This window comes from Serinibacter salmoneus, from assembly GCF_002563925.1.
GTDB classification, from domain to species: Bacteria; Actinomycetota; Actinomycetes; order Actinomycetales; family Beutenbergiaceae; genus Serinibacter; species Serinibacter salmoneus.
In genome coordinates this window covers 2,922,629-3,150,454 of sequence record NZ_PDJD01000001.1, presented here as the reverse complement: position 1 = coordinate 3,150,454, position 227,826 = coordinate 2,922,629, and the positions used below count along the sequence as shown (strand labels likewise).

Annotated in this window: 211 protein-coding genes and 3 tRNA genes (1 of these 214 running past the window's edge); 109 read left to right on the top strand and 105 right to left on the bottom strand. The window is 71.1% G+C overall.

Annotated elements, in window-relative coordinates:
• Positions 1 to 30: 30 nt before the first annotated feature.
• A complete protein-coding gene (locus tag ATL40_RS14085; protein WP_098470097.1) occupies positions 31 to 933 on the top strand; it encodes a LysR family transcriptional regulator in 903 nt (300 codons plus the stop codon).
• 16 nt (positions 934 to 949) lie between these two features.
• Here the strand turns inward: ATL40_RS14085 and ATL40_RS14080 are convergent, their stop codons facing one another.
• Positions 950 to 2,074, bottom strand: a complete 1,125-nt coding sequence (locus ATL40_RS14080; RefSeq protein ID WP_245867249.1) for an AI-2E family transporter — start codon at positions 2,072 to 2,074, stop codon at positions 950 to 952.
• 171 nt (positions 2,075 to 2,245) lie between these two features.
• On the opposite strand from ATL40_RS14080, the gene ATL40_RS14075 reads away from it, so the two are divergent.
• Together ATL40_RS14075 and ATL40_RS14070 are read left to right on the top strand one after the other, a co-directional pair.
• Positions 2,246 to 3,061, top strand: a complete 816-nt coding sequence (locus ATL40_RS14075) for an oxidoreductase (RefSeq protein ID WP_098470095.1) — start codon at positions 2,246 to 2,248, stop codon at positions 3,059 to 3,061.
• A 75-nt stretch (positions 3,062 to 3,136) separates the two neighbouring features.
• Positions 3,137 to 3,604 (top strand): VOC family protein, encoded by a 468-nt coding sequence (locus ATL40_RS14070; RefSeq protein WP_098470094.1) that lies wholly within the window; start codon positions 3,137 to 3,139, stop codon positions 3,602 to 3,604.
• A gap of 3 nt (positions 3,605 to 3,607) precedes the next feature.
• Here ATL40_RS14070 and ATL40_RS15605 read toward each other — a convergent pair whose 3' ends face one another.
• A complete protein-coding gene (locus ATL40_RS15605) occupies positions 3,608 to 4,279 on the bottom strand; it encodes a PadR family transcriptional regulator (RefSeq protein ID WP_098470093.1) in 672 nt (223 codons plus the stop codon).
• 155 nt (positions 4,280 to 4,434) lie between these two features.
• Here ATL40_RS15605 and ATL40_RS14060 point away from each other — a divergent pair, with 155 nt between their 5' ends.
• Entirely contained in the window at positions 4,435 to 5,421 is a 987-nt protein-coding gene (locus tag ATL40_RS14060) for an SDR family NAD(P)-dependent oxidoreductase (RefSeq protein WP_098470092.1), read from the top strand.
• Between the two features lie 32 nt (positions 5,422 to 5,453).
• On the opposite strand, the gene ATL40_RS14055 is transcribed toward ATL40_RS14060, so the two are convergent.
• The 3 genes from ATL40_RS14055 to ATL40_RS14045 all read right to left on the bottom strand — a co-directional run bounded on the left by ATL40_RS14055 (position 5,454) and on the right by ATL40_RS14045 (position 9,146).
• Positions 5,454 to 6,824, bottom strand: coding sequence for a PAS domain-containing protein (locus ATL40_RS14055; RefSeq protein ID WP_098470091.1), 1,371 nt, complete (start codon positions 6,822 to 6,824; stop codon positions 5,454 to 5,456).
• 140 nt (positions 6,825 to 6,964) lie between these two features.
• On the bottom strand, positions 6,965 to 7,657 hold the full coding sequence (locus ATL40_RS14050) for an acetate uptake transporter family protein (protein WP_098470090.1): 693 nt from the start codon (positions 7,655 to 7,657) through the stop codon (positions 6,965 to 6,967).
• 70 nt (positions 7,658 to 7,727) lie between these two features.
• Positions 7,728 to 9,146 carry a PAS domain-containing protein gene (locus ATL40_RS14045; protein ID WP_098470089.1) on the bottom strand — a complete coding sequence of 473 codons (1,419 nt, stop codon included), beginning with the start codon at positions 9,144 to 9,146 and terminating at the stop codon, positions 7,728 to 7,730.
• Positions 9,147 to 9,287: 141 nt separating this feature from the next.
• Here ATL40_RS14045 and ATL40_RS14040 point away from each other — a divergent pair, with 141 nt between their 5' ends.
• Positions 9,288 to 9,680 carry a DoxX family protein gene (locus ATL40_RS14040; protein ID WP_098470088.1) on the top strand — a complete coding sequence of 131 codons (393 nt, stop codon included), beginning with the start codon at positions 9,288 to 9,290 and terminating at the stop codon, positions 9,678 to 9,680.
• 18 nt (positions 9,681 to 9,698) lie between these two features.
• Here ATL40_RS14040 and ATL40_RS14035 read toward each other — a convergent pair whose 3' ends face one another.
• The 6 genes from ATL40_RS14035 to ATL40_RS14010 all read right to left on the bottom strand — a co-directional run bounded on the left by ATL40_RS14035 (position 9,699) and on the right by ATL40_RS14010 (position 16,850).
• Positions 9,699 to 10,943, bottom strand: coding sequence for an amidohydrolase (locus ATL40_RS14035; RefSeq protein ID WP_098470087.1), 1,245 nt, complete (start codon positions 10,941 to 10,943; stop codon positions 9,699 to 9,701).
• Between the two features lie 163 nt (positions 10,944 to 11,106).
• Positions 11,107 to 13,449 (bottom strand): FdhF/YdeP family oxidoreductase, encoded by a 2,343-nt coding sequence (locus ATL40_RS14030; protein WP_211283188.1) that lies wholly within the window; start codon positions 13,447 to 13,449, stop codon positions 11,107 to 11,109.
• A gap of 356 nt (positions 13,450 to 13,805) precedes the next feature.
• Positions 13,806 to 14,441, bottom strand: coding sequence for a hypothetical protein (locus ATL40_RS14025; RefSeq protein ID WP_098470085.1), 636 nt, complete (start codon positions 14,439 to 14,441; stop codon positions 13,806 to 13,808).
• 61 nt (positions 14,442 to 14,502) lie between these two features.
• Positions 14,503 to 14,838 (bottom strand): ArsR/SmtB family transcription factor, encoded by a 336-nt coding sequence (locus tag ATL40_RS14020; RefSeq protein WP_098470084.1) that lies wholly within the window; start codon positions 14,836 to 14,838, stop codon positions 14,503 to 14,505.
• A 61-nt stretch (positions 14,839 to 14,899) separates the two neighbouring features.
• Complete coding sequence (locus tag ATL40_RS14015; RefSeq protein ID WP_098470083.1) at positions 14,900 to 15,385, bottom strand: hypothetical protein; 486 nt, start codon at positions 15,383 to 15,385, stop codon at positions 14,900 to 14,902.
• 142 nt (positions 15,386 to 15,527) lie between these two features.
• Positions 15,528 to 16,850 carry a M18 family aminopeptidase gene (locus ATL40_RS14010; protein WP_098470082.1) on the bottom strand — a complete coding sequence of 441 codons (1,323 nt, stop codon included), beginning with the start codon at positions 16,848 to 16,850 and terminating at the stop codon, positions 15,528 to 15,530.
• 99 nt (positions 16,851 to 16,949) lie between these two features.
• Here ATL40_RS14010 and ATL40_RS14005 point away from each other — a divergent pair, with 99 nt between their 5' ends.
• From ATL40_RS14005 to ATL40_RS13990, 4 genes are all read left to right on the top strand, one after another.
• A complete protein-coding gene (locus ATL40_RS14005) occupies positions 16,950 to 17,480 on the top strand; it encodes a TIGR03086 family metal-binding protein (RefSeq protein ID WP_098470081.1) in 531 nt (176 codons plus the stop codon).
• A 59-nt stretch (positions 17,481 to 17,539) separates the two neighbouring features.
• Positions 17,540 to 17,731, top strand: coding sequence for a hypothetical protein (locus ATL40_RS14000; RefSeq protein ID WP_098470080.1), 192 nt, complete (start codon positions 17,540 to 17,542; stop codon positions 17,729 to 17,731).
• Between the two features lie 272 nt (positions 17,732 to 18,003).
• Positions 18,004 to 19,041 (top strand): lactonase family protein, encoded by a 1,038-nt coding sequence (locus tag ATL40_RS13995; protein WP_098470079.1) that lies wholly within the window; start codon positions 18,004 to 18,006, stop codon positions 19,039 to 19,041.
• Between the two features lie 57 nt (positions 19,042 to 19,098).
• Positions 19,099 to 19,521: a hypothetical protein gene (locus ATL40_RS13990; RefSeq protein WP_245867147.1), complete on the top strand. Its 423-nt coding sequence runs from the start codon at positions 19,099 to 19,101 to the stop codon at positions 19,519 to 19,521.
• 16 nt (positions 19,522 to 19,537) lie between these two features.
• Here ATL40_RS13990 and ATL40_RS13985 read toward each other — a convergent pair whose 3' ends face one another.
• Entirely contained in the window at positions 19,538 to 21,166 is a 1,629-nt protein-coding gene (locus tag ATL40_RS13985) for a molybdopterin-dependent oxidoreductase (protein ID WP_098470078.1), read from the bottom strand.
• A gap of 188 nt (positions 21,167 to 21,354) precedes the next feature.
• On the opposite strand from ATL40_RS13985, the gene gdhA reads away from it, so the two are divergent.
• The 4 genes from gdhA to nhaA all read left to right on the top strand — a co-directional run bounded on the left by gdhA (position 21,355) and on the right by nhaA (position 25,678).
• Entirely contained in the window at positions 21,355 to 22,692 is a 1,338-nt protein-coding gene (gdhA, locus tag ATL40_RS13980) for an NADP-specific glutamate dehydrogenase (protein WP_098470077.1), read from the top strand.
• 83 nt (positions 22,693 to 22,775) lie between these two features.
• Entirely contained in the window at positions 22,776 to 23,012 is a 237-nt protein-coding gene (locus ATL40_RS13975; protein WP_098470076.1) for a toxin-antitoxin system YwqK family antitoxin, read from the top strand.
• Positions 23,013 to 23,069: 57 nt separating this feature from the next.
• The gene (locus ATL40_RS13970; RefSeq protein ID WP_143557001.1) at positions 23,070 to 23,687 is read left to right on the top strand and encodes a hypothetical protein; all 618 of its coding nucleotides are present in this window, start codon (positions 23,070 to 23,072) and stop codon (positions 23,685 to 23,687) included.
• A gap of 137 nt (positions 23,688 to 23,824) precedes the next feature.
• A complete protein-coding gene (gene nhaA / locus ATL40_RS13965; protein WP_098470074.1) occupies positions 23,825 to 25,678 on the top strand; it encodes a Na+/H+ antiporter NhaA in 1,854 nt (617 codons plus the stop codon).
• A gap of 47 nt (positions 25,679 to 25,725) precedes the next feature.
• Here nhaA and ATL40_RS13960 read toward each other — a convergent pair whose 3' ends face one another.
• The 5 genes from ATL40_RS13960 to ATL40_RS13940 form a co-directional block, all read right to left on the bottom strand.
• On the bottom strand, positions 25,726 to 26,130 hold the full coding sequence (locus ATL40_RS13960; RefSeq protein ID WP_245867145.1) for a type II toxin-antitoxin system VapC family toxin: 405 nt from the start codon (positions 26,128 to 26,130) through the stop codon (positions 25,726 to 25,728).
• Between the two features lie 92 nt (positions 26,131 to 26,222).
• Complete coding sequence (locus tag ATL40_RS13955; protein ID WP_098470073.1) at positions 26,223 to 26,984, bottom strand: ABC transporter permease; 762 nt, start codon at positions 26,982 to 26,984, stop codon at positions 26,223 to 26,225.
• On the bottom strand, positions 26,981 to 27,835 hold the full coding sequence (locus ATL40_RS13950; protein ID WP_098470072.1) for an ABC transporter ATP-binding protein: 855 nt from the start codon (positions 27,833 to 27,835) through the stop codon (positions 26,981 to 26,983). The genes ATL40_RS13955 and ATL40_RS13950 overlap by 4 nt, the downstream gene beginning before the upstream one ends.
• Positions 27,832 to 28,182: a DUF1048 domain-containing protein gene (locus tag ATL40_RS13945; protein WP_098470071.1), complete on the bottom strand. Its 351-nt coding sequence runs from the start codon at positions 28,180 to 28,182 to the stop codon at positions 27,832 to 27,834. Before ATL40_RS13945 ends, ATL40_RS13950 begins: the two co-directional genes overlap by 4 nt.
• A gap of 3 nt (positions 28,183 to 28,185) precedes the next feature.
• Entirely contained in the window at positions 28,186 to 28,515 is a 330-nt protein-coding gene (locus ATL40_RS13940; RefSeq protein ID WP_098470070.1) for a PadR family transcriptional regulator, read from the bottom strand.
• Positions 28,516 to 28,663: 148 nt separating this feature from the next.
• Between ATL40_RS13940 and ATL40_RS13935 the strand changes: the two genes are divergently transcribed.
• From ATL40_RS13935 to ATL40_RS13910, 6 genes are all read left to right on the top strand, one after another.
• Complete coding sequence (locus ATL40_RS13935; RefSeq protein ID WP_098470069.1) at positions 28,664 to 28,891, top strand: ribbon-helix-helix domain-containing protein; 228 nt, start codon at positions 28,664 to 28,666, stop codon at positions 28,889 to 28,891.
• Positions 28,878 to 29,225 (top strand): type II toxin-antitoxin system PemK/MazF family toxin, encoded by a 348-nt coding sequence (locus ATL40_RS13930; RefSeq protein ID WP_098470068.1) that lies wholly within the window; start codon positions 28,878 to 28,880, stop codon positions 29,223 to 29,225. Before ATL40_RS13935 ends, ATL40_RS13930 begins: the two co-directional genes overlap by 14 nt.
• A 167-nt stretch (positions 29,226 to 29,392) precedes the next feature.
• Positions 29,393 to 30,196, top strand: a complete 804-nt coding sequence (locus ATL40_RS13925; protein WP_245867143.1) for an aminoglycoside phosphotransferase/kinase family protein — start codon at positions 29,393 to 29,395, stop codon at positions 30,194 to 30,196.
• Positions 30,197 to 30,260: 64 nt separating this feature from the next.
• Positions 30,261 to 30,524, top strand: a complete 264-nt coding sequence (locus tag ATL40_RS13920) for a type II toxin-antitoxin system VapB family antitoxin (RefSeq protein ID WP_098470067.1) — start codon at positions 30,261 to 30,263, stop codon at positions 30,522 to 30,524.
• Complete coding sequence (gene vapC, locus ATL40_RS13915) at positions 30,521 to 30,916, top strand: type II toxin-antitoxin system VapC family toxin (RefSeq protein ID WP_169925992.1); 396 nt, start codon at positions 30,521 to 30,523, stop codon at positions 30,914 to 30,916. The genes ATL40_RS13920 and vapC overlap by 4 nt, the downstream gene beginning before the upstream one ends.
• Before the next feature lie 33 nt (positions 30,917 to 30,949).
• Positions 30,950 to 31,450: an OsmC family protein gene (locus ATL40_RS13910; protein ID WP_098470518.1), complete on the top strand. Its 501-nt coding sequence runs from the start codon at positions 30,950 to 30,952 to the stop codon at positions 31,448 to 31,450.
• A 262-nt stretch (positions 31,451 to 31,712) separates the two neighbouring features.
• On the opposite strand, the gene ATL40_RS13905 is transcribed toward ATL40_RS13910, so the two are convergent.
• Both ATL40_RS13905 and ATL40_RS13900 read right to left on the bottom strand, forming a co-directional pair.
• Positions 31,713 to 32,195: a glutathione peroxidase gene (locus tag ATL40_RS13905; protein WP_098470065.1), complete on the bottom strand. Its 483-nt coding sequence runs from the start codon at positions 32,193 to 32,195 to the stop codon at positions 31,713 to 31,715.
• Between the two features lie 80 nt (positions 32,196 to 32,275).
• Positions 32,276 to 32,650 carry a DoxX family protein gene (locus ATL40_RS13900; RefSeq protein ID WP_098470064.1) on the bottom strand — a complete coding sequence of 125 codons (375 nt, stop codon included), beginning with the start codon at positions 32,648 to 32,650 and terminating at the stop codon, positions 32,276 to 32,278.
• 53 nt (positions 32,651 to 32,703) lie between these two features.
• Here ATL40_RS13900 and ATL40_RS13895 point away from each other — a divergent pair, with 53 nt between their 5' ends.
• The gene (locus tag ATL40_RS13895; protein WP_245867141.1) at positions 32,704 to 33,267 is read left to right on the top strand and encodes a MarR family winged helix-turn-helix transcriptional regulator; all 564 of its coding nucleotides are present in this window, start codon (positions 32,704 to 32,706) and stop codon (positions 33,265 to 33,267) included.
• Positions 33,268 to 33,474: 207 nt separating this feature from the next.
• Here the strand turns inward: ATL40_RS13895 and ATL40_RS13890 are convergent, their stop codons facing one another.
• Complete coding sequence (locus ATL40_RS13890; protein WP_245867138.1) at positions 33,475 to 34,167, bottom strand: TetR/AcrR family transcriptional regulator; 693 nt, start codon at positions 34,165 to 34,167, stop codon at positions 33,475 to 33,477.
• Positions 34,168 to 34,340: 173 nt separating this feature from the next.
• Between ATL40_RS13890 and ATL40_RS13885 the strand changes: the two genes are divergently transcribed.
• The 5 genes from ATL40_RS13885 (at position 34,341) to ATL40_RS13865 (ending at position 37,248) form a co-directional block, all read left to right on the top strand.
• Positions 34,341 to 35,402: an NAD(P)-dependent alcohol dehydrogenase gene (locus ATL40_RS13885; protein ID WP_211283133.1), complete on the top strand. Its 1,062-nt coding sequence runs from the start codon at positions 34,341 to 34,343 to the stop codon at positions 35,400 to 35,402.
• Between the two features lie 64 nt (positions 35,403 to 35,466).
• Positions 35,467 to 35,961: a hypothetical protein gene (locus ATL40_RS13880; protein ID WP_098470061.1), complete on the top strand. Its 495-nt coding sequence runs from the start codon at positions 35,467 to 35,469 to the stop codon at positions 35,959 to 35,961.
• A gap of 46 nt (positions 35,962 to 36,007) precedes the next feature.
• A complete protein-coding gene (locus ATL40_RS13875) occupies positions 36,008 to 36,256 on the top strand; it encodes a type II toxin-antitoxin system Phd/YefM family antitoxin (protein WP_098470060.1) in 249 nt (82 codons plus the stop codon).
• Positions 36,253 to 36,651, top strand: a complete 399-nt coding sequence (locus ATL40_RS13870) for a PIN domain-containing protein (protein ID WP_098470059.1) — start codon at positions 36,253 to 36,255, stop codon at positions 36,649 to 36,651. The genes ATL40_RS13875 and ATL40_RS13870 overlap by 4 nt, the downstream gene beginning before the upstream one ends.
• A gap of 102 nt (positions 36,652 to 36,753) precedes the next feature.
• The gene (locus ATL40_RS13865; protein WP_098470058.1) at positions 36,754 to 37,248 is read left to right on the top strand and encodes a hypothetical protein; all 495 of its coding nucleotides are present in this window, start codon (positions 36,754 to 36,756) and stop codon (positions 37,246 to 37,248) included.
• A gap of 415 nt (positions 37,249 to 37,663) precedes the next feature.
• Here ATL40_RS13865 and ATL40_RS13860 read toward each other — a convergent pair whose 3' ends face one another.
• Positions 37,664 to 38,494, bottom strand: coding sequence for a phosphotransferase (locus ATL40_RS13860; RefSeq protein ID WP_098470057.1), 831 nt, complete (start codon positions 38,492 to 38,494; stop codon positions 37,664 to 37,666).
• A gap of 45 nt (positions 38,495 to 38,539) precedes the next feature.
• Positions 38,540 to 39,880, bottom strand: a complete 1,341-nt coding sequence (dnaB, locus tag ATL40_RS13855) for a replicative DNA helicase (RefSeq protein WP_098470056.1) — start codon at positions 39,878 to 39,880, stop codon at positions 38,540 to 38,542.
• A gap of 608 nt (positions 39,881 to 40,488) precedes the next feature.
• On the opposite strand from dnaB, the gene ATL40_RS13850 reads away from it, so the two are divergent.
• From ATL40_RS13850 to ATL40_RS13840, 3 genes are all read left to right on the top strand, one after another.
• The gene (locus tag ATL40_RS13850) at positions 40,489 to 41,838 is read left to right on the top strand and encodes an MATE family efflux transporter (protein WP_098470055.1); all 1,350 of its coding nucleotides are present in this window, start codon (positions 40,489 to 40,491) and stop codon (positions 41,836 to 41,838) included.
• A 126-nt stretch (positions 41,839 to 41,964) separates the two neighbouring features.
• Positions 41,965 to 42,819 carry an ABC transporter ATP-binding protein gene (locus ATL40_RS13845; protein ID WP_098470054.1) on the top strand — a complete coding sequence of 285 codons (855 nt, stop codon included), beginning with the start codon at positions 41,965 to 41,967 and terminating at the stop codon, positions 42,817 to 42,819.
• Entirely contained in the window at positions 42,819 to 45,356 is a 2,538-nt protein-coding gene (locus tag ATL40_RS13840; RefSeq protein ID WP_098470053.1) for an ABC transporter permease, read from the top strand. The genes ATL40_RS13845 and ATL40_RS13840 overlap by 1 nt, the downstream gene beginning before the upstream one ends.
• Positions 45,357 to 45,374: 18 nt before the next feature.
• On the opposite strand, the gene ATL40_RS13835 is transcribed toward ATL40_RS13840, so the two are convergent.
• From ATL40_RS13835 to ATL40_RS13795, 9 genes are all read right to left on the bottom strand, one after another.
• The gene (locus ATL40_RS13835) at positions 45,375 to 46,532 is read right to left on the bottom strand and encodes a hypothetical protein (RefSeq protein ID WP_143556999.1); all 1,158 of its coding nucleotides are present in this window, start codon (positions 46,530 to 46,532) and stop codon (positions 45,375 to 45,377) included.
• A gap of 32 nt (positions 46,533 to 46,564) precedes the next feature.
• A complete protein-coding gene (locus ATL40_RS13830) occupies positions 46,565 to 47,758 on the bottom strand; it encodes a glycosyltransferase family 2 protein (protein WP_098470051.1) in 1,194 nt (397 codons plus the stop codon).
• 87 nt (positions 47,759 to 47,845) lie between these two features.
• Positions 47,846 to 48,829: an ATP-grasp domain-containing protein gene (locus tag ATL40_RS13825; protein WP_245867136.1), complete on the bottom strand. Its 984-nt coding sequence runs from the start codon at positions 48,827 to 48,829 to the stop codon at positions 47,846 to 47,848.
• The gene (locus tag ATL40_RS13820) at positions 48,826 to 49,677 is read right to left on the bottom strand and encodes a PIG-L deacetylase family protein (protein WP_169925991.1); all 852 of its coding nucleotides are present in this window, start codon (positions 49,675 to 49,677) and stop codon (positions 48,826 to 48,828) included. The genes ATL40_RS13825 and ATL40_RS13820 overlap by 4 nt, the downstream gene beginning before the upstream one ends.
• Positions 49,678 to 50,050: 373 nt before the next feature.
• Positions 50,051 to 50,500, bottom strand: a complete 450-nt coding sequence (gene rplI / locus ATL40_RS13815) for a 50S ribosomal protein L9 (protein ID WP_098470049.1) — start codon at positions 50,498 to 50,500, stop codon at positions 50,051 to 50,053.
• Between the two features lie 16 nt (positions 50,501 to 50,516).
• The gene (rpsR, locus tag ATL40_RS13810) at positions 50,517 to 50,756 is read right to left on the bottom strand and encodes a 30S ribosomal protein S18 (protein WP_098470048.1); all 240 of its coding nucleotides are present in this window, start codon (positions 50,754 to 50,756) and stop codon (positions 50,517 to 50,519) included.
• 33 nt (positions 50,757 to 50,789) lie between these two features.
• A complete protein-coding gene (locus ATL40_RS13805) occupies positions 50,790 to 51,332 on the bottom strand; it encodes a single-stranded DNA-binding protein (protein WP_098470047.1) in 543 nt (180 codons plus the stop codon).
• Between the two features lie 33 nt (positions 51,333 to 51,365).
• Positions 51,366 to 51,656, bottom strand: coding sequence for a 30S ribosomal protein S6 (gene rpsF, locus ATL40_RS13800; protein ID WP_211283132.1), 291 nt, complete (start codon positions 51,654 to 51,656; stop codon positions 51,366 to 51,368).
• A 157-nt stretch (positions 51,657 to 51,813) separates the two neighbouring features.
• Positions 51,814 to 54,216: a transglycosylase domain-containing protein gene (locus tag ATL40_RS13795; RefSeq protein ID WP_245867134.1), complete on the bottom strand. Its 2,403-nt coding sequence runs from the start codon at positions 54,214 to 54,216 to the stop codon at positions 51,814 to 51,816.
• A 288-nt stretch (positions 54,217 to 54,504) separates the two neighbouring features.
• On the opposite strand from ATL40_RS13795, the gene ATL40_RS13790 reads away from it, so the two are divergent.
• From ATL40_RS13790 to fdhA, 4 genes are all read left to right on the top strand, one after another.
• Positions 54,505 to 55,104: a PadR family transcriptional regulator gene (locus tag ATL40_RS13790; protein ID WP_098470046.1), complete on the top strand. Its 600-nt coding sequence runs from the start codon at positions 54,505 to 54,507 to the stop codon at positions 55,102 to 55,104.
• Positions 55,101 to 56,195: an inositol-3-phosphate synthase gene (locus ATL40_RS13785; protein ID WP_098470045.1), complete on the top strand. Its 1,095-nt coding sequence runs from the start codon at positions 55,101 to 55,103 to the stop codon at positions 56,193 to 56,195. The genes ATL40_RS13790 and ATL40_RS13785 overlap by 4 nt, the downstream gene beginning before the upstream one ends.
• Positions 56,196 to 56,386: 191 nt before the next feature.
• Positions 56,387 to 58,153 (top strand): oleate hydratase, encoded by a 1,767-nt coding sequence (locus ATL40_RS13780; protein WP_098470513.1) that lies wholly within the window; start codon positions 56,387 to 56,389, stop codon positions 58,151 to 58,153.
• A gap of 374 nt (positions 58,154 to 58,527) precedes the next feature.
• On the top strand, positions 58,528 to 59,739 hold the full coding sequence (gene fdhA / locus ATL40_RS13775; protein ID WP_098470044.1) for a formaldehyde dehydrogenase, glutathione-independent: 1,212 nt from the start codon (positions 58,528 to 58,530) through the stop codon (positions 59,737 to 59,739).
• 220 nt (positions 59,740 to 59,959) lie between these two features.
• Here fdhA and ATL40_RS13770 read toward each other — a convergent pair whose 3' ends face one another.
• Positions 59,960 to 61,414, bottom strand: a complete 1,455-nt coding sequence (locus tag ATL40_RS13770; protein ID WP_098470043.1) for a CCA tRNA nucleotidyltransferase — start codon at positions 61,412 to 61,414, stop codon at positions 59,960 to 59,962.
• Positions 61,415 to 61,455: 41 nt separating this feature from the next.
• Here ATL40_RS13770 and ATL40_RS13765 point away from each other — a divergent pair, with 41 nt between their 5' ends.
• From ATL40_RS13765 to ATL40_RS13735, 7 genes are all read left to right on the top strand, one after another.
• Positions 61,456 to 61,980 carry an NUDIX hydrolase gene (locus tag ATL40_RS13765; protein ID WP_098470512.1) on the top strand — a complete coding sequence of 175 codons (525 nt, stop codon included), beginning with the start codon at positions 61,456 to 61,458 and terminating at the stop codon, positions 61,978 to 61,980.
• The gene (locus ATL40_RS13760; protein WP_281254906.1) at positions 61,977 to 64,592 is read left to right on the top strand and encodes a DUF6049 family protein; all 2,616 of its coding nucleotides are present in this window, start codon (positions 61,977 to 61,979) and stop codon (positions 64,590 to 64,592) included. Before ATL40_RS13765 ends, ATL40_RS13760 begins: the two co-directional genes overlap by 4 nt.
• Positions 64,592 to 68,269, top strand: coding sequence for a lipid II flippase MurJ (locus ATL40_RS13755; RefSeq protein WP_098470041.1), 3,678 nt, complete (start codon positions 64,592 to 64,594; stop codon positions 68,267 to 68,269). Before ATL40_RS13760 ends, ATL40_RS13755 begins: the two co-directional genes overlap by 1 nt.
• Before the next feature lie 124 nt (positions 68,270 to 68,393).
• A complete protein-coding gene (gene trxB / locus ATL40_RS13750) occupies positions 68,394 to 69,404 on the top strand; it encodes a thioredoxin-disulfide reductase (RefSeq protein ID WP_098470040.1) in 1,011 nt (336 codons plus the stop codon).
• 49 nt (positions 69,405 to 69,453) lie between these two features.
• Positions 69,454 to 69,780: a thioredoxin gene (gene trxA, locus ATL40_RS13745; protein ID WP_098470039.1), complete on the top strand. Its 327-nt coding sequence runs from the start codon at positions 69,454 to 69,456 to the stop codon at positions 69,778 to 69,780.
• Positions 69,777 to 71,078 carry an aminotransferase-like domain-containing protein gene (locus ATL40_RS13740; protein ID WP_425443387.1) on the top strand — a complete coding sequence of 434 codons (1,302 nt, stop codon included), beginning with the start codon at positions 69,777 to 69,779 and terminating at the stop codon, positions 71,076 to 71,078. Before trxA ends, ATL40_RS13740 begins: the two co-directional genes overlap by 4 nt.
• Positions 71,078 to 72,025 carry a D-alanine--D-alanine ligase family protein gene (locus ATL40_RS13735; RefSeq protein ID WP_098470038.1) on the top strand — a complete coding sequence of 316 codons (948 nt, stop codon included), beginning with the start codon at positions 71,078 to 71,080 and terminating at the stop codon, positions 72,023 to 72,025. Before ATL40_RS13740 ends, ATL40_RS13735 begins: the two co-directional genes overlap by 1 nt.
• Before the next feature lie 66 nt (positions 72,026 to 72,091).
• Here the strand turns inward: ATL40_RS13735 and ATL40_RS13730 are convergent, their stop codons facing one another.
• The 4 genes from ATL40_RS13730 to ATL40_RS13715 form a co-directional block, all read right to left on the bottom strand.
• A complete protein-coding gene (locus tag ATL40_RS13730; protein ID WP_098470037.1) occupies positions 72,092 to 73,342 on the bottom strand; it encodes a ParB/RepB/Spo0J family partition protein in 1,251 nt (416 codons plus the stop codon).
• A complete protein-coding gene (locus tag ATL40_RS13725; RefSeq protein WP_281254905.1) occupies positions 73,339 to 74,148 on the bottom strand; it encodes a ParA family protein in 810 nt (269 codons plus the stop codon). The genes ATL40_RS13730 and ATL40_RS13725 overlap by 4 nt, the downstream gene beginning before the upstream one ends.
• A 2,231-nt stretch (positions 74,149 to 76,379) precedes the next feature.
• Positions 76,380 to 77,816: a sensor histidine kinase gene (locus ATL40_RS13720; RefSeq protein WP_342747626.1), complete on the bottom strand. Its 1,437-nt coding sequence runs from the start codon at positions 77,814 to 77,816 to the stop codon at positions 76,380 to 76,382.
• 77 nt (positions 77,817 to 77,893) lie between these two features.
• Entirely contained in the window at positions 77,894 to 78,622 is a 729-nt protein-coding gene (locus tag ATL40_RS13715) for a response regulator transcription factor (protein WP_098470035.1), read from the bottom strand.
• A 280-nt stretch (positions 78,623 to 78,902) separates the two neighbouring features.
• Here ATL40_RS13715 and ATL40_RS13710 point away from each other — a divergent pair, with 280 nt between their 5' ends.
• Together ATL40_RS13710 and ATL40_RS13705 are read left to right on the top strand one after the other, a co-directional pair.
• On the top strand, positions 78,903 to 80,396 hold the full coding sequence (locus tag ATL40_RS13710; RefSeq protein WP_098470034.1) for an ABC transporter permease: 1,494 nt from the start codon (positions 78,903 to 78,905) through the stop codon (positions 80,394 to 80,396).
• A gap of 38 nt (positions 80,397 to 80,434) precedes the next feature.
• Positions 80,435 to 81,160 (top strand): ABC transporter ATP-binding protein, encoded by a 726-nt coding sequence (locus ATL40_RS13705; RefSeq protein ID WP_098470033.1) that lies wholly within the window; start codon positions 80,435 to 80,437, stop codon positions 81,158 to 81,160.
• A gap of 43 nt (positions 81,161 to 81,203) precedes the next feature.
• On the opposite strand, the gene rsmG is transcribed toward ATL40_RS13705, so the two are convergent.
• From rsmG to rpmH, 6 genes are all read right to left on the bottom strand, one after another.
• On the bottom strand, positions 81,204 to 81,866 hold the full coding sequence (rsmG, locus tag ATL40_RS13700) for a 16S rRNA (guanine(527)-N(7))-methyltransferase RsmG (RefSeq protein ID WP_098470032.1): 663 nt from the start codon (positions 81,864 to 81,866) through the stop codon (positions 81,204 to 81,206).
• Complete coding sequence (locus ATL40_RS13695; protein WP_098470031.1) at positions 81,863 to 82,378, bottom strand: Jag family protein; 516 nt, start codon at positions 82,376 to 82,378, stop codon at positions 81,863 to 81,865. Before ATL40_RS13695 ends, rsmG begins: the two co-directional genes overlap by 4 nt.
• A gap of 48 nt (positions 82,379 to 82,426) precedes the next feature.
• Positions 82,427 to 83,533 (bottom strand): membrane protein insertase YidC, encoded by a 1,107-nt coding sequence (yidC, locus tag ATL40_RS13690; RefSeq protein ID WP_098470030.1) that lies wholly within the window; start codon positions 83,531 to 83,533, stop codon positions 82,427 to 82,429.
• 121 nt (positions 83,534 to 83,654) lie between these two features.
• A complete protein-coding gene (gene yidD / locus ATL40_RS13685; RefSeq protein WP_098470029.1) occupies positions 83,655 to 83,999 on the bottom strand; it encodes a membrane protein insertion efficiency factor YidD in 345 nt (114 codons plus the stop codon).
• Positions 83,996 to 84,370, bottom strand: coding sequence for a ribonuclease P protein component (rnpA, locus tag ATL40_RS13680; RefSeq protein ID WP_098470028.1), 375 nt, complete (start codon positions 84,368 to 84,370; stop codon positions 83,996 to 83,998). The genes yidD and rnpA overlap by 4 nt, the downstream gene beginning before the upstream one ends.
• Positions 84,371 to 84,373: 3 nt before the next feature.
• Positions 84,374 to 84,511 (bottom strand): 50S ribosomal protein L34, encoded by a 138-nt coding sequence (gene rpmH / locus ATL40_RS13675; RefSeq protein WP_098470027.1) that lies wholly within the window; start codon positions 84,509 to 84,511, stop codon positions 84,374 to 84,376.
• A gap of 479 nt (positions 84,512 to 84,990) precedes the next feature.
• On the opposite strand from rpmH, the gene dnaA reads away from it, so the two are divergent.
• The 10 genes from dnaA (at position 84,991) to ATL40_RS13630 (ending at position 96,085) form a co-directional block, all read left to right on the top strand.
• Positions 84,991 to 86,499: a chromosomal replication initiator protein DnaA gene (gene dnaA, locus ATL40_RS13670; RefSeq protein WP_098470026.1), complete on the top strand. Its 1,509-nt coding sequence runs from the start codon at positions 84,991 to 84,993 to the stop codon at positions 86,497 to 86,499.
• Positions 86,500 to 86,951: 452 nt separating this feature from the next.
• Entirely contained in the window at positions 86,952 to 88,082 is a 1,131-nt protein-coding gene (gene dnaN / locus ATL40_RS13665) for a DNA polymerase III subunit beta (protein WP_098470025.1), read from the top strand.
• 49 nt (positions 88,083 to 88,131) lie between these two features.
• Complete coding sequence (recF, locus tag ATL40_RS13660) at positions 88,132 to 89,397, top strand: DNA replication/repair protein RecF (protein ID WP_098470024.1); 1,266 nt, start codon at positions 88,132 to 88,134, stop codon at positions 89,395 to 89,397.
• Positions 89,387 to 89,941 carry a DciA family protein gene (locus ATL40_RS13655; RefSeq protein WP_245867132.1) on the top strand — a complete coding sequence of 185 codons (555 nt, stop codon included), beginning with the start codon at positions 89,387 to 89,389 and terminating at the stop codon, positions 89,939 to 89,941. The genes recF and ATL40_RS13655 overlap by 11 nt, the downstream gene beginning before the upstream one ends.
• 272 nt (positions 89,942 to 90,213) lie before the next feature.
• On the top strand, positions 90,214 to 92,313 hold the full coding sequence (gene gyrB, locus ATL40_RS13650; RefSeq protein WP_098470023.1) for a DNA topoisomerase (ATP-hydrolyzing) subunit B: 2,100 nt from the start codon (positions 90,214 to 90,216) through the stop codon (positions 92,311 to 92,313).
• A 65-nt stretch (positions 92,314 to 92,378) separates the two neighbouring features.
• Positions 92,379 to 95,009 (top strand): DNA gyrase subunit A, encoded by a 2,631-nt coding sequence (gene gyrA / locus ATL40_RS13645; protein WP_342747625.1) that lies wholly within the window; start codon positions 92,379 to 92,381, stop codon positions 95,007 to 95,009.
• A complete protein-coding gene (locus tag ATL40_RS15270) occupies positions 95,006 to 95,668 on the top strand; it encodes a DUF3566 domain-containing protein (protein WP_245867130.1) in 663 nt (220 codons plus the stop codon). Before gyrA ends, ATL40_RS15270 begins: the two co-directional genes overlap by 4 nt.
• 95 nt (positions 95,669 to 95,763) lie before the next feature.
• Positions 95,764 to 95,837 (top strand) — tRNA-Ile (locus ATL40_RS13635).
• A 19-nt stretch (positions 95,838 to 95,856) separates the two neighbouring features.
• Complete coding sequence (locus ATL40_RS15265; protein WP_211283131.1) at positions 95,857 to 95,979, top strand: DLW-39 family protein; 123 nt, start codon at positions 95,857 to 95,859, stop codon at positions 95,977 to 95,979.
• A gap of 33 nt (positions 95,980 to 96,012) precedes the next feature.
• Positions 96,013 to 96,085: transfer RNA gene (locus tag ATL40_RS13630), tRNA-Ala, on the top strand.
• 63 nt (positions 96,086 to 96,148) lie between these two features.
• Here ATL40_RS13630 and ATL40_RS13625 read toward each other — a convergent pair.
• Positions 96,149 to 97,270: an epoxide hydrolase family protein gene (locus ATL40_RS13625; protein WP_098470022.1), complete on the bottom strand. Its 1,122-nt coding sequence runs from the start codon at positions 97,268 to 97,270 to the stop codon at positions 96,149 to 96,151.
• A gap of 61 nt (positions 97,271 to 97,331) precedes the next feature.
• On the opposite strand from ATL40_RS13625, the gene ATL40_RS13620 reads away from it, so the two are divergent.
• Positions 97,332 to 98,291, top strand: coding sequence for a helix-turn-helix transcriptional regulator (locus ATL40_RS13620; RefSeq protein WP_098470021.1), 960 nt, complete (start codon positions 97,332 to 97,334; stop codon positions 98,289 to 98,291).
• 73 nt (positions 98,292 to 98,364) lie between these two features.
• On the opposite strand, the gene ATL40_RS13615 is transcribed toward ATL40_RS13620, so the two are convergent.
• From ATL40_RS13615 to ATL40_RS13600, 4 genes are all read right to left on the bottom strand, one after another.
• Positions 98,365 to 100,515: a right-handed parallel beta-helix repeat-containing protein gene (locus ATL40_RS13615; protein ID WP_098470020.1), complete on the bottom strand. Its 2,151-nt coding sequence runs from the start codon at positions 100,513 to 100,515 to the stop codon at positions 98,365 to 98,367.
• A gap of 185 nt (positions 100,516 to 100,700) precedes the next feature.
• A complete protein-coding gene (locus ATL40_RS13610; protein WP_098470019.1) occupies positions 100,701 to 100,976 on the bottom strand; it encodes a hypothetical protein in 276 nt (91 codons plus the stop codon).
• A 435-nt stretch (positions 100,977 to 101,411) separates the two neighbouring features.
• On the bottom strand, positions 101,412 to 101,834 hold the full coding sequence (locus tag ATL40_RS13605; RefSeq protein ID WP_098470018.1) for a PIN domain-containing protein: 423 nt from the start codon (positions 101,832 to 101,834) through the stop codon (positions 101,412 to 101,414).
• A 3-nt stretch (positions 101,835 to 101,837) separates the two neighbouring features.
• Positions 101,838 to 102,383, bottom strand: a complete 546-nt coding sequence (locus ATL40_RS13600; RefSeq protein ID WP_245867128.1) for an EamA family transporter — start codon at positions 102,381 to 102,383, stop codon at positions 101,838 to 101,840.
• Positions 102,384 to 102,872: 489 nt separating this feature from the next.
• Here ATL40_RS13600 and ATL40_RS13595 point away from each other — a divergent pair, with 489 nt between their 5' ends.
• Positions 102,873 to 103,925, top strand: a complete 1,053-nt coding sequence (locus ATL40_RS13595; protein WP_245867126.1) for a hypothetical protein — start codon at positions 102,873 to 102,875, stop codon at positions 103,923 to 103,925.
• 25 nt (positions 103,926 to 103,950) lie between these two features.
• Here the strand turns inward: ATL40_RS13595 and ATL40_RS13590 are convergent, their stop codons facing one another.
• Together ATL40_RS13590 and ATL40_RS13585 are read right to left on the bottom strand one after the other, a co-directional pair.
• Positions 103,951 to 104,385, bottom strand: coding sequence for a hypothetical protein (locus tag ATL40_RS13590; RefSeq protein WP_098470016.1), 435 nt, complete (start codon positions 104,383 to 104,385; stop codon positions 103,951 to 103,953).
• A gap of 11 nt (positions 104,386 to 104,396) precedes the next feature.
• Positions 104,397 to 104,579: an Lsr2 dimerization domain-containing protein gene (locus ATL40_RS13585; protein ID WP_098470015.1), complete on the bottom strand. Its 183-nt coding sequence runs from the start codon at positions 104,577 to 104,579 to the stop codon at positions 104,397 to 104,399.
• A 197-nt stretch (positions 104,580 to 104,776) separates the two neighbouring features.
• On the opposite strand from ATL40_RS13585, the gene ATL40_RS13580 reads away from it, so the two are divergent.
• The 3 genes from ATL40_RS13580 (at position 104,777) to ATL40_RS13570 (ending at position 107,510) form a co-directional block, all read left to right on the top strand.
• Positions 104,777 to 105,145 carry a VOC family protein gene (locus ATL40_RS13580; RefSeq protein ID WP_098470014.1) on the top strand — a complete coding sequence of 123 codons (369 nt, stop codon included), beginning with the start codon at positions 104,777 to 104,779 and terminating at the stop codon, positions 105,143 to 105,145.
• Positions 105,146 to 105,682: 537 nt separating this feature from the next.
• On the top strand, positions 105,683 to 106,441 hold the full coding sequence (locus ATL40_RS13575) for a hypothetical protein (protein WP_098470013.1): 759 nt from the start codon (positions 105,683 to 105,685) through the stop codon (positions 106,439 to 106,441).
• Positions 106,442 to 106,535: 94 nt separating this feature from the next.
• Positions 106,536 to 107,510 carry an IS481 family transposase gene (locus ATL40_RS13570; protein ID WP_098468780.1) on the top strand — a complete coding sequence of 325 codons (975 nt, stop codon included), beginning with the start codon at positions 106,536 to 106,538 and terminating at the stop codon, positions 107,508 to 107,510.
• A 1-nt stretch (position 107,511) separates the two neighbouring features.
• On the opposite strand, the gene dcm is transcribed toward ATL40_RS13570, so the two are convergent.
• The 3 genes from dcm to ATL40_RS13555 all read right to left on the bottom strand — a co-directional run bounded on the left by dcm (position 107,512) and on the right by ATL40_RS13555 (position 110,400).
• The gene (gene dcm / locus ATL40_RS13565; RefSeq protein WP_098470012.1) at positions 107,512 to 108,942 is read right to left on the bottom strand and encodes a DNA (cytosine-5-)-methyltransferase; all 1,431 of its coding nucleotides are present in this window, start codon (positions 108,940 to 108,942) and stop codon (positions 107,512 to 107,514) included.
• An 85-nt stretch (positions 108,943 to 109,027) separates the two neighbouring features.
• Positions 109,028 to 109,963, bottom strand: coding sequence for a hypothetical protein (locus ATL40_RS13560; RefSeq protein ID WP_098470011.1), 936 nt, complete (start codon positions 109,961 to 109,963; stop codon positions 109,028 to 109,030).
• Between the two features lie 350 nt (positions 109,964 to 110,313).
• Positions 110,314 to 110,400 (bottom strand) — tRNA-Leu (locus tag ATL40_RS13555).
• Positions 110,401 to 110,595: 195 nt separating this feature from the next.
• On the opposite strand from ATL40_RS13555, the gene ATL40_RS13550 reads away from it, so the two are divergent.
• From ATL40_RS13550 to pknB, 7 genes are read left to right on the top strand one after another with little or no spacing between them, the layout of a single operon-like run.
• On the top strand, positions 110,596 to 111,330 hold the full coding sequence (locus ATL40_RS13550) for an FHA domain-containing protein (protein ID WP_098470010.1): 735 nt from the start codon (positions 110,596 to 110,598) through the stop codon (positions 111,328 to 111,330).
• Entirely contained in the window at positions 111,327 to 111,818 is a 492-nt protein-coding gene (locus ATL40_RS13545; RefSeq protein ID WP_098470009.1) for an FHA domain-containing protein FhaB/FipA, read from the top strand. The genes ATL40_RS13550 and ATL40_RS13545 overlap by 4 nt, the downstream gene beginning before the upstream one ends.
• Positions 111,818 to 113,074, top strand: a complete 1,257-nt coding sequence (locus tag ATL40_RS13540; RefSeq protein ID WP_098470008.1) for a PP2C family protein-serine/threonine phosphatase — start codon at positions 111,818 to 111,820, stop codon at positions 113,072 to 113,074. Before ATL40_RS13545 ends, ATL40_RS13540 begins: the two co-directional genes overlap by 1 nt.
• Entirely contained in the window at positions 113,074 to 114,525 is a 1,452-nt protein-coding gene (locus tag ATL40_RS13535; RefSeq protein ID WP_098470007.1) for an FtsW/RodA/SpoVE family cell cycle protein, read from the top strand. The genes ATL40_RS13540 and ATL40_RS13535 overlap by 1 nt, the downstream gene beginning before the upstream one ends.
• Positions 114,522 to 115,991 carry a peptidoglycan D,D-transpeptidase FtsI family protein gene (locus ATL40_RS13530; RefSeq protein WP_098470006.1) on the top strand — a complete coding sequence of 490 codons (1,470 nt, stop codon included), beginning with the start codon at positions 114,522 to 114,524 and terminating at the stop codon, positions 115,989 to 115,991. The genes ATL40_RS13535 and ATL40_RS13530 overlap by 4 nt, the downstream gene beginning before the upstream one ends.
• Entirely contained in the window at positions 115,988 to 117,157 is a 1,170-nt protein-coding gene (locus tag ATL40_RS13525; RefSeq protein ID WP_098470005.1) for a serine/threonine-protein kinase, read from the top strand. Before ATL40_RS13530 ends, ATL40_RS13525 begins: the two co-directional genes overlap by 4 nt.
• Positions 117,157 to 119,193 (top strand): Stk1 family PASTA domain-containing Ser/Thr kinase, encoded by a 2,037-nt coding sequence (pknB, locus tag ATL40_RS13520; protein WP_098470004.1) that lies wholly within the window; start codon positions 117,157 to 117,159, stop codon positions 119,191 to 119,193. Before ATL40_RS13525 ends, pknB begins: the two co-directional genes overlap by 1 nt.
• A gap of 110 nt (positions 119,194 to 119,303) precedes the next feature.
• On the opposite strand, the gene ATL40_RS13515 is transcribed toward pknB, so the two are convergent.
• From ATL40_RS13515 to ATL40_RS13475, 10 genes are all read right to left on the bottom strand, one after another.
• On the bottom strand, positions 119,304 to 119,789 hold the full coding sequence (locus tag ATL40_RS13515; protein ID WP_098470003.1) for a CoA-binding protein: 486 nt from the start codon (positions 119,787 to 119,789) through the stop codon (positions 119,304 to 119,306).
• Complete coding sequence (locus tag ATL40_RS13510; protein WP_098470002.1) at positions 119,786 to 121,222, bottom strand: O-acetylhomoserine aminocarboxypropyltransferase/cysteine synthase family protein; 1,437 nt, start codon at positions 121,220 to 121,222, stop codon at positions 119,786 to 119,788. The genes ATL40_RS13515 and ATL40_RS13510 overlap by 4 nt, the downstream gene beginning before the upstream one ends.
• Positions 121,219 to 123,207 (bottom strand): acetate--CoA ligase, encoded by a 1,989-nt coding sequence (gene acs, locus ATL40_RS13505; RefSeq protein WP_098470504.1) that lies wholly within the window; start codon positions 123,205 to 123,207, stop codon positions 121,219 to 121,221. The genes ATL40_RS13510 and acs overlap by 4 nt, the downstream gene beginning before the upstream one ends.
• Entirely contained in the window at positions 123,207 to 124,004 is a 798-nt protein-coding gene (locus ATL40_RS13500; RefSeq protein ID WP_098470505.1) for an ABC transporter permease, read from the bottom strand. The genes acs and ATL40_RS13500 overlap by 1 nt, the downstream gene beginning before the upstream one ends.
• A gap of 65 nt (positions 124,005 to 124,069) precedes the next feature.
• Positions 124,070 to 125,143, bottom strand: a complete 1,074-nt coding sequence (locus tag ATL40_RS13495) for an aliphatic sulfonate ABC transporter substrate-binding protein (RefSeq protein ID WP_098470001.1) — start codon at positions 125,141 to 125,143, stop codon at positions 124,070 to 124,072.
• A 113-nt stretch (positions 125,144 to 125,256) separates the two neighbouring features.
• Complete coding sequence (locus tag ATL40_RS13490; protein ID WP_098470503.1) at positions 125,257 to 126,090, bottom strand: ABC transporter ATP-binding protein; 834 nt, start codon at positions 126,088 to 126,090, stop codon at positions 125,257 to 125,259.
• A gap of 501 nt (positions 126,091 to 126,591) precedes the next feature.
• Positions 126,592 to 127,233 carry an anthranilate synthase component II gene (locus ATL40_RS13485; RefSeq protein WP_098470000.1) on the bottom strand — a complete coding sequence of 214 codons (642 nt, stop codon included), beginning with the start codon at positions 127,231 to 127,233 and terminating at the stop codon, positions 126,592 to 126,594.
• Positions 127,230 to 127,400, bottom strand: coding sequence for a hypothetical protein (locus ATL40_RS15120; protein ID WP_169925990.1), 171 nt, complete (start codon positions 127,398 to 127,400; stop codon positions 127,230 to 127,232). Before ATL40_RS15120 ends, ATL40_RS13485 begins: the two co-directional genes overlap by 4 nt.
• The gene (locus ATL40_RS13480) at positions 127,400 to 128,164 is read right to left on the bottom strand and encodes a class E sortase (protein WP_098469999.1); all 765 of its coding nucleotides are present in this window, start codon (positions 128,162 to 128,164) and stop codon (positions 127,400 to 127,402) included. The genes ATL40_RS15120 and ATL40_RS13480 overlap by 1 nt, the downstream gene beginning before the upstream one ends.
• The gene (locus tag ATL40_RS13475) at positions 128,161 to 128,901 is read right to left on the bottom strand and encodes a DUF881 domain-containing protein (RefSeq protein ID WP_211283129.1); all 741 of its coding nucleotides are present in this window, start codon (positions 128,899 to 128,901) and stop codon (positions 128,161 to 128,163) included. The genes ATL40_RS13480 and ATL40_RS13475 overlap by 4 nt, the downstream gene beginning before the upstream one ends.
• 111 nt (positions 128,902 to 129,012) lie before the next feature.
• On the opposite strand from ATL40_RS13475, the gene ATL40_RS13470 reads away from it, so the two are divergent.
• A complete protein-coding gene (locus ATL40_RS13470; RefSeq protein WP_425443386.1) occupies positions 129,013 to 129,261 on the top strand; it encodes a cell division protein CrgA in 249 nt (82 codons plus the stop codon).
• 107 nt (positions 129,262 to 129,368) lie between these two features.
• Here the strand turns inward: ATL40_RS13470 and ATL40_RS13465 are convergent, their stop codons facing one another.
• Both ATL40_RS13465 and ATL40_RS13460 read right to left on the bottom strand, forming a co-directional pair.
• Positions 129,369 to 130,073 (bottom strand): rhomboid family intramembrane serine protease, encoded by a 705-nt coding sequence (locus tag ATL40_RS13465; RefSeq protein ID WP_245867119.1) that lies wholly within the window; start codon positions 130,071 to 130,073, stop codon positions 129,369 to 129,371.
• Positions 130,074 to 130,359: 286 nt separating this feature from the next.
• Positions 130,360 to 130,890, bottom strand: a complete 531-nt coding sequence (locus tag ATL40_RS13460) for a peptidylprolyl isomerase (RefSeq protein WP_098469996.1) — start codon at positions 130,888 to 130,890, stop codon at positions 130,360 to 130,362.
• Positions 130,891 to 131,011: 121 nt separating this feature from the next.
• Here ATL40_RS13460 and ATL40_RS13455 point away from each other — a divergent pair, with 121 nt between their 5' ends.
• The 10 genes from ATL40_RS13455 (at position 131,012) to ATL40_RS13415 (ending at position 140,531) form a co-directional block, all read left to right on the top strand.
• The gene (locus ATL40_RS13455; protein WP_098469995.1) at positions 131,012 to 131,806 is read left to right on the top strand and encodes a hypothetical protein; all 795 of its coding nucleotides are present in this window, start codon (positions 131,012 to 131,014) and stop codon (positions 131,804 to 131,806) included.
• Positions 131,803 to 132,759, top strand: a complete 957-nt coding sequence (locus tag ATL40_RS13450; RefSeq protein WP_098469994.1) for a TlpA family protein disulfide reductase — start codon at positions 131,803 to 131,805, stop codon at positions 132,757 to 132,759. Before ATL40_RS13455 ends, ATL40_RS13450 begins: the two co-directional genes overlap by 4 nt.
• A gap of 106 nt (positions 132,760 to 132,865) precedes the next feature.
• The gene (locus ATL40_RS13445; RefSeq protein WP_098469993.1) at positions 132,866 to 133,528 is read left to right on the top strand and encodes a histidine phosphatase family protein; all 663 of its coding nucleotides are present in this window, start codon (positions 132,866 to 132,868) and stop codon (positions 133,526 to 133,528) included.
• Between the two features lie 38 nt (positions 133,529 to 133,566).
• Complete coding sequence (locus ATL40_RS13440) at positions 133,567 to 134,004, top strand: hypothetical protein (RefSeq protein WP_098469992.1); 438 nt, start codon at positions 133,567 to 133,569, stop codon at positions 134,002 to 134,004.
• Positions 134,004 to 134,165: a hypothetical protein gene (locus ATL40_RS15115; protein ID WP_169925989.1), complete on the top strand. Its 162-nt coding sequence runs from the start codon at positions 134,004 to 134,006 to the stop codon at positions 134,163 to 134,165. The genes ATL40_RS13440 and ATL40_RS15115 overlap by 1 nt, the downstream gene beginning before the upstream one ends.
• Positions 134,166 to 134,517: 352 nt before the next feature.
• A complete protein-coding gene (locus ATL40_RS13435; protein WP_169925988.1) occupies positions 134,518 to 135,609 on the top strand; it encodes a polyprenyl synthetase family protein in 1,092 nt (363 codons plus the stop codon).
• Positions 135,606 to 136,583 carry a phytoene/squalene synthase family protein gene (locus tag ATL40_RS13430; RefSeq protein ID WP_098469990.1) on the top strand — a complete coding sequence of 326 codons (978 nt, stop codon included), beginning with the start codon at positions 135,606 to 135,608 and terminating at the stop codon, positions 136,581 to 136,583. Before ATL40_RS13435 ends, ATL40_RS13430 begins: the two co-directional genes overlap by 4 nt.
• A complete protein-coding gene (gene crtI, locus ATL40_RS13425) occupies positions 136,580 to 138,169 on the top strand; it encodes a phytoene desaturase family protein (protein WP_098469989.1) in 1,590 nt (529 codons plus the stop codon). The genes ATL40_RS13430 and crtI overlap by 4 nt, the downstream gene beginning before the upstream one ends.
• Positions 138,166 to 139,053, top strand: coding sequence for a carotenoid biosynthesis protein (locus tag ATL40_RS13420; protein WP_211283128.1), 888 nt, complete (start codon positions 138,166 to 138,168; stop codon positions 139,051 to 139,053). Before crtI ends, ATL40_RS13420 begins: the two co-directional genes overlap by 4 nt.
• Complete coding sequence (locus ATL40_RS13415) at positions 139,050 to 140,531, top strand: phytoene desaturase family protein (protein ID WP_098469988.1); 1,482 nt, start codon at positions 139,050 to 139,052, stop codon at positions 140,529 to 140,531. Before ATL40_RS13420 ends, ATL40_RS13415 begins: the two co-directional genes overlap by 4 nt.
• Positions 140,532 to 140,558: 27 nt before the next feature.
• Here the strand turns inward: ATL40_RS13415 and ATL40_RS13410 are convergent, their stop codons facing one another.
• Positions 140,559 to 141,494, bottom strand: a complete 936-nt coding sequence (locus ATL40_RS13410; RefSeq protein ID WP_098469987.1) for a hypothetical protein — start codon at positions 141,492 to 141,494, stop codon at positions 140,559 to 140,561.
• Positions 141,495 to 141,615: 121 nt separating this feature from the next.
• On the opposite strand from ATL40_RS13410, the gene ATL40_RS13405 reads away from it, so the two are divergent.
• Positions 141,616 to 143,031: a GH1 family beta-glucosidase gene (locus tag ATL40_RS13405; RefSeq protein ID WP_098469986.1), complete on the top strand. Its 1,416-nt coding sequence runs from the start codon at positions 141,616 to 141,618 to the stop codon at positions 143,029 to 143,031.
• A 159-nt stretch (positions 143,032 to 143,190) separates the two neighbouring features.
• Here the strand turns inward: ATL40_RS13405 and manD are convergent, their stop codons facing one another.
• The 4 genes from manD to ATL40_RS13385 all read right to left on the bottom strand — a co-directional run bounded on the left by manD (position 143,191) and on the right by ATL40_RS13385 (position 147,200).
• Positions 143,191 to 144,417 (bottom strand): D-mannonate dehydratase ManD, encoded by a 1,227-nt coding sequence (gene manD / locus ATL40_RS13400; RefSeq protein WP_098469985.1) that lies wholly within the window; start codon positions 144,415 to 144,417, stop codon positions 143,191 to 143,193.
• 67 nt (positions 144,418 to 144,484) lie between these two features.
• Complete coding sequence (locus ATL40_RS13395; RefSeq protein ID WP_098469984.1) at positions 144,485 to 145,624, bottom strand: Gfo/Idh/MocA family protein; 1,140 nt, start codon at positions 145,622 to 145,624, stop codon at positions 144,485 to 144,487.
• Positions 145,625 to 145,965: 341 nt separating this feature from the next.
• The gene (locus ATL40_RS13390; RefSeq protein ID WP_098469983.1) at positions 145,966 to 146,235 is read right to left on the bottom strand and encodes a hypothetical protein; all 270 of its coding nucleotides are present in this window, start codon (positions 146,233 to 146,235) and stop codon (positions 145,966 to 145,968) included.
• A 101-nt stretch (positions 146,236 to 146,336) separates the two neighbouring features.
• A complete protein-coding gene (locus tag ATL40_RS13385) occupies positions 146,337 to 147,200 on the bottom strand; it encodes an HAD family hydrolase (RefSeq protein ID WP_098469982.1) in 864 nt (287 codons plus the stop codon).
• A gap of 151 nt (positions 147,201 to 147,351) precedes the next feature.
• Between ATL40_RS13385 and ATL40_RS13380 the strand changes: the two genes are divergently transcribed.
• On the top strand, positions 147,352 to 148,782 hold the full coding sequence (locus tag ATL40_RS13380) for a pyridoxal phosphate-dependent decarboxylase family protein (protein WP_245867117.1): 1,431 nt from the start codon (positions 147,352 to 147,354) through the stop codon (positions 148,780 to 148,782).
• A gap of 203 nt (positions 148,783 to 148,985) precedes the next feature.
• The gene (locus tag ATL40_RS13375) at positions 148,986 to 149,723 is read left to right on the top strand and encodes a YggS family pyridoxal phosphate-dependent enzyme (protein WP_098469981.1); all 738 of its coding nucleotides are present in this window, start codon (positions 148,986 to 148,988) and stop codon (positions 149,721 to 149,723) included.
• A gap of 135 nt (positions 149,724 to 149,858) precedes the next feature.
• On the opposite strand, the gene ATL40_RS13370 is transcribed toward ATL40_RS13375, so the two are convergent.
• Positions 149,859 to 150,428 (bottom strand): alpha/beta hydrolase family protein, encoded by a 570-nt coding sequence (locus tag ATL40_RS13370; protein ID WP_098469980.1) that lies wholly within the window; start codon positions 150,426 to 150,428, stop codon positions 149,859 to 149,861.
• Positions 150,429 to 150,579: 151 nt separating this feature from the next.
• Between ATL40_RS13370 and ATL40_RS13365 the strand changes: the two genes are divergently transcribed.
• Positions 150,580 to 151,854 (top strand): Ig-like domain-containing protein, encoded by a 1,275-nt coding sequence (locus ATL40_RS13365; protein ID WP_143556997.1) that lies wholly within the window; start codon positions 150,580 to 150,582, stop codon positions 151,852 to 151,854.
• A 52-nt stretch (positions 151,855 to 151,906) separates the two neighbouring features.
• Here the strand turns inward: ATL40_RS13365 and ATL40_RS13360 are convergent, their stop codons facing one another.
• The 5 genes from ATL40_RS13360 to ATL40_RS13340 are packed head-to-tail and all read right to left on the bottom strand — an operon-like array spanning position 151,907 to position 158,524.
• Positions 151,907 to 152,941 carry an aldo/keto reductase gene (locus ATL40_RS13360; RefSeq protein ID WP_425443385.1) on the bottom strand — a complete coding sequence of 345 codons (1,035 nt, stop codon included), beginning with the start codon at positions 152,939 to 152,941 and terminating at the stop codon, positions 151,907 to 151,909.
• A complete protein-coding gene (locus ATL40_RS13355) occupies positions 152,890 to 153,327 on the bottom strand; it encodes an ATP-binding protein (protein WP_098469977.1) in 438 nt (145 codons plus the stop codon). Before ATL40_RS13355 ends, ATL40_RS13360 begins: the two co-directional genes overlap by 52 nt.
• Positions 153,328 to 153,383: 56 nt before the next feature.
• Entirely contained in the window at positions 153,384 to 154,553 is a 1,170-nt protein-coding gene (locus ATL40_RS13350; protein ID WP_098469976.1) for a protein phosphatase 2C domain-containing protein, read from the bottom strand.
• Positions 154,554 to 154,583: 30 nt separating this feature from the next.
• The gene (locus ATL40_RS13345) at positions 154,584 to 157,640 is read right to left on the bottom strand and encodes a lysylphosphatidylglycerol synthase domain-containing protein (RefSeq protein ID WP_098469975.1); all 3,057 of its coding nucleotides are present in this window, start codon (positions 157,638 to 157,640) and stop codon (positions 154,584 to 154,586) included.
• A gap of 41 nt (positions 157,641 to 157,681) precedes the next feature.
• On the bottom strand, positions 157,682 to 158,524 hold the full coding sequence (locus tag ATL40_RS13340; protein WP_245867114.1) for a CPBP family intramembrane glutamic endopeptidase: 843 nt from the start codon (positions 158,522 to 158,524) through the stop codon (positions 157,682 to 157,684).
• Between the two features lie 103 nt (positions 158,525 to 158,627).
• On the opposite strand from ATL40_RS13340, the gene ATL40_RS13335 reads away from it, so the two are divergent.
• The 4 genes from ATL40_RS13335 to ATL40_RS13320 are packed head-to-tail and all read left to right on the top strand — an operon-like array spanning position 158,628 to position 161,324.
• Positions 158,628 to 159,281 (top strand): hypothetical protein, encoded by a 654-nt coding sequence (locus ATL40_RS13335; protein ID WP_098469973.1) that lies wholly within the window; start codon positions 158,628 to 158,630, stop codon positions 159,279 to 159,281.
• Complete coding sequence (locus ATL40_RS13330) at positions 159,278 to 159,580, top strand: transcriptional regulator (protein WP_098469972.1); 303 nt, start codon at positions 159,278 to 159,280, stop codon at positions 159,578 to 159,580. Before ATL40_RS13335 ends, ATL40_RS13330 begins: the two co-directional genes overlap by 4 nt.
• Positions 159,577 to 160,515: an ABC transporter ATP-binding protein gene (locus ATL40_RS13325; RefSeq protein WP_098469971.1), complete on the top strand. Its 939-nt coding sequence runs from the start codon at positions 159,577 to 159,579 to the stop codon at positions 160,513 to 160,515. Before ATL40_RS13330 ends, ATL40_RS13325 begins: the two co-directional genes overlap by 4 nt.
• Positions 160,512 to 161,324, top strand: coding sequence for an ABC transporter permease (locus tag ATL40_RS13320; RefSeq protein ID WP_098469970.1), 813 nt, complete (start codon positions 160,512 to 160,514; stop codon positions 161,322 to 161,324). The genes ATL40_RS13325 and ATL40_RS13320 overlap by 4 nt, the downstream gene beginning before the upstream one ends.
• Before the next feature lie 10 nt (positions 161,325 to 161,334).
• On the opposite strand, the gene ATL40_RS13315 is transcribed toward ATL40_RS13320, so the two are convergent.
• On the bottom strand, positions 161,335 to 162,516 hold the full coding sequence (locus tag ATL40_RS13315; protein WP_169925987.1) for an ATP-binding protein: 1,182 nt from the start codon (positions 162,514 to 162,516) through the stop codon (positions 161,335 to 161,337).
• Positions 162,517 to 162,630: 114 nt separating this feature from the next.
• Entirely contained in the window at positions 162,631 to 164,985 is a 2,355-nt protein-coding gene (locus ATL40_RS13310; protein WP_098469968.1) for a heavy metal translocating P-type ATPase, read from the bottom strand.
• Between the two features lie 112 nt (positions 164,986 to 165,097).
• Between ATL40_RS13310 and ATL40_RS13305 the strand changes: the two genes are divergently transcribed.
• The gene (locus ATL40_RS13305) at positions 165,098 to 166,186 is read left to right on the top strand and encodes a DUF2330 domain-containing protein (RefSeq protein ID WP_169925986.1); all 1,089 of its coding nucleotides are present in this window, start codon (positions 165,098 to 165,100) and stop codon (positions 166,184 to 166,186) included.
• Positions 166,187 to 166,196: 10 nt separating this feature from the next.
• Positions 166,197 to 167,273, top strand: a complete 1,077-nt coding sequence (locus ATL40_RS13300) for a methyltransferase (RefSeq protein WP_098469966.1) — start codon at positions 166,197 to 166,199, stop codon at positions 167,271 to 167,273.
• Positions 167,274 to 167,317: 44 nt separating this feature from the next.
• On the opposite strand, the gene ATL40_RS13295 is transcribed toward ATL40_RS13300, so the two are convergent.
• From ATL40_RS13295 to ATL40_RS13280, 4 genes are all read right to left on the bottom strand, one after another.
• On the bottom strand, positions 167,318 to 167,953 hold the full coding sequence (locus ATL40_RS13295) for a DUF305 domain-containing protein (RefSeq protein WP_245867111.1): 636 nt from the start codon (positions 167,951 to 167,953) through the stop codon (positions 167,318 to 167,320).
• Entirely contained in the window at positions 167,950 to 168,885 is a 936-nt protein-coding gene (locus ATL40_RS13290; protein ID WP_098469965.1) for a YHYH protein, read from the bottom strand. The genes ATL40_RS13295 and ATL40_RS13290 overlap by 4 nt, the downstream gene beginning before the upstream one ends.
• A 149-nt stretch (positions 168,886 to 169,034) precedes the next feature.
• Complete coding sequence (gene purB, locus ATL40_RS13285; protein WP_098469964.1) at positions 169,035 to 170,468, bottom strand: adenylosuccinate lyase; 1,434 nt, start codon at positions 170,466 to 170,468, stop codon at positions 169,035 to 169,037.
• Positions 170,469 to 170,516: 48 nt separating this feature from the next.
• Positions 170,517 to 170,903: a phage holin family protein gene (locus ATL40_RS13280; RefSeq protein WP_245867108.1), complete on the bottom strand. Its 387-nt coding sequence runs from the start codon at positions 170,901 to 170,903 to the stop codon at positions 170,517 to 170,519.
• A gap of 80 nt (positions 170,904 to 170,983) precedes the next feature.
• Here ATL40_RS13280 and hisC point away from each other — a divergent pair, with 80 nt between their 5' ends.
• The 4 genes from hisC (at position 170,984) to ATL40_RS13260 (ending at position 176,178) form a co-directional block, all read left to right on the top strand.
• Entirely contained in the window at positions 170,984 to 172,066 is a 1,083-nt protein-coding gene (hisC, locus tag ATL40_RS13275) for a histidinol-phosphate transaminase (RefSeq protein WP_098469962.1), read from the top strand.
• A 330-nt stretch (positions 172,067 to 172,396) separates the two neighbouring features.
• Positions 172,397 to 173,548 (top strand): pyruvate dehydrogenase (acetyl-transferring) E1 component subunit alpha, encoded by a 1,152-nt coding sequence (gene pdhA / locus ATL40_RS13270; protein ID WP_425443396.1) that lies wholly within the window; start codon positions 172,397 to 172,399, stop codon positions 173,546 to 173,548.
• Positions 173,549 to 173,553: 5 nt separating this feature from the next.
• Positions 173,554 to 174,594: an alpha-ketoacid dehydrogenase subunit beta gene (locus ATL40_RS13265; protein ID WP_098470497.1), complete on the top strand. Its 1,041-nt coding sequence runs from the start codon at positions 173,554 to 173,556 to the stop codon at positions 174,592 to 174,594.
• 75 nt (positions 174,595 to 174,669) lie between these two features.
• Positions 174,670 to 176,178, top strand: coding sequence for a dihydrolipoamide acetyltransferase family protein (locus ATL40_RS13260; RefSeq protein WP_098469961.1), 1,509 nt, complete (start codon positions 174,670 to 174,672; stop codon positions 176,176 to 176,178).
• Positions 176,179 to 176,281: 103 nt separating this feature from the next.
• Here the strand turns inward: ATL40_RS13260 and ATL40_RS13255 are convergent, their stop codons facing one another.
• The 6 genes from ATL40_RS13255 to ATL40_RS13230 are packed head-to-tail and all read right to left on the bottom strand — an operon-like array spanning position 176,282 to position 181,645.
• On the bottom strand, positions 176,282 to 177,157 hold the full coding sequence (locus ATL40_RS13255) for a hypothetical protein (RefSeq protein ID WP_098469960.1): 876 nt from the start codon (positions 177,155 to 177,157) through the stop codon (positions 176,282 to 176,284).
• The gene (locus ATL40_RS13250) at positions 177,154 to 178,248 is read right to left on the bottom strand and encodes a vWA domain-containing protein (RefSeq protein WP_098469959.1); all 1,095 of its coding nucleotides are present in this window, start codon (positions 178,246 to 178,248) and stop codon (positions 177,154 to 177,156) included. Before ATL40_RS13250 ends, ATL40_RS13255 begins: the two co-directional genes overlap by 4 nt.
• A complete protein-coding gene (locus ATL40_RS13245; RefSeq protein ID WP_098469958.1) occupies positions 178,245 to 179,279 on the bottom strand; it encodes a vWA domain-containing protein in 1,035 nt (344 codons plus the stop codon). Before ATL40_RS13245 ends, ATL40_RS13250 begins: the two co-directional genes overlap by 4 nt.
• Positions 179,273 to 179,725 carry a hypothetical protein gene (locus ATL40_RS13240; protein ID WP_098469957.1) on the bottom strand — a complete coding sequence of 151 codons (453 nt, stop codon included), beginning with the start codon at positions 179,723 to 179,725 and terminating at the stop codon, positions 179,273 to 179,275. The genes ATL40_RS13245 and ATL40_RS13240 overlap by 7 nt, the downstream gene beginning before the upstream one ends.
• Entirely contained in the window at positions 179,712 to 180,623 is a 912-nt protein-coding gene (locus ATL40_RS13235; protein WP_098469956.1) for a DUF58 domain-containing protein, read from the bottom strand. Before ATL40_RS13235 ends, ATL40_RS13240 begins: the two co-directional genes overlap by 14 nt.
• A complete protein-coding gene (locus ATL40_RS13230) occupies positions 180,620 to 181,645 on the bottom strand; it encodes an AAA family ATPase (RefSeq protein WP_098469955.1) in 1,026 nt (341 codons plus the stop codon). Before ATL40_RS13230 ends, ATL40_RS13235 begins: the two co-directional genes overlap by 4 nt.
• 372 nt (positions 181,646 to 182,017) lie before the next feature.
• On the opposite strand from ATL40_RS13230, the gene ATL40_RS13225 reads away from it, so the two are divergent.
• Both ATL40_RS13225 and ATL40_RS13220 read left to right on the top strand, forming a co-directional pair.
• Positions 182,018 to 184,114, top strand: a complete 2,097-nt coding sequence (locus tag ATL40_RS13225; protein WP_143556996.1) for a bifunctional copper resistance protein CopD/cytochrome c oxidase assembly protein — start codon at positions 182,018 to 182,020, stop codon at positions 184,112 to 184,114.
• A complete protein-coding gene (locus ATL40_RS13220) occupies positions 184,111 to 184,644 on the top strand; it encodes an adenine phosphoribosyltransferase (protein ID WP_098469953.1) in 534 nt (177 codons plus the stop codon). The genes ATL40_RS13225 and ATL40_RS13220 overlap by 4 nt, the downstream gene beginning before the upstream one ends.
• A 43-nt stretch (positions 184,645 to 184,687) precedes the next feature.
• On the opposite strand, the gene ATL40_RS15110 is transcribed toward ATL40_RS13220, so the two are convergent.
• Positions 184,688 to 185,431: an LmeA family phospholipid-binding protein gene (locus ATL40_RS15110; RefSeq protein ID WP_169925985.1), complete on the bottom strand. Its 744-nt coding sequence runs from the start codon at positions 185,429 to 185,431 to the stop codon at positions 184,688 to 184,690.
• Between the two features lie 118 nt (positions 185,432 to 185,549).
• Between ATL40_RS15110 and ATL40_RS13210 the strand changes: the two genes are divergently transcribed.
• Genes ATL40_RS13210 through ATL40_RS13200 form a run of 3 tightly spaced genes read left to right on the top strand, consistent with a single transcriptional unit; the run spans position 185,550 to position 188,896 of the window.
• Positions 185,550 to 186,866, top strand: a complete 1,317-nt coding sequence (locus tag ATL40_RS13210) for a hypothetical protein (RefSeq protein WP_169925984.1) — start codon at positions 185,550 to 185,552, stop codon at positions 186,864 to 186,866.
• A gap of 10 nt (positions 186,867 to 186,876) precedes the next feature.
• Positions 186,877 to 188,211: a TrkH family potassium uptake protein gene (locus ATL40_RS13205; RefSeq protein ID WP_098469950.1), complete on the top strand. Its 1,335-nt coding sequence runs from the start codon at positions 186,877 to 186,879 to the stop codon at positions 188,209 to 188,211.
• Positions 188,204 to 188,896 (top strand): potassium channel family protein, encoded by a 693-nt coding sequence (locus ATL40_RS13200; RefSeq protein WP_211283127.1) that lies wholly within the window; start codon positions 188,204 to 188,206, stop codon positions 188,894 to 188,896. Before ATL40_RS13205 ends, ATL40_RS13200 begins: the two co-directional genes overlap by 8 nt.
• A 24-nt stretch (positions 188,897 to 188,920) precedes the next feature.
• Here ATL40_RS13200 and ATL40_RS13195 read toward each other — a convergent pair whose 3' ends face one another.
• Positions 188,921 to 189,064: a methionine/alanine import family NSS transporter small subunit gene (locus tag ATL40_RS13195; protein WP_098469949.1), complete on the bottom strand. Its 144-nt coding sequence runs from the start codon at positions 189,062 to 189,064 to the stop codon at positions 188,921 to 188,923.
• Complete coding sequence (locus ATL40_RS13190) at positions 189,061 to 190,608, bottom strand: sodium-dependent transporter (RefSeq protein ID WP_098469948.1); 1,548 nt, start codon at positions 190,606 to 190,608, stop codon at positions 189,061 to 189,063. The genes ATL40_RS13195 and ATL40_RS13190 overlap by 4 nt, the downstream gene beginning before the upstream one ends.
• A 186-nt stretch (positions 190,609 to 190,794) precedes the next feature.
• Between ATL40_RS13190 and ATL40_RS13185 the strand changes: the two genes are divergently transcribed.
• From ATL40_RS13185 to ATL40_RS13170, 4 genes are all read left to right on the top strand, one after another.
• Positions 190,795 to 191,979 carry a GTPase family protein gene (locus ATL40_RS13185; RefSeq protein WP_211283126.1) on the top strand — a complete coding sequence of 395 codons (1,185 nt, stop codon included), beginning with the start codon at positions 190,795 to 190,797 and terminating at the stop codon, positions 191,977 to 191,979.
• A gap of 96 nt (positions 191,980 to 192,075) precedes the next feature.
• Positions 192,076 to 192,843: a deoxyribose-phosphate aldolase gene (gene deoC, locus ATL40_RS13180; RefSeq protein WP_098469947.1), complete on the top strand. Its 768-nt coding sequence runs from the start codon at positions 192,076 to 192,078 to the stop codon at positions 192,841 to 192,843.
• A 303-nt stretch (positions 192,844 to 193,146) separates the two neighbouring features.
• Entirely contained in the window at positions 193,147 to 195,138 is a 1,992-nt protein-coding gene (locus ATL40_RS13175; protein ID WP_098469946.1) for an MDR family MFS transporter, read from the top strand.
• Positions 195,135 to 195,599, top strand: a complete 465-nt coding sequence (locus ATL40_RS13170) for a MarR family winged helix-turn-helix transcriptional regulator (RefSeq protein WP_098469945.1) — start codon at positions 195,135 to 195,137, stop codon at positions 195,597 to 195,599. The genes ATL40_RS13175 and ATL40_RS13170 overlap by 4 nt, the downstream gene beginning before the upstream one ends.
• A gap of 4 nt (positions 195,600 to 195,603) precedes the next feature.
• Here ATL40_RS13170 and ATL40_RS13165 read toward each other — a convergent pair whose 3' ends face one another.
• From ATL40_RS13165 to ATL40_RS13155, 3 genes are all read right to left on the bottom strand, one after another.
• Positions 195,604 to 195,855, bottom strand: a complete 252-nt coding sequence (locus ATL40_RS13165) for a hypothetical protein (RefSeq protein ID WP_143556994.1) — start codon at positions 195,853 to 195,855, stop codon at positions 195,604 to 195,606.
• A gap of 137 nt (positions 195,856 to 195,992) precedes the next feature.
• Positions 195,993 to 196,790: a MerR family transcriptional regulator gene (locus ATL40_RS13160; RefSeq protein WP_098469943.1), complete on the bottom strand. Its 798-nt coding sequence runs from the start codon at positions 196,788 to 196,790 to the stop codon at positions 195,993 to 195,995.
• Positions 196,791 to 197,073: 283 nt separating this feature from the next.
• Entirely contained in the window at positions 197,074 to 198,606 is a 1,533-nt protein-coding gene (locus tag ATL40_RS13155) for an HNH endonuclease (RefSeq protein ID WP_169925983.1), read from the bottom strand.
• Between the two features lie 343 nt (positions 198,607 to 198,949).
• On the opposite strand from ATL40_RS13155, the gene ATL40_RS13150 reads away from it, so the two are divergent.
• The 5 genes from ATL40_RS13150 to ATL40_RS13130 all read left to right on the top strand — a co-directional run bounded on the left by ATL40_RS13150 (position 198,950) and on the right by ATL40_RS13130 (position 207,489).
• Positions 198,950 to 200,758, top strand: coding sequence for an alpha-glucosidase (locus ATL40_RS13150; RefSeq protein ID WP_098469941.1), 1,809 nt, complete (start codon positions 198,950 to 198,952; stop codon positions 200,756 to 200,758).
• 397 nt (positions 200,759 to 201,155) lie between these two features.
• On the top strand, positions 201,156 to 204,572 hold the full coding sequence (locus ATL40_RS13145; protein WP_098469940.1) for a DUF7927 domain-containing protein: 3,417 nt from the start codon (positions 201,156 to 201,158) through the stop codon (positions 204,570 to 204,572).
• 87 nt (positions 204,573 to 204,659) lie between these two features.
• Positions 204,660 to 206,198 carry a SpaH/EbpB family LPXTG-anchored major pilin gene (locus ATL40_RS13140; protein WP_098469939.1) on the top strand — a complete coding sequence of 513 codons (1,539 nt, stop codon included), beginning with the start codon at positions 204,660 to 204,662 and terminating at the stop codon, positions 206,196 to 206,198.
• Positions 206,199 to 206,268: 70 nt separating this feature from the next.
• Positions 206,269 to 207,228, top strand: coding sequence for a class C sortase (locus tag ATL40_RS14845; RefSeq protein ID WP_143556993.1), 960 nt, complete (start codon positions 206,269 to 206,271; stop codon positions 207,226 to 207,228).
• An 81-nt stretch (positions 207,229 to 207,309) separates the two neighbouring features.
• A complete protein-coding gene (locus tag ATL40_RS13130; protein WP_098469938.1) occupies positions 207,310 to 207,489 on the top strand; it encodes an Rv0909 family putative TA system antitoxin in 180 nt (59 codons plus the stop codon).
• A 25-nt stretch (positions 207,490 to 207,514) separates the two neighbouring features.
• On the opposite strand, the gene ATL40_RS13125 is transcribed toward ATL40_RS13130, so the two are convergent.
• From ATL40_RS13125 to ATL40_RS13105, 5 genes are all read right to left on the bottom strand, one after another.
• On the bottom strand, positions 207,515 to 208,810 hold the full coding sequence (locus tag ATL40_RS13125) for an FAD-dependent oxidoreductase (RefSeq protein WP_143556992.1): 1,296 nt from the start codon (positions 208,808 to 208,810) through the stop codon (positions 207,515 to 207,517).
• A gap of 3 nt (positions 208,811 to 208,813) precedes the next feature.
• Positions 208,814 to 209,125 carry an FAD-dependent oxidoreductase gene (locus ATL40_RS15720; protein WP_098469936.1) on the bottom strand — a complete coding sequence of 104 codons (312 nt, stop codon included), beginning with the start codon at positions 209,123 to 209,125 and terminating at the stop codon, positions 208,814 to 208,816.
• A gap of 162 nt (positions 209,126 to 209,287) precedes the next feature.
• A complete protein-coding gene (gene hrpA / locus ATL40_RS13115) occupies positions 209,288 to 213,604 on the bottom strand; it encodes an ATP-dependent RNA helicase HrpA (RefSeq protein WP_098470494.1) in 4,317 nt (1,438 codons plus the stop codon).
• A 52-nt stretch (positions 213,605 to 213,656) separates the two neighbouring features.
• Positions 213,657 to 214,451, bottom strand: a complete 795-nt coding sequence (locus ATL40_RS13110) for a hypothetical protein (RefSeq protein ID WP_098469935.1) — start codon at positions 214,449 to 214,451, stop codon at positions 213,657 to 213,659.
• 113 nt (positions 214,452 to 214,564) lie between these two features.
• Complete coding sequence (locus ATL40_RS13105; protein ID WP_098469934.1) at positions 214,565 to 215,410, bottom strand: hypothetical protein; 846 nt, start codon at positions 215,408 to 215,410, stop codon at positions 214,565 to 214,567.
• A gap of 106 nt (positions 215,411 to 215,516) precedes the next feature.
• On the opposite strand from ATL40_RS13105, the gene ATL40_RS13100 reads away from it, so the two are divergent.
• Both ATL40_RS13100 and gnd read left to right on the top strand, forming a co-directional pair.
• Positions 215,517 to 216,350 (top strand): aldo/keto reductase, encoded by an 834-nt coding sequence (locus ATL40_RS13100; RefSeq protein WP_098469933.1) that lies wholly within the window; start codon positions 215,517 to 215,519, stop codon positions 216,348 to 216,350.
• Positions 216,351 to 216,728: 378 nt separating this feature from the next.
• Positions 216,729 to 217,742, top strand: a complete 1,014-nt coding sequence (gnd, locus tag ATL40_RS13095; RefSeq protein WP_098469932.1) for a phosphogluconate dehydrogenase (NAD(+)-dependent, decarboxylating) — start codon at positions 216,729 to 216,731, stop codon at positions 217,740 to 217,742.
• Between the two features lie 84 nt (positions 217,743 to 217,826).
• Here gnd and ATL40_RS13090 read toward each other — a convergent pair whose 3' ends face one another.
• Positions 217,827 to 220,166 carry a glycoside hydrolase family 3 N-terminal domain-containing protein gene (locus ATL40_RS13090; RefSeq protein ID WP_245867100.1) on the bottom strand — a complete coding sequence of 780 codons (2,340 nt, stop codon included), beginning with the start codon at positions 220,164 to 220,166 and terminating at the stop codon, positions 217,827 to 217,829.
• Between the two features lie 284 nt (positions 220,167 to 220,450).
• Here ATL40_RS13090 and ATL40_RS13085 point away from each other — a divergent pair, with 284 nt between their 5' ends.
• Positions 220,451 to 220,822 carry a DUF5684 domain-containing protein gene (locus tag ATL40_RS13085; RefSeq protein WP_098469931.1) on the top strand — a complete coding sequence of 124 codons (372 nt, stop codon included), beginning with the start codon at positions 220,451 to 220,453 and terminating at the stop codon, positions 220,820 to 220,822.
• A 189-nt stretch (positions 220,823 to 221,011) separates the two neighbouring features.
• On the opposite strand, the gene ATL40_RS13080 is transcribed toward ATL40_RS13085, so the two are convergent.
• Positions 221,012 to 222,091 carry a tellurite resistance/C4-dicarboxylate transporter family protein gene (locus ATL40_RS13080; RefSeq protein ID WP_098469930.1) on the bottom strand — a complete coding sequence of 360 codons (1,080 nt, stop codon included), beginning with the start codon at positions 222,089 to 222,091 and terminating at the stop codon, positions 221,012 to 221,014.
• A gap of 248 nt (positions 222,092 to 222,339) precedes the next feature.
• Between ATL40_RS13080 and ATL40_RS13075 the strand changes: the two genes are divergently transcribed.
• Genes ATL40_RS13075 through moaA form a run of 4 tightly spaced genes read left to right on the top strand, consistent with a single transcriptional unit; the run spans position 222,340 to position 225,334 of the window.
• Entirely contained in the window at positions 222,340 to 223,275 is a 936-nt protein-coding gene (locus ATL40_RS13075) for an SMP-30/gluconolactonase/LRE family protein (RefSeq protein WP_098469929.1), read from the top strand.
• Positions 223,276 to 223,284: 9 nt separating this feature from the next.
• Positions 223,285 to 223,761 carry a MogA/MoaB family molybdenum cofactor biosynthesis protein gene (locus ATL40_RS13070; RefSeq protein WP_098469928.1) on the top strand — a complete coding sequence of 159 codons (477 nt, stop codon included), beginning with the start codon at positions 223,285 to 223,287 and terminating at the stop codon, positions 223,759 to 223,761.
• Positions 223,761 to 224,216: a molybdenum cofactor biosynthesis protein MoaE gene (locus ATL40_RS13065; protein ID WP_098469927.1), complete on the top strand. Its 456-nt coding sequence runs from the start codon at positions 223,761 to 223,763 to the stop codon at positions 224,214 to 224,216. The genes ATL40_RS13070 and ATL40_RS13065 overlap by 1 nt, the downstream gene beginning before the upstream one ends.
• Positions 224,217 to 224,224: 8 nt before the next feature.
• Entirely contained in the window at positions 224,225 to 225,334 is a 1,110-nt protein-coding gene (moaA, locus tag ATL40_RS13060) for a GTP 3',8-cyclase MoaA (RefSeq protein ID WP_425443383.1), read from the top strand.
• 65 nt (positions 225,335 to 225,399) lie between these two features.
• On the opposite strand, the gene ATL40_RS13055 is transcribed toward moaA, so the two are convergent.
• The 5 genes in view from ATL40_RS13055 to ATL40_RS13035 are tightly spaced (at most 8 nt apart) and all read right to left on the bottom strand, a layout consistent with a single transcriptional unit that may run on beyond the window.
• Entirely contained in the window at positions 225,400 to 225,648 is a 249-nt protein-coding gene (locus ATL40_RS13055) for a MoaD/ThiS family protein (RefSeq protein ID WP_098469925.1), read from the bottom strand.
• A complete protein-coding gene (locus ATL40_RS13050) occupies positions 225,645 to 225,953 on the bottom strand; it encodes a DUF6457 domain-containing protein (protein WP_098469924.1) in 309 nt (102 codons plus the stop codon). Before ATL40_RS13050 ends, ATL40_RS13055 begins: the two co-directional genes overlap by 4 nt.
• On the bottom strand, positions 225,950 to 226,645 hold the full coding sequence (mobA, locus tag ATL40_RS13045; RefSeq protein ID WP_098470492.1) for a molybdenum cofactor guanylyltransferase: 696 nt from the start codon (positions 226,643 to 226,645) through the stop codon (positions 225,950 to 225,952). Before mobA ends, ATL40_RS13050 begins: the two co-directional genes overlap by 4 nt.
• An 8-nt stretch (positions 226,646 to 226,653) precedes the next feature.
• Positions 226,654 to 227,127, bottom strand: coding sequence for a cyclic pyranopterin monophosphate synthase MoaC (gene moaC / locus ATL40_RS13040; RefSeq protein ID WP_098469923.1), 474 nt, complete (start codon positions 227,125 to 227,127; stop codon positions 226,654 to 226,656).
• Positions 227,124 to 227,826: the 3' portion of a molybdopterin molybdotransferase MoeA gene (locus ATL40_RS13035; protein WP_245867097.1), read on the bottom strand. It continues 602 nt past the right edge of the window; 703 of the gene's 1,305 nt are visible here — the last part of the coding sequence; the start codon falls outside the window, past its right edge — the gene reads right to left on this strand; it ends in the stop codon at positions 227,124 to 227,126. The genes moaC and ATL40_RS13035 overlap by 4 nt, the downstream gene beginning before the upstream one ends.

The window sequence follows — 227,826 nt, the reverse complement described above, 5'->3', positions numbered from 1 at the left end:
CACAACCTCATGTTGTGTCAGGGTGAGAGCATGCGCCCCGCGGAGGTCGACCTCACCACGTTGCGGATCCTCACCGCGCTCGAGCGCACCGGGAGCATCACCGCGGCGGCCGACGAGGTGGGCCTCACCCAGCAGGCCGCCTCGCGGCGCCTGGCCGCGGCGGAGCGGACCTGGGGCGTGGCGCTCCTTCGCCGCGGCCCGCGCGGGTCGGCGCTCACCGAGCAGGGGCGCCAGGCGGCCGACCTCGCGGAGGACGTGGTGCGGGCGGCGGATCGCCTGACCCGCGCCGTGGACGCCCTCGCCCGGCCGCACGCCACGCTGCGGGTGGCGGCGAGCCTGACGATCGCCGAGCACCTTCTGCCCGCCTGGGTCCTGCGGCTGCGGGCCGCCGAGGCGGCCGACGGCCGGCCCCCCAGCGCGGTCGAGATCACCGCCGTCAACTCCGCCACCGCGATCGCCCGGGTGCGCGAGGGCGCGTGTGACCTCGCCCTCGTGGAGACCTCCGATCTCCCGGAGGACCTCGCGGTGCGCACGCTCTGGCAGGACGAGCTCGTGCTCGTGGTCGGCGCGGCTCACCCGTGGGCGAGCACCACCCGTCCCGTGCGGCTCGAGGACCTGGCCGCCACGCCCCTGGTGGTCCGCGAGGCGGGTTCGGGCACGCGCCGCAGCCTGCAGGACGCCCTGGCTCGCGCCGGGCACGAGCCCGTGGCACCTGCCGCCGAACTCGCCACCACCGCCGCGGTGCGCGCGGCGGTCCAGGCGGGCCTCGCGCCGGCGGTGCTCAGTCATCTCGCCGTCGACGACGACCTCCGGTTGGGCCGCCTGGTGCGGGTGCCGCTCGCGCGGCGGCTGACCCGCCCGCTCAGTGCGGTCCACGCGGGGAACCCCTCGGCCGGGGCGCGTCACCTCCTGAACGTGGCGGGCGCGGGGTGACCGACCCGCCCCGGCGCTAGGAGTCCACGGCGGGCGGTGTCTTGGGTCGGGCGAACCGGGCCGGTGTCGTGGGCCCGTCCCACACCGTGATCGCGCCCCAGATCGCGGCGGCGATCGGCACCGCCAGCACGGCGCCGGTGATCCCCGCCAGCACGGTCCCCACGGTCAGGGCGACCAGGATGACCAGCGGGTGCAACTTCAGCGAGCGCGCCATGATGACGGGCTGCAGCAGGTTGCCCTCGAGCTGATTCACCCCGACCACGATCGCCACCACGATGAGTGCCTCGACGAACCCGTTGGTCACCAGCGCCACGAGCGCGGCGAGCACCCCGGCCAGCGTGGCACCGACCAGGGGGATGAACGCCAGCAGGAACACCAGGACTCCCAGCGGGAGCGCGAGCGGCACCCCGAGGATCCACAGGCCCAGGCCGATGCCGATCGCGTCGACGGCGGCCACGGCGGCGGTGCCGCGGACGTACCCGCCCAGGGTGGACACCGTCTTGGCCCCCACGCGGCGGCCGCGCTCGTAGGACTCGCCGTGGAAGGGCCGCAGCAGGAACTCCCAGATCCCGGGGCCGTCCTTGAGGAAGAAGAACAGCACCACGACCATCAGCACGGCGCCCGTGACGAAGTTGGCGGTCTGGGAGACCCCGGAGACCACCCCCGAGGAGAACCCGGAGGAGGTCAACAGGCCCATCGCGCTGTCCTGCCACTGGCTGATCTGGTCCTCGGTGATCTCGAACGGCAGGCCCGAGATGAGGTCCTGGAGCTCGCCCACGCCGTCGATCGCGGAGTCGCGCAGGGTGTCCCACTGGTTCATCACCGTGGCGACCACGCCCCAGATCACCCCGCCGAGCACCACCACGATCCCGATCAGGGCGATCCAGGTCGCCAGCATCGAGGGGACACCGCGGCGGCGCATCCAGCCGATGAGCGGTGAGATGGCCGAGGCGATCACCAGCGCGAGCAGCACCGGGATCACCACCAGGGTCAGCCGGGTGAGGGAGAAGATCGCCACGGCCGTGACGGCGAGCACCGCCAGGATCTGCGCCGCACGCGTGCCGAGCCGGCCGGCGCCGTCGGACCACATCCGGGCCGCCCGGCCGCGATCGGCATCGCCTCCGGCACCGGCGCCGCGCATCGGAATCACTCGCGTCGGGCGGCGACGCTCCCCCATCTGGCTCATGCCCCCATTGTGGGGGGCGGGCGCCACGCTTCGGAGCCAACCGCGCAAACGTGGGTTGTGCAGCACGCACGAGCCGCGCCGCCGCGGGTGCAGAGTAGGGACCATCCCACTCACAAGGAGCACGTCATGAGCAAGGTCGCCCTCGTCACCGGAGCCTCCTCCGGCATCGGCGCTGCCACCGCACGCCGCCTCACCCGCGCCGGGTACACCGTCTACGGCGCCGCCCGGCGCACCGATCGCCTCGCCGAACTCGCGAGCGACGGCGTGCGGGCCCTCGAGCTCGACCTCACCGAGGAGTCCTCCATCGAGGCCGCGGCGCAGGCGCTGCTCGCCGAGGCGGGGCGGATCGACGTGCTGGTGAACAACGCCGGCTACGGCTCCTACGGCGCGCTGGAGGACGTGCCCCTGAGCGAGGCCCGGCGGCAGTTCGAGGTCAATGTGTTCGGCCTCGCCCGCCTCACCCAGCTCCTGCTGCCCACGATGCGCGCCCAGGGCTCGGGGAGGATCGTCAACGTCACCTCGATGGGGGGCCGCCTGACGATGCCGCTCGGCGGCTGGTACCACGCGACCAAGTACGCGGTGGAGGCCTATAGCGACGCGCTGCGCCTGGAGGTCCGCCCCTTCGGGATCGACGTGATCATCGTGGAGCCCGGGTCCATCGCGACCGAGTGGGGCGGCATCGCCGCCGAGAACGCCGCCACCTTCTCGGGCCAGGGCCCGTATGCGAGCCGGGCGCAGGCCCTCCAGCGCGCGATGAGCAGCCCCCGGATGGCGAACGTGGGCTCCTCCCCCGAGCTCATCGCCGACGTCATCGCCAAGGGCGTCGCGGCCAAGCGCCCCAGGGTGCGCTACGTCGCCGGCGCTCTGGCCCGCCCGTTGCTCACCCTCAAGGCGGTGCTGCCGGACCGCGCCTTCGACGCGCTCCTGGCCCGCGTGCTCTGATTGGCACATCCGCTGAGAGCCCGCATCCCCTGAGGGCGCCCGTCCACTGAGAGACGACGCGCTACCCTCGCCGCCATGGGAGTGCGCAGCGCGGAACACATCGGCCTGGTGGTCGCGGACCTGGACCGGGCGGTCGCCTTCTTCGAGGCCGTCGGGTTCGACGTGGGCGAGCGGATGCGGGTGGGCGGCGCATGGGCCGATCGCGTCAACGGGCTGGAGGGCACCGACGTCGAGATGGCGTTCGCCACCGCGCCGGACGGGTCCGGCGCCATCGAGATCACCCGGTTCGTCCACCCCGCCTCCCCGCCTGTGGCGGGCGGGGAGGCCGCGAACCACCCCGGGCTGCGCCACCTCGCCTACCGGGTGGACGACCTCGACGGCACGCTGGCCCGCGCCCGCGAGGCCGGGTACGACCTCGTCGGAGCAGTGGAGGCCTTCGATCCGTGGCGCCTGTGCTACCTGCGAGGACCCGAGGGCCTCATCCTCGAGTTGGCCGAGCGCGCCGAGGACCCGCACGCCGGGGCCGAGCACACCGAGGAGTAGGCCTCACTCCGCGAGCATGCGGTACAGCTCGCGGCGCAGGTCCTCCATCTTCGCGGCGGCCTGGGTGCGCTGCTCGGGGGTGCCGTTCTCGGCGACCTCCCGCAGGGCGGCGAGCAGTTTGCGCCCGGCCGTCATCATCTCGCCGACCTCGCCCCACTCCCGCGTGGCGGGGCCCCAGACGCCCTCCAGCTCCGCCCGGTGCTCGGTGGCGTAGGTGCCGCCGGCCTCGGTCAGGGCATAGGTGGTGCCGCCGCTCTCGCCGCCCTCGGCGGGGGCGATGAGGCCCTCGTCCACGAGCTGGGCGAGGGTGGGGTACACCGAGCCGGGGCTGGTGCGCCAGAAGCCGCCCGTGCGCTCCTCGATCTGCTTCATGATCCCGTAGCCGTTGGCCGGCCCGTCGCCCAGCACCGCCAGGATGGCGTGCCGCACGTCGCCGCGGCGCGCACGGCGCCCGCGGCCACCGCCGCGCCCGCCTGGACCCCCAGCGCCGAAGGGCCCGAACGGGCCCCCGGGCCCGAACGGCCCGAAACCCTCGCCACCGGGGCCTCGCCGGCCGCGGCCCTTGCCCGGGTGCTCGTGGTGGCCGCCACGTCCGTGCCCTCGCCCACCCCGCCCCTCGGATGCGCCGTCGTCGTATCCACGAGCGCCTCGCTCGTCGTCATCGATGAACCACATGGGTTCCCTCCTCTCCGATCCGGTCAGGGTGACCGGTCTGCGATATATCGTTCCTCATTCTCGACGTGCTGTCAACGACATATCGCTGAAGACGATCGGCCGACGACGCAGCGCATCCTGGTAGGAAAGGCTCACCCCCTGGAGATCGGAACCCGATGAGCCGCCGGAACCCGCCCGCGCCCGTCCACTACGACGAGGTGGTCTCCGCCCTCCCTGCGCTGACCGGTCTCACCGTCGCCGTCACCGGCGCCACCAGCGGCACCGGGTACGTGCTCGCCGAGACCGTGGGGCGGTTGGGCGCCCGAGTCGTGATGGTCAACCGACCCTCAGCGCGCGCCGATGCCGCGCTGGGCGCCCTGCGGGTCCAGGAGATCGATGCCCACCTGGTGCCCTGCGACCTGCAGAGCTTCGCGAGCGTGCGTGCGGCGGCTCCGCTCCTGGCACATGCCGCACCGAACGGGCTGGACGTGCTGGCGAACAACGCCGGTGTGATGGCCCTGCCGGATCGACCTTCCGGGGACGGCTGTGACGTCCAGATGCAGGTCAACCACCTCTCCCACGCACTTCTGACCTCGTTGGCGTGGCCGCTCCTGCGGGCCGCGGCCCGCGCCCGCGGTGAGTCGCGGGTGGTGTTCCACTCCAGTGGCGCACGCCGCGGCGCCCCGATCCGGGCGGAATCCCTGGGCCGCACCGGGGGCAGCCTCGGCGGCGACGGTTTCCTGGGGACGGGCAAGTGGCGCCGCTACCAGCAGTCCAAGCTCGCCAACCTGCTGTTCAGCTATGCGTTGGCTGAGCGCGTCCCCGCCGATTCGCCCGCCGTGAAGTCGCTGTGCGCCCACCCCGGCCCCACAGCAACGGACCTGCTGGGCAAGGCTGCGGACGCCGGCGCGGCCGGGCTCCTGGATCGCGCGATCCTCGGGCGGACCCGCCGGGCCGCACACGCGGCACCGGACGGCGCGCTCGGCCTCATCATGGCCAGCCTCCTGCCGGGGGCGGATTCCGGGGAGTTCTACGGACCACCCGGGATGGGGAAGGCGGGCCTGGCCGCGCTGCTGCCCCCGGAGCGTGACCGTGCCGCGGAGGAACTCGTCTGGAGCCAGACCCTCACCACGATCGGCGTTCGCGACTTCTTCGGCCGCTGACACCCGCCGCGGGGCGCCGCGAGGCGCCGCGGTCACGCGACGTCGATCACGCCGTCCCCGATGCGCTCGACCAGCCCCCGCACCGCCCCGAGCCCCACCTGGGTGCCGAGCTCGTGCAGGGCCTCGACGCCCTCGGCCAGGGGCAGGAGTCCGTCCGCCGCCGAGGCGAGGTCCGCCTCGGCCGCCATCGCCAGTGCACCGACCTCCGCGGCCGCGCCACCGAGCGCCTCGCCGGTGGCCGGCAACGCGAGTTCCGCGGCCCAGGCCTCACCCTGGTGAGCGAGCCGCTGCGCGCCGGACCGGGTCACCGCCAGGAGTTCCGGCACCACGCCGAGCAGCTCGGTCACGCGCGCGGACCCGGCATCGGCGTCCTCCACCTGACGTGCGAGCGCCGACTGCAGCAGTCGAAGTTCCGTGCCACGCGAGGTGGCACCCGTGCCGGCGGCCGTGACCTCCACCGAGAACCTGGCCACCATCTGCGCCAGGAGGCGAACGATCGCCACCCGCAGCGCGAGATCCGCGAGCGCCTCGCGCAGCCGCTCCGCGGGCAGACCCTCGATCCCCTCGATCACGTCATCGCACAGCGCCGCGAGGTCGCCGGTGCGCTCGCGCAGATGCCGGGCCCCGGCATCCGACGCCAGGTCCGCCACCCTCGCCAGTTCCTGGCGCACACCGTCCAGGTCCCCCACCAGCGGCGTCAGATTGTCCTGCTCGAGGGCCACGCGCTGGGTGGCTGCCTCCAACTGCTCCACCCGAGCGGCGATCCCGGAGGCCTCGGCGACCACCCTCCGGGCGGCGTCCACCACCGGACGCAGGGGCCCCTCCACGCGCGCGGGCGCCTGGGGCAGATCCGCAACGAGGGCGTCGACCTCACGGGGCAGGACCGTGCGCGTGAACGCGGACAGGGATCCGTAGCCCAGGCGCGCCAGGGAACGGGACAGGAGCGCCGCACCACGTTCGGCGGCGCTGCGGCGCCCGGCCCCCTCCTGCCGCAGCGCAGCCTCCCGGGAGGCCACGTCGTCGTACACCCCGAGGATCTCGGCCTCGAGGTCACGCAGTCCCGGGCGCAGCCGGACCGAGAGGAAGCCGCCCTCCACCGGCACGATCGTGGCCAGCACGTCGTAGCGCACCCCGTCCTTGGCGAGGTTGGGCAGGTAGGCGCTGACCGGGCGGCCCGCCTCGAGTTCGTCCCAGATGAGGCGGAACGCGCCGCCGGGGACCTCGGGGTGGCGGATCAGGTTGTGGGGGAAGCCGATCGCGTCGACCTCCCGCAGCGCGGCCAGGCGCAGGAAGGTGCCGTTCGCGTGCCGGATGATGCCGCGGCGGTCGGTGGTGGAGAAGAAGACGTCGACCGCCTCGAAGGTGCGGCGGGCCGCGAGCGCGGCGGGGTCGGTCAGGGACATGGCTACTCCTCGCGCGGGCTCCTCGGCGGGGCGGTGCCGCCCGTCACGATCATGTCATCGCATGCCCTCGCGCGCGCGGGCCGGAGGGCCCAGACGAGGTCCCGGCCTGCGTGGTCTACCCGGCCGGCGTGGAGGGCACCTCACAACTGCTGTCGGACCCCGGCCTCGCGTGCGATGCCCTCCACCTGCGTGGCGATGTCATTCTGCAGCGGCTTGCGCCCCTCTCCGCGGCGCAGCAACGGGAGCTTGACCGGGTGGTTGGCCTCTTCGAGGGCGAAGCCCAGGGCCGCGTACAGGGCGAGGACCGCGAGGGCGAAGCCGAGGATCCCGGCCGTGGTGTCCCACGCCTGGATCTCAGTGAGGTCCGCCAGGCCGGTGGTCGCGAAACGCAGCGAGGAGCCCACCATGATGAACGCGGCGAGGAGCTTCCCGCGCGCGGCCAGCGCCGGCGCGATCATGGCGATGGCGGCGGTGAGCAGCAGGATCCCGACGGCCGGGCTCGAGCTGCCCGGGGGTGAGGCGAGGGTGGTGGCGGCGAGCATCGCCCACACCCCGGCCACGATCGCCATCCCGTTGCCCGCGATCGGATCGCGGGCCCCGAAACCCACGACGGAGGCGTAGAACTGCAGCGGCACCGTCAGCACCAGGGTGGCCAGGGCCACCGTGCTCTCCTCGGCTGTACCGACGATGCCGAGCTGGATGGCGCTGAAGCCGACCGTGCCCATCGCCAGGGCCGTGAAGCCGAGCGGCAAGGGGTTCCCGCTCGGGCGCAGCACGATGCGCGTCATGGCCAAGGGGTCGGGGTCACGCCGCGCGTCGGGGTTCTGATCCATACCTCACCCCACCCCAGCGGGTGGGGCGCTGCCAAGTGGCCGGAGAAGATCCGCCGCGCACGCCTGGTGACTAGCGGGTCGCGGAACTGTGGCGCCCGGCGACTCCCTCGCGGATGCGCTGCACGGCCCGCTTCAACGCCTCCACGTCCACCTCGGTGATGGCCTGCGAGAGTCCGGCGGCGTGCTGCGCGAGGGCGTCCCAGGACTCCGCCGCCTCCTGCAACGCGGACTGCGCGGACTGTGCGGTGTGCGTGAACATGCCCGCCTCCCCGGCAGCGAGCTCGGCACCGGCCGCCTCGCGGGCGGGATCAGGGGTCTGCGGGATCAGCCCGTCGGCCCGTCCCCGCACGCTCTGGATACCGCGGCCGCAGACCGCGAGGAGTTCGGGGACGACCTGCAGGAGTTCCGCGGCCCGGACCGAGGCCGATTCGGCGTGGTCCAGTTGTTGCATGAGCGCACTGGAGAGCAGACGCAGTTCGCTGCTGCGCACCGAGCCACGGGACCCACGGGCAAGGAGTTCCTGGCTGAACCGGACGATCATCTGCGCGAGCACCTGCGTGATCGCCAACCGCAGCGCCAGGTCCCCGACCGCCTCTTCCAGCCGTCGCAGCGGGACGGCCTCGACGTCCGCGATCACTGCCCCGCACTCCTCGGACACCTCCCGTGCCCGCTCCCCGATCGCCGGCGCCTCGCCGCCCGCGTCCCCCGGCAGGGCGGCCAGTTCCTCCAGGTCCGCCTGCGCCCGACGCAGAGCGGTCAGGCTCTCCGGCAGACGCCCACGCGACGCCCCCATGCCGGCCACGAGCGTGGACAGGTGCTCAGTGTGCGCGGCCACCTCACGCGCTCCGAGCACGACCTCCCGAGCAGCGGTGACCACCGGCCCCGCGGTGTCCTCGCCGGGCAGTTCCCCCATCACGTGCGCCCCGGACTGCGAATCCGCAGCCCACGCCTCCACCTCCAGCGGCAGCACCGTGCGCGTGAAGGCAGCCATCGAGGGGTATCCGAGCTCGGCCAGGCCCTCGGCCAGCGCCGCGGCACCGCGCTCCGCACTGGCGCGGCGACCCACGCCGGACTCCCGCAGGGCATGCTCCAGGCCCGCCACGCCGTCGTAGGCCTGCAGGATCACCTCGGCGAGATCGCCCCGGCTCGGGCGCACCCGCACCGAGAGGAACTCCCCCTCGATCGGGATGATCGTGGCAAGGACGTCATAACGCGCTCCGTCCAGGGCACGGTTGACGACGTACGCGGCCACCGGGCGGCCCGCCTCCAGTTCGTCCCACACCAGTCGGAACGCGCCGCCGGGCATGTCCGGGTGACGGATCGTGTTGTGCGGCGAACCCACCGCATCGCCCTCATCCATCGCCGCGAGGCGCAGGAAGGTCTCATTCGCGTAGGTGATGACACCCTTGCGATCGGTGGTGGAGAAGAAGACGTCCTGCGCCTCGACGGTGCGCCGATCGGGCAGGTCGTCAAGCGTGCTCAATGCCATGTGTGATCCCCAAAAGTCCCCACGCGGCGCCGCGCCGGTCGCGAGCCGTCCTCGGCATCCTGGCAGTGCGCCCGGGGGCCCACCGGGACCAAAGTCCCGGGTACTGCCCTCACGGGGTGCGCCGTCGGGCACGATGGGGCGATGACACACGGCGCCCCGGCTTCTCACCTTCCCTGGTCCGTCGTGGCGCCGTTCGCCGTCTCCGGCGTGATCCACCTCGTGCGGCCGGGCCTGTTCGAACCGATCATCCCGGCGCCGCTGCGGCCCTGGGCCCGCGAGCTCGTCGTGGCCTCCGGAGCGGCGGAGCTCGCCTGCGCCGCCGGTCTGGTGCACCCGCGCACCCGGAGGCTCGCGGGGCGCGCCAGCGCCGCACTCCTGGTGGCGGTGTGGCCGGCGAACGCCCAGATGAGCCTCGACCTGGCGCGGCTGGCGCGCGCTCGCCGCGACCAGGCGTCCGTGCTGGCGCTGGTCGCGTCGCTGGCGCGGCTGCCGCTGCAGATCCCGTTGATCCGGGCGGCGCTGCGGGCGCATTGAGGCGCCCGCATCCAGGGCTCAGCGGGCGAAACGCTCCCCGCGCTCGACCACCCGGGTGCCGGACTCCGCGGGGGTCAGCACCTCGCGGCCCTGGATGTAGGCCCGCAGCACCCGGGAGCCGGTCGCCAGCGGGTCACCGCTCCACAGCACCACGTCGCCGTCACGACCCGGCTCGAGCGCGCCGACCCGTTCCTCCAGGCGCAGCATCGCCGCCGGGTTCGCGGTCAGGGCCGCGAGCGCCGTCTCGGCCGGCAGTCCCTCGTCCACGGCGAGGATGGCCTGCAGTCGCAGGTGTTCGATCGGCACCACGGGGTGGTCGGTGGTGATCGCGACCCGCACCCCCGCCCCGGCGATCACGGCGAGGGAGCCGATCGCGCGGTCGCGCAGTTCCACCTTGGAGCGGGAGGTCAGCATCGGGCCGAAGATCACCGGGATGTCCTTCTCCGCGAGGACGTCGGCGATCTTGTGCCCCTCGGTGCCGTGGTTGACCACCAGGTGGTAGCCGAACTCCTCGGCCAGGCGGATCGCGGTGGCGATGTCGTCGTGTCGGTGGCAGTGCTGGTCCCACAGGAGCTCGCCGTCGAGCACGGCGGCGAGGGTCTCCTTGCCCAGGTCCCGGGTGAAGGGCTTGCCCTCGGCGGCCGCGTGCTCGCGCGCGGCGCGGTAGTCCTGCGCGGCGGTGAACGCCTGCCGCAGGCTCGCGGCCACGCCGAGCCGGGTGGCGGGTGCCTGCTTCCTGTCGCCGTAGACCCGCTTGGGGTTCTCCCCGAGCGCGGACTTCACCGAGACGTCCGCGGCGAGCACCTGCTCGTCCACGGTGCGCCCGCCCCAGGTCTTGATCGCCACGGTGCGGCCGCCGATCGGGTTCGCCGAACCGGGCTTGACCACCACGGTGGTCACGCCGCCGCGCAGCGCGTCCCGGAAGGCGATGTCCTCGATGTCGATCGCATCCAGGGCCCGCAGGTGGGACCCGTCGGGGCCGGTGGCCTCGTTGGTGTCGTTCCCGGACCACCCCTCGCCGTCCTCGTGCACGCCGAGGTGACCGTGCGCCTCCACGAACCCGGGCAGCACCCAGGTGCCGGTCGCGTCCACGGTGGCGGCGCCGTCGGGCACCGGCGTGTCCGGGCCGCCCACCGCGGCGATGACGCCGTCGGTGACGATCACGGTGCCGTTCTCGAGGGTGTGGCCGGTGCCGGTGACGACCCTGCCGCCCACGACGGCGAGGGTTCCGGCGGCGGACAGGGGCGAGGCTGGGTGCGTCATACCTCCATCGTGCACCCGGATCGGGTGCCACGGGCGCGAGCGGGGCGGGCGGGCGGGCGGCTCAGCCGGGCGGAAGCGGGGCGGACGCCCAACCGCAGGCGCCTCGCCCAGGGCCCGGACCCCGCCGCGATGGCCACGGTCCACGGTGATCAGGCGGCGCTGATCAGACGGCGGACTCCTCGTGGACGTGCGCCTCCAGGCTGATCTCGATCGACTTCGAGGTGGGCGTGCGGGAGGTCTCGGCGTAGGAGTCCAGCGGCACCAGGACGTTCGTCTCCGGGAAGTACGCCGCCGCGCAGCCGCGGGCGGTGTCGTAGGCGACCACCCGGAACCCGCTCGCGCGCCGCGGCACGCCGTCGCGCCAGTGGGAGAGGAGGTCCACCGTGTCGCCGTCCGCGAAGCCCAGCGCGTCGAGGTCGTCCGGGTGCACGAACACCACGCGCCGTCCCCGGCGGATGCCGCGGTAGCGATCGTCCAGCCCGTAGATGGTGGTGTTGAACTGGTCGTGGGAGCGGATGGTCTGCAGCAGCAGGTGCCCGGGCGCCACCCGCGGGTAGACCAGCGGGTTCACGGTGATCTCCGCCTTGCCCGACGGCGTGGCGAAGGATCGCGTATCGCGCGGCGGGTGGGGCAGTACGAACCCGCCGGGCAGGTCCAGGCGCTGCTCGTAGTCGGCGAACCCGGGGACCACCCGCCCGATCGAGGCGCGGATCCGGGCGTAGTCCTCCCGCCACGCCGCCCAGTCCACCCGCGGCGCACCGGGGCGGCCCTCCAGCACCCGCTCCGCGAGGGAGGTCACCACCCACACCTCGCTGCGCAGGTGCTCACTCGCCGGCTCCAGGCGGCCGCGGGAGGCGTGGACGGCGCTCATGGAGTCCTCCACGCTGACGCGCTGCGGACCACCGGCCTGCACGTCTTGCTCGGTGCGTCCCAGCACCGGCAGGATCAGGGCGCGCCGCCCGGTGACCATGTGGGACTGGTTCGGCTTGGTGGAGATCTGCACCGTGAGGCTCATGCGCTCCAGGGCCTTCTCGGTGACCTCGCTGTCCGGTGTGGCCCGCACGAAGTTCCCGCCGAGCCCGATGAAGACGCGGGCGGCGCCGTCGCGCATCGCCTCGATCGCCCCGACGGTGTCGTGGCCGGGGGCGCGGGGGGAGGAGAAGGCGAACTCCGCATCCAGCGCGTCGTGGAACGCGGCGGGCATCTTCTCGAAGATGCCCATGGTGCGGTCACCCTGCACATTGGAGTGGCCGCGCACCGGGCACACCCCAGCGCCGGGGCGGCCGATGTTGCCCTGCAGCAGCAGCACGGAGACGGCATCGCGCAGGGTGGCGACGGCGTGCGGGTGCTGCGTGAGGCCCATCGCCCAGCAGAAGACGGTGCGGCGGGAGCCCGCGAGCGCCGCGGCGGTCTCCCGGATCTGCTGCTCCCGCAGTCCGGTGGCCTCCTCGATCTCGCGCCATTCCAGGGCGCGGACGTGCTCGAGGTAGGGCTCCAGTCCCCGCGTGGAGGAGGCGAGGAACTCGTGGTCGAACACCGTGCCCGGGGCCTCACGTTCGGCCTCGTCCAGCACCTTGCCCCACGCCTGGAAGAGGGCCTGGTCGCCACCGAGGCGGATCTGCAGGTGATCGGTGGCCAGGCGCGTGCCGCCGCGGATCAGGGATCCGGGCTCCTGTGGGTTCGCGAAGGCCTCCAGGCCCACCTCCCGTAGGGGGTTCACCGCGATGATCCGCGCGCCGCGCTTGGCGGCCTTCTCCAGGGTGGAGAGCATCCGGGGGTGGTTGGTGCCGGGGTTCTGCCCGGCCACGACGATGACGTCCGCCCCGGCCACGTCGCCCAGGCTGACGCTGCCCTTGCCGATGCCGATGGTCTCGGTGAGCGCGGAGCCCGAGGACTCGTGGCACATGTTGGAGCAGTCGGGCAGGTTGTTCGTGCCGAACCCGCGCACGAGGAGTTGGTAGGCGAAGGCGGCCTCGTTCGAGGTGCGCCCGGAGGTGTAGAAGATCGCCTCGTTGGGGTCCGCGAGGGCGCGCAGCTCCTCGGCGATGACGTCCAGGGCCTCCCCCCAGGTGACGGGCCGGTAGTGGGAGGCTGCGTCGTCGAGCATCATCGGGTGGGTGAGGCGGCCCTGCCGGCCGAGGCTGTGGTCGTCCCAGGTGCGCAGCTCCGCCACGGAGTGGGCGGCGAAGAACGCGGGATCGGCGACGGCGCGGGTCGCCTCCTCCGCCACCGCCTTGGCGCCGTTCTCGCAGAACTCCGCGGGGCTGCGGTGATCCGGGTCCGGCCACGCGCAGCCGGGGCAGTCGAAGCCGTGCTTCTGGTTCAGCCGCCCCAGGGTGCGGGCGGTGCGCACGGGCCCGAGTTCGCCGAGGGCGTGCTCCATGGCGTGCAGCACGCCGGGCACCCCGGCCGCCTTCTGCGGTGGCTCGCTGACCTGCAGCCGCGTCTCGTCGGTCTGCGGCACGCGGCGGCTGCCATCGAGGGTGGGTGGCGGCGTGGGTCGCATCGGGGTGTCCATGGGCTTCCTCGCTCCGGGGTCTTGACTCGAGCCTACGCCGGGGCGGCGGTGGCGGCAGGTTCAGGGCGCCCGGACGTTCGGAACGGCGGCACGGGGATCTCGGCACGGGGGACTCGGCCGGGGGACTCGGGTGACGCCGGCGGACTCGACCCGCACCGCCGGCCTCGCTGTGGGCGGTGCACCCCTCGCCACGGGCGGGACATCGGGGTTCGAGGTCAAGCCCCACCGCCGGGTGTACACACTTGACCTGCGACGATGCGTGGTAGCGATGCCAAAGCCCTCCATCGCACCGCCCCCAGCGAGGGGCTGCCCGCCCGTCGCGAGGCGCCGACGCGCGGTGCGCCTCAGTCGGACCGGAAGAGGTAGCCGAACGCGGGCCGGGTGTAGGCAATGCCGCGGCCGGTGGCGCGGATGTGCTCCGCGTTGGCGTGCTCGGGGCGCTTGGGCACCAGGTAGCGCTCGAGCCCCTCGCGCACCAGGCGGTAGCGCCCGTCGCGGTGCTCGACGGCGGCGACGAGGGTGAGTGCCGGATCGAGGGCGGCGAGGCTCGCCTCCCCGTGGCTGGCGTTCGCGAGCAGGTACCCGCCGGGGCGCAGGTAACGGCGGCAGGCCTCCCAGGCGGGCACGGTGAACAGGGAGATCAGCAGGTCCATGCTCGCCTGGGGCGCGTCCACACCCTGGGTGAAGTCGGCGGCGAGGAACCGGACGCGAGGCGCGGGGACGGGGGGCGCGGCGGGCGCGGGGGAGCCACCCCGGACGAGTTCCGCCCGCACGAGGTCCTCGTCGGCGAAGAACCGCGCCGCGCGCCGGTCGAGGTCCACGTAGGTGACGTCCTCGATGGCCGTCGACGGCGCGAGGTCCACGTAGCTGCCGAGGTAGAGCGCCCGGTGGATCTCGAAGGCCTCGGCGAGGGCGGCGAACAAGGGCGTGCGGTCACCGATCGTGGCGCGGTACTGGGTCCACGTGACCGGGCTCGGCATGGTCGGCAACGTAGCAGGTGCGCCCGCCCCGCACGGTCGAGCGGGGCGCGGCGATGGCGGTTCAGGCGCGTGCGCGGCGATGATGCGGCGGCTGCGCGTACAGCGCGTGTTCCGCCAGAGCGATCGCGTCGGCGACCAGGCCCGCGAGGTGCGGCTCGCGCTGGGTGTAGTAGATCGTGGTCCCCTCGCGCCGCGTGCTCACCAGACCCGCCGCGCGCAGTTTGGCCAGGTGCTGGGAGACCGCGGCCGGCGGCCGGTCCACCGCCTCGGCGATGGCGCCGACCGAGAGTTCCTGGTCTCCGATCAGCGCGAGTATCGCCAGCCTGGTGCGGTCGGCCAGCAGCCGCAGCGCCCGCACGGCGTGGTCGAGTTCGGCCTCCCCCGGAACCGTGGTCATCGACGAACCCCCCTGACATCGTCGCGTCCCCCGAGCCTACCGAGGCACGGCCACCCCGCCGCTAGCCCATCGAAGAAATCTCCGGTCGCAGGTGGGCGCACATGGCGTCATAACTGAGGGCCTCGCTCCCGGTGACGCTCGCCGGCACCACGTTGACCATGCGCAGCACCACGGTGTCCGCCGCGGGATGCTCCATGAGGATCCGCCACGTCCAGTCCCCCTCGTAGGAGTACTCCAGGGCGATCGCGCCATCCCCGATGGTTCCGCGCACCACGCGCGCCTCGGGCTGGTGCCAGGTGTCACGCCATAGCGCGATCAGGGCCGTGCCGTCTTCCTCGTGGCCATCGCCCTCATGAGCGGGACCGACGGCCAGGCCGCCGTGCTGTGGTCCATCACTCGGGTGCTCCCAGACATAGCGGACCTGCAGCAGGGCGCCCGCGTCGGCGACGACCAGGGTGAGCGGCGCCGTCGCCGGGTCGTCGCTGGGCATCAGGCGGAAGGTGTTCGTGCCCCGCCAGGTTCCGGCGGGCAGAGTCGGCGCGTCCATTCCGGCACCCTAGCCGCGGCGACCCCCGGCCGGGGATACTCGCGGACGAGCGACACACCACGAACGGCGAGCCCGCCGCTCGCACGATCGGCGCCGGCTCTCCTCGCCGGCTCTCCGCGCGCCCGAGGTCGAGATGACCCCCTCACGCCTCCCAGAACGCCGCCGCCACGCGCGTCAGGTCGTGCAGGTCACTGGTCCCGGCCAGCTCGCGAGCGGAGTGCATCGACAGGATCGGGATGCCGACGTCCACGGTGCGGATCCCCAGCCGGGTGGCGGTGATCGGCCCGATGGTGGAGCCGCACGGCACGGCGTTGTTCGAGACGAACTCCTGGGTGCGCACGCCCGCCGCCTCGGACCACCCGCGCCAGGCCGCCTCACCGGCGGCGTCGGTGGTGTAGCGCTGGTTGGCGTTGATCTTCAGGATCGGGCCGGAGCCCAGCAGCGGCTGCACCACGGGGTCGTGGCGGCCGGGGTAGTTCGGGTGCACCGAGTGCCCCACATCGCTGGAGACGCACCAGGAGTCCGCCAGCGCCCGCAGGTGCTCCTCGCCGCCGGCGCCGAGCGCCCCGGTGATCCGGGCCAGGACGTCGGCCAGGAACGGCCCGGCGGCGCCGGTGCGGGTGGCCGAGCCGACCTCCTCGTGGTCGAACACCGCGAGCATCGGGGTGTGGGTCAGGTGGGCGGGAGCATCGGTGGGCAGGCCCTCCAGCGCGGTCAGGCCGGCGTGCACCGAGGCGAGGTCGTCAAGGCGCCCGACGGCGAGGAACGCCTCGTCCTTCCCGAAGACCTGGCCTCGGGCCGAGTCCGCGACCACGAGGTCGTACCCGCGCACCTCCTCGCGGGTCAGGCCCGCATGCGCGGCGACCTCGGCGATCAGGTCCGCCGAGTCCGACGCGCCCACACCCCACACCGGCTGGGTGTGTGCCTGTTTGTCCAGGGCGAGCCCGTCGTTGACGGCTCGGTCCAGGTGGATGGCGAGCTGCGGCAGCCGCAGCAGGGGCGGCGTGGAGACCAGGTGCGCTGCGCCGTCGGCCGTGACCAGGCGGCCGGCGAGCACGAGTTCGCGGTCGAGCCAGGAGTTCAGCAGCGGACCGCCGTACACCTCCACGCCCGCCTGCAACCAGCCCCGGCTGCCGGTGGACCCCTGCGGCTTGAGGCGGAAGCCCGGGGAGTCGCTGTGGGCGCCGAGGATGTGGAACCCGGTGGTCGCCCCCGCCGACTCCGGCAGCACCCAGGCCAGCACCGCGCCGTCACGCAGCACCAGGTAGCGCCCGCCGGGCTCCAGCGTCCATGCCTCGCCCTCGACCAGGCGGGTGTAGCCGATCGCCTCCAGCCGGCGGGCGACCTCGGCGGCCGCGTGCAGACTCGAGGGCGAGGCGGCGACGAAGTCGATGAGGTCCTCGGCATGCGCCTGCACCTCGTTCGGCTCGGCGGACGGGTGCGGCGAGGGGATCTCGGGGCTCATGTCCCGATCGTAGGCACACCGATGATTTCCGCAGGCCCGGTCGGTCCACCTCTCTGCCAACCCGCTCGGCAGCACGCCGTCCACCCGGAGGAGTTAGCGATGTTCGACCTGACGCCCGTGACCGACGAGCTCGCCCGCGTAGTGCGCCAGGTGCGCGAGGAGGATCTCGGCGCGCCCACGCCGTGCCAGGAGTGGAGCGTGGCCGACCTGCTGACGCACATCCACCAGTTCGCCGCGGTGTTCACCGCCAACGCTCGCAAGGAGCCGGGGCACCCGCCCGCCGATCTCGCGGCGCACTGGCGCGAGGAGATCCCGGCGCAGCTGGCCGCGATGGCGTCCGCGTGGCGCGAGCCTGCGGCGTGGGAGGGGCGCGTGGAGGCGGGTGGCATCGAGATGCCCGCCGCGGACAATGCGCTCGTCGCCCTGGAGGAGACGACGGTGCACGGCTGGGACCTCGCGCGGGCCACCGGTCAGTCCTTCGCCGTGGCACCCGAGGCGCTCGACCGGCTCCCGGGGTTCTTCGCGTTCTTCGGCGACGCGCCGTTCGGTCCCGCCGTGCCGGTGCCGGCGGATGCGCCGCCGTTCGACCGGGTGTTGGGGCAGACCGGACGCGATCCGGCGTGGGCCTGAGGCGCCGGGGACAGGGCTCACCCGCGGGTTCGTCGTGCGCTCTGGTCTACCGTGAACCCATGCAGGACAAGGTGGTCTCACGCACCGCGATGGCGGTCACGCTCGTGGTCGTGCTCGGCGCGAACCTCCTCATCGACTCCACCACCGAGGTGAGCATGTGGGTGCGATGGCTGATCGCGATCGCCCTCGGGATCGGTGCCTCGATCGCGACCACCGCGATCATGCAGCGCGTGCGGGGGCCGCGGGAGTAGCCCCGCAGGGTTCCAGCGAGCGACCGCGGGACCGCCGGCCTCGCGCACAGCGGACAGGCCTCGCGCACGGCGGACAGGCCTCGCGCACGGCGGACCTGTGCGCCCTCTCTCGACGGCTCTGGGCGTCGGCCCAGGTCAGGGACCCGCGGCCGCCTGGCACGCCCGGCCTATCCGCCGTGCGCGAAGCCGATCCGCCGTGCGCGAAGCGCGCCGCGGGCAGCCGAGGCCGGTCCACCCGGGCGAGCGGGCGCCGTCGTGCCTACGATCGGGGCATGACCGATTCCCCGCTCGTGCTCGTTGCCAACGCCAAGGACGGCAGCATCGCCACCTTCCGCCTCGAGGGCGGTGAGTTGACGCGCCTGGCCGTCACCGAGGGCATCACCGGGTGCTCCACGTTCGCGATCGACGCCGACCGGGACCTCGTCTACGCCGCGGTCAAGGGCGCCGCCGAGGGCGAGAACCCCGGGATCCTCACCCTCGCACTGGACCGCGAGACCGGCGTTCTGGCACCGCGCACGCGCCTGGACATCCCGGACGGGAGCCTGAACTACATCGCCCTGACGCACGGCGGCACGGGCCTGCTGGCCGCCTCCTACGGCGGCGGGTACGGGTTCAGCGCCCGGATCACCGACGGCGTGGTCTCCGCCCCCGTCAGCGAACTGCGCCACGCGAACCTGCACTCGGTGCTCCCCAGCGCCGACGGCGCCCACGCCTACTTCGTCTCCCTCGGGGAGGACCTCGTGGCGCAGTTCGCGATCGGCGAGGACATGACGCTCACCCCGCTCGCGCAGCCGACCGTCGCCGCACCCGAGGGCGTGGGCCCCCGGCACCTGCAGTTCAACGCCGCCGGGGACACCGTGTACGTGCTCACCGAGTTCACCGCCGAGGTGCTGCGGTTCGCGCGCGCCGCCACCGGTGAACTCACGCTCCTGGATGCCACCCCCGCGGCGGACCCCAGCCGCGGCCTGCGCCGCAGCGCCTTCGGTCTGGACCCGCGGGAGAACCACGCGATCTGGGGCGCCGACCTGCACTGGGGCGCGGACGAGCGCGTGCTGTGGGCCAGCGAACGGTGCGAGTCCACGCTCGGCGGGCTCGCGGTCGCCCCTGACGGGTCACTGAGCGCCCCGGCGCACTTCACCGACACCGAGCCGCAGCCGCGCGGGTTCGCGCTCTCCCCGGACGGCGCCCACCTGGTGGCCGCGGGTGAGCGCTCCACCACGGTCTCGCTGTACGCCGTCAACGGCGATGTCCTCACCCTGCTGCAGCAGGCGGAGACCGGGAACGGCGCGAACTGGGTGCGCTTCGTCTGAGCGGATGGTGACCGATCGACCCACCGGGTCGGTTCGTGACCGCGCTACGTTGAGGTCGTGGACACACAGACGACGGCGGCCGCCCTCGCGCTGGTGTGGTTCGGGATGGTGGTGGCGATCTCGTTCATCGAGGCGCCCCTGAAGTTCCGCGCACCGGGCATCACCACCGAACTCGGTCTGGGCATCGGGCGGCTGGTGTTCGCCGCCCTCAACGGCGTGGAGGGTCTCCTCGCGCTCCTCATCTTCGCGGTGTTGGTCTCCGACGGCGTCGGGGGCGGCGGATGGTGGCTGCTCGGGGCGGTGGTGGTGCTGATCGTGCAGCTGGCCGCCGTGCGCCCGGCGCTGCGGCAACGCACCCGCGCGGTACTGGGTGGCGGCGGCACCGGTGCGCGCTCGCGAGCGCACTGGTGGTACGTGGGCCTCGAGGTCGTGAAGGCGGCGTGCCTGATCATCGGGGGTGTGCAGCTGCTGGCCGCGTGAGTGCACCTGACCTGCGTCAGGAGACGTTCACGCGGACGGCGTGCCAGCCCTCGGCCCCATCGGGGACGACCTGCACGTTCTGCCCGCTCTGCACCTCACCTGTGGCGTCGATGGCGCGGACCTCGATCTGGTGCGTGCCCGGCTCTGCCTGCCACTGATGCACCCACTGCACCCAGGTGTCCTCGGAGATCGCGGGCGCGAGGGTCGCGGCCTGCCACTCGCCCTCGTCGATGCGCACCTCCACCCCGGAGATGCCGGTGTGCTGCGCCCAGGCGACCCCGGCCACCGGCACGGTGCCGGCGGCGAGCCTGCTACCGCTGGTCGGCACGTCGATCCGGGAGCCGATCTTGATCGGACCCATCGCCGACCAGCCGCGGTCGGTCCAGTAGGCGGTGTCCTCCTCGAAGGTCGTCACCCGCAGTTCGGTCACCCACTTCGTGGCGGAGACGTACCCGTACAGTCCGGGCACCACCATCCGCACCGGGAACCCGTGCTCAGGCGGCAGGAGCTCGCCGTTCATCCCGACGGCGAGAAGGCAGTCGCGGTCCGGATCCTCGAGGATCTCCAGGGGCGTGGAGGCGGTGAAGCCGTCCACGCTGCGGGACAGGACCATGTCCGCGCCCGCCAGCGGGCGGGCCCGGGCGAGCAGTTCCCGGATCGGGTAGCCGAGCCAGACGGCGTTCCCGATGAGGTCGCCGCCCACCGGGTTCGAGACGCACATCAGGGTGATCGTGGTCTCGGTCAGGGGGAGGTCCAGGAGTTCGGCGAAGGAGATCTCCACCTCCTCCTCGACCATCCCGACGATGCGCAGGCGCCAGGTCTCGGGGTCGACGGCGGGCACCTGCAGGGCGGTGTCGATCCGGTAGAACTCCTCGTTCGGCGTGACGAGGTCCGAGACCCCCTCGACCTCGAGTGCGGCGCCGGCGGGGACGGGCGGCGCGGCGGTCGCCGGCTGGGGCAGTCGGAAGATCTCCCGCACGCGCTCCACGGCAGCGGTGGCGGCGTTCGCGGCATTGTTGGCCAGGCGGGCGCCGGCCCCGACCACTACCGCACCTGCCGCGGTCCCCGCCAGCAGGGTGAGGAAACCCCGGCGCGACGGCGCGGCCCGCTGGGTCAGGACGCTCTCCTGGGCGGGAGTCATGCGGGCCTCGGGGGTGGCGCCGGCCGGCGCGGTGGGCGCAGAGGGCTCGGGCGCGGTGGCCGCGACCACCCAGGTGCGCAGCCTGGCCGTGAGCATCCGCAGCAGCACGATCGCCGCAAGCAACCCGAGCACGGTCGGCAGCAGCCACAGCACCACGAACTGCTCGCGGGTGGCGACCGCGTACACGGCGAGCGCGCCGAACACGATCAGCAGCGCACTGCCCCACGGGGGCCGGGTCAACTCCAGGCGCCCGGCCAGTGCCGCGATCGCGGCGAAGATCAGCCCCAGCACCACGAAGAGGAAGATCTTGTCGTTGGTTCCGAACAGCGCGATCGCGGCGTCCTTGGCCCACGACGGCGTGATGTCGACGGCGAAGGATCCCACCGCGTACACGGTGCTGCTGGAGGGCGCGAGCATCAGCGAGAGCAGCTCGGCGAGAGCGAAGCCTCCTGCCACGCTGACGAGTCCGACCAGCGCCGCCCACCCCTGCGTCCGTCTTGGCATGGCGTCGAGAGTACGCGGTGACCCTGAATGTCCCCTGGTAGTCCACAGCCCAGCTCCCCACGTCCCCGCTTGAGGGCCGGCGGGGGGCTGCACGGTGACCACTGTGAGGACGCCCGGCGCGCGCGGGGACGCCCGCGTCGTAGCGTGGGGCTTCCTTCTCCCCCCGAGTCTTGGAGGTACCGACCGCGATGGACCCTCAGCTGCACGCCGGCTTCGATCAGGTGCTGCGACGCAATCCCGGGGAGGCGGAGTTCCATCAGGCGGTGCGGGAGGTGTTCACCTCCCTCGGTCCCGTCCTGGCGAAGCATCCCCAGTACGTCGACTCCGGGGTCCTGGAGCGGATGTGCGAGCCGGAGCGCCAGATCATCTTCCGGGTGCCGTGGGTCGATGATGCCAGCCGGGTACAGATCAACCGCGGTTTCCGGGTGGAGTTCAACTCCGCGCTCGGCCCGTTCAAGGGCGGCCTGCGCTTCCACCCCTCCGTGTACCTGGGCATCGTGAAGTTCCTCGGCTTCGAGCAGGTCTTCAAGAACTCCCTCACCGGCATGCCGCTCGGCGGCGGGAAGGGCGGGTCGGACTTCGATCCGCGCGGGAGGTCCGAGGGCGAGGTCATGAGGTTCTGCCAGTCCTTCATGACGGAGCTGTACCGCCACATCGGGGAGTACACCGATGTCCCCGCGGGTGACACCGGCGTGGGTGGCCGGGAGATCGGCTACCTCTTCGGCCAGTACAAGCGCATCACCAATCGCTACGAATCCGGCGTGTTGACGGGCAAGGGCATCAGCTGGGGCGGTTCCCTCGTGCGCACCGAGGCCACCGGGTACGGCACCGTGCTGTTCGCCGAGCGGATGCTGGCGCGGATCGGTCGAGGCTTCGAGGACCAACGCGTGTCGGTGTCCGGATCGGGCAACGTCGCCCTCCATGCGATCGAGAAGGCCCAACAGCTCGGTGCCCGGGTGCTGACCTTCTCCGACTCCTCCGGCTATGTGGTCGACGAGGCCGGGGTGGATCTGGCGCTCCTGCGCGAGGTGAAGGAGGTGCGGCGCGAGCGCGTCGCCGCCTACGTGGAGCGGCGCCCGGGTGCGCGGCTGATCACCGAGGGAAGCGTCTGGGACGTGCCGGTCGACGTCGCCCTCCCGTGCGCCACCCAGAACGAACTGACCGCACGGGATGCCCAGCGCCTGGTCACCTCCGGCGTGACGGCTGTCGCCGAGGGCGCGAACATGCCGACCACGCCCGAGGCCGTGGCCCTGCTGCGTGAGGCCGGGGTGCTCTTCGCCCCGGGGAAGGCCGCGAACGCCGGGGGCGTGGCGACCTCGGCGCTGGAGATGCAGCAGAACGCGTCCCGCGACTCCTGGTCCTTCGAGTACACCGAGGAGCGGCTGGCGAGCGTGATGGCGGACATCCACGACAGGTGCGTGGACGTGGCCGAGGAGTACGGGGCGCCCGGGGACTACGTCGCCGGCGCGAACATCGCCGGGTTCATCCGGGTGGCCGATGCCATGCTCGCGCTCGGGGTCGTCTGAGACGCCGCCCGGGATCCTGGCGTGGGCTCGCGGGGGCTCGGCGGCGGCGACCGCCGGGCCCCTGCGGACGTTAGATTGCGCGCATGACCGAGAAGCGCCAGGAGATGATCGACGGCTACCTCGTGAAGTACCACGCCAACGGCACCACCCGGTGGTCCAAGGGCGAGGTCGCCGATGGCAGGCCGCACGGGTACTGGGAGTGGTACCGGATCGACGGCACCCTGAAACGCTCCGGGCACTTCCACGAGGGCGAGCCGGTAGGTGAGTGGATCACCTACGACGCGGCGGGCGAACCGTACCGGACAACCAACCGCGGCTGACCAGGCCGGACGCCGAGTCAGCCGGAGGATGTCAGAGGGTGGCGCCAGGCTCATGCCATGGTCACCACCCCTTCTCCGAACACTATGACGAAGATCCGCCTGACCTGGCTCGACGACGGCGCTCCAGGGCTGGTCCCAGGGCAGGGCACGGCGCACCCTCCCGGTCAGGGAGAGACCCTGTGGGCTGAGGGCATCCCCGATCGGCTGGGTCACTACGCACTGCGGAACAACGCCTTCGGCGCCTCGCTGCGGCTGCACGACGTCGTCCGCACCGAACTCAACGGCCTCGGCTACCACCAGGTGGTCGACGTCGTGGACCTCCACCCCGGGCCGGTCACCCTGGTGCAACTCCCCGAGGGGGCCGACGACGAGCAGGTGCAGCGCGTCGCCGATTCCTGGCGCCGGCTGGGTGCCGAGTACACCGAGGGCGCGGGCGGAGGACTCATCACCGCCTGGGTGGCGGGCGCCACCCCGCAGAGCGTGTGCGAGGTGCTCGCCGCGACGGCGCCGCGGTGGCGGATCCTCGACGTCGCCACCGCACCGGTCCGCCGAATGCGGGTGGCACGAGAACTCGACTTCCGGCTGGATCGGCGCACCCCTGCCGATCTCACGGCCGAGCACACCGCGATGGGCGACGGCGAGACCCGGCCGGACTGCCTGGAGGAGGGCGCCTGAGAAGGACTGTCCCGCCTCCCCACGATCCCGGCCGCGCCTAGACTCCCTCCAGGCGGCCCGCCGGCGCGGACCCCGGACCAGGGCTGCGGGCACGCCGGGCACCGGACTCGCACGAGCGAAGGCACGAGGGGTACGCCATGGGCACCACGAAGCAGCACGCGGACCTCCTGCGTCGCGTCATCGACACGCTGCGCACCGAGTCCGGCAGCGCCCTGCTGCTGGTCGGGGTCTCGCTCGTGACACTGACGCTGGCCAACTCACCCGCCTCGGAGGCCTACCAGGAGTTCTGGGAGACGCCCGCATCGATAGAGATCGGCTCGCTGTCCATCGATCTGAGCCTGCACCACTGGGTGAACGACGGCCTCATGGTGGCCTTCTTCTTCCTCATCGGGTTGGAGGTGCGCCAGGAACTGGCCGTCGGCTCGCTGCGGGATCGACGCCGCGCCCTGGTCCCCCTGGTCGCGGGCCTGTGCGGTGTGGCGTTGCCCGCCCTGATCTACCTGGCGATCGCCGGCGGCGAGGCGGCGAACGGCTGGGGCGCCGTCATCGGTACCGACACCGCCTTCCTGCTCGGGGCCCTGGCCCTGGTGGGCCCGCAGATGTCCAACCAGCTGCGCATCTTCCTGCTCACCCTCACGGTGGTGGACGACTTCCTGGCCGTGACCGTGATCGGCGTCTTCTACACCGAGGACCTCCGGTGGATGCCGCTGGTGATCGCCCTGATCTGCCTCGCCCTGTTGTACCTCCTGGGCCGCAGCAACGAGTGGCGCAGCGCCCCGTACGTGCTGGTCATCGTGGTGCTGTGGGCGGCGACCCTGCTCTCCGGTGTCCACCCCTCGATCGCGGGCATGGCGGCGGGTCTCCTGGTGCCCGCGGCGGATCCGGAACGGGCGGACGTGGTGCGCGCCAAGAGCCTGTTCCGCGACTTCTGGCAGTCGCCCCGCGCGGCAGCGGCCCGCAACGTGCGGCTCGGGCTGGCGAAGTCCATCTCCGTGAACGAGCGACTGCACGAGGTCCTGCTCACCCCCGTGAACCTCGTGATCGTCCCGATCTTCGCCCTGGCCAACGCGGGGGTGGACCTGCGCGGCGGCATGCTGCAGCAGGCCCTGACCTCGCCGGTCACCTGGGGTGTGGTCGCCGGGCTCGTGCTGGGGAAGTTCCTCGGCATCGGCCTGGGCGCCTGGGGTGCGCTGCGCGCCGGCCTCGGTGTGCTCCCTCAGGGCGTGGGGATGGGCAGCGTGTTCGGGGGCGCGGCCCTGAGCGGGATCGGTTTCACGATGGCTCTGCTGATCATCTCGCTCTCGCTGGAGGGCGACCTGGCCAGTCAGGCCGTCGTGGGCGTCCTGGTCGCCATGGTGCTCTCCTGGACCCTGGGCTGGCTGGTGTTCCGGATCGCCCGGGACAAGATGGGCGAGACGAGCGCGGACCTGCCCACCGTGCTCTCCCGGCCGGTGGACCCCGAACGCGACCACATCCTCGGGGACCCGGAGTCGACGTCGCTGACGATCGTGGAGTACCTCGACTTCGAGTGCCCGTTCTGCGCGCGCGCCACCGGGATGTGGGCGGACCTGCGCGCGCAGTACGGCGAGGAGGGTGGCCGGTACGTGGTGCGCCACCTCCCGCTGGAGGACTACCACCCCCACGCCTGGGCCGCGGCGATCGCCTCCGAGGCCGCCGCCAACCAGGGGAAGTTCTGGGAGATGCACAACCTCCTCTTCGACAACCAGGAGCGGTTGGAGGCCGAGCACCTGCGCGGCTACGCCGTCGACCTCGGGTTGGACATGGACCGCTTCGACCGGGATGTGCTCAGCGAGGAGATCGCCGAACGCATCCGCGAGGACGTGCGCAGTGCGTACGAGAGCGGCGCCCAGGGCACCCCGACCTTCTTCCTCGGAGAGCATCGTCACGCCGGTGCGCACGATGCGCGCACCCTCATCGCCGCGATCGAGGAACAGCGGCGCGAGGAAGCGGCGCTGCGCCTCCGCGGCTGACGCCGGGACTCGGGGCAACGACGGCGCAGCCCACCTCCCCCGGCAGGTCACCAGGTCAGGGTGCGCACTCCCGGGAAGGCGAGCACGGCGCTGTCCACCGTCACCAGGGTGAGGTTCTCCCGCAGGGCCTGGGCCGCGAGCAGCCGGTCGAACGGGTCCCGATGCTCCCAGGTCATGGCGCCGGCGGCGATCGCCGCGGCGCCGTCGATCGGCAGGTCCTCGACGCCGAGTTCAGCCAGGCGGGCCTCCCACCCGGCCACGAGCGCCTCGCCCCCCGGGAGCCGGCCGAGCCGGGTCTTGGTGGCCACCTCCATGGCGGAGGCGGCTGAGACGAACAGGTGGGTACGACGCTCCCTCAGCTCCGCCAGCGGTTCGGCAGGAATGCGCGACGGCGCGGCCAGCATCCACAGCAGCACGTGGGTGTCCAGGAGGTAGCGCGGTCTCACTCCCACGCGCGCACCTCGTCCTCGGGGAGCGGGCGGTCGAAGTCGTCCGGCACCTCCAGCGCGAGCGTGCCCACGGGCTGGACAGGCGGGCTCGCGCCCTACCGCCTCCGCCGCCGGTAGAGCACGCTCGCCCCGCCCCAGGCGGCCGCGAGGATCCCGACGCACCACGCCAGCGCCACCCAGATCTCCGAGCCGACGCTCTGCTGCTCCAGGAGCGCCCGGAGGGTGTCGACGATCGCGGTGACGGGCTGGTGCTCAGCGAACCACTGCACGGGCGCGGGCATGGAGTCGGTCGGCACGAAGGCGGAGGAGACGAACGGCAGCAGGATCAGGGGGTAGGAGAACGCGCTCGCGCCGTCCACGCTGGTGGCGGCGAGGCCCGCGATCACGGCGATCCAGATCAGCGCGAGGGCCAGCAGCGTCAGGATCCCGATGACCGCGAGCCACGCCCCGACCGACGCTCCGCTACGGAACCCCATGAGCAGCGCGACGCCGATCACCAGCACGAGCGAGGCACCGATCGCGGCGAGGGAGGCGGTCACGTGGGACCACAGGAAGCTGCCCGACCAGATCGGCAACGACCGGAAGCGTTCGGCGATGCCGCCCTGCACGTCCAGGAAGAGGCGGTAGGAGGTGTAGGCGACGCCGGAGGCGATGGTCACCACGAGGATCCCCGGCAGGAGGTAGGTCACGTAGGAATCGCCCGGGGCCTGGATGGCGCCGCCGAAGACGTAGACGAACAGCAGCATGAAGGCGATCGGCATCAGCGCGGTGGAGATGATCGAGTCCGGGCTGCGGGTGATGTGCTTCAGGGTGCGCCCCGACATCGAGGCGACCTCCGTCAGGGCGTGCGTGCTCATGCTGCCTCCTTCGGCGGGTCGGTCTTGGTGGGGTCGGTCTTGGTGGGGTCGTTCCCGGTCAGCGCGAGGAAGATCTCCTCCAGCGTCGGCTGCTTCTCCACGTACTCCACGTGCGCGGGTGGGATCAGCGCCTTGAGTTCGGCCAGGGTCCCGTGGGTGAGGATCCGGCCCCCGTGCAGGATCGCGATGCGGTGCGCGAGGCGCTCCGCCTCCTCCAGGTACTGGGTGGTGAGCAACACGGTGGTGCCTCCGGCGGCGAGCTGTTCGACCGCCTCCCACACCTCGCGCCGCGCCTGCGGGTCCAGACCCGTGGTGGGCTCGTCCAGCACCACCACGGCGGGTGACCCCACGAGGCTCATCGCCAGGTCGAGTCGACGGCGCATGCCACCCGAGTAGGTCCCGGCCCGCCGGTCGGCGGCCTCGGTGAGCGAGAAGCGATCCAGGAGGGAGTCGGCCTCGGCCGCCGGGTCGGCGATGCGCCGAAGACGAGCCACGAGCACCAGGTTCTCCCGTCCGCTGAGCACCTCGTCCACCGCGGCGAACTGGCCGGTCAGGCCGAGGGCGCGGCGCACCGCGGCGCTCTCGCCCACCACGTCGTGACCCGCCACCTGCGCGCTGCCACCATCGGCCCGCAGCAGGGTGGCGAGGATCCGCACGAGCGTGGTCTTCCCGGCGCCGTTGCTGCCCAGCAGCGCCAGGATGGAGCCACGGGCCACCTCTAGGTCCACGCCCCGCAGCACGGCGAGATCGCCGTAGGACTTCGTCAGGCCGCGCACCCGGATCGCCGTCGTCCCCGGTCCAGGCGAGGTGCCCCCTCCCGGGGAGGTCGACGCCGCATCCCGCCCGGTCATGGCCGTTCCGCCTCGGCGATCGCATCGGCCAGCCGCTCGCGCTCCCGCCGGATCCAGCTGCCACCCTCGTAGCCGGCGATGAAGGTGTCGGCGAACTCCGCCGGGTCCTCCCCCACCACCTGACGCAACGGTGTCCCATCGGCGGCCGCCTGCTCCAGCAGATCGGCCAGGTCGCCCAACATCGCCACCAGCACGGCGCCGTCGTTCGCCGGCCCCAGGTACATCAGGTAGCGCTCCAGGGCCTTCCCCGCCGCGCGATACGGCTGGGGCAGGGCGGCGATGCGTGCCTTGAACTCGCGGTACTGCTTCTTCTGGCCGAGGTCACCGGTCAGCTTCTCGATCCACATGGGTCAGGACCCTTCCGTCCGTAGTGTGTCGAGCCGGGCCGCCAGGGCGGTCCACGTGCTCCAGAACTCCTCCAGCGCGGCCTCGCCGGCGGCGTTGAGGGTGAAGACCTTGCGGGGCGGCCCCACCGGCGAGGGCACCTTGGTCACGTCCGCCAGGCCGCGCTTCTCCAGGCGCAGCAGCACGGCGTACACGGTGCCCTCGGCGAGGTCGGCGAACCCGCGTGCCCGCAGCGAGGCGGTGACCTCGGGGCCATGACTTGCGCCGTGCGCGAGCACGGCGAGCACGAGGCCCTCGAGCACGCCCTTGAGCATCTCGGTGTCCTGCTTGCCCATCACAGGCCCCTTTCTCAGTGATGCTGAGTACCGGTGCACAGTAACACTGAGTACCGGTACTCAGCAACACCGAGAACTCGGCGCGAGCGTCATCCCGGCGTTAGCGAGGCGGTAGCAATGGGTTCCTACTGCGAGTAGCATCTCCCGCATGAAGATCAGCGTGAGCCTGACGCCACAGGACCTCGCCGCCGTCGACCGCGCCGTGGTGGACCTCCAGCTCCCCAGTCGCTCCGCCGCCATCCAGCTCGCCATCCGCACCTTGGCCGAGGCAGAACTCGAGGAGGAGTACGCGGCCGCCTGGACCGAGTGGGAGGAGAGCGGGGCTGCGGCCGCATGGGAGGACACCACACCGGACGGCCTGCATGCGTCGCGGTGAGATCCGTCTGGTCGACCTCGAACCCGTGCGCGGGAGTGAGGCCGACAAGCGCCGCCCTGCGATCCTCGTGAGCAACGATCGAGCCAACGCCACCGCGGCGCGCCTCGGGCGCGGGGTCGTCACCGTGGTGCCGGTCACGAGCGCGACCGATCGCGTGCTCTCCTTCCAGGTGCTCCTCCCGGCGAAGAGTTGCGGACTTCCACGAGAGAGCAAGGCCCAGGCGGAGCAGGTGCGCAGCGTGGCCGTGGAGCGCATCGGGCCGGCACTCGGAGCCCTTCCCCGTCCACTGCTTGATCAGCTTGACGCCGCGCTGCGCCTGCACCTCGCGCTGTGAGGGGCGCCCATCGGGGCAGTGAGTGGGCCTCGGGAACTGCACACCGGGGCGGATCCGCCAGGCCTCACCGACGGTGATCGCGGCGACGTCCCGCGCGGCGGGGTTCGTTGATGAGCATGCGGAGGCTCGCGGCTGTTGGCGCTGCGCCTCCTCAGTAGGCTCAGGGCATGCCCGGCGCACCTGACGAACTCGTGCTGGACCGGTTCGCCGTCACCCACGTCGAGCGCACCCTGCCGGGCGGCCGGGGTCGCTCGGTGCTCGCCGGCGACCTGGTGCTCAGCCCCGACCGCGAACCCGGAACCCAGCGGTGGCTCAGCCCCATTCAGGCGCGCCTCGCCTCCGAGCTCGACAACGAAGCGGGCCGCCGGCCGCTGCGCCTGGCTCTGCCCGTGCCCGCACGTGACGGAGAGTGGGTGGTGCAGGGTTGGGGGGCCACCCGCTTCGAGCCGCGCGCACGCCCCTGCCACGACCTGGCACTGATGCGCGCGGCCGGGCACCTGCTGCACGCGCGGCTCGCGGTGGCGGTGCCCGCGCGGCCTGAGGCCCTGAGTGCCGCGCCGCGCAACCGGTGGGACCGGGCCGAAGCCCTCGCCTTCGGCGATCCGGCCGCCCTGCCGGAGCCGGCGGGGTGGCTCCGCGGGCACGTCGCCCACGCGGCCACGGTGCCCGGCGGTCTCGGCCCGGATCAACTGGTGCACCGGGACCTGGCCGGGAACGTGCTGCTCGACGGCGCAGGCTCGGCCCTGGTCATCGACCTCTCCCCCGCCTGGCGCCCCGTGCTGTGGGCCGAGGCGATCTGCGTGCTCGATGCCGTGCTGTGGCACGGCGCCGACCGGGACGTGCTGGCGGATTGGCGTGGCGGGAGGGAGCGGCTCGCCATGCTGCGCGCCGTGGCCTTCCGGGTGCTGAGCGATGAGCCCGTGGCGATCGAGGCCTATCGCGCGGTGGTGGCGGAGCTCGGCGCCGCCTGACCCACGTCTCGCCCTTCTCTGCGCAACCCGCACACCCCGCACACCCAAGGTGTATCGTTGGTGTATGGGACGCACCAACATTGAGTTGGACGATGACCTCGTGGCCGAGGTCATGCGGCGCCACGGCGTGCGCACCAAGCGCGAAGCGGTCGATCTCGCCCTGCGCCGCCTGGTCGGACCGGTCATGTCGCGCGGCGACATGCTCGCGCTCGAGGGCACCGGATGGGACGGCGACCTGACCTCGCTGCGCAGCGACGCCGTCGAGCCGCTCACCACGTCATCGACCGAGTCGGCATCAGGTTCAGATCCGGGAGAGCGCCCGGCGTGATCCTCGCTGACACCTCGCTGTGGATCGAGTTCCTGCGCGGCACGGACTCCCGCGCGTGCACGTTCGTCCGCGAGCACGTGGGCCTGGACCTCGCCGCGACCGAACCCGTGCTCATGGAGTTGCTCGCCGGCTCCCGGCCCGGTGCCCAGGCCGATCGCGTGGACCAGTTGCTGCGCGCCCAGTCCTGGTGCCACATCGACCCCGTGCTGGACTTCCGCGGCGCCGCTGACGTCTTCCACGCGGCGCGCTCCGCAGGCCGTCAGCCTCGTGCGCTCACGGACTGCCTCATCGCGGCGATCGCCCTGCGCCTCGGGATCACGCTGGCGCACCGGGACACCGACTACGCCGCCATCGCAGCGACCACGGGCCTGCGCACCATCGACCTGCGCTAGGCACTGCCCGAATCCTGCGCCATGCTGATCGGCATGACGACCCACGCCTACGCCACCACGCTCGCCTGGGAGGGCAACACCGCCGTCGGCTACCGCGCGTACTCCCGCGAGCACGTGGTCAGGTTCGGTGACGTCGGGTCCGACAGCGCCCGGTTCGACAGCGCCGTGAACGGCAGCGCCGGGAGGCTCGTCCTCAGCGCGGATGCCGCCTTCCTCGGGGACGCCGCGCTGCCCAACCCCGAGCAACTCCTGCTCGCCGCGGCCAGCTCCTGCCAGCTGCTGTCCTTCCTCGCCGTGGCCGCCCGCGCCGGGGTGGAGGTGACGTCCTATCGTGACTCCGCGAGCGCCGAGATGCCCGAGGACGGCCCCGCCACCCGGTTCACGCGGATCGACCTGAGCATCGCCGTCGTGGCCCGCGGCTGTTCGGAGGAACGGGTGCGCGAGCTCCTGGAGCAGGCCCACCAGCAGTGCTACATCGCCAACACGCTCAACGCCCCGGTTCACGTGACCGCCGAGGCCACCATCGCCGAGTAGCGGGGAGTCGTCGGAGGGCGAGACCGCCGCGCACGGGCAGCAGCGCGCACTCAGCAGTTCGGGCCCTCGCTGAGGGCGGTGAACCTCTCGCCCAGGGAGGAAGCACCGCTCTCACTTCGCGTGGCTCGGTGGTGTCGCCGCAGGTCACAGGGTTGCACGGGAGGAGCGGGCGGCGCGCCACGCCAAGTCCACCGCCCTCAGCGAGGGCCGCACCTCCCTCAGCGAGAGCCTCCCGGCACGCGAGGCCTTGTGGGGCCGGCCGCTAGTGGGAAAGCAGGGCCTCGATGCGGGACACGATCGCCGGGTCGTCCGGCACGGTCCGGGGCCGGAACCGCTCGATGGTGCCGTCCGGGGCTATGAGGAACTTCTCGAAGTTCCACTCCACGCGTCCGGCCTTGCCCGAGGCATCGGCGGTCTTGGTGAGCTCGGCGTACAGCGGGTGCTGCGAGCGCCCGTTGACCTTGACCTTCTCGAACATCGGGAACGTCACGCCGTAGGTGGTGGAGCAGAACGTGGCGATCGACTCCGCGCTGCCCATCTCCTGCATGAACTGGTTGCTCGGGAAGCCCAGCACCGTGAACCCCCGCACCGCGTAGGTGCGCTGCAACTCCTCCAGGGCGGAGTACTGCGGGGTGAGCCCGCACCGGGAGGCGACGTTGACGATGAGCTTCACCTGCCCGCGGTAGGCGCCCAGGGTGGTGGGCGTGCCGTCGATGAGGGTCAGGGGGATGTCCTCGAGGCTCATGTCACGTCAACGACGACGGGGAGTCGGGTGTTCCGGCGGCGCGCCTCATCGAGCGGCGCCGGAACCCTTCGCGCGGCGACTCAGCCGAAGGGGTAGGGACCGAAGCGACCCCACGCCACGAAGGCCGCGAGCAGCATCAGGACGATGTTCATCCCCACGGACTTGGACTCGCCGCGGCGCAGGTGCGTCACCATGGCGCCCGCCATCAGCAGGATCAGGCCGACGGCGGCGATCGGCGCGAGCACCGGAGCGATACCGGTCAGCGGCGGCAGGATCAGGCCGATCGCCGCGAGGATCTCGAGCGCACCGATCACCTTGGCGCCACTGCCGAGCGCGGCCACCGCGCCCATCCCGGACTCCTCCAACTGCTGGGGAGTGCGACGCACCTTGGGGATCCCCGCCATCAGGAACACCAAGGCCAGCAGCCCGGCAACCACCCACAACACCACGTTCATCGAGTCCATCCTTCACTTCATGCTTGTAGTAACGCCGTCATCATACTTCATGCGTGAAGTATGATGTGCAGGTGGAATGCCCCGAGCCGCGCTGGCTCACTGCCGAGGAGCAGCAGGACTGGCACGCCTTCTCCTTCGCCTCGGCCCTGCTACCCGCAGCCCTGGAAGCGCAGATGCAGCGCGACAGCGGGATGACACACTTCGACTACCGCGCCCTGTCCGGTCTCTCCATGGCCCCCGACCACCGTGCCCAGATGACCGACCTCGCGAGGTACACGGGCAGTTCCCTCTCCAGGCTCTCCAACGTGGTGAGCAGGTTCGAGAAGCGCGGTTGGGTGACGCGCCGCCCGGATACCCACGACCGGAGGGCGACCGTGGTCACCCTCACCGATGACGGCTTGGCCGTGGTCGAACAGGCCGCCCCCGCCCACGTCGCCGAGGTCCGGCGGCTCGTGGTCGACGCCCTCTCCCCCGCCCAGTTCCGGGCGCTCGGGGACATCTCGCGGACGTTGCTGCGCGCCATGGGGGCGCCCACGCCGCCCCGGGTGCCGGTCGACGGCGACAACGGCGAGGGCGACGATCACAACGACGGCGCCCGATCCCGGACGAGCTGCTGACGGCACTGCTCGCGGCCGCGCGGGACGCCCTGGACTCGCCGCCCTCCTAGCCGCGGCGCACCACGCGAGGCAAGACCCCGCGAGATGGTGCGAAGCGCGCGAGCGACGACGCCCAGCGCACCATCTCGTGCGTTTCGCACCATCTCGCGGCCAACCTCGCGCCCCGCGGCCAACCTGGCACCCCGCGGCCCCCGCCAACCGCGCCAGTTACGCGACCCGCCGCGCCTCGAGCGCGTCGAGGATGAGGTCCAGCCCGTAGCCGAACTCCTGCGCCGGGTCGTAGCCGGAGGCGAGCAGCTCGGTGGCCGAGGCGGCGAGGAACGGGAACTGCGCCGGCGGCAACTGCGGGAGGTAGACCTCCTCGGCGGCCTGGGAGAACTCCTCGACGGTGTCGAACGGCAGGCCGACCTCCTGCAGCACGTGACCGTAGAGGTAACTGTCGAGCATCCAGTTGGCGTGGGTCGCCATCACCACGGAGAACCCGGCGCCGCGCAGGCAGGCGATCACCGCCTCGCGGTGGCGCAGGTTCGCGGGGCCCGGGGTGGTGCGGGCCTCCATCTGGCTGATCGCCCACGGGTGGGCGGTCAGCACCCGCCGGGCGGAGAGAGCCCGGGACCGCATGGCCGTGCGCCAGTCCTGCTGGAGGTCCGGCAGGTCGATCTCGCTGAACACCACGTCGATCATGGCGTCGAGCAGGTCGTCCTTGTTCGCCACGTAGTGGTAGAGCGACATGGCACCCGCGCCGAGTTCACCGGCCAGGCGCCGCATGCTCAGTCCGTCCACCCCCTCACGGTCGGCGAGCCGCATCGCCTCGGCAACGACACGCTCCTTGCTGAGCGGCGCCGAGCCGGCCGACTCAGCGGCCACACCGGCGGCCTGACGGTTGTTCCTGGCGGACACGACTTCCTCCCTCGGACGGCTTGACAATCGTACGGTGTACGCGGATAGTACAGCGTACGACGTACAGCGTACGACGTACACCGTACGAGGCAGCCACCGTGACCGCGCCGGCGACACAACCGGCGTCACCGCAGCGGGTGAGACAGCGACGGTGTCACCAGAGAGGGCAGGCCATGACCAGCACACCGGAACCCGGCGCCTCGGCGACCCCACGCCCCGGCGGGCAGGGGACGACGGCGATGCGCGCCGTCGTGCAGCATCGCTACGGGCCGCCCGAGGTGCTCGAGCAGGCCGAACTCCCCATCCCCCGCCCCGGGCGGGGTGAGGTGCTGGTGCGGGTGGCCGCCGCCGGCGTGCACCCCGGGGACCACTTCCTCCTCACGGGGCTGCCGCTCATGGTGCGCGCGGTGTTCGGGCTGCGCCGGCCCCGGATCATGGTGCGGGGGCGTGACCTCGCGGGCACGGTCACCGCCGTCGGCGAGGGCGTGGCCGCCCTGTGGCCCGGGGATGCGGTCTTCGGGTGGAGCACCACGGGCACGCTCGCCGAGTACGCCTGCGTGCCGGCCGAGCAGCTCGCGCCGATCCCCGCGGGCGTCCCGATGGTCCAGGCCGCGGCCGTGGCGACCTCGGGGATCACGGCGCTGCAGGCCATGCGGGACATCGCCCGCGTGCAGCCGGGGCAGCGCGTCCTCATCACCGGCGCCTCCGGCGGGGTGGGGCACTACGCCGTCCAGATCGCCGTGGCCCTGGGCGCCGAGGTGACCGGCGTGTGCAGCGCGGGCAACCTCGAGATGGTGCGCTCCCTGGGCGCCGCGGCGATCGACTACACGGCCACCGACCCCGTCACCGAGGCGCTGCGGACCGGGGCGAGCTACGACGTCGTGCTCGACAATGCCGAGGCGCAACCGCTCGCGGTGATGCGCCGCGCCCTGACCCCCATCGGCACCCTGATCCCGAACAACGGGCACGGCGGCCGCTGGTTCGGCCCGCTCGGCCGGATCGCGCGGGATCGCCTGACCTCGCTCACCACGCGTCAGCGGCTGCGCCCCTTCACGTCGATCGAGAAGCGCGCCGACCTGCTCACCCTGTCCGAGATGCTCGCCGACGGGCGCATCGTTCCCGTGATCGAGCGCACCTACCCGCTCGCCGACGCCGCCGACGCGCTACGGCACGTGGGCCGGCGCCACGCCCGCGGGAAGGTCGTCATCACCATGCCGGCCGACCCCCGCACCTGACCGCCATCAGAACTATGGCCCTCGCCGCCGTGGCGAGGGCAGCACCCAACCGAAGGAGACCATCATGAGCACGAACGCCCCATCCACCCCACTGGAGGATCGCCCCGTCCCCGTGCGGCTGAGGCTCGCCGCCGCATGGGCGAGCCTGATGTTCCTGTACCTCTACGTGGACTACTACCACCTCTACAAGCCCGGCACCGTGGAGGACATCGGCCGCGGCGTCGTCTTCGAGTTCGCCATCTCGCCGGCGCTGCTGACCGGGTTCCTGGCGCTGGTCGCCGTCCCGGCGATGATGATCGCGGCCTCCGTGGCGCTCCCGGCCCGGGCCGCGCGCACCACCACGCTGGTGGTCGCGGCGCTGTACGTGCCGGTCACGGTGTTCAACGCCGTCGGGGAGTCCTGGGCGTGGGCCGGGTTCTACGGCCTCTCGATCGGACTCGAGCTGCTGCTCCTGGGCTACGCGCTGCGCGCGGCGTGGACCTGGCCGCGGGCCAGGGTCGAGAGCACCGAGGGGCCGACGGCGCAGGTCACCCCGCGGGAGCCGGTGGCACTGCCGTAGAACCGAATCGTAGACATCCGTAGACATCTCGCAGTACTCTGGAGCGATGAAGACGATCACCGTGGGTCAGTTGCGCCAGAATCCAACGGCGATGCTGGCGGAGGTCGAGGCCGGCGAGGTGTACCGGGTCACCCGACACGACCGGGAGATCGCGTGGATCGTCCCCCGGGAGCCGGCGATCCCCCTGCTGCCCCCGAAGCGCAGCGGCGGCACGCACCTCGCTGCGATCGAGCGCCATTCGCTCCGCTCGGCGGTGAGCATCGAGGAACTGCTGGCCGACGAGCGCGACCGGTGACCCTCTACTACCTCGACACCTCCGTGGCCCTGCGGGCGCTTCTGGGGCACTCGGCCAGTGCCGCCGCCTGGATCGACGCCGTCACGGCCAGTGAGCAGCATCAGCTCGTCTCCTCCCGACTGCTGCGCACTGAACTCACGCGGGTGCTTCGCAGGGAGGGGCTTGCCGTCTCACACCGAGACGAGCTCCTCGACGTGCTCGCGCTGGTGCCGATCACCGACGGGGTCCTGGCCGCCGCTGAGGCGATCGAGCCGCACGTCAAGACGCTCGATTCGATCCACCTCGGATCGGTGATCGCCGCGGGCCTGGATGCCACCGTCGTCACCCATGACGCGAACCTGAGGACCGCAGCCCTCGCACTCGGGTACCCGGTACTCGACCCGGTCACGGACTGAGGCCTGCGGCGAGCGCCGCCTCTGTGGCCTGCACCCTCAGTCCGCCTGCGGGAGAAGGCAGCCGAGGATCGGATGCCATGACCACCGCTGACCTGGCAACCCATGCGACTTGACCCTGTCCGTGACGGCGAACGTGTCACGAGCCGGGGCTATGCCTCTGCTCACGCAAGCGGGGTAGTCCTGACCCCCGCCGATGAGTACACCGGGCAACCCGAGGTCGACTGGCCATCGTCTCCACACCTTCTCGACCTGCCGGCGCGCGCAATCGGGACGTACGTGCGGGTGTACGGAGTCTGGCACGGGGCGGCCAAGGGCATCCGCGTGGATCACTGTGTCCCTGACGATCCGGACCTGAGGAAGCCTCCCGACCTCCGGACGAGCCCCACTCCCCAGCGCCGGGCAGAGCTGTGGAGGACATGGTCGGAGAGCAACCCTCCTACGATCGTTGAGTTGGGCCTCGATGTCCTCGACATCAACGTGACCGACGACGCCGTCGAGGTCACCTGCTTTGACCACTCTCAGGCGCGAACTGTGCTGGCGCCGCACTATGGAGACGTGCTCGTACTGCGCGACCCTCCGTTCGCGCTGTCCAGCTAGACCGCGCTGCGTCGGTTCTGCGACATCGCAGAGCAGGAGGGAGTGCTGCAAGCCGTCGGATGGAGCCTGCACCCCCCGGTGTGGATCCAACGGATCACACCGCAACTCGCTCGCGCGGCGTCGGAGGTGCCCGCCGGACTTCCTCTGTTGACGGTTCAGGTAGTCGCTGCCGACACGCCCTCGCAAGCGTCTCGAATGCAGCCGAACTGACCCGACGCCGAACCATTTGCGAGCACTGCGCTCTCGACCTGGTCTCCTGGCCTTCCACGCGATGCCGACGGTGGTCAGCCGACGCTCGGGACCGCCGTACCCAGTCGCGACCAGCGGCGCAGGTCGCCCCGCGCGAGCCGCTGCCGCTGCCGTCGGCGATACTCGCCCCACGCCGTTCCTGCGCTGCTTGCAGCTCGCGCCCACGTCAGGGACCGAGAACCGCCCGGTCGAGGAGCCCGCGGTGCTCGAGTATGTAGGCGATATCAGCCAGGTAGAGGTCGAGATGTCCAGCGGCGATGTGTCGAGCGAAGTTCCGGTCGCCCGCTCTTGCCGCGCCCTGTATGAAGGCCACAAGGGCCTGCAGGCGCGGGACGACCGTCTCTACCGCCGCGGCCCGCAGGTCCTGGGAGGCGCCGTAGGCGTCCAGGAACTGCCGCGCGCGGTCGGCCTGCGCTGCGATGTCACCGAACCCGTCTGTGTTTCCCGGCCGAGTGAGCGGCGCGAAGCGGTACAGCGCGTACGCGAGATCCCAGGCGCGGGGGCCCGGCCGGGCCAGGTCGAAGTCGATGATCGCCACCGCGATACCGTCGCGGAAGACGCAGTTGTACGGAGCGAAGTCGGAGTGGCAAATGACCTCGACGGGCTCGAGCGCCGGGAGCTGCCAACCTTCGGGTAGCTGAGCGACGCCGCAGGCGGAAGCGTCGTGGTACGCACGGAGAAGTCGACCCGCAGACAGGAGAGCGGCTTCGCTCCGCACTTCCTCGGTGAGCGGGTAGTTACCCACGGTTCCGGGTACGAAGTCGAGAACCTCGCGTCCCTTCTCGTCCACCCCGTGCACCGCGGGTGCGCCGTCGAAGCCTGCTCGGGGCAACTGGTTCAGCAGCGCGTGCACGGCGGGAGTCCACAGGTGAAGCGGGCGCCGCACCGTGTTGCCGACGCGGGTCACGAGGTTGACCCCGCCCCCGTTGAGAGGCTCCTCGGCAGGCTCCGGTGTCGTGCAGCCTGACTGACTTTCTGGCTTCTCGTTCAGGGACATATTCCGACTACCGGTCGACCAACTGCGCGGGTGCGGACCCGAGCCCTACCAGCTGCCGCCTGCCGAGCTCTCCGGCGCCATGTCGACGAAGCGCGCGTAGTGGCCCTGGAAGGCCACGGTGATGTTGTCGGTCGGGCCATTACGGTGCTTGGCCACGATGAAGTCCGCCTCGCCCTTGCGGACCTCCTTGTCGTAGGCCTCGTCGCGGTGCAGCAGGATCACCATGTCAGCATCCTGTTCGATCGAGCCGGATTCGCGAAGGTCGCTGATCTGCGGGCGCTTGTCGGTGCGCTGCTCGGCGCCACGGTTCAGCTGCGAGACGGCGATCACCGGCACCTCGAGCTCCTTCGCGAGGAGCTTGATCGCGCGGGAGAACTCCGAGACCTCCTGCTGGCGGGACTCCACACGCTTGCCGGAACTCATCAACTGCAGGTAGTCGATCACCACGAGCTTGAGGTCGTGGCGCTGCTTGAGGCGCCGGCACTTGGCGCGGATCTCCATGAGCGACATGTTCGGAGAGTCGTCGATGAACAGCGGCGCCTCGGAGATGGCGCTGACCGTGCCGGCGAGCTTGTTCCAGTCCCGATCCTCCATCGGCCCCTGCCGCAGGCGCTGCAGCGGCACCTGCGCCTCGGCGGCGAGCATACGCATGACGATCTCATTGGCGCTCATCTCCAGGGAGAAGACCGCCGAGGTCATGTTGTGGTGGATGGAGGCGGAGCGCACCACGTCCAGCGCCATCGTGGACTTCCCCATCGCGGGGCGCGCGGCCACCACGATCATCTGCCCGGGGTGCAGGCCGTTGGTGAGCCTGTCCATCTCGGAGAACCCGGTGGGCACGCCCACGAACTCGCCATCCCGGGAGACGGCGGCCTGGATCTCGTCCATCGCGCCGACGATGATGTCCTTCAGCGGCTTGTAGTCCTCACTGGTGCGCCGCTCAGTCACCGCGTAGATCTCCGACTGCGCGGAGTTCACCAGGTCGTCCACGTCACCGCCGTCGGTGGCGTAACCGAGCTGGGCGATGCGGGTTCCCGCTTCCACGAGCTTGCGCAGCACGGCGCGCTCGCGCACGATCCCCGCGTAGTAGCCGGCGTTCGCGGCCGTGGGCACCGAGGAGATCAACGTGTGCAGGTAGCCGTGCCCGCCCACCCGGCCGATCTCGCCGCGCTTGCCGAGCTCGTCGGCCACCGCGATTACGTCGGTCGGCTGACCGCGCCCATACAGGTCCACCACGGCGTCGAAGACCATCTCGTGCGCCGGGCGGTAGAAGTCGTTGCCGCGGATCACCTCGACCACATCGGCGATCGCGTCCTTGGACAGCATCATCCCGCCGAGCACGCTCTGCTCGGCCGCGACGTCATGCGGCGGGGTGCGCTCGGACATCCCGGACCGCTGGTCCTCGACCTCGCTCGTTGCCGTCACCGTGAGCCTCCCGACCCCTCGTCGTCTCCGCCGCCTGCATGCCGCCAGCACCGCCGCCTGCACCGCCTGGTGATACGTCATCACGGAGGTCCGACATCCTGCCCCCCGCTGATCAAGTCGGCATCGGGCACCGCCGGGCACACCGCGTGCGTGGCGCCCCGCGTGCGTGCAGCACCGCGTCACGGTAGCCGCCGCATGAGCGCCCGTGCACCGCGGTGCGTGCCGCCTGATCGGGTTGACATCCGGCCCCACGTCTGCGGGTGTGCACAGTCTGTGGACAACCTGGGGACAACTCCGGGTGATACATGTGGACGACACACAGGCCGAACTCACAGGGCTGTGGATCGCCTGTGGACAGCGGCCGAGGATCGTTGGAATTGCAACGATCATGGCTGTGGGGATAACCACAGGTGCCGACGCGCGCCAAATCCACCGCCGCGACACGCCGATCCACAGGGGACGCCCGGCTGTCAACACGTCCTGGACGCCCGCCCCGCCCCAGGAGTCCCCGCGGGCCTCGACCGCGTCGCCCGCGTGGCGGCGTCAGCCCCTCGTGTCACAGTGTCGGCATGACGAGTTCGCCGCCCACCCGCACCCTGGACCGGCAGATCGTCGCACTCGCCCTACCGGCCCTCGGCGCACTGATCGCCGAGCCGCTGTTCGTGCTGATCGACTCCGCCCTCGTGGGGCACCTCGGCACCGATCAGCTCGCGGGCCTCACCCTGGCCTCCACCCTGCTGACCACCGCGGTGGGCCTGTTCGTCTTCCTCGCCTACTCCACCACCGCCGCCGTGGGTCGCCTGCTCGGCGCGGGCGACGAGCAGCGCGCCCTGCGGGCCGGGATCGACGGCGTCTGGCTCGCCCTGCTCCTGGGCGTGGTGGTCGCGATGGTGGGCATCGCCGTCGCCCCCTGGGCCATCACCGCGATGGGCGGCCAGGGCGAGGTGGCCGCCCACGCCGTCACCTACCTGCGCACCTCCCTGCCCGGCATGCCCGGCATGCTCGTGGTGCTCGCCGCCACCGGCGTGCTGCGCGGCATGCTCGACACCCGCACACCCCTGTACGTGGCCTCGATCGGCGCGGTGGCGAACGCCGGCCTGAACGCCCTGTTCATCTACGGTTTCGGCTGGGGCATCGGCGGCTCGGGCGCCGGCACCGCGATCGTGCAGCTGGCGATGGGCGCCTATCTGGGCGCCCGCGTGGTGTCCGGTGCCCGACGGCGCGGCATCCCCGTCGCTCCCGACCTGCGCGGCCTGGGGGCCGGCATGCGCCTGGGCGCACCCCTGCTGATCCGCACCCTCACGCTGCGCATCGCCATCCTGCTCACCGTGGCCACCGCCACCTCCCTGGGGACCGTGCCGCTGGCCGCACACCAGGTGATCAACTCGATGTGGGGGTTCACCGCGTTCGCGCTGGATGCGCTGGCGATCGCCGCGCAGGCGCTGATCGGGCGGGCGCTCGGGGCGGCCGACGGCGAGAGCGCCCGCATCGTGCTGCGCCGCACCCTGGTCTGGGGTGCCCTGGCAGGGCTCCTGCTGGGCGGCGTGATCGCGCTACTCGCCTGGCCGCTGGCGAGCCTGTTCACCCCCGATCAGGCGGTGCGGGAGGCGGCGGTTGCCGGTCTGTACGTGATCGCGGTGGCGATGCCGCTGGCCGGGGTGGTGTTCGTGCTGGACGGCGTGCTCATCGGCGCGGGCGATGCCCGGTTCCTCGCGTGGGCGGGCGTGATCAGCCTGCTCGCCTACCTGCCGTTCCTGTGGATGGTGCGCGCCTGGGCCCCGACGGGCGCCGGCCACGAGGCCGAGGCCGTGGTGTGGCTGTGGCTCGCGTTCGCCGTCGCGTTCATGCTCGCGCGCGGGGGCGCCACCTACCTGCGCTCCCGAGGAGACGGCTGGGCGGTGCTGGGCGCCGACCGGTAGGCCCCACCTGCAGCCAGCGGTGAGACCGCCCTCGGGGTCGGCCTCCACCCACGGGATGACGCACCGCGGCCAAGAGCACCCGTGGGACGACGCGCCGACGAGGCCCCGCTTCCTACCGTCGACACCATGACCACACCACCGACCTCGAACCCGGTCGCCATCCAGGCCACGACACCGTCCCCCGCCGTCACCGCCAGCGACCTGCGCAAGACCTACGGACGCGGCGAGACCGCCGTCCACGCGCTGGACGGCGTCAGCCTCGCCCTGCACCGCGGCCACTTCACCGCGATCATGGGCGCCTCCGGCTCGGGCAAGTCCACCCTGCTGCACCTGCTCGCGGGCCTGGACTCCGCGACCTCCGGCACCGTGCACCTGGGCGGGACCGACCTCACCGCCCTGGACGACGACGCCCTCACCGTGCTGCGCCGCGAACGCGTCGGCTTCGTGTTCCAGGCGTTCAACCTGCTGCCGATGCTCACGGCCGAGCAGAACATCACGCTGCCCCTGGAGCTCGCCGGTGCCCGGATGAATGCGGAGCACCGTGCCTGGCTGGACCGCCTCGTGGCCACGCTCGGCCTGCGGGACCGCCTCACCCACCGACCGAGTGAGCTCTCCGGCGGTCAGCAGCAGCGCGTCGCGATCGCCCGCGCCCTGCTCACCCAGCCCGACGTCGTGTTCGCCGACGAACCCACCGGCAACCTGGACTCCCGCTCCGGCGCGGAGGTGCTGTCCTTCCTGCGCACCTGCGTGCGCGAGCTCGGTCAGACGGTGGTGATGGTCACCCACGACGCGCAGGCCGCCTCCTACGCCGACCGCGTGGTGCTCGTGGCCGACGGGCGTATCGCCGGTGACCTCAGCGACCCCACCCCCGAGCGGGTGCAGGTCGCGCTGGACGCCCTGCGCAGTGCCGACTCGCCGCGGAGCTCAGGCGGCCTGCGCGGCGCAGAAATCCTGCACGGCGCGAGCCTCGAGGCCCGCTGATGTGGCGCCTCACTCGTGCCCAGATGCGCCGCAACCTCGGCCGCCTGGTTGCCGTCGGGATCGCGATCGCCCTGGGTACCGGCTTCGTCACCGCCACCTACGTGGCGACCAACGCCATCGAGGACACGGCGTTGGCGGCCGCCGGCGCCTCCCTCGGCGACCCGGACGTCGTGATCACCGACCCCTCCTACGACCTGACCGGTGAGGACATCGCCGCGCTCGCTGACACACCGGGGGTGGCGGAGACCTACGCCTGGCAGAACGTGGTGCGCGAGGTCGCTGCCGGCGGTGGGCGCGAGGTCGTGCTGCTCAACGCCCCGGCCGCGAACCCGCGATTGTCCCCGGCTACCCTCGCCGAGGGAAAGCTCCCGACGGCGAGCGGCGAGATCGCCCTGCCCCGCGGCACCGCGGAGCGACTCGGGGTCGCCCTGGGCGACGAGGTCGCCTCGCGGAGCGCTGCGGAGGGCGCCCGACCGGGCGAGATCGTCCGTTTGGTGGGGCTGCTGGAGGACACGACTGGCCTCGGCGCAAGCCTCGGCGCCTCCCTCGCCACCCCGCAGGACCTGAACGCGTGGGCCTCCGAGGGCTTCGCCGATGAAACGCTTCCGGTCGGCACCGTCACCCTGGTCACCGACGGCACGGATCCCGCCCAGGTCGCGAGCGCCGTGCAGGAGGCGAGCCTGGACGACGGTGGCGAGGGTCTGATCGTCCAGACCGCGTCCGAGCGCGCGGCGGAGCGCGCCGCCCAGCTCACCGGCGGCATCAACGTCTTCCGCGGCCTCATCCTCGGCTTCGCCGCCGTGGCGATGGCCGTGGCCGGCATCGTCATCGCGAACACGTTCACGGTGCTGATCGCCCAACGCACCCAGAGCCTCGCACTGCTGCGGTGCGTCGGCGCCACCCGATCCCAGGTCAAGCGCTCGGTGCGACAGGAGGCCCTGGTGCTGGGCGCCGTCGCCTCCCTCGCCGGGATCGCCCTGGGCCTCGCACTCGGGCAGGCGGCGCTGCTCGCGATCCGCCGGTACGGCGCCGGCGTGCCCGCTCCAGCGGTGGTGCCGGTGGACGCGGCGACCTTCCTCGTGCCTCTGGCGGCCGGAATCCTGGTCACCGTGGTAGCGGCCGACGGCGCCGCTCGCCTGGCGACCTCCGTCTCACCCCTGGCCGCGATGCGGCCGGTCGACACCCTGATCAGCGCCCGTAGTCGCCGCGCTCGGCCGATCGCCGGGTGGGTGCTCGTGGCGATCGGGTTCGCGGTGATGGCCGGGGCGCTCGCCCTCGCGCAGTCGGGTGATGCCGCCGCGTCCTTCGGGCCGGCCCTCGCCCTCGGGGTGCTCGGTGGTGTCATCACGGTGGTGGGCGTGGTGATGGCCGCGATCCAGATCGTGCCCGCCATCGGTCGGCTGCTGGCCCGTGGCGTCACGCGGTTGGGAGGGGTCCCGGCGCGGCTGGCGGCCACGAACGCGGTCCGCAACCCACGCCGCATCACCTCCACCGCCACCGCTCTGCTGGTGGGCGTCACGCTGGTGACGATGATGGCCACCGGCGCCGGCATGGCCCGAGACCAACTGGACGCCGAGCTCGCCGAGCAGTACGCCATTGACCTCATGGTCAGCGGCACGGAGGTCTCACCCGCCACCCGGGAGGCCGTCGAGGCGCTGGACGGCGTGACCGCCTCCGCGCTGCTCGCGGGGCACCAGGTGACGCTCGAGACGGGCGACGGTGAGACGCAGGTGACCGCCCTCGCCGTCGACCCCGATGCCCTCGCCCCGGTGCTCGCCACCGCGCCGCAGAACTGGGGCCCTGGGATCGCGCTCGTCTCACCGGCCGATGCGGATGAGTCCGCAACGGTGACGGTGGACGGTATCGAGTTCGCGGCGCTACCGACCCCGGGGCTGCCGGCGTACTCGATCATCCTGGCGGCCGAGGACGCCGCGCGCCTGGACGTGCAGCCGATCGAGGAGACCCTGTGGCTCGCCGTCGCGAGCGACGCCGACGCCGTGGGCCTGGCGAATGCCGTGCGGGACGCGGTCAGCGACACCACCGTCAGCGACACCACGGCCGGGGGTGCCGCACTGAGCGTGGGGGGCGGCGCCGTCGACCGTGCCGCCGTGGCGCAGGTGATCGACACCATGCTCGCCGTGGTGCTCGGGCTGCTCGCTGTGGCGGTGGTGATCGCGCTGATCGGGGTGGCCAACACCCTGTCGTTGTCGGTCCTGGAGCGGCGGCGGGAGAACGCGCTGCTGCGCGCCCTGGGCCTGACCCGGGCCCAGCTGCGGGCAACGCTCGCCGTCGAGGGCGTGCTGCTCGCCGTCGTCGGCGCGCTGGTGGGCCTCGTGCTCGGCCTGGTCTACGGCTGGATCGGCGGCCTGCTGCTGCTCGGGCCCACCACCGGACTCACGCTCGGGGCACTGTCGGTGCCCTGGGGCGCGGTGGCCGCGGTGCTGGGCGTGGCGCTCGCGGCCGGGGTGGCGGCCTCGGTGCTGCCGGCCCGGGGTGCGGTGCGGGTGCCGCCGGTGGCCGCGCTCGCCGCCGACTGACACGCACCACCAGGGTCGCTACGGAGCCCAGAGCCCCCGCAGCGCCTCCCAGTGCCCGGGCGTCATCAGCGAGCGCGGGGTGACGGCCACCGCGGTCACCCCCGAGGTGGCGGAGGCCGCCACGGCGTCGGCGAACTGCGCCACCGGCAGCACACCATCGCCGCTCTGGCTCGAGGCCAGGTCGGCGTCCACGCCGGCGCCCTCCCCCTGCGCCGCCCAGAGCCCCACCGAGACCGTCACTCGATCGGGATCGACGCCGCCGGCCGCCAGTCCCGCCGTGAGGTCGGCGGACTCCGCCCCGGTGCGTCCCACCAGCCCCGGGTAGTTCCACAGGATGAAGCGGTCGACGGCGTCGCCCAGGATGGTCAGGTCGTGCCCGCTCTGGGCGCGCCCGCGCACGGGATCCTCCCAGTCCGCCCGCACGTCGACGGCGAGCGCCACCCCGTGCGGGGCCACCCGCTCCCGCATCCGCGTGAGCAGGTCAGCCAGCACCTGCGAGCGCCACGCGCCGATCTCCGCCGCCTCCTCGTCGATCGCGCCGCCGTCGTCGCGCGGCCAGTCCGACTCGCCCGTCATGCGCCGGTACAGGGCGAGGTCCTGCTCGGAGAAGGTGGCGTCGTCGAACATCAGCTCGGTCACGGTGATCGCCTCGGGCCGGTAGGTGCGTGCGAGGTGCTCGGCCATCGCCACGAGCCGGTCGCCCACCTCACCCTCGGCCAACGCTGCGGCGGAGGCGAACAGGTCGGAGGCCTCGCCGTTTGCGGTAACCCCGGCAAGGGTCGCATCCTGCGCGATCAGGCTGGGCACCAGGGCGTCGATCGTGAGGACCACCTCGCGCTCGGGTCCGCCGGGTGAGGCGTCCTGCGTCTCGAGGCCCCCGCCGGCGAGGTGCGTGATCGCCTCCCCGAGCAGGTCCCCGGACCCGCCCTCCTCGATCGCCTCGGAGACGGCCGCCGACCATGCCTCGGGGTGGTCCGGCCACGGGAAGGTGGTCCACTCCACCCGCCCGGCGGCCAGGTGCACGGCGGTGGCCTCGACCGCGGCGAGTTCGTCGGCGATCTGCGTCAGGTCGGGTCGGTCCTGCCCGGCCACGTCCTCGAAGCCGAGGCTCACGGCCCGGTGCGTGGCGTCGTCGGGCGGGGTGCAGGCGGTGGCCAGTGCGAGTCCGGTGGCCACGAGCACGGCCCAGCCCCCGCGCCGTCGCGCGCTCAGGATGCCTCGACGAGCACGCGGTCCTCGTCCCTGATGGAGACCACACCCGTGCGCTCGAGCTTGTTCCAGGCGCGTGGGGCGCCCTTGATCTCCAGCGCGAGGGCGTGCCAGGTGACGGCGGTGAGCACCACGGAGTACACCGGCCACAGCAGCAGGGTCGGCACGAATCGCAGGTCCCGCCAGGCTCCGTTCAGCGCGATCGCGAGCACCAGCATGACCAGCGCCACCGGCAGCCCGAGCCACAGCAGCACGTCCCAGGCGGAGCTGCCCAGCGCCGTCGTGTCCCCCGACGCCACCGCCCAGGCGACCAGGGCGAGGGTGATGACCTGCAGGACCGGCACCACCAGCCCGGTCAGGACCACCAGCACCAGGGAGGGGCCGAAGATCCCGAACCGGGGGTTGCCGACCATGTCGCGGTGCGTGGTGACGGTCTGCACCAGGCCGCGGGTCCACCTCACCCGCTGCCGCCACAGTCCCCGCACGGTGGAGGGGCTCTCGGCGTACACGAGCGCACGGGGGGCGAACGCCACCCGGTACCCGGCGCGGTAGACCCGCCACGTCAGTTCGAGGTCCTCCCCGAGGGTGTCCTCGTCCAGGGGCCCGGTCTGCTCCAACACGTCGCGCCGGAAGGCCCCGATGTTGCCGGAGACCACCGGGAGGCAGCGCAGCAGGTGCAGGCCCCGGCGCATGAGCCCGGTCCCGAGGTGACTGATGAGGGAGAGGAAGCGGGTCTGCACCCGGTCGAGGTTCACCGGTCGGTCATCGCCGCACACCGCCCCGATCGCGGGATCGGAGAAGCCCGCGATCAGGTGGTGGATCGTGCGGCGTCCGAACACGCCGTCGGAGTCGCTGAGCACGAGCACCTCGCCACGGGCGTGCGCGATCCCGAGGTTCAGGGCCGAACCCTTGCCGCCGTTGGGCTTGGTGAGGACCCGCACCCGCGGGTCGTGCTCCATCGAGCGCATCACGGCGAGGGTGTCGTCGCTGGAACCGTCGTCCACGAGGATCACCTCGAGATCGGGGTAACTGCTGGTCAGCAGAGAGGCGACGCAGGCGCGCAGCACGCGGCCCTCGTTGTACCCCGGCACCACCACGCTCACGCTCGGCGGCTCGGCGAAGATCGACCGGTGGCGCGCGCGCCGGCGGGCACGCGCGGCCAGCACCTCGAACCAGACCGCGAGCGGCCCCATGGCCACCTTCAGGAGCCCGAGCAGCAGGATGATGCTGCCCAGGACGATCAGGGTGGTCTCAGCCCAGGATGGCAGCGCCCGCTCCCCTCACGCGTGGACGCCGGTGGCGCCCGGACGGGCGACCGCGGACGTGAGGTCCCAGTCGCGCAGCACCGCATGCAGCAGTTCGGGAGCGAGGTGGGAGTTCGCGCCGAACCGCGCGTTCACCTCGAGCACCACCGGCACCCCCTGCTCGTCGCGGCGGATGTCGAGGTCCACCGGCCCCACCAGGTCCAGCGCGGTCACCGCGCACTCGGCGAGCCAGGCGACATCCACCGCCTCACCCTCGGGGAGCCTGCGGGCGTGGGCGGCGTTGCCGACGCGCCCCTGCTTGAGTTCGGTCTTCTCGACGACGACCACTCTCACCTCGCCCGTGTGCGGGGAGCGGTAGACCTGCGGGCAGTACTCCGTGCCGGGGGCGAAGGACTGCGCGATCCAGGAACCGGCGGTGTGGACCGGGTCGTCGCGGTGCTCCACGAGGTGCACACCGCGGCCGCCTCGCGAGACCCGGGGCTTGACCACCACGGGTCCCTCCGCCCACGCGATCAGGCCGGCGGCGTCATCCCCCACCGTGATGGCGCGGTAGCGCGGGATGGACACCCCGGCGGCGTCCAGGGCCCACATCGTCAGCAACTTGTCCGCACAGGCCGCGCTCGGACCGGCCCCCGAGAGGACGACGGCGCAGGAGGAGTCGGGTGCGAGCGACTGCCCGGTCTGGGCGAGGATGGGCAGCTCCTCGGCGACCGTGGGGATCAGGAGATCGGCCTCGACCCGCTCCAGGAGCCGGCGCAGGCTCGCCAGGTACTCGGCGTCGTGCACCGCGGGCAGCACCGCGGTGGAGTCCCAGGCCGGGTCGGCGCCGGGGAGCATGTCGGCTCCCACGGTCCGCAACGCCAGGCCCGCTGCGCGGAGCACCTCGAACTGCCGGGCCAGCGCCCGGCCGGCCGGACCCTTCGCGCCGGTGACGACGACGGTGGGGACCCGGGCCGGGTCCGCCAGGGTGTCGGGACGGGTGGGGGCGGTGATGGTCACAGCGACGCCTCCTGGAGGCTGGTGGTGTAGCGAACGGGTTCGAATCCCTCGGCGTGGACGCGTTTGGCCTGCGTCCCCCGGAATGCGGCGACACCCCGCACGCGGGCCGCCGTCATGTACGGCTTCCCGGCCTGGTCCACGTGACTGGCGACGGCGCGCACCTTGAGGTCCAGGAATCCGTCGATGTCGACGAAGACGGAGGGGTTGAAGGCGCGGGTGGCCGACGGCGACTCGAATCCGAGGATTGTCGGCGCCTGGCGGCACGCGCGCACCACCGCGCGATTGACGGCGTGATGGTCCTGGTGCTGATCGTGCTCGGAGTGGGTGAGCACGACCGTGGGGCGGAACGCGACGGCGACCGCCTCGATCGCCTCGATCAGCTCCCTCGAGTGGTCGGCCAGGCGGGTGTCGGCAAAGTCCAGCACGGTCACGTCGTGCACCCCGAGGACCGCGGCGCCGGCGACCGCCTCCCGGCGCCGGGCGGCCGGATCGCCGCCGACCGTGCCGGAGCTCATCACGAGCACCTTCACGTGGCTGCCCTGCGCCGCGAGGCGCGCCACCGTCCCGCCACAGGCCAGTTCGAGATCGTCGGGATGCGCGGAGACCACCAGCAGGCGGGACGCCTCCGGGCCCTGCGTCGCCCGCACCGGCGCGGTGTCGGCGGCAGCGCCCGGGCGCAGCCCGAACTCGACCAGTACCACCGGGATCGCGCTGATGAACACGAGCACCAGGAGCCCGAGGTATGCGGTGGGGCGGGTGGTCCAGGTACCGGAGGTGGCCGCGATGGCCAGGACCGCCAGACAGATGAGGCACGCGGCCGCGGCCCCGGCGATGACGACGCCCCACACGGCGTCGGCATGTGCAATTCGATTCTGAATCGCGCCACGAACGCGCCACGAAAATGCGTATGCGAGCAAGGCGCACGACAGCAACGCGCCAATTCCTGCGGCGATCACAAGCCCCCCCGGACCTCTGAGTATCTGCATGTATTCGCAGATAGCGCCATTCTTCCCCGAGTGACGCCACGCCCAGACTAGGGAAGGAATGAATTCCCCGCAAGGCCAGAATCCATGATATTCATCGCGCGTTCACCAGGGGAGCGGCCACGGTGCGCACCCTCGCACGGAGCGCAGCCTCACAGATTCGAGGGAACGACAGCGGGCCCGCCCTCCCGAAGGAGTGCGGGCCCGCTGCCTACCCGGTGTGGGCGTCGGCCGCGACTCAGGCGGCGACGACGTCCAGCGCCAGCTTGGCGGTGATGCCCTCGTGGAGGTGCACCACGACCATGTGAGCGCCGGTCGTCTTGATGTGCTGCTTGATCTCGATGGACCGGCGGTCGATCGAGGGGCCACCCTGCTCGGCCACCGCGGCAGCGATGTCCTTGCTGGTGACGGTGCCGAACAGGCGGCCACCGGCGCCGGAGTTGGCCGTCACGGTGAAGCGGGTCGCCTCGATCTTGTCGCGGACCGCGGCAGCGGCCTCGACCGAGTCGTGCGCCTTCTTCGCGCGGGCGGCCTGGATCGCCTCGACCTGCTTGGCGGCACCCTTGGTCCAGGTGGTGGCCATGCCACGCGGCACGAGGTAGTTGCGGGCGTACCCGTCCTTGACCTCCACCACGTCACCCGGGGCGCCGAGGCCGGAGACCTCGTGCGTGAGGATGAGCTTCGTCATCGTTCGTGCCTCCCGATCAGCGAGCGGAGCTCGAGTAGGGCAGCAGCGCCATCTCACGGGCGTTCTTCACGGCCCGAGCGATCTTGCGCTGATCCTGCACGGAGACACCGGTCACGCGGCGCGCGCGGATCTTGCCGCGGTCCGAGATGAACTTCCGCAGCATGACGGTGTCCTTGTAGTCGATCTCGCCCTCGATCTTGGCGGTCTTGACCGGACCGACCTTCTTCTTGGGCTTGCGAAGTGCGGGCTTCGCCATGATGTTCTCCTTCTGCGTTCTTCAGTCTGTGATCTAGAACGGCGGCTCGTCGGAGTAGGAGCCGGCCCCGGCAGCCCACGGGTCGTCGTTGCGGGGAGCAGAGCCCCCGCCGCGCTGACCCGAGTCGCCGTAGCCGCCGCCCCCACCGGAGCGAGCGCCGGAATCGCCGTAGCCGCCGCCACCGCTGAAACCACCGCCGCCGCCACCGCCGCGCTGGGCGCGGGTGACCTTGGCGGAGGCGTAGCGCAGCGACGGACCGATCTCGTCCACCTGGAGCTCGACCACGGTGCGCTTCTCACCCTCGCGGGTCTCGAAGGACCGCTGGACGAGACGCCCCTGAGCCACGACGCGCATCCCCTTGGTCAGGGACTCCGCGACGTTCTCGGCCGCCTCGCGCCAGATCGAGCAGCGCATGAACAGGGTCTCCCCGTCCTTCCACTCGTTCGACTGACGGTCGAACGTGCGCGGGGTCGAAGCGATCGTGAAGTTCGCAACGGCTGCGCCGGAGGGGGTGAACCGCAGCTCCGGGTCGGCCGTGAGGTTCCCGATCACGGTGATGACGGTCTCGCCTGCCATGGAGTGCTCCTGCTCGGTCGGTGGTGTGTGAGGTCAGTTGGCGTCGGCGCGCAGCAGCTTCGTGCGCAGCACGGCCTCATTGAGGCCCAGCTGGCGGTCGAGCTCCTGGGCGAGGGCCGGTGTCGCGGTCATGTTGACCACGGCGTACAGGCCCTCGGAGCGCTTGGCGATCTCGTATGCCAGGCGGCGCTTGCCCCAGATGTCGATCTTGTCGACGGAGCCGCCACCCTGGGTGATCACGGACAGAAGCTTCTCGAGCGACGGTGCAACCGTGCGCTCATCGACCTCGGGCTCGAGGATCAGCATCAATTCGTACTGACGCATGCGGATACCCACCTCCTTTGGACTGGGCGGTCACGGACTTTCCGTGACAGGAGGGTGATGCGTTCACGGGTACCTGCCCGAACGATCCAGGTCGGACTGTGCGGAACGGGCACCCAAACACGACATCCTACCGGAACCGCGAGAACGTCACGACCGCTCAGTTCTCCGGTGTGGACGGCGGCGACGGCTGCCCGCCGCCCTCCGTCGGCTGCGGACTCGGTGTGGCCGTTACCGAGGGCGAGGGCTGCGGTGTGGTCGGTTCCGGCGTGGTCGGTTCCGGCGTGGTCGGCTCCGGCGTGGTCGGCTCCGGCGTGGTCGGCTCCGGCGTCGTCGGCTCCTCGGTGGGCTCGGCCGGCCCCGTGGAGACCACGATCGTGATCAAGGACCCGGCCTCGGCCTCCCCGCCCGGTTCGGCGCGGATCACGATGCCCTCCTCGACCGTCTCGCTCGGCTCGCTGCCGGCGGCCACGGAGAACCCGGCCGCGATGATCGCCGCCCGCGCCGCCTCCTCGCTCATGCCCGCCACGTCCGGCACCGCAACCATTTCCGGCTCGGTTGTCTCGGGTGCGGCCGGGGTGGCGATCTCGCCCACGTTCGCCCGAGGCGGGAAGTCCTCGATCGGCATTCCCTCGGTCACCTGCGTCATGTAGTAGAGCCACAGATCGGTCGGAAGCGATCCCCCGGCGAGCACGGAGTAGCCACCGAACGGATCGATCGGCACCTCCTCGCCGTCGGGCCCGGTCTGATAGGCGGCCACCACGGTGGCCAGTTGCGGGATGTAGCCCCCGAACGAGGACCCCCGGTACTCGTTCGCCGAGCCGGTCTTGCCCGCCACCGGACGGCCGAGCGCGCTCGCGGTACGCCCGGTCCCGACCTCGACCACCTGGGTCATGGCGTAGGTCGCATCGGCCATCACATCGGCCTCGAACACCCGCTCACCCTCGGTGGGCCCGGTGTAGAGCTCGACCCCGCCGGAGTCGGTGACCCGTTCCACGATGTGGGTGTCGTGGCGCACACCCTGAGCGGCGTAGGTCGCGAACACGCGTGCCATGTCGATGGCGTGCGGGGAGGCGTTCCCGAGCACGTTGGACAGGTTCGCGTTCAGGCCGAGGGTGTCCTCCGGAAGACCCGCGGCGATGGCCGTCTCCATGGTGTTCTCCGGTCCGACCATCGCGTTCAGGGCCACGTAGGTCGAGTTGATGGAGTACTCCAGGCCCTCCACGAGATTCACATAGCCACGGTCGATGCTGTCGTAGTTGTTCACCACGTACCCGTCCACATCCATGCCGGTGTAGGACGGCAGCTGCTGCTCCAGGGAGATCCCCTCGGACAGCGCCGCGATCAGCGCGAACGGCTTGAACGTGGAGCCGCCCTGGTAGCGGGCCTGGGTGGCGCGGTTGAGCGATTCGGTCAGGTAGTCCTCACCGCCGTAGAGCGCCTTCACCCCACCGGTGGCCGGATCGATGGAGACCAGGGTCGCCTTGAAGCCCTCCGGGGCATCCTCGGGCACCTGGCCCTCGATGGTCTCCACGGCCTCGGCCTGCCACTGCGCATCGACGGTGGAGACGATCGTCAGGCCCAGGCGGTTCAGTTCGTCCTCGGTGAACGGCGCCTCCTCCCCGGAGGTGAGCTCGGCGATCACCATCTGCATGAGGTAGCCGTTCGTCCCGGCGAACCGGTCCGATCGGGCACTCTCGATCGTCTCCGGGTAGGTGGCGTCGTCGAACTCCTGCTGCGTGATCATGCCGTCCTCGAGCATGAAGGTCAGCGTGCGCTCCCAGCGGTACTCCGCCTGCTCGGGGCTGATGGCCGGATCCCAGGCGCTGGGGGCCGGGATGATCCCCGCCAGGAGGGCGGACTGGGACAGGGTGAGTTCACTGGCGGGGATGCCGAAGTAGGCCTGGGCTGCGGCGTCGATCCCGTAGGCCCCGCGGCCGAAGTAGATGACGTTGAGGTAGGCGTCGAGGATCTCGTCCTTGGTCATCTCCTGCTCGACCTTGATCGCGAGGATCGCCTCGCGTGCCTTGTCGGCATAGCTCTGGGTCTGACCGAGGTAGTAGTTGTCCACGTACTGCTGGGTCAGCGTGGAGGCGCCCTGCTGGCTACCGCCCGTCACGTTGTTCCAGAACGCCCGCGCGATACCGATCGGGTCGATACCGGAGTTGGAGTAGAAGCGGCGGTCCTCGGAGGCGACCACCGCATCCCCGACGTAGTCGGGCAACGCGGTGGTGTCCACGACGTTCCGGTTGATCTCCGCGAGCGTGCCCATCTCCGTCTCACCGTCGGCGAAGTAGATCGTGGAGGACTCCGCGAGCGCCATCTCGTCCACCTCGGGCAGATCGGTGGTGGCATACGCCCAGGCGAACAGGCCGGCGGCAGCAGCGAGCCCCGTGAGCAGGACGCCGAGCACCACCCGCCAACTCGGCAGCCACCGCCGAACGGGGCCGAGTCCGGCGCGCGGGTAGTTCCAGCCCTTCTTGCGCTGGGCCGTGCCGCGGGCCTTGCCTCGGGATTGCGAGGCGGCGGCGGAACGCCGGGAACGGTGGGACTTCTCTGCCACGGGTGGGGACTCCAGCTCGTCTCGGGTGCACGGGTCGTGTTGGCGGGCGGGCCGACCGGCCACGTGCCTGCGGGTGCCGCGGAGGACGGCGCGGCCGGGCGCGCGCGTACTCGGGTGCGCGCCCAGTATGACCGCCCTCCCACCCCCGCGGGGAGGCCGGGGGGCCCACTTCACCACATCGGCACACGATCTTCGCGCGGCTGCGGCAGTCGGGTTCCGCGCGGTGCACTTGACCCGACACACCGAACCGATGTATCAATGCGATACATCGAGGAAGGAGAGGTCACCATGTCCGCACGCAGTGCCATGCTCGACCTCGCGATCCTCGGGCGACTGGCCGACGGCCCGCTGCACGGCTACGAGTTGCGCAAGCGGTTGGTCGCGAGCCTGGGCGTGTTCCGCACACTCTCGTTCGGGTCCCTCTACCCGCGGCTGCGCGCGCTGGAGTCCGCGGGCTGGCTCGTGATGAGCGATTCCGGGGAGTTGCCGCACGCGCTGGCGGGTCGCCGCTCCCGGATCGTCTACGCGATCACCCCCGCCGGCAAGGAGCACCTGGCGGACACCCTCGCGGCCAGCGACCCGGCCGCCTGGGACGATGATGTGTTCGACGTCCGGTTCTCCATGTTCGCCGACACCGACCCACACATCCGGCTGCGGATCCTCGAGGGTCGGCACGCCCGCATGATCGAGCGGCGCGAGGCACTGCGCGCCAGCGCCGCGAAGAACCGCGAGCGTTGGGACGACTACACCTCCGAGTTGCAACGTCACGGCCTGGAGCTGCTGGACCGCGAGGTCGGCTGGCTCGAGGACCTCATTGCCACCGAGCGCGCCCATCAGGGCGAGCCGACTGACACGTACGAACCCCACCCCGAGAAGGAGATTCCATGAGTTCCATCCGCGTTGCGATTGCCGGTGTCGGTAACTGCGCCAGCTCGCTCGTGCAGGGGGTGGAGTTCTACAAGAACGCCGACCCCGCCGACTCCGTGCCCGGATTGATGCACGTCCAGTTCGGCGACTACCACGTGAGCGACCTGGAGTTCGTCGCCGCGTTCGACGTCGACGCCAAGAAGGTGGGCCAGGACCTGTCGGCCGCCATCGTGGCCAGCGAGAACAACACCATCAAGATCGCCGACGTGCCGCCCACCGGCGTGAACGTGCAGCGCGGCCCGACCCTGGACGGCCTGGGTAAGTACTACCTCGAGACCATCGAGGAGGCCACGGACGAGCCGGTCGACGTCGTCGCCGCCCTCAAGGCCGCCAAGGCCGACGTGCTGGTCTGCTACCTGCCGGTCGGCTCCGAGGACGCCGCGAAGTACTACGCCCAGGCCGCGATCGACGCCGGTGTGGCGTTCGTCAACGCTCTCCCGGTCTTCATCGCCGGCACCAAGGAGTGGGCCGACAAGTTCACCGCCGCCGGCGTGCCGATCGTGGGCGACGACATCAAGTCCCAGGTCGGCGCCACCATCACCCACCGCGTGCTGGCCCGCCTGTTCGAGGAACGCGGCGTGGTGCTGGACCGCACCTACCAGCTCAACGTGGGCGGCAACATGGACTTCAAGAACATGCTCGAGCGCGACCGACTGGAGTCCAAGAAGCTCTCCAAGACCCAGGCCGTGACCTCGAACATCGACAACGGTCCTCTCTCGGGCAAGAAGTCCGACCGCAACGTGCACATCGGCCCGAGCGACTACGTGGCCTGGCTGGACGACCGCAAGTGGGCGTACGTGCGCCTCGAGGGTCGCGCCTTCGGCGAGGTGCCGCTGAACCTGGAGTACAAGCTCGAGGTGTGGGACTCCCCGAACTCGGCCGGCATCATCATCGATGCCGTGCGCGCCGCGAAGATCGCGAAGGACCGCGGAATCGGCGGCCCGATCACCTCCGCCTCGGCGTACTTCATGAAGTCGCCGCCGGAGCAGATGCCCGACCCGCTCGCCCGCGAGAAGGTCGAGGGGTTCATCGCCGGCACCGCCGAGCGCTGAGCAAATCCCTCCATGTGAAGGCCCCGGGGTTCCCCCGGGGCCTTCGCTATTGACTCGCGGAATCACCCAGGCGCTCACCTCCTCCTCACCGTGCACTTTCAGATGGCGTCATTAGGCTCGATACCGGACGACCGGCTGCGGGTCGCCCGGCCTTCCCCCAATGCCGCAGCACCGTCGAGGAGATGACGATCGTGCACTACAGCGCTGGAAACTACGAAGCCTTCGCCCGCCCCCGCAAACCGAAGGGGGTGGAGGAGAAGTCCGCGTGGTTCGTCGGTGCAGGCCTGGCCTCCCTCGCCGGCGCCGCCTTCCTCATCCGCGACGGGCAGATGAGCGGCGAGAAGATCACGGTGCTGGAGCGGCTCGCCCTGCCCGGTGGCGCGCTGGACGGGATCAAGGAACCCAAGAAGGGCTTTGTGATCCGTGGCGGGCGGGAGATGGAGGAGCACTTCGAGTGCCTGTGGGACCTGTACCGCTCGATCCCCTCACTGGAGATCGACGGCGCCTCCGTGCTGGACGAGTTCTACTGGCTGAACAAGGACGACCCGAACGTCTCCCACCGCCGCGCCACCGTGAACCGCGGCCAGGACGCGCACACCGACGGCAAGTTCGCGCTCTCCCAGGGCGTCCAGAACGAGATCGCCCACGTGTTCCTCGCCACCCGTGAGGACATGGAGAACAAGCGCATCAACGAGGTCTTCACCCAGGAGTTCCTCGACAGCAACTTCTGGCTCTACTGGCGCACGATGTTCGCGTTCGAGGAGTGGCACTCCGCCCTGGAGTTCAAGCTCTACCTGCACCGCTTCATCCAGCACATCGGGGGCCTGCCTGACCTCTCCTCCCTCAAGTTCACCAAGTACAACCAGTACGAGTCGCTCGTGCTGCCGCTGTACCGCTGGCTGCTGGACCAGGGCGTCACCTTCCACTTCTCCACCGAGGTGACCGACGTCGGTGTGCAGGTCGACGGCGAGCGCAAGCAGGCCACCCGCATCGACTGGGTGCGCGAGGGCGAGGCCGGGGGGGTTGATCTCACGGCGAACGACCTGGTCTTCGTGACGATCGGCTCCCTGACGGAGAACTCCGACGAGGGCGACCACCACACGCCGGCGCGCCTGAACACCGGCCCCGCACCGGCGTGGGACCTGTGGCGCACCATCGCCGCGAAGGACCCCGCCTTCGGCCGACCCGACGTGTTCGGTGCGCACATTCCGGAGACCAAGTGGGAGTCGGCGACCGTCACCACCCTGGATGCCCGGATCCCGGAGTACATCCAGACGATCTGCGGCCGCGACCCCTTCAGCGGCAAGGTCGTGACCGGTGGCATCGTCACCGCGAAGGACTCCTCGTGGCTGATGTCCTGGACCGTGAACCGCCAGCCCCACTTCAAGCAGCAGCCGGCGGACCAGATCGTGGTCTGGGTGTACGCCCTGATGACCGATACGCCCGGTGACTACACCGGCAAGACGATCCAGGAGTCCACGGGTGAGGAGATCACCCAGGAGTGGCTCTACCACCTGGGTGTCCCGGAGGCGGATATCCCCGAGCTCGCGGCCACCGGCGCCAAGACCGTGCCGGTGATGATGCCGTACGTGACGGCGTTCTTCATGCCTCGGCAGAAGGGCGACCGACCCGATGTGGTGCCGCAGGGCTCCGTGAACCTCGCCTTCATCGGCCAGTTCGCCGAGTCGAAGGAACGTGACTGCATCTTCACCACCGAGTACTCGGTGCGCACCCCGATGGAGGCCGTCTACACGCTGCTGGACATCGAGCGCGGGGTGCCGGAGGTGTTCGGTTCCACCTACGACGTGCGTTACCTGCTCAACGCCATGCACCGGATGCGCGACAACGAGCCCCTGAAGGTTCCGGGCGGGCGCCTGGGCAAGCACATGCTGCACAAGAAGGTCGACAAGACCGAGATCGGGCAGCTGCTCGCGCAGTTCGGGATCCTCGAGGACTGAGCAACGGGTCCGGCGGCGTGGGTTGCCCCCGCGCCGCCGGTTCACCCCCTGTACCACCCCGCAGGCACCCCACCCCCGCCGAGCGGGTGCCTGCGCAGCCCCACGGCGCCGCGAGGCGGCGCAACCGCACACTCGGCGGATGCGGCGCGGCGCAACCGCGCACTCGGCGGATGGGGGCCACACGCAACTGCATGCGGCACGGTGCTTGTTGCGCGCGACCCGTGCCCCGTGCACGTTCGTGCAATCCGACCGTTCGGATCGTTCCCACCCTTGCTCGCCATGAACGCGCGCGCGTAGCGTGCGAAGGCACCGGCACAGCGAGGTGTCGGCGCGGGCAGCGAGGCCCGTACACGCACATGGGAGGGGAGTCCCGCATGAGCGGCAACAAGACAGTGGTGTACAAGGGACCGGGAGAGGTCGCGGTCGAGTCCTTTGCGTACCCGAAGCTCGAGATCCCGCAGGAAGTGGCGGACGCGTTCGGCATCAAACAGGCCGCCCCACACGCCGTGATCCTCAAGCTCGTCACCACGAACATCTGCGGCAGCGACCAGCACATGGTCCGCGGCCGCACCACGGCCCCGATCGGTCAGACGCTGGGTCACGAGATCACCGGGGAGGTGGTCGAGATCGGCGACGACGTCCTCTTCCACAAGCCCGGGGACATCTGTTCAGTGCCGTTCAACATCGCCTGCGGTCGCTGTCGGATGTGCAACGAGGGCAAGACGGGTATCTGCCTCAACGTGAACCCAGCGCGCGCCGGCGCTGCGTACGGCTACGTGGACATGGGCGGCTGGCTCGGTGGCCAGGCCGAGTACGTGATGATCCCCTACGCCGACTTCAACCTGTTGAAGTTCCCGGACCGGGACGCGGCCCTCGAGCACATCCTCGATCTGACGATGCTCTCGGACATCTTCCCGACCGGGTATCACGGCGCGGTCTCGGCCGGTGTGACCACCGGATCGACCGTCTACGTGGCCGGCGCGGGTCCGGTGGGCTTGGCCGCCGCGTTCTCGGCGCAGCTGCTGGGTGCCTCGCACGTGATCGTCGGCGACATGCTCGACGCCCGGCTGAAGCAGGCCGAGAGCTTCGGGTGCTCCACGGTGAACCTGGCCTCCGGTGACTCGCTGGCGGACATGGTGGCCGACATCGTGGGTGAGCCGGAGGTGGACGCCGCGGTGGACGCCGTCGGTTTCGAGGCCCGTGGTCACGGAGAGGGTGCGGCGGAGGCGCCGGCGACGGTGCTCAACGACGTCATGAGCATTGCGCGCGCCGGCGCGGCGCTGGGCATCCCGGGGCTGTACGTGACCGGGGACCCGGGCGCGGTGAACGAGGAGGCCAAGCACGGCCAGATCGGTGTGCGGCTCGGGCTCGGCTGGGCCAAGTCCCACAGCTTCGTGACGGGTCAGTGCCCCGTGAAGAAGTACAACCGCAAACTGATGAACCTCATCCTCGCGGGGCGCGCCCCGATCGGGAAGGCCGTGAACGCCACCACGATCAGCCTCGAGGACGCCCCCAGCGGGTACAAGCAGTTCGACGCCGGGGCTGCCCAGAAGTTCGTCATCGACCCTCACGGCATGGTCGCCTGACCGGCACGGCTGAGGTCCGGGTGCCCGTTCGACGCATCGCGTGTCGCACGGGCACCCGGATGCCGGTGTCCGACGGCGAACGTCCTCTTGCGCACGCCCCACCCCCGCCGAGCGGGTGCCTGCGCAGCCCCACGGCGCGAAACGTCGGCGCAACCGCACGCTCGGCGAGAGAGGGGCGGCGCAACCACACGCTCGGCGGATGCGGGCGCGCGGGTGACCGCTACGGGCGGTTCGCCTCCCACCAGGCCCGCAGCTCCGCCGTCGCGCGCTCCGGCCCGAGGGGACCCTCCTCCATGCGCAGCGCCAGCAGGTGCTTGTAGGCCAGGCCGACCTCCCGCGAGGGGCCGATCCCGAGGATCTCCATGATCTGGTTGCCGTCGAGGTCCGGGCGCACCGCATCCAGTTCCTCCTGCTCGCGCAGTTCGGCGATCCGCGCCTCGAGGTCGTCGTAGGCGTGCGAGAGCCGCTCGGCCTTCTTGCGGTTCCGGGTGGTGCAGTCCGCGCGCGTCAGCCGGTGCAGACGCTCCAACTGCGGGCCGGCGTCGGTCACGTACCGACGCACCGCCGAGTCGGTCCACGCCGCCTCGCCGTACCCGTGGAAGCGCAGGTGCAGCGCGATCAGGTCGGTCACCGCCGCCGTGGTGGCCTTGTCGAACGCGAGCGCCCGCATCCGCTTGCGCGCCATCTTCGCGCCGACGATCTCGTGGTGATGGAAGGACACCCGCCCGCCGGGCTCGTTGCGCCGGGTGGCGGGCTTGCCGATGTCGTGCAGCAGCGCCGCGATCCGCAGCACCAGGTCGGGGCCGGGGACCGCGCCGTCAGGGCCGGTCTCCAGGTCGATCGCCTGCTCCAGCACCGTGAGGGAGTGGGCGTAGACATCCTTGTGCCGGTGGTGCTCGTCGATCTCCAACTGCATCGCGGGCAGTTCCGGCAGCACCACATCGGCCAGTCCGGTCTCCACCAGCAGCTCGATCCCGCGCCGCGGTGCGGGCGCCATCAGGGTCTTGACGAGTTCGCCCTGCACCCGTTCGGCCGAGACGATGGCCAGCCGCGGCGCGAGTTCGCTCATCGCGGCCATCACCTCGGGCGCCACATCCAGCCCCAGGGTGGAAGCGAACCTCGCCGCGCGCATCATCCGCAGCGGGTCGTCCTCGAAGGACTGCTGTGGGGAGGAGGGCGTGCGCAGCACACCGTCGGCGAGATCGGAAAGTCCGGAGAACGGGTCCACGAACGTCAGGTCCGGCAGGCGCACCGCCATCGCGTTCACGCGGAAGTCGCGGCGGGAGAGGTCGCCCTCGAGGGTGTCACCGAAGGCGACGGTGGGCTTGCGTGAGGTCGGGTCGTACTCCTCGGTGCGGTAGGTGGTGACCTCCACGATCGCCTCGCCCCGGCGGGCCCCGATCGTGCCGAACTCCCGGCCCATGTCCCAGGTGGCCTCCCCCCAGGCGCGCAGGATCCGCTCGGTGACCTCCGGGGGCGCGGAGGTGGCGAAGTCGTGGTCGTCGCTGCGCCGCCCGAGGAAGGCGTCCCGCACTGGGCCGCCCACCAGCGCCAATTCATGCCCGTCAGCGGCAAACATGTCCCCCAGGGGGGCGAGATCCGCGGCCACCTGAGTGAGGACCGACAGGGCCGTCCGCATCAGTTCCGCGGGGTGAGTTGGGGGCATGGCGCTCATGCTCCCCAGGTTCCCACGTCCGCTGACCTATGGTGGTCACCATGTCCGTTCCGTCCCCGGCCCCGCGCGTGCCGGGTCGACCGGGGCCGCCGACACCGCGCCCGGTTCGATCCGCCAGCACGCTCCCGGTGGTCGACGAGACCTCCGCCGGGGGTCTGGTGGTGGACGTGGTGCAGGGTCGAGCCTTCTGCGCCATCATCGCGCGGCGCAACCGTGCCGGACGCCTGGAGTGGTGCCTGCCGAAGGGCCACCTGGAGGGCGCGGAGACGGCACCCGAGGCAGCCGTGCGTGAGGTCGCGGAGGAGACCGGCATCACCAGTCAGGTGGTGCGCCATCTCGCCACGATCGACTACTGGTTCTCCGGACACGATCGCCGCGTGCACAAGGTGGTGCACCATTACCTGCTCGCGGCACTGGGCGGCGAGTTGACGATCGAGAACGACCCGGACCACGAGGCGGAGGACGTCGCCTGGATCGCGTTGGAGGACCTGCCGGGCCGACTCGCCTACCCGAACGAGCGCCGCATCGTGGCCATGGCGCGCCAGATCCTCGTCGGTGACGCGTGAACCGATCCCTCGGCCGCTCTCGCGTTCGCGGGACGGGCAGGGATGCGACTCGCCCGCGCCGCCCAGTCAGACCGCTCGGGCGCACCGGCCTCGCCGCCTTGCTGGCAGCCGTGACGCTGCCCTGGGCGGCCGGGGCCACTGCGACACCGACCGCCACGCCGACCCCCTCGCCGAGCGTGTCACCGCCGGTCGAGGAGCCCGCGGCGGGCGCTGGTGAGGTTCCCGACGACGCAGCCGCGGACTCCCTGAGCCTCACCATCGCCGATCTCGCCCCGGCCGTCGCGAGGCCCGGTGACACCCTGCGGCTCGAGGTGACCCTCATCAACACCACGGCGCAGGACCTGACCACCTCGGAGGTGATCTTCCGGGTGCAGCAGGAGGTGCCGACCACGCGGACGGCGCTTCAGCAGTGGTTCGACCCGGATCTGCCGGCCTCCGCCCGCCCGGTGCACGCGGAGACCTTCGAGGTGGAGGTACCCGCGGGCAGCAGCGTGACCACCGCGATCGTGGTGGGCGTGGACGAACTCGGGTTCCCGATCCGATACGACAACTGGGGCGCGCGGGGCATCGAGGTGGCCGTGGTGTCCGGGGACCGGTACGCCTCAGCCCGCACCATGGGCACCTTCTACCCGGACGAGGACGTGCTGGAGCCCGATCTCGACCTCGTCACGCTGCTGCCGATCACCGCCAGCGCCGCAGAGTGGCGCACGTCCATCGAGGAGGGCACCGCGGTGGCGGAGATCGCCGCCGAGCGGCTCACCGCACTGGCCGAGGTACCCGGCGTCACGTGGGGTCTGGACCCGCTGCTGCTCAGCGCGCAGGAGATCGCGGACAGTCAGGTCACGGGCCCCGGCGGTGTCGGGAGCGCGGCCGAGAGCGAAGCCGACGGCGCAGCCCCCTCCCCGCAGCCCTCCACGACGCAGCCCTCCACCCCGCAGGGCACGGACTCGGGTCCCGGAGCGGGCGAGTCCACCGCGCCCGCGCTGGAGCCGTCCGCGACCGAGAGCAGCACCTCCCCGGCTGACCCCGGTTCCTCGACCCCTGGCACGCCGGCGCCCACGAGTTCGGGTGCGCCTGAACCGGCCGACGAGACCCCCTCGCCCACAGAGCAGGGGCCGGTACCCGACGTGCCCCCGCCCACGCCGGGTGAGTTGCTGACAGAGACGTTGATCCTCGGCGCCGGGACGCGCGAGGTCATCGCCCTGCCGTGGGCCGATGCGGACCTGACCGCCTTCGGGCTCTCCGGCGGCTCGGGCAGCACCGTGCTCTCGCAGGCGATCACCCGTGCCCGCGAGCAGATGGCGGACGTGGACCTGGAGGCCACCTCCGTGGTGTGGCCGGCGCCCGAGGGCGTCACCGCGGACCTGCTCGGGGATACCGCCGGCTCGACCGGCGCGGTCCTGACCGGGAGCATGGTGGAGGAACCGATGCTGGATCCGATCGTGGGCCCCGAAGCGGGGGCCGCGAGCGCCGATACGAGCGACACCCCACCGGCCTCGACACCCACGGCATTGGGGACCGTCGAGACCTCAGGCGGCCAGGTTCCCGTGCTGGTCGCCGACGCCTGGATCGGTGAGGTGATGGCCGGGGAGGTGCAGGACGCCGTCGCCGCGGGCACCACAGCAGAACTGGCCCAGCGGCAACTCCTGCTCGCGCAGACCGCCGTCATCACGCGGGAGGACCGCGAGCCTCAGGTCGTGCTCGCGGCGCTCGAGCGATCGACGGCCGGCGCGATGACCCCTGAGGACGCCCGATCGTTGGCGGATGCTGTGACCCACTTGTTCGAGGCGCCGTGGATCACCTCCTCCGGCGTCGCCGAGGCCCTACAGGACGGCGCCGCCGGTGCGACCGAGCCCACACCGGAGGCCTCGCAGGCGACCGGGGGTGAGCCGACGACCCCGGGATCCACCGACGCGCCGTCCGTCCGCACCGTCACGCTGCCCGAGACCACCACCGTGGACGTCACCGCGTTCCGCGCCCTGGCCTCCGGCATCGAGCACACTCGCAGCGATCTCTCCTCCCTCGCCTCCGCACTGGAACCCGCCGACGTGCTGACCCCGCCGGCCACCTGGGCCACAGCGGCGAGCGCGGCGGCATGGCGGGTGGCCGGGCAGAGCGGAACCGACGCGTTGGAGGCGGCGAACGGCGTGGTGGACACCCTCACCTCCCGGGTGAGCGTGAGCGTCCCGGAGAGCCAGGTGAACCTGCTCGCCGAAGAGAGCGCCGTGCCCGTGGTCGTCATCAACGACCTGGACGTCACGCTCACGGCGCGCATCGTCGTCGACCCCGAGGAGCAGTCGCTGCGCGCTCCGGAGGAGCCGCAGGTCACGCTCGCGCCGGGTGCGACCACCACGGTGCGCGTGCCGGTCGTCGCGATCGCGAACGGCACGACCCTGGTCGATGTCAGCCTCTACACCCCGGACGGTCTTCGCCTGGGTCAGGCGGAGACCTTTGAGATCCGCGTGCGGGCCGAGTGGGAGAGCCTCGGGATCGGCATCGTGGCTGCCGTGTTCGGGGTCCTGCTGGTGATCGGCATCCTGCGCGCCGCCCGTCGAGGACGCCGCCGCGCCGATGGACACGTCCCGCCGCGGCGGGCAGGAAGGAAGACCTGATGGCCGGCTCACGTGGGGGGATCGTCGGCGCGAGCGCCACCATGTTCTCCGGGACGGCGGTCAGCCGCGCCCTGGGTTTCGTGCGCACCGCGCTCCTGGCGGCCGCCCTGACCACCATCGGTGGTGCCGCGAACAGTTTCGCGGTGGCCAACACCCTGCCCAACGTGGTCTCCATGCTGCTGGCCACCGGCGTGCTGAACGCGGTCATCGTCCCGCAGCTGGTCCGCGCGGCGCGGCTGCCGGACGGCGGTCAGGACTACACCAACCGGCTGCTCACCGTGGCGGGGGTCGCCCTCGCCGTGGTCACGGTGATCCTCACCCTGGGTGCCGCCCTCCTCGTGGACCTCTACGCCCTGCGATTCGACCCCGCATGGCTCCCCGTCGCGTACGCGTTCGCGTACTGGTGTCTCCCGCAGGTGTTCTTCTACGGCCTGTACACGCTGCTTGGCCAGGTGCTCAACGCCCGGAAGGTGTTCGGGCCGTACATGTGGGCCCCGGCGCTGAACAACGTCGTCGCCATCGCCGGGCTCGCCGTCTACCTCGCCACGTTCGGACGCATGCCACCCGAGCTGATCGCCGCCGGTGAGTTCGGGGCGGACCGGATCCTCCTCCTGGGGGGAACGGCCACGCTGGGGGTCGCGCTCCAGGCCTTGATTCTCATCATCCCGTTGTACCGCTCCGGCTTCCGGTATCGCCCGGCGTGGGGCTTCGAGGGTCTGGGCACCGCCAGCCGGGTCGCCATGTGGTCCTTCGCGCAGCTCGTGGTGGGGCAGCTCGCCTTCCTCGTGGTCTCCAACGTGGTCAACGCCGCCGGCGCCTACACCGACCCGGACATCGACCGCTACGTCGCCGGCAAGGCCGTCTACGACCTCGCGTTCCTGGTGGTGATGCTCCCGCAATCGCTCATCGTGGTCTCACTCGTCACCGCGATGTTCACCAGGATGTCGGAGAAGGCGGCCGCGGCGGACGCCGCCGGTGTCCGTGGTGACCTCTCCCTCGCCCTGCGCACCGTTGCGGTCTTCACCGTGCCGGCCGCGGTCATCCTGATGGTCACCGGCACCGGAGTAGCTCGCGTGATGACCCTGGCCGTGCAGACCGTCGAGACCGACGCGCTGGCCGGAATCGTCGTCGCGACCCTGGCGATCGGACTGCCGTTCCTGGGCTTCTGGACCGTGGTGCAACGCGTGCACCTGTCCTACCAGGACGCACGCGCCGTCTTCATGCTGCAGATCCCGATGGCGGTGGTGCAGGTCGCCATCGTGGCCGTCGGCCCGTTCTTCCTCCCCCCGGAGGTCTGGGTGGCCTGGGCGGGTCTCGGCATCAGCGTGTCCTACGCGGTCGGTGCCGTCCTGGGCTACCGCCGCCTGCGTCGCCGACTGGGGCGGGTGGACGGCCGCCGGGTGCTGCGCACCCACCTACGCCTGCTCCTGGCGACCGTACCTGCATTCATGGTCGGCCTGCCCCTGATGATCTGGGTCATCGGGCCCTGGAGCCTCGTGGTCAGCATGACGCGGCTCGCCGTCGTCATGATCCTCATGCTGGCGCTCTACCTGTGGACGGCGCGGCTGCTGCGCATCGAGGAGACGCACGTGCTCATGGCGCGTCTGGCCTCCATTGGCCGCCCTCTACTGGCGCGGGTGCTTACCATGATCCCGGGAGCGCGTACCAGCGCGCGTGGCACCACACAGCAGGGAGGGGACCGGTTGGGTTCCACCGACTCGGTAGAGACCGGGATGCTCCTGGCCGATCGCTACCGCGTCGGTCAGGAGGTCGGCACCGGTGCCTCCGGTGTGCGCCGGTGGCGCGGTCGCGACACCATCCTGGAACGGCCCACCGATGTGCTGTCCGTCTCCGGCCCGCACACCGCGAACGTGTTGGACTCCGCGCGCCGCGCCGCACTGGTCTCGGACGCCCGCCTCCCACGCATCATGCGCGTCGGCGAGTTCGACGGCACGGGCTACATCGTCACCGACCCCACCCCCGGGACCACACTGGCGCAGATCCTCGAGCAGGGACCACTCAGCACCGCCGTCGCTCGCTCCATCGCCGGGGAGGTCGCCGGCGCGCTGGAGGCCGGGCGTCGCCGCGGTGTGCACCACCTGGCCCTGGACACGCACAAGGTGGCCCTCACCAGCGCCGGCGCGGTGCGGGTGGCGGGCCTCGGTGTGGACAGCGTGGCCGCCGGTCAGACCACTGCTCCCGGTGGGATCGACGCCTCGGCGTTCGATGCGGCTGCGGTCATCGCCCTGCTGCGCGAGATGCTCGGTGCGCAGCCCGACGACGAGGCGCAGGCGTTGCTCGCGACCCTCCCCGAGCATCCACGCACCTGCTCACAGATCGTGGTCGCCTTGGCCCCGTGGCACCCCGTGCCGGACCTCGCACACCTCCTGGGTACCGACGCCGAGCCGGGGAGGGAGAATCAGGATCCCGAGCCCTCCGACTCGGCCGCAGACTCATCCGGGTCGGCCGCACCGAGCGCGGAGGCAGCGGCGGAATCGGAAGCGGCCGGGGAGGACCGGACCGAGCAGCGACGCGATACGTGGCTGGAGGACGAGGAGGTCGCCGAGGCGGTCGAGCGTGACCTGATCGCCGACACCGGCGAGCTCAGCGCGATCGCGCCGACGTGGCGACCACCGCTGCAGGAGATCACCGAGCCGCCGGCGGCGTTCGACGACGTGATCGGCACCGCGACCCTCTCCGACGGTGCCGATGAGGCCGACGGGGCCGACGAGGCCGATGGGGCCGACGAGGCAGCCGCACGAGAGCCCGGGAGCACTGCGGACGGCGCAGGAACCGTGGCTCCGGAGACGTCGGGGTCCATACCCGCGACGGGCTTCTGGCGACGCCTCGACGCCGTGATCCCGGCGGCCGATCGTGAGCTGGGGTACGGGGGCACGCAGTCACCCGCCGCGGTGGACGACACGGAGCCCGATGCCGCACAGGACGCCACTCCCGGCTCCCAGCAGGAGACGCCCCACGCCCCGGACACCTCCCGGTGGACGGTGCCCGCACCCGCCTCGTTCGCGGCGGCACCCGGGTTCGCCGAGGCAGCGTTCGGCGACCACGAGGTGGAGGCCGCTCCTGCGCGACACACCTCCGGGGAGGGCATCTCGGCCGTCGCCGCGGTTGCCGGCGGCCTGATCGATGGCGCCCGCCGCTCCTCCTCATCGGGCGAGGAGGAGGGTGCCGCACCCTCCCCGGCGTCGGGCGCGCCCATGGCTCCCGCGCTGGACACGGCCGTTGCGCCGGGGATCGACTCGGCGCCGGGCGACGCCGCCGATCCCGCGGAACCGGACCACACCACACCCAGCGACCCGGCTCCGGCAGTCGCCGAGAACGTGACGCCACAGCCCGCGTCCTACCCACCGCCCGCGCGCGCCGAGGAGGTCGTGGAGGAACCTCGACTGCCGGAGCACCAGGACGCCGACGAGATGGACCGCCCCTGGGGCGCCGTGAACGCGACACCCTGGGTGCTGCTGATCGTGGCTGTCGGTGTGCTGTGGGTGCTGTGGGCCGCGATCGGCTCGCTGGTGGATGCGGCACGCACGGGGCAGGCCGACTCGGCGCCCGCCTCGAGCGTGCAGGTGGACCCCACCGAGCCACAGGCCGGGGAACAGGGCGACGCCCACGATGCGCTACCCGCCCCGGGTGACATCCCGCCATTCCTGTTCTCCTGATCACCTCCGGGCACCCCGTTCCACCCGGGTCGCATCCCGTGGGCGGCGTGAACCGGGAGGCGGGAACAAGACCGCCACATCCGGGGTTGTCCCCCGCGAGCACTGACTACCAAGGAGTGAGGCCATGACCACGCAGACCGAACAGATCCATGACCTGGTGATTGTGGGGTCGGGTCCGGCGGGGTATACCGCGGCGGTGTACGCGGCGCGGGCGCGGTTGGCGCCGATCGTGTTCGCCGGGAGCGTGACGGCTGGTGGCGCGTTGATGAACACCACCGAGGTGGAGAACTTCCCCGGGTTCCCCGAGGGCATTCAGGGCCCGGACCTGATGGAGAACATGGCCGCCCAGGCCGAGAAGTTCGGCGCCGACATCCGCTTCGAGGACGTGGAGTCCCTCGACCTCACCAGCGATATCAAGACCCTCACCACGAGTGAGTCCGGCACCATCAAGGCCCGCGCGGTCATCCTGACCACCGGATCGGCCTACCGCGAACTGGGCCTACCCGAGGAGAAGACCCTGTCGGGGCGTGGGGTCTCCTGGTGCGCCACCTGCGACGGGTTCTTCTTCCGCGACCAGGAGATCGCCGTGGTCGGCGGTGGCGACTCCGCCGTGGAGGAGGCCACCTTCCTGACCCGCTTCGCCTCCAAGGTCACCCTCATCCACCGCCGCGACGAACTGCGCGCCTCCCAGATCATGACCGAACGCGCCCTGGCCGACCCCAAGATCGAGATGGCCTGGAACAGCGAGATCATCGCCATCCACGGCACCGAGAAACTCACCGGCCTCACCCTGCGCGACACCACCACCGGCGCCACCCGCCACCTCGCGGTCACCGGCCTGTTCGAAGCCATCGGGCACCTACCGCGCACCGAACTCCTGCACGGCCAGGTCGACCTGGACGAGGAGGGCTACATCACCGTGGCCCACCCCACCACCCAGACCAACCTGCCCGGCGTCTTCGCCGCCGGCGACGTCGTGGACCACACCTACCGCCAAGCCATCACCGCCGCCGGCACCGGCTGCTCCGCCGCCCTGGACGCCGAACGCTACCTCGCCACCCACCACGCCACCCCCGTCGGGGACACTCCCGCGGCGACCAGTGGACGCGAGGAGTCGCTGACCGGCGTAGTCTGAGGGCTTGCGGTCCGGCCCGCACCGTTCCCATGCCCCTCTGAGGAGAGTTGTGAGTAGCGTTCTCCAGGTCACAGACGACACGTTCGACGAGTTGGTCCTGCAGGCACCCGGAGTGGTGCTCGTGGACCTGTGGGCGCCATGGTGTGGCCCGTGCCGCCAGATGGAGCCGGTGATCGAGGAGCTCTCGCGCGAGCTGACCGGCGTGACCGTGGCGAAACTGAACACGGATGACAACCCCGGCGCCACCGCGTCGCTGCAGATCACCTCGATCCCCACGCTGCTGATCTACTCCCGCGGGGAGTTGGTGAAGACTCTCGTCGGCGCCCGACCCAAGGCCGCCATCCGCGACGCGCTCCAAGAGTACGCGGCGGTGTGAGCGTGACCGAGTCCCCCCGCGGCACACGCCTGGACCCCTGGCACGGCTCCTATGCGGCCCGCACCCAGGGTATGCGAGCCTCCGAGATCCGCTCGCTGTTCGCCGTCGCGAACCGCCCCGAGGTGGTGTCGCTTGCCGGCGGGATGCCCAACCTGGCGGACCTGCCGATGGAGCGCTACGCCGACACGATCGCGCAGATGCTGCGCATGCACGGGAGCCGCGCGCTGCAGTACGGCTCGGGCCAGGGCGAGGTGGAACTGCGTGAGCGCATCACCGAGGTGATGTCCCTGGAGGCCGTCAACGCCCACCCGGACGACGTGGTGGTGACCACGGGGTCCCAGCAGGCACTCGACCTACTGGCGCGGATCTTCCTGGATCCGGGTGACGTGGTGGTCGCCGAGGCCCCGAGTTACGTGGGCGCACTCGGTGTGTTCCGTGCCTACGAGGCGGACGTGGTCCACACCCCGATGGACGACGAGGGGTTGGTGCCGGAGGCGTTCGAGGAGACCCTCTCGCGGCTGAAACGCGAGGGTCGCCGGGTGAAGGTGTTGTACACGATCCCGAACTTCCAGAATCCCGGGGGCGTCACGATGTCACTGGCGCGGCGTCATGCCGTGATCGAGGTCGCGCGGCGCCACGGGGTGCTGATCCTCGAGGACGACCCCTACGGCCTCCTCAGCTTCGACGGCGAACCGCTCCCGGCCATGGCTTCCATCGCCCCGGACGACGTGGTGTTCCTCGGGTCCTTCTCCAAGACCTTCGCCCCCGGGTACCGCGTGGGGTGGGCCCACGCCCCGCACGCCATCCGCGAGAGGTTGGTGCTGGCGAACGAGTCCGCCATCCTGTGCCCGTCCAACGCGTCGCAGTTGAGCGTGGCGGCCTACCTCGCCAACTTCGACTGGCGTGCCCAGATCAAGGACTTCCGGGTGATGTACGCGGAGCGGCGCGACGCGCTGGTCTCCGCGCTGGCGGAATACATCCCGAATGCGTCCTGGACCACCCCGGAGGGCGGCTTCTTCGTCTGGGTGAGACTCCCGGCCGGATTGGACGCCCGGGAAATGCTGCCACGCGCGGTCACCGCACGCGTGGCGTACGTGCCGGGGACTGCGTTCTTCGCCGACGGCGCTGGCTCCACGCACATGCGGCTCTCCTTCTGCTACCCGACTCCGGAGCGCATCGTGGAGGGGGTGCGCCGCCTGGCCGGTGTGGTCAACGCCGAGGCGGACCTGGTCGCGATGTTCGGTTCCACGCAGCAGCACCCCCACGGGCTGGACGCCCCGGCCACGGGGACGACCTGATGGGCGCGACGAACATGGACGTACTGATCCTCGCGGGTGGGCTCTCCCATGAGCGGGAGGTCTCGCTCCGGTCGGGACGGCGCGTAGCCGATGCCCTCATCGACGCCGGTGCCTCGGTACACGTCAGCGACGTGGACGGGGAGATCCTTGGACTCATCGATTCGCTTCGACCCGATGTGGTCTGGCCGTTGCTCCACGGAGCGACGGGTGAGGACGGCTCGCTGCGTGACCTGTTGGAACTGCTCGGCGTGCCCGCGGTGGGCAGCGACGCCGCGGCCTCGCGCCTGGCCTGGAGCAAGCCCGTCTCGAAGTCCCTGCTGGCCCGCGAGGGGATCAGCACGCCCGCCTCGGTGAGCCTGCCGCAGGCCGTGTTCCGGGAGGTGGGGGCACGCGCCGTGCTGGAACGGGTCGTGGAACGCCTCGGCCTTCCCCTCGTGGTGAAGCCGGCCAAGGGCGGATCGGCGCTGGGGGTCTCCGTGGTCCACGAGGCCGCCTCCCTCCCACAGGCCATGGTGACCTGCTTCTCCTACGGCGATGTCGCGCTCATCGAGCGGTACGTCACGGGTGTGGAGGTCGCGGTGTCCGTGGTCGATCTCGGCGACGGTCCGCAGGCACTGCCTGCCGTGGAGATCGTGGTGGACGACGGTCCCAACGACTACGACGCCCGGTACACCACGGGGCGTACGGAGTTCTTCGCACCCGCTCGTCTGAGCGCGGAGGCCGCTCGGGAGGCCGGGCGGGTCGCCGTCACCGCACATCGCTCGCTCGGACTGCGTGGCCTCTCGCGCACCGACCTGATCCTCGACGACGCGGGGACGGCCTGGTTCATCGACGTCAACAGTGCGCCTGGGATGACGGAGACGTCTCTGTTCCCGCTCGCCGCGGAGACCGCCGGCTATCGGCTCCCTGAGCTGTACTTGAGGATGGCTCGGGCCGCGCACCCCTGAGCAACAGCGGGAGACCGCCGGCCGTGCGGTGCCACCTCGTGGCAGCGCACGGCGGCGGTGCGTGTGTCAGGCGCCGGTGTCCTGGTTCAGGCGTTGGGTCTCCTCGGGTGCGAGCGCGTCCATGATCCTGGTCAGATCGTCGAGGTTCGCGAACTCGATCGAGATCTTGCCCTTGCGCTGCCCCAGATTGACCTGGACCTTGGTGTCCCAGCGGTCCGAGAGCCGCCGTCCAAGGCCGGCGAGCGCTTCGGTGTGTGCACCCACCCGAGGACGCCGCCGGAGTTCCGGACGCACGGGGTCATCGTCACCCAGCGCCACGATCTCCTCGGTGGCCCGCACGCTGAGGCCCTCGGCCACGATCCGGTGGGCCAGGTTCTCCATCGAGGTCGGGTCGGTCAGTCCGAGCAGCGCCCGAGCGTGACCCGAGGAGAGAACGCCCGCTGCAACGCGTCGCTGTACTGCCGGCGGCAGCCGCAGCAGACGTAGCGTGTTGGAGATCTGGGGCCGGGAGCGAGCGATGCGGCGCGCCAGTTCCTCATGGGTGCATCCGAAGTCCTCGAGGAGCTGCGCATAGGCGGCAGCCTCCTCCAACGGGTTCAACTGCGCCCGGTGAAGGTTCTCCAAGAGGGCATCGCGCAGGAGGTCGGTGTCGGTGGTCTCCCGGATGATGGCGGGGACGGTCGTCGCACCCGCAAGGCGACTGGCGCGCCATCGGCGCTCACCCATGATGAGTTCATAGCCCGTGGCGCCGGCGCGGACGACGACGGGTTGCAGCACTCCGACCTCGCGGATCGAGGCGGCGAGTTCGGCGAGGTCGTCCTCGTCGAAGACTGTGCGCGGCTGGTGCGGGTTCGGGACGATCGAGTCCAGCGGCAGTTCGGCGAAGGACGCTCCCGGGACCGGCGCCAACTCCACGGTCTGGTTCTCCCGCACATCGTCCGGCGAGCGCCTCGGGGCCGGATGCTCGATCGGGGCGTGGGAGAGGGCGATGCCCTCCGACTCGGTGTCCACTGCCGAGCGCAGGTCGGCGTTCGCCGCCTCGTAGTGCTCGGGTCCCACCCCATCGAGTCGTCGGGCGCGATCGGTCGTCAGGTCGGTCGCGGGATAGTGGCCCGCGACCGCCGCCTGGGCGCTCGAGTCCTGGGAAGTTGTCCCATCGGAGGATTCGACCACTTTGGTTGGGCCGTCCGTGGCGGTCTCCGAGGGCGCGGCAACGGTGCGAGGAAAGAACACGTCGACGGGCCGATTCGTCGCGGGACCGTTCGGAATGAGCGCCCCCAGGCCGCGGCCCAGGCCGGTGCGTCGCTTGTCACTCATCGGTGGCTCTCCGTAGTCGCGGCTGCGGCGCCGCGGTCGCTGAGTTCTCGGGCAGCCTGCAGGTAGGCGAGCGCCCCGGAGGAGGAGGGGTCGTACGTCATCACAGTCTGGCCGTAGCTCGGTGCTTCCGAGATCCGCACGGACCGAGGGATGACGGCGCTGAGCGTCTCGTTCGGGAAGTGGCCACGGACCTCTCCCGCGACCTCGCGGGCCAGGTTCGTGCGGGTGTCGCTCATGGTGAGGAGGATCGTCGACACCGTCAGTTCGGGGTTGAGGTGCCCCTTGATGAGCTCGATGTTGTTCAGCAACTGGCTCAGACCCTCCAGCGCGTAGTACTCGCACTGGATCGGGATGAGGACCTCCGCGGCAGCGGTGAACGCGTTGACGGTCAGCAACCCGAGGCTGGGCGGGCAGTCGATGAACACGTAGTCCAGGCGTGGGAGGCCCTGCTCGTCACGCCACCGCAGGTACTCGGCGAGAGCTGTACGGAGGCGATACTCGCGACCCTCCAAGGAGACGAGTTCGATCTCGGCACCGGAGAGATCGACTGTCGCCGGCACGCACCACAGGCTCTCGAGGGCTCCCGAGACCGTCACGGCGTCCTGCATCGGCACCTCGCCGAGCAGCACGTCGTACGTGGACACCGTACCGGAGGGGTGCTCCACGCCGAGCGCCGTCGAGGCATTCCCCTGCGGGTCGTTGTCGATCACGAGGACTTCGAGGCCTGAGCGCGCCAGTGCTGCGGCGATGTTCACGGTCGTCGTCGTCTTGCCGACGCCGCCTTTCTGGTTCGCCACAGTAAACACGCGTGTAGATCGTGGTTTCTCGAACGTTCGTTCACTCAATGTGACCCGCCGCTGAGTGTCCCTGATCAGCTGCGCAGCCAGGGGGCTGTCCTCGTCGGCGGTCGGGAGGGACGAGATGAGCGCCTGCCGGCGCTCGGCGTCACTCAGGGAATCCGGCTTGGCTGCCGCCTGCTGCTCGGTCTCATGTGGCACCCGACCAGGATACGTCGTCGGCAGCGTCGGCACCGGAGCTACACGCCACATCGCACCACATCACCCGCGCATAGAGAGCGCACGGGCGCGCAGGAGCCCTTGCACCAGAGCGGGCGTGTTTGCTCGCGGGCCTCATCGCGGCAATCGCCGGCTCTCGCCCACGTCGGCCCAGAGAGCGTGGACCTACCCGAGCCCGGGGTGATGTTCCACGTGAAACCGCGCAATGGTAGTGCGGCAAGCCCATCTTCCGTGCGGAGTGTCCACGCCCGGTAGACCACGTCGAACTTGGGCAGTTCGACCCTGCCGCCGGCGCGTGCCTGGCCACGCGCACAACAGGTTGACGTACACAGCAGGTTCAGTCCGTGCGTGGTTCCACGTGAAACAGTTCGGCGTGCTTCCGTGGGTTGGGCGCCCGAGGCGCACAGCACACCACGAAGTACGCTGAGGCCCCCAGATGCGCCGCAGCTCAGTAGGACGTCTCGCGTGCGCACGGTCGAGCCCACACCCTCGACCGCCGCGATCCTACGAGAAGCGGGGCGCGCGACGAACGCGTATAGCGCCAGGACGAGACCAGCACGGGCACCGTTCCACGTGAAACACAGCACGGGCACCGTTCCACGTGAAACACAGCACGGGCACCGTTCCACGTGAAACACAGCACGGGCACCGTTCCACGTGAAACACAGCACGGGCACCGTTCCACGTGAAACACAGCACGGGCACCGTTCCACGTGAAACACAGCAGTGAGACCGTCGCCTGATGCAGCCGCAGTGAGGCCCTCACTGGAGCCAGTGTCCTCACGACCACGGTCGACTAGACACCACATCGCCGTTCATTGCAGGACGGCGGTACCTCATAGACGTCACGATGTCGGGAAGCTGCTTCAGTTCATCATTGTGCTCTCGGGCAACGCTCAGTGAACCCTTCGCGACTGCGCGGCCTGCCTCATCTGCGAAGGCACGACCACGACGGCCTGTGCCGGATAGACCGCCTTCTACCTGAACAGAGAGGCCGTCCGCGCTCAACCGTGGCGTGCGCACCTGACACGTGAAGCTGCGATGAGACTTACCCAGTGCGCCGGCCGGTGTGGCGCCACCGGCAGCCCGTCCCGGCTGGTCTGTCCTAACACTGACTGAGATTTCACACAGACGATTCACTCGTGGCCCACGGGGCATCGATCCTTCGCATCTGGATCTGGCGACACGCCGCCCCACCACGATCGGTGCACTGTTCAAGGCGAACAGAATCGGCTCGTCTGCCGTCACGCATACGGCACTGTGGAACAGACTCACAGCCCATGCGTCGCGCCCCAGTTCTTCAGATGAGACAGATTCCGAAGAAGAACGACCTGTGCTTCCTCTCGCGTTGAGGCGGCCAGGCTCGCTGCCAGCCGTTGTTATCGGCGGACCGCACCCGAGCCCATGTCTCTCGGATACCGGTCGGCACGGAGGCCTACGCCGGCGAGAGAATGAGGGACACTCGCGCGACCTGACGTTTCACGTGAAACCGCAGGCCCGTGGGCGATGCGTCACGGGAAGGAACACCATGTCGACGTGCGTGGCACGGGTTCGACTTCAGCAGCAACGCTCGCTGTTGGCGGTCGGGCGCATGGCGAACGTACGCAGAGAGATGCCGCCTCGGGGCTACGGCTCCGCGCGAATGAATGGCGTTTCACGTGGATCGATGCAGGAGCCACACCGCACCTGGCGCCAGGCGGGAGTGCGGTCGGGTCAACAGAGTGGTCATGCAGCCCGAGATCGCTGGATCTCCCCACGTCCGAGTGCGGCTCCCATGCCAAGGAAGGTCGGGCGGGATGTTTCACGTGGAACAGCAACGATAGCGCTGGACGTCTTCGGTGAGGACGGGAGGCGGTGCCGCCGTCGTCGGGATGAAGATGCCGGGTGGTGGACAGCCGGACGGTTGACAGCGATGCGCGCGTCAGTGTGTGCGTTGGTCGGTCAGTCAAGCACTGCGCCCCGGGCGTCGACCCGCCGGCACACTCTGTGTACATTGAGAGCCCGCGTATGCAACGTATGTACTATTCAGTGCGATCCAGTGGTCCGTTCGGCAGCCACACAGTGAAGGTCGTGCACCCCGGCCGACTGTCCAGGCTGATCCTGCCCTGGTGTGCCTCCACTATTGCCGCAGCGATCGAGAGGCCGAGGCCGGTACCCCCAGTGCGACGTGTCCTGGAGGCATCAGCCCTTGCGAACCGCTCGAACACCCTGTCCACCATCTGAGGCTCCACACCCGGGCCATCGTCCTGTACACGGATCTCGACGCCGGTGCCGATGTCCGCCACTGTTACCACCACCGTCGTCCCGGGCGGTGTGTGGATTCGTGCGTTCGCCACCAGATTGGTCATAACTTGACTGATTCTTGACGCGTCCGCAAGAACCTCCAGAGCGTGCTCCGGCACCTCCAAACGCCAGTGATGCTCCGTCCCTACGGGCCTGGCATCCACGACGCACTCGACGGCCAGTCGTACAAGATCAACCCGCTCCAGGCTCAGTTCCCGCCCCTCGTCAAGGCGTGCCAGCAACAAGAGGTCCTCAACCAGCGCGGTCATGCGTTTGGACTGTGACTCGATCCGAGTCAGTGATTCCGCGGTCTGGTTCGTTGCCTCCGTTGGCCCCTGATCCCGGAGAGCTCTCAGTCCCAGCTCGGAGAATCCCCTGATCGATGCGAGGGGGGTCCGCAACTCATGGCTGGCGTCCGCCACGAATCGACGCATTCGTTCCTCGTTGTCGGCGCGGGCCGACAGCGAGGAGTCGACGTGATCCAGCAGGAGATTCAGGGCCATCCCCACCCGCCCCACCTCGGTGTCGGCGTCCAGACCACGTTCGGGAACGCGGTCCGTGATCGCCACCGTCCCGGTGGCAAGGGGTTGACGGGCCACCCGTTCGGCAGTCGTGACGACCGAGCGTAGCGGGGCGAGCGAGTGCCTGATCACCCCACCGACCACCAACGCAAGGGCCACCAGCCCGATTCCGGTAACCACGGCCGCGGCTGCGGCAATCGCGCGGACGGTGTCGGTGACCTCGGAATCGGGCAGACCCGCTACCACGATGTGACCGGCCGCTGGGCGAGCGGCCACCCGGTACGCACCGAGCCCCGGTATCTCAATGGTCCCGCCGGTCGGCCCGAGCTCAGACTCCACCACGCTGCCGACCTGCTGGTCCGACAGCGGGACAACCGTGCGCCCATCATCCGCGTACGCGCCGCTGACCTCACCATCGGGGCTCCACACCACCAGCAACGCGCCTGCCAGGAGGCCCCCCTCCTCCAGAGCGGCGGAAGCACTCGTGGCACCGGGTGCGCCGCCCTCCAGCCCCATCACCCGGGCAGACGCCTGGCCGGAAGCCTGCTGCACCCGTGCGGCAAGGTTCTCCTGAAGGATCCCACCGAGTACCGCGCCAGTGGCCAGCCCTGTCGCGATCAGTACTCCCGTCACCATGAGAACCGTCGTCGTCACCAAGCGTGCCTGGAGGGACCATCGCCGCGGCCGAACCAGCACCCGCCACCTCGCCGCTGAGGTCCCCGCTCGGCGGTTCACACGGGCGCCTTGATCACATATCCGAACCCGCGAACCGTGTGAATCAATGGAGCCCGGTTCGCGTCGATCTTCTTGCGCAGGTAGGAGATGTAGAGCTCCACCACGCTGGAACGCCCCCCGAAGTCGTAATTCCAGACCCGATCCAAGATCTGCGCCTTCGAGAGGACCCGTCGTTCGTTGCGCATGAGGAAGCGCAAGAGCTCGAACTCCGTGGCCGTCAGTGCGATCTCGACCCCAGCACGTTCCACCTCGTGGCTGTCCTCGTTGAGTGAGAGGTCAGCGACTCGAAGCACGGGCTCCGGCGCCGAGGCCACGGCGGACCGGGAACGCCGCAGGAGTCCACGCAGGCGTGCGACCACCTCCTCGAGGCTGAAGGGCTTGGTCACATAGTCATCACCACCCGCAGTCAGACCGGCTACGCGATCGGCCACCGAGTCCTTCGCCGTGAGGAACAGGACCGGGACCTCATTGCCTGACTGGCGCAGTCTCCGCAGGACACCCATACCGTCCAGGTCCGGCATCATCACGTCCAGCAGGATCGCGTCCGGATCGAACTCCTGCGCAAGGCGAATCCCCTCAGCGCCAGATCCAGCCGTGCGTACCTCCCACCCTTCGACGCGCAGCGCCATCGAGAAGAGATCGGTCAGCACTTGCTCGTCGTCCACGACGAGCACACGCACGGGACGGCCATCAAGCCGGATCATGGGGGATGCCGTCGGGCTCATACTCAATCATTCTCACGCATCACCTATGAACATCCTGTGAGAGCCACCCAGAAGGCGGGCGGATCGTCCTCACCCGCCGTCCTGGTACCTCACCTTCACCACGGCAAAGAAGCGCAAATCGCGTGAGTGGACTCGAGATCATCACACACGCTCACCGATTCCAGCGCACTGCGTTGCCTCTCTTCACAACGAACTCATAGGCGGCGCCTACCCGAACCAGAGCACGGGTTCCTAGCCTCGACGTCCGACGGCGGGCACTCGGCCCGTTGGGAGGAGACCCATGTACGCACGGTACCTACGGCGTGAACTGGCCGGCCGCAAGAAGCAGACGTTCATCGTCGCCGCCGGTATGGCCATCGCCATCGCCCTGGTCATGATTGTCAACGCTCTGGCCGCAGGTGTGAAGGATGCACAGGACCAAGCCCTGGACTCCGTCTACGGAGTCGGCACCGACCTCACGATCACCGGCGCCCAGACCGAGCCTGGGGAGGGAGGTCCCGGTCAGATGTTCGAGTTCGACGAGGACGCAGGATCCACCGACGACGAGGGAACGACGTCCCTCAGCCAGTCCATCCTCACGACTGGTATCGGACGGTCCACTCTCGAGGCGAACGTCATGGAGACGGTCCTGGCGGTCGACAATGTCAGTGGCGCCACGGGCGCTCTCAGCCTGACCAGTATGAGCTTCTCCGGCGAGCTACCCCAGATGCCTTCGCCGGAGGACGTGGCCGATGCGTCCACAGACCCGGGGCGTACGATGCCTGGCGAAGGTGAAGCCCCTGCTGCCGGCGGCGGATTCGGCGGCGGCTCGTTCGGCGTGAACTCCTTCAGCGTCCTCGGGGTCGACCTGGACGCCGACGCTCTCGGACCTCTGACAGGAGTCACGGTGAGCGAGGGACGGGCCCTGGAGGCCGACGACGCCGGCTCAACCGTCGCACTCCTCGACTCCACCTATGCCGCGACGGCGGATCTCACCGTGGGAGACTCCCTCGAGATCGTCGGGGAGGAGTTCGAGATCGTCGGACTGGTCAGCTCCACGTCCGATGAGGCGGACACCGCAGCGAATGTCTACCTCTCGCTCGATGTCGCGCAGGAGCTCTCCGGAGCGGGAGACGTGCTCTCCACCATCTACGTCCAGGCGACCTCGTCCGACTCGATCAGTGCGGTACAGGAGGAACTCGAGCAGGCTCTGCCTGGTGTCACCGTGAGCTCCCAGGCCGATCTCGCGTCGTCGGTCTCCGGCTCGCTGACCAGCGCATCCACCCTGATCAACAACCTCGGTACCTGGCTCTCCATCGTGGTGCTCGCCGTCGCACTCGCCCTTGCGGTGCTGTTCACGACCTCGGGCGTCAGCCGGCGGACCCGGGAGTTCGGCACCCTCAAGGCCATCGGATGGTCCAACTCCCGCGTGGTGCGTCAGGTAGCCGGGGAGTCGCTGGTCCAGAGCCTCATCGGCGGTGTCGTCGGCCTGGCTCTCGGACTCGGTGGCATTGCCCTGATCAACGCCATCGGTCCGACCATCAGCGCCGGTGGTTCGGGCGAGGCAACGGCCGAGGGAATGCGCGGAATAGGTCAGGGCATGGGCGCCGGCCCGTTCCGTTCCGGTACCGAGGTCACCGCGGCCACGGAGATCGTGCTCCAGGCACCCATCACCCTGTGGGTAATCGGCATCGCATTGGCACTAGCCGTCCTCGGTGGTCTCCTCGCCGGCGCCTTCGGCGGCTGGCGTGCCGCCCGGCTCAGCCCGGCGGAAGCACTGAGATCCGTCGCATGAACCGCTCCACCCACCCAGCCCCACCTCAGGAGGTCTCGATGACCGTCACCACGTCCGATACGACCCGGCCACAAGTCCCGGCACCGTCCTGGGTCTACCGCCTGGAGTCGGTCACGCGGACCTACCAACAGAAGGGACGCACCATCCAGGCCGTCGCAGGTGTGGACCTGCAGATCGACAGCGGTGATTTCGTCACCATCCAAGGCCCGACCGGTGGGGGGAAGTCCACCCTGCTTCAACTCCTCGGAGCGCTCGACCAGCCCACGAGCGGGCATGTCTACCTCGGCGACCTGGACATGGCGACCGCCTCCCATTCCCGATTGGAGAAGCTGCGCGCGCACGACATCGGGTTCGTGTTCCAGGGATTCAACCTCATCCCCACTCTCACCGCGGCAGAGAACGTCGATATGGCCTTGGAGCCGCTGCGACTCCCGCGGGTGGAACGGGCGACCCGGGTCGCCGAGGCCCTGGAGCACGTCGGCCTCGCCCAACGGGCCGATCACCGACCGGTGGAACTGTCGGGCGGCCAGCAGCAACGCGTCGCCATCGCGCGGGCGATCGTGAAGCGACCGAAGGTCCTCTTGGCGGACGAACCCACGGGAAACCTGGATGAGGCCATGCGCGATGAGATCCTGCTGCTGCTGGAACGCCTCAACACGCAGGGACTCACGTTGGTCGCCGTCACCCACGACTCCGCCGTGGCGCAACGAGCCCGACGGCGCCTCTACCTGAGCGCCGGTACCGTCGCCGACATCAAGGACTGACGAGGAACAATCGACCGGGCCGAGATCGTGACGGTTCCCCGCCTCAGGCGCGGCGCGGAACCGTCACGATCCGCGTCACATCGCCGTCTCCGAGCAGGTCCATCTCCTGGACGCGGACCTCCCCGGCTCGTGCCTTACGCAGCACACCGGCGGCGGCGTCGACCTCCTGATGCGCACGGGCACCCTTCATGGCCACGAGGCACCCCCCGGGCCGAACGAGAGGCCACGTGATCCGCACCAACTTGTCGAGCGCCGCAACGGCCCGGGCGGTCACCGCGTCGAAGTCCCATGCATCGTGGAACTCCTGGGCCTGACCGCGCAGGATCGAGACATTCGACAGGCCAAGGGTCTCGGCCACCGAGCCGAGCCATTGCACCCGGCGGTCCATGGGCTCGATCAGGTGCACCTCGAGGTCCGGCCGGCATGCGGCGATGACGATGCCGGGAAGCCCCGCACCCGAGCCTACGTCCGCCACGGTTCCCGACTCGGGCAAGGACGGCAGGACCGCCGCGGAGTTCAGCACGTGGCGGGTCCACAGGCGTTCGATCTCGCGCGGGCCGATGAGCCCCCGCTCCTCACCGTGCGTCAGCAGGAGACTCGCGAACGATCGGCACGCGTCGTAGCCGACCCCGAGGATCTCCGCGCTGCGTTCGGGGGACGTCTCCACGCCGTCCGGCAGCGGGAGGACACGCAACGCATCACTCATGAGGCGGGGTGGATCACCACGTGTCGATGCGGCTCAGCCCCGCTGGAGTCCGACACGAGACCGGCAGCGGCCACGGCATCGTGGACCACCTTCCGCTCAAAGGCGTTCATGGGTTCCAGAGAGACCGACGCCGAACTCGTCCGGACCCTGGAGATCGCCTCCTCCGCGAGCGCAGTCAACTCCTGACGCCGCCCAGCTCGGAACCCACCGACGTCCAGCATCAGTCGACTACGGTCACCCGTGCGCGCCTGAACTGCCAGCCGGGTCAGTTCCTGCAGTGCATCCAGCACCTCGCCGTCGCGGCCGACGAGTCGATCGAGGGAACCGTCGGATCCGTCCTCCGCAACGATGTCCACCACGGCGCGACCATGCTCGACGCCGATGTCGATGTCGCCGTCCAGATCGACGATGTCCAGGAGTTCCTCCAGGTAGTCAGCAGCCACCTCACCCTCCTCCTCGAGGCGCGAGGGGCCGGCCTCCTCCTGCGGCTTCACGACGTCTTCCTGTGCCACAGCACATCCTTCCTTCTGCCCGCCCGATCATCCGGGCGGTGCATGTCGCTACTTCTGACGCTTCTTCTTGCCCGGAGCGGGCGGGTCCTCGAGCACGGAGTCAGTGGCTTGCTCCGAGGCCACCTCCGGCGTGCCACCATCGGCTGCACCGTCCTGCGAATCCTCAGCCGCACCGGCCTGACCCTGCTGCTTCGGCAGACCCTGCCGCTTGGCTCGCTTGGCGCTCACTGGCTGCTGACGTTGGCCGCCTGCGGGCTTCGCGTCGGTGATCACGGCGACATCGCCGGAGTCCTCGAGGGTCTCGCCGCGCTTCTCGGCCCGCCGTGCGCGCCGCTCCAGCATCGCCTTCTCGGCCTCCGAACCCGGGGCCGGGTTGCGCCGGATCACGTAGAACTGCTGGCCCATCGTCCACAGGTTGGTCGTGGTCCAGTAGATCAGCACACCGATCGGGAAATTCACGCCGGTCACCGCGAAGATGATCGGGAAGATGTACATCAGCATCTTCTGCTGACGCGCCATCGGGTTGTCCAGCGCCGAGGCCGGCATGTTCTTCATCGTGAGCTGGCGCTGGGTGAAGAACATGGTGGCCGACATCGCCAGGATGAGCAGCACCGTCACGATCCGCACCTGAGCGGTGGCGTCGGCGGACATGAAGGTGGCAGAGAGCGGAGCACCGAACAGGGTGGAGTTCTCGGCCTCCGCCGCGAGCGTGGCGTCCAGCGGGCCGATCGATCCCCGGGCGCCGGAGGCGACGTCCGGCAACAGGTACAGCACCCGGAAGAGCGCGAAGAAGATCGGTGACTGCGCCAGGAGCGGCAGGCACGAGGCGAACGGTGAGGTGCCGGCCTCCCGGTAGATCGCCATCATCTCCTGCTGCATCGCCTGGCGAGAGGCGGGATCCGTCTTCCCCTTGTACTTCTTCTGCAGTTTCTGGATCTCGGGTTGGACCATCTGCATCCCGCGCTGCGCCTTGATCTGGCGCACGAAGAGGGGGATGAGGATGATTCGGATCACGATCACCAGCACCACGATGGAGAGGATCCAGGACCACCCACTGGCGGGCAGCCCGATCGCGACGAAGGCACGGTGCGCGAGCACCATGATCCAAGCGACCACCCACATGATGGGCGAGAGAATCGTGTCGAACCAGCTCATCGCGCTGTGCAACTCCTGTCAGATGGTGTGGCCTCGCGGTCCAGCCTTGAGGGTACGGCGTTCTGGTCCCGGGTGCGGAACCGCGCTGTGCCAGGGGCCGACGCCGTAGAGGTGGCGGAACTCATGAGTTGTGCTCCGCACCCGAAGGTGGCGAGGAGTCCGGGCCGGGCAGGTTCGATGGTGCAACCACGCCATCCCAGCTCGGCCACCGCTGACCGCGGTGGGGTGGCACGTCCACCCCACCGCGCGCCCACGGGTTACACCGCAGCACGCGGTACCCCGCGAGTACCGGCCCGATGAGAGCACCTCGCTCCCGGATGGCCTGCACGGCGTAGTTGGAGCAACTCGGGTAGAACCGGCATTGCTGAGGGAACCACGGCGAGATCACCTTCTGGTAGGCCACGATGGGCAGCGTGATCAGGCGGGCAACCCAGCCGACCGACCGGGGTTGCCGCGGCCCACTCATCGGCGTGCCGCCTGCCGAGGGTGTCCGCCCCGGGTGCGCGCGCGGGCGAGAGCGGAATCCAGATCGGCGCCGAGTCGGGCACTGTCGGCAGCGGCACTCGCAGGGAGAGCGCGCACGACGGCGAGGCTCCCGTTCGGGATCTCCCCGAGTCGCGCGGCGGTCAGGTGCCGCAGCCTGCGCTTCACCCGATTGCGCACCACGGCGTTCCCGACGGATTTGGACACGACGAAACCCACCCGCGCCGATGGCGCGGGTGGGTTCGCGTTCTGCATCAGGTGCACAACGAGCGTTGCGCTACCGGCTCGGGACCCGCGGGTGATCGCGGTGCGAAAGTCGCTCGACTCCCGCATCCGATGGACCGCGGGGAGCACGGCTCAGGCAGTCAGCGACTCACGGCCCTTGCGGCGACGAGCACTCACGATCGCTCGACCCGCACGGGTCCGCATGCGCAGACGGAAACCGTGCACCTTGGCACGTCGCCGGTTGTTCGGCTGAAAGGTCCGCTTGCTCACGGGAACTCCCACTCATAGATTGTTCGGTGGCGCGGCGGTGGTGTCGCGTCAGGGGTTGCGCCTACCCTGAACCCTACGTCCAACCTTTCCCACTGTGCGCAGGCAGAAGGTCGGCGCGCTCGACGCGACCATGAAACGGTACGCGCAGCAGCGCCTGCGGTCAAGTCGGGCACTCCTCAGGCCGACTCGAGATGCCACAGGCGCCGAGGTCGGCGCCTGGAAACACCCGGCTGGCTCCGCGGTCATGCACCGTGGGGGCGGCGCCGTCGGCGAACCGGCTGGATTCCCAGGGATACCCCCAGGCTGTGGATATCATCGTGCCGCACAGACCGCTCAGCCCTGGGACAGGTCAACGAAAGGCCTGGCACGTGCCACGGAAGGTCAACACGACCACCCCTACGCCCGTGCGGAGCGACAGAAACCCACATCGTTGTCCACAGGCTGTGGGCAACCGGACGGATCGAGGGGACAATAGCGCGATGACAGCGCACGGCGACGACACCACCGACGAGACCCTACAGACCAGGTGGGACACCGCCGTCGAGATCCTCACGGAGTCGCTGGGCGCATCCCAGCTCGCCTTCGTGCGCCAGACCCGGCCGCTCGGCGTCATCAACGGGACCTTGCTGGTGGCGGTCCCGAGTACCTTCACGCGCGATTTCCTGGAGACCCGGGCACGCGAACCGATCAACGCGGCGCTCGAATCGGCGTTCGGTGAGCAGCTCACCTTCGCCGTCTCGGTCGATCCCGCCCTCCTGGAGAACGACCCGGCGGCCGAGCCCGGACCCGCCGAGGCCCCGCCGGCTCCCTCACGCCCCGAACCCCCGCAGCGGCGAGGACCGGGACGGGAGGGATACAGCGAGTACGGCGCCACGCTGCAGGACATCCAGACCGAGTCGCGGCGCTCCCAGTTCACCGGACCCGTGGCCAACTCCGGCAACGACGGACCCGATGCCGCGCGACTCAACCAGGCCTACACGTTCGACACCTTCGTCACGGGAGCCAGCAACCGGTTCGCCAACGCGGCCGCCTTCGCCGTGGCCGAAGCACCTGCCAAGGCCTACAACCCCCTGTTCATCTACGGGGACTCCGGGCTCGGCAAGACCCACCTGCTCCACGCCATCGGGCACTACGCCCAACGCCTCTACCCAGGGGTACGGGTGCGCTACGTGAACTCCGAGGAGTTCACCAACGACTTCATCAACTCCATCCGCGACGACAAGGCGGAGTCCTTCCAGCGCCGGTACCGCAGCGTTGACGTGCTCCTGGTGGACGACATCCAGTTCCTGCAGGGCAAGAACGAGACGATGGAGGAGTTCTTCCACACCTTCAACGCGCTGCACAACGCCAACAAGCAGGTCGTCATCACCTCCGATGTCGCACCCAAGTACCTCGACGGGTTCGCCGACCGGATGCGCAGCCGCTTCGAGTGGGGGCTGATCACCGACATCCAACCGCCGGACCTGGAGACCCGCATCGCGATCCTGCGCAAGAAGGCCGGCCGCGAGCAGCTCTCGGCCCCGGACGACGTGCTCAGCTACATTGCCTCGCGCATCTCGACCAACATCCGTGAACTGGAGGGTGCGCTGATCCGCGTCACGGCGTTCGCGAACCTGAACGGTCAGACCGTGGACCTCTCCCTCGCCGAGATGGTGCTCAAGGACCTCATCACGCAGGACGGTGACCCGGAGATCACCCCGGCGATGATCATGGCCCAGACCTCGGAGTACTTCGGCGTCACCCTGGAGGCCCTGCGCAGCGCCGACCGCACCCGCGTGCTGGTGAACGCACGGCAGATCGCGATGTACCTGTGCCGCGAGCTCACCGACCTCTCCCTGCCCAAGATCGGCCAGATCTTCGGGGGTCGTGACCACACCACCGTGATGCACGCGGACCGCAAGATCCGTGAGCTGATGGCCAAGAACCGTGCCACCTTCACGCAGGTGACGGAGTTGACCAACCGGATCAAGCAGCAGAACAAGGCCTGACCCCGCCAACCCTCAACCCCCACTTGAGTGCACAGGTGTGGATAACCCTGGGGACAGCCGTGGACAACTGGGGGCGCCCCGTGGACGGCACCCGGGGGTGGCTGGGGAATCCACGCCATGTCATTCACCTGTATCCACGTACGCCGCCGGTTCGACCACAACTTCCACCGCTGTAGTTCCACATGCCGACACTCGATGCGACCTGCGCCGATGCCGGTCGTCCCCAGCATCCACACCCCCTACGACTACGACTAACTCATCTCCTGGACGAATGCCTGTGCATCACCACTGCCCGGTGATCGTGATCCTCCCTGCCGGCGGTGTCACCATCAGGTCGACCGTGGACGAACGCGCCACGGATCCCCGATCGGGCGGCTAGGGTGTGGGTGGCGCGTGCCGACTTCGGTGCGCTGCCGACGCAACCCCACAGGTCCCCAGGAAGGTGCACCACCGTGAAGTTCACCGTCGAGCGTGACGTGCTCGCCGAGGCCGTGACGTGGACGGCTCGGTCCCTGCCCAACCGCCCGAGCATCCCGGTCCTCGCCGGCATCCGTCTGGAGGCATCCGCCTCCGGTGTGCTCTCCCTGTCCGCTTTCGACTACGAGGTCTCCGCGGTGTGTGAGGTCGCCGCTGAGGTGACCGAGGTCGGCACCATGCTGGTCTCCGGGCGGCTGCTCGCGGAGATCTCCCGATCGCTGCCCGCCAAGCCGGTCGAGGTGAGCCTCGAGGGCACCCGGGTCGTGCTGACCTGCGGATCCAGTCGCTTCACGCTCCTGACGATGCCGATCGAGGACTACCCGAAGCTCCCGGCACTGCCGCCCGCCTCGGGGACCATCGATGCCGGGGTGTTCGCGCAGGCCGTGGCCCAGGTGACGATCGCCGCGAGCAAGGACGAGACCCTCCCGCTGTTGACCGGTGTGCGCCTGGAGATCGAGGACGACACCCTCACCCTCCTGGCCACCGACCGCTACCGGCTCGCGATGCGCGAGATCCCGTGGCACCCGGCGACCACCGGTGTGAGTGCCAGCGCGTTGGTGCGCGCCCGCACGCTGTCCGAGGTCGCGAAGTCACTCACCAGCTCCGGTTCGCTCAGCCTGTCCCTGCCCACCGGGGTCGGCACCGAGATCGTCGGCTTCGAGGCCGGCGGGCGCCGCACCACCTCCTTGCTCGTGGACGGCGAGTACCCACCCGTGCGTCGACTCTTCCCCGAGAGCACCACATCCCACGCCGTGGTCCCGACCGCTGCACTGATCGAGGCGGCCCGCCGCGTGGCCCTCGTGGCCGAGCGCAACACCCCGATCCGGTTGGAGTTCTCCGAGGGTCAGGCGATCCTCGAGGCCGGGCAGGGCGAGGACGCCCAGGCCTCCGAGGCCGTGGAGGCCCAGCTCGACGGCGAGGCGATCACCACGGCCTACAACCCGGGCTACCTGCTGGACGCCCTGGGTGCGGTCGGTACGGACTACACCCGGATCGCGTTCACCCACGGGACCAAGCCGTCGGTGATCACCGGCCTGGCCGAGGCCGACTCCGCGGTGGACGACTCCTTCCAGTACCTGATCCAGCCGATCCGCTTCGCCGGCTGAGTCCCGGCTGACACCTGCGGTCGCAGACCGCGGGCCGAGAAGGGATGGCATGTACCTCAGTGACCTCGCACTGACGGACTTCCGCTCCTATGAGTCCGTCGCCGTGCAGGTGCCGCCAGGGATCACGGCCCTGGTGGGTCCCAACGGCCAGGGCAAGACCAACCTGGTCGAGGCGATCGGGTACCTGGCCGCGTTCTCCTCCCATCGGGTCTCCTCCGATGCCCCACTGATCCGCCAGGGGTGTTCACGCGCAGTGATCCAGTCCCGGGTGCAGCGGGAGGGGCGCGGAACGGTCGTGGAGGTGGAACTGAACGCGGGTCGGGCGAACCGCGCCCGCCTGGACCGCGCACCGGTCTCCCGGGTGCGGGAGGTGGCCGGCGTGGTGCGCTCGGTCGTGTTCGCACCCGAGGACCTGGCGCTGGTCAAGGGGGATCCGGATGTGCGCCGTCGTTTCCTGGACGATCTCCTGGTGCAGCTCTCCCCCCGGATCGGTGCGGTCCGGGCTGATTACGAGCGGGTGCTGCGCCAGCGCACCAGCCTGCTGAAGTCGGCAGGTGCCGTGCGCAGGGCCCGGCGCGGTGGCGGCGGGAGCGAGTCCAGTGGTGACGGGGGCGGCGCGAGTTCCTCGGCGTTGCGCACCCTGGATGTGTGGGACGCGCAGCTCGCGGCCGCAGGCTCGCAGTTGATCGCCGCGCGGATGCGGCTGGTGCAGGCGCTGCGGCCCCACGTGGCCCGCGCCTACGAGCAGGTCAGTTCGGCGCAGGGCGCCGCCACCCTCGCCTACCGCAGCAGTCTGGTGGCCGCCCGTCCGCAGGACGCACCCGACGTCGTCGATGGCGGTGTGGCCACCGGGACGGGTGATGCGGCCGCGCTCGCCGCACAGGAGGAGGAACTGCTGCGCTCCGACCTCGTCCAGGCGCAGCTCCTGGAGGCGATGGCGCGGCTGCGGGCCAAGGAACTGGAGCGGGGGGTCTGCCTGGTGGGGCCGCACCGGGACGACCTCCTGCTCCACCTGGGCGGCCTGCCCGTGAAGGGCTACGCCTCCCACGGCGAGACCTGGTCCGTGGCGCTCGCACTGCGGTTGGGCGCCTTCGAACTGCTGCGCGACGACGACGGTTGGCAGGGTGGTGACCCCATTCTCATCCTGGACGACGTGTTCGCCGAGCTCGACGCCCGGCGGCGCACCGCCCTGGCGAGGCTGGTGGCACCCGCGGAGCAGGTGCTCATCACGGCCGCCGTGGCCGAGGATGTGCCGGCCGAGCTCGAGGGCGCACGATTCGACGTGATGGGTGGTGAGGTGACGCGTGTCCTGTGAGGAGCAGCCCGAGCCGACCGGAGACTCCACCCGCACCGGTCAGGTGCGCGGCCTCGATGATGCTGCGGCCGCCGCGCTGGCGCGGGCCCGCGCTGTGGCGCGAGACAAGGGTCTGCGACCGGGCGCGCCTGGGCGCCGGCGCGCCACACGCACCCCCGGGACCGGGCCCGGGTTCCCCGTGACCCGCTCCCGTGACCCGCAGGCAGTGGGTGAGGCCCTGAAGCGCCTGGTGGCCGCCCGCGAGTGGTCCAGCGAGCTCTCGGTCGGCGGTGTGACGGCGCGCTGGCCCCAGGTGGTGGGCCGAGAGGTCGCCGAGCACGCCACGCCGGAGACCTTCACCGACGGCCGGCTGGTGGTCCGAGCCTCCTCCACGGCGTGGGCAACGCAGTTGCGCCTGCTGCTTCCCCAGATCGAGCGGCGGATCGCCGAGGAGGTGGGCGACGGCGTCGTCCAGGAGATCACGATCATCGGCCCGGGTGCTCCCACCTGGCGCTACGGGAACCGGGTGGTCAAGGGCCGTGGACCCCGGGACACCTACGGCTGAGCACGCCTGACGCGAATGGGTGCATGGCGCTGGGTGCCGATCTGGCAGGCGCACAGCGCCTGCCCCTCGGTCCCTCCCGGATCCACACCTCCTTGCGCGCCTGGGGGGCGTTTCTGGCGCTCTGAGGGGTAGAATCAGCCAGTAGGAGTTCCCCTGACCGCTTCGGCGTGTCGTGGGTGTCCGCCAGGGCGCTCGCCGCGAGGGGGTCTGCACGCGTCCCGGGCACGGCTGTGCCCACCGTCGCGTGCCCGCCCAGCGATCGAAGGACTTACGTGACGGATCCGACGCCGGAGAACGCCGACGTGCCCGCAGCCGCCGAGGTGACCCCGCCCGCGGTGGCGCCCGGAGGGTACGACGCCCAGAACATCACGGTGCTGGAGGGCCTGGAGGCCGTCCGCAAGCGCCCCGGCATGTACATCGGGTCCACCGGTGAACGCGGTCTGCATCACCTCGTCTACGAGATCGTGGACAACTCCGTGGACGAGGCCCTGGCCGGCTACTGCGACCACATCGAGGTGACCCTGCTCGCCGATGGTGGCGTGCGGGTGGTGGACAACGGCCGCGGCATCCCCGTGGCGATCCACCCCACCGAGGGAAAGCCGACCCTCGAGGTCGTCATGACGATCCTGCACGCCGGCGGGAAGTTCGGCGGCGGCGGGTACGCGGTCTCGGGCGGCCTGCACGGCGTGGGCATGTCCGTGGTGAACGCGCTGTCCACCCGGATGGAGTCGGTGGTGCAGCGCGACGGCTACACCTGGTCCCTCTCCTTCGCCGACGGCGGCAAGCCGCAGGGCGAGATCGTGCGGGGTGAGCCCAGCAGCGTCACCGGCACCACCCAGACCTTCTGGGCGGACCCGGAGATCTTCGAGACCACCACCTACAGCTTCGAGACGCTGCGCACCCGGTTCCAGCAGATGGCGTTCCTCAACAAGGGGTTGCAGATCACGCTGACCGACGAGCGCACCGCGGACACCGACGACGAGGTGGCCGAGGACGACGCGCCCTCGGCCGGGTCGGCCTCCGCCGATGGGCAGGGCGCGAGTGAGTCGACCGCCCCCGAGCCCAAGCACCGCACCGTCACCTATCGCTACGACGGCGGACTGGTGGACTACGTCAAGCACCTGAACTCCGCGAAGAAGGCCGAGGTCGTCAACGCGGAGATCGTGGACTTCGAGGCGGAGAACCCCGAGGCGACCATCTCCCTGGAGGTGGCGATGCAGTGGACCACGGCCTACAACGAGTCGATCCACACCTACGCCAACACCATCAACACTTCCGAGGGTGGCACCCACGAGGAGGGTTTCCGCGCCGCGCTGACCACCCTGGTCAATCGCTACGGCCGGGAGAAGAACCTGCTGCGGGAGAAGGACGAGAACCTCACGGGCGACGACATCCGCGAGGGACTCACCGCCGTCATCTCCATCAAGCTGGGTGAACCCCAGTTCGAGGGGCAGACCAAGACGAAACTGGGGAACACGGAAGCGCGTTCCTTCACCCAGAAGGTGGTCTACGAGCACTTCGGTGACTGGCTGGACTCCCACCCGAACGAGGCCAAGGAGATCGTGCGCAAGGCGATCCAGGCCTCTCAGGCCCGGATGGCGGCGCGTAAGGCACGTGAGGCCACCCGCCGCAAGGGTCTGCTCGAGGGTGTGGGCATGCCGGGCAAGCTGAAGGACTGCTCCAGCCGGGACGCGAGCCGTTCGGAGGTCTTCATCGTGGAGGGCGACTCCGCCGGCGGCAGCGCCGTGCAGGGTCGCAATCCCGAGACGCAGGCGATCCTGCCGCTGCGCGGGAAGATCCTCAACGTGGAGAAGGCACGGCTGGACCGGGCGCTCGGCAACGCGGAGGTCCAGGCACTCATCACCGCGTTCGGCACGGGCATCGGTGAGGAGTTCGACGTCGAGAAGCTCCGGTACCACAAGATCGTGCTGATGGCGGATGCCGATGTGGACGGGCAGCACATCTGCACGCTCCTGCTCACGCTGCTGTTCCGTTACATGCGCCCGCTCGTGGAGCAGGGGTACGTCTACCTCGCCGCGCCGCCGCTGTACAAGATCAAGTGGACCAATGCCGCCCACGGGTACGCCTACTCCGACCGGGAGCGCGATGCGCTGCTGGCGATGGGTCGTGAGCAGGGTTACCGACTGCCCAAGGAGGGTGGCATCCAGCGGTACAAGGGTCTCGGTGAGATGAACTACTCCGAGCTGTGGGAGACCACGATGGACCCGGAGACCCGCGTGCTGAAGCAGGTGACGATCGGTGAGGCGGCCGCGGCCGACGAGATCTTCTCCGTGCTCATGGGCGAGGACGTGGACTCCCGCCGTTCCTTCATCCAGCGCAACGCCCGGGACGTGAGATTCCTCGACATCTAGCCGCCGGCTAGCCCTCGAGTTCCTCACCCCAGCGTCAACCGTTCCCGGGACAGAACAGGATCACCGTGACTCAGCCTCCAGACGACAACCAGCCCGTGGTGCCCGAGGGTGCCGCGTTCGGCGGCCGCGTCGAGCAGGTCGACCTGCAGTTGGAGATGCAGCGCTCCTACCTCGACTACGCGATGAGCGTGATCGTGGGGCGCGCGCTCCCGGAGGTGCGCGACGGCCTCAAGCCGGTGCACCGCCGCGTGCTGTACGCCATGTTCGACGGCGGCTACCGCCCCGACTCCTCCTTCTCCAAGTGCACCCGCGTGGTGGGCGAGGTGATGGGGAACTACCACCCGCACGGCGACAGCGCGATCTACGACACCCTCGTGCGGCTCGTGCAGCCCTGGGTGATGCGCTATCCACTGGTGACGGGGCAGGGCAACTTCGGCTCCGCCGGTGATGATCAGGCCGCCGCCCCCCGGTACACCGAGTGCAAGCTCGCCCCGCTGGCCATGGAGATGGTCCGCGACATCGACAAGAACACGGTGGACTTCGGGGACAACTACGACGGCCGCACCCGCGAGCCGCTGGTCCTGCCCGCCCGGTACCCCAATCTGCTGGTCAACGGCAGCGCCGGCATCGCCGTGGGTATGGCGACGAACATCCCGCCGCACAATCTGCGCGAGGTGGCTGCCGGTGCGCAGTGGTTCCTGGAGAACCCGGACGCGAGCAACTCCGAGCTGCTCGCCGCGCTGCTGCAGCGGATCAAGGGACCGGACTTCCCCACCGGTGCCCAGATACTCGGGGTGCGCGGTATCGAGGACGCCTACCGCACCGGCCGTGGCTCGATCACGATGCGCGCCGTGGTGGAGGTCGAGGAGATCCAGAACCGCCAGTGCCTCGTGGTCACCGAGTTGCCGTACCAGGTCAACCCCGATCGGCTCGCCGCGAAGATCGCCGAACTGGTCCGCGACGGCAAGATCGCCGGCATCGCCGACCTGCGTGATGAGACCTCCGGTCGCGCCGGTCAGCGCCTCGTCATCGTGCTCAAGCGCGACGCCGTGGCCAAGGTGGTACTGAACAACCTCTACAAGCACACCCAGCTGCAGGACACCTTCGGCGCGAACATGTTGGCGCTGGTGGACGGTGTGCCCCGCACGCTGAGCCTGGACGCGTTCATCCGGCACTGGGTGGACCACCAGATCGAGGTCATCGTCCGGCGCACCCAGTACCTGCTGGACGAGGCCGAGAAGCGCATCCACATCCTGCGCGGCCTGCTCAAGGCGCTGGATGCCCTGGACGAGGTGATCGCGCTGATCCGGCGTTCCCCCTCGGCCGAGGAGGCCCGCGGTGGCTTGATGGCGTTGCTGGGAATCGACGAGATCCAGGCGACCGCCATCCTGGACATGCAGCTGCGGCGCCTCGCGGCGTTGGAGCGGCAACGGATCATCGACGACCACGACAAGCTCGAGGCGCAGATCACGGACTACCAGTCCATCCTCGCCACCCCGGCGCGGCAGCGCACGATCGTCTCGGAGGAGCTCGCGGCGATCGTGGAGAAGTTCGGGGACGAACGCCGCTCCACGATCCTGCCCTTCGACGGCGAGATGAACGTCGAGGACCTCATCCCTGTCGAGGACATCGTGGTGACGATGACCCGCGGTGGATACGTCAAGCGCACCCGTACCGACAACTACCGCGCGCAGAGGCGGGGCGGTAAGGGTGTGCGCGGCGCAAGTCTGCGCGGGGACGACGTGGTCAGCACCTTCATGGTGACCACCACGCACAACTGGCTGCTGGTGTTCACCAACCTGGGGCGGGTGTACCGGCTCAAGGGGTACGAGCTGCCCGAGGGTGGCCGCGACTCCAAGGGGCAGCACATCGCCAACCTGCTGGCCTTCCAGCCGGGTGAGGAGGTTGCGAGCGTGCTCGCGCTGCGGGACTACACGCAGGCCGAGTACCTGGTGCTGGCGACCAAGCGCGGTCTGGTGAAGAAGACCCGCCTGGCGGAGTACGACTCCTCCCGCACCGCGGGCGTGATCGCCATCAACCTGCGCACCGATGAGTCGGGCGAGATCGACGAGGTGGTGGCCGCCCGGCTCGTGAACGCGGATCAGGATCTGCTGTTGGTATCCCGGTTCGGGCAGTCCATCCGGTTCACCGCCACGGACGAGGCCCTGCGGCCCATGTCCCGCAGCACCTCCGGGGTGACGGGGATGAAGTTCCGCGAGGACGATGAGCTGCTCTCGATGGACGTGGTGCACGACGACGCCACCCTGTTCACGGTGACCGACGGCGGCTTCGCCAAGCGCACCCTGGTGAGCGAGTACCGCATCCAGGGCCGAGGCGGCTACGGCATCAAGGTCGCCAAGGTCACCGAGGACCGCGGCGCCCTGGTCGGGGCCCTGGTCGCCGACCCGGACGACGAGGTGCTCGTGATCATGGAGCGCGGCAAGGTGGTGCGCTCCGCCGTCGGGGAGGTCGGTATCACCGGCCGCAACACCCAGGGCGTCACCTTCGCCAAGCCCGACAACGGTGACCGGATCATCGCGGTCGCCCTCGGTGAGCGTGGCACCGGTGAGGATTCCGTGGAGGAGGCAGCGCAGGCCGCAGCCCAGGTCGAGGCGGCGGACGGCGATACCGTAGCGTCGGAGGCTACGGCCACTCCCGATGAGGGTGGGTCACCGAACGAGGAAGAGACGTCATGAGCGAGCCGACAGGCGGGGACGACCAGAACACGGTGCGTCCTGTGATGCGCACCTCCGTCAAGATCCCGGCCGGCAGTGGTACGGCACCGAGCCGCGAGGTGCCCAGCGACGAGGAGTCCGGCGAGGCGCCCAGCGCACCCAGCGGCAAGGCGAACGAGGAGACCTGGGCGGCCACGGCGTCGCCGGCCCAGGAGGATCCGCCCTCGATCCCGCCTCAGGGTTCGCGCGTCGAGTCCTCCGGTGGCTCCGCTGCACCCGCACAGACGCAACCGAGCCCGCCGCCGCGGAGCACCGGCGCCGCGCGCCGGGTGCGACTGTCCGTCTCCCGTGTGGACCCGTGGTCGGTGATGAAGCTCGGCTTCCTGCTGAGTGTGGCCGCCGGGATCGTCATGGTGGTGGCGACCGTGGTGGCGTGGCAGGTTCTCAACGCGATGGGCGTGTTCACGGACCTGGAGTCCCTGGTGACCGACCTCGACGCGATGGCGCAGTTCGGCACCGTGCTGGAGTACCTGCGGATGCGCAACATCATGTCGCTCGCCACGATCTTCGCGATCATCAACGTGGCCCTGTTGACGGCGCTGTCCGCCCTCGGGGCGTTCCTGTACAACATCGTGGCGGCGCTCGTCGGCGGGGTGCACCTCACCCTCACCGACGACTGAGCCGCCCGGGTGGTGCGCGTTTTGGCAACCGGGCCGGTTGTGAGGTAATCTCGACCGGCGCCTGCGAGCCAGTCTCACGCGGGTGTCACCCATGAGGGCCTATAGCTCAGTCGGTTAGAGCGCTTCCCTGATAAGGAAGAGGTCCCGCGTTCGAGTCGCGGTAGGCCCACTCTCTCGGAGGTAGACGGATGAAGAAGTTTCTCCTGATCGCCCTGGTCGCCGGCATCGCCGTGATCGTGGCTCGCGAGGCTGCCTCCGAGCGCGAGGAGCGCAAGCTCTGGCGCGAGATCACCGATCCGCTCGAGGGCTAGACTCTCCCCATCCGCCGCGAGCCATCGCGGCAAGGGGCCATGGCGCAATTGGTAGCGCACCTGCTTTGCAAGCAGGGGGTTGCGGGTTCGAGTCCCGCTGGCTCCACCCACTCGATCGTATGCCGATGGGGCCGCTCCACACCGGAGCGGCCCCATCGGCGTTGTCGGCTCAGCGCAGGAAGTCGCGCAGGTCCCGGGCGAGCAGCTCCGGGGTCTCCATCGCGGGGAAGTGCCCGCCCTCGGTGGAGTCGCTCCAGTGGTCGACGGCGCCGGCGGGGTCCATCACGCGTCGCACCAGCGGGTGGGAGTCGAAGACGGCCCATCCCGTGCGCACCGGAGCGCCCATGCTCGGGGGGCGGCCCGAGTGGACCGACTCGTAGTAGAACTGTGCGCTCGACTCCCCGCTGCGGGTGAACCAGTACAGGCTCACCAGGGTGAGGAGCTGGTCCCGGTTCACCGTCTCATCCGGCGTGGCGGCCGTACGGGCCCGGAACTTCTCGGCGATCCACGCGAGCTGCGCGACCGGGGAGTCGGTGAGTGCGACGCCGATCGTGTCCGGCCGGTGCTGCTGCATCGCGAGATAGCCGGCATCGGCGGCCGCCTCGGTGTTCTTACCGGCGAGGACCTCACGCTCGGGATCGGACAGATCCGTGGGGGCCGGGAAGATCGTCCCCACCAGGCCGAGGATGCGCTGTTCAGCGGCGTAATGGGCGGCGAAAACCCGCTCCGGGTGTGCTGTTGCGAGCTCGCCGAGGATTCCCGTGCCCATGTCCGTGGCGTGGGCGGCGAACGTGGGATACCCCAGGCGGGTCATGATGTCCGCGTACGCGCCGGCTGTGCGGGCCAGGTCCCATCCGGTGGAGCTCAGGGGTGTGGAGAAGGCGAAGCCCGGTGGTGAGGGGATCACCACGTGGAAGTCGTCGGTCAGCAGCGGCAGGAGTCGCTGGTACTCCACGAACGATCCGGGCCATCCGTGGACGAGCAGGAGCGGCGTGGCCGCGGGGTTGGCCGAGCGCGCGTGCACGGCGTGGAAGCTCTGCCCCTGGACGGTGGTGGTGACCTGGGCGAGCTCGTTGAGCCGTTCCTCCTGTGCGCGCCAGTCGAAGTCGTGGTTCCAGTACTCGGCGAGCTCGCGCACGTATGCCGGTGGGATGCCGCGGCTGAAGTCGGTGCGGTCCTCGCGTCCCGGGACCGGGTGCGGCCATCGGGTCGCCGCCAGTCGATTGCGCAGGTCGTCCAGCGCGGCCTGGGGGATCTGGATGCGGAAGGGTGTCGTCGTGGGGTGGCTCATGGGGTCACGTTCCCACGCAATGCGGAAGAGGAGGTTCCTGAATGTGTGGGAACCTGTCGGCATGCTCGCGACCTCCGCACGGCTCCTGAGCCTGCTCTCCGTCCTGCAGCGCCCGCGGGAGTGGACGAGCGCGGAGCTGGCCGAGCGTCTCGATGTCACGACTCGAACGGTGCGGGCCGACGTCGCAAAGTTGCGCAGCTTGGGGTACCCCGTTCAGTCGCGTCCCGGTCTGGGCGGTGGCTACCGCCTGAGCGCGGGCAGCGCGATGCCGCCGTTGCTGATGGACGACGACGAAGCGGTCGCCGTGGCGATCGGGCTGGGGATTGCAGCGGGCGGAGGGATCGATGTCGAGTCCCCCTCCCTGACTGCACTGGCGAAGCTCGAACAGGTCATGCCCTCTCGTCTGCGCCATCGCGTCTCGGCGATCCGCGCCGCCACGAGCACGGTCGGTGGGTCCGCCGTCGGGATCGACCTACCCGCACTCGGTGTCCTCGCCTCTGCCGTCAGGGGACGGGAGCGGACCCGGTTCGACTACACCCGCCCGCACGAGGAGACGCGAGGGCGTCATGTGGAGCCACATCGCCTCATCCGATGGGAAAAACTGTGGTATCTGCTCGCGTGGGACCTCGACCGGGACGACTGGCGCATCTTCCGGGTGGATCGCGCGGCGCGCCCGGCGCCCACCGGTGCGACGTTCATCGCGCGCCCCGTACCCGGGGGCGATGCCGCCGAGTACGTCACCCGCAGCGTGATCCGCGGCACCTGGGCCTGTCACGCCGTCGTGCTGGTGCACGCCTCTGCGGAGCTGGTGCGCTCACGCATCGGATTCCCGCTCGGGATAGAGGCGCTCGGTCCGGCAGTGTGCCGGTTCACCATCGGTGGGTCGGATGCCGATGAGCTTGCGCGCCGGCTGATGGCGCTCGGCGCCGATGTGGAGGTCCTCGAGGGTGGGGCGTTGCGCGAGGCCATGGGCCGCCTGGCCGAACGGTGCCGACGAGCCGCCGGATCCGCTCCTGGGTGAGAGGGACGTGGCGCGGGACTGACGCGCCGCGGAGGATCTCCGCGGCGCGTCAGTTCGCCTCGGGTCGATCGGGTCAGCTTCTCCAGGGCACCCCCACGATCGTGGATCCCGGTTCGGCGCCGATCATCTCGGCCACGTCCGCGGGCAGGGCCGTGCCCACCGCCGTCGGGACGGCCTCGCCCCGTACCAGGGTGACCTCACTGCCGTGGGCGAGGTGGCCATTCGCCTCCCACCCGATGCTCCGCAACTGGCTGAGGGTGCGAGTGGCCTGGAGGCCACTGGCGCCGTTGGGTAGGCACGTGATCCGTTCCGGAGCGGTCGCGGAGTCCCGGTGCAGGAGATTGTGGTCGAAGTCCAGGCTCAGGTCGGCGCGGAACAGTGACCGGGTCTGGTCGTCGTAGACGATCGGGCACAGCGCCGAGGAACCTGACAGGCCGAGCACGGTGTTGCGGACCGTGATCCCCCGCGTGAACCAGTCGGTGGCGCTGGAGTATCGGGAGTCCTGGGCCATGCGCACCGGACCCTTCCCGTTGAACACCACCGTGGAGTTCCACATCGTCACGTCCGAGGCGTCCACGATCGAGACCCCGTAGGCACCGTTGTCGTGGACGCTGTTGCCCGCGAGCAGCGCGTCGGTGAGCAGTTCGACCTGCACGCCGGTGCCCGTGTTCCCCTCGATCGTGTTGCGCACGATCACGCTGTCGTTCGCGAACTCGTCGAGCCAGAGGCCGGCGTGGACGTTCTCGCTGAACGAACTGTCCCGGATCAGCATGTCGTCGCTGGTGGTGAACTTGGCGCCGCCCGCCACCGGCTCGGCCTTGAACCGCTCGGCGTTGTTCCCGGTGGCCAGCACCCCGGTGATGAGGGCGCCGTCGGAGTCGTTCAGTCCCATGCCGAGCATGCCGTTACCGCTGACGGTCACGCGGTCGAAGACCTTGCCGGTGTTCCAGCCGTACAGGCCGACCGTGGCGGTGTCGCGGACCACGACGTTCTCGATGCGGATGTCCTTCACCTCGGCAGTGACCGCCCCCATGAGCGCGAGGTGGTTGGCATACCGCTGCACGCCGATGCCGCGGATCACCGAGCCCTCACCGTGGATCGTCAGCGCCTTGGCCAACGTGGTGGCCTCGATGGTGACACCGGAGGGGTTGCGGCCGATGTGGAGCCTGCCGGCGGAGCGGTCCACGTAGAAGGTGTCACTGCCCACGGCACCGAGTGAGGTGACCTGCTCCAGGGCTGTCCCGTTCACCCAGACACCCTCCGGGAGATTGGCTGCGGGATAGCGCGGGTCGAGGAACCGGCTGGTCTCGTCCCTGCCCGAGGTGTGTGAGACGCGGGTGTCGAAGGCGTGGTCCCAGGGCACCGACCACGTGGCCCCGGTGCGGGACCAACCGGTGAGTTGCTCACTACCGTCGATCCAGACCGCCTCGCCGGGGTAGTTCTGGATGGTGAGGGCCTTGTTGAAGGGGATACGGGTGGTCTCGTGATAGTGCCCGGCTCGGAGCACCACCGTGTCACCAGAGGAGGCCCGATCGATCGCGTACTGCAGGGAACCGTAGGGGTGCTGCTTGGTGCCGGTCCCCGTCTGGGCGCCGTCGGCGACGGCGTAGATCGCGCCGGCAGGGACGGGGTACCGGGCCTGACCCACGGGAAGGGAACCCACCTGTTGACTGGGTTCCGGTTCCGGTTCGGGTGTGGGTGTGATGTGCGGTTGGGGCTGCGGGGCCGGGTCGAGAGTCCCGAGGCGCGCCGGGCGGAATACGTCAACGGATGCGCCGCTCCATGCGGGATCGGCGTCCTGGGGGAGGATGATGCGGACGAACTGGACCCATCGGTCGGGGAAGGAGGCGTCGATCCTGAGGGTGGGGCCAGTTCCGGAGTCGACCTCGTGCCAGGTCTTCCCGCTCCAGGACACCTCCACCGACCACTGGGCGAGGGGGAGGTCGGTGGCGAGGTCGCTCGGCTCGAGGGCCACGCCGACGACGGGGCGGATGCGACCGAGATCCACGGTGAGGATGTGGGAACCGTCGGGTCCGCGCTCGTGCTCGATTGCGCCGGCCGCGAGGGTCCAGGGTCTCAATCTGTCGTTGGGGGACGTCTCGCTGGTGGAGACTGTCGTCTTCGTGATCGCAGCAGTCGTGACGGCCGCGGTGGGGGGTGCCGGCGCGGCCGAGACGAGGGCGGCGACGGCGAGGGTGGCGAGGGTGCGAATGATGCTGGACATGGGGGGCTCCCAGGTTCGGGCCCCCTGATCGATTGCCCCCTGGCCTGACGCCAGGTCGCGTCATGCCAGGGCGTCAGGATAGAACGGAGCGGGCATGAGCGCATCCTGAATGGTTATCGACCGTTTTATGACGCGGTAGGCGTCTGGAGTCGGCGCGCGTTGGTGGTGATCCTGTGAAGCGGTGGTCAGCGAACCGCGATCGTCTGGTGATCGCGCGTGAGAGCCGGCGAGATGAACGCACCCCCGATAGGGCGAACGCGCCGCAGCGGGAAGTGGCGTCGTGCGCCCGCCTCCCGTCCGTCGGTCACGCGGTAGTGATAGGAGCCGAGGGCGTGGCCGTCCTGGTCGATCAACGCGACGCTCATACGCCGCACACCGACCCGGGTAATGCGTCCACGTTGCACGAGGGGGCTGCCCTCCTGGGTGACCTCGACGATCTGGCCCATGGTCCACACGCTCATTGCATCCCCAATTCGTCCGGGTGTGAACGCACGGTGGTCCCGACCTGATGGCTGCGGTGACCGTCGAGCGCAGTCACAACGGAAACTGTCCTCCCACAATTGCGATCCTACGTGGTAGGGCTCCGTGGCGCGCGCCCAGTTCGGTGTGCGAGCGAGTCTCTATCGTGGCGGCTTCTCGCGAATTCGAGAGTCGAACCTGATTTGTTCGGTGGGAGGACCTCATCGTCAGCGCACCTCGCGGCGCCGATTCCGCCCGCCACTGGGGTCATGACGTCGGCGACCATGTCGCGCCGGGGAGATGCGTTTCCGGGTGCGGGCGTTTCTGCCGCCGCCCATCGATCGCTGCCGTCGTCTTCATCGCGATCGTGGCCACAGCCGTCCTCCTGGCAGTGCGGCGACGGATGGCGCGCCGAGTCCAGCGAGCCTCCGCAGCACTCATGCGGCGCGTGACGCGCTGACGAAACCCTCCCACCCGAGCACCTCGACCTCGGCCGCGCGGGCGAGGTCGGCGAGCGCACTGTCGTCGGTCACCAGCACATCGGCCTGCAGGAGGGCGACGGCGACGATCTCCGCTGTGGCCAGATCGGCCGGATCAGCGAGGTCAAGGGTGCGCGCCAGGTTCCAGGCGCGGGCGCGGGAGACCCGGTCCCCGAGCAACCTGACCTTCAGGGAGGCGAGGGACTCCAGCGCTTCCCGGGCTGCGCCGTCGTCCATCTCGCCTGCGCGTACCCGCCGGTAGAGGATCGCCATGACCTGGGAGCGCAGCGCCGCGGCGCCGACCAGCTGATGCCCGACGGCGGGCCTCGCCCCGGTCTGCAGGATCCGTAGGGCGGTGGGTGCGTCGATCGCGAAGCGCATGGCTCAGAGTGGCACTCCTGAGGGGCGGATGGCGAGAGAGTCCGATTCGCGCGAAAGAGTCTGCTCGGGAGACTCTCTCGTGGGTACGGGACTCTCTGGTGGCTGGGTGCGGGTGCGCCGCGCGGGGCGGGTCGCGATCAGCACACCGACCAGGAGGATCACGCCGCCGAGGACCTCGCCCGCCGTGGGCCGCTGCGCCAGGAGCAGGGAGGCGCCGGCCATCGCCACCACCGGGGCCAGCAGCACCCACGGGACCACTGCCGCGGAGGGGTGGCGGCCCAGCAGGGTGTTGAAGATCGCGTACCCGACCAGCGTGCAAAGCAGCGCGGTGTAGGCGGTGGACAGCCCCGCCTGCCAGCCGAACGCGCGGATCCCGGCGGCTACGACGTCGCCGCCCTCCAGCAGCAGCGAGAGTCCGAGGGCTGGCAGCGGCACCACTAGCGCGGGCCACACGGTCAGCGACAGCACGCCACGGCGCCCGGGGCCGCGGGCGTCGCCGGCCTGCCGCGCGATCACGTTCCCCACCGCATCCGGCGCGGGGGCGGGCACGTTCCTCGGCGGCTGCCTGTTCAGCGGACGGGTGGTCGGTCGCTCGGTGTGAGCGGAGCGACTCAAGGGCGCCGCTCCGGGCGCGGCGCCGCTGACGATCAGCGTGGTGGCATCGACCTCGGTGAGAAGTCGTCGGTCCGCCTCGGCGCAGCACGCATCGGCGGTCCTCGCTACGGGCGGTGAACCCCTCGCTGAGGGCGGTGGACCGTGTCCCGGCGCCGAATCGCGACCGCGGGGTGTACGTACTTGACCTGCGGCGATGCATGGGAGCGTCACCATGAGGGTCGGGTGGACCGCCCTCAGCGAGGGGCACCCCGCCGAGAGCGAGGCCGCGGATCACGGAGTCGCGGCTTCGGGCTGCGGGCGGCGCCCGCGAGACGCGGCCGATCTCGCGCCACCGGGGTGACACGACCGCCCGCGCGTGCCTACGGTCGGTGACATTCGCCCGCGCACCCGTGCGCCACCTCGACCCCCCGCGAGGAGACCGCCGTGTCCGAGACCAGCCCACTCACCGTCATCATCGACGCCGATCCGGGACTCCCGGCGCGGCGCGCGCACGCCCTGCGCGAGGATCTCGAGACCACGCTGACCGACCTGTACGGGGAGCCGGTCAGCGTACGCCTGACCGAACAACCCGTGGGCCTGTTGCCGCACGGCGACATCGATACGCCCGCGGCACAGGAGCTCCTCCAGCACTACGAACGGTGCGACGCCCTGCTGCTGCTCACCGAGGTGCCGCGCCGTTCACAGGGCAAGCCCCTCATTGCCGAGGCCTTCCCGGCCGAGGGGGTCGGTGTGGTCTCCTGCCCCACGTTGGGCGCCTGGGCCACGCACACCCGCATCCGAGAGGTGCTGGTCTCCACCGTGGTCCGCCTCGTGCCCGATCGACCGGCCCCCGACACCTCGGACTTCGAACGGCGATGGAGTGGGTGGCGGGACCGGGAGGACCGCGGCTCCACGATGCTGCGCGCCAACACCCTGACCGGGGCCCCACGCCTGGTGCTGGGCATGGTGGCGGCGAACGAGCCCGCCCGGACCATCCCACGACTGTCCGGGGCGCTCGCGGCGGCGATGGCCACGGGAGCGTTCGGGGTGTTCTACAGCTCGACGTGGCAGATGGCCTCCAGCCTTCCGCCGTGGCGGCTCGGTGTGATTGCGGTGATGGCCGTCTTGGTGATGGTGACCTGGCTCATCGTGGCCAACGGCCTGTGGGACAGGGCCGTCACCTCCCGCCGCAGCACGGTGCTGCTGCTGTACAACCTCTCCACCGTGGTGACCCTCATGCTGGCCGTCATGGCGCTGTACGCGGTGATGGTGGTGGCCATCCTCCTGGCCGCGCTGCTGGTGATCGACGCCTCGTTCATGGAGCAGGTCCTGGGTGAGGTGCCGGCCGCGACGTCCTACATCCGCCTCGCCGTGCTGGCGGCGGCCATGGGCGTGGTGGCCGGGGCGCTCGGGTCGAACTTTGACGACAGCACCGATGTGCGCCGCCTGACCCACGGGCAGCGCGAACGCAGCCGGGTGAAGGCGCAGCAGGAGTGAGGTAAGCGCAAAGGCTGGGGTGGTGTCAGGGGGAGGTCGCCTCGTGGGGGACGGGGACCGTCACCGTCCCGCCTCCGTACCCGTACTCCTGATCCCGGCCTTCCACGGTGACCTCGGCCACGTCGTCGGGGATCGTCAGGCCGCTCTGCGTCCGGGTGAAGGGCTGTTCCCCGGCGTGGTCGTGGGTCAGGGTGTGCTCCCCGAGCACGACCCCGTCCTCGTCCAGCACCCGCCAGCCGTCGGCGTACCGGGAGGGTGAGTCGTAGGGCGAGGAGACTGTCACGGCGACCGAGAAGGTCTCCGGTGCGGTCCGGGTCAGGTCCACCTCCAGGATGTCGGGGTGGCGCTGGGCTGTCTCGCTGCCGCCGGCACTGCTCGTGGTCTGCGCGGGGGTGGAGCCCGTGCATCCGGCCACCACGAGCGCCGTCGCGGCGGCGATGCCCGCGAGGTGCGCGCGCATGGCGGCCTCGGTCAGCGACGGCCGTTGCTGCGGGCGGCCTTCACGTACGGCTGCATCACCTCGAGGAACTCGCGCGCCTCCTGATCGGTCAGGTCGATCTCGTAGGCGATCTTCCCGACGGCGAAGGTCACCGTGCGCTCGGCGGGCTCGCCACTGAGGTCGGAGAGTGTGTCGATGACGGTGCGGGTAGCCATACCCCGAGCCTAGGCCGCGGCGTGCCACCGTGGGGGTTTCCCCACACCTTCGGGCGGGTGTCATTCGAGCAATACTAAAATTTGTGCGCCTCGACGGCGTGCCACGACCTCTCCGATGCTATGACTGAGGGCGGAACCGGCGCAGGGTTGCCCGGTTCCGTCCCCGTCACGTGTCCATCCGCGAAAAGGGAGTTCGAATGGCGAGTTCACCGTTGCACCACTCCATCGACTACGTCGAGTTGGTCGTCACCGACCTCGAGGCCGCCAAGCGGTTCTACACCGACGCATTCGGCTGGGTGTTCGTCGACTACGGTCCCGGCTACGCGGGGATCGCCTCCCCGCGCGGGGACGGGAGCGAGGTCGGGGGGCTCCTGCTGGCCGAGGAACCGCGGCCGCTCGGTGGGCCGTTCGTGCTGCTCTACTCCGCGGACCTGGACGCCACCCGGAGTGCCATCCTCGCGGCCGGTGGCGCGATCCTTCGGGAGCCTTATACCTTCCCCGGTGGTCGCAGGTTCCACTTCACCGACCCCAGCGGCAACGAGCTCGGGGTGTGGGCACAGCACTAGGTCGCGCCGGCGGGGCGGTGCGCGCAGGGCGCATCGGATTGGTACATCACCCCGGGAACGACGACGGCGGAACCCCAGTTTTCGTTGGGATTCCGCCGTTCGTGTGTGGTGCGCAAGGGGGGAGTTGAACCCACACGCTCCCGCGGTTGAGATTCCCGGATGGGTGCGGGGGGCAGGGGTTATCGGGTGCGGGCTGCGCGGCGCTTGTCTGCGGGGCGGCTCATGGCGATGACGCGGGCGTCGGTGATGCCGAGTGCTCCGGCGATGGCTCCCTAGGTGGTGCCGGCGTCGTGGGCGGCTCGGAGTGCTGCGGCGCGCGTGTTTCCCCATCGGAGGCACCCATGGCCACCCGCCGCCCCGTCCTACAGGGCGACACGACACCCGTCACACCCGACGACGCGCACGACTGGCAGGCCGAGTTCGGGGAGCCGCTGACGTGCGATTGCCGCACGGTTACCTGGAGACCCATCCAGTAGGTACCTGCAGTTATGGCGATTCTCCATGGGCGGAAACAGCCCCTACCGCTAGGGTCGGGATGTGCCCCCCGCCACCACGACCTCCGGCTCCACCCAGTTCGACCAGGTGCGCGACGGACTCGCCGCCGACACGGGCCTACGCCGCGAACTTGAAGCCGCGATGCGAGTCAACGTCGACAGGGTCGACCCCGCCGATAGGGGCAACAGGTTCGTGGTGGGTGCCGCAGTGGAGTGGCTCATCGCAGCCGCCGCATGGTCACTCGGTGTCCTCACCATCCCCGGCGGGCACGGCGTCAACGGTTTCGACCTGGTCGACTTGCAGAACGCCGCCCGTGGGATGTGGAGCGTGAAGGCGCAGACCGCGAAGTCCAAGGGCGAGTACCGCCTCACGAACGGCCTCGGCGGGAGCGGGCGAGGCTTCACCGAACCCACCGTCTTCGTCTCCCCCCACCTGCCCGGCTTGGTGTTCATCGACCCCGACACCCATGTCGCGGCTGCATCAATGGCCCGGGCGAAATCTGATGCGGTCGTCCTGCCGTTCGGGGTGGTGGCCCGGCATGCGACTGATCACCCTGAGTGTGTTGCCGCCCTAGAGGCCCCAGTGAACGAGGGCCGAGGCCGCGAGAATCCGTTCTTGGCCTACACGGAGACCATCGCAACCCCGGAGAGGTTCCCCCGTCTGGCGGGCATGTTCCAGGCCGCGAAGCCCCAGCAGACCGGGGTGGTGGGAGACGTCAACGCTCTGATCGCTTTGAGGGACAGCGGTCAGATCAGCGAGGACCAGTTCAGCGCGCTGCTGTCGAAGGTGACCGGCTCCTAGGTGTACTGACCAGGAGGGTTGTTGACGTAGCGAGAGACCTCCGTGTCGAGTTGGGACTGCTGAAAGTGCCCAGATCGATCAACGGAGGTCTCTCGTGTCTCACGCTAACGCCCGGCTGACCCCTGCCGGCAGGCTCACGATGGTGCAACGGATCGGATCCGGTCGAGCAGTGGCTCATGTCGCGGCCGAGATGGGTGTCTCCCGCACCACGGCCTGGCGCTGGTGGCGACGATTCCAGACCGAAGGACTACCCGGTCTTCAGGACCGCTCGAGCGTGGCCCACAGCCACCCGGGACGAACCCCGGCCTGCATCGAGACCCGGATCCGGATCGAGCGCCTCCTGAGCCGCCGTGGCCCGGTCTGGATCGCACGCCGCCTCGGCCTGCCCGCCTCGACCGTTGGCCGGGTCCTGGCTCGTCACCACACCCCACGTCTGTCCGAGTGCGACCCGCTCACGGGCCAGGTCATCAGGGCCCGGCGCCGCAGCGCTCAGCGCTACGAGCACGCCTACCCCGGCTCGTTGATCCACGTGGACGTGAAGAAGCTCGGGCGCATCCCCAGCGGCGGTGGCTGGCGTGCCCACGGCCGCCGCGAACAGGTTCGCGGACGCGGGAACGGCTACGACTACGTCCACGCCGCGATCGATGACCACACCCGGCTCGCCTACGCCGAGATCCACCCCGACGAGAACACCGCCACCTGCGCCCAGTTCCTGACCAACGCCGCGGCCTACTTCGCCACCCACGGCATCACACGGATCGAACGAGTCATCACCGACAACGCCCTGGCCTACCGCCGCGGCACAGCCTTCATCAGCGCGGTCGCCATGCTGGGAGCGAAGCAGAAGTTCATCCGCCCCCACTGCCCCTGGACCAACGGCAAAGTCGAACGTCTCAACCGCACCCTGGTCACCGAGTGGGCCTACACCCAGGTCTGGACCAGCAACACCGACCGAGCAGCAGCCTTGCCAACCTGGCTCGAGCACTACAACCTAGAACGACCCCACCTCGGCATCCGCGGTCAACGCCCCATCGACCGCGTCAACAACCCCACGGGTCAGTACACCTAGGTCACGCCCCAACCTTCGCATCAGCGTCGGCATGGGTCTTCCGGTTGGTGAGGACCTGCGCGATCTGGTGAGTCAGGTCGTCAGGGCCGGCGTCCACGGCCTCCACGATCTTGGCGGCGCCGTTGGCCATCAGCAGGTCGCGGTCGCGGGCAACGTGGGCGCGCAACACGTTCCACACCACGCCCGCGTTGACGCCGTTGCCCAACTGCTTGAACGTCGCGGCGTTGCGCTGGCCGCCGAAGTCGTAGTTGTCGGGCAGGCCCTGCATGCGTGCTGCTTCCCGGGGTGCCAGGCGGCGTCGCTTCGGACCCAGGATGGGGGTCTGGGTGATCGCGACCAGCGCAGGCAGGTGGGTCATGCGCTTGGCGCGGATACCTGAGGGACGCAGACTCATCGCACAGTCCCACAGGTGCTCGGTGTCCTGCGCCTGCCACTCGAGCTTCTGGCGTGACTCCGGGAACGTGCGGGTGACCCGTAGCCACTGATCGAGCCAGTCGCCCAGGCCCCGGGCACGTAGCCCGTCGTAGAGGTCCCAGTTCTTGGTGAGGAAGTTCGCCTTCCAGGCGGGTACCCGGACGCCGCCGGGGGCCATGAGCGCGCGCCGCTTGCGGTCGCTGGTTGTCCATACGTGCGCCCAGATCGGGAAGCCGGGCAGGCGCTTCGCGGGTGCTCCGTCACGGTCGGCCTCTGCCGCGTACAGGACACGGACTGCCTGCACCCACGATTCCCAGTGGTCGATCCACGCGACCTCACTATCCGACAGTTCGGTGCCCGTGAGGTCGTGCTGTGCGTCGACCGTGAGGAGGGGGAGGTCGAGGTTGAGGTCCCACTCCCGGTCCATGCGTGCCTCATCCAGGATGGTGACGGGACCGACCGTGGGGTCCGCCACGCGTCCCTCGGGGACGAGCGTGGCGGTGATGAAGACCCGCTCGCGCACCTGTGGCGCGCCCCCGTACTCGGGCTTGATCTGGTGCGGGGAGACGATGGCCGGCTGGTCGCTGACCTGATAGCCGGCTTCCCGGAGGAGGTCGATGATCAATGCCCACTCGTGCGCGTGGCGGGGGCCGATCAGGTTGCGGACGTTCTCTAGCAGGATCATCGGTGGACGCCGCGCCTGGACGATCTTCATGATGTCGTGGAAGAGGGTGCCGCGGGTCTCGTCCATGCCGCGCTGAGCGCCGGACTTGCTGAACGGCTGGCAAGGGAAGCCGCCGGTGAGGATGGTGTGGGCGGAGACGCGGGTGGTGATGTCGGCGGTGTCGACGGTGACGTCACCCAGCGGGTCATGCCCCCAGTTGCGGGCGTAGGTGGTGGCTGCGGCCTTGTCGATTTCCACGGCGTAGGCGTGATGGACCCCGAGGGCTTGGAGGACGGCGGCGAACCCGCCGATGCCCGCGAAGAGGTCGGCGTAGGTGGCGGTGGGCTCGGTCATGGTCGTCTCCGCAGTGCAAGGGGTCATACGTGTGTACGAGCTAACCAGGTAGCTCGTGGTTGCGCAAGTACCGACACGACGCGGCTCAGGATCGCGCCCTGGTGTCCACTGCGGTGGTCCATGACCACTTCTTCCCCGTGATCGCCGCGGCTGAGATGACGCCGGACGCGCCCGCAGACTGGGGCCAGCCGGGTGGCACGCCATCCCAGTCGCGACTCCCTCGCGTGGCGACGTACCTGCTGGGCAGGGTTAGTCGCTTCCACCCGTAGTGGCGGGTGATGGCGTCGAGTAGCGCCTGCATGTCGTCTCGCCGGGGGACCTGCTCCCCGGGTGGCTGGCTCCACTGGTCACTCTCTCCCCAGTTGGTGCAAACCCCGGACGCACGAGTCAGGTACTGCTTTGCTTCCGCTACCCACGCCCGGGGGGTGAAGGATGGTGTGTCGGCGAGTCGAGCGCCGGGATGCAGGATGCTGCCGGGCATCAATTCGCACGCCCAGTTCAGCACGTTCGTCTTGTACTTGCCCATGGAGATAGATGGCCCGTCTGGCATCCAGGCGAGGCCAGCGCCGATCCTGTCTATGGCAGGGTCGCCGCGCCGTTCATCCTCACCGAGGAGCCACGACACCCACTGATAGGTGCCGAACGGATACTTCTCCTTGTAGAGATCGTTCTGATACCTGCCCGCGATGAGGTTGGGGTTCACGGAGTGCCCGTGCGCTTCGATCACGCTTGCTTCCTGCGCGGTACGGGCGACGACGTGCTGGTCGATGCAGCGGTCCCCGGGGCGGCACATCGCGAGGTCAACCCACGCGACCTGAGACTTGGGGGTGCGGCCTTGGTGTGTCTCTTCGACCCAGATGGTCGTGAGGTCATTGAAGCCGATGACGGGCCAGCCGAAGTGATCGTGCAGTTTCGCGGCGGCGAGTAGGCCGTCAATGTCGGTGTTGATGATTTGGTACCGGGTCTCAGTGCGCCACGCCCATCGTTTGAGCGCCGCAGCCCGCAGTTGCTCGGCCTTCACTGTGCTGCCCCCTGGTCTCGCTAGTGAGTATCTGACACTTCTTGACTCTAGCGCGGTCTGTTCGTTGACATTCGGGGACCATTAGTACCTCAGCGCGCCCACATCCAAACCTGCCGGGACTCCGCAGGCAGGTTGTCCCATCCTCCCGGGCAAGAGGGGCCGATGTGGACGACGGGGCCGATGAGGGCGAGGGTGCGCCCGTGCGTATACCCCCTACCACTACCTGGTCCTACCTGCTCTCAGGTGTACTCACTTGCCGTGGAGTGGGTTTGGTACATCGGATTGGTACATCACCCCGGGAATGACGACGGCGGAACCCCAGTTTTCGTTGGGATTCCGCCGTTCGTGTGTGGTGCGCAAGGGGGGAGTTGAACCCCCACGCCCTTTCGGGCACACGGACCTGAACCGTGCGCGTCTGCCTATTCCGCCACTTGCGCGTTGCTGCGCGACTCCCGTCGCTCAACCTCGAGGACTCTACCACGGCCCGGCGGCGTCGGCCGAATCGCTCACGACACCTCCCCACCACCGGCACCTCCCCCACGTGATCTCGCCGTTACCATGGTCCGGGAGTCGTGACGTGCGCCACGAGGTGACCTCGTGGCGCGAGGAGGCCGAACGGAAGGAGGCGTGCGATGGGCGTGATGGACAGGTTCGAGAAGGGCGTGGAGCGCGTGGTCTCGGGCGCCTTCGCCAAGGCCTTCAAGTCCGAGGTGAAGCCCGTCGAGATCGCCAGCGCCATCCACCGCGACATGGACGACCGCGCGGCCGCGTTCAGTCAGGGCCGCACCGTGGTCCCGAACGTGTTCGAGGTCGAGCTCGGTGAGAGCGACTACGAGCGCGTGGAGGAGTGGGGGTCTGACGCCCTCGCCCAGGAGATCGTGTCCTCCGCGGCGGACTACGCGCGCGAGCAGGGTTACTCCATCGTGGGTCCGCTGTCGGTGCAGTTCGCCGCCGAGGGGGAGTTGGAGACCGGACGTTTCCGCGTGCGTTCCTCCACCAAGCGGTCCGAGGGTTCGCCCGAGGCCGCCGCATCCACGCCGGGCGGGGCCGCCGCGCCCGCGCCCCGCGCGCCCGAGCCGCTGCCCGTGATCGACATCGACGGCGCGCGGTACGTGCTGACCAGCGATGTCACCGTCCTGGGCCGCGGAGCGGAGGCGGACATCGTGGTGGACGACACGGGCGTCTCCCGTCGTCACCTCGAGTTGCGCCGCACCCCGCGCGGGGTCATCCTGACCGATCTCGGCTCCACGAACGGGACCTTCGTGGAGGGCAACCGCATCACGGCTGCCACTCTCGTGAACGGCAATACTGTGACGTTCGGCCGCACCCGCTTCATGTTCTACACCGGCCGGGACGCAATCGCGTGAGCGAACTGGTCCTCTCACTGCTGCGCCTGAGCTATCTCGTGCTCCTGTGGCTCCTGGTGTTGTGGTGCATCAACGCGCTGCGCCGAGACGTCTTCGGCACGCGCGTGGCGGCTCGTACGGCGGGCAAGAAGGGACTGCGCCGGCGTTCCCCACCGGTGGCGGTGGAGGCAGACGGCGAGGAGCCCTCCGCACGCTCCGTCCCGGTGACGCTGCTGGTGCTGGAGGGCCCACTGCGCGGCACCCAGCTCAGCCTGAGCACGTCCGCGGTCCTCATCGGCCGCGCCCCCTCCTGCACGCTCGTGGTCGACGACGACTACGCCTCCGGCAGGCACGCCCGGATCTTCCCCCACGACGGCCGCTGGTTCGTGGAGGACCTCGGCTCCACCAATGGGACCTGGCTCGGTGAGGAGCGGGTGGGCGATGCGGTCCCCATGGACCTGAACATGCCGCTGCGGGTCGGCAAGACCGTGCTGGAACTGAGGCTCTAGTGGTCCTGGCCTTCTCCTATGCCGCGCGCTCCGACGTCGGGTTGTTGCGTGAGACCAACCAGGACTCCGGGTACGCCGGGCCGCACCTGCTGGTCCTCGCCGACGGCATGGGTGGCCCGCAGGGCGGTGACGTCGCCTCCTCCATCGCGATCGCCCACCTCGCACCGCTCGACGGCGAGTCCCACGCGGGGGACCTGCTCGCCCTGCTGCGTGATGCCGTCGCGGAGGCCTACACGGAGCTGCGCACCAAGGCGCTCGCGGACCCTGAACTGCAGGGACTCGGCTCCACCGTGATCGCCGCGCTGCGCTCCGGTAAGCGGCTCGCGATGGCGCACATCGGTGACTCCCGCGCCTACCTGGTGCGCGCGGGTGAGGTCACCCGGCTGACCACCGACCACACCTACGTGCAGCACCTGGTGGACCTCGGACAACTCGACCCGGAGGAGGCCGAGCAGCATCCCCACCGCTCGGTGGTGATGCGGGTGCTGGGTGACCACGACCTGGGCGTGGACCTGGACGAGTCACTGCGGGAGTTGCGCGCGGGTGACCGGTTCCTGTTGTGCTCGGACGGGCTGTCGTCCTACGTCAGCGCGGAGACGATCGAGGACGTGCTGACCTCGGTGGTCGATCCGGGGCAGTGCGCGGACGACCTGGTGGACCTCGCGTTGCGCGCCGGCGGTCCGGACAACGTCACCGTCGTGTTGGCTGACGTGGTCGAACTGGACGACGTGAAGGACGGGCGCGCACCCGAGACGACCCCGCAGGTGGTCGGTGCCGCCACCGAGCACTGGCTCAAGCCCTCCAAGGGTGTGGGTGGTGCGGCCGGACGCGCCGCCGCCCTCCTGGCGCGCCCCGCAGCGGCGGACGACGCGGCGCCCCGGCGCGATCCGGCTCGCCGCCGGCGCCGATGGTGGCAGGCGATCATCGCGGCCGTGCTGCTGGTCGCGCTCGTCGTGGCCGGGTTCCTGGGGTACTCCTGGACCCAGACGCAGTACTTCGTGGGGGAGTCGCAGGGGTCGGTGGCGATCTACCGCGGCATCCCGCAGGAGGTCGGTCCGATGATCCTGAACGAGGTGCTGGAGGAGACCGACATCCGCCTGGAGGATCTGCCCTCCTTTGCTCGCACCCGACTGCAGGACGGCATCACCTCCGGTGACGCCACCCTGGCCGAGGCACGCGCCGTGGTGGAGAGCCTGCGGGAGCAGGCCCAGGAGCAGGAACAGGACCAGGCCCAGGACCAGAGCGGGGAGGGCTGATGGCGACCGTCATGCAGATCACCCCCCGCACGGGGCGGTGGACCGAACTGGCGCTCCTGCTGCCCGCGGTGGCGATCGGGGTCTACGGCACCTGGCAGGTCGGGCTGGCCCTGGACGGTCAGGTGCCCGACTACCTCCTCACCTACGCGCTCCTGCTGGCCGGGCTCGGCCTGGCCGGGCACCTCGTGCTGCGCTGGCGTGCCCCGTACGCCGATCCTGTGCTGCTGCCGGTGGTGGTGGCGCTCAACGGCATCGGCCTGACGATGATCACCCGCGTGCACATCACGCTGAACAACCGGGTGAACGTGCCGGGCTGGGACGTGGACCCTTCGCGGCACATGATGTGGATGGTGGTCGGGGCCGTGTGCGGGTTCGCGGTGCTGATCCTGCTGCGTGACCACCGCACGCTGCGGCGTTACACCTGGACCTCCCTCGTGGCCGGCCTCGTGCTCCTCCTCCTGCCCCTGGCGCCCGGGATCGGTCGCGAGATCAACGGGTCGCGGCTGTGGATCGGGATCGGCGGGTTCTCCTTCCAGCCGGCGGAGCTCGCGAAGATCGCGTTCGCGATCTTCTTCGCCGGGTACCTCGTGACCCACCGCGACACCCTCACCCTGGCGGGAAAGAAGGTGCTCGGCCTCACGCTGCCCCGGATGCGGGACCTCGGCCCGATCCTGCTGGCCTGGGCGCTGAGCATCGTGGTGCTGCTGTTCCAGCGCGAACTGGGCACCTCCATCCTGCTGTTCGGGCTGTTCATCGCGATGCTCTACGTGGCCACCGAGCGCCTCTCGTGGGTGATCATCGGCGTGCTGCTCAGCGTGGGTGGGGTGGCCCTGGTGGCGATGAACGTGGGGTACGTGGAGGCACGCTTCGATGTGTGGCTCCACGCCCTGGACCCCGAGGTGTACAACCGGTCGCCGGGCGGCTCCGGCCAGATCGTCTCGGGCCTGTTCGGGATGGCCGGCGGCGGACTCTTCGGCACCGGGTGGGGTGAGGGCTATCCGACCCTGACCTACTCCGCGAACGCGGACATGATCGTGGCGAGCCTGGCGGAGGAGCTGGGCCTGACCGGGATCGTGGCGATCCTGCTGCTCTACCTGATCATGGCGCAGCGCGGGCTGCGGATCGCGATCGGGGTACGGGACGGGTTCGGCAAGCTCCTGGCCAGCGGCCTCGCGTTCGTCATCGCCCTGCAGGTCTTCATCGTGGTGGGCGGCGTGACCCGTGTGATCCCGCTGTCGGGGCTGACCATGCCGTTCCTCGCCGCCGGCGGGTCCTCGTTGCTGGCCAACTGGGTGATCGTGGCCCTGCTGATGCGCATCTCCGACGGCGCGCGGCGCCCCGGGGTGCCCGAGGGTGTGCCGGCCACGGTCCCGGGCGCCGGACCAGGCCAGGGTGTCGGCGGCCCCGGCGTGGCAACCGGGCCCCGAGCGGCGGCGGGTGATCGCGCATGAACGCCCCGCTGCGCCGGATCAGCGCCGTCGTCCTGGTCATGTTCCTCGTGCTCATCGGGGCGCTGACCTACATCCAGTTCGTGCAGGCGAGCGAACTCAATGCCGACTCCCGCAACGTGCGCATCACCTACCGCGAGCAGGGACGCGAACGGGGACCGATCGTGATCGCCGGCGAGGAGATCGCCTACTCGGTCGAGGTGGACACGCCCTACCGGTTCCAGCGCACCTACGCCGATGGCGCCCTGTACGCCCCCGTCACGGGCTACACCTCCGTGGTGTTCCAGCCCACCGGGATCGAACGCGCCGCGAACTCCGTGCTCAACGGCACCTCGCCGACCCTGTGGCGCCAGCGCCTGGAGGACCTCATCACCGGGTCCCAGCCCGAGGGCGGCAGCGTGGAGCTGACGATCGACCCCGAACTGCAACGGGTGGCCTACGAGGCGCTGGGCGAGGCCGAGGGTGCGGTGGTGGCCCTGGACCCCGCCACGGGCGCCGTGCTCGCGATGGTCTCCACCCCGAGTTTCGACCCGAATCTGCTGGCCTCCCACGACACCGCGGCCGCGAACTCCGCGTGGGAGGACCTGATCAACGACCCGGCTGATCCGCTCGCCAACCGCGCGATCGCCGGGCAGACCTACGCCCCCGGGTCCACGTTCAAACTGATCGACACGGCGGCGGCGCTCTCCACCGGTGACTACACCCCCGAGACCCGGGTACCGGCACCGGACGTGCTGACCCTGCCCGGGTCCACCGCCACGATCCAGAACCCGGCGGGTCTGACCTGCGACGACGGTGAGACGGCCACGCTCATGCTCGCGTTGCAGAAGTCCTGCAACACCCCGTTCGCCGATCTGGCGATGACCCTCGGCGAGGATGCGATCCGCGACCAGGCCGAGGCATTCGGGTGGGGTGAGCCCCTGGACATCCCCTTGACGGTCACCCCGAGCCGGTTGGGTGAGATCCCCGACGACGCCGCCCTCGCGCAGACGGCGATCGGCCAGCGGGATGTGCGCACCACCCCGATGCAGATGGCGATGGTGGCCGCGGCGATCGCGAACGACGGCGTGCTGATGCGCCCCTACCTGATCGCCACGGAACGCGCCGCCGATCTCTCGGTGGTCTCCGAGACCGAGCCGAGCGAGATGTCCACCGCGGTGAGCACCGATGTGGCCGAGATGATGACCGAGATGATGGTCAACGTGGTGGCCAACGGCACCGGTGCCCCGGCGCAGATCCCGGGGGTGGCCGTGGCCGGGAAGACCGGGACGGCGGAGTCGGGGATCGATGACGGCACCACTGCCTCCTTCCCGCACGCGTGGTTCACCTCCTTCGCCCCGGCCGAGGACCCGCAGATCGCGGTCGCGGTGCTCGTGGTGAACGGCGCGGACCCGAGCGGGGACAACTACACCGGTGCCCGACTCTCCGCGCCGATCGCGAGGGCCGTGATCGAGGCGAAACTCTCATGATCCCGGCGCGCGGGTCCGTCCTGGACGGCCGGTTCGAACTCCTCGGCCGGTTGGCCACCGGCGGTATGGGCGAGGTGTGGCGTGCTCGTGACCTGGAGGGGGAGAACGAGGTCGCGGTCAAGGTGTTGCGTGTCGAGTTCGCGGGGCAGCAACAGTTCCTGGACCGCTTCGCCGCCGAGGCCCGCAACGCCCAGGGCCTGGACCACCCCGGGATCGCGCGCCTGCATCAGCACGGGGAGGTCGACGGTCTGGCCTACCTGGCCATGGAACTGGTGGACGGGGAGGCGCTCTCGGACCTGCTGCGCCGCCGCGGCACCCTCACCGAGACCGAGACCCTGGACATCCTGCAGCAGTCCGCCGATGCGCTCGAGATCGCGCACCGTGCCCACGTGGTGCACCGCGACATCAAGCCGGGCAACATCCTGCTCACCCCGGGCGGTCGGGTGCGCCTCATCGACTTCGGGATCTCCGTGGGCGCCGGGCAGCAGGCCATCACGGCACCCGGCATGGTGATGGGCACGGCCCAGTACCTACCGCCGGAGCAGGCGATGGGGAACTCCGCCACCGCGCTGGGTGACATCTACGCGCTCGGCGTCGTGGCCTATGAGTGCCTGGCGGGGCGCCGCCCGTTCACCGGCGGCAACCAGGCGGACATCGCCCTGGCCCACGTCACCGAGACGATCCCGCGGCTCCCGGACGAGGTGAGCGACGGCGTCGCCCACCTCATCACGGACATGCTCGCCAAGGATCCGGCGCAGCGTCCCGCAACCGCCGGCATCGTGGCCCGGCGCGCAGCGGACCTGCGGTCCCGCGCCACCTCCGCCCCGGGGCACCTTCCGCGGCGAGGCGGCCACCAGCGCAGGTCCGACTGGACGGCGAACCGTCCCCGCGGGGTGCGGGAGGCCACGTCGCGGGCACCGTCGGAGCCGCAGACACGCCCATCGTTCGTGCAGCAACCGCCGAAGACGGTAGCCTCACGCAATGGCGTCCCCCGGCGCGTGGCCATCGCGGTGGCGCTGGGCGTGGTGATCCTGGTGGCGCTGGTCACCGTTCTCGCACTTGCGCTCGGCGGCCTGGGAGAATCGGGTGGCGCGACCAACGGTGTCGAGCTGAAGGCCTCGATCGCGATGACCGATCGCGACGGAACAATCGAGAGGGTCGGGTAGTGGCGGACAGCACACCCCGCGTGCTTGCGGGCAGGTACGAGGTCGGTGAGCTCATCGGCCGCGGAGGAATGGCCGAGGTGCTCATCGGCCGTGACAACCGGCTCTCGCGCCGCGTGGCCATCAAGGTGCTGCGCGCCGATCTGGCGCAGGACTCCACCTTCCAGGCACGGTTCCGCCGCGAGGCGCAGTCCGCCGCGGCGCTGAACCACCCGGCGATCGTGTCGGTCTACGACACCGGGGAGGACACGCAGATCGCCTCGGACGGCTCCGAGGTGCGCGTCCCGTTCATCATCATGGAGTACGTCGAGGGCCACACCGTGCGCGATCTGCTGCGCGACGGCGCGGCGCTGCCCCTGGACGAGGCCGTGGAGATCACCACCGGGGTGCTCTCCGCGCTGGACTACTCCCATCACGCCGGCATCATCCACCGGGACATCAAGCCCGCGAACGTCATGATCACCACCGCCGGTGATGTGAAGGTGATGGACTTCGGCATCGCCCGGGCGGTCGCCGACTCCGCCGCCACCATGACCCAGACCCAGGCCGTGGTGGGCACCGCGCAGTACCTCTCCCCGGAGCAGGCGCGCGGTGAGGTCGTGGATGCCCGCTCCGACGTGTACTCCACCGGGGTGCTGCTGTTCGAGTTGCTCACCGGGCGCCCGCCCTTCCAGGGGGACTCCCCGGTCGCGGTCGCCTACCAGCACGTGCGGGAGAACCCGCCCACTCCCAGCTCCATCGCGCCGGACGTGCCCGAGGAGCTGGACCGCATCACCCTGAAGTCCCTCGCCAAGGACAAGACGATCCGCTACCAGAGCGCCGAGGAGATGCGCGCCGACCTGAATGCCGCGGTGCGCGGCGGTGTGGTGGGTGCCCCGGCCGTCGGCGTGATCGCTGCGTCCAACGCGGCGGCCAACGCCGCGCAGCGTGGCGCCCCCACTGAACTGCTCAGCGCCACCCCGGCCAGCACCGGGACCACCTCGACCGCCATCCCGGCGGTCCCCGAGGCGGAGGAGGTCGAGGAGAAGCGCGGCCGAGGCTGGATCTGGGCGCTCGCCATCATCGCCGTCCTGCTGATCGGGGGGATCATCTGGGCCGCGTTCCTGCGCGGTGACGGCCGCGAGGACGTCGCCGTGCCCGAGGTCGTGGGGCTCACCCAGACCGAGGCTGAGTCCGAGCTGACCGAGGTGGACCTCGTCCCGGTGATCCAGACCGAGGCGAGCAGCGAGGTCCAGGAGGGTTACGTCATCTCCACCGACCCCGAGGCCGGGGTCGTGGTGCAGGTCGGTGGCAGTGCCAGCGGCGAGGTCACCGTGGTGGTCTCCGCCGGCCCGGACGCCATCGAGATGCCCGACGTGATCGACGAGGAGCAGGCCGACGCCGAGCGCACCGTGCGCGAGGCGGGCCTCACACCCGTGATCGAGACCGAGGCCAGTGCCGACGTCGAGGAGGGTCGCGTCATCTCCACCGACCCGGCGCCGGGGGACGCCGTGGAGGTCACCGCTGACGGCAGCGCGCCGGAGGTGACCCTGGTGGTCTCTGCCGGACCGGACTCCCTCGAGGTGCCCGACGTGATCGGGATGACCGTGGAGCAGGCCACGAACGCACTGGAGGCCGCGGGCTTCCAGGGCTACACCACCCTGGTCACCGAGGTGAACGTGCCGGGGTACAGCGCCGGTGAGGTGGTCTCCATCGACCCGGGCGTGGGGTCGAGCGCAGAGGTGAACCAGTCCTTCCGGATCGAGGTGGCCTCCGGCAGCGTGCCGGTGCCGAACCTCGAGGGTCTGACGCAGGAGGAGGCGAACTCCGCGCTGCGCGATGCCGGCCTGAACGGCAACTTCCAGCAGATCCCGCAGGACGAGGTCCCGGCCGGCACGGTGTGGGACTGGGATCCCAAGGGCACGGTGGAGCAGGGCACCACGATCACGGTCTACATCGCGACCGAGCCGGAGCCCGAGCCCAGCGAGTCCGAGACCACCACCGAGCCGCCGGATGACGACGGCGGTGACGGTGACGGCGGTGGCGAGGGCGACGGCTGAGTCGCTCACACTGACGCCGAACCCGAGGCCCCCGCGCCGAGACCGTGGCCCCAGGCCACGGTCTCGTCACGGGGGCCTCGGGTTCGCGGCGTCGTGCTCGTGTCGTGAGGCTAGGCGCGCGCCCGGCGGGAGTCGATCACCCCGGTGTTGAACCCCGCGAGGTGCAGACCGCCGTGGAAGCGGGCGTGCTCGATCTTCAGGCAGCGGTCCATCACCACCTCCAGGCCGGCCTCGTGCCCGCGGCGAGCCACGTCGTCGTGCCAGGAACCCAGCTGCAGCCAGAGGGTGCGGGCGCCGGCCCCGAGCGCCTCGTCCAGCACCCCGGGCAGGTCGTCGTGGCGGCGGAAGACGTCCACGATGTCCGGGGGGTGCGGGAGGTCGGCGAGCGAGGCGTACACCGGCTGCCCGAGGATCTCACTCGCCCGCGGGTTGACGAGGTAGACCTCGAAGTCGGAGCTGGACAGCAGGTAGCTCGCCACGAAGTAGGAGGCGCGGGAGGGGTTGCCGGAGGCGCCCACGATCGCGACCCGGCGGCTGCGGCGCAGGATGCCCTGCCGCTCGGTGGCGGTCGGGTTGAGCCAGGCGGTCGTGCTCATCGCGTGGCCTCCAGGCTGCAGGCGGCGCCCGCCTCGGTGGTCTCAGTACGCGCCCCCGCGCCGACGGCGGGTGGCGGGGTGACCCGGGTGGCGGCCGTGAGGGCCTGATCCAGGTCCCAGATGATGTCCTCGACGTCCTCCAACCCCACGGAGATCCGCACCAGGTCCTCCGGCACGCCGCCGGCGGCGAGCTGCTCGGCGGACAGTTGCCGGTGGGTGGTGGAGGCCGGGTGGATCACCAGGGTGCGCGAGTCGCCCACGTTCGCCAGGTGGGAGGCCAGACGCAGTTCGGTGATGAACCGCTCGCCGACCTCCCGGCCGCTGAGCGAGGAACCCCCAGTGCCGTCGGTGTCGTCAGTGCCGCCGGTGCTCCCGACACCGGCGAGCCGGAACGCGAACACCGACGGCGCGCCCAGCGGCAACAGCGTGGCGGCCCGCTCGTGGTGCACGTGTCCGGGGAGGCCCGCCCACAGCACCTCGCTGACCCGTGGATCGGCCTCGAGCCACGCCGCGACCTCGCGGGCGCCCGCCACGTGGGCGTCCATGCGCTGCGGGAGGGTCTCCACCCCCTGCAGGAGCTGGAACGCGGACTGCGCCGAGAGCGACGGGCCGATGTCGCGCAACTGCTCGGTGCGCAACTTGGTGAGGAAGCCGTACTCGCCGAAGTTGCCCCACCACTGCACGCCGCCGTAGGAGGCCACCGGCTCGTTCATCACCGCGGTGTTGCTCCAGTCGAAGGTGCCGGAGTCCACCACCACGCCGCCCAGGGTGGTGCCGTGCCCGCCGAGGAACTTGGTGGCGGAGTGGATCACGATGTCCGCGCCGTGCTCGATCGGCCGGATCAGGTAGGGGGTGGTGAGGGTGGAGTCCACCACGAGGGGCACCCCGGCCTCGTGCGCCACCCGCGCCAGGCCCGCGAGGTCGGCGACCTCGCCGGAGGGGTTCGCCACCACCTCGGTGTAGACCAGGCGGGTGGTGGGGCGGATCGCGGCGGCGAAGTCCGCCGGGTCGGTTCCGGGCACGAACGTGGTCTCGATCCCGAACCGGCGCAGCGTCACGTCCAACTGGGTCACGGTGCCGCCGTAGAGCTGGGAGGAGGCGACGATGTGGTCGCCCGCCCCGGCCAGGGCCGCGAAGACGAGGAACTCCGCGGACATGCCCGACGCCGTCGCCACCGCCCCGATGCCCCCCTCCAGAGAGGCGATCCGCTCCTCCAGCGCGGCCACGGTGGGGTTGCCGATGCGGCTGTAGATGTTGCCGTACTTCTGCAGCGCGAACAGGGCGCCGGCGTCGGCGGGGGAGTCGAACACGAACGAGGTCGACTGATAGATCGGGACGGCGCGCGCCCCCGTGGCGGCGTCCGGCACACCCCCGGCGTGCAGGGCCCGGGTGCGGAACCCGAACGTGTGCTCCTGGGTGGACTCCTGGGTCATGCTGCCTCCTCGTGATCCAGGGCGGCGGCGATCCGCGCCACCGCCCACGGGTTCTGCAGGGATGTGGTGTCGCCGAGTTCGGCGCCGGCGTGGAGCTGGGCGAGCAGGCGGCGCAGGATCTTCCCCGACCGGGTGCGCGGCACCTCGGGCACGAGGACCACGTGCGCCGGCTTGGCGATCGGGCCGATCCCGCGGGCGACGGCGCAGCGCAGCTCCTCGCGCAGCTCACCCTCCAGCGCCGCCCAGGCCGCCAGGTCCCGGGCCGGCGGCTGCCGGGTGGGCACCACGAACACCGCGACGGCCTGCCCGGTGAGCGGATCGGGGACCCCGGTGGCGCCCGCCTCCGTGACAGCCGGGTGGGCGACCAGCGCCGACTCGATCTCGATGGTGGACAGCCGGTGCCCGGAGACGTTGACCACCTCGTCCAGGCGGCCCAGCAGCCACAGGTGCCCGTCCGCGTCGCGCATCGCGCCGTCACCGGCCACGAAGTACCCGCCCCACGGGCCGTGCCCGGCGTAGCGGGACCAGTACGCCTCGACGTAGCGCTGCGGGTCGCCCCAGACGGTGCGCGCCATCCCCGGCCAGGGGCGGGTGACTACGAGCGTGCCGGGCGTTCCCGCGGGAACGGGGGCTCCGTCGTCGTCCACCACCTCCACCGCGATCCCCGGCAGGGGATGGGTGGCGCTGCCCGGCTTCAGGGCGGTGACGCCGGGCAGGGGCGCGACCATCGCGGCGCCGGTCTCCGACTGCCACCAGGTGTCGATGATCGGCAGCGGCGCGCTCGCCTGGGCGCTGAAGGCCCGCTGGAACCAGCGCCACGTCTCGGGGTTGATCGCCTCGCCCACCGTTCCCAGGAGGCGCAGGCTGCTCAGGTCGTACCCGGCCGGGAGGTCCTCACCGAACCAGGAGTGCAGGGTGCGCAGCAGCGTGGGCGCGGTGTAGTAGGTGGTGACGCCGTAGCGCTGGATGATCTCCAGGTGGCGCTCGCGGTGCGGGGTGTCCGGGGTGCCCTCGTAGAGCACCTCCGTGAGCCCGTTCAGCAGCGGGCCCACGATCGCGTAGGTGTGTGCCGTGACCCAGGCGAGGTCCGCGGTGCACCAGTGCACGTCGGTGGGTTTGGCGTCGAAGTGCGCCCAGTGCGCCCAGCCGGCGTGGGTGAGGTAGCCGCCCGTGGTGTGCACCAGCCCCTTGGGGCGTCCGGTGGTGCCGGAGGTGTAGACGATGAACAGCGGGTGCTCGGCGTCGACGCTCAGCGGCGCGTGGTCCGCCGCGTCCGCGGGGGCGGCGGCGAGAGCCTCGTGCCACCACACGTCCCGGCCCGGCGTCCACGGGACTTCGCTTCGGGGGATGTCGCCGGTGCGGCGCACCACGAGCACGTGGTCCACCAGGCCCTCGGCGGCCTCGTCCGCGGCCTGCTTGACCGGCACGGCCGCGCCGCGGCGGTACTGGCCGTCGGAGGTGACCAGGACCTTCGCGCCGGTGTCGGCGATGCGGAACCGGACCGCCTCCGCGGAGAACCCGCCGAACACCAGGGAGGCGACGGCGCCGATCCGGAACGCGGCCAGGGTCGCCACCACCGTCTCCACCAGCACCGGCAGGTAGATCACGATGCGGTCGCCCGCCGTGACGCCGAGCGCGCTCAGGGCGTGGGCGGCGCGGGCCACCTGCTGCTGCAGGTCGGCGTAGGTGACGGTGCGGCGCTCGCCGTCCTCCCCCTCCCAGTGGATCGCGACCTTGGCGCCCAAGCCAGCGGCGACGTGCCGGTCCACGCAGTTGGTGGTGGCGTTCAGCCGGCCGCCGGTGAACCACCGGGCGGCGGGTGGGGTGGTGGGTGTGGTGGGTGTGGCGCTCGGAGCGGGCGGGGTCCAGTCCAGGACCTCCCGCCACGGGGTGTCCCACTGCAGCCGGTCCGCGGCCTGCGCCCAGAAGGCGAGCGGATCGGCCTCGGCGCGCGCGTACGCCTCCGCCGTCACGTTCCAGCCCATCAGCTCCACCTGCTGAGCACGCGGCGCTGGAGGAGCCCGATGATCGAGTCGGTCAGGGTGCCCAGCAGGGCCAACAGGATGATCGCGAGGAACATCCGGTCCACCCGGCCGTTCGCCCCGGACTCCGTCAGCAGGAAGCCCAGGCCCATCGAGGAGGCGATCAGTTCGGCGGCCACGAGGAACAGCCAGGCCTGCGCGAGCGCCAGACGCAGACCGGCCACCACGCTGGGCAGCACCGCCGGCAGCTGCACCGTGGTCAGCAGCCGCACGCCGCGTAGCCCGAACGCCCGGCCGGCCTCGATGATCTGCGGGTCCACGTGCTTCAGCGCCGCCGAGACCGTGGTGTAGACCGGGAAGAAGGAGCCGATCGCGATGAGGGTGATCTTGGACTCCTCCCCGATCTGCAGCCACAGGATCAGCAGCGGCACCCACGCCAGCGAGGGCACGGCCCGCAGCGCCGAGAGGGACGGGGTGAGCAGGATGTCGCCGAGGCGGGAGAGGCCCACGACGGCGCCGATCACCAGTCCCAGCGCCGCACCGATCGCGAATCCGAGCAGCACCCGCTGGGTGGAGATCGCGGTGAACAGCCACAGGTCGCCGTTGGCGGCCATGTCCAGGGCCGCCTGCCAGATGCTGCCCGGGGTGGGCAGCCGGTAGGGCGGCACCAGGCCGGTGACGGTGACCAGCTGCCACACCCCGAGGACCACCAGCGGGATGATCAGCCCGCCCAGGCGGCGGAAGGCGACCGAGTCGACGAGGTGAGAGGACCGCTCGGGGTGGGGTGCGCCGTCGGGCACGGGCGTGCTGGGGGACGGTGCGGCGGCCGAGGCGGCGGCGGTGCCGCGTGCGGGCCCTGGCGCGCTCACTGGGCGGCCTCGGCGAAGGTCGGGTCGAACAGCGTGGCCAGCGCCTCGTCCACGCTCTCCTGGCTCGCGACGTCGCCGTTGCTCACCAGGATCGGCGCGACGACCTCCAGCACCGCCTGCTGCTCGGCGCCCGGCGCGAGGTCGACGGCGAGGTTGGTGCGATCGGCGATGACCCGCTCGGCGATCGCGGGGTCGATCTGGGCGGCCTCGGCCAGCAGGGTGATGACCTCCTCGGGGTTCTCCGCGGCCCACTGCTGCGCCTGGGCGTAGGCGTCCACCACGGCCTGGGCGAGGTCGGGGCTCTCGGCGAGGAAGGCCTCGGTGGCGTTGAGGAAGCCGTAGGTGTTGAAGTCGATGTTGCGGTAGATCAGTTCGGTGCCGGTGCCCTCCTGGCTGGCCGCCATGATCGGGTCGAGCCCCGCCCAGGCGTCCACGGAGCCGTTCTCCAGGGCGATTCGGCCATCGGCGTGCTGCAGGTTCTGCAGGGTGATGTCGTCGGCGCTCACCCCGGCCTCGTCCAGGGCCTGCAGCAGGAAGAAGTACGGGTCGGTGCCGATCGTGGCGGCCACGCTGCGCCCGGCGAGGTCGGCCACGCTGGTGATGTCGGAGTCGGCGGGGACCACCAGGGCGGACCACTCGGGCTGGCTGTAGACCGCGACGGTGTGGATCGGGGTGCCGTTCGCGCGGGCCAGCAGCGCGGCCGAACCGGCGGTGGAGCCGACGTCGATGGCCCCGGCGCGCAGCGCCTCGTTCGCCTTGTTCGAGCCGGCGGATTGCACCCAGGTGATCTCCACGCCGTCGCCCACGATCTCCTGCAGCAGGCCCTCCTCCTTGATCACGAGGCTGAGCGGGTTGTAGGTGGCCCAGTCCAGGGCGAGGGTGTCGTCGGACCACTCGGTGCCGGCGGCGGCGGAGTCGGAACCGGTGTCGCTCGTGTCGCTGGATGCGGCGGAGTCGCTGGAGTCGCCGGTGCTGCCTTCGCCCGGCACGCAGGCCGTCAGGGCGAGCGCTGCCGCGGCGGCGAGGCCGAGCAGGGGTGTCACGGGGGTGCGGCGGATGCTGGTCGACATGGGGTGTCCTTCGGGGTGTGGGGCAGCGCGGCACGGGCGCGGGCTCGCGTTCCGTCGTGCCGGGTGCTGCGGGGTGTGACTGGGTGGGCGCCGGGCGGGCGTCCGTGGTGACGTCAGACGAGGGCGGGTGTGCCGTGATGGGTCGGCACCCCGAGCTCCTCCAGGAGGTCGGCTCGTAGATCGGCCAGCCTCGAGTCCGCGCGGTCACGGGGACGATCGGCCGGCACGGTGACGACGCGGGCGATCGAGGCGTCCCGCTCGTCGGGAGCCAGGGTGCGCAGGACCACCACCTGATCGGCGAGGTAGAGCGCCTCCTCCACGTCGTGCGTCACGAGCAGCACCGTGGTCGGCTGTGCGGCGTGCACCCGCAGCAGTTCCTCCTGCATGCGCAGCCGGGTCAGGGCGTCCAGGGCGCCGAACGGCTCATCGAGCAGCAACACCTCGGGGCGGCGCGCCAGGGCGCGGGCGAGTGAGACGCGCTGCGCCATGCCGCCGGAGACCTGACACGGCCGCAGGTGCGCGGAGGCGGTGAGGCCGACCAGGTCCAGCAGCTCGGCCACCCGGGCTGCGCCGTCGGCCCGGGCGGTGCTGCTCGGCAGGCCGATCGCGACGTTCGCGGCCAGGGAGCGCCACGGCAGCAGCCGCGGCTCCTGGAATCCGATCGCGAGGCGCTCGTCGGTTCCGGTCACCGGCGCCTCGCCCAGGGTGATGGTGCCGGTGCTCGGCGTGTCCAGGCCCCCGATGAGCCGCAGCAGGGTGGACTTCCCGCAGCCGGAGGGGCCGATGACGGCGGTGATGCCCCCGGCCGGCAGCACGAGGTCGACCCCGCGCAGCACCGCGCGGGTGGCGGGTGCTGCGGTGCCGGGTGCGGTGGCGGGGGAGCCGAGAGACGCGGTGCGGCGACCGGTGCGCATTCGACGGCCGTTCCGGGTGGCCTCCCCGGGCATGCGGAAGGCGCGGGAGACGTCGGTCAGCGTGACGGGAAGCGACACTGGTGGCCCTCTCTCTCGGCGGAACGGCTCGGTCCTGCGGTGCCCGGGACGCGCGGCGTCCTGGATGTCTCCACCGTCGCGGGTTCGCCTCGGGCGAACAACAGCGAGATGAGTTGTCTCACCAGGTGGTACAGCCCTTGTGTTGCGGACGCCCGGGACCGGTTGGCCGGCCGCGTCGGGGGCGGGAGGCGCGGGGCGATCCTCGCTGTGGGCGGTGAACCCCTCGCTCAGGGAGGAAGCGCCGCTCTCGGTTCCGAGTCGCCGCGAGCGTCGTTGCAGGTCAGGGGCTTGCCGACCGGCGGTGGCGCCGCAAGGTGTGGAACTGAACCTCCCCCAGCGAGGAATGCACCGCCCCCAGCGAGGACCGGCGTCCCAGCGGGGGTGCGGGGGCTGCGTAAAGGCACGCTCGAAGGGGTGGGAACCGCCGGGGGTGGGGAGCCGGCGAGCGGTGGCGCCTCAGCCCAGGTCGGCGAGCGGGCGCAGTCCCGCGGAGCGCTCCACCGCGTCCGCGTCGCCGGTCATCGCGAGCCAGTTCGCCAGCAGGCGGTGGCCGCCCTCGGTCAGCACGGACTCGGGGTGGAACTGCACCCCGTGCAGCGGCAGCGTGCGGTGGGACAGCCCCATGACGATGTCGCCGGAGTCCGCGGCCGTCCAAGCGGTGACCTCGAGTTCCTCGGGCACCGTGGCGGGCTCCACCGCCAGGGAGTGGTAGCGCGTGGCGGTGAACTCCTCCGCGAGGCCGTCGAGCAGCGCGCCGTCGGAGTGCCGCACCCGCGAGGTGCGGCCGTGCATCAGCTCCGGGGCGTGGGAGACCACCCCGCCGAACACCTCGGCGAGGGCCTGGTGCCCGAGGCACACCCCGAGCATGGGGGTGCCGGCCTCGGCGCACGAGCGGATGATCGGCATCGAGGCGCCGGCCTCAGCGGGGGCGCCGGGCCCGGGAGAGACCAGCACGCCGTCGTACCCCGCCAGGTCCTCGACCGATCCCGCGAGGGCGTCGTTGCGCACCACGGTCACCTCGGCCCCGAGTTCGGTGAGGTAGCCGACGATCGTGTAGACGAAGCTGTCGTAGTTGTCCACCACGAGGATGCGGGTCATGGCGCGCTCCCTGTCTCGACCACGTTCTCCCCGAACGGCACGTACGGGGCCACCCAGGGGAAGACCCACAGGAACAGCACGGCCACGACGGCGAAGATCAGCACGAGCGCTTCGATCACCTTGAACCAGGCGGGGCCGGGCAGCAGTCTCCAGATGGCGCCGTACATCAGGCCTCGCCTCCGATCGCAGCCGGGACGCCGCTCTCGCGCGGCACCCAGTGGTCCAGTTCGCCGTGCACGATGTACCGCTCGGCCACGGAGAACAGGGGGTGGCAGGTGGTCAGGGTGATCATCGCGCTCTCGGCCGCCGTGCCCGGGTCGTAGGGGTTGGCGGCGACCACCTCGCCCTGATCGGGCGTGACGATCAGCGTGTCGGTCACCGTGTAGACGTACCAGGCGTCCTCGGTCTCGACCACGAGCTCGTCCCCGAGTTCGAGTTCGGTGATGTCGTAGAACGGTTTGCCGTGGCTCTGGCGGTGACCGGCGATGGCGAAGTTGCCGACCTCCCCGGGCATGGCGCTGCCGGGGTAGTGGCCGATTCCCAGCACGTCCAGCACGGTGGCGTTGTCCACACCCTCGCTGATGGTGCGCGCGTACTGAGTCGAGCCGGAGTCCCAGCGTGGCACCCACAGTCGGCCGAAGGTGGTGGCGTCGAGCGGCTCGAGTTCCTGCGGTGGCGTGTCCGTGCGCACCTCTCCGATCTCCTCGGGCACCTCCCCGAAGGTCTCCTCGAGCTCGGCGGTGAGCTCGCGCTGTACGGCGGCTGCCTCCACGTCGGTCCACCACAGTTGCCAGACCACGAACAGGCCGAGGAGCAGACCCACGGTGATCAGCAACTCGCCAACGGCTCCGAGCAGGGCGTTGCCCACGCCGCCTCGACGCCGACGGCGGTGCTGAACCGGGCCGCTGGGTCCCCGCGTGGCGGTCGTCATGCGCTCGCCTCGAGTGGCGTCGCGTAGGACAGGCTCCGGCCGCCGGTGTAGGCCGCGAGCGTGAGGTCGTCGCGCTCCACGGCGTACCCCAGACCGAACCGCTCCACGTACTCCTGGTACAGCCGGATACTGGCGTCCTGCGCCAGGGCCTCCTCGAGCGCCTCCTGGTCACCGATCGCCTCGATGTAGTACGGCGGTGAATAGGTGGCCTCGTGCAGCAGCAGCACGTTGCCGATGCATCGCACGGCGGTGGTGGAGACCACTCGTTGCCCCTGGATGCTCATGGCCTCGGCACCGCCGCGCCACAGGGCGTTGACGACCGCCTGGATGTCCTGTTGGTGGACCACGAGGTCGTTGTAATCGTCCGCAGCGGTTCCCGCCGGCGCATCGGTCAGCGTGACCCGCACGCCTTGGCCGGCCACAGGTTCAGCGCCGACGGCGAAGAGTTCCTTCTCGTCGGCACCCACCGAGCTCTCGGGGGCGTCGCCCTCCAGTCGCGCGACGTCGGCCCGCAGCTCCTCCACCTCGACACCCAGGTCGAGCAGTCGCTCGTTCTCCTCGGCGACCAGGTCGCGGAGGTTGCCCGCACGGTCGTCGTCCTCCTGCGCGAACACGGTGGCTGAGGTGGCGAACAGCATCCCGGCGAGGAGTGCGACGCCGGCCACGGCGAACGAGGGTCGACGGCGGTCGGGCGCGTCAGGACCACGCGCCTCCTCGGTGTCCGACTCCTGTGGCACATCTACCTCCGATCACCGAGTCGCAGTGTACGTGGCGGGGCTGAGAACCCTCGGTTGTCCGGCTATCCTGCCGGGAACACTGTCTGCCCCGACCAAGGAGTACCCGTGCCCGTGTCGCGGTCCCGAAAGAAGTCGAAGCCCCAGCCCGAGCGTCAGCAGGTGGGGCTGCCCGAGGAGAGCGGGAACGCGCCGTGGTTCGTCCCCACGTTCGTCTCGCTGCTGGTGGTCGGCCTGGTGTGGGTGGTCACGACCTACATCTCGCAGTCCACCTACCCGATCCCCGCGTTGGGTGCGTGGAACCTCGCGGTCGGCTTCGTGCTGATCCTCGCGGGATTCCTCATGACGATGCGCTGGAAGTAGCGACCGCGGGGGCTGTGAGCGCCCCCGCCGGCGGGTGAATGACACGCGTGTAGTTCTCCCCAACTGGGGACAGTCCTGTGGATAACTGGGTGGCGCGTGGGGCTGCCTCAGCCGATGAGGTAGCCCAACCACGTCAGAGCGCCCAGGCCGAGCACGACGGCGCCGATCGCCGACCACTGCTTGCGCGCCTCACGGAAGGGGATGTAGGCGAAGATCGCCGCGACCAGGGCGCCGATGGCGAGTCCTCCGAGATGCGCCTCCCAGGCGATCCGTGGGATGACGAAGCCGATGGCGATGTTGATCGCGACGATGATCAACACCTGGCGTGGGTCGCCGCCGATCCGGCGGATGAAGATCGCGTACGCCGCGAAGAGGCCGAAGACCCCGCCCGAGGCACCGACGGCAGGCGGCGCGTCGAGCCCCCCGATGAGCAGGTAGGCGGTGCTTCCGCCGATCACGGAGAGCAGGTAGAGCGCGCCGAAGCGCAACCGGCCCAGCAGCGGCTCGAGTTGGCGGCCCACCAGCCACAGGGCGTACATGTTGAACGCGAGGTGCCAGGGGCTGCCGTGCAGCAGGCTCGTGGTCACGAAACGGTAGGGCTGGTCGAGGAACCACGGGGCAGCGGGCGCCCAGATCAGGGCGTTGTCGATCGGGATCCACAGCCGGTCCGGGAGCACGTAGGGCAGGGCGAAGATGATCGCGCAGACCGCGATGATGCTCCAGGTGACGACCGGTTCACCGGTGCGGGCCCGGCCGCCGAACCGGGTGCGGATCGTGCGCTGCTGGGCGCTCGCGGCCCGCTGACAGTCCACACAGTGCACACCGACGGTGGCGGGTCGCTGGCACTCCTGGCACGCCGGGCGCCCGCACCGCTGGCACCTCACGTACGCCACCCGGTCGGGGTGGCGTGGGCACACCGGTACGGCGGCCTGGGGGTGCTGTTGGCCCCATGGGCCTTGAGGTGGCTGCGTCATCCTCGGTCCTCACGTCTCGCTGCGCGGATGTCGGTGCTCGTGCTCACCGGAGACGACGACGGCGGCCGCCGCATGTGGCAGCCGCCGCCGTCGCGCGGGCCGTGGGCCCTCTCGATCCGGGGTGTCAGTCCTCGACGATCTCGATCGAGGAGATGACGACGTCCTGCACCGGGCGGTCGGCGCGCCCGGTGGGCGTGGTCGAGATCGCGTCGACGACGTCGCGGCTCGCCTGGTCGCGGACCTTGCCGAAGATGGTGTGACGCCCCTGCAGGTGCGGGGTGGGCACGCTGGTCACGAAGAACTGCGAGCCGTTCGTGCCGCCGCGGGTGACGGGGTGCCGGCCGGCGTTGGCCATGGCCAGCAGGTAGGGCTCGTTGAACGCGAGCTCGGGGTGGATCTCGTCGTCGAAGGTGTAGCCGGGGCCACCGGTGCCGTTGCCGAGCGGGTCACCACCCTGGATCATGAAGTCGCGGATCACGCGGTGGAAGACGGTGCCGTCGTAGAGCGGACGGTTGACCTCCTCACCGGTGGTCGGGTCGGTCCATGCGCGCTCCCCGGTGGCCAGGCCGGTGAAGTTGGCCACGGTCTTCGGGGCATGGTTCGGAAACAGGTCCACGGCGATGTCGCCGGAGGAGGTGTGGATGATCGCGTACATGCCTCGATCCTCCCATGCCCTCGTTCATGCGGACTCTCATCCACGCGGCATCTGCGGGGGAGTCTCGGAAGTGGCACGATAGGGAGTCAGACGCATACCACCACGAGCGCGAGGGAGCACCATGTCAGACAAGGTCCAGATCGATCCCGACGAGGTTCGCGAGTCGCTCGCCCAGGCCAGCCGTCAGGCGAAGGCGCTCGCAGAGCAGGGAGTGGAGTGGGCCACCCCGCACGTCGAGGCCGCCCGCGAGTGGGCCACCCCGCGCCTGGAGGCCGCCTGGCGGGCCGGTGTGGTCGCTGCCCAGCCGAAGGTCGAGGCCGCGGCCGCCAAGGCCGCGGAGTTCGCCGATGTCGCCTCGGTGAAGTCCAAGGACTACACCGACCAGGCGCACGACACCATCGTCGACGTGGTGATCCCCCGCGTGGTCGACGCGATGCAGACGGCCGCCAAGGCCGCGAGCACCGCCGCCGACACCGCGGCCGCGAAGGCCGGGGAGGCCGTGGACGCCGCCGCAGGCAAGGCGAGTGGCCTTGCTGAGGCCGCTGCCGCCAAGGCGGATGCGGCTGCGGAGTCCGTCACCGCCGCTGCCGATGCCCAGGCGAGCGGCGGCAAGGGCAAGGTCGTGGGCTGGGTCCTGGTCGGTGCCGCTGCCGCGGCGGCCGGATACCTGGTCTGGCGTCGCTCACGCCCCGTGGACGACCCGTGGGCAGAGGAGTACTGGGAAGAGGTCGAGGAGGCGGACGCCGAGGCGGAGGCGGAGGCCGTGGCCGAGGTCGCGGAGGAGCTCGCTGAGGAGGCCGTGGCCGAGGAGATCGCCGAGGAACTCGCTGCGGAGGCCGTGGCCGAGGAACTGGCTGAGGAGGCCGCCGAGGCCGCCGAGGCCGACGAATCAGAGGGCCAGACCGACTCCAAGTGAGTGCCCTCCTGCTCGCCTGCGGGTGGGTTGCCGGCGTCGTCCTGCTGGCCGGCGGCGTGCTCAAGGCGGTCGACCTCGGTGCCTTCCGCCGGAGCCTTCCCACCTTGAGGCTGCCAGGCGATCGCCTCCTGGTGAGGTGGGCTGCGGCGGTCCCCGCTGCCGAGATCGTGCTCGGGCTCGGTGTGCTGTTCCTGACCGGGACGGCATACCGGGTCTGGCTCGTCGGTGCGTGCCTCATGTACGCGGCGTTCCTCGTCGTGGTCGTGCGGGCGGTGGCGCTGCGGCTGTCGGCGACCTGTGCGTGCTTCGGCACGCTCGGGCCGGCGGGTATCGGATGGCGCACCGTCGTACGCAACGTGGCGCTCCTGCTCGTTGCGCTCGCGGGACTCGCGGCCCCCTCCGCCGGCGGTCGGCTCGCCGGTGCGCTCGCGCTCGCGGTGGTAGCCGCCCTCGCCGCGCTCGCGGTGGTGCGCGAACGGCGCCGGAGGCAGCGCGAGATCGACTCGCTCGTGCTGTTCGACGTGGACGGCGCAGCGATGCCGCTGCGCGAGTTCCAGGACCCACCCACGATCCTGGTGTTCTTCTCGCCCGGCTGCGGTGCATGCCGTCACCTGGTGTCCGACTTCCGGTGGTGGCCGCACGCGCTGGCGGACGGGTTGGACCTGCAGCCGGTGTTCATCGGCACCCCGGAGAGCTTCGAGGGCATCGAGGTCTTCGCGCCACTGGCCCCTCACGCCTGGTACGACCATGATCGGGTGGTCTTCCAGCGGCTGGGCGGGGACGCCACGCCGTCGGGGATCCGGGTGGACCGGACGCACCCGCTGGGTGACACCTGGCACGTGGGCGCCGCCGGCCTTCCCCGGCTGGTCTTCCGCCCCGGTTTCGATCGCAATGCCGCAGCCCGCGCCACGGCGTCCGCGTCACAGGACGCCCCCGAGGATCACCTCACCTGACGCTCGCCCCGGGTCGCCTCGGCGTTGCCCGCCGGGTGCCGTGATTTCACCCAGTGGTCGCGGGGCGTTGGCCCAGCGGAAGCGGCGGCCCCCTAGCGTCGCTGTCATGGACACCACCACGGTCGCATCGACGACGACCCTCACCCTGGTCCGGCACGGCCAGACCCACCTCAACGCCCGCCGCATGCTGCAGGGCTCCTGCGACTCCCCGCTGACCCGCCTCGGCCGTGCGGGCGTCCAGGCCACGGCGCGACACCTCGCCGCCGAGGACTTCGACGCCGCGTACAGCTCCCCCCAGGGGCGTGCCATGATGACCGCCGTCGAGCTCGTGCGCCACCACGCGGAACTGCGGCTGCGGGCGCACGCCGGGCTTCGCGAGTTCTCCTTCGGTGCGTTCGAACGTCTCCCCGAGCAGCGCCTGGACGCCCACCAACCGTGGGCCGAGTTGGTCCGGGAGGTACTCGCGGGGACCCATGAGGGCCTGCCCGGCGGGGAGAGCGGCGCTGCCTACATGACGCGAGTGCGCGAGACCTTCGCCGAGATCACGGCGAGTCACCCGGGGGGCCATGTGCTCGTCGTCGGGCACGGACTGACGCTGGGTGCCTACCTGGCCACGATCGGGGCGCCGGTGCTGCACCCCCTGCCGAACGCCTCCGTCTCGCGGGTCGCGATCGTCGAGGGCAAGCCCCGCATCCTCGAGGTCGGGCGGGACGTGGCCGGTCACGGCACCCGTGCCGCGCGCCCGGCACGGCTGGCGCAACCGGCCTGATCCGGGAACCTCGTGGGGGCGTGCGGCGTTGCTCCAGCGTGACCTGGACCCACCGCTCGACCCACCGCCTGCCCGGACTCGCCCGCGCGGGCCTCGTGGTGCTCGCCGCCGGGACCCTGGCCGGCGTCACCGCCTGCTCCGCGGACCAGCAGGAGTCCGTGCAGTGCAGCGTGCTGGAACCGGTGGCGGAGGCCGCCAGCCTGCGCATCACCGACCTCGTCGCGGTGATCGAGGTCAATCCCGAGGTCGCCGGGCAGGGCTTCGCCACACTCGCCGAGAGCGTGCGGACCGCGGCCGAGAACGGCCCGGAGGAACTGCGCAGTGCCGCGGACTCGACCGCGCAGGCACTGGACGGCCTGGCTACGGTGGCGCAGGACGGCACGGCGGCGGTGACGGATACCGCCGCACTCGAGGAGCAGGCACAGCAAGGACTGTCCGCGCTCGTCGAGGGGTGCTACGAGAGTCTGGAGGACTGATGTCGAACCTGGTGCGGATCCTGTTCGCGATCGCGGCGGTGGTGATCGCGTGGTTCCTGCTCAACTTCCTGCTCAGCGCGCTGTGGTTGGTCTGGCGTCTGGTGCTGCTCGCCGTGATCGCCGTGATCGTCTACCTCGCCCTGCAGCGATTGGTCAAATAGCGAACGATCGCGTGTAACGACCCCGCGACCCCAGGTGTGATGTAGGTCACACCTGGGGTCGCGTCATATCTGCGCGAGTCATCCGTCTAGTCCAGTGAACGCATCAATGCGTCGTTGTGGAACGGCGCGGCAGCATCGCCGCAGGGGGGCGATGGGGTCGCATCGTTGGGCTCGGCGATCACCGCAGGGGGGTGATCTCGTGCCACCACACCACCGGACATGGCCGCAGGGGGGTGATGGCCGGTGGGGACGCGGGAGGTGGGTCCGGCTCAGCAGGGGGAGCCGGACCCACCGCGTGCGCTCTGTTGCTACGCTTGGTTGGTATCTCACCTACTTAGCGAGGTTGACGGCGTTGCCCCTGAGATTGCTGCCACCGACCGGCGAGGACTACCTGCGCACGGTGCGCTCGGCGCTGCACGCCTACGTCGATGAGAAGGTCGCCACCGCATCGTCGCAGACGGCCCGCATGTGGAGCGCCGCGCGCCCGTCCATCTGCGGTGGCAAGTTGGTGCGCCCGGCCATCCTGCTGCTGGCCGCGCAGGCCCTGGCCGCGGATGCGCCGCCGTTGCAGGAATCCGCCACCCGCAAGCGCGAGAGTGACCTGACCGCCCTGGCCGTGGCTCTCGAACTGGTGCATGCGGGCTTTCTCATGCACGACGACGTGATCGACCGCGACACGCTGCGCCGCGGTGAACCCAACCTGCTGGGCCGTGCGTCACAGGTGGCCGACCTCGACCTGTCCGCGGACTCGGCGGCCCGGCTCGGATCCACCCTCGGGATCCTGGCGGGCGACCTGCTGCTCTCGGACGCCCACCTCGCCATCGGTCGTCTCGACCTGTCCCAGGACACCCGGATCGCACTGACGCAGGTGCTCGCCGATGCGCTCAGCCAGTCCGTGACCGGTGAACTGTGTGACGTGCTCTACTCCCTGCCCGAGCGTGACCCGGACCTCGCGGAGGTGCTCGCGATGACGGTCCACAAGACGGGCGTGTACACCTTCCACCTCCCGTTCTCGCTCGCCCTGGCCTACCAGGGGCTCCCCGCCCCCGCCGTGCTCGGCGACCTGACACATCAGCTGGGACTTGCCTTCCAGTTGCAGGACGACCTCCTGGGGGTCTTCGGCGACCCGGATCTGGTCGGCAAGGACTCGGCCTCCGACCTGCGGGAGGGCAAGGTGACGGCGCTGATCGCCTACGCCCGCCCCACCCCCCAGTGGCCGGCGATCGCCGGTGCGGTGGGTGACCCCGACCTGACGCCGCCCCGTGCGGCAGCGGCGATCGCCCTGCTGGAGGAGTCCGGAGCCCGGGCGGCCGTGGAGCGGGACATCGCCCGCGCACTGCAGACCGCGCGAGACCTCGCGTCCACGCTCCCGGGTGTTGGAGCACCCGCCCTGGGTGGCATGGTGGAGGACCTGGTCGACGTCATCGAGGATCGGCAATCATGACCAACCCGTCCGGCGCCGGAACCTCCCCGGCCTCATCGCATGCGGCACGGCCGACACCGGGTCCGCTCGTGGCCGGCTCAGACCTCGGCCGTTACACGGATGCCTCCCGCGCCGCCGCGGGGCGCGTGATCGCCGCGTACTCCACCTCCTTCGGTCTTGCGTGCACGCTGCTGGGGCGCCGCGTGCGCGAGCACATCCGCTCCGTGTACGCCCTGGTGCGCATCGCCGACGAGATCGTGGACGGCACAGCCGAGCAGGCGGGCCTGGACGCCGAGGCGCGGGCGGGTGCGCTGCGTGCCCTGGAGGCGGAGACCTACGAGGCGATGACCACCGGGTTCAGCACGAATCTCGTGGTGCACGCCTTCGCCGCGACCGCGCGTGAGTGCGGGATCCCCCGCGACGTGGTCGAGCCGTTCTTCGCCTCCATGGCGATGGACCTCAGCCCGGGCCCGCTCGATGACGCCCAGCAGCGCACCTACGTCTACGGTTCCGCGGAGGTGGTGGGGCTGATGTGCCTGCATGTGTTCGTGCCGCGCCCCACCCCCGAGCAGGTCGCCGGTGCCCGCGCCCTGGGAGCCGCGTTCCAGAACGTGAACTTCCTGCGTGATCTCGCGCAGGACGCCACCCTCGGCCGGGGCTACCTGCCCGTGCCCGCGGAGGTGGACCGGGAGCGCGACGGCGTGGCGCACCCGGGCGATGTCGGCGCCGGGGCGCTGGACGAGGCGGGGAAGGCGTACTGGCTGGGACGCATCCGCGCGGATCTGACCGCAGCCGACACCGGCATCGCCCTCCTGCCCCGGGACGTGCGCGGCGGGGTCCGTGCCGCGTGGCTGCTGTTCTCCGCACTCGCCGACCGCATCGAGGCCACCCCCGCCGCGGACCTCGCGCGCACCCGGGTGCGGGTCCCCCATCACGTCAAGGCGGGCCTGGTGGTCCGTGCGCTCCTGCGTGAGCGCGGAGGGAGCCGGCCATGAGGGTCACCATCATCGGGGCCGGCGCGGCCGGTCTTGCCAGCGCCGCCCTGCTCGCGCGGGAGGGCCACGACGTGCACGTCCTGGAGCGGGGCTCGCGGATCGGGGGGCGCGCCGGCCGGATCGAGCAGGACGGGTACCTGTGGGACACCGGACCCTCGTGGTACCTGATGCCGGAGGTCTACGACCACTTCTTCCGACTCCTGGGAACCAGCGCACGGGAGGAGCTGGACCTCCGACTGCTCGATCCCGGCTACCGGGTGCTCAGCGGCTCCGGTCCGGGCGACCTGAACGCGGTCGACGTCCCGCACGGTCGCGAGGCGGTGGCCCGCCTGTTCGAGTCGCTGGAGCCCGGCGCGGGCGCCGCGATCGGGCACTACCTCGACTCCTCGCGTGAGGCCCTGGAGGTCTCCCTGGGCTACTTCCTCTACAACCCCTTCAGCGCGCCGTCGTCGCTGCGGGGCGCCCTGGGCTCGAGCCCCGACCTGACGCGATGGTTGGCGACCTCCCTGTGGATGTTCGCCGGTCAGCGCTTCGACTCGCCCGTGCTGCGCCAGATCCTCACCTACCCCGGCATCTTCCTCGGCGCCGACCCACGCAAGGCCCCGGCGATCTACCACCTGATGAGCCAGATCGACCTCGATGAGGGTGTGCTCTACCCGCGTGGTGGGTTCACCGGGGTGATGGCGGCGCTGGAACGCCTGGCACGACAGGCGGGGGCGCGTATCACCCTGAACGCCGAGGTCACCGAGATCGGGGTGTCCCCGGTGCGCGGCCCGTGGGGGCCCGGCGGGCTGCGCGGCCGCAAGGGCGTGGCGCGGGGTGTGGCCTGGCGCGATGCCCGCGACGAGAAGGCACCGGTTCGGCGGGAACGCGCCGACGCCGTGATCTCCGCCGCGGATCTGCACCACACCGAGACCGCGCTCGTGCCCGCGCGCTACCGCACCTACCCCGAGCGCACCTGGCGGCGCACCGCGCCCGGCCCCTCCGCCGTGCTGGTGATGCTCGGCGTGCGCGGTGAGGTCCCGCAGCTCGGCCACCACACGCTGATGTTCACCACCGACTGGGAGGCCAGCCTGGATGCCGTCTTCACGGCCGGTGCCGCCTCGCACGCCGATCCGCTGCCGGACCCCACGTCCCTGTACGTCTGCAAGCCCTCGGCCACGGACGACGGCGTGGCCCCCGGGGGCCGCTCCAACCTGTTCGTCCTGGTGCCGGTCTCCGGGGAGATCGGCCTCGGCGGCGCGGAGGACCCGCAGGTGCAGGCGATCGCGGATCGCGCCGTGCAGCAGATCGTGGACTGGGCGGGCGCCGAACTGGACGTCGAGGCTCGGCACGTGATCGGCCCGGCGGACTTCGGGAGGGACTACCACTCCTGGAAGGACGGCATGCTCGGCCCGGCGCACGTGCTGCGGCAGTCGGCGATGTTCCGCCGCGGGCCGGCCTCGCGCACCGTGGCGGGCCTGTACTACGCCGGCGGCACCGCCACCCCCGGCGTCGGGGTGCCGATGTGCCTCATCTCCGCCGAACTCATGGTGAAGATGCTCCGCGGTGACCGCTCGCCGGGTCCGCTCCCGGAGCCGGTGTGAGCGCGCCCGCAGTCGCGGGAAGGCAGCGGACGGGGTCGCCGCTCGCGGGCCGGCTCGCCTGGTTGACCCTAGCGGGCGGCCTCGCGGTGCAGTCCGCCTTCGCCCTGATGCCGGACGACATCGGCCTGACCGTGGCCAGTGTGGTCCTGTTCGCGCTCACCGCGATGCTGCACGCCGCCGGTGTGGCGGGCTGGTGGCGTGGCGCGGCGATGCTCGCGGGGATCGCGGCGCTCGGCCTGGTCGCGGAGGCGCTCGGCGTCGCCACCGGGTTCCCGTTCGGGGAATACGCCTACACCGGGGGGCTGGGGCCCCAGGTGCTCGGAGTCTCCGCCCTGGTGCTGCTGGCCTGGGCCACCCTGGCCTACCCCGCGTGGGTGGTGGCCCGCACCCTGGTGCGGCCCACCTGGGCGGTGGTGCTCGTGGGTGCCTGGGCGCTGACGGCCTGGGACGTGTTCCTGGACACCCAGATGGTCGACGCCGGGAACTGGGGCTGGGCGCACCCGCAGCCCGCCCTGCCGCTCACCCCCGACATCCCGCTGACCAACTACGCCGGCTGGTTCGGGGTCAGTGTGCTGATGATGCTGCTGATCGAGGCCGTCGTCGGCCGCGCCGCCCGGCCGCGTGCGCTGACAGGGCCGCGTGCGCTGACCGGGCCGGCGGGCTCGGCTCGGGCCACGAGCGCCCCCGAACCCCTGCGCACCTACGCCGTGCCGTACGTGGTCTACGTGTGGACCTGGCTCACGAGCATCGCGGGGAACCTCTCCTTCTGGGACCGCCCGAACGTGGCGCTCGCGGGCGGCCTGGCGATGGGCGTGATCGCGGTGCCGCTGCTCGTGCTGGTGCTGCGGGAGCCGCGGCGTCGTCGACGGATCGGCGCCCCATGAGAGTGGTGGTGGTCGGCGCCGGGGTCGGCGGGCTGGCCACCGCGGCCCGCACCGCCGCCGCGGGGCACGAGGTCACGGTGCTGGAGGCGCACGAGGTGGGCGGCAAGCTCGGCGTGCACCGCGAGGCCGGGTACCTGTGGGACACCGGCCCTTCGCTGGTGACCATGCCGCACGTGTTCGATGAGCTCTGGCGCGACACCGGCGGCGATCCGGGCCTCGAGCTGGAGCGCCTGGACCCCGCCTTCCGCTACCGCTTCCCCGACGGCTCCACCCTGGCGATGCCGGGCCGGCTGGAGGAGGTGCCCGCGGCGATGGACCGGGACCTCGGGGCGGGCACCGGGGCGCAATGGGCTGAGCTGATGCGACGGGCCGCGATCATGTGGCGCGTGGCGGAACCCGCCTTCCTGCGCGAGCCGCTGTCCCTGACCGGGGTGCGCGACGCCGTCGCCGGCCTCCCGCCGGGTACGGCGATGGCCGATCTCGCGCCCTGGCGCACGCTGCGCCGCTACGGCGCCGACAGCCTGCGCGATCCGCGGCTGCGGATGCTCCTGGACCGCTACGCCACCTACACCGGCAGCGATCCCCGGCGGGCGCCCTCACCCCTGATCACCGTGCCCTACAGCGAGCAGCGGTTCGGGTCCTGGTACATCCGCGGGGGGCTGACGCGCCTGGCCCAGGCGCTCGCGCAGCGGGTGCGGGACCTGGGCGGGAGCATCCGCACCGGGCAGCGCGTGGTGGCGGCCCACCGGGACGGGGTGCGCACCGCGAGCGGGGAGTGGGTGGGCGCGGACGCGGTGGTCCTGAACGCCGACGCGCGGCAGGTCTACACCCACCTGATGCCGCACCGGGGGCGGGCGTGGCTGCTGAACCGCGCCACGCCGTCGTTCTCCGGGTTCGTGATGCTGCTGGGCCTGGCGGACCTGCCCGAGCGGGTGCGCACCGCCGCGCACCACCGGGTGCTGTTCGCCGAGGACTACGACAGCGAGTTCGACGGGCTGTTCGGCCGGCGCCCTCGGGGTCGGTCGCGGCCGGTGCGCCGCCCGACCGTGTACGTCACCTCGCCCGATGACCCCGCCACCGTGCCCGCGGGGGTGCCGGGCGCCTCGGCGTGGTTCGTGCTGGTCAACGCGCCGCGGCACGATCCCGCCCGGGGCGCCGACTGGGACGCGCCGGGCCTGGCCGAGGCCTACGCCGACCACGTGCTGGAGGTCATGGCCTCCCGGGGGCTGGACGTGCGCCGACACGTGCGGGTGCGGCACCTGCGCACCCCGGCGGACCTCGAGCGCGCCACCCTCGCACCGGGCGGGTCGATCTACGGCACCTCCTCCAACGGGATGTTCGGGGCGTTCCTGCGGCCGAGCAACGCCACGCCCGTCGACGGCGTGCACCTGGTGGGCGGCAGCGCGCACCCGGGTGGCGGGTTGCCGCTGGTGGCGATGTCCGCCCGGATCGTCGCGGAGCGGATCGGGCCGGCCTGAGGGCCGCCGTGGCGGTTCGGATGCTGCTCAGGCGGCGGCGTCGACCACGTCGTGATCCCAGTGCTCGATCGTCTGCGCCACCCAGAAGGCGATGAACAGCACGAGCAGCACCACCTCCAGCCAGAACACCAGCGCGAAGGCGCTCTGCTCACCGGTGAACAGGAACGTGCCGACCCCGGCCACCACCGCCACACCCATCGCCCCGGCGATGACCAGGTAGGTGCGGCGGAACCCGCTGCGGCCCATCGAGAGCGCCGCCGGCCCGTCCGTGGCATCCCTGGCGTTGATGACCACCACCACGATCAGCAGCGCGAAGAAGCCGATCGCGGAGACGTTGTGACCGAACGCGATGAAGGACTCCCGGGCCAGCACGAACCAGGCGCCCAGCGCCACCCAGATCACCGTGGCGATCGTGACCGAGCGCAGGCTCGGGACCTGGCCGCTCGCGCCGGCGCTGCGCCGGGCGTGCAGGCGGTGCGCCCACAGCAGCACGAGGGTGATCGCGCCCAGGAGGCCGTAGGAGGCGACGTTGTTCCCGATGCCCACGTGCAGATCGGCCGGGACACAGGCCTCGCCGCCGGCGCAGTCCGCCCCGACCCGCCACAGGGGCGAGCCCTCACTCGGTGCGCCGGTACCGGCGAACAGGGGCGTGGGCACGAAGGCGACGAGCGGGACCAGCACGCCGGCGGCGTCCAGCAGGCTGTTCTCCCACCGCACCCGGCCCTGCACCGCCACCAGGGCGAGCCCGACCGCGATCAGCACGCCCACGAACACCGTGCGCACCGGGGAGTAGAACAGGGCGCTGATGGAGGCCGGGACGGCGCCGACGCGCACCACCTCGAGGGTCACGGAGGTCAGTAGCAGCGCCCCGGCGCACACGATCCCCACGCGCAGGCTCCGGTAGGTCGCCAGGATCGTCACGCGCACGTCCGCGCGATCGGTGTTCAGCGTGTGCGCGTTCACGGCGACCCCCTCGTCGACACGGCCCGAGCCACCAGGATGGCACTGCGCGCAGGTTCACGTCGAGGGTGGGCGTCATCCGAGAGCCTTAGGCTTGGTGGGAGCTGAAACACGAAGGAGTTCCATGGGCATCGTCTTCCCCCCCACGTTCACGTTCGGATCCGCCACCGCGTCCTACCAGATCGAGGGCGCCGCCGCCGAGGGCGGCCGCGGCCCGTCGATCTGGGACACCTACTCCCACACCCCGGGCGCCACCGAGTTCGGCGACACCGGCGATGTGGCGTGCGACCACTACCACCGCTGGCGCGAGGACGTGCAGCACCTGGTGGACCTCGGGGTGGACGCCTACCGGCTCTCGATCGCGTGGCCGCGGGTGCAGCCCGGCGGCTCGGGGCCGCTGAACCCTGAGGGCGTGGCGTTCTACCGGGAAGTGCTGACGGCACTGAACGAGGCCGGGATCAAGCCGTACGTGACCCTCTACCACTGGGACCTGCCGCAGGAGCTCGAGGACGCGGGCGGCTGGCCGGTGCGTGAGACGGCGCTCGCGTTCGAGGGCTACGCCCGGGCCATGGCCCGCGAACTCGGCGACCTGGTGCACACCTGGACCACGCTGAACGAGCCGTGGTGCTCGGCCTACCTCGGGTACGCCTCCGGGGTGCACGCCCCCGGGCGCACGGAGCCGGCCGCGGCGATGGCCGCGGTGCACCACCTCAACCTGGCGCACGGGCTGGCGGCGCGGGCGATCCGCGAGGAGCTCGGCGCGGAGGCCCGGGTCTCGGTCACCCTGAACGTGCACCAGTTCTACGCGGCGAGCGACTCCCCGGAGGACGCCGACGCGGTGCGCCAGATGGACGGCATCGCCAACCGCGCCTTCACCGGGCCGATGCTGGACGGCGCCTACCCCGAGGACCTCGTGGCGGACCTCGCGGAGGTCACCGACTTCGCCTTCGTGGCCGAGGGCGACCTCGAGGTCATCCACCAGCCGCTGGTGGCGCTCGGATTGAACTACTACTCCACCACCTACGTGCGCCGCGCCGTGGAGGGCATGAGCGTCTCCGACAACGCCGGGCACCGCGCCTCCACCACGAGCCCGTGGGTGGGAGTGACCACGGTGGAGATCCTGCCGCCCGAGGGCCCGCTGACCGCGATGGGGTGGAACCAGGAGCCGCGTGGTCTGACCGATCAGCTCCTGGAGTTCTCCGCGCGCTACCCCGGCCTGCCGCTGATGGTCACCGAGAACGGGGCGGCGTTCGAGGACGAGGTCTCACCCGACGGCGCCGTGCACGACCCCAAGCGCGTCGCCTACCTGCAAGACCACATCGCCGCGGTGGCCGCCGCGATGGAGCAGGGCGCCGACGTGCAGGGCTACTTCGCGTGGTCGCTCCTGGACAACTTCGAGTGGGCCTGGGGGTATGCCCGTCGGTTCGGGCTGATCCGGGTGGACTACGAGACCCTGGAGCGCACCTGGAAGGACTCCGCGCGCTGGTACGCCCGGCTCGTGGCGACCCGGGAGCTCCCGGAGGTCGACGCCGTCGGGTGACTCACGCCGTCGGGTGATTCACGCCGTCGCCCACCCCGCTTCGCCGAGCGTGCGCTTGCGCCGCCACCCATGCGCCGAGCGTGTTCTTGCGCCGGATCCCCGCGTTCGGATCCGGCACAAGAACACGCTCGGCGCACAGGTGGCTCTGGAGTTACGCGTTCAGTAGTTCCACATGGTGCCGTCCTCCAGGCGCACCACGGGGTGGGAGCCGGGCTCGTACTCGTAGCGCGCGGCCTCGGACTCGTCGAAGTCCACGCCGAGGCCGGGCTCGTCGCTGACGTACATCATCCCGTCGGTGACGTGGTGCTCGGAGGGGAACAGGGCGTCGCACTCCGGCGTGCCGAGCACGAGGTACTCCTGGATGCCGAAGTTCGGTGCCCAGGCGTTCAGGTGCGCCTGCGCCGCCATCGAGAGCGGGGAGTGGCTGGGTGCGCCGTGGAAGCCGGTGCGCACGTGGTGCAGGCCCGCGAGGTCGACGATCCGCTTCACGTGGGTGATGCCGCCCGCGTACGTCACGCCCACGCGGATGAAGTCGATGAGCTCGTTCTCGATGAGCTTGTTGCACTCCCAGATGGAGTTGAACACCTCGCCGATGGCAATCGGAGCGGTGGAGTGCTGCCGGATCAGGCGCAGCGCGTCCTGGTCCTCCGCGGGGGTGGGATCCTCGAGCCAGTAGGGCCGCATGGGCTCCACGGCCTTGGCGAACTCGGCCGCCTCGCGCGGCAGCAGCCGGTGGTGGACGTCGTGCAGGATGTGCAGCTCCGGCCCGAACCGGTCGCGGATCGCGGCCAGGGCGTCCGGCATGAAGCGCAGGTACTTGTCGGTGTCCCAGATCTCGGTGCGGGGCCGCACCCCGGTGTAGTCGGTGATGAAGTTGCGGGTGTCGCCGCGCTTGTCCGAGACCCCGTAGCTCGTGGTGGGCATCCCCGGGATGCCGCACTGCACCCGGATCGCCCGGTAGCCCTCCTGCACGTAGTAGGCGATGGAGTCCATGAGGTCCTCCAGGTCCGCGCCCGTGGCGTGCGCGTAGACCATCGCTGCCTCGCGGCTCTTGCCCCCGAAGAGCTGGTACAGCGGCATCCCGGCGAGCTTGGCCTTGATGTCCCACAGCGCGGTGTCGATCGCGCCGTAGGCCGCCATCGCAATCGGGCCGCGCCGGTAGTACGCGCCGCGGTAGAGGAACTGCCAGATGTCCTCGCTGCGGCGCGGGTCCATGCCGATGATCGCGGGGATCAGGTAGTCCCGCAGGTACATGGCCGGCAGGGTCTCGCGGGTGTTCAGCGTGGCGTCGCCGAGGCCGTAGACACCCTGGTCGGTCATGATCTTCAGCGTGACGTAGTTCTTCTTCGGGCCGCCGACGAACACCTGGGCGTCGGTGATTCTCATGGGGTCTCCTCGTCATCGGGGATGGGTGGCGCAGCGCGGCGGTGCTGTGCTGCTGGGCGTCTGGGAGTCAGGGCAGGGCGGAGACGTCCGTCCAGTTCTCGCTCGCGCGGATGATCTCGATGATCTGCTGGTAGCGCGCACCCTCACGGAAGGTGGGGTAGGGCTCGACCTTCTCGCCGCGGATGTCGGCCACGAACTCCCGCGCGAGGTAGTGCCAGCACTGCTCGGTCTCCCCCTCGACCTCGGGGGTGGTCCGTGCGAGGTGTGCCGGCAGGGGGAGCGCGTGCCACTGCTTGTCCGGACCCCAACGGTGCAGCGTGCCGCTGCCGTAGTGACCCTCGAGGTAGACCGCACCCGTGGTGCCGTAGAACACGATGTGGTCCTCGCGGAAGCGGGGCACCAGGCCCCCGTGCTTGAACAGCGCCGACACGGGTGCGGCGCCGCTTGTGCGGGTGATCCGCGCCATCACCGTGTAGGACCACTCCACGTTGCTCTCGCCCCACTCCAGCGTGGGGTCGGTGAGGTCCTCGGGGATGAAGGAGCGCCGGGTCGCGAAGTTGTGCACGCCCGAAACGATGGGCGCCCGGCCCAGGTCGTCGCGCACATCGCCCGCCACCTGGCTGACCCGGTCGCCGATCACGGCCTCGACGATCGCGAGGGTGTGGGTGAAGTTGTTGTTCAGGCGACCGCCGCCGTCCTCCTTGCGGTGCGACCAGCCGAAGGGGATGCCGCGCTCGAGGTTGAAGTGCGAGAGGCACTCCACCTCGGTCGGCTCGCCGATGGCGCCGGCGGCCACGAGCTCCTGGGCGTGCCGCACGCTGGGGGTGTAACGGAAGCTGGCGGCGAAGGCCGTCTTCACCCCGCGCTCCTGCGCGAACTCCTGCACCTGCGCGGCGGAGGCGGCGTCGTCGGTCAGCGGCTTGTCGCAGAAGACGTGCGCCCCGAAGGCGATGGCCTCCCCGATCGGCTCGCGGTGCGCGCCGCCGGGCGTGGCGATGGAGACGATGTCGGGCCGGCAGTCCTCCAGGGCCCGCTGCCAGTCGGTCCCGGCGTAGGGGATGCCCAGGTCGGCGGCGACCTCGTCGGTGACGGACGCGGTGCGGCCGACGATTCCGACGACGTCCGCACCCGCCCATCGGAAGGCGGCCGCATGGCCTCGGCCCGCGAAACCGGTCCCGTGGATCAACACTCTCGGTCTGGCGTCCATTGCTCCCTCGTCATTGTCGGTGCCCTCGCACAGTAGGTGATCTGGTGCAACGATGCAATGGTGTCGGTGCATCACGGGCGTGGTCAGCGGCTCGGTTTCACGGAATTCGTGGGCCAGGGACGTTCAGGCGTGTGGCGCCGTCGCCTCGTGTTCGGCCGGTCTGTGGTGCAACGTTCTATTGCTCGCCGTTCTATCGCTTGCCGGGGTCGCCGAGCGGGTGCTTGGGCAGGGAATGAGCGCGCCATGCGTGCGCAACCCATCGCTCGGCGGGGGTGTTGCTCGGCGGGGGTGTTGCTCTGCGCGTGTTCCGGGCGGGGCTGTTCCGGGCGGGGGAGCGGGTGCTACTCCCGCGCCTCGCGCAGGAACTTCTCCACGGTCGCGAGGCGGTACTCCTGCTCCTCGATCCGGCCACGGAGCTGGGCGATCTCCTCATCCCGCGTCGAGATCGTGTGCTTGAGCTTCGACTCGAGCGCGGCGAGGTCGGCCGCGTGCTCGGACTCGGAGACCATGCCGGGCGGGCGGGCGTTGCGCGCCTTCACCACGTTCTGCACGCCTTCAGAGACGCCGTAGACCAGGATCGCCACGATCGCGATCCACGCGAACCAGGGCATGGCCATCCTCCTTCACGTCGTGCCCCCGAGTCTGGCACGATGCGCGATCCGGTGGGGACCTGACTGCCTCGCGGTGGGGTGGGAGTGCCTCGCGGTGGGCGTCAGAGGCCGAGGACGGTGCGAATGGTGCGGACCACGCCGCCGTCGTCGTTCGACGGCGCCCGGTACCGCGCCGCCTGCGCCACGCTCGGGTGCGCATCCGCCATCGCGAAGGAGTAGCGCGCCCGCGCCAGCATGCCGAGGTCGTTCGGGTAGTCCCCGAAGGCCATGGTCTGCTCCGGGCCCACCCCGAGTTCCGCCTGCAGGGCCTCCAAGGCGTGGCCCTTGTCCGCCGTCGGGCTCATGATGTCCACCCACACCCCGGCCGAGACCAGGGTGCGCGCGCCCGGCACCTCAACGATCGCCTGCGCCACGCCGTGCTCGCTGCCGTGGGGGTCCCAGACCGCGATCTTCAGGACGTCGTCGCGCACCTCGTGCAGGTCACCCACCTGCTCCAGGAGCGGGTAGTACGGGGCGGTGACCCGCATGAACTCCTCGCTGTGGTCGGTCACGTAGGCGCTTCGGCGTCCGCACAGCACCACGGCGCAGCGCCCTCCGCCCGCCTGGTAGGCCTCCGCGGCGTCCAGCACGTGAGCCAGGGCGTCTCGCGGGACGGAATCGGTGGCCAGCGCCTCCTCGCCCCGCACCACGATCGCCCCGTTCTCCCCGATCACCGTCAACGGCGTGCCCGGCACGGGTGGCACGTCGCGCTGGATGCTCGCCACCTGGCGCCCGGAGGCCGGCACCACCGTGATCCCCGCGGCGACCAGCTCACGGTGCAACGCGGGGAAGGCGGGGTCCAGGCGCTTGGCGGAGTCCAGCAGCGTGCCGTCCAGGTCGATCGTGATCAGCCGGATGTCGCGCGGATCCACGCGCGGCGCGGCCGAGAGGGCCTCGCGCGTGGCGGTCGTGGGAGAGATCGCCATGCCCCGAGTCTCCCAGGTCATGCGAGCAGGTCATGCGAGCAGGTCATGTGAGCAGGTCACCCGCTCACGTCACGCGCACCCGGATGGGAACCGCACCCTCGCGGTCGTAGGCTCATGGGCGGACCGGACCAGCCTCGAGGAGCGTTTGCACGTGACCGCCACCCCCCAGCCAGGCAGCGATGGCATCGTGGGCGACGACGCAGCCACCGATGCGCTCGACGTCGCCATCCGCGCCAGCCGGTCGTGGTTGCGGTCGCTTCCCACCCGGGACGTCAGCGCCACCGCGGACGTCGACCAGGTCACCGCCACCCTGTCGCGGCCCTTCCCGAGCGAGCCGACGCCGGCGCCCGAGGTGATCCGTGAACTCGTGGCCGCCGCCGAATCGGGGCTGGTGGCCACGCCGTCGGGCCGCTACTTCGGGTGGGTGCGCGGCGGGGTGCTGGACTCCGCGCTGGCCGCGGACTGGCTCACCGCCGCGTGGGACCAGAACGCCAGCCTGCTGGTGGGCTCGCCCGCCGGCGCCGCCGCCGAGCGGGTGGCGGCCGAGTGGCTGAAGGAGGCCCTGGACCTGCCGCGTGAGAGCGGCGTCGGGTTCGTCACCGGCGGCATGATGGCGACCTTCACCTGCCTGGCGGCCGCCCGCGGCGAGGTGCTGGCGCGCGTGGGCTGGGACGTGGAGGCCGACGGCCTGGCGGGCGCCCCGGAGGTCGCCGTGTTCGCCGGGGCGGAGCGTCACGTGACGGTGGACATCGCGTTGCGCTATCTCGGCCTCGGGAACCGTCGCACCCGCATCATTCCCGCGGACCACCAGGGGCGGATCGACGCCGGCGCCCTGGAGGTGGCACTCGCGCGGGACGAGCGGGAGCGCCCGGGCCGGCCCCGCCTCGTGGTGCTGCAGGCCGGGAACGTGCACTCCGGAGCCTTCGACCCGGAGCGGGCGCTCGCCGTCGCACAGCAGTACGGCGCCTGGGTGCACGTGGACGGCGCCTTCGGCCTGTGGGCGGCGGCCAGCCCCGCCCATGCCCACCTCGTGGCCGGCCTGCGCACCGCCGACTCCCTGGCGACCGATGCGCACAAGACCCTCAACGTGCCCTATGACTCCGGGTTCGCGATCGTGCGGGACGCCGCCGCCCTGCACCGCGCGATGGGCGCCGACGCGGCCTACCTGATCCAGGATTCGCGGCCGGACCCGTTCGCCCGCACCCCGGAGTTCAGCCGCCGCGCCCGCGGATTCGCGGTCTGGGCGGCGCTGCGTGAGCTTGGCGCCCGGGGCCTGCGCGAGATGGTCGAGGGCTTCGCCGCCCATGCGCAGCGCTTCGCCGCGGAGCTCGGCGCCCTGGAGGGCGTCACCGTGCTCAACGACGTGGTCTACACCCAGGTGTGCGTGGCCTTCCGCGACGACGCCGAGACCGATGCGCTCGCCGCCGCGCTCATGGCGGAGGGCACCACGTGGATGACGCCCTCGACCTGGCGTGGCCGCCGGGTGCTGCGGGTGTCGGTCTCCAATGCGCGCACCACCCCCGACGACGTGACGCGGGCGATCGCGACTCTCACCCGGGTGCTGGGGGAACTGCGGGGCTGACGCCGGAGGCGCCCCAGCCGCGGCGGGAGAGTCTCTTTGCGGTATCGGCTATCTCGCCCACGGAGTCGCGCATCGTGCGGCGGCAGTCGGTGGGGTGGCGGTCTCGGCCGGGATGACGATGGACGCCTGCATCTTCGGGTGAGGCTACATCGGGTGAGTGCCGCGCAGGTGAGATGATCTCGCCCTGGTGGCAGGCTGGGGGTATGGATCCCAGGCCCGACGGCGATGATCACCTAAGCGAACGCCTCGCCCTCCTCCCGGGCCGGCTGGAGCGCATCGGTGAGCGGATGGCTGCCGCCGCGGAACGTGCGGGTCGGGGGGTGTCGGAGGTCCAGCTGCTCCCGGTGTCCAAGACCGTGCCGATGCCGCTGCTGGAGCGGGCGCGCGAGCTGGGCGTCTCGGAGTTCGGGGAGTCCCGGGTGCAGGAGCTTCTCGTGAAGGCGGCGCAGGTCGAGGAGGCAGCGCCGCGCTGGGTGATGATCGGGCCGCTGCAGACGAACAAGGCCCGTGACCTGGCGCGAGTGGCGCACGAGATCCAGACCGTCGACTCGGCCAAGGTCGCGCAGGCGCTGCAGCGCCGGTTGGAGCAGGCCGACCGGCGGATGACGGCGCTGCTGCAGGTCAACACCTCCGGTGAGGAGGCCAAGTCCGGGTGCGCGGCGTCGGAGGTGGAGGCGTTGCTGGAGGCCACGGCCGCGTGCGATCGCCTGGAGGTCCGTGGGCTGATGACGATCGCGACCCGCGGCGGGGACGAGGCCGAGACCCGTCGGTGCTTCGCCGCACTGCGTGAGGTTCGGGATCGACTGAGCGCGACCTCGGGTGTGGCGCTGCCGGAGCTGTCGATGGGGATGTCCGGGGACCTGGAGCTCGCGATCGAGGAGGGCGCCACCGTGATCCGGGTCGGCAGCGCCCTCTTCGGCGCCCGACCGCCCCTGGTCTGACCGCCCCGCGCTCGCCGAGCGGGTGGTTGTGCTGAGGCGAGGCGGCGCGGGCCTGCGTAAGAGCACGCTCGGCGATAGAGGGCGTGCGGAGGCGCGCGCTCGGCGGGAGTGGCGGCGCGGGTGAGGTGCCCGGGGCTACGAGCCCCCGAGGCCGAGCCAGTCGCGGACGATCTCGAGCACCGGGCCGTCGGCGGGGGCGTGCGGGCCGGGGACGAAGCGCAGCGTGAGGTCGTGGATCGCCGCGAGATGCTCGGTGAGTTCCGCGGGGGAGCCGAACGGGTCCTTCTCCCCGGAGATCGCCAGGGTCGGCACCCCGATCTCCGCCAGGTGCTCGATGCGCAGCCGGTCGGGCTTGCCCGGCGGGTGCAGGGGGTAGGACAGGAGCACGAGGGCACCGACCTCGAGGCCCTGCGCCACGGCCACGGAGGCCATTCGACCGCCGAAGCTGCGTCCGCCCACGGCGATCCGCGAGGTGGGAACCCCCAGGTCCGCGGCGAGCTGCGCCGTCGCCCCCCGGATGTGCTCGACGGCGGCAGCCGGCCGCTCCGGCCCCTTCTTGCCCGCCGTGCGGTTGGCGAACTCCTCCCGGCGGACCGGTAAGGGGGCGAGCGATTGCTCCGCGGCCACCAGGGTGCGGGCATCGCGTCCCCCGCCGGCGCCGGGATACAGCAGCAGGCCTGCCGATTCGGTTCTCGCGTGAGGCATGCGTCATCGTAGGCACGCAGTGCCGAGGCATTCACAGGGCCGAACGTCGGACCCGAACCCTATGTCGACTCCGGTATGGTGCGGCGCAGGGGGAAATAACCACGCGTGATCCGCGCTGGTCGACGTGCCCCCGTGACACCCAGGGGGATGTATGTTGACACGTCGCCGTGCAGCGGTAGGGGCCGCTGCGCTGCTGGTTGGATCGGTGGCGCTGGTGGCGCCGGGTGCGATGGCCGCGGAGGTGGTTCCGGAGGTATCCGGCGTCACGTTCACGGATCCGACAACGGGTGACCCGCTCGACGGTGAGCTCACGGTCTATGAGCAGTTCGACCTGCGTTTGGAGTATTCGCTGCCGGACGATGTCGCCTCGGGTGACACCTTCACGATCGACTTCCCAGCGACCCTGGTCGGGATCCCGGACCCGAGTGTGGTGGTGCGTGATCCCGAGACGGGTGACGAGGTTGCCCACTGCGTCGTGACGGCAACCGAGGTGACCTGCACGCTCACGGAATATGTGGACGGGAAGGACGACTTCACCGACTTCGATCTCTTCTTCCGTATGGAGGCAGCGCAGTCCACGAGTGAGGACAGCGTGGAGTTCCCGATCAACAGTGGTGACGGGGTCGTGATCATCGACCTGCCCGGGGACGACGGCGTGATCGGCAGTGGCGGCGTCAGCGAGCCGGAGAACCCCTACAAGGCAGGGTGGGTCTGGCGCGAGGACCCCGAGGTCGTGGAGTGGCGGGTGTTCCTGCCCGCCGATGAGGTCGAGGGGGAGGAGATCCAACTGGTCGACACCCTGGGCCAGGGGCAGACGCTACGCCGGGTCGACGGCGAGCCTGACCTGTGGGTGGTGGTGTGGGACCTCGACGTGGCCCCCTGGGACGCACCCGACCCGTTCAGCCACCCTGGTTCCCGCTGGCTCGCTGATCACGAGTACGACCTCGTGGTGAGCGACGACGACACCTCCTTCACCCTCACGATGGACGTGGTCGAGGGAACGGAGATGTACATGTTCGGGTACCGCTCGAACGTCCCCGAGGGACTGGAGATCCCCGCGGTGCTCACCAATGAGATCACCGGGGAGTCCCACACCCTTCGACAGGACCTGACCTACACCTACTCCTCGGGCGGATCCGGCAGCGGCGACAACGAGCCGGAGCCGACGACGCCGGAGCCGACGACGCCGGAGCCGACCACGCCGGAGCCCACGACGCCGGAGCCGGCGACGCCGGAGCCGGCGACGCCGGAGCCCACGACGCCGGAGCCCACGACGCCGGAGCCGACCACGCCGGAGCCGACGACGCCGGCACTCCCGAGGACCGGAGCCGGTGACGCCACGGTCGGCGGACTCGTCGCCGCCGGCCTGGTGCTCACCGGTGGACTGGTCCTGCTGGTGCGTCGCCGCGCCGCACTGCGCAACTGACAGCGCCGCGAGGGCGGCGGGGTCGCGCTGACGGCCCCGCCGCTCGCGTCGTTCAGTCCGCGAGCGCCGCGTCGATCGCGGCTACCTCGTCCTCCGTCAGGTCCGGGGCCTGGCCCACGGCGGCGGCATCCACCACCTGCTGCACCCGGGAGGCGCCGATGATCGCGGAGGTCACCCGGCCGCCACGCAGCACCCACGAGAGGGCCAACTGCGCGATGGTCTGCCCCCGGGACTCCGCGATCGGCGCGAGCGAACGCACCTTGGCCAGCACCTCATCGGTGATCTGCCCACCGGAGAGGTAGCGCCCGTCGCTCCCGGCGCGGGAACCCTCCGGGATCCCATTCAGGTACCGGTCGCTCAGCACCCCCTGCTCCAGGGGGGAGAACACGATCGATCCCACGCCCTCGGCATCCAGCACGTCCTGCAGCGACCGGCCGTCCGTGCTCTCGTGCGCCCCGGGCTGCTCGATCCACCGGTCCAGCATGGAGTACCGCGGCTGATGGATGGTCAGCGGCGTGCCCATCTCGCGCAGCAACTGTGCCGCGCGCGCCGTGTCCTCGGCGTTGTAGGAGGAGATGCCGACATACAGCGCCTTGCCGGAGCGCACGATCGCGTCCAGCGCCCCCATGGTCTCCTCCAGGGGTGTGTTCGGGTCGCGGCGGTGGGAGTAGAAGATGTCCACGTAGTCCAGTCCCATGCGCCGCAGGGACTGGTCGAGCGAGGCCACGAGGTACTTGCGCGAGCCGCCGTCGCCGTAGGGCCCGGGCCACATGTCCCAGCCCGCCTTGCTGGAGATGATCAGCTCGTCCCGGAAGGGGCGCCAGTCGGAGGCCATGTGCTGGCCGAAGTTGGCCTCGGCAGCGCCGTAGGGCGGGCCGTAGTTGTTGGCGAGATCGAAGTGCGTGATCCCGTGGTCGAACGCGGCGCGCAGCATCGCGCGCTGGGTCTCGCGGGGGTTGGCATCGCCGAAGTTGTGCCACAGCCCGAGTGAGATGCGGGGAAGCGCCAGGCCACTGCGGCCTGAGCGCTGGTAGGTCATGCGGGAGTAGCGATCCTCGGCGGGGTGATAACGCGGGTAGGTGTCCACTCCTCGATCGTAGGTCGGGGGAGGACCCCGCGGAGTTCCAGCCAGACGAACTTCCCGATCGTGGTCGGCTCGGTGCCCCACGCGGTGGCGAGCCGGTCCACGAGGTGGAGCCCGTGCCCGCCACTCGCCTGATCGCCGGTGCGCAGCCAGGGTGGCGTGGTGCTGGCGTCCGAGACCTCGATGCGGCAGCCGTCAGCGCGGGAGCCGATGGCCAGGGTGATCGGGGGTACGCCGTGCATCACCGCGTTGGTGAGCAGTTCGCTGACGAGCACGAGCAGCACCTCGCGGTCTGCGTCGCGCACGCCCAGCCGGTCCATCGTCCGTGCCGCGTGACCGCGTGCCGCCCGCACGCCTGCTGCGTCGGGTGTCACCCAGATGTACTGCATCGTTCCTGCCCCCTGTTACCTGACCTACGCCGTCTGCCTCGCTGCGGCCAGCCGCCTCACCCTCCCGCCGTGAACCAGACGGTGGCCGTGGTGGCCACGAAACTGAGTGCCACGAACGCGATCCACCCGAGGTCTGCCCGTCGCACCCCGTTGTTGCCGGCGCTCAGGGCCTCGGCGCCGAAGCCGGCGGCGCGGGACTCCTCACGCCCGCGGGGGGCCGCACCGCTACGCACGGCCTGCCTCGCTGCGGCGGGCACCTCGGATCCCTCGTCGCCGCCCCGGTCCGTAGCCTCCTGCGGTGCGGCAGGTTCCTGCCCTGCCGCAGCCTCCGGTGTCGCGCCGTGGGTCTCCGGATCGGTTCCCGAGGTCAACGCGGACGCGAGCGCGGGGAAGGTCTCGGCCAGGACTGCGCGAGCGGCCGCGCTCAAGGGCGCGTCGAGCACCCGCGCGCCCACGGTGACCACGTCGCTGCCCTCGGTGCCCTCAGCTCGGGGTGCTGCCGGCTCCGCGGGTGAGTCGGCGTCGCGGGCATCGGCCACCACCACGGTGACGTTGTCCCGCGTGCCCGCCTGCAGGGCGGCGGTGACCAGCGCCTCCGCGCACACGGCGGGGGAGCCGTGCGAGAGGATCCCGGCGAGCTGGGCGTCCGTGAGGTAGTCCGAGAGGCCGTCACTGCACAGCAGCACGCGGTCGCCGTCGGCGAGCTGTTCGGTCAGGTTCACGTCCGGCAGGTCGGCGTGCGTGTCGTCGATGGAGCGCAGGATCACCGAACGGTACGGATGGTGGCGGGCCTGCGCGGAGGTCAGGCGCCCCGCCTCCACCAGGCGCTGCACGTGGGTGTGATCGGTGGTGATCTGGTCCAGGCAGCCGTCCCGCAGGCGGTAGATCCGTGAGTCGCCGATGTGGGCGAGGCTCACACCCTGGGGGCCGACGGCGAGGGCCACCAGGGTGGTGCCCATTCCGTCCAGGTCCGGGTCGACCAGGGACATGGCCTGCAGCGCACCCTGGGCGCGTTCGACCGCCTGGGTGATCGCCTCGGGGGTGTGGTCCTCGCTGTGCTCGCGCAGGGCGTACATCACCACCGAGGATGCGACCTCGCCCGCGGCGTGGCCGCCCATGCCGTCGGCCACCGCGAGGAGGGTGGGGCCGGCGCAGCCGGTGTCCTCGTTGTTCTCGCGTACGAGCCCGACGTCGGACCGCGCCGCGCTGCTGAAGGTGAGGCTCATGGTGCAGCCATTGTCGCGCAGAACCGGCACCTACACGAGGTTTCGCTTCTGCAGGTAGCGCAGCGCGAGCCATCCCAGCGGCACACGACCCCAGAAAGTCAACAGTCGAAAGACGAAAGCCGCCGACAGCGCGACGCTGGCGGTGATGCCTGCCGCGGTCAGTCCGGAGGTCAGGGCGAGCTCCACCGCGCCGATGCCGCCGGGTGTGGGGACGGCGGATCCGGCGGCGTTCCCGGCGAGGTAGATGATCGCGAGGGAGGTGATCGGCAGGGTCTGGTCGAACGCGAGGAGGGTGACCCCGAACGCCGCCACGTAGCCGGCGGTCATGATCACGTTCCCGCCCAGGCCCAGCAGCAGCCGGTGCGGTTGCCCGACCACCCACACCAGGCGCGGCCAGACCTGCTTGAGGGTGGGGGCGGACTTCGAGACCACCCAGCGGCGCACGGTCGGCACCGCCAGGGCGACGCCGATCGCCGCGGCGATGGATCCGGCCACGATGAGCACGGTGCCCGACGGCAGTTGGTCCAGCGCGCCGGAGGAGCCGGTGAGCAGCGCGACGGCGAGCAGCAGCAGGATCGTGGTGACGAACTGGGAGACCTGCACCAGCGCCACCGTCGCCACCGCCATCGGAGTGTCGAGCTTGTTCTTCTGCAGGAACCGCAGGTTCATGGCCGCCGGCCCCACGCCGGCGGGCGCCACCAGGCCCACGATGGAGGCGGCGATCTGCACCAGGGTGGTGCGCCAGACCCCGAGCCGCACCGGGGAGAAGGCCACCAGACCCAGCGCGGAGCCGAGGTAGGTGGACAGGCCGAGAGCGAAGCCCGCCACCAGGTACCAGGGATTGGCCTGCTGCACGTAGGCGACCATCTGCGGCAGGTTGAAGGAGGTGATGACGATCCAGCCGACGACCATCGCGACCGTGACGGTCACGATGGTGCGTGCGGAGAAGCGGCGCAGGGCGATCTGCTCCACGTCCTCCCCGGTGGGCAGGACGGCGAGCAGGAGCTCCTGGAGCTTCTTGATCTCCTTCTTGTTGCGCCGCGCGGCCGCCCGGGTGCGCTCGGGCAGGGCGACCGGCTGCAGGATGGGCGCGATCGCGCGCAGGTCCTCACTGGTGAGGTTGCGGGTGGCCGAGGCCATCGCGCGCTCGGCGCCCACGCGCAGCGCGAGCAGCGCGAGCAGGTGCGCCTGGTCCAGGCGGCGCGCCAGGGTGGGGGAGGAGACCTCTCCCTGGGACCAGTTCGTCAGCCAGACGTGGCCCTCGGCGTTCAGCAGGATGGCCCGGGCGTCCAGGGAGCGGTGGGCGATGCCGGCGGCGTGGGCGGTGAGCAGTTCGCGCCAGATCCGGTCCAGCACGGTGTCGCTGAGGCGGGTGGCGTCGATGTCGTCGAGGGTGAGGGTGCCGGAGACATGTTCGGAGACCAGCACGGCGGAGTCCGCCTCGATCGTCATGCCGCGCAGTTCCGGGGCGTGCACGCCGGCGGCGCGAGCGGCGTAGGTGAGCAGAGCGGCGCGCTCCGCGGAGGCCTGCAAGGAGACCGCGGTGCGGTGCCGCAGTCCCCGCAGGCGAGCAGTAGCCCAGATCGTCTCGAGCATCCCGACCACCTGGCGGTCGCCGTCGAGCACCCCCACGTCCCAGTACTGCCCCTGCGCGTCCCGCACGGAGTAGATCCGGTTCTCGCCCTCGTCCTCACCGATCACGGCCGTGGCGCGGCGCACCGGGATACGGCCGCCGGCGGTCGGGGAGGCGGCGCGCTCGCCGGACGGCGCGGTCTGGCTGGGGGCACCGGACCCTCCAGCCGTGGCGGGAGTGTCGGTGTCGGTGTCGGTGTCGGTGTCGGTGTCGGTATCGGGAGCGCCTGAGCCGGGCGGGATGATCGGCGCATCGATCACCGGGAGTTGCATCGAGACCTCCCACGCGGCCACCAGGTCCCGGGGGTCGCGTTCGGGGGTTCGGGGCGCGCCAGGCTGCGGTGGGTTCGAGGACCCCTCGGCGGTGGTCGCGGCGGGCTCCTGCGCCTGGGTCTGCGCCTGGGTCTGGGTCCGGTGCGGGTGTGCCTCGTGGGACTCGCCGCTGGTGGCGAAGCCGATCGGGCCCTCCCCCAGGACCGTCTCCACGCTCGCGCCCTCCACCGGTTGCCCGTCCACGAGACGCAGCACCCGCTCCGGGTCGATCCCGCAGCGCCGCATGGCGTGCACCAGGTCCGCGGAGTAGGCGCGGTCGCCGAGCACGCCGCTGGCGTAGCGGGCCAGCAGGCCCAGGCCGTAACCGATGAGGATGGAGGTCAGGCCGCCCGGCAGGGTCATGCCGCTGCGCAGCACCTGCAGGGCGAGGGTGAGCCACAGCAGGTACCAGGTCCAGCGCACCAGGCGGCGGCGGTCCGGGGCGCCCACCACGGTGAGGAACGCCGCCAGGGCGGCCATGATCGGCACGAAGGAGAGCCGATCCACGTCGGTGGCGGTCACCCCGTTGACCAGTTGCGGTGTGCCCCAGGTCTCCAGCAGCCAGATGGCGCCCCAGGTGACGACGACGGCGACCGCGGCGGTGGCCGTCGCCTCCAGCACCGCCCGGACCTGGCGCCGGGCGAGGCGAACGGCGGAGATCACCAGCGGGAGGATGAAGATCGTGATGCCCTCGAGCACGTTCACGGCACCGAGCAGCAGGTTGCGCAGGGCGCCGGGCAGGGCCGCCTGCACGTCCTCGGTCACGCCCTCGGTGGTGTGCTGGGCGAAGACCGCCATGAGCAGCACCACGAGGATCGAGACCGCGACGATCACGGCGCTGACGAGGTCGCCCGGGCGCCGCAGCCGGTAGATCGGGAGGTCCACGATGGTCACGGTGCGCAGCGGCGTCGGCGTGCGGCGCACGGGGCGTGGCAGGCGGCGGGCGATGAGCACGGTCTCCTGCTCGATCACCTCACCGGTGCGCGGGTCGATCAGGCCCTCGTCCTCCTCGACCGGCTCGTCCTGCGCCGGGTCGATGCCGGCCGCGATCGAGCGCAGGCTGGCGCGGTCCAGCCGCTCCGTGGGCTGGTAGCCCGGCACGGAGTCGTCTGCGCCCTCGCGCTCCCGCGGATCGTCCGACACCCGGTCAGTCTAGGAGCCGTGTGCGGCGACGTCAGGCCGATTCAGGCGAGTCCGAGTGTCGCGAGCAGGGAGGCGGGCAGCAGCGCGTACCCCACAAAGGCCACCACGTCGATCAGGGTGTGCGCGACGACCAGCGGCATGACCCGCCGTCCCCAGGAGGGCACGAGGTAGTACCAGGCGAACAGCACCCCCATCGCGAGGTTGCCCAGCGCCATGCCCGGGCCCTGGTAGAGGTGATAGCTCGCGCGCAGCAGGGCGCTGGCCAGGATGATCGCGGCGATCCCCCAGCGCAGGTCCCGCAGGCGCTCGGCGAGGTAGCCGACCGCCACCACCTCCTCGAGGAACCCGTTGGCGGCGGCGGCGAGGATCAGCACCGGCACCGTCCACCAGAAGGCGTCCAGGGCGGCGGGTCGCACCTCCACGGTGATCCCCAGGGCGCGGCCCGCCAGGTAGACGCCGAGGCCCGGGATCCCAACGGCGGCGGCCAGCGCGAGGCCGTGCAGCAGGTCGCGTCCGGGGCGGGTCAGGTCCAGGCCGATGCGCCGGACGGCGGAGCGTCCGTTGGCCGAGAGCAGGTACAGCGCCAGCAGCGCCGGCAGGGCGAGGAAGGCGATGCGCCGAAGTTGGTAGAGCAGGTCCAGCCAGCCGCGTTCGTTCGCGGTGGCGTTCAGGGTGGCCGACTGCTCGGCGAGGGGGACGTCGATCGTGTAGCGGTCCAGCAGGTTCAGCGCGGCCAGAGTGGCGCTGCCCAGCAGGCTGACGCCGAGCACGAGCCAGATCTCCCACGTCAGGCGGCGGCGCACGGCCCGCGCGGAGGGGGGCGGTGCGCTGGGAGATGGCGGCGGCAGGTTCGGCATGTCGGCACCCGGGGGAGGCGGGGTCATGGGGGCCGTTCTACCAGGCCGGGCTGTCCGATGCGCCCCTTGACAACCGCACTACACGGCAGCAAACTGGTTTGCAACGCAAACCACTCTGCAAGGGGGATCGATGGACGCGCAACCCGAGGGAGCGCCGCACAAGGACGACGCCGAGCCGTTCGACGCCGCGGCCGCCCAGGCGCTGATCGAGGAGGCCGGCGGCCTGCGCGACCACCTGCAGCCCGACCCCCGCCTGCTGTACGGCGCGTGGGGGCTGGCCTGGCTGCTCGGTTACGGCACCCTCGCGCTCACGCAGAACGCGAACGGACTGCCGCCCGCCGGGGCGTTCGTCGTCTTCGGCGCCCTGCTCCTGGCCGCCGGGGTGCTGACCGCCGTCCACATCACGCGCCGCTCGGCCGGGCTCCGCGGTGCGAGCACCCGAGCCGGTGTGATGTACGGCATCACCTGGCCGATCTCCTTCGTGGTGGTCAGCGTGATGGTCGGCGCCCTGGGCAATGCGGGTGTCGACGGCGAGGCGATGGCGATCGCGGCCAACGGGGCCTTCACCATCCTCGTGGGGGTCCTGTACATGGCGGGCGGTGCGATGTACCGCGACATGACCTGGTTCCTGCTCGGAGTCTGGATCGCCGTGGTTGCCGCCGTGGCCGGCCTGGCGGGCCTGCCCGCCCTGTACTGGATCATGGCGCTCGCCGGCGGTGGTGGATTGCTGATCAGGGCGTCGATCGCCGTGATCACCCAGGCTCGCACTCGGGGCCGGGCATGAGCACCGACGGCCTCGACCCGGTCATCCATGCCCCCGCCCGGCTGCGCATCGTGGCGGCCCTCGCACAGATCGCCCGCGACGACACCATCGCCTTCCCCCGGCTGCAGCGCGAGCTCGAGATGACCGCCGGGAACCTCTCCACCCACCTGCGCAAGCTCGAGGACGCCGGCTACGTGCAGGTCACCAAGACCCACGAGAAGCGCACCCCCGTCACCTACCTCGCCCTCACACCCGAGGGCCGCACCGCGTTGCGGACCTACCGCACCGCACTGACCGCGATCTTGGGAGGATCCTCATGAGCGTCGCGACCCTGGAGCACGTCACCCGCACGTTCGAGTCCGTCACCGCGCTGGACGACGTCACCCTCACCCTCGGCGAGGGCGAACTGATCGGCATGCTCGGCCCGAACGGTGCCGGGAAGTCCACCCTGCTCAGCCTTGTGGCGGGGCTGCGCAAACCCACCGCCGGGACGGTGCGCCTGTTTGGGCGCGACCCGCGCCACGCCGCCGCCCGCGCCACCCTGGGCACCACCCCGCAGGAGACGGGCCTGCCGCCCACCCTGCGAGTGGCCGAGGTGGTCGACTTCGTCGCCGGGCACTACCCCGATCCGCTCCCGACGGCGCAGCTGCTGGAGATGTTCGACCTCACCCCGCTCGCCCGACGCCAGACCGGCGGACTCTCGGGCGGGCAGAAGCGCCGGCTCGCGGTCGCCCTGGCGATCGTGGGGAGGCCGCGCCTGGTGCTCCTGGACGAACCCACCACCGGCCTGGACGTCGATGCCCGCCGGGTGCTGTGGGACGCGGTGCGCGCCTATCACGCGAGCGGCTCCACCGTGGTGGTCACCAGCCACTACCTGGAGGAGATCGAGGCTCTCGCGCAGCGCGTGGTGGTGATCGACGAGGGGCACGTCCTGGCCGATGACTCCCTCGCCGCGATCGTGGCCCGGGTCGGCGCCCGCCACGTGCGCGTCACCCTCCCCGAGGGCACGACGGCGCAGCTCACCTCGCCCGAGTGGGCCGGCGCCACCTGGGCCGGGTCGGGCGCGCAGGTCGTGACCGCCGACTCCGACGCCCTGGTGCGCGACCTCGTGCGGGCCGGGGTCGAGTTCCACGACCTGCAGGTGCGCGGCGCCACCCTCGAGGAGGCGTTCCTCGCGATGACGAAGCCCGGTGCCGCGAGCGGCACCGACACCCCGGCGGGTGCGCCCGTCCCGAGCCTTCTGGAGCAGCGATGAGCACCACGAGCGTTTCCGCCGCGAGTCCGCTGGGCGGCGCCACGCCGTCGGGCACCCCCGGGTTCTTGCGCCTGTGCGCGCTGCACGTGCGGATGCAGGTGACCGAGACCATCCGCATCCCGATCGCCGTGCTCAGCGCCGCGCTCTTCCCGGCCCTGGCCGCCCTGTTCTTCGTGGTGCCGAACGCCGCGGTCTCCACCGTTCCGGTGATCGCCACGGCCGCCATCGCCCAGCTCGGGGTGTTCGGCATCATGTCCGCCTGTCTGTTCACGCACGGCACCGGCGTGGCCGAGGACCGGCAGCTCCCCTTCGACGGCTTCGTGCGGACCCTGCCCGCGGGCGCCGCGCCGCGCCTGATCGGGCGTGTGGTCAACGGGCTGATCTTCTCCGCGATCGCCCTGGTCCCGCTCCTGGCGGTCGGCGCGTTCCTCACCGAGGCAGCGATCAGCCTCCCGCGGCTGCTCGCCTCGATCGGGGTGGCGCTCGCCGTCGCGGTGCCCTTCACCCTGCTGGGCCTGGCGATCGGCTACTCCCTGCCCGCCAAGGCGGCCGTCGCCGTCGTGCAGGTCACCCTGTTCCCGCTCGCCTTCGCCGGCGGCCTGTTCCTCCCCCCGCAGACCTTCCCGGGGTGGCTGGACACGTTCTCGATGGCGCTGCCCTCCCGTGCCGCGCGCGAGCTCATGGTGGTGGCGAGCACGGGGGCCGAGGGCTACGCGCTGGCGCTGCCGGTGTTCCTGGCGTGGACGGCCGCGTTCGCGGCGCTCGCGGTGTGGGCCTACCGGCGCGATGAGGGCCGCCGGTTCCGCTGAGAACTGCGCTTCAGCCCTCGTGCTGACGGCGAATGTAGTCGTCCATGTGGGGGACGGTGAACTGGAGCATTCCTCGATCCGGTGCGAAGATCAAGCCCTTCTTGATGAGCGCATCGCGTGCCACGCTGAGGTCACTCGGACGTCGCTTTCCGAGCCGACTGACGAGGTCGGAGAGTTGGCTGCTGCTGCGGTCTTCCGCCATCGCGCGCATGAGGTGCTTCTGCGCGGGCGTGGCGCGGTCCCATCGCGAGTGGAAGAGGCTCTCGTCCAGGACCGCGGTGCCCGTCGTCACCGCTGCGAGTGCGTCGTCGTAGGTGATCGAACTCGGACCGGGGGCGTTGCGCCAAGCCTGGTCCCCGTACACCTGGATGAAGTATGGATACCCGCCCGAGACCTGGACCAGCCGTTCGACTGCGGGTTCTGTGAACGAGACTCCCTCGGCCGCAGCCGGGGATTCGAGGGCGCTGCGGGCATCCCTCGCTGAGAGCGCGCCGATGCGCATGAAGTGGAAGCGCTCGGCATAGGAGTGCACCTCCGCCATTCTCCCGGGGACGTTGGGGAGACCTGCCCCGTAGAGATGGAAGGGCCAGCCCTTCTGGCTTGCCCGATGCTGTGTGGCGATCAGAGCGCTGAGGGTTGCCGCGTCAAGATCCTGTATCTCGTCGACGAACACCGCGAGGGCTATTCCCGACTCTTTGAGTGCCGGCACCAGATCGGAGACCAGTTCTTCGACGTCGATCGAGGGGTCACCGGAGTCCGCACGGCCGCGCGCCGGGTCGACGCCAAGGGTGGCGGTCATCCCGAGTGGGCCGACCGCGACAGAGAACGCCGAGATCGTCGCCAGCGCCCGCTGCCATGCTTGTGATGTGCGCCGCGGTGGCGTGAGAGCCCTAGCACTGGTCACAAGCGCCCGGGCAAGGCGTTGCCGGGTCTGGTCCTGCTGGCTCGCTGTTTGGGTGCCCTCGATCTCGACGGTGAGCCAGCCTGCCTTGTCTGCCTGGGCCTGAAGGGCCTTCAAGAGCACGGTCTTCCCGACGCCACGTAGCCCGTAGAGGATCGGCGGTTGCGCGACGCGCCCTCGAGAGGTCCGAGCGATGACTGTGCGTCCGGCTGCCAGTTCGTCGTCGCGCCCGACGAGTGCGGGGGGTGGAGTTCCCGCTCCTGGCGTGTACGGGTTTCGTGAGTGGTCCACGATCAGACTCTATCAGCCCGTATAACGGATTCGCTTATACAAGCGTAGAGTGTGTGATATGCATGGTGTGCGCGGGTGACGCCTCTTCCCGAGGCATCGCCCCGGGGTGCCGTCTCAGCCCGCCCTGCGCAGCCGCAGCGAGTTGCTCACCACGATCACCGAGCTCGCCGCCATCGCAGCACCCGCGATCATCGGGTTGAGCAGGCCCAGGGCGGCCAGCGGGATCGCGGCCACGTTGTAGGCGAAGGCCCAGAACAGGTTCTGCTTGATCACCCGCAGGGTGCGGCGCGACAGCGCGATGGCCGTGGGGACCGCGTCCAGGTCGCCACGCACCAGGGTGAGGTCGCTGGCCTCGATCGCCACGTCCGTGCCGGTGCCCATCGCCAGCCCCAGGTCGGCCTGGGCGAGCGCGGCGGCGTCGTTCACGCCGTCGCCCACCATCGCCACCACGTGCCCGGCGCGCTGCAGCCGCTCCACCTGGTCGACCTTGCCCTCGGGCAGCACCCCGGCGATGACCTCGGTGATGCCGACCTCGGTCGCCACGGCGCGGGCGGCCGCCTCCTGGTCCCCGGTGAGCAGCACCGGGGTGATCCCGAGGTCCTTGATCCGGGCGATGGCGGAGGCTGAGGAGGTCTTGACCTCGTCCCGCAGGGCGATCGCACCGCGGACCTGCCCGCCCCAGGCGAGCACCACGGTGGTGGCACCGGTGGCCTCGAGGCGAGCGACGACGTCGCCCACCTCGCTTGCCCCGCCCGCCCGATCCGCGACCCAGCCCGGGCGCCCGAGGGCGACCTCGGTGCCGTCGGTCAGCGTGGCGGTGACGCCGGACCCGGCCTGGTTGCCGAAGTCCCGCACCTCTCGCAGCGGACCGGCCTCGCGGGCGGAGGTCGTGATCGCCCGGGCAATGGGGTGCTCCGAGGAGGACTCCACCGCGCCGGCCACCGCCAGGACCTCCGCGCGGGTGGAGTTCCCGATCGGTGCGACCGCTGCGACGCTCATCGCGCCGACGGTCACGGTGCCGGTCTTGTCCAGCACGGCCACGTCGATCCGGCGGGTGGCCTCCAGCACCTGTGGGCCCTTGATGAGGATGCCGAGCTGCGCGCCGCGGCCGGTGCCCACCAGCAGCGCGGTCGGGGTCGCCAGGCCCAGGGCGCAGGGGCAGGCGATGATCAGCACGGCGACGGCGGCGGTGAACGCGGCCTGCACGCCGTCGGTGCTCAGGCCGCCGTTCGTGGCGTCGATGATCAGCCAGACGGCCAGGGTGGCCACGGCCAGGGCGATGACGATCGGCACGAACACGGCCGAGATGCGGTCCGCGAGGCGCTGCACGGGCGCCTTCCCGGTCTGCGCGCGCGCCACGAGGGCGCCGATCTGGGCCAGGGCGGTGTCGGCCCCCACCCGGGTGGCGCGCACCGTCAGGGCGCCGGAGGTGTTCATCGTGGCGCCCGTGACCGCATCCCCCGGGCCGACGTCCACGGGGACGGGTTCGCCGGTGAGCATGGAGGCGTCGACGGCGGAGGTCCCCTCGATCACCTCACCGTCCGTGGCGACCTTCTCACCCGGGCGCACCCGGAAGGCATCGCCCACCCGCAACTGGGCGATCGGGACGAGGCGCTCGGTGCCGTCCGGCAGCACGAGGTGGGCCTCCTTCGCGCCGAGCTCCAGCAGGGAGCGCAGCGCATCACCGGAGGAGCGTCGGGCGCGGTACTCCGCGTAGCGCCCCGCCAGCAGGAAGGTGGTGACCACGGCCGCCACCTCGAAGTACAGCTCGGGGGTGCCGTGGCCGCCCGAGCGCGGCAGCAGGGTGAACTCCATGCGCATCCCCAGGGCGCCCGCGCCGCCGAACAGCAGGGCGTACAGCGACCAGAGGGTGGCGGCGATGACGCCGAGGGAGACCAGGGTGTCCATCGTGGAGGAGCCGTGGCGGGCCGCCTTGAACGCGGCCGCGTGGAAGGGCCAGGCCGCCCAGGTCACCACCGGTAGGGCGAGCGCCGCCACGACCCACTGCCAGCCGGTGAACTGCAGCGGCGGGATCATGGACAGCAGCGCCACCGGCAGCGTGAGGACCGCGGCGACGATCAGCCGGCGCCGCAGCATGGTGCCGCGGTCGGCCGTCGGGGCGGAAGTGTCGCCGTCGTGGTGGCCGGCGGCGTGGTCGGTGCCCGGGTGATCGCTTCCGCCGTGGCCGCCGTGCGCAGAGAGCGCCTGGTCGTAGTCCGGCCCGGGGATCTCAGGCGCCGGGTCGGCTTCGGGCTGGGTCAGGACCCTCGCGGAGTAGCCCGCGGAGTCGACTGCGGCGAGCAGGTCCTCGGTGTCCACGGGCTCGGTGAGAGTGACGTGCGCGCGCTCGAGGGCGAGGTTCACCTCGGCCCGCACGCCGGGCAGTTTCTGCAGTTTGCGCTCCACGCGCGCGACGCAGGAGGCGCAGGTCATGCCCTCGACCGCGAGGTCGACTTCGGTGGTGCTCATCACCGCAGCATACCCCCTAGGGGTATCAAATGCGAGGGGGGGACGCAGTCGCGCGAGGGTCCCCGCGCGCGTGCCCCACGCGTTCGGCACGTGGAGTGCCTACCCTGAGCGGGTGAGTCGTCATCGTCACCCCGCTCGTCGTCGCCCGATCGCGACCCTCGTCGCGTCCCTCGCGGGCGCCCTGTTCGCCCTCGCGCCCCTGGCCGGGCCGGCCGCAGCCGAGGGTACGGACGCCACGGAGGAGGTCGAGGAGGTCGAGGTCTGCCTGTGTGGGCGCCTGGCCACCGTTCCCGGGGAGGAGGCGTTCGTGGTCGCCGAGTCCGCGGTGCTCCGCCGCGTGGACGGGCAGCAGCGCTCCCTGGTGCAACTCGCGGTGCGCGGTGACGCCTCCACGGCTCTGGCGATCTTCCCGACCCCGAACCCGGCGGAGGTGTCCGTGGGTGATGCCGCCACCATGGACCTGGTCGCCGAGCTCGCCGCGCCCGAGGTCGAGGAGGTCAGTCGGTGGTGGCCGGACCCGCAGTACTTCTCCGAGCAGGCCGAGGAGGCCGCCACCCCGCTGGAGCCGCAGGAGGTCACCACCTCGGAGGTGATGACCACCGAGAAGGGCGACCGGGAGGCGCTGGCGACGTGGATCAGCGATGCCGGGATGGCGATCTCCGAGGAGGCTCAGGCGGTGGTGGACCGCTACGCCGACGCCGGATGGTCCTTCTCCGTGGTGCAGTTGACGGTGGACGGCGGCTTCGACGGCGTCCTGCCGCCCATCGAGTTGTCCTTCGCCTCCGACCGGATGGTGCAGCCGATCCTCTTCGACGGTGCCTCCAGCCGCGCCGTGACCATTCGCAGTTACGTGATCCACGAGCAGCGCATCGACCGCGACGACGACCTGCGCGGCGGCGCCGAGGTGCTGTTCGCGGGGCCGATCAGCGCCGCCGACACCCCCGAACTGCAGGGATGGCTCGAGCCCTACGGCGGCTCGGGCTACCTGACGCTCTCCGAGCAGGCATTCACCGCGCCCGCAACCCAGGTCACGGAGAACGCCTACTTCACCGGGTCGACCCTCCCGGACATCAGCCGCAACGAGGTGGTGATCGTGGACCGCATGGTGCTGGGCATGCACGCGGGCCCGGCCTTGGTGGGTCTGGGCCTGGTGGTCATCGCGGTGGCCGGAGTGGTGGTCTCACGGCTTATGCGTCACTGAGGGGGGCGACGTGACCGGCGTGGTCCTGCAGGTGCTGCCCGGCGTGGGACCGGCGCTGCGGCAGGAGGCCGCACGGGCGGGACTGATCGTGGCCGATGCGGTGGCCCCCGCGGGGGATCGGGGCGTGAGCCCCGCGAGCGACCAGGAGGAGTTCGCGCTCCGAGGGGAGGCGACCCCCGCGCTCCTGAGCGCCGTCGGAAACTTGCGCTGCGCCGTCGCCGGATACCTGGTGATCACCTCACCCGAGCGGCGGCCGAGCGGGTTGCTGGCCACGGAGGTCACGCGGCAGGTGCACGACGCGCTGGACCTCCTCGCGCGGCAGCGACCGCGGGTGCGGTTCGCCGGGCTGCGCCTGGAGGCAGCCGGTTCGGACACCCCGCTGATGCTGCGGGTGGCCGAGGAGGTCGCGGCCCTCGCGGGCGTGCCGGTGGACCCCGACGGCGACCTGCTGGTGCGGGTGCGCCGGGCACGTGGGGGAGCGCCCGGATGGGAACTGCTGATCCGGACCACGCCGAGGCCGCTGGCCACCCGTGCCTGGCGCACCGAGCGCTATCCCGGCGCGCTGAACGCGACCATCGCGGCGGCAGTGGTGGACCAGGTCGGCCTCGCGCCGACGTTCGCGGATCTCATGTGCGGATCGGGGACGCTGACCGTGGAACGCCTTGCCCGTCGCGAGGTTCGGGTGGAGCGTGGACTCGCGATCGACCAGGCGCCCGAGGCCACGGAGGCCGCCCGGCGCCACCTGCGCGCGGCTCGACTGCGCGGCAAGGTCGAGGTGCGTACCGGCGATGTGCTCGATCTCGGGTCGGAGGGTGCGGAGTCGGAGGCCGGCTACGAGACGATCGTGTGCAACCCGCCCTGGGGTGAGCTGATCGGCGAGCACGAGACCAACGAGACGCTCTACGTCGGGCTGCTGGACGCCGTCGACCGCCTCGGATCACCCGACCTACGCGCCGGCATCCTCACGCACGACATCCGCCGCTTCGAGCGGGTGCTGGCCGCGGACCAGCGCTGGCACGTGGAGCGCGGCCCGCAGTACTTCGCCAAGGGCCACCGCCCCCGGCTGTACCTGCTCACCCGCGCCTGACCCACCCACCTCGTGGTCGCCCGCTCCTGTCGCTCGGTGTCCGGCTACCCCGTCTTGAGGGCGTAGGTGGTGTCCAGGAGTTGGCGGTACTGCTCGATCTCGAACGACTGGACGGCGGCCTGGGTCTCGGCGAGACGGATCACCTTCTCGCTCGAGGCCAGATCGACCGCCGCCTCTGCCATCGTCACCCCGCCCTCGTGGTGGGCCGACATCAGTTCGAGCCAGTAGCGGCCTTGCTCGAGTCCGTCGAGCCGGGAGAGTTCAGCGAGTTCGGCGTCGGACGCAAGACCGTGCATCTCGGCAAGCGGCATGCCGCCACCGCCGTGCATCCACGCCATCACCGTCTCCGGCGGTGCCGTCGATTGGCCCCAGTCCGCCAGCCACGCACGCATCGTGCCGAGTTCGATTGCCTGGTTCTGCAGCACCTCTGCCGCCGCAGCCGTGACCGGGGTGCCGACGTCGCCGCCCAGTACCCGTTGACACAACACGAGCGCCTGGCTGTGGTGGGCACTCATGTCGGTGAGGAATCCGACGTCGACCTCGGTCGGTTCGTCCGACGAGCCCTCGTCGGGGGCGCACGCACTCAGTGTGGCGCCGGTGACCGCCATGCCGATGGCGCCGAGCGAGAGGCCGAGCAGGCGCCGCCGGCCGGTATCGACGGTGGCGCCGCCGACGGTCACCTGCCGCCTCGGATCTCGACGTCGCCGACGAAGCAGCCGAGGACGTAGGGGAACTCATCGGTCGTGTAGTAGGCGTAGTTGCCGTCGGCGTCGGTGAGACCGTTGCACTCGTCGAGGTCGCCGGACCCTTCGACGTAGGTGTGGGCGGCCCAGGTGTCACTCGCGAACAGCGACTCGTCGGTCAGCTCCCACGACGACGTGTACTGGTCGTTGCCGGTGTAGATCGGGTAGCCGTCGAACGCGTAGCCCAGCAGCTGCGGGCCTGATGCGATCTCGTCGGGGCTGAAGTCGCAATCGGTCGTCTCGCTCGTGCCGACGAGGTGCAGGTGGAAACCGGTCGGGCCGTTGTGGCTCCCGCACTCCATCAGGATGCCGTCGATCGAGCCGACGTCACCGCCGGTTCCCTCCGTCGGTCCGTAGATCGGGATGCCGGCCAGGGTGACCCCGAGCGCGCCGATCAACGGCACGTCGGTGGTGTCGTCGGCCACGGTCGGTTCGGCGGGGATCTCGTAGGTCAGATCCTGCGCTGAGGGCGGGCCGGGGCTCGTCTCGATGTAGGTGTAGTCGGGGATTCCGTTCGAGGTGATCACGATCGTGTCACCGTCGCACACAGCGGACGACTCGGGATCAGGCAGATCCGGGTTCGCCGGGCCGTCGGTGGTGAACAGGGCCGCGATCTCCTCGCACCCCGTCACGACGTCGACCGCGGTCGCGACATCGTCGTCGTTCGTCGTGTCGGCTGCGGTCGTGTCGTCGGCGCTCGTGTCGTCCGTCGACTCCTCCGTCGTGTCCTCGTCGGTCGCCTCGGTCGTGGTGTCGGCCGCGGTCGTGTCGGCGGTGCCGTCGTCGCTCGAGCAGGCGGCGAGCACTAGCGATGCAGCCAGTACGGCTCCGAGTGCCGCATAGCGAGGAGCGGTTCGCCGAATGGTCATGGGGTGGTTCCTTCCGGTTCGCAGTGGTGCTGCGTGGTCAGGAGCCACAATGGCGGAGGTGCTTGTGTGGTTGCTGGGAACCGGCTGGGAAGTATCGGGAGGCACCGCGAGGTGGTTCTGCAGGTACTACGAGGTGGTTCTGCAGGCGACTACGCCAGGTGACCCACGAGGCGCTCGGCGTACCCCGTGTACGAGACGGGGGTCAGCGCGAGAAGGCGCTGCGCCACGTCGTCGGGCAGCCCGAGGTCACCGATGAAGGCCCGCATGTCCGCCCCGGAGACCCGGCGGCCGCGGGTGAGCTCCTTCAGGCGCTCGTACGGGTCCGCCATCCCGGTGGCGCCGGCGATCCCGGCGGCGCGCATCGCGGACTGCACGGCCTCGCCGAGCACCTCCCAGTTCCCCTCGAGGTCGGCGGCCATCGCCTCGGCGTTCACGTCCAGGCCGGCCAGGCCGCGGGTGACGTTCCCGATCGCCAGCAGTGAGTGCCCGAACGCCACCCCGATGGTGCGCTGGGAGGAGGAGTCGGTGAGGTCGCGCTGCAGCCGCGAGGTGACCAGGGTGGCGGAGAGGTTGTCCAGCAGCGAGCAGGAGACCTCGAGGTTCGCCTCGGCGTTCTCGAACCGGATCGGGTTGACCTTGTGCGGCATCGTGGAGGACCCGGTGGAGCCCTGCGCGGCGAGGTTCTGCACGAAGTAGCCCAGCGAGATGTAGGTCCACACGTCGGTGGCGAGGTTGTGCAGCACCCGGTTGAAGCGGGCGAGGTCCGCGTACAGCTCGGCCTGCCAGTCGTGGCTCTCGATCTGCGTGGTCAGCGGGTTCCAGGTCAGCCCGAGGCGCTCCACGAACGCGCCGGCCACCGCCTCCCAATCGGTTCCCGGCACGGAGATCGCGTGCGCGCCGTAGGTGCCGGTCGCCCCGTTGATCTTGCCGAGGAACTCGTCCTGCTCGATCCGCGCGATCTGACGGCGCAGCCGGTGGGCGAGCACCGCCAACTCCTTGCCGAGCGTGACCGGGGTGGCGGGCTGGCCGTGGGTGCGCGCGAGCATCGGGGTGGCGGCGTGTTCGCGGGCGAGGTGGGCGACGGCGTCGCTCACCTTTCGCGCGGCGGGCAGCCAGACCTCGGTGACGGCCGAGCGGATGGTGATCGCGTAGGAGAGGTTGTTGATGTCCTCGCTGGTGCAGAAGATGTGCACCAGCTCGCTCGCGGCGGGCAGCGAGGTCTCGCCGAGCACGTCCGCGGCGGCGCTCATGCGGCGCTTGAGGAAGTACTCCACGGCCTTGACGTCGTGCCGGGTCTCCGCCTCGATCGCGCCGAGCTCGGCGATCTGGTCGGGTCCGAAGGAGGCGACGACGTCGCGCAGGTAGGTCTTCTCGGCCTCGCTCAGCGTGGGGGCGCCCGGGATGGCGCCGACCTCGGTGAGGTGGATCAGCCACTCGACCTCCACGTGCAGGCGGGCGCGGTTCAGCGCCGCCTCGGACAGGTGGTCCACCAGCGGGGCGACCTCGCCGCGGTAGCGGCCGTCCAGCGGGCCGAGGGCGATGGTCGGGTCGGCGGCAAGGGGGGTCCACGCGGAGTCAGACATGGCGGCATTCTCCCGTATCGCTGGGTGGGGGTGTCGAGGTGGTCCGGGTCAGTCCCGGCCGCGCGGCAGGAAGATGCTGAGGATGCCGGTGATGATCGAGATCACCAGGGCGCCGAGCACGGCGGAGGGCCAGAAGCTCTCCACCTGCAGACCCCACTCGAAGTGGCTGGTCAGCCAGCCGACCAGCATCAGCAGCAGCGCGTTCACCACGAGGCTGAACAGGCCCAGGGTCAGGATGTACAGGATGAACGTGAGCGCCTTGACGAACGGCTTGATGATCATCTGGACCAGGGCGAGCACGAGGCCCACCCCCAGGTAGATCAGGACCTGCTGCCACCAGGTGTCGGCGGCGGTCACCTCGATGCCGCTGACCATGAGGTGGGCAAGCCACACGGCGATCGCCGTCACGCCGATTCGGGCGAGGAATTCCTTCACGCCGCCCATGATCCCACGCCGGATGGATCTCGGCGCGGGGGCGCGAGACATGGCCGGGGGTGAGGCGGCATGCTGGTGTCATGGCCAAAGTGACACTGCGGGACGACATCACCGCGCTGCCCTCCTACGTCGCCGGCGCTCGTCCCTCGGGGTCGCTGACCGAGAAGCTCTCCTCCAACGAGAACCCCTACCCGCCGCTGCCGCGGGTGGTGACGGCGGTGGCCGATGCCGCCACGGACATGAACCGGTACCCGGACATGGCCGCCGCGGGGGTCCGCGAGGCGATCGCCGCCTACCACGGCGTGCGCGAGGACCAGGTGGTCGTGGGCAACGGGTCGGTGGGGGTGCTCGAGACCATCCTGCGGGCGCTGACCAGCGCGGGTGATGAGGTCGTGTTCGCCTGGCGGTCCTTCGAGGCCTACCCGATCCTCACGCAGGTGGCGGGCGCGACGCCGGTCCCGGTGCCGCTCACCGCGGGCGCGGAGCACGACCTCGAGGCGATGATCGCCGCCGTCACCCCGCGCACCAAGGCCGTGCTGCTGTGCACGCCGAACAACCCGACCGGGCCGGCGCTCGGCACCGCGCAGGTGCGCCGCGTGCTGGAGTCGGTGCCGAAGGACGTGCTCGTGGTGATCGACGAGGCGTACGTGGAGTTCATCCGCGATCAGGCCGATCCGCTCGACTCGGTGGCCCTGCTGCGGGAGGACCCCCGGGTGGTGGTGCTGCGCACGTTCTCCAAGGCGTACGGCCTGGCCGGACTGCGCGTGGGGTACGCGCTCGGCCGGGCGCGGCTGATCGCCGGATTCCAGGCGACCACGACCCCGTTCGCGGTCAACGCCCTGGCGCAGACCGCCGCGGTGGAGTCCCTGGCCGCGCAGGACGAACTGCTCGCGCGGGTGGATGCCGTGGTCGCTGAACGCACTCGGGTGCTGGCCGCGCTGCGGCAGCAGGGGTGGTCGATCCCGGATGCACAGGGCAACTTCGTGTGGTTCGGGGTGGGCGACGCCGCGGGCGTGCTGGCCACGGCCTTCGCCAGGGCGGGGGTGCTGGTGCGCCCCTTCGCCGGCGACGGCGTGCGGGTCACCATCGGGGAACCCGAGGCGAACGACATCGTGATCGCGGTGGCGGGAGAGTTCCTCGCCGCGGGCGCGCCCACCTCGTAGGCGCTCGCCCCCCGCTCCGCCGCGCACGCCGAGCGTGCGGTTGCGCCGCCCCCAGTGACGCCGAGCGTGTGGTTGGGCTGAGTTCTCGCGTCCGCGCGCTGCGTAAGAACCCGCTCGGCGGGGTGGGTGGTGCGCAGGCGCCCGCTCGACGGCGCCACTCGGCCACTCTTCCCGCTCGCTCTAACTTACGCTACCGTAGGCTACGACCCCGTAGGTTACGGAAACGTAGGTTCAGGAGGATCAGTGACCGGACCGTCGCGCACCGACGCAGCAGCCGACGCCCCCGACGTACCCGACTCCCCCCAGGCGACACCCGACTCAGCGCAGCCTCTGCCGTGGTCAGACCCGTGCGACGTGCCCGGCACGCTGCGGCTGCTCACCCCGCAGGGCGAGCGCGTCGCGCCCGATCCCGCCGTCCCGAACGGCGAGGCGCTCGCATCCCTGGCCGCCACGCTCGACGCCGAGCGACTCCTGGCGATGTACGCCGACATGAGCCTCACCCGGGCCTTCGACCGTGAGGCCACGAGCCTGCAGCGGCAGGGCGAACTCGGCCTGTGGCCGGAGTCGCGCGGGCAGGAGGCCGCGCAGATCGGCTCCGCGCACGCCCTGGCCCCCCGGGACTACGTGTTCCCCTCCTACCGGGAGCACGGCGTCGCGCACGTCCGCGGCCTGCCCGTGCGCGAACTGCTGCACCTCTTCCGCGGCACCCAGCACGGCGGCTGGGACCCCGCGCCCCACAACTTCCACCTCTACACGCTGGTGATCGGCTCCCACACCCTGCACGCCACCGGCTACGCGATGGGCATCCAGCGCGACGGCGACGTCGGCACCGGTGACCCCGCACGCGACCGCGCCGTCATCACCTACTTCGGCGACGGCGCCACCGCCCAGGGCGACGTCAACGAGGCCCTGGTCTTCGCCGCCACCACGAACGCCCCGGTGGTCTTCTTCTGCCAGAACAACCAGTGGGCCATCTCCGCGCCCAGCACCGTGCAGAGCGCCGTGCCGCTGGTGGAGCGCGGCGGCGGCTTCGGCGTGCCGAGCATCCGGGTGGACGGTAACGACGTGCTCGCCTGCTACGCCGCCACGGCCACTGCCCTCCAGCGCGCGCGCCGCGGGGAGGGCCCCACGTTCATCGAGGCGGTCACCTACCGGATGGGCGCCCACACCACCTCTGACGACCCCACTCGGTATCGGATGCGCGAGGAGGAGGAGCACTGGGGCCAGCGGGACCCCATCGCGCGCCTGGCGGCGCTGCTGCGCGCCGAGGGCGTGCTCGACGACGAGGCCCAGGCCCGCATCGACGCCGAGGCCGCGGAACTCACCGCGGGCGTGCGGACCTACTGCCGCAGCCTGACCCCGCCCGCACCGGAGAGCATGTTCGACCACGTCTACGCGGAGCCGCACCAGCGCCTGGACGCCGAGCGCAGCTGGTTCCGTGACTACCAGTCCTCCTTCCTCGATGCCACGGCCGGACGGTGACCATCATGGCGATCACGACTGACATCCAGACCAACGCGACCGGCGACGCCGGGCGACCCACGCCGTCGACCACCACGCTCCCGCTGGCCCGGGCCATCAACGCGGGCCTGCGCCGCGCCCTCGAGCAGGACGATCGCGTGATGCTCATGGGCGAGGACATCGGCCGCCTCGGCGGCGTGTTCCGGGTGACCGACGGCCTGCAGGCCCAGTTCGGTACGCAGCGCGTGGTGGACTCCCCGCTGGCGGAGTCCGGGATCCTCGGCACCGCCATCGGGCTGGCGATGGCCGGCTACCGCCCCGTGGTGGAGATCCAGTTCGACGGGTTCGTCTTCCCCGCGTTCGACCAGATCACCACCCAACTCGCCAAGCTGCACTACCGCTCCCAGGGGCGGGTGCGGGTGCCGGTCGTGATCCGCATCCCCTACGGCGGGCACATCGGCGCGATCGAGCACCACAGCGAGTCCCCGGAGGCGCTGTTCGCGCACACCGCCGGACTGCGGATCGTCAGCCCGGCCACCGCCCAGGACGGGTACACGATGATCCAGCAGGCGATCGCCTCCCCGGACCCGGTGATCTTCCTCGAGCCCAAGTCCCGGTACTGGGAGAAGGGTGCGGTCGAGCTCGACGCCGAGCCGAGTGGCGACCTGCATCGCGCCCGCACCGTGCGCGCCGGGCGCGATGCCACGCTCGTGGCCTACGGTCCGAGCGTGGCCACCTCGCTCGCGGCGGCCCAGGCGGCCGCCGAGGAGGGGCGGGAACTGGAGGTCATCGACCTGCGCTCGGTGGCGCCGCTGGACCTCGACTCCGTCGTCGCCTCGGTGGAGCGCACCGGTCGCCTGATCGTGGTGCACGAGGCGCCGACGGCGCACGGGGTGGGCGCCGAGATCGCAGCCGCCGTGGCGGAGCGGTGCTTCTACCGCCTGCAGGCGCCGGTGCTGCGGGTCGGCGGCTTCCACACGCCCTACCCCGCCTCGGCCATCGAGTCGGACTACCTGCCCTCGCTGGACCGGATCCTCGACGCCGTGGACCGGGCGTTCGCCGCCTGAGCGCTCAGCGCCGGCGAACACAACTGCCTCGCGGTGGTGGCGAAACTGCCTCGCGGATGAATGTAAGGATGAATCGTGCCGAACCTGCAGCGCTTTGCCCTCCCCGACGTCGGTGAGGGACTGACCGAGGCCGACATCGTCACCTGGCACGTCGCCGCCGGGGACACCGTCGCCGTCAACCAGGTGATCGTGGAGATCGAGACCGCCAAGTCGCTCGTGGAACTCCCCAGCCCGTGGGACGGGGTCGTCGCCGAGATCCTCGTGACCGAGGGCACCACCGTGGACGTGGGCACCGCGATCATCGTGGTCGACACCGACCCGGACGGCAGCGCGCCCTCGCCCAGCCCCGAGGCCGCCGGGCAGGCGCAGGCGCCCGACGGCGCAGCCTCACCCGCCGCGGCCGGCTCGCCCCAGCAGGGCTCACCCGCTCAGCAGCCCCAGCAGGCGCCCTCCCAGCCCGAGCCCTCCGGTGGTGTCCTGGTGGGTTACGGCACCGGGCACGCACCCACCACGCGGCGTCCCCGACGCACCGGGGCGCACGGAACGACCCAGCCCGCCAGCCGCCCCACCGCGCAGCCGGCCCCGGCCACCACGCCTGCCACGCCGTCGTCCCACTCCCCGCAGGCCCGCCCGACGGACACCCGCGGCCCACTGGTCTCCACCCCCACGTCCTCCGGCGTCCCGGTGCTGGCCAAACCACCGGTGCGCAAGCTCGCCCGCGACCTCGGCATCGACCTGGAGACCGTCACGCCCTCCGGGCCCGGCGGGATCATCACCCGGGACGACGTCGTGGCCCGTGCCCGCGAGGGCGAGGTCCGGCAACTCGTGACCTATCCCGGGGATGACACCCCCTGGCTCGCCGACGGTGTGGTCTCCGACGACGGCCGGCAGACCCGGGTGCCCGTGCGCTCCGTGCGCCGCCGCACCGCCGAGGCCATGGTCGCCTCCGCGTTCACCGCACCACACGTCACGGTGCTGCACACCGTGGACGTCACCCGCACCATGAAGCTGGTGGAGAAACTCCGGGCGGACAAGGAGTTCGACGGCGTGCGGGTCACCCCGCTGCTGATCGCCGCCAAGGCGCTGGTGCTGGCGATCCGACGCCACCCGGAGATCTCCGCGGCCTGGGACGACGAGGCTCAGGAGATCGTCTACAAGCACTACATCAACCTCGGGATCGCCGCCGCGACCCCCCGCGGCCTCGTGGTGCCGAACATCAAGAACGCCCACCGGCTCGGACTGCGCGACCTCGCGCAGGGCATCGCCGACCTCACCGCCACGGCCCGCCAGGGGCGCACCGCCCCGAGCGACATGACCGACGGCACCGTGACCATCACGAACGTGGGGGTCTTCGGCATCGACACCGGGACGCCGATCCTCAACCCGGGGGAGTCCGCGATCCTCGCGTTCGGGGCGATCACGCAGCGACCGTGGGTGCACAAGGGCAAGATCAAGCCGCGCTGGGTGACTCAGTTGGCGCTGTCCTTCGACCACCGGCTCGTGGACGGCGAGCTCGGCGCCCGGGTGCTCTCCGACGTCGCACGCGTGCTGGAGGACCCGGCGCGCGCCATGGTCTGGAGCTGACCGCCCCTCACGCCGAACCCGTGGCTCCCGCGGCCAGGACGTGCCCCTCGGGCACGTCCCCGCCGCGGGAGCCACGGGTTCGCCGGCTCACCGGACTCGAGGCCTACCAGCCCTGACCGCCGCCGGAGCCACCGCCGAAGCCTTGCTCCTGCTCCTCGCGTCCCTGCTGGGCCTCCCGGTTGCGCTCCTCGAGCTCGCCCAGCAACTCGGCATCGGGGTCCTCCTCGCCGGGTGCCTGCTGCTCGGTGGGGTTCTCCAGCTCGTCCTCCGAGGAGCCTTCGGGGTCCTCGGAGTCCCCGTCCTGCCCGTCGGAGTCCTCGGGTTCCTCCGCGCCGCCGCCCTCACCCTCGGACTGCGCCCCGGCGATCTTCTCCTGCAACCGGATCCAGGCATCCTCGGCGGTGACCTGCTGCGCCGAGGAGGCCTCGTCGTCGGCCGGGTACTGCTCCACACGGCAACCCTCGAGGTGGGTGAGCGCCGTGCCGTAGAAACTCAGTGCCATGTCGGGATCCTGCGCCGCCAGTGCCTCATCGCCCAGGCCCTCCTGCGCCAGGGCCAGGTTGGTGGCGACGGCGCACTCCGGCCAGCCGCGCTCCTCGCCCTCGGCGGCGCGCGGCACGAGCGCGAGCGCCCGTTCGAGGTCGGTCGCGGCGGTGGCGAAGGCGCCGGCGGCGTAGCGCGCGGTCCCGGCGTTGAACGCCGGCTTCCAGGAGTCCGATACGTTCATCGACTCCGTCGTGGTGAAGTCGCGCACGGCTCCCGGGTAGTCCTGACCCTCGTAGGCGCGCACGCCGAACAGAGTCAGGGTGGAGGCGATCACGAGCCACCCCGCGACGATCACGGCGACCGCCACGACGGGCGCGGACCACCACAGCAGGCGGCGGCGACGGCGCCGCGTCGAGGCCAAGGCGTCCTCCTCGGCCTTGCGCCGGGCGGCCTCGTCCATACCGAGGGGGTCGGTCAGCATCGGGGCGCTCATCGGGCATCCTCCGTTGCGGCGCCGGCCTGCGCCTGCTGGGCTCGCTGCCCGCCCTGGGCGCTCCCGCGGCCACGGGCGGCGGTCGTGCTGCGGGCGGACCCGGGGATGCGGGGGAACGCGCCGCCCAGGGCGAACAGTTCCCACGCCAGCAGGCCGAGCACGGCCAGGGCGAAGGGCCACAGCAGCGGGGTGTAGACCGTCACCTCGCGCCGCCCGTCCCCGGCGATCTGTGTCAGGTCGTACCCCTGCGTCACGCTCTCCAGCCCGCCGGGCTGGGTGCGGTGCTCGTAGGGGATCGCGAGCTGCTCGGCCACGGCGCGCAGATTGGTCTCGTCGATCACCGAGACCGCGGGTTCGTCCGTGGCCGGGTCGATGATCCAGTCGGCCTCCTCGGGGGGTGTCGAACCGTCCCACACGCGCATGGTGCCGCCCTCCACGGTGCCGTACCCCAGCACCGCGCCGCCGTCCACCAGCGGCTCCAACGCGTCGAACGGGATCAGGGGGGAGTCCGCGGTGGAGGCGTCGCCGTCCGTGTTCTCCCCGTCGGACATCAGGAACACCAGACGGACGTTCTGCGGATTGCGTTCCTGCGCCGACTCGAGCATCTCGGTGAGCGCCACCAGCGGGCGGTCCAGCCGGGATCCCGCCGAGAGCGAGGAGAGCTCCTGGGTGAGGGTGTCGGCCCAGGAGATCGCCGCGTTGGCGTCGCTGGTCAGCGGCAGCTGCCGGGTGGAACGCGAGTCCCACGCCACGATGCCGTACTCGGCCCCGGGGAAGTCCTGCACGATCTCGGTGATGTCGGCGCTCACCCCGTCCAGGCGTGGCTCGGAGCCGTTGTAGTCCTCGGCGGCCATCGATCCGGTGCGGTCCACCACGAAGATGATGTCGGCATTCACCGCCACGGTACTGGTGGTGTCGCGCGCGGTGGAGGGACCCAGGGCCATCACGAGCGCGAGGAGCGCGATGCCGCCGCGCCGCAGCCACGCGGTGCGGCTCTCGGTGCGCCAGGACAGCGCCAGCGCGATACCGGCGCCGAGGAGCGGCAGCGCGAACAGGGCACTCCACAGCCCGAACACGGGTTGCCAGGTCATAGTCGCAACCTCCACAGCAGCCCGCCCAGGACCAGCAGTGCGCCGCCGAGCACGGCCAGCGGCCAGGCCGGCGCATCGGTGATGGTGACCTCGGGTTCCACATCGAGATCGACCGCCTGCTCCTGTTCCACGGACTCCAGGATGGCGGGCACGGCCTCGGGGTCGGCTGCCTCGAAGAACAGCCCGCCGTGGGAGGTGACGATCGTCTCGTACTCCGTCCGTGCTGCCTCGGAGGCGAGGCTCTCCTCGCCCCCGTAGATCGCCACCAGGTTGATGTCCCGGCGGTCGATGAAGTCGGCGGAGTCCTCCAGCGAGAACACCGGCTCCCCGATCACCTGGTTGTCGGAGGCGAGGATCACGGTGCGGGAGCGCTCCGCGTCGGCCTCGTCGAACAGCAGCCCGCAACTGGCCAGGCCGTCGCCGATCAGGGAGGTGTCGGTCTCGCTGCCCCCATCGGTGCCGGCGATGAACGCGATCAGGGAGTCCAGGTCCTCGGGGTCGTAGGTGTTGTCGTCCAGGGTCGCGACGTCGAAGTCCAGCACGTCCTGGGCGTGCGCCAGTTCCTCCCGCACCAGGTCGTAGTCGTCGGTGAGGGGGAACACGGTGCGTGAGGTCTGGTTCCAGATGGACAGGGCGATCCGCTCGCCGTCGAACTCCTCCACCAGGTCCAGGAAGGTGTCGACGATCTCGGCGTCGTACCCCACCATCGATCCGGAGACGTCCAGGCACAGGACGATGTCCCGCGTGGCCAGTTCGGGGTTCGTCGACTCGCGTTGCACGGGGCGGGCGGCGAGCACGCCGGCGGCGGTCCCCGCCAGCAGGGTCAGGACGACCGCGCCCCACAGGCCGCGGCGGTACTGACCGAGGGCACGCGTGAAGGAGGGCAGCGCGGTGAGGTACCCGGCGTTCGCGACCCACCGCGCCTCACCGAGGGCGGGGCGACGCCGCAGGTACCCGAGCAGGAAGGCGGCCACGAGCGCGGCGAGGGCGAGCACGAACACCCACCAGTGCTGCAGTCCGGCGGTCACCATGAGGCGATCACCGCCCGGGTGGTCTCGGTGGCGCGGCGTGCCTCGGCGTCGCTCTCGGCCGCGAAGGCGGGCTCGGAGAAGGAGTCCAGGGCCTCGCGCAGCGGGCCGGCGTCCGCAAGCCGGTCGAGGTCACGCGCGGTGAGGGAGCTGAGGTCGCGGCCGGTGCGGGCGGTGCCGTAGTCCCGCAGCAGCCGGTTGTACTCCAGGTGCAGTGCGCGCAGGTCGATCTCGCCCGCCTCGTACCGGGCGTAAGCGTCGTCCACGAGTGCATGGTGCTGCTGCCGCAGCGCATCCACCGGGGTGCCAGGGTGCCCCGGCTCGCGCCTGGCCAGGCGCGGGAGCACCACGTACCAGGCGCCGACGGCGAGCAGCAGCAGGAGGGCCAGGAGCCACAGCCAACCCGAGTAGGCCTGCGGCGGGACCGCCACGATGTCAGGAACCGGCACGGCGACTCCTGGCCAGGACCTCGGCGAGCGCGTCCACCACGTCGTCCTCGCCGCGGACCACCACGCTGGGCACGCGGTGGCGCCGCAGCATGTCGGTGACCTCGCGTTGGCGCGTGTCGGCCACCCGGCGGGCCTCCGTCGCGACGTCCTGACGTCCGCGCAGGAACCGCGGCAGTCGCACCGGGGAGTCCACGTCAGCCACGACCTCGCCGGCGAAGTCGGTGGGGAGCGCATCGGCGATCTGCACCACCATGAGCTCGTGCCGGGCGCGCAGGCGCTTGATCGTCTGCTCCGCCTCCCGGGTGGGGCGGGCCTCGTCGGTGACCACCACCACCAGGCTGCGTCTGGTGAACCACGTCAGGGTGAGGTCCAGCACGTGGGTCATCGCCGAGGGCGGCGCATCCAGCGTGATCATGCCGGCGATACGGTGCAGCAGCGCCTCCATGTGGGTGGTGCCGCCGCGCGCCGGGACCTGCACGGACCGTTCGGCGTCGCCCGCCACCAGGGCAAGGAGATCCCCCCGGCTGCGCGCGAGGTAGCCCACGACGTCGCACACGAACGTCGCCAGGTCCGCCTTGCTCGTGCCGTCGGGCGCGAGGGTCGCCATGGAGCGGCCGGTGTCCACGCACAGCGCCATGGCGAGGTTGGACTCCCGTTGGAACCGGCGGATCACGGGGTGGCCCGTGCTTGCGGAGGCCTTCCAGTCGATGTCTCCCACGTCGTCGCCCGGCAGGTAGAGCGCCATCTCGTCGAAGTCCTGACCGTGCCCGCTGAAGATCGACCGGTGCCGGCCGTCCAGGACTCCGGCGGCGTGCCGGACGGTCGGCAACTCCAGACGCGCCCGGACGGCCTCGAGGCGGGAGCGTGCGGCGGTGGTGCGCTGGGCGGGCGCCGTCACGGGCTGGGGACCGCCGCGAACACCGCGTCGATGAGGGACTCCGGCGGGACGTCGTTGGCGAGGGCGTCGTAGGTGCGCACGATGCGGTGACGCAGCACGGCGTAGCGCATCTGCTTCACGTCGTCGGGGATCACGTAGGAGCGCCCCTCCTGCAGGGCGATGGCCTGCGCCACGCGCATCAGCGCGATCGAGCCACGCGGGCTCGCGCCCACCCGCACGTGCTGGCCGAGTCCGGCCACGGGCCGGGGGCCGCCGCCGCGGGTGGTGTTCACCAGCGCCACGATGTACTGCTTGATGGCCGTGTCCACGTAGACCTTCGCGGTGAGGCGTTGCAGGAGCAGCGCCTCCATGGTGCTGATCGGTTCGGCCGTGAGGGGGCGGTCGAAGCTGCCGGCCGAGACCCGCTCGAGGATGCCGACCTCGTCGTCCGGACCGGGGTAGGTCAGGGTCACCTTCATCAGGAAGCGGTCCATCTGGGCCTCGGGCAGCACGTAGGTGCCCTCCTCCTCGATGGGGTTCTGGGTGGCCAGCACCATGAACGGATCCGGGAGTCGGTAGACCTCGCCGCCCACGGAGGTCTGGCGCTCCTCCATCGCCTCGAGCATCGCTGCCTGGGTCTTGGCAGAGGAGCGGTTGATCTCGTCGACCAGCACCATGTTGGCGTGCACCGGCCCGAGCTGGGTGGAGAACTCACCGGTCGCGTAGTTGTAGATCTGGGTGCCGAGGATGTCGTTCGGCATCAGGTCCGGGGTGCACTGGATGCGGTGGAAACTCCCGCCGACGGCCGAGGCGAGGGTGTGCGCACTCAGCGTCTTGGCGAGGCCAGGCACGGACTCCAGGAGCACGTGACCCCCCGCCAGCAAGGAGGTGACCAGGGCAGAGCGCAACTCGTGCTGGCCCACGATCCGCTGGTCGAAGACCCGGGAGATGCGTCCCAGCAGCTCCGAGGAGCGGGTCGCCTCCTCGTAGGAGATGGGCGAGGTGGTCGGTGCAAGGTGCGTGGGCACTGCGCCCCCGATCATTGGTGTTGGCGTCCACGAACGCGCTCATTCTGCCACTGCGAGATCACAGCTCGGGGGAGCGGCCCCGCTCGAGGCGCGTCAGGCGGAGAATTCCTCCTGGAACATGCTCGCTCGAGTGGAAGCGTGTCGGGTCCTCTGGTTATAGTAGTGACACGGTCACTGGCGCGGGCCTGACTCGAATCGATGTGATTCGGTCGGTGTGCGCAGGGCCGGCGGTTCCCCGCATTCGTGCGGGTGCCGGGGCGTCAACCCCCTCATGACGCGCCCGGCCGTGGACGCCCCCCCGTCCGCGTGAGTGCCGTAGGTCGGGGTTCATCCCCCCCGAACCCCGACCTGCGGCGAACCCCTCCCGCCAGCGCATAGGCTCGTGACGTGACATCTCCCGCACCCTCGACCCGCTGGAGAGTGCGCACCCTGGCCTCCGCCGCAGTCCTCGCGATCGTGGTGACCGCCGTGACCGCCTCCCTCAGCGGAGCAGTGGAGGCAACGGCGCTGAGCGACCCCGGCGCTCTGGTGCGCTGGGGCCTGCCGGTTACCGACCTGCTGGTCACCACGGCTGCGACCGTGACGATGGGTGCCCTTACGCTCGCAGCCTTCGTGCTCCCACAGCGCCAGGTACCGGGTGCGGGGCGCGGACGTTCGGGCGGTGCTCGCGCGCCCCGGGGGCCCCGGGTGCGGCCCGACGGCGCAGCCTGGCCGATCGCGCAGCGCACCGCGGCCGCGGCCTCGGTGGTGTGGACGCTCGGCGTGGGTGTGCAGCTCGTCCTCACCTACGCGCAGGTGGCCGGGCGTGCGCCCACCGAACCCGGCTTCACCGCCGAGCTGGAGTTGTTCCTGACGCGCATCGAGCTGGGACAGGCCGGTCTGTGGGCCCTGGCCCTGACGGCCGTGACGGCGCTCGCAGCGGTCGCCACGGCGAGCGCGGCCGGCGCCGCATGGTCGGTCGTGGCGGGCGCCGTAGCCTTCATTCCGGTGGCCGCCTCCGGGCACGCCGCCGGGGCCGCCGACCACATCCTCGCCGTCGGCGCGCTCTATCTGCACCTGATCCCCGTGACCATGTGGATCGGCGGGCTCGTGGTGCTGATGATCGTCTCCCCACGGATCGGCCGGGACGTGCGCTCCGCGGCCTCCCGGTACTCCGCGATCGCGGCGTGGTCTCTCGCGCTCGTGGTGGTCTCCGGTGTGGCCAGTGCCACAGTGCGGCTCGCCGGCCCCTCCGACCTCCTGACGCCCTACGGGGCACTGCTGATCGGCAAGGCGTTGCTCACCCTCGCCCTCGGGCTGCTCGGGCTGTGGCACCGCCGCCGCACGATTCCCCGGCTTGCCGACGGCGCAAGCGCACTCTTCTGGCGGCTGATCGCCGTGGAGGTACTGGTGGCGGCAGCCGTGATCGGGATGGCCACGACGCTGTCCAGCACGCCGCCGCCGGTGCCCGAGATCCCCTTGGAGGCCCCGAGCCCGGGGGAGCTGATCACGGGTTACCCGGTCCCGGTGCAGCCCACGGCGTTCGGGTGGGCGTTCTTCGTGCGGCCGGACGTGCTCGTGCTCGCCGGGATCGGCTCGGCGGCGGTGATGCTGGTGCGCTGGTGCCTGCGACTGCGCCGGCGGGGCGACGCGTGGCCCTGGCTGCGGGTGGCGTGGGGGTTGCTGGGCCTCGGCGTGCTGGCCTGGGTGACCTCCGGCGGCGCGGCGGTGTACGGGATGATCCTGTTCAGCGCGCACATGGTGCAGCACATGCTGCTGGTGATGCTCATCCCCATCTTCCTGGTGCTGGCCGCCCCCGTGACCCTTGCGCTGCGAGCCCTGCCGGGCCGCCAGGACGGGTCTCTGGGTCCACGCGAACTGATGCTCGCCGTCGTGCACAGCAGGCTCGCGGCCTTCTTCGGCAACCCGGTGATCGCGGCGATCAACGTGGTGCTGAGCATGTTCGTCTTCTATTTCACCCCGCTGTTCCAGTACTCCCTGTCCAACCACCTGGTGCACCTGTGGATGATCGTGCACTTCACCCTCACCGGGTACCTGTTCGTGAATGCGTTGATCGGGATCGACCCGGGCCCCACCAGGCCCGGCTATCCGATCCGGCTGCTGCTGCTGTTCGCCACGATGGGCTTCCACGCCTTCTTCGGTCTCTTCATCGCCCAGTCCACCAGTCTCATTGCTGCGCCCTGGTTCGGGGCGCTCGGACTGCCCTGGGGTGTGGACGCCCTCGCCGACCAACAGCTCGGCGGCTACTACGCGTGGGCGTTCGGTGAGGTGCCCTCACTGGTGCTGGCGGTGGCGCTCGGCATCGCCTGGATCCGCGACGACGAGCGCACCGCCATCCGCCTGGACCGCGCGGCCGCGCGCGACGGCGAGGCGGACCTCGCGGCCTACAACGCGATGCTCGCGCGAATGGCGGGCGGCGGCACAGCGGGGGAGACTGACGACGGCCGTTCCCCGCGCGACAACCCCACACAGGAGACCCGTTGAGCGACTTCGACATCGCCGCCTACATCGGCGACGTACCCGACTTCCCCAAGCCCGGCGTGACCTTCAAGGACATCACGCCGCTGCTGTCGGACCCGGAGGCCTTCGGCCGAGCCGTCGACGCCCTGGTGGCCTCGGCGCCCGAGGACATCGACGTGGTCTGCGGCATGGAGGCGAGGGGATTCATCGTCGGGGCCCCGGTGGCGCTGGCCCTGGGCGCGCGGTTCGTGCCGGTGCGCAAGTCCGGCAAACTCCCGCGGGACACGGTGGAGACCACCTACGACCTGGAGTACGGCACCCAGACGCTGGCGGTCCACACCGACGCGATCTCGCAGGGGGACCGTGTGCTGATCGTCGACGACGTGCTCGCCACCGGTGGAACGGTGGCCGCCACCGCTGACCTGATCCACCGGCTCGGGGGATCGCTCGTGGCCGTGTCCGTGCTGATGGAACTCGCGTTCCTCGAACCGCGCGACCTCCTGCTGCGGCGGGATATCGACCAGGTCACCGCACTGGTCAGCTACGAGGAGTAGCCCCGGCTGCCGCCGAGGCGGACGGTGCCGTCCCCAGTCCTCCTCAGTCGGTGTACGCGGTGAGATCGACCTCACTGCCCACGGCTCGCACCCGTACTCCGGCGTCGGTGACCCGCACCTCGGTGAGGGCCATGCCCGGGGGGAGCCCGGAGATCGTGGGGGTCGCGTCCGAGAGTGCCTCCAGCAGGAGGTCGCCGAGCCCGAACGGGAGCGAGGCCAGATCCACGTCGGTGCCCTCCAACCGCACGTCCGTGATGTCGAGGTGGATCACGTCCCCGTCCGCGCGTGGTGTCACGTCCACCTCCAGCAGCCCGAATCCGAGGATGGCGGCCTCCAGGCCGATCACGCCGTCGCCGGTGCTCACCGTGACCTCGACCGCGGCCCCGACCAGCCCGCCGCGTTCCTGCACCGCCTCGGTGACGAGTCCCTGCAAGGAGGTGGTGGGCAGGGTGCCCGCGAGGGACACGGAACCGGCGATCACCTCGCCCCGGATCGGGAGGTCGCTCGCATCCACCGCCACGTTCTCCAGCTCGACCCCCTCCAGGGTGATCGACCCGGCGGAGGCGTTCACCTGCCGCAGTTCACCCGCAGCCAGCTGAGTCAGGAACGGGAACCCCGCGACGCCGGCACGGGCGTCCTGCGCCGCAAGGTCGGTGGTCATGACGGCACTGATCCTGGAACCCACGACGGCGGCCGTCACGCGATCGGCGACCAGGAGCGCCACGAGCGCGAGGACCACGATGATCAGGGCGCGCCGCAGGCGGCTGCGCGGGCGGGGGGCACTCACCCGCTGGACTCTAGCGGTCGCACCTGCATGCACACGCGGGAACGGTCGATCGGGTGGGCGCGGCTCGCGCTGACCGCCCACGGGCCCGTGGCGGCTCGACCCAGTACCGTTGATCCCCGTGCCCGACCGATCAAAGTCACGCCGCGCCGGCCTCGCCGGGCCTACCCGGCCCGATTCCGCGCCCACCGGCCCGAGCCGACTCTCCCTGGAGGTCCTCGGCTCCCGGATCGACCTCGACCTGAGCCATCTCGATCCCGTGCGCGCGCAGGAGGTCGCTGCGGCGTGGGACGGCGCCGCGACGCAGACGGGTTCCCCCTCCCAGGACGGGCACGCTCCGGCCTCCGGGGGCGCGTCGCCGGTCGCTCCCGTCGCCGTCCTGGTGCCCAGGGTGGAGTCCGACCACGAGGTGCGCACCGCGGCGTCCGCGGACCTGCAGGCACGTGAGCCGCTGGCGCAGTATGTCTGGGGGATCAGCACCGAGGCGCTCATGGAGCGACTCTCCTCCGCCGTGACCGTCGCGGCCATCAACGCCCGCGAGGACGAACTACTCATGCTGCACGCCGCGGGCCTGGCCGACGAGGAGGGCAACGTCGTCGCCCTCGTGGGGCCCTCCGGGCGAGGGAAGACGACCGCCACCCGGCACCTCGCGCAGCGGTTCGGGTACCTCTCGGACGAGACGGTCGGGATCGACCCCGAGGGACGGGTGCTCGCCCACCGCAAGCCGCTCTCGGTGATCGAACCGGACACACCCCACAAGGTCCAGCGGGGCGTGGGTGAACTGGGTCTGCGCCCGGCTCCGCCGGACCCGCGGATCGCCGCGGTCGTGGTCCTGGACCGCCGGACCGACGGGCCCGAGCAGGCCACCGTGGAGCCGGTGGACACCCTGGACGCGCTTGCCCTGCTCGTGGAGCAGGCCTCCTACCTCCCCAGCACCCGGGGTGGGCTGCAGTGGATCGCCCGGCTCGGGGATCTCACGGGCGGCTTCCAACGGATCGTCTACCGGGAAGCGGGCACGCTGGATGCCGCGGTCGAGGAGGTCCTGAGCCTGGCGGCACAGGGAGATCCCAGCGCCCGGATCAGGCCGGCGGACGGCGGCCCCCACCCCACGGGGGTGGTCGCACCCACCGAACCCATCGGCGCCGAGGAGATCCTGGAGCGCGCCGGCCGGGTGCGGTTCGGCCGGGCCCGCGCCAACGACTGCGTGGAGCGCGACGGCGAGGTCGCGCTGCTGGTCGGTACCCGGCTCCTGCGCGTGGCCGGGATCGGTCCGGTGCTGTGGGAGCGTCTCGCGCAGGAGGCCACCGTGGAGCAGCTCACCGCGGCCGTCGTGGAGGCATTCGGGGAGCCCGAGGGCGCCGATCCACGGACGCTGGTCGCCCAGGCCCTCGCGCGCCTCAGCCAGGACGGTGCGCTGCGCGTCCTCACCCAGGAGTAGTCTCGCGCGAGTGACATCGGTCGCCCTCGGCCGCCGCGTTCATCCGGCGCGCACCGTGGTCAGCGCTCTCCTCGGGGCCGTCGTGATCGGCACCGGGCTTCTCCTGCTTCCCGCCGCCTCGGTGCAGCCGGGCGGGGTCTCGTTCCTGGACGGACTGTTCACCGCCGTCTCCGCCGTGTGCGTGACCGGACTCGTGGTCCTGCCGCCGTCGGCGTGGACGCCGTTCGGGCAGGGGGTGATCCTCGCCCTGATCCAGATCGGCGGGCTGGGGGTGATGACCCTGGCGAGCGTGATCGGCCTGACGGTGCTGCGCAGGATGTCCCTGCGCAGCACGCTGCGGGCCTCCGCCGAACACCCCTCGCCGCTGCGCGACATGCGCCTGCTCGTCAAGGGAGTGGTGTTGATCTCGCTGGCGGTGGAGGCCGGAATCGCGCTCCCGCTGGTGGCGCGGTTCGCCCTCGGCTACGACATGCCGTTCGCCTCGGCGCTGTGGCACGGGGTCTTCACGGCCGTCTCCTCCTTCAACAACGCCGGCTTCGCCCTGCACCCGGCGAGCCTGATGACCTATGTGGGCGACCCGCTGATCATTCTTCCGGTGTGCGTGGCGATCATCGTGGGCGGCCTCGGGTTCCCGGTGATCCTGCAACTGCGCCGACACCTTGCGCCCCGGCTGTGGTCGATGAACACCCGACTGGTGCTGGTCGGCACCGCAGTACTCCTCGTGGCCGGGACGGTGGTGATCGCCCTGCTGGAGTGGGACAACCCCGCCACCCTCGGCGCACTGGCTACGGAAGACCGGGTGCTGGCGGCCTTCACGCAGTCGGTGCAGACCCGTACCGCCGGCTTCAACAGCGTGGACATCGCCGCGATGGACACCGCCACCTGGCTCGTGATGGATGTGTTGATGTTCATCGGCGGCGGCCCCGCCGGCACCGCCGGCGGCATCAAGATCACCACGTTCGCGGTGCTGTTCTTCATCATCCTCACCGAGGTGCGCGGCGAACGCGCCGTGAACATCTTCGGCAAGCGCCTCTCCCGCGCCGTGCACCGTCAGGCGATCAGCGTGGCGCTGCTCGCGATGGCGCTGGTGGTCACCAGCACCGTCGCCCTCATGTGGATGACGGACTTCACCCTCGATCAGATCCTGTTCGAGGTGATCTCCGCGTTCGCGACCGTCGGCCTGTCTACCGGGATCACCGCCGACCTCCCGGTGGCCGCGGAGGTCATTCTCATCCTGCTCATGGTGATCGGCCGGTTGGGGCCGATCACCTTCGCCTCCGCGCTCGCCCTGCGTGAACGCACGCGCCAGTACGAATTCCCCAAGGAAAGGCCGATCATTGGCTAGGTTGCACATCTTCGGCGGTGACCCCGCGCGCAACTCCAGCGACGCCGTGGCCGTGATCGGCCTGGGCCGGTTCGGGGCCTCGCTTGCGCTGGAGCTGATGGCGGGCGGCACCGAGGTGCTTGGCATCGACCCCGTCGAGTCGGTGGTGCAGGACCTCAACGGCAAGCTCACCCACGTGGTGCGGGCCGATGCGACTGGCGAGGAGGTGCTGCGGCAGCTCGGGGTGGCCGAGTACGGCCGGGTGGTGGTCGCGATCGGGTCACACCTCGAGGCCTCGATCCTCACCACCTCGCTCCTGCTGCGGTTCGGTGTGAAGGACATCTGGGCCAAGGCCGTCTCCGAGGCGCACGGCACGATCCTGCAGCAGCTCGGCGTACCCCACGTGGTCTTCCCCGAGCGGGACATGGGGCGCCGGGTGGCGCACCTGGTGCGCGGGTCGATGCAGGACTACGTGGACCTCGAGGCCGGGTACGCGCTGATCAAGACCCGGCCGCCGAGCTCACTGATCGGCAAGTCGCTCGGGCAGGCCGATGTCCGTAAGGCCCACGGCGTGACCATCGTGGCCCGCCACCCGGACGGTGGGGAATGGGAGGACGCCACGCCGTCGACCGTGCTCGCTTCCGGGGACCTGGTGCTGGTGACCGGCCGCAAGCGCCGCGTAGAGGCGTTCGCGGCGCTCACGTGACCAGTCCCGGGTGAGGGGGAGGGCTCAGGGGGCCTCGTCGTCGTCCACCCCGCCCGGCGGGTACTGCGCCCGCTCGGGGTTGGTGCGCAGCGCCACGATGGAGGCGACCAGGCCGCCCCACACCACGAGGATGGCCACCACGAGCAGCAGCACGGCTTCCGGGGTCATCGAGTCGATCCCTTCGTCAGGTCGAGCGCGGGCCAGGGGGTGAAGTCGTCCGGGTCGCGGCGCCACCGGATCGCGGTCATCACGAACGCGGCGACGACCAGGAAGGCCACCACACCCCAGCCGAGGGTGAGCAGGTACCAGGTGGGCAGGCCCTCATACCCCTGCGTGGCCAGGGTCCACAGCCGCGAGATCAGCATGTAGCCCAGCACGAGCGGGGTCAGCAGGCCCAGGCACCACATCCACCACCGGCCCACCCGCACCGTGGAGACGGCGTTGAGGTGGGCGCGCAGCGTCTCGCCCTGGCGCAGCACCCAGAACAGGGCCACGGTCATCGCCACTGCGGAGGCGACGATGCCGATGTTGTTCGACCACTGGTCGGCGGTGTCCAGGGCGAGCAGCCCCGAGGTGGTGGAGAACAGCGCGAGGGAGATGACGGCGCTGACCACGCCGACCCGCACGGCCGCAGCGCGCGGGGACCACCCGAACTTGTCCTGCAGGGCACTGGAGGTGACCTGCAGGATCGAGAGCAGCGAGGTGAACCCGGCCACGGTGAGCGCCCCGAAGAACAGCACCCCGAAGATCGCGCCCCCGGGCATCTCGGCGATGATCGTGGGGAAGGTGACGAAACTGAGGATGGGGCCGCTGATGCCCTCCAACTCGCTGATGCCGACGCCCTGCGCCGCGGCGAGGAAGCCGAGCGCGGCGAACACCCCGATGCCGGCGAGGATCTCGAAGGAGGAGTTCGCGAACGCCACCACGAGTCCGGGGGAGGTGAGGTTGGAACGACGACGGCGATAGGAGGAGTAGGTGATCATGATGCCGAAGGCGATGGACAAGGAGAAGAACACCTGCCCGTAGGCGGCCACCCAGACGCCCGGGTCGCCCAGGGCGCCCCAGTCGGGTGTGAACAGGGCGTTCAGCCCGTCCATCGCGCCCTCCAGGAACAGAGCGCGCACCACGATCGCGAGGAACACCACGAGCAGCAGCGGGATCGCGATCACGTTCAGGCGCTGCAGGCCCTTGGCCACGCCCCGGGCGAGGACGGCGATCGCGGCGACCCAGACGATGATCATCGGGATCAGCACGCCCGGCACGAACGCGCCGGTGAGGGTGGGGTCGCCGACCTGCAGGTAGTCCGCGAGGAAGAAGGACTGGGCGTCCTCGCCCCAGGCCAGGTTCACGGAGAAGACCATGAAGCTCAGCGCCCAGGCGATGATCGCGGCGTAGTACACGGTGATGACGAAGCTGATCGCCACCTGGAGCCAGCCCAGGGGCTCCAGTCCGCGGTGCAGGCGCCGGAACGCGAGCGGGGCCGAGCCGCGGAAGCGGTGCCCGATCGCGTAGTCCAGCAGCAGGATCGGGATCCCGGCGGTCAGCAGGGCGATGAGATAGGGCACGAGGAAGGCGCCGCCGCCGTTCTCGTACGCCACGCCCGGGAACCGCCAGATGTTCCCGAGGCCCACGGCCGAGCCGATGGCGGAGAGGATGAAGCCGACCTGTCCGGTCCATTGCTCGCGGGGCGGCTGCGTGGTCGTCTGGGTCATGCGGTCGTTCTCCCTGCGGTGTGCGGCGGCTGTCGTCGCTGTGGGGCTGTGGGGCTGTGGGGCCGTGGCCGACGCCCTGGCCCCCCGGTGCCGGGCGGACGTTACTCCCGGTGTCCACGTGGCGCGCCACCGTGTCTCAGTGCTCGGACGCGGGGCGCGGCGGGCGGCGCGGCCTAGGATCGGGGGATGGACCATGGTGCGGGTGCTGGCAGTGGTGGCGGCATGGGCGCGGGGATCGGCCGGGGTCTCGGCGCGGGGCTGGGTGAGGGGTTCCGCAGCGCCTTTCGCGCCGAGTTCGACAAGCAGGGCCTGGAGGTCGGGCGGTTCAACCTGGCGCTGTTCGGCAAGACCGGGGTGGGCAAGTCCACCCTGCTGAACGCCGTGTTCGGCGAACAGGTGGCCGACACCGGGATCGGCAGGCCCGTGACCATGGACTCCCACCTGCACATCGACCGGTACGGCGGACACCTCGGCATCCTGGACACCCGGGGGCTGGAGGTCGGCAAGGACTCCTCCCGCCTGCTGAAGGAGCTCGACGGCGTGATGAAGCACGCCCGCTCGCAGCCCCTCTCGGAGCACCTGCACGTGGCCTGGTACTGCGTGCGCGGCATGGACCGGCGGTTCGAGGACTCCGAGGCGGACTTCATCAAGCGCCTGGTGGCCCTGGGGTTGCCCGTGGTGTTGGTGCTCACGCAGGTGCCGATGCGCGACGGCGTCTATCACCCCGATGCGTTGGCGCTGGCGGCCTCGATCCTCGAGCGGGACCTGCCGGTGGTGGATCGGCGCGCCTATCTCACGCAGGCCGCGCCGGACCCGTTCACGGGAGCGCCCGCCCACGGACTGCACGACCTCCTCGATGCCACCTTTCGCTGCGTACCGGACGGCGTCGCGACCGCGCTCGTCGCGGCGCAGGCGATCGACGGGGCTCGCAAGGTTCGGGCGGCGCGGCGGGCGATCCGCACCGCGGTGAGCAGCGCCGGCACCGCGGCGGCGGTGCCGATCCCGTTCTCCGACGCCGCGCTGCTGGTGCCGATCCAGCTCGCGATGATGGCGCGGATCTCCCACGTGTACGGGATCTCCATGGAGCGCAGCGCGATCATGTCCACGATCGCCACCACGGCGGCCACCCAGGGCGGGCGGGCCGCGGTGACGGGCCTGCTGAAGATGGTGCCGGGCGCCGGCAGCGTGGTCGGGGGCGCGATCGGCGCCGGGGTCGCGGGCACCTTCACCTACGCGATGGGAACCGCGTGGCAGAGCGTCTGCGAGCGCGCCGCGGCCGGTCAGCTCAGCGTGGACGGGGTGCTCGACGACGAGCGCGGCCGGGCCGCTTTCCTGGAGGCCTTCCGCCGGGGTGCTCAGGAGAAGGGGTAGCGACGCGGCGGGTCAGGTGCCGGCCGAGGCGGCACCGCGTCCGGAGTCGTTCGGAGCGTGCCGCCCTCGGGTCCGGTGGCCGGTACGGTAGCGACCATGACTCGCACCGACGTCGAGGTCGCCGAGGCGGCACTCGCTACCCTGGATCTCACCGATCTCAATGATGACGCCACCCTCGAGGACGCCGAGGCCCTGGCCCGCCGCGCCCGTCAGGTGGGCACGGCCGCCGTGTGCGTCTGGCCGCGCTTCGTCTCGGCGTGTGTGGCCGAGCTCGCCGGCTCGCCGGTCAAGGTCGCCACGGTCGTCAACTTCCCCTCCGGCGCCGAGGGCGTGGACGGCGTGGTGGAGCTGACCCGCCGCGCCGTGGCCGATGGCGCGGACGAGATCGACCTCGTGCTGCCCTACCGCGCGTTCCTCGCGGGCGACGTGGCGGCCGCCGAGCGCATGATCGATGCCGTGGGTCGTGCCACCGGTCCGGCGCAGCTGAAGGTGATCATCGAGAGTGGTGAGCTGGCCTCGGTGGAGGTCATCAAGGCCGCCGCGCGGCTCGCGATCGATCACGGCGCCGACTTCGTGAAGACCTCCACGGGCAAGTCGCCGGTCTCGGCGACCCCGGAGGCGGCGCGCGCGATCCTCGAGGTCATCCGCGCCGTGCCCAAGGGCGCACCCGCGGTGGGGTTCAAGGCCTCCGGCGGTATCCGCACCACGGCCGACGCCCGCGTGTACCTCGAGCTGGCCGACGAGATCATGGGCGAGGGCTGGGTCTCCCCGGCGACCTTCCGGTTCGGCGCCTCCGGGCTGCTCAACGACGTGCTGAGCGTGATCGAGGGCACCGAGACCCCGGAGAACACCTCCGCCTACTGACCCCGCCGCGAGGTGGTTCTGCAGGTACCGCGAGGTGGTTCTGCAGGTACCGCGAGGTGGTTCTGCAGGTACCGCGAGGTGGTTCTGCAGGTACCGCGAGGTGGTTCTGCAGGTACCGCGAGGTGGTTCTGCAGGTACCGCGAGAAGGTTGTGCCGTATCACCGCGGAGTGCCCGCGGAACCTGGTCGTGGTGCCTGCAGAACCTGCTCGTGGGGGTGGTCACAGGTAGTTGACATCGGTCACGCATCGTCGGATAGTTGACCCAGGTCAACTATCCCAACTGTGTGTGAGGTCTCCCCGCGAATGCCAGCAGCTCGCCCCGCCGTCGATCAGCACATCTCCCCGGCGGACAGCCGCGCGGCTCGCCCCACCGCGGGTGACGGCCGCACGGGCGGGGGCTCGCCGTCCCGCTCGGCCGGTCCGCCGAAGCGCCTCGACGCCGCGAGTCCCGTGCCGGTGCTGCTGGCGCTGCTGATGGCGATGTTCGTCTCGATGCTGTCGAACACCGTGGTCAGCACGTCGCTGCCGGTGATCCTCGCTGACCTGGACGGCACGCAGTCCGCCTACACGTGGGTGATCACCGCCAATCTGTTGGCGACCTCGATCGCCACCCCGATCTGGGGCAAGGCCGCGGACCTGTTCAACCGCAAGGTGCTGATCCAGATCGCCCTGGCGGTCTTCGTGACGGCGACGATGGTGGCCGGACTCTCGCAGGACACCACGATGCTCATCACGATGCGCGTGGTGCAGGGCCTCGGGGGCGGGGGCATCATCGCGCTCTCGCAGATCGTGATGGCCGATGTGGTCTCGCCCCGCGAGCGCGGCAAGTACGCCGGTATGTTCGGCGCCGTCACGGCGCTCGGAACGGTCGGGGGCCCGCTCCTGGGTGGCGTGATCACCGACTCCCTGGGGTGGCGCTGGAACTTCTACGTGGCGTTGCCCTTTGCCGTGGTGGCGATCATCATGCTGCAGCGCACACTGCGCCTGCCGGCCATCGAGCAGCGCCGGGTGCAGATCGACTACCTCGGCATCGCGTTGATCTCGACCGGGTTCTCCGCCCTGCTGCTGTGGGTGACGCTCGGCGGCTCCACCTTCGCGTGGGCGTCGGCGACCTCCATCGCCATGGTGAGCGGCGCCGTCGTCCTGCTCGCCCTCGCCGTCTGGGCGGAACTGCGGGCACCGGAGCCGCTGCTGCCGCTCCCGCTGTTCCGCGACCGCACCTTCGCGCTGGCCGTGGTGGCCAGCCTCGGTGTGGGAGTGGCGATGTTCGGCACCTCGGTCTACCTCAGCCAGTACATGCAGTTGGCTCGCGGTGCGACACCCACGATGGCCGGGGTCATGACGATCCCCATGATGGGCGGACTGCTGCTGACCTCCTCGATCGTGGGCGGCATCATCACCCGGACCGGACGGTGGAAGCGCTTCATGGTGACCGGCGGCGTCCTCATGATCGTCGGCTCGCTGCTGCTGTCGCAGCTGCACTACGACACGCCGTTCTGGCAGGTGGCGATCTCGATGGCCACCCTCGGTGCGGGGGTGGGCATGCTGATGCAGAACCTGGTGCTGGTCACTCAGAACGCCGTGGACGTGCGCCAACTGGGTGTCGCCACCGCGGGGATCACATTCTTCCGCATGTTCGGCGGCAGCTTTGGTGTCTCCCTCATGGGTGCGGTCCTCGGCTCCTCGGTGGCCTCCCACATCGCCGACGGCGCAGCGGACCTCCCGGCTGCCGACGCCGCCCTGGTGGGCACGCTCGAGGGCGGCGCGATCCCGAACGTCAATCAGCTCCCGGAGGCGCTGAAGCTGCTGGTGGAGAGTGCCTACGGGCTCGGCGTGGGCTTGGTGTTCCTGACTGCGGTGCCGCTGGCCGTGGTCGTGCTGGTGGCCGTGATCTTCCTGCCGAACGTGCCGCTCGGGACCCGCAACGCCATCGAGTTGCGCGCCGAGGAGGCGTGGGACGAGGACCCCGAGGCCGCGGCCGAGTCGGCGCTCGCGATCGGGGCGGACCTGCCCGGCGGAGTGCACCCGGGCGACGGGGAGGAAGCGCGCCGGAGGGTCGCGGCCCTCTCGGGAGACCAAGCGCACGCCGAGGCGCGAGAGAGCACGCGGGTCCCGATGCGGGCGCCGCAAGTGTCCGCCCCCGCTCCTGCGTCTAGCCCCGCTTCCGCTCCTGTGTCGGGCCCCGCTTCTGGTTCCGCGCGTCGCACCTCGGTGCGACCCGTGGGTCGGGAAGCTGCTCGCGATGCCGGGCGTCCCCGCCGCGAAGCACGGCGGCGCGGACGGGAGCGCGCATGAGCCAGCCCATCGACGATGCCGAGTACGCCGCCTGGCTCGATCAGTACCTCGTGTTCCACGAGCGCACCCGCCGGATCTGGCGGCATGCGGCCGGAAGCGTGCACCCGGACGTGCAACCCATTGGCTACCGGGTGCTGAGCTACCTGGTGCGGAAGGGCCCGAGCACCCCGGGTCGGTTGTCCGAGGAGCTCGATCTGGACCGCAGCGTGGTGAGCAGGCAGGGCCGTCAACTGGCGGACCTAGGCTTCCTGGAGATCTCCTCTTCCGAGAGTGATGGGCGATGCAAGGTCTTCGTGCCCACCCAGTCCGCGCGTGACGTGGTGGCCACCGCACGTGCGATGAGCGGCGCCCGGATGCGTGAGCAACTCGGTGAGCTCAGTCACGAGGAACTCGCGGCGTTCACCGAGATGCTCACGCGTCTGAATGATGCCGGCGCGCGCTTGCTCGACCCCGGTCCGTAGCGGGTCAGGACGCGAGCAGCTGCCGCTCTGCTGTGCGGTACGCGCTGGGCATCGGTACCTGCCTGCCGCGGTAGGTCCAGCGCAGGAGCGCGGTGGCGTGCGGGGCGCCGGCGCGCACGCAGGCGCGGCACTCCATGGGCGCCCGGGGTCGCCGGTGGCGCACCGTCGCGTGACCGGCTCCGCAGGTGCCACGCCAGTCGCCCAGGCCGTGGGTGTCGGTCGAAGCCACGGTGCTGCAGTCGATCGTGATGCCCATGATCATCCTCCTCGAACACTCTGCTTGCTATGTGTGTTCGACGGTACGGGTGCCCACTGACATCCTGATCGGCGCGGGTGCGCCGGCCCTGAGAATCAGGGTCGGCGCAACCGGCTGAGTGGTCGCCTCATGGGCAATCAGCCCACGTACGCGATCAGGGCATCACGCACGAAGCGTGCGCCCCCAGGGACCTCTCCCAGCGGGTCGCTCGTCCAGTTCTTCGCGAACCGCTCATCGTCTGCGTACATCTCGGCCAGGCCCAGCACGTAGCCACGCAGGTCCTCCTCGCTCCCGCCGTGTGCGGGAGTCCCGGGGATCGAACGCAGCCAGCGCACGTGACGAGCGGCCATCTCCTGGCCGCGTTCGCCGTCGGGCGACTCGCCGCTTCGTGCTGCTGCCACCCAGTCCGCGTTCAGCTGTGCCGCCAGCGACTTCCAGTCGCCGCGCTCCTGTTCCGTCATGCCCTCCCACCAGGCGTTGGAGCGCTCATAGGCCTGCTTGCCCCACCGCGCGGTGACCTCCTCCTCGTACTGCGTGTGGTCGAATCCGTCGAACATGTCCTTGGTCATGGGCCGTCCCTTCTCTCGTGCCTCGATCGTTCGTTCGACCGCGGCTATCCGACGGTCGAGAGCCACTCTCTCGGCCGTGAGGAGCTCGAGGTGGTGCACCAGCGCCTCGGTCTCCCGGGAGGGGGTCCCGAGGTGCTCCGGCGGTGCGGCGTTCGGGTCGGGCAACGCGGCTGCGATCGCCTCGAGGCCCAGGCCCAGGTCCCGCAGCAGCAGGATGCGCTGCAGCCTCAGGAGTGCGGCGTCGTCGTACTCCCGCACTCCGCCGCTGGAACGTCCCGCGGGCAGCAGGCCGATGGCGTCGTAGTGCCGCAGTGTGCGGCTGGTGACGCCGGTTGTGCGCACCACCTCGTGGATCGTCCAACTCATCTCGCTCTCCTTGCTCCTCGGAAAGGACTCTGGCAGTTGACGCTACGTCAACCGCAACCTCCGGGTGGGAGAGGGTCCGTCGGTGTTGCGCGGGTGTGCGGGTGGTGTGGCGCGGGCGCAGGGGTGGTGGTGTGTTGTGCGGGTGGTGCGCCGCGTGGGCGCATGGGTGGTGTGTTGTGCGGGTGGTGCGCCGGGCCGCGGCCGTGCGGCGAGCCATGCGGCATTGCCGTCGCGCGTGCGGTGGGGCGACGCGCCGAGGTGGATCGAACCACCGGCAGGCGGGTCACCAGAGAGCTGGTGCAGCTGCTCGCGTTCTGGGAGGCGCAGCGCCGCGCGCCCGGGGTCCTTCCGGTTCGCGTTCCCCGGGTGGCGGCTGTGCGGGTGCGCAGCGGAGGGCGCCGACCCTACGCGAAGGCTCCACGGGTGGATCGCCGTGCGGCGAGGGGATGGATCGGGGAGCAGCGCGTACCGGCGAGAAGGAGAGCTCGGCTGCGGGTATCAGGAGGTGGTCGTGCAGGCGCGTCGTCCTGCCGATCCGACGTCCGGAAGGCGTGGTGAACTGGAAGCCGCCCGCGATGGGAGTGATGGTGAGACGTTCATCGTGTACCTGGTGGTGGTGTGCGGAGCACAGTGTGATGCCGTTCTCCTGAGATGTGGCGCCCTGGCGGCTCCAGTAGAGGATGTGGTGCACCTCGCACCACGAGGCGCGCATCGAGCAGCCCGGGTACTGGCAGTGGCGGTCCCGCACGAGGATGGCGCGGCGCAGGTCGCCCGTGAAGGTGCGCTGGGTACGGCCCACGTCCAGGGGTGCTCCCTGGGGATCGAGAACGACCCGCTGCGTGAACGCATCGCACGCCATGACCTCGAGAGCCGCGAAGGGAATCAGGGTGCCATCGAGCAGCTCGGCCAGCGCCGGCTCCTGACGCAGCCGCGAGCGTGCAAAGGCTTCGCCCGTGCGGCGAGTGGAGCGCCCGTCGGCCGCGGGTGCCTGGCTACCGATTCCTTCCGGCCCCTTGGGGCACGCCTGGCGGCGTCGAGCCAGCAGCAGTAGCCAGGCGTCGTGGCGGATCAGGACGGTCAGGGTCGGGCGGATCTGCGCACCGGGCCGTGTGACTCCCTGGCTCAGCGTGCGCTCGGCAATCGCGAGAAGTCCGTCGGCGCGGCGCTGTTCAGCGGTGCGTTGATCCTCCGCTGTGGGGGCCTGGGTCACAGCCTCCAGTGCGGTGCGCAGCGTTGCTCCGGCGACTGCGTCCAGGAAGCCCTCCACGGCTACGCCACCGCGCTTGTTGATGAGAAAGAGGCGGCGGTTCTGCCGTGCGACCTCGAAGTCGCGGTCAGCCTGATCGGCCTCGAGCGCGGCAGCGGCGGCCCGCAGCTCCTTGCGTAGATCGGGGACCGTGGCCTCCTGAGCTCGTCGGAGGATCTCGCCCTCGCGTTCCATGAGCCGGTCGCGGACGTTCTCAGGCGCACGCTCGAGTACTCCGGCGATGGCCCGCACGTGACCTTCGCTCACTGTCCCTGCTCCGGCCGCCTCCCGGATCGTGCTCAGTCGGGCCAGAGTGCGACCGGTCTCCTCCTCGGTGCGGGCGGCACCGATGCCCTGCTTGGTCGAGTTGGCGCGCCATGACGTGAACTCGCGATCTCGACCAGAGGTTGCGCTCTCGTGGTGGCGCCGCGCCAAGCCGACGACTCGAAGGCGCTGCACCCCCAGGATCGAGGCCGCGGCGTCGAGAGCGGTGGCGGCCTCGCGCGCCCCGGGATCGTGCGAGGCCCCGGCCTGCTCGGCCGCGTCGACGTGCTCCACGAGGCGTGACACGGCCTCGCGCACCATGCTGGCAGCAGCCAGGAGTGACGACGGACGCCCACCAGCCGCCGGCGCCGCCGCATCGGTGCCGGATGGGCGACTCGCGGGTGGGGCAGGCCGAGGGGTTCTGGCCGGCGTGAGCGCCATCGCAGCGGCGCTCGCCCCCGCGCTCGATGAGTCCAGAACCATGGCCTTCACCCCCTGCCCGTCGCCGTCGACCGAGTGATTCGAACTGATGTAGTGACTCTAGCGCCGGACACCGACAACGTCGGTCGACCGGTCACCGACCTGTGCATAACCGGTGGCGCGGAGTGGTCTCGGCGGCAACGTCGGTGGTCCGTGCCAAGATCGAGACATGACGCAGCCGCAGGAGTCCGCGACCAGCAGCGCAGCGACCGGTCAGCCGGATCGCCCCTGGTGGAAGAGTACCGTCGTCTACCAGGTCTACCCGCGCAGTTTCAGCGACTCGAACGGGGACGGCATCGGCGACATCCCCGGCATCACCGCGCGCCTGGATCACCTGGCGGCCCTCGGTGTGGACGTCCTCTGGCTCAGCCCCGCCTATGCCTCCCCGCAGGACGACAACGGCTACGACATCTCCGACTACCAGGCCATCGACCCGACCTTCGGCACACTGGCGGACCTGGACGAGCTGATCGCCCAGGCGCGCGCTCGCGGCATCCGGATCGTGATGGATCTCGTGGTCAACCACACCAGCGACGAGCACGCCTGGTTCGAGCAGTCGCGCTCCAGCAAGGACAACCCGAAGCGGGACTGGTACTGGTGGCGTCCGGCTCGCGAGGGTCACGAGCCCGGGACCGAGGGCGCCGAGCCCACCAACTGGGGTTCGTTCTTCTCCGGCAGCGCATGGCAGTGGGACGAGGCGACGGGTGAGTACTACCTGCACCTGTTCTCCCGCAAGCAGCCCGACCTGAACTGGGAGAACCCGCAGGTGCGCGAGGCCGTCTACGCGATGATGCGGTGGTGGTTGGAGCGCGGCGTCGCGGGGTTCCGCATGGACGTCATCAATCTCATCTCCAAGCAGGTGGGGCCGAACGGGGAACTGACCGACGGTGCGCCGCGCGCTGACGGCTGGGGCAACGGGTTCCCGCAGTTCGTGGACGGGCCGCGGATCCACGAGTTCCTCGCGGAGATGCACCGCGAGGTATTCGACGCCTACCCCGAGACCACCTTCTTCACGGTCGGGGAGACCCCCGGCACCACCCTGGAGCAGGCGCGTCTCTACTCCGCACCCGAGCGCCGCGAGCTCAACATGGTCTTCCAGTTCGAGCACGTGGACATCGACCACGGGCCGGGCGGCAAGTTCGACCCGCAGCCGCTGGACCTCCCGGCACTCAAGGCCAACCTGGCACGCTGGCAGGAGGGCCTGGCCGGGACGGGCTGGGGCTCGTTGTACTGGAACAACCACGATCAGCCGCGCATCGTCTCTCGCTGGGGCGACGAGACCCACCGGGTCGCCAGCGCCAAGACGCTCGGCACGATCCTGCACCTGATGCAGGGCACGCCGTTCGTCTACCAGGGCGAGGAGATCGGCATGACGAATGCGCACTTCACCGACCTCTCGCAGTACCGCGACCTCGAGGCGCTGAACTACGCGGCGGATGCCGAGCGCCTCGGGATCGATTACGACTCACTCATCGCGGGACTTGCGGCCAACAGTCGGGACAATGCCCGCACCCCCGTCGCGTGGGACGCCGGCCCGAATGCCGGCTTCACGACCGGGGAGCCGTGGATCGGCATGACCCCCGGGTGGGAGGAGGTCAACGCCCAGGCGGCGCTCGCCGACCCCGGCTCGGTCTTCCATCACTACCGCCGGCTGATCGCCTTGCGGCACGGCGAGCCGATCGAGGGGTTCGACGGCGATGTCTCGCCCCTGGTCATCGACGGCACCTTCGCGCTGCTCGCCGCGGCGCACCCCGCGCTGTGGGCCTACACCCGCACGCTCGGCGAGCGGCGACTGTTGGTGGTCGCGAACTGCTCCAGCGAGACGATCGAGGTTCACCTGGACACCGATCTCGACGGCATCTCCCCCTGGAGCGCGGCCGCGCTCGTGCTGGCGTCGCATGCGCAGCCCGCTGTGCCGGACGACGCAGGCACCCTCTCCCTGCGGCCCTGGGAGAGCGTGGTCGTCCGGGCGGAGTGACCACCTCGGCCCGCAATGCTCGCGACCCGCGAGGGTGCCCCGTGGTGGCCTGACGAGTCGCAGTGTGGGTGATCGGCCGCTCGGAGCCAGTCGTGCGCCAGGTTGAAGCGCCGAGCGAAGCGGTTCTGCGACGCGTTCGGACTGTTCGGATTTGTTCGGAGTTGCAGTTCGGAAGCGGGTCGTAAGCGCGCCACTCGGGCGTTTTGAACCTGTCTCGCATTGTTGGATGCGATGAGGTGCCCGCGCCATCGGTTGACCGCACCCCTCCTGCCTGGCAACCTCCCATACACGACGTGAGGGTTCGACTTGCCGCGTGAGGCGGTGTCGACGAGGCACATCGTCGCGACGGGGGTCGCGATGGGGGACATTCTTGGGGGGCACCTTGACTGGGACGCGCGTGACTGCCGTGCGCCGATTTGCCGTCGGACTCGGCCTGACGGCACTGGTAGCGGCCGGCCTGGCACCGGCGACCGCGGAGCCGACCGCTTCGTCCGCGGCGGTGTCGGCCACAGCTGACGCCACGACTGACGCTTCCGCCTCGTCCACCTCGGTGCTCGGGCTTCGAGACGTTTCGACCGAGTCGTCGACCGCCGAGCCCGACCCCGACGCCGCTGAGACCGACGCCAACGCGGACGAGCCTGCGACCGGCGCGACCGGCGACGCGAGCCAGGGCGCGTCGCCGGACACCGCCGAGGAGGCCTCGACGCCGGACTCCGAGGTCACGGAACCCTCCACCGCCGAGCCGACCGCCGAGCCGACCGCTGAGCCCAGCGCCGAGCCGACCGCTGAGCCGACTCTCCCCGCGACCGCGGGCCAGGCGACGTCCGCCGATGGGCCCCAGATCTCCCCGCTCGCCGTGCCCGATCCGAGCTCCGGTCATGCCGTGGTCAGCGTCAAGGTCAGCGGCGATCGCACGCCGGGCGCGGCAGTCGCCGGCACGGGGGTCTCCGGGGTCACGCTCCGACTCAGTTCCTCCATGACGAATGCGAACGCCTGGTCGAGCTACCACTGGGCAACCTGCACCTCGGACTCCGACGGAGACTGCACCTTCCTCATCCCGATCACCAGCAGCACCGGCTTCTCGGGCATGAGCAGCAACGCCAACCCATGGGTGCACCAGGTCTCCGTCCCTTCCGGCTGGCGGATGAACACTGAACTGCGCGCCGGGCACGGCAACGGCACCAGCCAACCCAACGCGCTCCTCCCTTACACCCTGCAGATCCTCGACCGCCTGCAGAACGGGCGTGTGTACGAGTCGACGCGTGACCTCACGCTGCGCGCGAGCACGTCCTCCAGTCAGTGGTCAGGTAGTGATCGACGCGAGACCCTTGCCACGTCGTCCGGGACCTGGGCGATTGCGCGCACCAACCCGGCGCAGCCGCTGCAGTGCGGTCTGGACTATGCCGTGCTGATCGACCTGTCCAGTTCGATCGGGTCCCAGCTTCCCTCGGCCAAGAGCGCTGTCGACACCTTCGTCGACGCACTGCGCGGAACGCCGTCGCGCGTCGCGATGTACTCCTTCGCTAAGAGCAGTCCGGCCTACAACGGCTACGAGGAGAGGGTCCTGCGTTCGGTCCGTACCACTGCCGAGGCCAACGGTGTGAAGAACTCCTACGCTTCCTGGAGCATCCAGTCCGGCACGAACTGGGACGCGGGACTCAATCGCGTCGCCGAGCGCGCGAACGAGTACGACGTCGTGGTGGTCCTGACAGACGGCAACCCGACGGCGTACGGAACCTCGAGCGTTGATCAAGACGGCTGGAACCGCATTGCCGATACCGAGGCAGGGGTGCTGTCCGCCAATCGGATCAAGGCCGCGGGCGCTCGGGTGGTCACGATCGGCGTCGGCGCTGGCGCCGGTGGGGACTCCGAGGCCAATCTGCGGGCGATCTCCGGTCCCACCAAGAACTCCGACTACTTCTCGGTCGGCGACTATCAGGCGGCCGCCACCACCCTCTCCGACCTTGCCCGCGGCAACTGCGAGGGCTCGATCGACGTGGTGAAGCGCGTCATCCCCGCCTCCGCCACCGTGCCCACCAACCCGACCAAGTCCCAGCTCGACGCGATCTCCACGCCCGCCAGCGGGTGGGCGATCAACGGTGTCAGCACGGGCGCCGGGGTGACGTTCGGTGCTCCCGCCGGTCCGTGGACCACGAACGCGCAGGGCGTGGCCACCATCCCGCTGCGGTTCCCGACGCCGACGGCGAGCGGACCCGTGGTCTGGACCGAGACCCAGCAGGAGGGCTACAGCCACGTGCCGGTGCGCGCCAACACCAGCACCAACAGTGCGGCCAACCTGCGCAACGCGTACTGCGTGAACACGAACACGCGCCAGCAGGTGGCGGCCGCCGACTCCGGCGGGGCCAATGCGCCCGGCGCGAGCCTCCCCGTCGCCGTCAACACGGCGATCGAGTGCACGATCTACAACCGGGAGGCCCCGGCACCCGCCGCGCTCGCCACCACCAAGGTGTTGACCACCGTCGATGCCGGGGACGGGCCCGAGGCCGCCGACGACACCACGGTGATCCGCGCCGGCGACGTGCTGACCTACCGCATCCGTGTGGTGAACACCGGCGGCCAGGTGGGCACCACCGTGCTCACCGAGACGGTCCCCGTCGGCACCACCTTCAGCGGCGGTGAGGGCTGGGCCTGCGCCGCGACGCCCGCCGTCGGCGGCACCAGCTGCACCCAGTCGGTGACCGTGGCCGCGGGCGCCACCTCGGACGTGAGTTTCACCGTCACCGCGGACTCGCCGATCCCCAGCGACCTCTCGCAGATCCGCAACGTCGTGACCTCGAGCGTCGGCACCTGCGAGACCTGCACCACCACCAACCCGGTCGCGCCGGTGTGGGAGATCGAGAAGCAGGCGCTCCTGGACGGCTCGGAGTTGGCGCAGGACGCGGTCGTGGAGCCGGGCGACATGATCACCTACCGGGTGACCGCGACCAACACCTCCGGTGTGCCCGTCACCGACGTGCAGCTCGTGGACGACCTGACCGATGTGCTCGACGACGCCACATTCGTGGCGGACTCCGCGGCCCTGACGATCGGGACGGCGTCCCCGGTCGCCGTGGCGAACCCGACTGGGACCACCCTGAGCACCGATCCGTTCACCCTCCCGGGCAACCAGGCCGCGGTGCTGACCTACATCGTGGTGGTGGACGAGGATGCCTGGGCTGCGACGTTGACGAACCTGGTGACCGGGTCGGGCTCCGAGCCGCCCGCCACCTGTGAGGACCCGGGATCGCAGGATCCGGGCTGCTCGACCACGCAGGTCACCCCGAGCCCGATCCAGGTGTTGAAGGTCGGGGAGAACGCGGCCGGCGAGGTGGTCCCCATGGACGGTTCCAGCTGGCGGATCTGGGATCAGCGGCAGAACGGCTCCGTGGTGCTCGAGGAGGTGCCGGCAGCGATGGCCGGCGGCACGGCGGTGACGGGCCTGTTCCGCACCACCGACCTGGCGCCCGGCGTCTACTGGCTCGAGGAGTCCCGTGCGCTTCCCGGCTTCCAGTTGCTCCCGCAGCGTGTGCGTTTCGTCATCCGCGAGGACGGCAGCGTGCGCCTGGGCAACGAGGACAACACGAACACGGGGAACACCGCGAACATCTCGGTGATCACCGATGCTCCCGGCGGTGAGGGCATCCCGACCATCCGGGTCGAGGACGTCCCCATGCTGGAGCTTCCTGAGGCCGGTGGCAGCGGCGTGCTGCCCTGGCACCTCGTCGGCACCTCGATCCTCGCGGTCGGTGTGCTCGGCGTCCTGATGGTGCGGACCGCTCAGCGACGGGGGGATGCGATCCGGCCACCCAGCTGACACCTCCCGACTGAGTACACGCACGACCCGCGGACCATCCGCATCGTTTCCGTGGCAACCGCCACACCGAAAGTGATTGAGGGGACCATGACCACCACTACCGCCAAGCGTGGCGTTCGCGTCGCGATCGCCGCGGCCGCCGCGACGCTGCTCGCGTCCTTCGGGATCGCGGGGCCGTCCGCGGCCGCCACTCCCAACGAGGCCCGCGACGGCTCGTCGAGCCTGACCATCCACAAGTACGAGGGCGCGCCCGTTGCCGGGGAGAACAACGGCACCGAGCTCGCCGTCGAGCCGGCACTGCCCGGCCTGAACGACGTCGAGTTCACCCTGCAGCCCGTCCTGACCGGCGGCGCCATGTTCGACCTGGCCACCAACGACGGCTGGGCGGCCGCGCAGGACCTGTTCGACGTGGTCGGTAGCAACCCGACCGCCGCCGAACTGACCGCCGCCGGCGTGACGCTGGGCGCCGGGAGCACCCAGATCACCGCGGGCGGCACGCCGACCCAGGGCGCCGAGGCGACCTTCTCCGACCTGCACTTCGGCCTGTACTACGTCACCGAGACCGATGCGCCGGCCGGCACCACGCCCGCCGCCCCGTTCCTGGTCTCCGTGCCGCTGACCAACGCCGCCGACCAGTCCTCCTGGCTCTACGACGTGCACGTCTACCCGAAGAACTCCGTCTCCGCCGTGGAGAAGGAGGTGGAGGACTCCGGCTCGATCCAGCTGGGCGACGAGGTGGTCTTCACCATCACCGCCGACATCCCGGACCTCGCCGAGGGCACCCCGATCGATGGCTACAAGATCGTCGACGACCTGGACGAGAAGCTGGACCACGTCTCCGCCACGGTGGAGCTCTCCAACGGCACCGCCCTTCCGGCCGACGCCTACACGGTCACCCCGGACGTCGCCACGCCCGGTGGCCCCGAGGTCACGGTCGAGTTCACCGAGTCCGGTCGCGCCATCCTCAAGGCCAACGCCGACGCCCAGGTGATCGTCACGATCACCACCACCGTGAACACGGTCGGCGAGATCGAGAACTCCGCGCTGCTCTACCCGAACGCGCCGTCCTTCGACATCGAGCCGGGCGAGCCCGGTGGCCCCGGTGAGCCCGAGGAGCCCGTCGTCACCAAGTGGGGTGGCATCACGCTGAACAAGACCAACGCCGCTGACGGCTCCCCGGTCGAGGGTGCGCGCTTCCACGTGTACGCCGGCAGCACGGACGTCTTCGCCGAGGCCACCCCGGTGACCGTCGACGGCGTCGCGGCCGAGGACGGCGGCTCCGTGTGGACCTCCGCTGAGGGCGGCATGGTCGTCATCGAGGGCCTGCGCTACTCGACCTGGGCGAACAACGCCGAGGTCGCCCCGGGCGAGGCCGGCTACCTGTACTACTGGCTGGTCGAGATCGAGTCCCCCGAGGGCTTCGAGCTGCTGCCCGAGCCGATCTCCTTCGAGGTGAACTCGCAGTCCACCGCGCAGACGGTCACCGTGGAGAACATCCCGTCCAACTCCGGCTTCGAGCTGCCGCTCACCGGTGGTGCGGGCACCACGGCCATCTACGCTGCCGGTGCGCTCATCCTCGCCGGTGGTCTGGTCCTGGCGGCACGCTCGCGTCGCGCCAAGGCCTGATTCCGACGACGGCGCTGCCCGCCTCTCGGCGGGCAGCGCCCTCGGCATTCCCCCACACGCAAGGCGGATCATGACTCTGACTGACCAGGCGCCCGAGCCGGCCCCGCGTCACCGTGGCGCTCGGCGGCGCCCTTCGGATGCCCGACGGCGCTGGCGGTGGCAGCAGGTGGCGACCATCGCCGTCGTGGCGCTCGGGGCCGGTGTGCTGCTGTACCCGACGGCCGCGGACTGGTTCGCGACCCGGGCGCACGCCAGCGAGATCGGCGGCTACGTCGAGTTCGCGGAGTCGATCGACGAGGGGGAGCGCGAACGGATCCTGCAGGCTGCGCGGGAGTACAACGAGAACCTTCCCAGCGGCCCGTTGCGCGACCCCTTCATGCTGAACGAGCAGGGAGAGGTCGTGGACATGCGTGAGGGACTCGCGGACTACGAGGCGCAGCTGACCGGGCAGGTCGGTGGCGTCATGGCGCGGGTCCGCGTCCCCGCGATCGGGGTGGACCTGCCGATCTACCACGGCACGGACGCCCACACGCTGGATCGTGGTGTCGGGCACCTGTACGGCTCCGGCCTGCCGGTGGGGGGCGAGAGTACGCACGCGGTCCTCACCGCGCACTCCGGGCTGCCGAGCGCCACCCTGTTCACCGACCTGGAGCAGGTGGCCGAGGGTGATGTGTTCTTCGTGGACGTGCTCGGCGAGGAACTCGCCTACCAGGTGGACCAGATCACGATCGTGGAACCCGATACCGGTGACGACCTGCGGCAGGTGCCGGGGGAGGACTACGTCACGCTGTTGACCTGCACCCCGACGGGCGTGAACAGTCACCGCCTGCTGGTGCGCGGCACCCGGATCGACCTCGGGGCCGCGCAGGCCGACGACGCCGCCCAGGCCGTGCAGATCGCCGCGCCCGTAGCGGGGCCCGGGTTCCCGTGGTGGGCGCTGTTGTACGCGGCCGGCGTGGGTGCGGCCGTGGCCGTGGTGGCGCCCCGCCGGGAGAGTGCTCCCCGCGACGAGGACGAGCCCATCGCCTAGGCTCATCGCGGGGCGCCACCCAGGCGCACCCGGGCAGTGGCCCGCAGGGGGCAGGCCCGTTCAACGTGAGAAGGAGAACCCATGGGACTCGACGACCTCGTGAACAAGGCAACCGACGCGCTGGGTGGCGAAGAAGCCACGGAAGACAAGATCGATCAGGCCGCCGAGTTCCTCAAGGACAAGGCTCCGGCCCAGCACGAGTCGACGATTGACAAGATTGCTGGCGCAGCCAAGGACCACATCGACACGAACGGCCGGTGACGGGAGAGCGTTCCTGAGCTCGTCCTCAACGGATCGTCGGGCTCGGCTGGCCCTCGTGGCCGGCCGGGCCCTCCTCCACCGCCCGCAAGTCACCGGTGGCCGGCCCTTCGATGAGGCGGCCATCGGCACCGAACCGCGACCCGTGCAGTGGACAGTCCCAGGTGCACTCGGCGTCGTTCCAGGCCACGATCCCGCCGAGGTGGGGGCAGGTAGCACTGACGGCACGGGTGACGCCAGCGTTGGTGGAGACCGCGGTGGGGCGCGCCGTGCCGGTGACGCGGCCCGTTCCCTCACGCGGCGCCTCGCCGTCCGGATGTTGGGCGGCGGAGCGCACGGCAGCGATGCGATCGGCCACGAGGTGCTTCGCCGTCGCCGCCTCCAGGCGAGCGGCCGAGGCGACACCTTTCACCTCGTGGTCGGTCCAGGCCTGGAGGGCGGGTGCCCACCCGGGGGCACCGGGGCCCTCGCCGTCGCGCAGGAGCCGCGACGCGATCACCATCGCCGCCGCCGGAGCTGCCGCCATCCCCCACTTGCCGAATCCCGTCGCGATCATGACCTCCTGCCCACCGGGATGAAGCGGTCCCGCGTAGGGCAACTGGTCGATCGGGAAGTAGTCCTGCGCCGACCACGAGGCGAGCACGCGCGCGCCGGGGTGGTGCGTGAGTGCCCACAGCGTGAGTTCCTCGACGTGTTCGCGTTCGGAGCGTGCGCGGCCCACCACATGCCCGCTGCCACCGATCAGCAGCACACGGTCGGCGCGGCCTGGGTCGGGAGCCGTCCCGCTCGACAGGACGGCGTCGCGCACCGAACGGGTGGTGCCCGCGATCGAGAGGTACATGTCCGACTCGATCGAGTCGGGAAGGTCCAGCGCCAGCGAGTACGAGCGTTGCGGCTCCAGGCGCGCGAAGAAGCCTCCGGAGTCGCTGAACGGCATCCCGGTCGCCTCGACCATGCGCCGCGCGGGCACCGCGCCCCGGCTCGTCAGGACTGAATGTCCATCACGCCCACTCACCCGGGTGTGCTCGAACACCTCCGAGCCCAGCCGCCGCACTTCTGCCGCCAGCGCGTGGAGAAGGTCGAGGGGGTCCACCTGTGCTTGGTCCGGCAGCTCGACACCCGCGGCCACGGGGAAGGCCACGTCCGCGCCGTCGCGCCACTGCACCGGCAGCCCCGCCGCCCGTGCGGCCTCCGCCTCCTGTTCGACCGCGGCAATGGAGTCCGCGTCGGGCACATAGCTCACGGCGCTGCGCCGTTGGACAGCGACGCCAAGGCCCTCGGCGCGTTCCAGCAGCCACTGCATCCCGTCGTGGTTCGCCGCCACGTACTACTCTGTGAGTTCGGCGCCGTGCGTGGACCGGATGCCGCTGAGGCGGGAACCCTGCAGCAGGGAGATCTTGGCGGTGGAGTTGCCGGTGGTCCCGGCGCCGACCGTCCGTGACTCCAGCACCGCCACGCGGCACCCTGCCTCGGCGAGCAGGATTGCCGTACTGAGACCCACCAACCCGGCGCCGGCGATGGCGACGTCATAGGTCCCTGATGGCGCTCCCGCGGGCTCATCGGCGCGAGCGGCACTGGCGCGACCGCTACGTGAGGAACGGTGCCAGATGGAGGAGCGAGCGGGAAGCGGGTACGTCATGGGGGAGTCCCTTCGGCGGGGGGTGCCTGCTGTGCAAGCCTGCGTCCGCCTCGCCCGCCGGCGCCAGAGTGGCGGCGGAACTCGTGGTCACCGATGCCGCACGTCCCGGGTGTTCCCGTGGTGGTGACCATGGGAACACTCCTCGGGCTTCCACCACGCTGCCTACACGGCCGCCAGGGCCTTGCGCACCCGCTTCGCGGAGACCGACTCCCGGGTGCCGAGTTGCTGCGCGAACAGAGAGACCCGCAGTTCCTCCAGTTGCCAGCGCACCGCGGCGACCCGGGCCCGGCGCACCGGGGACAGTGACGGCGCATCCACGGCCTCGATCTCCTCGGCGAGTTGCTGCACCTGCCAGGCGAGGGAGGCATCCCGGTTCGGGTCGGCCTCGGCCTTGGTCAGGCGTGCGGCGTCGGCCTTGAGGTAGCGCGGCAACTCGCGCAGCATCGCCGGGGGAGTGGCGGACACGAACCCCGGGTAGACCAGGGACGCGGCGTGCTCGCGGATCTGCTGCAGGGTGTTGAGCAGCGACATCGCGGTGGCGCGGCGCACCTGCGTCTCCAGGTCTCGGAAGGCGGCGAGCACCTTCACCACCTCGCCGACTACCGCGTACACCGCGTCCTCATACCCCGGGCGCAGGCGAGCGATCAGGTCGGCGTAGGCGGCGCCGTCGCGCACCGCCACGAGGTCCATCCCGTCGGTGAGCCTGGCCACGGCGGCCGCCTGCACGTCGGCGACGAGCGCCGCGGTGTTGCGGTACGGGCTCGAGGCGAGGGTGAGGGCCTCCGTGCCGGTCCAGCGCGAGGTGATGCGACCCTCGCCCAGGGCGAGGTCGGCGAGCAGCAGCGCCCGTACCCCGGCCGCGTGCTCGGCCTGGGCCCGGTCGGCCTCCGAGAGCACCCGCAGCGCCACGCCCTCGCCCTGCGCCACGAGCGCCGGGTACCCGGCCACCTCCAGTCCGCCGACGACGGTGCTCACCTCCCGCGGGATCGCCGCGCCGAGGTCGGCCAGGGCCCTCACGCGCTCGCGCTCCACGGCCCCCGCCGTCGTCAACCCCGTGCCATCTCTCCCAGCGCTGCGGCTGTGCCCGGGTGTGCCAGGGAGTGGTGATCCTTGTCGCGAGGCTGTCGGGGAAGGTGCCCCGGACGATGGTGGGACTGCGCGGGTGGCGGCCGGGGCGCCTTCCCCGACAGCCTCCCCAACGGACCCGGACCCGGACCCGGCCGACGCCTCCCGCAGCGCCCGCCGCACCGCCGTCTGCACGGACGCCTGGGACTGAGCCGCCAGCCGCCGCTGCAGGTAGGGGAGGTCCCCGCTCTCCTCCACGAGCTGCCCGCGGTCCCCGACCACGCGGAAGGTCATCCGCAGGTGGGCGGGCAGCCGCTGCGCGGCCTCGGCGAGGGCCTCGGGGGGCACGACGACGCCGCGCACCTGCCGCACGGCGCTCGCGAACGCCTCGGCGAAGGTGGGCGCGCCGGGGCCGGCAGGGGCGACGTCGTCCCACGCGGGCAGGAGTTGGACGGCTGCGGCCGCGGTATCCGGTGCGGGCACGAGCTGCACGCGCACCGGCTTGGGCAGGGCCCGGATCGTGGCGGTGACGAGGTCGGGCAGCAGGTCCGGCACGAGCCAGTCGAACCCGTCGGCGCGCAGCCGCGGCAGCACCGCGAGCGGGACGTGCACGGTGACGCCGTCGGCTGCCTCCCCCGGGGCGAACTGGTAGGTCAGGGGGAGTTCGAGGTCCCCGCCGGCGGGCAGCTCCTGCCGCCAGGTGTCCGGCAGGCCGGACTGGTCGACGTCGTGATGCCCCGGGGCGAGCACGTCCAGGGTGTAGGTGAGCAGGTGGGGAGTCTCCCGCCGGGCATCCTTCCACCACGCGTCGAAGGTGCGGGAGGTGCCGATGTGCTCCGGGAGCCGCTCGTCGAAGAAGTCCACCAGGGCCTCCTCGTCCGCGAGCAGGTCGGGGCGCCGGGTGCGTTCGGCGAGCTCCGCCGCCTCCTCGCGCAGCGCGCGGTTCTTCGCGGCGAACCGGTGGTGGGTGTTCCAGGCGTCCTCCACCAGGGCGTGCCGGATGAACATCTCCCGCGCCCCGGCCGGGTCGACCTTGGCGTAGGGGACGATGCGGTCGGCCACGAGGGTGACGCCGAACAGCAGCACCTTCTCGTGGCACATGGCCGCGCCCTGTTTGCTGGACCAGTACGGCTCGGAGTGGTTGCGCTTGACCAGGTCGGCGCCGAGCCGCTCCGCCCACTCCGGCTTGATGCGGGCGTTGGTGCGGGCGAACAGCCGGGAGGTCTCCACGAGCTCGGTCGCCATGATGAACGCCGGGGGTTTGCGGGCAAGGACCGAGCCGGGGAAGGGCACGAATCGGGTGCCGCGTGCCCCGGCGTACTCCCGGCGGCGTTCGTCCCAGGAGCCGATGTGGGAGAGCAGACCGGCGAGCACGGAGCGGTGCACCGCGTCGGCGTCGATGACCCGCTTGCGGATCACGCCCTCGCCGGCCTCACCCGGCAGGGAGCCGCGCGTCTCGGGGCGGATGCCGAGGCCCTCGGCGAGCTGACGCAGTTGGCCGTGGACGTCCTGCCACTCCCGGATCCGCAGGAAGTGCAGGAACTCCGCGCGGCACATCCGGCGGTACGCGGAGGAGGAGCGCACGTGCCGCTGGTCGGACAGGTAGTCCCACAGCGTGATCAGGCCGATCAGGTCGGAGGTGGGGTCGGCGAACCGGCGGTGGGAGGCGTCGGCGAGTTCCTGCTTGTCCACGGGGCGTTCGCGCACGTCCTGCACTGACAGCGCGGCCACGAGGATCAGCACCTCGGCGACCACCCGATTCTCCTGCGCCTCGATGAGCATGCGGCCCAGCCGCGGGTCGATGGGCAGATGCGCGAGCTGGCGGCCGACCGGGGTCAGCCGCACCTGCGCATCGTCCGGGTTCTCCGCGATGGCGCCGAGTTCGGTCAGCAGTGCCACGCCGTCGCGCACCGCCCGGGTCTCCGGCGGCTCCACGAACGGGAACTCCTCCACCCGGCCCAGGCCCAGATCGGCCATCTGCAGGATGACGCTGGCCAGGGAGGTGCGCAGGATCTCCGGCTCGGTGAACTCCGGGCGTCGCTCGTAGTCCTCCTGGCTGTAGAGCCGGATCGCGATACCGTCCGCCACGCGACCGCAGCGGCCGGAGCGCTGGTTCGCGCTGGCCTGGGAGACGGCCTCGATCGGCAGCCGCTGCACCTTGGTGCGCGTGGAGTAGCGGGAGATGCGGGCGTAGCCGGTGTCCACCACGTAGCGGATGCCCGGCACGGTCAGCGAGGTCTCGGCCACGTTCGTGGCGATCACCACGCGCCGGTAGGGGTGGGACTGGAAGACCCGGTGCTGCTCGGCCGCCGAGAGCCGCGCGTACAGCGGCAGCACCTCCACCGCGCCGGGCGTGGTGTTGCGCTCCCCGGGTGCGGTGAACCGGGGGCCGAGACTGTCGGCGAGGGCGTCGGTGGCGTCGCGGATCTCCCGCTCCCCGGAGCAGAAGACGAGCACGTCGCCGGTGCCCTCGTGCATCAGTTCCGCCACGGCGCGGGCGATCGCCGTGGGCTGGTCGAGGTCCTCCTCGGGAGGGGTCGCGGGTACGCGGCCACCTGTGGGTGGAGCGGAGGCGGGCTCGTCGGGGTCGTCGGTGGGGGGCTCGGGCGTCAACGGCCGGTAGCGGATCTCCACGGGATAGGTGCGGCCGGTGACCTCGATGACCGGGGCGGCCACGCCGTCGTCCCCCACCCGGGGGGTGACCAAACCGTCCGGGGTCTGCGCGAAGTGTGCGGCGAACCGGTCGGAGTCGATCGTGGCGGAGGTGATGATCACCTTCAGGTCCGGGCGCCGTGGCAGCAGGCGCCGCAGGTAGCCCAGGATGAAGTCGATGTTGAGGGACCGCTCGTGGGCCTCGTCCACGATGATCGTGTCGTAGCGCGTGAGGGCCGGGTCGCGCTGGATCTCCGAGAGCAGGATCCCGTCGGTCATGACCTTGACCAGGGTGGTCGGCTTCACCTTGTCGGTGAAGCGCACCTGGAACCCGACGGCGCCGCCCAGCTCGACGCCCAGTTCCTCCGCGAGGCGGTCCGCCACCGCGCGCGCGGCGATCCGCCGGGGCTGGGTGTGCCCGATGGTGCCGTGGATGCCGCGCCCCAGTTCCAGGCAGATCTTGGGGATCTGGGTGGTCTTCCCCGAACCGGTCTCACCGGCGACGACCACGACCTGGTGGTCGCGGATCGCCGCGGCGATGTCCTCACGCCGCGCCGTCACCGGCAGTTGCGGCGGGTAGGAGATGGCGGGCAGGGCCGCCCTGCGCTGAGCGATCAGCTCCGGGCTGGGCGGGCGGGGTGCGCGACGGCGCTGCTCACCCGGTCCCGAGCGTGCACCCCGCCGGCGGGGGCGTCGGCGCTGGGGCCGGTCGCCGTCGGGCGTGCGCGGCCCGGGCGTGTGTGGGTCGGGGCGGGAGTCCATCACCCGCCATCATCCCAGGTGCCTCGCGCGCGATCCCGATCGGCCCGAGGAGTCAGGTGCACACCTCGAAGAACAGGCGCGAGAGCACCACCACCTGATCGGTGCCCGGCCGGTCCAACCACAGCACGTTCGTGTACCGCAGCCCGAAGGAGGTCAGCGGCCCGGGGTAGGTCGCCACCACCTCGTAGGCCGCGTTGGTGCCGTAGATGTCGTTCTGGAAGCTCTTGGACACGCTCCACGGCGTCGTGAGGGAGCCGACGCCCGTACTCACGTCGACACCGCTCACCATCGGCGCCCGCCCTGGGGACCAGGTGAAGGATCCGGTGAGGGCGATGGCGTCCAGGTACGAGCCCTGACCCACGTGCGGCCAGTGCTGATCCGCGGTGCCGTCGATGTCGCCGATGGCAAAGGTGAGGTTGCGCACCGCGATCGGGGCGCCACCGCTGGTGAAGTTCACGGTTGCGGTCTGGCCGGAGTTGCGGGGTGCGCGCTGGAACAGCGGCAGCGAGCGACGCTTCGTGGTGTTGGACGGGTCGATGTCGACCACGGTATTGATGGGTCGCAGATTCGCGCCGGAGGTGGCGTCGAGGAGGGTGACCCCGGTATCCGGGGTGGAGGTGACCGTCACCGTGATGGGAGCCCCCGTGGCGGAGGTCGCGACGCCGGAGCCGGCGCTGACGGAGGTCCGGGACCACGTGGAGTAGTCCAGGACGTACTGGTGGCAACCGCTGGCTGCGAGGGCCGGGGCGGTGGCCGCGAGGGAGACGATCGGCATGGACCAGGCGGCGGAGTGCACCAGCCGTCGGCGAGTGAGCGGATGCGATGCCTGATGGCTGGTGTTCGCCACGCTGGCCTCCAGGGAGCTCGGGGGCGAAGGGGATGCGCGCCGCGCGTCGCGGTATCCGGGCCGGGTGGCCCTGACCCGTGGGCAACCCGCCGCGCGCGTGAGGTGGCGAGGGCTCAACAGGGGACGTCGAAGTACAACGGGGAGACGAACACTGCCTGGTCGTTGCCGATCGGGGAATTGTCGCTGATCTGATTGATGTACGTGAGGGTGAAGGTGGTCAGCGGACCGGGGTAGGTCACGCGGACCTCGCGCCGGCCGGTGGTCAGGTAGTCGCCGTCGCCGGTGTCCCGAATGCGCCACCCGTTCCCGAGGGTGCCATCGCCTGGCCACGCCGTCGTCGGCAGCGTGGCGCCGGTGGGAACGGTGGGTCCGTACCCCGTGGTCCACGTGAACCCCGAGCTGAGGCTGACGGCGTCGCGGAAGTACCCGTTCGCCGGAGTGTTCACATCGGTGTCGATGTCCCCGATCGCGAACCGCAGGTTCGTCACCGGCCGCGCGAAGGTGAACACCACCTGCTGGCCGGACTTCATGTTCGGGGCGTTCATCCCCAGGCCCAGGGTGTCGAGTTGGGGTCGTGCTTCTGAGGAGGTCGCCCCGTCCACGATGTTCACCACGCTCTTGACGACCGCGACGTTGCCGGGGAGCCCGGTTGCGCCGAAGGTGACACCGGAACCTAGGGCGCTGGCAACGGCGCTGATCAGGACGTCGGGGCCACCGTTGACGGATGTCGCGTTCCCGCTCGCCTTGGTCGAGGTGGTTGTCGTGACGGTCCGCGTCCACCCGGTGTAGGCGTAGGCGTAGGCGTATCCGCCCTCGGGGCACGCGGAACCCGAGGCGTGAGCGGGGGCGCTTGCCGCGAGTGCGACCACGGGAGCGGACCACGCTGCCGTGGTCAGGACCGCCCGGCGGCTCGGCGAGCGAGGCTCGCCAGCAGCGGAGTGCGTCGGGATGGCGGGCATGGTCCCTCCAAGGGGGGCGTGGCGTGCCGTTGCGGCGAGCGTAGGGGGTGCGTGCGGTGTCGCAACGCGGGGGGCGCCGTGGGAGCGTGGATGAGATCATCAGGGTATGCCAGGTTTCCTCCCCCTGAACGACGGCACCCACCTCCCCGCCCTCGGCCTCGGCCTGTACAAGGTCGCGCCCGGCGAGTGCGCCGCCACGATCACCTCGGCCGTCGGCCTCGGCTACCGCCTGCTGGACGGCGCGAGCTTCTACGGCAACGAACGTGCCGTCGGGGAGGCGATCAGGGCGCTGGAACAGGACCGCGGCATCCCGCGTGAGGACCTGCTGGTCGCCTCGAAGTTCTGGGGCGAGCCGGTGCAGTCCTACGACCAGGCGATGGCCGACTTCGAGGCCACCGAGTCGGCTCTCGACATCGGCCCCCTGGACCTCTACTACATCCACTGGCCGCGCCCCTCCCAGGACAACTACGTGGACACCTGGCGCGCCCTGGTGGACCTGCAGGCGCAGGGCCGGGTGCACACGATCGCGGTGTGCAACTTCAACGCCGAGGAGCTCACGCGGCTGATCGAGGAGACCGGTGTGGTCCCGGCGATCAACCAGGTGGAGTCCCACCCGTGGCTGCCGCAGCACGAACTACGGGCCTTCCACGCCCGGTACGGCATCCTCACCCAGGCCTGGAGCCCCCTCGGCCGGGGGCGCATGCTCGCCGTCCCCGCGATTCGCGGCATCGCCGCCAAGCACGGCTGCACACCCGCGCAAGTGGTGCTCGCCTGGCACCTCGCGCTGGGCGGCGCGGCCATCCCGAAGTCCACCCGGGCCGAGCGGCAGCGGGAGAACCTGGCGGCGGACTCGGTGTTCCTCGACGCCGACGACATGGCGCGGCTCGCCGCGCTGGAGAACGGCACGCACACCGGCACCTCGCCGGACGAGCGCCGCTGACGGCGATCTGCGCCCCGCGCGGTGCCCTCGCCCCGCGCGGTGCCCTCGCTCAGGGCGGTGGACCCCTCGCCCAGGGCGGTGGAGTTGCCCCCCGCGGGCCCCTCGTGCGGCGTGTCCCCGCCGACACGCCGTCCGCGGGCTGAGCAGACCTCCCTCAGCGAGGGTCACGCCGCCCTCAGCGAGGGTCACGCCGCCCTCAGCGAGGATCACGCCGCCGTGAGTGCGACGCCGCACTCCGCCGCACGCCATCCGCGCACAGTCAGCGCCCCGGCCGGGCGCCCCGGTCGGGCGCCCCGCGGCGTTCCGCAGGCCGAGTGCGCCGCTGTGCGTCAGGATGGGGGAACCAGATGTGAAACGGTCGCGAACCAAGGAGTGGCAATGCAGCTCGGAATGATCGGACTCGGGCGGATGGGCGCGAACATCGTGCGCCGCCTGATGCGCGCGGGGCACGAGTGCGTGGTGTGGGACGTGGACGCCGCGGTGGTGGCGCAGCTCGCGAAGGAGGGCGCCGTCGGCGCCGCGGACCTGGAGGACTTCGTCTCCAAGCTCACCGGTCCGCGCAACATCTGGGTGATGGTGCCCGCGGGCTACGTGCAGTCCACCATCGACAAGCTGGTGCCGCTGCTGGACGCCGGCGACGCGATCATCGACGGCGGTAACTCCTACTACCGTGACGACATCGACCGGGCCGCGCAGCTGGCGACCTCCGGCATCCACTACCTCGACTGCGGCACCTCCGGTGGCGTGTGGGGCCTGGAGCGCGGCTACTGCCTCATGATCGGCGGCGAGACCGAGATCGTGCAGCGCCTCGACCCGATCTGGGCCACCGTGGCACCCGGCAAGGGTGACGTGGAGGAGACCCCCGGTCGCGCCCCCGGCGGCACCGCTGAGCAGGGCTACCTCCACTGCGGCCCGAACGGCGCCGGCCACTTCGTCAAGATGGTCCACAACGGGGTCGAGTACGGCATGATGGCCGCGATCGCCGAGGGCCTGTCGATCATCAAGAACGCCGACGTCGGTAAGCACCAGCAGGAGATCGACGCCGAGACCACCCCGCTGCGCGACCCGCAGTACTACCAGTACGACATCAACGTGGGCGACGTGGCCGAGGTGTGGCGCCGCGGCAGCGTGGTCGGCTCCTGGCTGGTGGACCTCACCGCCGCCGCCCTGGCGCGCGACCCCGAGCTCGCGGAGTTCGGTGGCCGAGTCTCCGACTCGGGCGAGGGCCGCTGGACCGTGCTGGCGGCCGTGGAGGAGGGCGTCCCCGCGAACGTCATCCAGGCCTCCCTGAACGCGCGGTTCGCCTCGCGTGACCTCAACGACTTCCAGGACAAGGTCCAGTCGGCGATGCGCAGCGAGTTCGGCGGGCACAACGAGAAGCCGGCCTCCTAGGCAGAGTCTCGCGCGGCAGCGCGGCGACGCCACAACGCGACGGCGCCCCGGTCACGTGACCGGGGCGCCGTCGTCGTCTCACGCCTAGTCGGCGAGCACCTCGAACTCGCTCGCGAGCAGGTCCGCCTCCCGTGAGCTGGCGCCCACGAGCAGCCGGAAGGCGCCCGGCTCCACCACGCGCTCGCCCGCCGCGGTCACGATCGAGCAGTCGGCGACGGCGATGCTCACCTCGACCTGCTCGCTCGCCCCGGGCGTGAGGTCGACCTGGCGCACGCCCTTGAGTTCCTTGCCTGCCCAGGTCACCGACGTCACGACGTCGTCCACATACACCTGCACTGTCTCCCTCACCGGGCGTTCGCCGGTGTTGGTGACGGTGACCACGGCGCGCACGTGCTCGCCGTCGTGCACCCGCGGCGTGAGGACCCGCAGGTCGGCGTACTCGACCGTGGAGTAGCTGCGTCCCTGCCCGAACACCCACTGTGGCTCCTGGGTGAGGTCGGCGTACCGGGTGCCGTGCTGGTGCGGGATGGCGTTGTAGAACACCGGCAGCTGGCCCACGTGCCGGGGCCAGGAGATCGGCAGCCGGCCGGTCGGCTCGATGTCACCGGCCAGCAGCTCGGCGAGGGCCTGCCCGCCACGCATCCCCGGGTTCCCGGCCCAGATGATCGCGTTGGCCCGCAGCGCCGCCTCGGGCAGCACGTGCGGCTTGCTGGCGAGCACGACGACGATCAGCGGCTTCCCGGCGGCGCTCGCCTCGGCCTGGACCGCCTCGAGCAGCGCGACCTGGCCCCCGATCAGGTCCAGCGTGGCGGTGGAGCGACCCTCGCCCACCAGCTCGATGCGGTCGCCGACCACGGCCACCACCGCATCGGACTCGCGCACCGCCGCGACGGCCTCGGCGATCATCGCCTCGTCCGGCTGCGCGGGGATGACCACCTGCGGGCGCGGTTGCCCGTCGGGGAAGAACGCGCCCGCGGGGTCGGGACCGAGGGTGAGGATGTCCGCACCCCGGGCGTGGGTGACCTCCCAGCCGGCGGCGCGGGCGCCGTCGAGCACGGTCGAGATCATCTCCCGGGGGTGGCCGCCGCTCATCCAGGTGGCCTGCCCGGAGTTCCCGGCCCAGTCACCCAGGGTGGTGTCGGGATCGTCGGCGTTCGGACCCACCACGGCCAGGCGGCGGGTGCTCGAGGGCAGGGGGAGGGCGCCGTCGTTCTCCAGCAGCACGAGGCTGCGGCGCGCGATCTCGAGGTTCAGCTCCGCGTGTGCCGCGGAGCCGATGACCGCGCGCTGACGCTCCTGGTCCGGCAGCCGCGGGTCCTCGAACAGTCCCAGGGCGAACTTCTGCGTGAGGATCCTGCCCACCGCGGCGTCGATCGCGGCCTCGGGCAGTGAGCCCTCGGCCACCGCCGCCTGGGCGCCCGCGAAGAACTCCGGGGTCGTCATGATCATGTCGTTCCCGGCGAGGACGGCGCGCCGCGCCGCATCGGTGAAGTCCGGCGCGATCTGCTGGATCCGGACCAGCTGCCCCACGTTGTCCCAGTCCGTCACGAGCATCCCGGTGTAGCCCCAGGCACCCCGGAGGGTCTCGTTGAGCAGCCAGTCGTTGATGGTGATCGGCACGCCGTCGATCGCCTGGTAGCCGAGCATGAACGTGGCGCAGCCCTCCCGGGCGACCCGCTCGAACGGCGGGGTGTACCAGGACAGCATCTTGCGACGGGAGACGTCGGCCTCGGAGGCATCCCGCCCGCCCTGGGTCTCGGAGTAGGCGGCGAAGTGCTTCGCGGTGGCCAGGATCGCCGTCGGGTCCTCCAGACCCTCGCCCTGGTAGCCGCGCACCATCGCCGAGGCCAACTCCCCGATCAGGTACGGGTCCTCCCCGAAGGTCTCGCTGACCCGGCCCCAACGGGTGTCCCGCGCGATGCACAGCACCGGGGAGAAGGTCCAGTGCACCCCGGTGGGGGCGACCTCCACGGCGGTGGCCCGCGCGACGGCCTCCACGAGGGCGGGATCGAAGGAGGCGGCCATCGCCAGCTGTGTGGGGAAGATCGTGGCGCCGGTGAAGAAGGAGTGGCCGTGGATGCAGTCCTCACCGATGAGCAGCGGGATGCCCAGGCGGGTGGTCGCGGCGAGTTCATGGGCGAGGGCGAGCTGGGCGGGGGAGGCGTGCAGGATGGAGCCGACGTGGGTTCCCAGGACGAGCTCGCGGATCAGGTCGGCGTTCGGCGCGCCCGTGCTCGGGTCGGTCTCGCGATCGTCGTACGTGGTGGCCGAGAGCTGCATCATCTGCCCGACCTTCTCCGGCAGGGTCATGCGGGACACGAGGTCCGCCACGCGCTGCGGGATCGGCAGGGCGGGGTTGCGGTACGGGGCGTCGGCGGGGGCCGGCGCCGTGGCACCGGTGAGGGTGGGGGGTGTCTCGGGCACGAGGTCTCCTTCGGCGTGGGTGCGCTCCCACGGTAGCGCGAGCCGGGCGGAGGGTCGAATCGATTCGATGCTTGCGCGGAGCGCACGACCGACATGGCCCGGGGTGGCCCGGGGTGGCCCGGGGTGGCCCCCGGGTGGCCCCCGAGTGGCCCCCGAGCCGCCGCCCTGTCGGCACGGGCGTCACGCCGTCGGGCCCCTCGACGAGCGCAAACGACGCGTTCCCACTACCGTGACCCGGCAGAGCGCCTCCCCCCGATGCGCTCCCGGCGCAAGGAGGAACCCCCATGGACATGGTCGACACCGAGAGCTACTTCTCCCCCGGCTACTTCTTCGCCGGTCTGATCGGCTACATCATCGCCGCCCTGATCCTCGGCTTCGTCTTCTCCAAGGCGGGCAAGCCGGTGTGGGCGGCGTTCGTGCCGATCTACAACATGATCGTGCACCTGAACATCGCCGGACTCAGCGGCTGGTTCTTCCTGCTGTACTTCGTCCCCCTGGCCAACATCGTGCTGGCCATCATCGTGGCGATCCGGGTGGGTCAGGCGTTCGCCCGCAGCACGGCGTTCAGCATCCTGTTGCTGTGGCTGTTCAGCCTGATCGGATACATCATCCTCGCGTTCGGGCAGTCCACCTACGACCGCAACCGGATCGGCTGAGCGTCCGGCCGGGCGCGCGTGCGGCACGTGTGGCGCGCACGGCGCGGAAGTGGGGTGGGGTTACGCGCCACACGTGACCCGTGGGGTGACCTCCACGTAGGGTGCATCCCCCGGCGCAGTTCCCGCACCGAACTCGGTGCCTCCACAGCACTCGGTGCCTCTACGGAACTCAATGTCCGGCTCGATGCCTCATGGCCGTTCCGCAGCCCCCTGCCGCTCGACTCCTCGCGGGCGCCACCCGCGGGTCATGAGGAAGTCCAGGCAGACCAGGGTCCATGCGGCGAGTGCGAGCCAGATCGCAGCCGCGCCCCACGCGCCGATCCCCGGGACGGGTTCGCTCTCGCCGATGGTCATGCTCGCGACCGAGTAGACCGCCATCGGGAACACCATGGCCCACAGTTGGGTGTTGTAGCGCGCGCTGACATGCCGGCGCAGGTGGCGCCATGCCCCCAGGAGGAGGAGCGCGGGCGCGAGCCACGTGGCGAAACCCCACAGGATCATGGCCGTGCCGCCGGCGATGCCGTGCGTGGCGGCGGCCGCTGGGCTGCCCCCGGCCATCAGTTGAACGTGTCCGGCCGCCAGTGCCGAGATCGCCAGCGCCCCCATCACGACCCAGAACGACGGCACCAGGGCGTTCGCGCTGATCCCGAACCGCGCGACGCGCAGGATCAGCAGCACCCCGACCACCGCGTACAGGCCGAGTCCGGTGGCCCAGGAGATCACGGCGATGACGGCGAGCACATCGGCGAACCGTGCGCCGGACGGTTGCAGCATGGCGGCGAGCACGGCGATCGACTGTGCCGCCACCACCCAGACGAACCAGGTGCCGTCCACGGTGGTCACGACCGGAGGCTGCTGTGGCGCCACGGCACCGTCAGGGTGGCTGCGTTGCAGCACGAGCCATGGCACGGCGTATCCCAACCCCAGCCACAGGACGAGGGCGGCCGCCAAGGCGATGCCGGCTACCAGCGGATGACCGGCGACGGCGAATCTGATGCCGAGCACGCTGGTGGAGACGACCACGGCGAATATGCCGAAGGCGCGGGATCCCACCTGCAGGTCCTCGGCGACGCGCCGTGGGTAGATGACCGCACGAGCGAGCAGCAGCAGTGTGAGCACCACCCATGCGATCCCGGCCACCCACCACAGCGCCACGGACAGCGCGGGCTGCTCGATCAGGGAGAGGCCGATCGAGAGCACACCGGTAGCCATGACGAACGCGTGCGCCGCGGGTGGCAGTGCCCGGACGATTCCGGTCAACCACGTCATGCCATGGTCCTTCCTGTGGTGCAGTCGCAGCCTCGCACGAGGTCGGACACGGCGCACCCCGGACACGGCGCACCCCGGACACGGCGCCCCCCGGACCCGGGCGCCTCCCGGACCCGGGCGTGCCGCACGGCTGCTGGCCTGCCTCGGCCCCACATCACCGTGGGCGCCGCGAGCCTGTCCGCGGGTCTCCCGCACCCTGAGACGGCCGGACTGTGGGTTCGGGCCGGGACCCGTTCTAGGGTGGAGCGGTGAGTGACGCACTGATTCTCGACGGCGACGGCACCGGTGGCAGCGCGGGCGCCGCGGGCCTCCTGGCGCCCGGCGCGCGCCTGGAGGCCATTGCCCACGGCGGCGACCTGTTCCAGGGCCCGGTCTGGCTCGGCGATGCGCTCGTGTGGAGCGACCTCGAGGCCAACACCGTGCTGGCGTGGGACGCCGATCGCGGCACCCGCACCTGGATCAGCCGCTCCGCGTTCCAGAACGGCCACGCGGTGGACTCCCAGGGCCTGCTGTATGCCGCCAGCCACGGGGAGCGCGCCGTCGTGCGGCGCGAGGCGGACGGGCACTGGGTCATCGTGGCCGACCTGCTGGTGGACCGGCGGTTCAACGCCCCGAGCGACCTGGTGGTCACCGGCGAGGGCGCCGTCTGGTTCACCGATCCTCGCACCGGCCTGACCGACCCCGCCCAGGGCTACGGCGGCGAGGCGGAGGTCGACGGCGCCCACGTCTACCGGGTCTCACCCGGGGTGCGGCGCGGCGGCGTGCTCGGCGGCGTGCAGTGCATGAGTGCGGACCTGCCGGCCATGAGCGCGCCGACCGGTCTCGCCTTCAGCCCCGACGAGACCGTGCTGTACGTGACCGACGCCGAGGAGGACGTGGTCTGGGGCTTCCGGGTGCGCCCTGACCTCGACCGCATGCTGATGAGTCACCGCTGGCTCGTGCACACCAGCGTGCACGGCACGCCCCGGGGCGTGCGCGTGGACCCCGCGGGGCGCCTGTGGGTGACCTCGAGCGCGGGCGTGGAGATCCTCGGTGCCCCGCCGCGCGGCGGGAAGGCACCCTACCTCGGGGTGTTGCGCACGCCGTCGCCCGCCACGAACCTGGCCTTCTCGGCCGACCATCGAGTGCTCGCCATCACCACCACGCACACCGTGTTCCTCGTTGCCCTGGGGGACCTCGCTTAGGCTGGACGCGTGCCAGCACGCATCGCCGTCGTGATCACGGTGTCGGACCGCAGCGCCGCCGGCGAGCGCCCCGACGCCTCGGGTCCGCGCGCCGTGGAGCTCCTGACGCAGGCGGGCTTCGGGGTCAGTTCGAGCGTGGTGCCCGACGGCGCGGCCTCCGTGACCGAGGCCCTCACCCTGGCCCTGGGTTCCGGGGCGGACCTCGTGCTCACCCTGGGCGGCACGGGTATCGGTCCGCGGGACCGCACCCCGGAGGGCACCGCACCCGTGCTGGACCGCGAGGTGCCGGGGATCGCCGAACTGCTGCGGGAGCGGGGGCGCCGTGCGGCCCCCGCCGCCGCCCTGTCCCGTGGGATCGCCGGGGTCGCCGGGTCCGCGCTGGTGGTGAACCTGCCCGGGTCACCGAAGGCCGTGGCGGAGTCCCTGGAGGTGCTGCTGCCACTGGTGCCGCACGCCCTGGACCAGATCGCCGGGGGTGACCACTGATGACGTGGGAGCCGGACTGGGCGCGCGTCACCGCCGAGACGCTGGAGGTGAGCGACCACCTGGATGCGGTAGCCGACCCCCGGTGCGGCGCCGTCGTCACCTTCCTCGGGCAGATCCGCGACCACGACCCCGGCGCCGAGGGGGAGGTGACCGGGATCGCCTACTCCGCGCACCCGGACGCCACCGCGGCCCTGGAGCGGATCGCGCGGGAGGTGGTGGCCGGGGCCGTGCCGCACGAGGATGTGAGGCACGAGGAGGTGGTGCGGCTGGCGGTCTCCCACCGCGTGGGCGACCTCGCGGTCGGCGACCTGGCGCTCGTGGCCTGCGTGGCGACGGCGCATCGCGCCCTCGCGCAGGATCTCTGCCGGGAACTGGTCGAGCGCATCAAGGTGGAACTGCCCGTGTGGAAGAAGCAGCACACGGCCGACGGCGCGAGCCACTGGGTGGGCCTGTGAGGGTCCCGGTGAGCATCGGATCCGCGCCGGCGCCACTGGACGGCGTGCCGCGGGAGCCCGATCCGCGCCGTGGAGCGCCGATCGTGGACGGCCACGGCCGGGTGCACCGCGACCTGCGCATCTCCCTGACCGACCGCTGCTCCCTGCGCTGCACCTACTGCATGCCGGAGCAGGGCAACGAGTGGTTGGCGCGCTCCTCGATCCTCACCACCCCCGAGATCGTGCGGATCGCCGGGGTGGCGGCCGAGGCGGGGATCTCCACCTTCCGCCTCACCGGTGGCGAGCCGCTGCTGCGGCGCGATGTGGTGGACGTGGTGCGCGGCATCGCGGCGCTGCGCACACCGGCCGGGGAACCGGTGCAGGTCGCGATGACCACCAACGGCATCACGCTGCCGCAGTTCCTCCCCGCGCTGATCGAGGCCGGGCTCAGCCGGCTGAACATCAGCCTCGACACGGTGCACCCCGAGCGGTTCCGGGAGCTCACCCGGCGCGACCGGTTCGACGACGTGATGGCCGGCATCGCCGCGGCCCGGGCCAGCGGGTTGCGCCCGCTGAAGATCAACACGGTGGCGATGCGGGGCGTGAACGACGACGAGCTCCCCGACCTCGTGGCCTACGCGATCTCGCAGGACGCCCAGTTGCGGTTCATCGAGCAGATGCCGCTGGACACCGGGCACACCTGGGACCGTGAGCGCATGGTGACCCGCGAGGAGATCCTGGCGGCGCTGGGCGAGCGGTGGGATCTGGAGCCGATCCCTGGCCGGGGTGGTGCGCCGGCGGAGCGCTGGCGGCTGACCGGTCCGGGGTCACCCGCCGGCGAGCACACGGTGGGGGTGATCGCCTCGGTGACCGCGCCGTTCTGTGGGGCGTGCGACCGGATGCGGCTCACCGCCGACGGTCAGCTGCGCAACTGCCTGTTCGCCCGCGGGGAGTACGACCTTGTCGCCCTGCTGCGCGGCCGGCAGGGCGCGGGCGGCGAGGCGGGTCACGACGGCGTGGACGACGCGCTCATCGACGCGCAGTTGCGGGCCTGCATCGACGCGAAGCTGCCCGGTCACGGCATCAACGACCCCGGCTTCCTGCAGCCCGACCGCGGCATGAACGCGATCGGCGGCTGACCCCCGCGAGGTGGTTCTGCAGGTACCGCGAGGTGGTTCTGCAGGTACCTTCTCGGGGGCAGGGCTCAGCCGCCGGCGAAGGGCGGCAGCACGTCCACGACGGCGCCCGCGGGGATCGGCGCGTGGGGCCCGTCGGCGCGCTGGCCCGCCACCAGGACCGAGCAGCGCCCGAGCACGTCCACGGCCAAGGGGCCGCCCCGCTCGGCGAGCTCGGCCATCAACTCGCCCACGCTCCCGGCCGACGTCGCTACCTCGTGGGCGCCGACGGCCTCGGCGGCCCCGGCGAAGAGCCGCACCGTTGTCGCCGTGGTCATTCCGCCTCCTGCGACAGCGCGGTGGCCCGTACCTGGAGCCCCAGCCGCGAGATCTCGGCCGCCACGGACTCCCGATCGGCGCCGTCGGGCACCGACCGCGCGACGGCCACGCCGAGCAGGAACGTGCTGAGCGGCGCGGAGGGCCGGTTCACGCCGCGGGAGACGTCCCGTGCGACATCGAGCACCTCGCCGATATCGGTCGCGTCGAGCCGTTCGCTGAGCCCGAACAGGCGCGCGACGGCGTCCGCCCAGTCGGTCAGGTCCTCCGGCGGCAGGTGGTGGGCCGGGCGCGGTGGGGTGGTCATGACTCCATCCTCTCTCGGTGCGATCGGCGTGCGGCGGCGCGCGCACGCATCAGGTCCTCGGGGGTATCGACGTCGGCACTGGCCCCGTGCGGATCGGGCACCTCACGCAGGTGCAGGCGTCCGAAGGCGGCACGCAGCGGCAGCCCCACGAGTCCGTCGGGTCCCTCGGTCGATGCCGCCGCGCACGCCGCACGCAACGGGCCGATCCGGTAGCACCCGGCGAGCCACTGCCGCCTTCCGGCGTCGTCCACCACGAGCCAGCCGTCCGCTCCCTGCACTCGCTCTCGAGCCACCCCCGCGCCGTCGTCCTCCGCTGGCGACCCCGTCAGCAGCAGCGGAATCACCTCGCCCGCACGCGGCAGATCGCACGCCAGCACCATCACCCACGCTTTCCCGGGCAGGTCCGGCAGCGCCAGCAGTCCCGCGGCCACCCCGGCCAGCGGCCCCGCGAACGGCGGATCCTCCCGGGTGACGACCACGCCCGCACGCTCGAGGCTGGGCGGGTGCCCCACCACCACGGCGCGCTGGATGCCCGCGGCGGATACGGCGTCGAGCACCCCGTCCAGGAGGGGTATGTCCCCCACCCGCACCCGCCCCTTCGGGGTGCCCCCGAGACGCGAGCCGCGTCCGCCGGAGAGCACGATCGCGGCATCCGGGAGCCAGCCCGGCTCCGGCTCCGAGTCGGCGCTCACCCCCGTGCTCACCTCTCCGCGCGCCGCCACGGTCCCGACTTCCCGCCGGTCTTCTCCTCCAGCCGCACCTCGCCGATCCAGGTGTGCTTGTCCAGGCCCTTGACCATGTCCACGAGCGCGAGGGCCGCGACGGTCACCGCGGTGAAGGCCTCCATCTCCACGCCGGTGCGGTCGGCGGTGCGCACCGTGGCGGTGACTCGGACGCCGTCGGTCTCCAGCGCGAGGTCGACGGTGGCCCCGTGCACCCCGATCACGTGCGCGAGCGGCAGGAGCTCGGCGCACTTCTTCGCGCCGGCGATCCCCGCGATCCGCGCCACCGCGAACGCGTCGCCCTTCGGTACGGAGCCGTCCCGCAGCGCGTCGAGCACGGCGGGGGAGCAGTGCACCATGCCGCTGGCAGTGGCGCTGCGCACGGTGGGGGACTTCTCGGTGACGTCGACCATCCGGGCGTGGCCGGCGGCGTCGAGGTGGGTGAAGGTCATGGGGTCTCCAGGCTGGTGCGGACGATCGACACGGCGTCGCCGCGGGTGATGTGGTCGACGGCGGCCGGCACGATCGCGTACCCGCTCGCCTGGGCGAGGCTCGCCACGAGATGGGACTTCGACCCGAGTGCCGCCACGGGCGTGGCCACCAGCACCCTGTCGTCACGGGTGCTGATCCGGGCGGGCAGGTACTGGTCACGTCCCGGGGGTGTGCCCCAGTCCGCCCCGGCCACTCCGGGCACCGCGGGCGGGGCCGCCCGCTCCCGCGGCATCCCGTGCATCACCGCGAGCGCCGGTGCCACGAACACGTGGAAGGAGACCCATGCGCTCACGGGGTTCCCGGGCAGTCCGAACAGCACCGCATCCCCGAGCCGCCCGAACGCCTGCGGCTTGCCCGGTTGCATGCGCACGCGCGCGAACTCCACCCCGCCGGCCCCGGTGAACAGTTGCTTGACCGGGTCGAAGGCGCCCTCGCTCACCCCGCCGGTGAGCACGACGACGTCCGGCGGCTCGGGCGCCTGGCTCACCTGCCGCAGGGCCTCGGCAAGGTGCGCGGCGTCGTCGTCCACGTGCCGCACGGCGACCACCTCGCCGCCGTGCTCGCGCACCAGGCCGGCCACCAGCAGGGAGTTGGAGTCCGGGATCAGCCCCCGGGTCAGTGGCTCGCCGGGGCGGACGAGTTCGCTGCCGGTGGCGATG

Coding starts and splice junctions, on each gene's coding strand:
- ATL40_RS14050 (WP_098470090.1), bottom strand. CDS start 7,657: ATGGATCAGAACCCCGACGCGCGGCGTGACCCCGACCCCTTGGCCATG.
- yidD (WP_098470029.1), bottom strand. CDS start 83,999: ATGAGTGGGCCGCGGCAACCCCGGTCGGTCGGCTGGGTTGCCCGCCTG.
- ATL40_RS13525 (WP_098470005.1), top strand. CDS start 115,988: ATGATCCCGGCGCGCGGGTCCGTCCTGGACGGCCGGTTCGAACTCCTC.
- ATL40_RS13770 (WP_098470043.1), bottom strand. CDS start 61,414: ATGAGCGCCATGCCCCCAACTCACCCCGCGGAACTGATGCGGACGGCC.
- rplI (WP_098470049.1), bottom strand. CDS start 50,500: ATGACGAAGCTCATCCTCACGCACGAGGTCTCCGGCCTCGGCGCCCCG.
- ATL40_RS13100 (WP_098469933.1), top strand. CDS start 215,517: ATGCCAGGTTTCCTCCCCCTGAACGACGGCACCCACCTCCCCGCCCTC.
- hrpA (WP_098470494.1), bottom strand. CDS start 213,604: ATGGACTCCCGCCCCGACCCACACACGCCCGGGCCGCGCACGCCCGAC.
- ATL40_RS13395 (WP_098469984.1), bottom strand. CDS start 145,624: ATGGACGCCAGACCGAGAGTGTTGATCCACGGGACCGGTTTCGCGGGC.
- ATL40_RS13910 (WP_098470518.1), top strand. CDS start 30,950: ATGACGACCCACGCCTACGCCACCACGCTCGCCTGGGAGGGCAACACC.
- manD (WP_098469985.1), bottom strand. CDS start 144,417: ATGAGAATCACCGACGCCCAGGTGTTCGTCGGCGGCCCGAAGAAGAAC.
- ATL40_RS14040 (WP_098470088.1), top strand. CDS start 9,288: ATGACACACGGCGCCCCGGCTTCTCACCTTCCCTGGTCCGTCGTGGCG.
- gnd (WP_098469932.1), top strand. CDS start 216,729: ATGCAGCTCGGAATGATCGGACTCGGGCGGATGGGCGCGAACATCGTG.
- ATL40_RS13510 (WP_098470002.1), bottom strand. CDS start 121,222: ATGACCCAGGAGTCCACCCAGGAGCACACGTTCGGGTTCCGCACCCGG.
- ATL40_RS13985 (WP_098470078.1), bottom strand. CDS start 21,166: ATGCCAAGACGGACGCAGGGGTGGGCGGCGCTGGTCGGACTCGTCAGC.
- ATL40_RS13620 (WP_098470021.1), top strand. CDS start 97,332: ATGCTCGCGACCTCCGCACGGCTCCTGAGCCTGCTCTCCGTCCTGCAG.
- ATL40_RS13140 (WP_098469939.1), top strand. CDS start 204,660: ATGACCACCACTACCGCCAAGCGTGGCGTTCGCGTCGCGATCGCCGCG.
- ATL40_RS13445 (WP_098469993.1), top strand. CDS start 132,866: ATGGACACCACCACGGTCGCATCGACGACGACCCTCACCCTGGTCCGG.
- ATL40_RS13850 (WP_098470055.1), top strand. CDS start 40,489: ATGACGAGTTCGCCGCCCACCCGCACCCTGGACCGGCAGATCGTCGCA.
- ATL40_RS14080 (WP_245867249.1), bottom strand. CDS start 2,074: ATGCGCGGCGCCGGTGCCGGAGGCGATGCCGATCGCGGCCGGGCGGCC.
- ATL40_RS13605 (WP_098470018.1), bottom strand. CDS start 101,834: ATGCGCTTCGCGATCGACGCACCCACCGCCCTACGGATCCTGCAGACC.
- ATL40_RS14005 (WP_098470081.1), top strand. CDS start 16,950: ATGTTCGACCTGACGCCCGTGACCGACGAGCTCGCCCGCGTAGTGCGC.
- ATL40_RS13170 (WP_098469945.1), top strand. CDS start 195,135: ATGAGCCAGCCCATCGACGATGCCGAGTACGCCGCCTGGCTCGATCAG.
- ATL40_RS15120 (WP_169925990.1), bottom strand. CDS start 127,400: ATGTACGGCGCCATCTGGAGACTGCTGCCCGGCCCCGCCTGGTTCAAG.
- ATL40_RS13615 (WP_098470020.1), bottom strand. CDS start 100,515: ATGTCCAGCATCATTCGCACCCTCGCCACCCTCGCCGTCGCCGCCCTC.
- ATL40_RS13875 (WP_098470060.1), top strand. CDS start 36,008: ATGAAGACGATCACCGTGGGTCAGTTGCGCCAGAATCCAACGGCGATG.
- ATL40_RS14075 (WP_098470095.1), top strand. CDS start 2,246: ATGAGCAAGGTCGCCCTCGTCACCGGAGCCTCCTCCGGCATCGGCGCT.
- ATL40_RS14085 (WP_098470097.1), top strand. CDS start 31: ATGCGCCCCGCGGAGGTCGACCTCACCACGTTGCGGATCCTCACCGCG.
- ATL40_RS13335 (WP_098469973.1), top strand. CDS start 158,628: ATGGACGCGCAACCCGAGGGAGCGCCGCACAAGGACGACGCCGAGCCG.
- rpsF (WP_211283132.1), bottom strand. CDS start 51,656: ATGCGTCAGTACGAATTGATGCTGATCCTCGAGCCCGAGGTCGATGAG.
- ATL40_RS13885 (WP_211283133.1), top strand. CDS start 34,341: ATGACCAGCACACCGGAACCCGGCGCCTCGGCGACCCCACGCCCCGGC.
- ATL40_RS13710 (WP_098470034.1), top strand. CDS start 78,903: ATGTACGCACGGTACCTACGGCGTGAACTGGCCGGCCGCAAGAAGCAG.
- ATL40_RS13245 (WP_098469958.1), bottom strand. CDS start 179,279: ATGGTGACCGCCGGACTGCAGCACTGGTGGGTGTTCGTGCTCGCCCTC.
- deoC (WP_098469947.1), top strand. CDS start 192,076: ATGACTCGCACCGACGTCGAGGTCGCCGAGGCGGCACTCGCTACCCTG.
- ATL40_RS13880 (WP_098470061.1), top strand. CDS start 35,467: ATGAGCACGAACGCCCCATCCACCCCACTGGAGGATCGCCCCGTCCCC.
- ATL40_RS15605 (WP_098470093.1), bottom strand. CDS start 4,279: ATGTGGTTCATCGATGACGACGAGCGAGGCGCTCGTGGATACGACGAC.
- ATL40_RS15720 (WP_098469936.1), bottom strand. CDS start 209,125: ATGACGTACCCGCTTCCCGCTCGCTCCTCCATCTGGCACCGTTCCTCA.
- ATL40_RS13495 (WP_098470001.1), bottom strand. CDS start 125,143: ATGTCGACCAGCATCCGCCGCACCCCCGTGACACCCCTGCTCGGCCTC.
- ATL40_RS13350 (WP_098469976.1), bottom strand. CDS start 154,553: ATGAGCCTCACCTTCAGCAGCGCGGCGCGGTCCGACGTCGGGCTCGTA.
- ATL40_RS13865 (WP_098470058.1), top strand. CDS start 36,754: ATGCGACTTGACCCTGTCCGTGACGGCGAACGTGTCACGAGCCGGGGC.
- ATL40_RS13130 (WP_098469938.1), top strand. CDS start 207,310: ATGGGACTCGACGACCTCGTGAACAAGGCAACCGACGCGCTGGGTGGC.
- ATL40_RS14845 (WP_143556993.1), top strand. CDS start 206,269: ATGACTCTGACTGACCAGGCGCCCGAGCCGGCCCCGCGTCACCGTGGC.
- ATL40_RS13405 (WP_098469986.1), top strand. CDS start 141,616: ATGGGCATCGTCTTCCCCCCCACGTTCACGTTCGGATCCGCCACCGCG.
- ATL40_RS13970 (WP_143557001.1), top strand. CDS start 23,070: ATGGTCACCACCCCTTCTCCGAACACTATGACGAAGATCCGCCTGACC.
- ATL40_RS13935 (WP_098470069.1), top strand. CDS start 28,664: ATGAAGATCAGCGTGAGCCTGACGCCACAGGACCTCGCCGCCGTCGAC.
- ATL40_RS13430 (WP_098469990.1), top strand. CDS start 135,606: ATGACCAACCCGTCCGGCGCCGGAACCTCCCCGGCCTCATCGCATGCG.
- recF (WP_098470024.1), top strand. CDS start 88,132: ATGTACCTCAGTGACCTCGCACTGACGGACTTCCGCTCCTATGAGTCC.
- ATL40_RS13290 (WP_098469965.1), bottom strand. CDS start 168,885: ATGACCATTCGGCGAACCGCTCCTCGCTATGCGGCACTCGGAGCCGTA.
- ATL40_RS13610 (WP_098470019.1), bottom strand. CDS start 100,976: ATGAGCGTGTGGACCATGGGCCAGATCGTCGAGGTCACCCAGGAGGGC.
- ATL40_RS13165 (WP_143556994.1), bottom strand. CDS start 195,855: ATGGGCATCACGATCGACTGCAGCACCGTGGCTTCGACCGACACCCAC.
- ATL40_RS13355 (WP_098469977.1), bottom strand. CDS start 153,327: ATGCAGTACATCTGGGTGACACCCGACGCAGCAGGCGTGCGGGCGGCA.
- ATL40_RS13790 (WP_098470046.1), top strand. CDS start 54,505: ATGTCCGCACGCAGTGCCATGCTCGACCTCGCGATCCTCGGGCGACTG.
- ATL40_RS13250 (WP_098469959.1), bottom strand. CDS start 178,248: ATGACCTGGCAACCCGTGTTCGGGCTGTGGAGTGCCCTGTTCGCGCTG.
- ATL40_RS13765 (WP_098470512.1), top strand. CDS start 61,456: ATGTCCGTTCCGTCCCCGGCCCCGCGCGTGCCGGGTCGACCGGGGCCG.
- acs (WP_098470504.1), bottom strand. CDS start 123,207: ATGGGCTGGAACGTGACGGCGGAGGCGTACGCGCGCGCCGAGGCCGAT.
- ATL40_RS13455 (WP_098469995.1), top strand. CDS start 131,012: ATGTCAGACAAGGTCCAGATCGATCCCGACGAGGTTCGCGAGTCGCTC.
- ATL40_RS13160 (WP_098469943.1), bottom strand. CDS start 196,790: ATGAGTTGGACGATCCACGAGGTGGTGCGCACAACCGGCGTCACCAGC.
- ATL40_RS13480 (WP_098469999.1), bottom strand. CDS start 128,164: ATGACGACCGCCACGCGGGGACCCAGCGGCCCGGTTCAGCACCGCCGT.
- ATL40_RS13950 (WP_098470072.1), bottom strand. CDS start 27,835: ATGACCGGGCGGGATGCGGCGTCGACCTCCCCGGGAGGGGGCACCTCG.
- ATL40_RS13080 (WP_098469930.1), bottom strand. CDS start 222,091: ATGACGTGGTTGACCGGAATCGTCCGGGCACTGCCACCCGCGGCGCAC.
- ATL40_RS13735 (WP_098470038.1), top strand. CDS start 71,078: ATGGGCGCGACGAACATGGACGTACTGATCCTCGCGGGTGGGCTCTCC.
- ATL40_RS14015 (WP_098470083.1), bottom strand. CDS start 15,385: ATGGACGCGCCGACTCTGCCCGCCGGAACCTGGCGGGGCACGAACACC.
- ATL40_RS15265 (WP_211283131.1), top strand. CDS start 95,857: ATGAAGAAGTTTCTCCTGATCGCCCTGGTCGCCGGCATCGCCGTGATC.
- ATL40_RS13715 (WP_098470035.1), bottom strand. CDS start 78,622: ATGAGCCCGACGGCATCCCCCATGATCCGGCTTGATGGCCGTCCCGTG.
- dcm (WP_098470012.1), bottom strand. CDS start 108,942: ATGACCGAGCCCACCGCCACCTACGCCGACCTCTTCGCGGGCATCGGC.
- ATL40_RS13055 (WP_098469925.1), bottom strand. CDS start 225,648: ATGACCACGGCGACAACGGTGCGGCTCTTCGCCGGGGCCGCCGAGGCC.
- ATL40_RS13185 (WP_211283126.1), top strand. CDS start 190,795: ATGGACCATGGTGCGGGTGCTGGCAGTGGTGGCGGCATGGGCGCGGGG.
- moaC (WP_098469923.1), bottom strand. CDS start 227,127: ATGACCTTCACCCACCTCGACGCCGCCGGCCACGCCCGGATGGTCGAC.
- ATL40_RS14055 (WP_098470091.1), bottom strand. CDS start 6,824: ATGTCCCTGACCGACCCCGCCGCGCTCGCGGCCCGCCGCACCTTCGAG.
- ATL40_RS13805 (WP_098470047.1), bottom strand. CDS start 51,332: ATGGCAGGCGAGACCGTCATCACCGTGATCGGGAACCTCACGGCCGAC.
- ATL40_RS13580 (WP_098470014.1), top strand. CDS start 104,777: ATGGCGAGTTCACCGTTGCACCACTCCATCGACTACGTCGAGTTGGTC.
- ATL40_RS13265 (WP_098470497.1), top strand. CDS start 173,554: ATGGCGATCACGACTGACATCCAGACCAACGCGACCGGCGACGCCGGG.
- ATL40_RS13330 (WP_098469972.1), top strand. CDS start 159,278: ATGAGCACCGACGGCCTCGACCCGGTCATCCATGCCCCCGCCCGGCTG.
- ATL40_RS14030 (WP_211283188.1), bottom strand. CDS start 13,449: ATGCGACCCACGCCGCCACCCACCCTCGATGGCAGCCGCCGCGTGCCG.
- ATL40_RS13975 (WP_098470076.1), top strand. CDS start 22,776: ATGACCGAGAAGCGCCAGGAGATGATCGACGGCTACCTCGTGAAGTAC.
- ATL40_RS13705 (WP_098470033.1), top strand. CDS start 80,435: ATGACCGTCACCACGTCCGATACGACCCGGCCACAAGTCCCGGCACCG.
- ATL40_RS13845 (WP_098470054.1), top strand. CDS start 41,965: ATGACCACACCACCGACCTCGAACCCGGTCGCCATCCAGGCCACGACA.
- ATL40_RS13905 (WP_098470065.1), bottom strand. CDS start 32,195: ATGAGCCTCGAGGACATCCCCCTGACCCTCATCGACGGCACGCCCACC.
- ATL40_RS14060 (WP_098470092.1), top strand. CDS start 4,435: ATGAGCCGCCGGAACCCGCCCGCGCCCGTCCACTACGACGAGGTGGTC.
- ATL40_RS13485 (WP_098470000.1), bottom strand. CDS start 127,233: ATGACCCGCATCCTCGTGGTGGACAACTACGACAGCTTCGTCTACACG.
- ATL40_RS13785 (WP_098470045.1), top strand. CDS start 55,101: ATGAGTTCCATCCGCGTTGCGATTGCCGGTGTCGGTAACTGCGCCAGC.
- ATL40_RS13995 (WP_098470079.1), top strand. CDS start 18,004: ATGACCGATTCCCCGCTCGTGCTCGTTGCCAACGCCAAGGACGGCAGC.
- ATL40_RS13085 (WP_098469931.1), top strand. CDS start 220,451: ATGGACATGGTCGACACCGAGAGCTACTTCTCCCCCGGCTACTTCTTC.
- purB (WP_098469964.1), bottom strand. CDS start 170,468: ATGTCTGACTCCGCGTGGACCCCCCTTGCCGCCGACCCGACCATCGCC.
- ATL40_RS13550 (WP_098470010.1), top strand. CDS start 110,596: ATGGGCGTGATGGACAGGTTCGAGAAGGGCGTGGAGCGCGTGGTCTCG.
- ATL40_RS13415 (WP_098469988.1), top strand. CDS start 139,050: ATGAGAGTGGTGGTGGTCGGCGCCGGGGTCGGCGGGCTGGCCACCGCG.
- ATL40_RS13050 (WP_098469924.1), bottom strand. CDS start 225,953: ATGACCACCCCACCGCGCCCGGCCCACCACCTGCCGCCGGAGGACCTG.
- ATL40_RS13900 (WP_098470064.1), bottom strand. CDS start 32,650: ATGAACGTGGTGTTGTGGGTGGTTGCCGGGCTGCTGGCCTTGGTGTTC.
- ATL40_RS13860 (WP_098470057.1), bottom strand. CDS start 38,494: ATGTCCCTGAACGAGAAGCCAGAAAGTCAGTCAGGCTGCACGACACCG.
- ATL40_RS13535 (WP_098470007.1), top strand. CDS start 113,074: ATGGCGACCGTCATGCAGATCACCCCCCGCACGGGGCGGTGGACCGAA.
- ATL40_RS13755 (WP_098470041.1), top strand. CDS start 64,592: ATGGCCGGCTCACGTGGGGGGATCGTCGGCGCGAGCGCCACCATGTTC.
- ATL40_RS14035 (WP_098470087.1), bottom strand. CDS start 10,943: ATGACGCACCCAGCCTCGCCCCTGTCCGCCGCCGGAACCCTCGCCGTC.
- ATL40_RS13460 (WP_098469996.1), bottom strand. CDS start 130,890: ATGTACGCGATCATCCACACCTCCTCCGGCGACATCGCCGTGGACCTG.
- ATL40_RS13320 (WP_098469970.1), top strand. CDS start 160,512: ATGAGCACCACGAGCGTTTCCGCCGCGAGTCCGCTGGGCGGCGCCACG.
- ATL40_RS14045 (WP_098470089.1), bottom strand. CDS start 9,146: ATGGCATTGAGCACGCTTGACGACCTGCCCGATCGGCGCACCGTCGAG.
- ATL40_RS13590 (WP_098470016.1), bottom strand. CDS start 104,385: ATGCGCGCGCACCTCGCGGGCATCGCCGCCGCGACGGCGCTCGTGGTG.
- ATL40_RS13365 (WP_143556997.1), top strand. CDS start 150,580: ATGTTGACACGTCGCCGTGCAGCGGTAGGGGCCGCTGCGCTGCTGGTT.
- ATL40_RS13955 (WP_098470073.1), bottom strand. CDS start 26,984: ATGAGCACGCACGCCCTGACGGAGGTCGCCTCGATGTCGGGGCGCACC.
- ATL40_RS13340 (WP_245867114.1), bottom strand. CDS start 158,524: ATGACCCCGCCTCCCCCGGGTGCCGACATGCCGAACCTGCCGCCGCCA.
- ATL40_RS13175 (WP_098469946.1), top strand. CDS start 193,147: ATGCCAGCAGCTCGCCCCGCCGTCGATCAGCACATCTCCCCGGCGGAC.
- ATL40_RS13840 (WP_098470053.1), top strand. CDS start 42,819: ATGTGGCGCCTCACTCGTGCCCAGATGCGCCGCAACCTCGGCCGCCTG.
- ATL40_RS15270 (WP_245867130.1), top strand. CDS start 95,006: ATGAGCGAGCCGACAGGCGGGGACGACCAGAACACGGTGCGTCCTGTG.
- ATL40_RS13625 (WP_098470022.1), bottom strand. CDS start 97,270: ATGAGCCACCCCACGACGACACCCTTCCGCATCCAGATCCCCCAGGCC.
- ATL40_RS13375 (WP_098469981.1), top strand. CDS start 148,986: ATGGATCCCAGGCCCGACGGCGATGATCACCTAAGCGAACGCCTCGCC.
- yidC (WP_098470030.1), bottom strand. CDS start 83,533: ATGAGCTGGTTCGACACGATTCTCTCGCCCATCATGTGGGTGGTCGCT.
- ATL40_RS14000 (WP_098470080.1), top strand. CDS start 17,540: ATGCAGGACAAGGTGGTCTCACGCACCGCGATGGCGGTCACGCTCGTG.
- ATL40_RS13385 (WP_098469982.1), bottom strand. CDS start 147,200: ATGGCGATCTCTCCCACGACCGCCACGCGCGAGGCCCTCTCGGCCGCG.
- ATL40_RS13255 (WP_098469960.1), bottom strand. CDS start 177,157: ATGAGCGCCCCGATGCTGACCGACCCCCTCGGTATGGACGAGGCCGCC.
- ATL40_RS13325 (WP_098469971.1), top strand. CDS start 159,577: ATGAGCGTCGCGACCCTGGAGCACGTCACCCGCACGTTCGAGTCCGTC.
- ATL40_RS13930 (WP_098470068.1), top strand. CDS start 28,878: ATGCGTCGCGGTGAGATCCGTCTGGTCGACCTCGAACCCGTGCGCGGG.
- ATL40_RS13490 (WP_098470503.1), bottom strand. CDS start 126,090: ATGCCCGGGGAGGCCACCCGGAACGGCCGTCGAATGCGCACCGGTCGC.
- ATL40_RS13105 (WP_098469934.1), bottom strand. CDS start 215,410: ATGCCCGCCATCCCGACGCACTCCGCTGCTGGCGAGCCTCGCTCGCCG.
- dnaB (WP_098470056.1), bottom strand. CDS start 39,880: ATGTCCGAGCGCACCCCGCCGCATGACGTCGCGGCCGAGCAGAGCGTG.
- ATL40_RS13830 (WP_098470051.1), bottom strand. CDS start 47,758: ATGGGGCCGCTCGCGGTCTGGTTCGAGGTGCTGGCCGCGCGTGCCCGC.
- nhaA (WP_098470074.1), top strand. CDS start 23,825: ATGGGCACCACGAAGCAGCACGCGGACCTCCTGCGTCGCGTCATCGAC.
- rpsR (WP_098470048.1), bottom strand. CDS start 50,756: ATGGCGAAGCCCGCACTTCGCAAGCCCAAGAAGAAGGTCGGTCCGGTC.
- ATL40_RS13370 (WP_098469980.1), bottom strand. CDS start 150,428: ATGCCTCACGCGAGAACCGAATCGGCAGGCCTGCTGCTGTATCCCGGC.
- crtI (WP_098469989.1), top strand. CDS start 136,580: ATGAGGGTCACCATCATCGGGGCCGGCGCGGCCGGTCTTGCCAGCGCC.
- ATL40_RS13730 (WP_098470037.1), bottom strand. CDS start 73,342: ATGAGTGACAAGCGACGCACCGGCCTGGGCCGCGGCCTGGGGGCGCTC.
- ATL40_RS13925 (WP_245867143.1), top strand. CDS start 29,393: ATGCCCGGCGCACCTGACGAACTCGTGCTGGACCGGTTCGCCGTCACC.
- ATL40_RS13230 (WP_098469955.1), bottom strand. CDS start 181,645: ATGATCGGGGGCGCAGTGCCCACGCACCTTGCACCGACCACCTCGCCC.
- trxB (WP_098470040.1), top strand. CDS start 68,394: ATGACCACGCAGACCGAACAGATCCATGACCTGGTGATTGTGGGGTCG.
- ATL40_RS14020 (WP_098470084.1), bottom strand. CDS start 14,838: ATGACCACGGTTCCGGGGGAGGCCGAACTCGACCACGCCGTGCGGGCG.
- ATL40_RS13390 (WP_098469983.1), bottom strand. CDS start 146,235: ATGCCCTGGTTCGCGTGGATCGCGATCGTGGCGATCCTGGTCTACGGC.
- ATL40_RS13945 (WP_098470071.1), bottom strand. CDS start 28,182: ATGTGGATCGAGAAGCTGACCGGTGACCTCGGCCAGAAGAAGCAGTAC.
- ATL40_RS14025 (WP_098470085.1), bottom strand. CDS start 14,441: ATGCCGAGCCCGGTCACGTGGACCCAGTACCGCGCCACGATCGGTGAC.
- ATL40_RS13530 (WP_098470006.1), top strand. CDS start 114,522: ATGAACGCCCCGCTGCGCCGGATCAGCGCCGTCGTCCTGGTCATGTTC.
- ATL40_RS13190 (WP_098469948.1), bottom strand. CDS start 190,608: ATGACCCAGACGACCACGCAGCCGCCCCGCGAGCAATGGACCGGACAG.
- ATL40_RS13195 (WP_098469949.1), bottom strand. CDS start 189,064: ATGACCCCGGAAGCCGTGCTGCTGCTCGTGGTGGCCATCCTCGTGGTG.
- fdhA (WP_098470044.1), top strand. CDS start 58,528: ATGAGCGGCAACAAGACAGTGGTGTACAAGGGACCGGGAGAGGTCGCG.
- gdhA (WP_098470077.1), top strand. CDS start 21,355: ATGGACCCTCAGCTGCACGCCGGCTTCGATCAGGTGCTGCGACGCAAT.
- ATL40_RS13150 (WP_098469941.1), top strand. CDS start 198,950: ATGACGCAGCCGCAGGAGTCCGCGACCAGCAGCGCAGCGACCGGTCAG.
- ATL40_RS13940 (WP_098470070.1), bottom strand. CDS start 28,515: ATGGGCAAGCAGGACACCGAGATGCTCAAGGGCGTGCTCGAGGGCCTC.
- rsmG (WP_098470032.1), bottom strand. CDS start 81,866: ATGAGTGATGCGTTGCGTGTCCTCCCGCTGCCGGACGGCGTGGAGACG.
- ATL40_RS13310 (WP_098469968.1), bottom strand. CDS start 164,985: ATGAGCACCACCGAAGTCGACCTCGCGGTCGAGGGCATGACCTGCGCC.
- hisC (WP_098469962.1), top strand. CDS start 170,984: ATGGCCAAAGTGACACTGCGGGACGACATCACCGCGCTGCCCTCCTAC.
- dnaA (WP_098470026.1), top strand. CDS start 84,991: ATGACAGCGCACGGCGACGACACCACCGACGAGACCCTACAGACCAGG.
- ATL40_RS13920 (WP_098470067.1), top strand. CDS start 30,261: ATGGGACGCACCAACATTGAGTTGGACGATGACCTCGTGGCCGAGGTC.
- ATL40_RS13585 (WP_098470015.1), bottom strand. CDS start 104,579: ATGGCTACCCGCACCGTCATCGACACACTCTCCGACCTCAGTGGCGAG.
- ATL40_RS13065 (WP_098469927.1), top strand. CDS start 223,761: ATGACGTGGGAGCCGGACTGGGCGCGCGTCACCGCCGAGACGCTGGAG.
- ATL40_RS15115 (WP_169925989.1), top strand. CDS start 134,004: ATGTCGAACCTGGTGCGGATCCTGTTCGCGATCGCGGCGGTGGTGATC.
- ATL40_RS14070 (WP_098470094.1), top strand. CDS start 3,137: ATGGGAGTGCGCAGCGCGGAACACATCGGCCTGGTGGTCGCGGACCTG.
- ATL40_RS14010 (WP_098470082.1), bottom strand. CDS start 16,850: ATGAGCCCCGAGATCCCCTCGCCGCACCCGTCCGCCGAGCCGAACGAG.
- ATL40_RS13515 (WP_098470003.1), bottom strand. CDS start 119,789: ATGAGCACGACCGCCTGGCTCAACCCGACCGCCACCGAGCGGCAGGGC.